204 protein-coding genes, 5 tRNA genes and 1 other RNA gene (2 of these 210 running past the window's edge) are annotated in these 225942 nt (G+C 66.0%); 123 read left to right on the plus strand and 87 right to left on the minus strand.

What is annotated here, in order from left to right; genetic code table 11:
- The 3 genes from alaS to EGM71_RS07745 all read left to right on the plus strand — a co-directional run.
- A protein-coding gene (gene alaS / locus EGM71_RS07735; protein ID WP_188488911.1) for an alanine--tRNA ligase crosses the window boundary here: on the plus strand, positions 1-1697 show its 3' portion. The gene continues 952 nt to the left of window position 1, outside the view; the window shows 1697 of its 2649 coding nt (coding positions 953-2649); its start codon lies beyond the left edge, outside the window; its stop codon occupies positions 1695-1697.
- 147 nt (positions 1698-1844) lie between these two features.
- A complete protein-coding gene (gene csrA, locus EGM71_RS07740; protein ID WP_004152909.1) occupies positions 1845-2048 on the plus strand; it encodes a carbon storage regulator CsrA in 204 nt (67 codons plus the stop codon).
- 78 nt (positions 2049-2126) lie between these two features.
- Positions 2127-2219, plus strand: a tRNA-Ser gene (locus EGM71_RS07745).
- A 69-nt stretch (positions 2220-2288) separates the two neighbouring features.
- Here EGM71_RS07745 and EGM71_RS07750 read toward each other — a convergent pair.
- From EGM71_RS07750 to EGM71_RS07760, 3 genes are read right to left on the minus strand one after another with little or no spacing between them, the layout of a single operon-like run.
- On the minus strand, positions 2289-3215 hold the full coding sequence (locus tag EGM71_RS07750; protein WP_188488912.1) for a cyclase family protein: 927 nt from the start codon (positions 3213-3215) through the stop codon (positions 2289-2291).
- 6 nt (positions 3216-3221) lie between these two features.
- On the minus strand, positions 3222-3794 hold the full coding sequence (locus EGM71_RS07755; protein WP_188488913.1) for a CGNR zinc finger domain-containing protein: 573 nt from the start codon (positions 3792-3794) through the stop codon (positions 3222-3224).
- 48 nt (positions 3795-3842) lie between these two features.
- On the minus strand, positions 3843-6173 hold the full coding sequence (locus EGM71_RS07760) for a TonB-dependent receptor (protein ID WP_188488914.1): 2331 nt from the start codon (positions 6171-6173) through the stop codon (positions 3843-3845).
- 138 nt (positions 6174-6311) lie between these two features.
- Between EGM71_RS07760 and EGM71_RS07765 the strand changes: the two genes are divergently transcribed.
- From EGM71_RS07765 to EGM71_RS07780, 4 genes are all read left to right on the plus strand, one after another.
- Entirely contained in the window at positions 6312-7250 is a 939-nt protein-coding gene (locus tag EGM71_RS07765; RefSeq protein ID WP_188488915.1) for a helix-turn-helix transcriptional regulator, read from the plus strand.
- A gap of 111 nt (positions 7251-7361) precedes the next feature.
- A complete protein-coding gene (fauA, locus tag EGM71_RS07770) occupies positions 7362-9533 on the plus strand; it encodes a TonB-dependent alcaligin siderophore receptor FauA (RefSeq protein WP_188488917.1) in 2172 nt (723 codons plus the stop codon).
- Between the two features lie 123 nt (positions 9534-9656).
- Positions 9657-10139 carry a LuxR family transcriptional regulator gene (locus tag EGM71_RS07775; RefSeq protein ID WP_188488919.1) on the plus strand — a complete coding sequence of 161 codons (483 nt, stop codon included), beginning with the start codon at positions 9657-9659 and terminating at the stop codon, positions 10137-10139.
- Between the two features lie 105 nt (positions 10140-10244).
- Entirely contained in the window at positions 10245-11480 is a 1236-nt protein-coding gene (locus EGM71_RS07780; RefSeq protein ID WP_188488921.1) for an acyltransferase family protein, read from the plus strand.
- 43 nt (positions 11481-11523) lie between these two features.
- Here the strand turns inward: EGM71_RS07780 and aceE are convergent, their stop codons facing one another.
- The 5 genes from aceE to EGM71_RS07805 form a co-directional block, all read right to left on the minus strand.
- Positions 11524-14196: a pyruvate dehydrogenase (acetyl-transferring), homodimeric type gene (gene aceE, locus EGM71_RS07785; RefSeq protein WP_188488923.1), complete on the minus strand. Its 2673-nt coding sequence runs from the start codon at positions 14194-14196 to the stop codon at positions 11524-11526.
- 294 nt (positions 14197-14490) lie between these two features.
- Positions 14491-16599 (minus strand): phosphocholine-specific phospholipase C, encoded by a 2109-nt coding sequence (locus EGM71_RS07790; protein WP_188488925.1) that lies wholly within the window; start codon positions 16597-16599, stop codon positions 14491-14493.
- 8 nt (positions 16600-16607) lie between these two features.
- The gene (locus tag EGM71_RS07795; protein ID WP_188488927.1) at positions 16608-18986 is read right to left on the minus strand and encodes a TonB-dependent receptor; all 2379 of its coding nucleotides are present in this window, start codon (positions 18984-18986) and stop codon (positions 16608-16610) included.
- A gap of 115 nt (positions 18987-19101) precedes the next feature.
- The gene (locus tag EGM71_RS07800) at positions 19102-20028 is read right to left on the minus strand and encodes a c-type cytochrome (RefSeq protein WP_188488929.1); all 927 of its coding nucleotides are present in this window, start codon (positions 20026-20028) and stop codon (positions 19102-19104) included.
- The gene (locus EGM71_RS07805) at positions 20025-21371 is read right to left on the minus strand and encodes a c-type cytochrome (RefSeq protein ID WP_188488931.1); all 1347 of its coding nucleotides are present in this window, start codon (positions 21369-21371) and stop codon (positions 20025-20027) included. Before EGM71_RS07805 ends, EGM71_RS07800 begins: the two co-directional genes overlap by 4 nt.
- A gap of 185 nt (positions 21372-21556) precedes the next feature.
- Between EGM71_RS07805 and EGM71_RS07810 the strand changes: the two genes are divergently transcribed.
- A complete protein-coding gene (locus EGM71_RS07810; protein ID WP_188488933.1) occupies positions 21557-22675 on the plus strand; it encodes an alpha/beta hydrolase in 1119 nt (372 codons plus the stop codon).
- 81 nt (positions 22676-22756) lie between these two features.
- Here EGM71_RS07810 and EGM71_RS07815 read toward each other — a convergent pair whose 3' ends face one another.
- The gene (locus EGM71_RS07815; RefSeq protein WP_188488936.1) at positions 22757-23896 is read right to left on the minus strand and encodes an MFS transporter; all 1140 of its coding nucleotides are present in this window, start codon (positions 23894-23896) and stop codon (positions 22757-22759) included.
- A 185-nt stretch (positions 23897-24081) separates the two neighbouring features.
- Here EGM71_RS07815 and EGM71_RS07820 point away from each other — a divergent pair, with 185 nt between their 5' ends.
- Together EGM71_RS07820 and EGM71_RS07825 are read left to right on the plus strand one after the other, a co-directional pair.
- Positions 24082-24777: an alpha/beta hydrolase gene (locus tag EGM71_RS07820; RefSeq protein WP_188488938.1), complete on the plus strand. Its 696-nt coding sequence runs from the start codon at positions 24082-24084 to the stop codon at positions 24775-24777.
- Positions 24778-24924: 147 nt separating this feature from the next.
- Positions 24925-27129 (plus strand): TonB-dependent siderophore receptor, encoded by a 2205-nt coding sequence (locus EGM71_RS07825; RefSeq protein WP_188488940.1) that lies wholly within the window; start codon positions 24925-24927, stop codon positions 27127-27129.
- Positions 27130-27185: 56 nt separating this feature from the next.
- Here EGM71_RS07825 and EGM71_RS07830 read toward each other — a convergent pair whose 3' ends face one another.
- The gene (locus EGM71_RS07830) at positions 27186-27887 is read right to left on the minus strand and encodes a pirin family protein (RefSeq protein WP_188488942.1); all 702 of its coding nucleotides are present in this window, start codon (positions 27885-27887) and stop codon (positions 27186-27188) included.
- 140 nt (positions 27888-28027) lie between these two features.
- On the opposite strand from EGM71_RS07830, the gene EGM71_RS07835 reads away from it, so the two are divergent.
- Positions 28028-28948 (plus strand): LysR family transcriptional regulator, encoded by a 921-nt coding sequence (locus EGM71_RS07835; RefSeq protein ID WP_188488944.1) that lies wholly within the window; start codon positions 28028-28030, stop codon positions 28946-28948.
- Positions 28949-29539: 591 nt separating this feature from the next.
- Here the strand turns inward: EGM71_RS07835 and EGM71_RS07840 are convergent.
- The 10 genes from EGM71_RS07840 to EGM71_RS07885 all read right to left on the minus strand — a co-directional run bounded on the left by EGM71_RS07840 (position 29540) and on the right by EGM71_RS07885 (position 35489).
- Positions 29540-29616: transfer RNA gene (locus EGM71_RS07840), tRNA-Arg, on the minus strand.
- Between the two features lie 32 nt (positions 29617-29648).
- Positions 29649-29725: transfer RNA gene (locus tag EGM71_RS07845), tRNA-Arg, on the minus strand.
- 69 nt (positions 29726-29794) lie between these two features.
- Positions 29795-29871, minus strand: a tRNA-Arg gene (locus EGM71_RS07850).
- Positions 29862-30788 (minus strand): alpha/beta hydrolase family protein, encoded by a 927-nt coding sequence (locus EGM71_RS07855; protein WP_188488946.1) that lies wholly within the window; start codon positions 30786-30788, stop codon positions 29862-29864. Before EGM71_RS07855 ends, EGM71_RS07850 begins: the two co-directional genes overlap by 10 nt.
- Entirely contained in the window at positions 30785-31594 is an 810-nt protein-coding gene (gene thiD, locus EGM71_RS07860; protein WP_188488948.1) for a bifunctional hydroxymethylpyrimidine kinase/phosphomethylpyrimidine kinase, read from the minus strand. The genes EGM71_RS07855 and thiD overlap by 4 nt, the downstream gene beginning before the upstream one ends.
- A gap of 107 nt (positions 31595-31701) precedes the next feature.
- Entirely contained in the window at positions 31702-32370 is a 669-nt protein-coding gene (locus EGM71_RS07865) for a YoaK family protein (RefSeq protein WP_188488950.1), read from the minus strand.
- A gap of 11 nt (positions 32371-32381) precedes the next feature.
- Positions 32382-32888 carry a hypothetical protein gene (locus tag EGM71_RS07870; RefSeq protein WP_188488952.1) on the minus strand — a complete coding sequence of 169 codons (507 nt, stop codon included), beginning with the start codon at positions 32886-32888 and terminating at the stop codon, positions 32382-32384.
- Positions 32885-34285, minus strand: a complete 1401-nt coding sequence (locus EGM71_RS07875) for a PhoH family protein (RefSeq protein WP_049486960.1) — start codon at positions 34283-34285, stop codon at positions 32885-32887. Before EGM71_RS07875 ends, EGM71_RS07870 begins: the two co-directional genes overlap by 4 nt.
- Positions 34286-34369: 84 nt before the next feature.
- Complete coding sequence (locus EGM71_RS07880) at positions 34370-34849, minus strand: peroxiredoxin (protein ID WP_188488954.1); 480 nt, start codon at positions 34847-34849, stop codon at positions 34370-34372.
- A 79-nt stretch (positions 34850-34928) separates the two neighbouring features.
- Entirely contained in the window at positions 34929-35489 is a 561-nt protein-coding gene (locus tag EGM71_RS07885) for a glycine cleavage system protein R (protein WP_005409051.1), read from the minus strand.
- Positions 35490-35653: 164 nt separating this feature from the next.
- On the opposite strand from EGM71_RS07885, the gene dapA reads away from it, so the two are divergent.
- Together dapA and EGM71_RS07895 are read left to right on the plus strand one after the other, a co-directional pair.
- Positions 35654-36547, plus strand: a complete 894-nt coding sequence (gene dapA, locus EGM71_RS07890) for a 4-hydroxy-tetrahydrodipicolinate synthase (protein WP_188488956.1) — start codon at positions 35654-35656, stop codon at positions 36545-36547.
- A 32-nt stretch (positions 36548-36579) separates the two neighbouring features.
- Entirely contained in the window at positions 36580-37095 is a 516-nt protein-coding gene (locus EGM71_RS07895) for a hypothetical protein (protein ID WP_188488958.1), read from the plus strand.
- 175 nt (positions 37096-37270) lie between these two features.
- On the opposite strand, the gene fdxA is transcribed toward EGM71_RS07895, so the two are convergent.
- Positions 37271-37594, minus strand: coding sequence for a ferredoxin FdxA (gene fdxA / locus EGM71_RS07900; protein WP_188488960.1), 324 nt, complete (start codon positions 37592-37594; stop codon positions 37271-37273).
- Positions 37595-37783: 189 nt separating this feature from the next.
- On the opposite strand from fdxA, the gene EGM71_RS07905 reads away from it, so the two are divergent.
- A complete protein-coding gene (locus tag EGM71_RS07905) occupies positions 37784-39208 on the plus strand; it encodes a sugar porter family MFS transporter (RefSeq protein WP_188488962.1) in 1425 nt (474 codons plus the stop codon).
- Positions 39209-39656: 448 nt separating this feature from the next.
- Here the strand turns inward: EGM71_RS07905 and EGM71_RS07910 are convergent.
- Positions 39657-39731, minus strand: a tRNA-Glu gene (locus EGM71_RS07910).
- Positions 39732-39783: 52 nt separating this feature from the next.
- Here EGM71_RS07910 and pcnB point away from each other — a divergent pair.
- From pcnB to pgi, 7 genes are all read left to right on the plus strand, one after another.
- On the plus strand, positions 39784-41163 hold the full coding sequence (pcnB, locus tag EGM71_RS07915; protein ID WP_188488964.1) for a polynucleotide adenylyltransferase PcnB: 1380 nt from the start codon (positions 39784-39786) through the stop codon (positions 41161-41163).
- Positions 41164-41166: 3 nt separating this feature from the next.
- Entirely contained in the window at positions 41167-41652 is a 486-nt protein-coding gene (gene folK, locus EGM71_RS07920; protein ID WP_188488966.1) for a 2-amino-4-hydroxy-6-hydroxymethyldihydropteridine diphosphokinase, read from the plus strand.
- A gap of 34 nt (positions 41653-41686) precedes the next feature.
- A complete protein-coding gene (panB, locus tag EGM71_RS07925) occupies positions 41687-42502 on the plus strand; it encodes a 3-methyl-2-oxobutanoate hydroxymethyltransferase (RefSeq protein WP_188488968.1) in 816 nt (271 codons plus the stop codon).
- Positions 42499-43338 (plus strand): pantoate--beta-alanine ligase, encoded by an 840-nt coding sequence (gene panC, locus EGM71_RS07930; protein WP_188488970.1) that lies wholly within the window; start codon positions 42499-42501, stop codon positions 43336-43338. The genes panB and panC overlap by 4 nt, the downstream gene beginning before the upstream one ends.
- A gap of 66 nt (positions 43339-43404) precedes the next feature.
- Positions 43405-43902: a hypothetical protein gene (locus EGM71_RS07935; protein ID WP_188488972.1), complete on the plus strand. Its 498-nt coding sequence runs from the start codon at positions 43405-43407 to the stop codon at positions 43900-43902.
- A gap of 87 nt (positions 43903-43989) precedes the next feature.
- The gene (gene panD / locus EGM71_RS07940; protein WP_188488974.1) at positions 43990-44370 is read left to right on the plus strand and encodes an aspartate 1-decarboxylase; all 381 of its coding nucleotides are present in this window, start codon (positions 43990-43992) and stop codon (positions 44368-44370) included.
- On the plus strand, positions 44367-45881 hold the full coding sequence (gene pgi, locus EGM71_RS07945) for a glucose-6-phosphate isomerase (RefSeq protein WP_188488976.1): 1515 nt from the start codon (positions 44367-44369) through the stop codon (positions 45879-45881). Before panD ends, pgi begins: the two co-directional genes overlap by 4 nt.
- 129 nt (positions 45882-46010) lie before the next feature.
- Here the strand turns inward: pgi and EGM71_RS07950 are convergent, their stop codons facing one another.
- Positions 46011-46580, minus strand: coding sequence for a response regulator transcription factor (locus tag EGM71_RS07950; protein WP_012510702.1), 570 nt, complete (start codon positions 46578-46580; stop codon positions 46011-46013).
- A complete protein-coding gene (locus EGM71_RS07955; protein WP_188488978.1) occupies positions 46577-47803 on the minus strand; it encodes an ATP-binding protein in 1227 nt (408 codons plus the stop codon). The genes EGM71_RS07950 and EGM71_RS07955 overlap by 4 nt, the downstream gene beginning before the upstream one ends.
- A gap of 114 nt (positions 47804-47917) precedes the next feature.
- On the opposite strand from EGM71_RS07955, the gene ispG reads away from it, so the two are divergent.
- The 3 genes from ispG (at position 47918) to EGM71_RS07970 (ending at position 50762) form a co-directional block, all read left to right on the plus strand.
- Positions 47918-49183 (plus strand): flavodoxin-dependent (E)-4-hydroxy-3-methylbut-2-enyl-diphosphate synthase, encoded by a 1266-nt coding sequence (ispG, locus tag EGM71_RS07960; protein WP_188488980.1) that lies wholly within the window; start codon positions 47918-47920, stop codon positions 49181-49183.
- The gene (locus EGM71_RS07965; protein WP_188488982.1) at positions 49164-49913 is read left to right on the plus strand and encodes a phosphatase PAP2 family protein; all 750 of its coding nucleotides are present in this window, start codon (positions 49164-49166) and stop codon (positions 49911-49913) included. The genes ispG and EGM71_RS07965 overlap by 20 nt, the downstream gene beginning before the upstream one ends.
- A gap of 201 nt (positions 49914-50114) precedes the next feature.
- The gene (locus EGM71_RS07970) at positions 50115-50762 is read left to right on the plus strand and encodes a response regulator (RefSeq protein ID WP_005416124.1); all 648 of its coding nucleotides are present in this window, start codon (positions 50115-50117) and stop codon (positions 50760-50762) included.
- A gap of 291 nt (positions 50763-51053) precedes the next feature.
- Here the strand turns inward: EGM71_RS07970 and eda are convergent, their stop codons facing one another.
- The 5 genes from eda to zwf form a co-directional block, all read right to left on the minus strand.
- Positions 51054-51713 carry a bifunctional 4-hydroxy-2-oxoglutarate aldolase/2-dehydro-3-deoxy-phosphogluconate aldolase gene (gene eda, locus EGM71_RS07975; protein ID WP_049400946.1) on the minus strand — a complete coding sequence of 220 codons (660 nt, stop codon included), beginning with the start codon at positions 51711-51713 and terminating at the stop codon, positions 51054-51056.
- A gap of 233 nt (positions 51714-51946) precedes the next feature.
- Positions 51947-53863 carry a phosphogluconate dehydratase gene (edd, locus tag EGM71_RS07980; protein ID WP_188488984.1) on the minus strand — a complete coding sequence of 639 codons (1917 nt, stop codon included), beginning with the start codon at positions 53861-53863 and terminating at the stop codon, positions 51947-51949.
- A gap of 58 nt (positions 53864-53921) precedes the next feature.
- Positions 53922-54644, minus strand: a complete 723-nt coding sequence (gene pgl, locus EGM71_RS07985; protein WP_188488986.1) for a 6-phosphogluconolactonase — start codon at positions 54642-54644, stop codon at positions 53922-53924.
- Positions 54641-55648: a glucokinase gene (gene glk / locus EGM71_RS07990; RefSeq protein WP_188488988.1), complete on the minus strand. Its 1008-nt coding sequence runs from the start codon at positions 55646-55648 to the stop codon at positions 54641-54643. Before glk ends, pgl begins: the two co-directional genes overlap by 4 nt.
- Complete coding sequence (zwf, locus tag EGM71_RS07995; RefSeq protein ID WP_188488990.1) at positions 55645-57081, minus strand: glucose-6-phosphate dehydrogenase; 1437 nt, start codon at positions 57079-57081, stop codon at positions 55645-55647. The genes glk and zwf overlap by 4 nt, the downstream gene beginning before the upstream one ends.
- A 352-nt stretch (positions 57082-57433) precedes the next feature.
- Between zwf and EGM71_RS08000 the strand changes: the two genes are divergently transcribed.
- Complete coding sequence (locus EGM71_RS08000) at positions 57434-58516, plus strand: ABC transporter ATP-binding protein (RefSeq protein WP_188488993.1); 1083 nt, start codon at positions 57434-57436, stop codon at positions 58514-58516.
- Positions 58517-58721: 205 nt separating this feature from the next.
- Here the strand turns inward: EGM71_RS08000 and EGM71_RS08005 are convergent, their stop codons facing one another.
- Complete coding sequence (locus tag EGM71_RS08005) at positions 58722-59597, minus strand: YgfZ/GcvT domain-containing protein (protein ID WP_188488995.1); 876 nt, start codon at positions 59595-59597, stop codon at positions 58722-58724.
- Between the two features lie 39 nt (positions 59598-59636).
- On the opposite strand from EGM71_RS08005, the gene EGM71_RS08010 reads away from it, so the two are divergent.
- The 10 genes from EGM71_RS08010 to EGM71_RS08055 all read left to right on the plus strand — a co-directional run bounded on the left by EGM71_RS08010 (position 59637) and on the right by EGM71_RS08055 (position 66711).
- A complete protein-coding gene (locus EGM71_RS08010; protein ID WP_005409075.1) occupies positions 59637-59807 on the plus strand; it encodes a DUF1674 domain-containing protein in 171 nt (56 codons plus the stop codon).
- A 56-nt stretch (positions 59808-59863) separates the two neighbouring features.
- Positions 59864-60256, plus strand: coding sequence for a succinate dehydrogenase, cytochrome b556 subunit (gene sdhC / locus EGM71_RS08015; RefSeq protein WP_024958620.1), 393 nt, complete (start codon positions 59864-59866; stop codon positions 60254-60256).
- Positions 60253-60639 carry a succinate dehydrogenase, hydrophobic membrane anchor protein gene (gene sdhD / locus EGM71_RS08020; protein WP_024958619.1) on the plus strand — a complete coding sequence of 129 codons (387 nt, stop codon included), beginning with the start codon at positions 60253-60255 and terminating at the stop codon, positions 60637-60639. Before sdhC ends, sdhD begins: the two co-directional genes overlap by 4 nt.
- A 31-nt stretch (positions 60640-60670) precedes the next feature.
- Positions 60671-62461, plus strand: a complete 1791-nt coding sequence (sdhA, locus tag EGM71_RS08025) for a succinate dehydrogenase flavoprotein subunit (protein ID WP_188488997.1) — start codon at positions 60671-60673, stop codon at positions 62459-62461.
- Between the two features lie 66 nt (positions 62462-62527).
- Positions 62528-63313: a succinate dehydrogenase iron-sulfur subunit gene (locus EGM71_RS08030; protein ID WP_005409079.1), complete on the plus strand. Its 786-nt coding sequence runs from the start codon at positions 62528-62530 to the stop codon at positions 63311-63313.
- Between the two features lie 98 nt (positions 63314-63411).
- Positions 63412-63660, plus strand: a complete 249-nt coding sequence (locus EGM71_RS08035) for a succinate dehydrogenase assembly factor 2 (protein WP_004153155.1) — start codon at positions 63412-63414, stop codon at positions 63658-63660.
- Positions 63611-64060 carry a hypothetical protein gene (locus EGM71_RS08040; protein WP_188488999.1) on the plus strand — a complete coding sequence of 150 codons (450 nt, stop codon included), beginning with the start codon at positions 63611-63613 and terminating at the stop codon, positions 64058-64060. Before EGM71_RS08035 ends, EGM71_RS08040 begins: the two co-directional genes overlap by 50 nt.
- A 23-nt stretch (positions 64061-64083) precedes the next feature.
- Positions 64084-65325, plus strand: coding sequence for a lipoprotein-releasing ABC transporter permease subunit (locus EGM71_RS08045; RefSeq protein ID WP_049447601.1), 1242 nt, complete (start codon positions 64084-64086; stop codon positions 65323-65325).
- Positions 65318-66031, plus strand: a complete 714-nt coding sequence (gene lolD / locus EGM71_RS08050; protein ID WP_188489001.1) for a lipoprotein-releasing ABC transporter ATP-binding protein LolD — start codon at positions 65318-65320, stop codon at positions 66029-66031. Before EGM71_RS08045 ends, lolD begins: the two co-directional genes overlap by 8 nt.
- 221 nt (positions 66032-66252) lie before the next feature.
- Positions 66253-66711, plus strand: coding sequence for a DUF6491 family protein (locus EGM71_RS08055; RefSeq protein ID WP_188489003.1), 459 nt, complete (start codon positions 66253-66255; stop codon positions 66709-66711).
- Positions 66712-66785: 74 nt separating this feature from the next.
- Here EGM71_RS08055 and EGM71_RS08060 read toward each other — a convergent pair whose 3' ends face one another.
- The 3 genes from EGM71_RS08060 to ftsY form a co-directional block, all read right to left on the minus strand.
- Positions 66786-67055 carry an oxidative damage protection protein gene (locus tag EGM71_RS08060; protein ID WP_188489005.1) on the minus strand — a complete coding sequence of 90 codons (270 nt, stop codon included), beginning with the start codon at positions 67053-67055 and terminating at the stop codon, positions 66786-66788.
- A 5-nt stretch (positions 67056-67060) separates the two neighbouring features.
- Entirely contained in the window at positions 67061-68185 is a 1125-nt protein-coding gene (gene mutY / locus EGM71_RS08065) for an A/G-specific adenine glycosylase (RefSeq protein WP_188489007.1), read from the minus strand.
- An 80-nt stretch (positions 68186-68265) separates the two neighbouring features.
- A complete protein-coding gene (gene ftsY / locus EGM71_RS08070; RefSeq protein ID WP_188489009.1) occupies positions 68266-69582 on the minus strand; it encodes a signal recognition particle-docking protein FtsY in 1317 nt (438 codons plus the stop codon).
- Between the two features lie 129 nt (positions 69583-69711).
- Here ftsY and EGM71_RS08075 point away from each other — a divergent pair, with 129 nt between their 5' ends.
- Entirely contained in the window at positions 69712-70011 is a 300-nt protein-coding gene (locus EGM71_RS08075; RefSeq protein WP_188489010.1) for a hypothetical protein, read from the plus strand.
- 204 nt (positions 70012-70215) lie between these two features.
- On the opposite strand, the gene htpG is transcribed toward EGM71_RS08075, so the two are convergent.
- Entirely contained in the window at positions 70216-72105 is a 1890-nt protein-coding gene (gene htpG / locus EGM71_RS08080) for a molecular chaperone HtpG (protein WP_188489012.1), read from the minus strand.
- 649 nt (positions 72106-72754) lie between these two features.
- On the opposite strand from htpG, the gene rsmD reads away from it, so the two are divergent.
- The 6 genes from rsmD (at position 72755) to EGM71_RS08110 (ending at position 77570) form a co-directional block, all read left to right on the plus strand.
- Positions 72755-73333 (plus strand): 16S rRNA (guanine(966)-N(2))-methyltransferase RsmD, encoded by a 579-nt coding sequence (gene rsmD / locus EGM71_RS08085; RefSeq protein ID WP_188489014.1) that lies wholly within the window; start codon positions 72755-72757, stop codon positions 73331-73333.
- 26 nt (positions 73334-73359) lie between these two features.
- Positions 73360-73869 carry a pantetheine-phosphate adenylyltransferase gene (gene coaD / locus EGM71_RS08090; RefSeq protein ID WP_014036814.1) on the plus strand — a complete coding sequence of 170 codons (510 nt, stop codon included), beginning with the start codon at positions 73360-73362 and terminating at the stop codon, positions 73867-73869.
- Positions 73870-73929: 60 nt separating this feature from the next.
- Entirely contained in the window at positions 73930-74421 is a 492-nt protein-coding gene (locus EGM71_RS08095) for a hypothetical protein (RefSeq protein ID WP_004153167.1), read from the plus strand.
- 132 nt (positions 74422-74553) lie between these two features.
- A complete protein-coding gene (locus EGM71_RS08100; RefSeq protein ID WP_004153175.1) occupies positions 74554-74835 on the plus strand; it encodes a YfhL family 4Fe-4S dicluster ferredoxin in 282 nt (93 codons plus the stop codon).
- Positions 74832-76562, plus strand: coding sequence for a gamma-glutamyltransferase (gene ggt, locus EGM71_RS08105; protein ID WP_188489016.1), 1731 nt, complete (start codon positions 74832-74834; stop codon positions 76560-76562). Before EGM71_RS08100 ends, ggt begins: the two co-directional genes overlap by 4 nt.
- A gap of 120 nt (positions 76563-76682) precedes the next feature.
- On the plus strand, positions 76683-77570 hold the full coding sequence (locus tag EGM71_RS08110) for an MBL fold metallo-hydrolase (protein ID WP_188489018.1): 888 nt from the start codon (positions 76683-76685) through the stop codon (positions 77568-77570).
- Positions 77571-77655: 85 nt separating this feature from the next.
- Here EGM71_RS08110 and EGM71_RS08115 read toward each other — a convergent pair whose 3' ends face one another.
- On the minus strand, positions 77656-77949 hold the full coding sequence (locus EGM71_RS08115; RefSeq protein WP_188489020.1) for a PsiF family protein: 294 nt from the start codon (positions 77947-77949) through the stop codon (positions 77656-77658).
- A 59-nt stretch (positions 77950-78008) separates the two neighbouring features.
- On the opposite strand from EGM71_RS08115, the gene EGM71_RS08120 reads away from it, so the two are divergent.
- The gene (locus EGM71_RS08120; RefSeq protein ID WP_223224549.1) at positions 78009-78434 is read left to right on the plus strand and encodes an ArsR/SmtB family transcription factor; all 426 of its coding nucleotides are present in this window, start codon (positions 78009-78011) and stop codon (positions 78432-78434) included.
- Positions 78415-78894, plus strand: a complete 480-nt coding sequence (locus EGM71_RS08125; RefSeq protein WP_014036819.1) for an SRPBCC family protein — start codon at positions 78415-78417, stop codon at positions 78892-78894. Before EGM71_RS08120 ends, EGM71_RS08125 begins: the two co-directional genes overlap by 20 nt.
- 114 nt (positions 78895-79008) lie before the next feature.
- Here the strand turns inward: EGM71_RS08125 and upp are convergent, their stop codons facing one another.
- Entirely contained in the window at positions 79009-79641 is a 633-nt protein-coding gene (gene upp / locus EGM71_RS08130) for a uracil phosphoribosyltransferase (RefSeq protein WP_005409099.1), read from the minus strand.
- A gap of 216 nt (positions 79642-79857) precedes the next feature.
- On the opposite strand from upp, the gene EGM71_RS08135 reads away from it, so the two are divergent.
- The 4 genes from EGM71_RS08135 to EGM71_RS08150 are packed head-to-tail and all read left to right on the plus strand — an operon-like array spanning position 79858 to position 85475.
- On the plus strand, positions 79858-82371 hold the full coding sequence (locus tag EGM71_RS08135; RefSeq protein WP_430544081.1) for a TonB-dependent receptor: 2514 nt from the start codon (positions 79858-79860) through the stop codon (positions 82369-82371).
- Positions 82371-83486, plus strand: coding sequence for a phytase (locus EGM71_RS08140; RefSeq protein WP_188489024.1), 1116 nt, complete (start codon positions 82371-82373; stop codon positions 83484-83486). Before EGM71_RS08135 ends, EGM71_RS08140 begins: the two co-directional genes overlap by 1 nt.
- A gap of 14 nt (positions 83487-83500) precedes the next feature.
- A complete protein-coding gene (locus tag EGM71_RS08145; RefSeq protein ID WP_430544082.1) occupies positions 83501-84850 on the plus strand; it encodes a metallophosphoesterase in 1350 nt (449 codons plus the stop codon).
- Positions 84851-84860: 10 nt separating this feature from the next.
- Positions 84861-85475 (plus strand): inorganic diphosphatase, encoded by a 615-nt coding sequence (locus tag EGM71_RS08150; RefSeq protein WP_188489028.1) that lies wholly within the window; start codon positions 84861-84863, stop codon positions 85473-85475.
- Positions 85476-85494: 19 nt separating this feature from the next.
- Here EGM71_RS08150 and EGM71_RS08155 read toward each other — a convergent pair whose 3' ends face one another.
- Positions 85495-86079 (minus strand): SMI1/KNR4 family protein, encoded by a 585-nt coding sequence (locus EGM71_RS08155; protein ID WP_188489030.1) that lies wholly within the window; start codon positions 86077-86079, stop codon positions 85495-85497.
- 109 nt (positions 86080-86188) lie between these two features.
- Between EGM71_RS08155 and EGM71_RS08160 the strand changes: the two genes are divergently transcribed.
- Both EGM71_RS08160 and EGM71_RS08165 read left to right on the plus strand, forming a co-directional pair.
- Positions 86189-87604 (plus strand): cryptochrome/photolyase family protein, encoded by a 1416-nt coding sequence (locus tag EGM71_RS08160; protein WP_188489032.1) that lies wholly within the window; start codon positions 86189-86191, stop codon positions 87602-87604.
- A 139-nt stretch (positions 87605-87743) separates the two neighbouring features.
- Positions 87744-88439 carry an OmpA family lipoprotein gene (locus tag EGM71_RS08165; protein ID WP_008267948.1) on the plus strand — a complete coding sequence of 232 codons (696 nt, stop codon included), beginning with the start codon at positions 87744-87746 and terminating at the stop codon, positions 88437-88439.
- 459 nt (positions 88440-88898) lie between these two features.
- On the opposite strand, the gene EGM71_RS08170 is transcribed toward EGM71_RS08165, so the two are convergent.
- Positions 88899-89930, minus strand: coding sequence for a LysR family transcriptional regulator (locus EGM71_RS08170; RefSeq protein WP_005409107.1), 1032 nt, complete (start codon positions 89928-89930; stop codon positions 88899-88901).
- 147 nt (positions 89931-90077) lie between these two features.
- Here EGM71_RS08170 and EGM71_RS08175 point away from each other — a divergent pair, with 147 nt between their 5' ends.
- The 6 genes from EGM71_RS08175 to EGM71_RS08200 all read left to right on the plus strand — a co-directional run bounded on the left by EGM71_RS08175 (position 90078) and on the right by EGM71_RS08200 (position 97890).
- Positions 90078-90305, plus strand: coding sequence for a hypothetical protein (locus EGM71_RS08175; protein WP_188489034.1), 228 nt, complete (start codon positions 90078-90080; stop codon positions 90303-90305).
- A complete protein-coding gene (locus EGM71_RS08180; RefSeq protein ID WP_188489036.1) occupies positions 90302-91072 on the plus strand; it encodes an SDR family NAD(P)-dependent oxidoreductase in 771 nt (256 codons plus the stop codon). The genes EGM71_RS08175 and EGM71_RS08180 overlap by 4 nt, the downstream gene beginning before the upstream one ends.
- A gap of 91 nt (positions 91073-91163) precedes the next feature.
- The gene (locus EGM71_RS08185; RefSeq protein ID WP_188489038.1) at positions 91164-92390 is read left to right on the plus strand and encodes an efflux RND transporter periplasmic adaptor subunit; all 1227 of its coding nucleotides are present in this window, start codon (positions 91164-91166) and stop codon (positions 92388-92390) included.
- 112 nt (positions 92391-92502) lie between these two features.
- On the plus strand, positions 92503-95673 hold the full coding sequence (locus EGM71_RS08190) for an efflux RND transporter permease subunit (RefSeq protein WP_182267612.1): 3171 nt from the start codon (positions 92503-92505) through the stop codon (positions 95671-95673).
- 64 nt (positions 95674-95737) lie between these two features.
- The gene (locus tag EGM71_RS08195; RefSeq protein WP_188489040.1) at positions 95738-96475 is read left to right on the plus strand and encodes an SDR family oxidoreductase; all 738 of its coding nucleotides are present in this window, start codon (positions 95738-95740) and stop codon (positions 96473-96475) included.
- Complete coding sequence (locus tag EGM71_RS08200; protein WP_188489042.1) at positions 96469-97890, plus strand: efflux transporter outer membrane subunit; 1422 nt, start codon at positions 96469-96471, stop codon at positions 97888-97890. The genes EGM71_RS08195 and EGM71_RS08200 overlap by 7 nt, the downstream gene beginning before the upstream one ends.
- A gap of 44 nt (positions 97891-97934) precedes the next feature.
- Here the strand turns inward: EGM71_RS08200 and EGM71_RS08205 are convergent, their stop codons facing one another.
- On the minus strand, positions 97935-98312 hold the full coding sequence (locus EGM71_RS08205) for a VOC family protein (protein WP_188489044.1): 378 nt from the start codon (positions 98310-98312) through the stop codon (positions 97935-97937).
- A 141-nt stretch (positions 98313-98453) separates the two neighbouring features.
- On the opposite strand from EGM71_RS08205, the gene EGM71_RS08210 reads away from it, so the two are divergent.
- Positions 98454-98717 carry a hypothetical protein gene (locus EGM71_RS08210; RefSeq protein ID WP_049414598.1) on the plus strand — a complete coding sequence of 88 codons (264 nt, stop codon included), beginning with the start codon at positions 98454-98456 and terminating at the stop codon, positions 98715-98717.
- A 19-nt stretch (positions 98718-98736) separates the two neighbouring features.
- Here EGM71_RS08210 and EGM71_RS08215 read toward each other — a convergent pair whose 3' ends face one another.
- Complete coding sequence (locus EGM71_RS08215) at positions 98737-99594, minus strand: endonuclease/exonuclease/phosphatase family protein (protein ID WP_188489046.1); 858 nt, start codon at positions 99592-99594, stop codon at positions 98737-98739.
- Positions 99595-99996: 402 nt separating this feature from the next.
- On the opposite strand from EGM71_RS08215, the gene EGM71_RS08220 reads away from it, so the two are divergent.
- Entirely contained in the window at positions 99997-101223 is a 1227-nt protein-coding gene (locus EGM71_RS08220; RefSeq protein WP_188489048.1) for a cytochrome P450, read from the plus strand.
- Positions 101224-101243: 20 nt separating this feature from the next.
- Here the strand turns inward: EGM71_RS08220 and EGM71_RS08225 are convergent, their stop codons facing one another.
- Positions 101244-101948 (minus strand): PA1136 family autoinducer-binding transcriptional regulator, encoded by a 705-nt coding sequence (locus tag EGM71_RS08225; RefSeq protein ID WP_188489050.1) that lies wholly within the window; start codon positions 101946-101948, stop codon positions 101244-101246.
- A 4-nt stretch (positions 101949-101952) separates the two neighbouring features.
- Positions 101953-102825, minus strand: coding sequence for a glyoxalase III HchA (gene hchA / locus EGM71_RS08230; RefSeq protein WP_188489052.1), 873 nt, complete (start codon positions 102823-102825; stop codon positions 101953-101955).
- A gap of 379 nt (positions 102826-103204) precedes the next feature.
- Here hchA and EGM71_RS08235 point away from each other — a divergent pair, with 379 nt between their 5' ends.
- Entirely contained in the window at positions 103205-104428 is a 1224-nt protein-coding gene (locus EGM71_RS08235) for a cytochrome P450 (RefSeq protein ID WP_188489054.1), read from the plus strand.
- Positions 104429-104445: 17 nt separating this feature from the next.
- On the opposite strand, the gene EGM71_RS08240 is transcribed toward EGM71_RS08235, so the two are convergent.
- A complete protein-coding gene (locus EGM71_RS08240) occupies positions 104446-106467 on the minus strand; it encodes an esterase/lipase family protein (RefSeq protein ID WP_188489056.1) in 2022 nt (673 codons plus the stop codon).
- Positions 106468-106613: 146 nt separating this feature from the next.
- Here EGM71_RS08240 and EGM71_RS08245 point away from each other — a divergent pair, with 146 nt between their 5' ends.
- Positions 106614-107075, plus strand: a complete 462-nt coding sequence (locus tag EGM71_RS08245; protein WP_188489779.1) for a methyltransferase family protein — start codon at positions 106614-106616, stop codon at positions 107073-107075.
- 14 nt (positions 107076-107089) lie between these two features.
- On the opposite strand, the gene EGM71_RS08250 is transcribed toward EGM71_RS08245, so the two are convergent.
- On the minus strand, positions 107090-107572 hold the full coding sequence (locus EGM71_RS08250; protein ID WP_188489058.1) for a hypothetical protein: 483 nt from the start codon (positions 107570-107572) through the stop codon (positions 107090-107092).
- A gap of 27 nt (positions 107573-107599) precedes the next feature.
- A complete protein-coding gene (locus EGM71_RS08255) occupies positions 107600-108046 on the minus strand; it encodes a lipoprotein (RefSeq protein WP_188489060.1) in 447 nt (148 codons plus the stop codon).
- Positions 108047-108248: 202 nt separating this feature from the next.
- On the opposite strand from EGM71_RS08255, the gene EGM71_RS08260 reads away from it, so the two are divergent.
- The gene (locus EGM71_RS08260) at positions 108249-108665 is read left to right on the plus strand and encodes a hypothetical protein (protein WP_188489062.1); all 417 of its coding nucleotides are present in this window, start codon (positions 108249-108251) and stop codon (positions 108663-108665) included.
- A 181-nt stretch (positions 108666-108846) separates the two neighbouring features.
- On the opposite strand, the gene ssrA is transcribed toward EGM71_RS08260, so the two are convergent.
- The 3 genes from ssrA to EGM71_RS08275 all read right to left on the minus strand — a co-directional run bounded on the left by ssrA (position 108847) and on the right by EGM71_RS08275 (position 110725).
- Positions 108847-109239: a transfer-messenger RNA gene (ssrA, locus tag EGM71_RS08265) on the minus strand.
- A 177-nt stretch (positions 109240-109416) separates the two neighbouring features.
- A complete protein-coding gene (locus EGM71_RS08270; protein WP_188489064.1) occupies positions 109417-110118 on the minus strand; it encodes a response regulator transcription factor in 702 nt (233 codons plus the stop codon).
- Complete coding sequence (locus EGM71_RS08275; RefSeq protein ID WP_188489065.1) at positions 110093-110725, minus strand: DUF4388 domain-containing protein; 633 nt, start codon at positions 110723-110725, stop codon at positions 110093-110095. The genes EGM71_RS08270 and EGM71_RS08275 overlap by 26 nt, the downstream gene beginning before the upstream one ends.
- 275 nt (positions 110726-111000) lie before the next feature.
- On the opposite strand from EGM71_RS08275, the gene EGM71_RS08280 reads away from it, so the two are divergent.
- Together EGM71_RS08280 and EGM71_RS08285 are read left to right on the plus strand one after the other, a co-directional pair.
- A complete protein-coding gene (locus EGM71_RS08280; RefSeq protein WP_188489067.1) occupies positions 111001-111462 on the plus strand; it encodes a hypothetical protein in 462 nt (153 codons plus the stop codon).
- 169 nt (positions 111463-111631) lie between these two features.
- On the plus strand, positions 111632-112204 hold the full coding sequence (locus EGM71_RS08285; RefSeq protein ID WP_188489069.1) for a hypothetical protein: 573 nt from the start codon (positions 111632-111634) through the stop codon (positions 112202-112204).
- A 29-nt stretch (positions 112205-112233) separates the two neighbouring features.
- Here the strand turns inward: EGM71_RS08285 and EGM71_RS08290 are convergent, their stop codons facing one another.
- Both EGM71_RS08290 and smpB read right to left on the minus strand, forming a co-directional pair.
- Entirely contained in the window at positions 112234-112665 is a 432-nt protein-coding gene (locus EGM71_RS08290; protein WP_188489071.1) for a GNAT family N-acetyltransferase, read from the minus strand.
- Positions 112662-113165, minus strand: coding sequence for an SsrA-binding protein SmpB (gene smpB / locus EGM71_RS08295; protein ID WP_188489073.1), 504 nt, complete (start codon positions 113163-113165; stop codon positions 112662-112664). Before smpB ends, EGM71_RS08290 begins: the two co-directional genes overlap by 4 nt.
- A gap of 57 nt (positions 113166-113222) precedes the next feature.
- Here smpB and EGM71_RS08300 point away from each other — a divergent pair, with 57 nt between their 5' ends.
- The gene (locus tag EGM71_RS08300; RefSeq protein ID WP_087922269.1) at positions 113223-113648 is read left to right on the plus strand and encodes a type II toxin-antitoxin system RatA family toxin; all 426 of its coding nucleotides are present in this window, start codon (positions 113223-113225) and stop codon (positions 113646-113648) included.
- Positions 113649-113651: 3 nt separating this feature from the next.
- Complete coding sequence (locus tag EGM71_RS08305; protein ID WP_188489076.1) at positions 113652-113909, plus strand: RnfH family protein; 258 nt, start codon at positions 113652-113654, stop codon at positions 113907-113909.
- A 36-nt stretch (positions 113910-113945) separates the two neighbouring features.
- On the opposite strand, the gene EGM71_RS08310 is transcribed toward EGM71_RS08305, so the two are convergent.
- Entirely contained in the window at positions 113946-114338 is a 393-nt protein-coding gene (locus EGM71_RS08310) for an outer membrane protein assembly factor BamE (protein ID WP_012510752.1), read from the minus strand.
- A gap of 103 nt (positions 114339-114441) precedes the next feature.
- Between EGM71_RS08310 and fur the strand changes: the two genes are divergently transcribed.
- Entirely contained in the window at positions 114442-114849 is a 408-nt protein-coding gene (fur, locus tag EGM71_RS08315; protein ID WP_005409235.1) for a ferric iron uptake transcriptional regulator, read from the plus strand.
- A gap of 58 nt (positions 114850-114907) precedes the next feature.
- Here fur and EGM71_RS08320 read toward each other — a convergent pair whose 3' ends face one another.
- Positions 114908-116158, minus strand: coding sequence for an SGNH/GDSL hydrolase family protein (locus EGM71_RS08320; protein WP_188489078.1), 1251 nt, complete (start codon positions 116156-116158; stop codon positions 114908-114910).
- A 97-nt stretch (positions 116159-116255) separates the two neighbouring features.
- On the opposite strand from EGM71_RS08320, the gene EGM71_RS08325 reads away from it, so the two are divergent.
- Positions 116256-117173, plus strand: a complete 918-nt coding sequence (locus EGM71_RS08325) for a LysR family transcriptional regulator (protein ID WP_188489080.1) — start codon at positions 116256-116258, stop codon at positions 117171-117173.
- A gap of 78 nt (positions 117174-117251) precedes the next feature.
- On the opposite strand, the gene recN is transcribed toward EGM71_RS08325, so the two are convergent.
- The gene (gene recN / locus EGM71_RS08330; RefSeq protein ID WP_188489082.1) at positions 117252-118913 is read right to left on the minus strand and encodes a DNA repair protein RecN; all 1662 of its coding nucleotides are present in this window, start codon (positions 118911-118913) and stop codon (positions 117252-117254) included.
- Positions 118914-119028: 115 nt separating this feature from the next.
- Here recN and hrcA point away from each other — a divergent pair, with 115 nt between their 5' ends.
- From hrcA to EGM71_RS08355, 5 genes are all read left to right on the plus strand, one after another.
- Positions 119029-120093, plus strand: a complete 1065-nt coding sequence (gene hrcA, locus EGM71_RS08335; RefSeq protein WP_188489084.1) for a heat-inducible transcriptional repressor HrcA — start codon at positions 119029-119031, stop codon at positions 120091-120093.
- A gap of 63 nt (positions 120094-120156) precedes the next feature.
- Positions 120157-120672, plus strand: coding sequence for a nucleotide exchange factor GrpE (gene grpE / locus EGM71_RS08340; RefSeq protein ID WP_188489086.1), 516 nt, complete (start codon positions 120157-120159; stop codon positions 120670-120672).
- A 182-nt stretch (positions 120673-120854) separates the two neighbouring features.
- Positions 120855-122777 carry a molecular chaperone DnaK gene (dnaK, locus tag EGM71_RS08345; protein WP_057500812.1) on the plus strand — a complete coding sequence of 641 codons (1923 nt, stop codon included), beginning with the start codon at positions 120855-120857 and terminating at the stop codon, positions 122775-122777.
- A gap of 154 nt (positions 122778-122931) precedes the next feature.
- Positions 122932-124059, plus strand: coding sequence for a molecular chaperone DnaJ (dnaJ, locus tag EGM71_RS08350; RefSeq protein WP_188489088.1), 1128 nt, complete (start codon positions 122932-122934; stop codon positions 124057-124059).
- An 80-nt stretch (positions 124060-124139) separates the two neighbouring features.
- On the plus strand, positions 124140-125018 hold the full coding sequence (locus EGM71_RS08355) for a hypothetical protein (protein WP_223224550.1): 879 nt from the start codon (positions 124140-124142) through the stop codon (positions 125016-125018).
- A 2-nt stretch (positions 125019-125020) separates the two neighbouring features.
- On the opposite strand, the gene EGM71_RS08360 is transcribed toward EGM71_RS08355, so the two are convergent.
- Complete coding sequence (locus tag EGM71_RS08360) at positions 125021-125818, minus strand: AraC family transcriptional regulator (RefSeq protein ID WP_188489090.1); 798 nt, start codon at positions 125816-125818, stop codon at positions 125021-125023.
- A gap of 72 nt (positions 125819-125890) precedes the next feature.
- Between EGM71_RS08360 and EGM71_RS08365 the strand changes: the two genes are divergently transcribed.
- The 3 genes from EGM71_RS08365 to EGM71_RS08375 all read left to right on the plus strand — a co-directional run bounded on the left by EGM71_RS08365 (position 125891) and on the right by EGM71_RS08375 (position 129709).
- Positions 125891-127090, plus strand: a complete 1200-nt coding sequence (locus EGM71_RS08365) for an MFS transporter (protein WP_188489092.1) — start codon at positions 125891-125893, stop codon at positions 127088-127090.
- A 589-nt stretch (positions 127091-127679) separates the two neighbouring features.
- Positions 127680-128588: a pyridoxal kinase gene (pdxY, locus tag EGM71_RS08370; RefSeq protein WP_188489094.1), complete on the plus strand. Its 909-nt coding sequence runs from the start codon at positions 127680-127682 to the stop codon at positions 128586-128588.
- Positions 128585-129709, plus strand: coding sequence for a prephenate dehydrogenase (locus EGM71_RS08375; RefSeq protein WP_188489096.1), 1125 nt, complete (start codon positions 128585-128587; stop codon positions 129707-129709). The genes pdxY and EGM71_RS08375 overlap by 4 nt, the downstream gene beginning before the upstream one ends.
- Positions 129710-129939: 230 nt before the next feature.
- Here EGM71_RS08375 and EGM71_RS08380 read toward each other — a convergent pair whose 3' ends face one another.
- From EGM71_RS08380 to EGM71_RS08400, 5 genes are all read right to left on the minus strand, one after another.
- Complete coding sequence (locus EGM71_RS08380) at positions 129940-130134, minus strand: hypothetical protein (RefSeq protein WP_188489098.1); 195 nt, start codon at positions 130132-130134, stop codon at positions 129940-129942.
- 70 nt (positions 130135-130204) lie between these two features.
- A complete protein-coding gene (locus EGM71_RS08385; RefSeq protein WP_188489100.1) occupies positions 130205-131977 on the minus strand; it encodes an ABC transporter transmembrane domain-containing protein in 1773 nt (590 codons plus the stop codon).
- On the minus strand, positions 131970-132566 hold the full coding sequence (locus EGM71_RS08390; protein WP_188489102.1) for an IMPACT family protein: 597 nt from the start codon (positions 132564-132566) through the stop codon (positions 131970-131972). Before EGM71_RS08390 ends, EGM71_RS08385 begins: the two co-directional genes overlap by 8 nt.
- A gap of 40 nt (positions 132567-132606) precedes the next feature.
- Complete coding sequence (locus tag EGM71_RS08395) at positions 132607-133611, minus strand: hypothetical protein (protein WP_188489104.1); 1005 nt, start codon at positions 133609-133611, stop codon at positions 132607-132609.
- Positions 133608-134126, minus strand: a complete 519-nt coding sequence (locus tag EGM71_RS08400) for an RNA polymerase sigma factor (protein ID WP_229298213.1) — start codon at positions 134124-134126, stop codon at positions 133608-133610. Before EGM71_RS08400 ends, EGM71_RS08395 begins: the two co-directional genes overlap by 4 nt.
- Before the next feature lie 247 nt (positions 134127-134373).
- On the opposite strand from EGM71_RS08400, the gene EGM71_RS08405 reads away from it, so the two are divergent.
- The gene (locus EGM71_RS08405) at positions 134374-137214 is read left to right on the plus strand and encodes a bifunctional diguanylate cyclase/phosphodiesterase (RefSeq protein ID WP_188489109.1); all 2841 of its coding nucleotides are present in this window, start codon (positions 134374-134376) and stop codon (positions 137212-137214) included.
- Positions 137215-137233: 19 nt separating this feature from the next.
- On the opposite strand, the gene EGM71_RS08410 is transcribed toward EGM71_RS08405, so the two are convergent.
- The gene (locus EGM71_RS08410) at positions 137234-137827 is read right to left on the minus strand and encodes a TIGR00730 family Rossman fold protein (protein WP_005416197.1); all 594 of its coding nucleotides are present in this window, start codon (positions 137825-137827) and stop codon (positions 137234-137236) included.
- Between the two features lie 141 nt (positions 137828-137968).
- On the minus strand, positions 137969-139465 hold the full coding sequence (locus EGM71_RS08415; protein WP_188489111.1) for an aminotransferase class III-fold pyridoxal phosphate-dependent enzyme: 1497 nt from the start codon (positions 139463-139465) through the stop codon (positions 137969-137971).
- A gap of 210 nt (positions 139466-139675) precedes the next feature.
- Between EGM71_RS08415 and queA the strand changes: the two genes are divergently transcribed.
- From queA to fabV, 6 genes are all read left to right on the plus strand, one after another.
- Entirely contained in the window at positions 139676-140743 is a 1068-nt protein-coding gene (gene queA, locus EGM71_RS08420; protein WP_188489113.1) for a tRNA preQ1(34) S-adenosylmethionine ribosyltransferase-isomerase QueA, read from the plus strand.
- A 97-nt stretch (positions 140744-140840) separates the two neighbouring features.
- Positions 140841-141971, plus strand: a complete 1131-nt coding sequence (gene tgt / locus EGM71_RS08425; RefSeq protein WP_188489115.1) for a tRNA guanosine(34) transglycosylase Tgt — start codon at positions 140841-140843, stop codon at positions 141969-141971.
- 134 nt (positions 141972-142105) lie between these two features.
- Positions 142106-142450, plus strand: coding sequence for a preprotein translocase subunit YajC (gene yajC / locus EGM71_RS08430; protein WP_046430173.1), 345 nt, complete (start codon positions 142106-142108; stop codon positions 142448-142450).
- Between the two features lie 61 nt (positions 142451-142511).
- Positions 142512-144368, plus strand: a complete 1857-nt coding sequence (secD, locus tag EGM71_RS08435; RefSeq protein ID WP_188489117.1) for a protein translocase subunit SecD — start codon at positions 142512-142514, stop codon at positions 144366-144368.
- 15 nt (positions 144369-144383) lie between these two features.
- Positions 144384-145364, plus strand: a complete 981-nt coding sequence (gene secF, locus EGM71_RS08440) for a protein translocase subunit SecF (RefSeq protein ID WP_188489119.1) — start codon at positions 144384-144386, stop codon at positions 145362-145364.
- A gap of 715 nt (positions 145365-146079) precedes the next feature.
- On the plus strand, positions 146080-147339 hold the full coding sequence (gene fabV, locus EGM71_RS08445) for an enoyl-ACP reductase FabV (protein WP_188489121.1): 1260 nt from the start codon (positions 146080-146082) through the stop codon (positions 147337-147339).
- A gap of 108 nt (positions 147340-147447) precedes the next feature.
- Here fabV and EGM71_RS08450 read toward each other — a convergent pair whose 3' ends face one another.
- The 3 genes from EGM71_RS08450 to EGM71_RS08460 form a co-directional block, all read right to left on the minus strand.
- Positions 147448-149517, minus strand: coding sequence for an EAL domain-containing response regulator (locus EGM71_RS08450; RefSeq protein ID WP_188489123.1), 2070 nt, complete (start codon positions 149515-149517; stop codon positions 147448-147450).
- 91 nt (positions 149518-149608) lie between these two features.
- On the minus strand, positions 149609-150793 hold the full coding sequence (locus EGM71_RS08455) for an NAD(P)/FAD-dependent oxidoreductase (protein ID WP_188489125.1): 1185 nt from the start codon (positions 150791-150793) through the stop codon (positions 149609-149611).
- A complete protein-coding gene (locus EGM71_RS08460) occupies positions 150790-151338 on the minus strand; it encodes a YaeQ family protein (protein ID WP_188489126.1) in 549 nt (182 codons plus the stop codon). The genes EGM71_RS08455 and EGM71_RS08460 overlap by 4 nt, the downstream gene beginning before the upstream one ends.
- Before the next feature lie 124 nt (positions 151339-151462).
- On the opposite strand from EGM71_RS08460, the gene EGM71_RS08465 reads away from it, so the two are divergent.
- Positions 151463-152341 carry a pseudouridine synthase gene (locus EGM71_RS08465; RefSeq protein ID WP_188489129.1) on the plus strand — a complete coding sequence of 293 codons (879 nt, stop codon included), beginning with the start codon at positions 151463-151465 and terminating at the stop codon, positions 152339-152341.
- A gap of 4 nt (positions 152342-152345) precedes the next feature.
- Here EGM71_RS08465 and EGM71_RS08470 read toward each other — a convergent pair whose 3' ends face one another.
- Positions 152346-152834 carry a YaiI/YqxD family protein gene (locus EGM71_RS08470; RefSeq protein WP_135967747.1) on the minus strand — a complete coding sequence of 163 codons (489 nt, stop codon included), beginning with the start codon at positions 152832-152834 and terminating at the stop codon, positions 152346-152348.
- A gap of 302 nt (positions 152835-153136) precedes the next feature.
- Here EGM71_RS08470 and EGM71_RS08475 point away from each other — a divergent pair, with 302 nt between their 5' ends.
- Positions 153137-153346: a cold-shock protein gene (locus EGM71_RS08475; RefSeq protein ID WP_005416210.1), complete on the plus strand. Its 210-nt coding sequence runs from the start codon at positions 153137-153139 to the stop codon at positions 153344-153346.
- A gap of 100 nt (positions 153347-153446) precedes the next feature.
- Here the strand turns inward: EGM71_RS08475 and EGM71_RS08480 are convergent, their stop codons facing one another.
- Positions 153447-153845, minus strand: a complete 399-nt coding sequence (locus tag EGM71_RS08480; RefSeq protein WP_188489131.1) for an armadillo/beta-catenin-like repeat-containing protein — start codon at positions 153843-153845, stop codon at positions 153447-153449.
- A 130-nt stretch (positions 153846-153975) separates the two neighbouring features.
- Between EGM71_RS08480 and EGM71_RS08485 the strand changes: the two genes are divergently transcribed.
- From EGM71_RS08485 to EGM71_RS08495, 3 genes are all read left to right on the plus strand, one after another.
- A complete protein-coding gene (locus EGM71_RS08485) occupies positions 153976-154665 on the plus strand; it encodes a glutathione S-transferase family protein (RefSeq protein WP_188489132.1) in 690 nt (229 codons plus the stop codon).
- A gap of 32 nt (positions 154666-154697) precedes the next feature.
- Positions 154698-156263, plus strand: a complete 1566-nt coding sequence (locus tag EGM71_RS08490) for a protein adenylyltransferase SelO (protein WP_188489134.1) — start codon at positions 154698-154700, stop codon at positions 156261-156263.
- Positions 156264-156861: 598 nt separating this feature from the next.
- The gene (locus tag EGM71_RS08495; RefSeq protein ID WP_135968257.1) at positions 156862-157398 is read left to right on the plus strand and encodes an adenine phosphoribosyltransferase; all 537 of its coding nucleotides are present in this window, start codon (positions 156862-156864) and stop codon (positions 157396-157398) included.
- A gap of 174 nt (positions 157399-157572) precedes the next feature.
- Here the strand turns inward: EGM71_RS08495 and dbpA are convergent, their stop codons facing one another.
- The 4 genes from dbpA to EGM71_RS08515 all read right to left on the minus strand — a co-directional run bounded on the left by dbpA (position 157573) and on the right by EGM71_RS08515 (position 161068).
- Complete coding sequence (dbpA, locus tag EGM71_RS08500; protein WP_188489136.1) at positions 157573-158949, minus strand: ATP-dependent RNA helicase DbpA; 1377 nt, start codon at positions 158947-158949, stop codon at positions 157573-157575.
- A 105-nt stretch (positions 158950-159054) separates the two neighbouring features.
- Positions 159055-159327 (minus strand): hypothetical protein, encoded by a 273-nt coding sequence (locus tag EGM71_RS08505; protein WP_188489138.1) that lies wholly within the window; start codon positions 159325-159327, stop codon positions 159055-159057.
- A gap of 44 nt (positions 159328-159371) precedes the next feature.
- A complete protein-coding gene (locus EGM71_RS08510; protein WP_188489140.1) occupies positions 159372-159914 on the minus strand; it encodes a CbrC family protein in 543 nt (180 codons plus the stop codon).
- A gap of 74 nt (positions 159915-159988) precedes the next feature.
- The gene (locus EGM71_RS08515; RefSeq protein WP_188489142.1) at positions 159989-161068 is read right to left on the minus strand and encodes a YeiH family protein; all 1080 of its coding nucleotides are present in this window, start codon (positions 161066-161068) and stop codon (positions 159989-159991) included.
- Between the two features lie 102 nt (positions 161069-161170).
- Between EGM71_RS08515 and EGM71_RS08520 the strand changes: the two genes are divergently transcribed.
- Positions 161171-162046, plus strand: a complete 876-nt coding sequence (locus tag EGM71_RS08520) for a LysR family transcriptional regulator (protein WP_188489144.1) — start codon at positions 161171-161173, stop codon at positions 162044-162046.
- Between the two features lie 340 nt (positions 162047-162386).
- Positions 162387-164267, plus strand: coding sequence for an ATP-binding cassette domain-containing protein (locus EGM71_RS08525; RefSeq protein ID WP_188489145.1), 1881 nt, complete (start codon positions 162387-162389; stop codon positions 164265-164267).
- Positions 164268-164554: 287 nt separating this feature from the next.
- On the opposite strand, the gene EGM71_RS08530 is transcribed toward EGM71_RS08525, so the two are convergent.
- Both EGM71_RS08530 and EGM71_RS08535 read right to left on the minus strand, forming a co-directional pair.
- A complete protein-coding gene (locus EGM71_RS08530; protein ID WP_188489147.1) occupies positions 164555-165016 on the minus strand; it encodes a c-type cytochrome in 462 nt (153 codons plus the stop codon).
- A 9-nt stretch (positions 165017-165025) separates the two neighbouring features.
- Positions 165026-165415: a c-type cytochrome gene (locus tag EGM71_RS08535; protein WP_005413034.1), complete on the minus strand. Its 390-nt coding sequence runs from the start codon at positions 165413-165415 to the stop codon at positions 165026-165028.
- A gap of 205 nt (positions 165416-165620) precedes the next feature.
- Here EGM71_RS08535 and EGM71_RS08540 point away from each other — a divergent pair, with 205 nt between their 5' ends.
- Genes EGM71_RS08540 through EGM71_RS08550 form a run of 3 tightly spaced genes read left to right on the plus strand, consistent with a single transcriptional unit; the run spans position 165621 to position 173367 of the window.
- Complete coding sequence (locus EGM71_RS08540; RefSeq protein WP_188489149.1) at positions 165621-166766, plus strand: efflux RND transporter periplasmic adaptor subunit; 1146 nt, start codon at positions 165621-165623, stop codon at positions 166764-166766.
- Positions 166763-170284, plus strand: coding sequence for an efflux RND transporter permease subunit (locus tag EGM71_RS08545; RefSeq protein WP_188489151.1), 3522 nt, complete (start codon positions 166763-166765; stop codon positions 170282-170284). The genes EGM71_RS08540 and EGM71_RS08545 overlap by 4 nt, the downstream gene beginning before the upstream one ends.
- Positions 170281-173367 (plus strand): efflux RND transporter permease subunit, encoded by a 3087-nt coding sequence (locus EGM71_RS08550; protein ID WP_188489152.1) that lies wholly within the window; start codon positions 170281-170283, stop codon positions 173365-173367. The genes EGM71_RS08545 and EGM71_RS08550 overlap by 4 nt, the downstream gene beginning before the upstream one ends.
- 244 nt (positions 173368-173611) lie before the next feature.
- Here EGM71_RS08550 and EGM71_RS08555 read toward each other — a convergent pair whose 3' ends face one another.
- The 6 genes from EGM71_RS08555 to ykgO all read right to left on the minus strand — a co-directional run bounded on the left by EGM71_RS08555 (position 173612) and on the right by ykgO (position 178107).
- Positions 173612-174832, minus strand: coding sequence for a TraB/GumN family protein (locus EGM71_RS08555; protein ID WP_430544074.1), 1221 nt, complete (start codon positions 174830-174832; stop codon positions 173612-173614).
- Positions 174833-174836: 4 nt separating this feature from the next.
- Complete coding sequence (locus EGM71_RS08560; RefSeq protein WP_188489156.1) at positions 174837-175367, minus strand: GNAT family N-acetyltransferase; 531 nt, start codon at positions 175365-175367, stop codon at positions 174837-174839.
- 14 nt (positions 175368-175381) lie between these two features.
- Positions 175382-176269 (minus strand): carbon-nitrogen hydrolase, encoded by an 888-nt coding sequence (locus EGM71_RS08565; RefSeq protein ID WP_188489158.1) that lies wholly within the window; start codon positions 176267-176269, stop codon positions 175382-175384.
- Positions 176270-176429: 160 nt separating this feature from the next.
- Positions 176430-177467, minus strand: a complete 1038-nt coding sequence (locus tag EGM71_RS08570; RefSeq protein ID WP_188489160.1) for an agmatine deiminase family protein — start codon at positions 177465-177467, stop codon at positions 176430-176432.
- 39 nt (positions 177468-177506) lie between these two features.
- Complete coding sequence (locus EGM71_RS08575) at positions 177507-177809, minus strand: hypothetical protein (RefSeq protein ID WP_424143753.1); 303 nt, start codon at positions 177807-177809, stop codon at positions 177507-177509.
- 172 nt (positions 177810-177981) lie between these two features.
- Positions 177982-178107: a type B 50S ribosomal protein L36 gene (gene ykgO / locus EGM71_RS08580; protein WP_005409283.1), complete on the minus strand. Its 126-nt coding sequence runs from the start codon at positions 178105-178107 to the stop codon at positions 177982-177984.
- A 197-nt stretch (positions 178108-178304) separates the two neighbouring features.
- On the opposite strand from ykgO, the gene cmk reads away from it, so the two are divergent.
- From cmk to galU, 8 genes are all read left to right on the plus strand, one after another.
- A complete protein-coding gene (gene cmk, locus EGM71_RS08585) occupies positions 178305-178982 on the plus strand; it encodes a (d)CMP kinase (RefSeq protein ID WP_014036894.1) in 678 nt (225 codons plus the stop codon).
- A 198-nt stretch (positions 178983-179180) separates the two neighbouring features.
- Positions 179181-180866 (plus strand): 30S ribosomal protein S1, encoded by a 1686-nt coding sequence (rpsA, locus tag EGM71_RS08590; protein ID WP_005416230.1) that lies wholly within the window; start codon positions 179181-179183, stop codon positions 180864-180866.
- Positions 180867-180953: 87 nt separating this feature from the next.
- Positions 180954-181259 (plus strand): integration host factor subunit beta, encoded by a 306-nt coding sequence (locus tag EGM71_RS08595; RefSeq protein WP_005409286.1) that lies wholly within the window; start codon positions 180954-180956, stop codon positions 181257-181259.
- Positions 181260-181336: 77 nt separating this feature from the next.
- Positions 181337-181621, plus strand: a complete 285-nt coding sequence (locus EGM71_RS08600; protein ID WP_049448337.1) for a lipopolysaccharide assembly protein LapA domain-containing protein — start codon at positions 181337-181339, stop codon at positions 181619-181621.
- Positions 181622-181627: 6 nt separating this feature from the next.
- Entirely contained in the window at positions 181628-182806 is a 1179-nt protein-coding gene (gene lapB / locus EGM71_RS08605; RefSeq protein WP_005416232.1) for a lipopolysaccharide assembly protein LapB, read from the plus strand.
- 3 nt (positions 182807-182809) lie between these two features.
- Complete coding sequence (locus EGM71_RS08610; protein ID WP_188489162.1) at positions 182810-183799, plus strand: MraY family glycosyltransferase; 990 nt, start codon at positions 182810-182812, stop codon at positions 183797-183799.
- 3 nt (positions 183800-183802) lie between these two features.
- The gene (locus EGM71_RS08615; RefSeq protein WP_032954120.1) at positions 183803-185716 is read left to right on the plus strand and encodes a polysaccharide biosynthesis protein; all 1914 of its coding nucleotides are present in this window, start codon (positions 183803-183805) and stop codon (positions 185714-185716) included.
- Positions 185713-186591, plus strand: coding sequence for a UTP--glucose-1-phosphate uridylyltransferase GalU (gene galU / locus EGM71_RS08620; RefSeq protein WP_032954121.1), 879 nt, complete (start codon positions 185713-185715; stop codon positions 186589-186591). The genes EGM71_RS08615 and galU overlap by 4 nt, the downstream gene beginning before the upstream one ends.
- 480 nt (positions 186592-187071) lie before the next feature.
- Here the strand turns inward: galU and EGM71_RS08625 are convergent, their stop codons facing one another.
- The 3 genes from EGM71_RS08625 to EGM71_RS08635 form a co-directional block, all read right to left on the minus strand.
- Positions 187072-188280: an acetyl-CoA C-acyltransferase gene (locus EGM71_RS08625; RefSeq protein ID WP_057500646.1), complete on the minus strand. Its 1209-nt coding sequence runs from the start codon at positions 188278-188280 to the stop codon at positions 187072-187074.
- Positions 188281-188379: 99 nt separating this feature from the next.
- Positions 188380-190752 (minus strand): 3-hydroxyacyl-CoA dehydrogenase/enoyl-CoA hydratase family protein, encoded by a 2373-nt coding sequence (locus EGM71_RS08630; RefSeq protein WP_188489164.1) that lies wholly within the window; start codon positions 190750-190752, stop codon positions 188380-188382.
- A gap of 39 nt (positions 190753-190791) precedes the next feature.
- Positions 190792-191445 carry a TetR/AcrR family transcriptional regulator gene (locus tag EGM71_RS08635; protein ID WP_188489166.1) on the minus strand — a complete coding sequence of 218 codons (654 nt, stop codon included), beginning with the start codon at positions 191443-191445 and terminating at the stop codon, positions 190792-190794.
- Positions 191446-191771: 326 nt separating this feature from the next.
- On the opposite strand from EGM71_RS08635, the gene ndk reads away from it, so the two are divergent.
- From ndk to der, 7 genes are all read left to right on the plus strand, one after another.
- On the plus strand, positions 191772-192197 hold the full coding sequence (gene ndk, locus EGM71_RS08640; protein ID WP_008265389.1) for a nucleoside-diphosphate kinase: 426 nt from the start codon (positions 191772-191774) through the stop codon (positions 192195-192197).
- Positions 192198-192207: 10 nt separating this feature from the next.
- Positions 192208-193413, plus strand: coding sequence for a 23S rRNA (adenine(2503)-C(2))-methyltransferase RlmN (gene rlmN, locus EGM71_RS08645; RefSeq protein ID WP_005409296.1), 1206 nt, complete (start codon positions 192208-192210; stop codon positions 193411-193413).
- The gene (gene pilW / locus EGM71_RS08650; protein WP_188489168.1) at positions 193400-194185 is read left to right on the plus strand and encodes a type IV pilus biogenesis/stability protein PilW; all 786 of its coding nucleotides are present in this window, start codon (positions 193400-193402) and stop codon (positions 194183-194185) included. Before rlmN ends, pilW begins: the two co-directional genes overlap by 14 nt.
- An 18-nt stretch (positions 194186-194203) precedes the next feature.
- Positions 194204-195076, plus strand: coding sequence for a RodZ domain-containing protein (locus EGM71_RS08655; protein ID WP_188489170.1), 873 nt, complete (start codon positions 194204-194206; stop codon positions 195074-195076).
- A 64-nt stretch (positions 195077-195140) separates the two neighbouring features.
- Positions 195141-195779 carry a YfgM family protein gene (locus tag EGM71_RS08660; protein WP_188489172.1) on the plus strand — a complete coding sequence of 213 codons (639 nt, stop codon included), beginning with the start codon at positions 195141-195143 and terminating at the stop codon, positions 195777-195779.
- A complete protein-coding gene (gene bamB, locus EGM71_RS08665; RefSeq protein WP_014036904.1) occupies positions 195779-196987 on the plus strand; it encodes an outer membrane protein assembly factor BamB in 1209 nt (402 codons plus the stop codon). Before EGM71_RS08660 ends, bamB begins: the two co-directional genes overlap by 1 nt.
- A 17-nt stretch (positions 196988-197004) precedes the next feature.
- Positions 197005-198402, plus strand: a complete 1398-nt coding sequence (der, locus tag EGM71_RS08670) for a ribosome biogenesis GTPase Der (protein ID WP_014036905.1) — start codon at positions 197005-197007, stop codon at positions 198400-198402.
- Between the two features lie 61 nt (positions 198403-198463).
- Here der and EGM71_RS08675 read toward each other — a convergent pair whose 3' ends face one another.
- Positions 198464-199498: an alcohol dehydrogenase catalytic domain-containing protein gene (locus EGM71_RS08675; RefSeq protein ID WP_188489174.1), complete on the minus strand. Its 1035-nt coding sequence runs from the start codon at positions 199496-199498 to the stop codon at positions 198464-198466.
- Positions 199499-199617: 119 nt separating this feature from the next.
- On the opposite strand from EGM71_RS08675, the gene EGM71_RS08680 reads away from it, so the two are divergent.
- The 12 genes from EGM71_RS08680 (at position 199618) to EGM71_RS08735 (ending at position 217547) form a co-directional block, all read left to right on the plus strand.
- Positions 199618-200529 carry a LysR family transcriptional regulator gene (locus EGM71_RS08680; protein ID WP_430544083.1) on the plus strand — a complete coding sequence of 304 codons (912 nt, stop codon included), beginning with the start codon at positions 199618-199620 and terminating at the stop codon, positions 200527-200529.
- 60 nt (positions 200530-200589) lie between these two features.
- Positions 200590-201726, plus strand: coding sequence for a molybdopterin-synthase adenylyltransferase MoeB (gene moeB, locus EGM71_RS08685; protein ID WP_188489176.1), 1137 nt, complete (start codon positions 200590-200592; stop codon positions 201724-201726).
- Positions 201727-202196: 470 nt separating this feature from the next.
- Positions 202197-204029 (plus strand): monovalent cation:proton antiporter-2 (CPA2) family protein, encoded by a 1833-nt coding sequence (locus tag EGM71_RS08690; RefSeq protein ID WP_188489178.1) that lies wholly within the window; start codon positions 202197-202199, stop codon positions 204027-204029.
- Between the two features lie 164 nt (positions 204030-204193).
- The gene (folD, locus tag EGM71_RS08695; RefSeq protein WP_005409307.1) at positions 204194-205072 is read left to right on the plus strand and encodes a bifunctional methylenetetrahydrofolate dehydrogenase/methenyltetrahydrofolate cyclohydrolase FolD; all 879 of its coding nucleotides are present in this window, start codon (positions 204194-204196) and stop codon (positions 205070-205072) included.
- A gap of 493 nt (positions 205073-205565) precedes the next feature.
- Positions 205566-207023, plus strand: a complete 1458-nt coding sequence (gene guaB / locus EGM71_RS08700; RefSeq protein WP_075676539.1) for an IMP dehydrogenase — start codon at positions 205566-205568, stop codon at positions 207021-207023.
- A 104-nt stretch (positions 207024-207127) separates the two neighbouring features.
- The gene (guaA, locus tag EGM71_RS08705) at positions 207128-208693 is read left to right on the plus strand and encodes a glutamine-hydrolyzing GMP synthase (protein ID WP_005413109.1); all 1566 of its coding nucleotides are present in this window, start codon (positions 207128-207130) and stop codon (positions 208691-208693) included.
- 459 nt (positions 208694-209152) lie between these two features.
- Positions 209153-209362 carry a helix-turn-helix domain-containing protein gene (locus EGM71_RS08710; RefSeq protein ID WP_188489180.1) on the plus strand — a complete coding sequence of 70 codons (210 nt, stop codon included), beginning with the start codon at positions 209153-209155 and terminating at the stop codon, positions 209360-209362.
- A gap of 67 nt (positions 209363-209429) precedes the next feature.
- A complete protein-coding gene (locus EGM71_RS08715) occupies positions 209430-212426 on the plus strand; it encodes a type I restriction endonuclease subunit R (RefSeq protein ID WP_188489182.1) in 2997 nt (998 codons plus the stop codon).
- Positions 212416-213672, plus strand: a complete 1257-nt coding sequence (locus tag EGM71_RS08720) for a restriction endonuclease subunit S (protein WP_188489184.1) — start codon at positions 212416-212418, stop codon at positions 213670-213672. Before EGM71_RS08715 ends, EGM71_RS08720 begins: the two co-directional genes overlap by 11 nt.
- Positions 213669-214808, plus strand: coding sequence for an AAA family ATPase (locus tag EGM71_RS08725; protein ID WP_188489186.1), 1140 nt, complete (start codon positions 213669-213671; stop codon positions 214806-214808). Before EGM71_RS08720 ends, EGM71_RS08725 begins: the two co-directional genes overlap by 4 nt.
- Positions 214805-216412: a type I restriction-modification system subunit M gene (locus EGM71_RS08730; protein ID WP_188489188.1), complete on the plus strand. Its 1608-nt coding sequence runs from the start codon at positions 214805-214807 to the stop codon at positions 216410-216412. The genes EGM71_RS08725 and EGM71_RS08730 overlap by 4 nt, the downstream gene beginning before the upstream one ends.
- Positions 216413-216626: 214 nt before the next feature.
- Positions 216627-217547: a restriction endonuclease gene (locus EGM71_RS08735; RefSeq protein ID WP_317608636.1), complete on the plus strand. Its 921-nt coding sequence runs from the start codon at positions 216627-216629 to the stop codon at positions 217545-217547.
- Positions 217548-217628: 81 nt separating this feature from the next.
- Here the strand turns inward: EGM71_RS08735 and EGM71_RS08740 are convergent, their stop codons facing one another.
- Positions 217629-217985 carry a hypothetical protein gene (locus EGM71_RS08740; protein WP_188489192.1) on the minus strand — a complete coding sequence of 119 codons (357 nt, stop codon included), beginning with the start codon at positions 217983-217985 and terminating at the stop codon, positions 217629-217631.
- Between the two features lie 552 nt (positions 217986-218537).
- Positions 218538-219455, minus strand: coding sequence for a LysR family transcriptional regulator (locus EGM71_RS08745; protein WP_188489194.1), 918 nt, complete (start codon positions 219453-219455; stop codon positions 218538-218540).
- A 97-nt stretch (positions 219456-219552) separates the two neighbouring features.
- Between EGM71_RS08745 and EGM71_RS08750 the strand changes: the two genes are divergently transcribed.
- On the plus strand, positions 219553-220392 hold the full coding sequence (locus tag EGM71_RS08750) for a type 1 glutamine amidotransferase domain-containing protein (protein ID WP_188489196.1): 840 nt from the start codon (positions 219553-219555) through the stop codon (positions 220390-220392).
- Between the two features lie 95 nt (positions 220393-220487).
- On the opposite strand, the gene EGM71_RS08755 is transcribed toward EGM71_RS08750, so the two are convergent.
- The gene (locus EGM71_RS08755) at positions 220488-221063 is read right to left on the minus strand and encodes a 5' nucleotidase, NT5C type (RefSeq protein WP_188489198.1); all 576 of its coding nucleotides are present in this window, start codon (positions 221061-221063) and stop codon (positions 220488-220490) included.
- A 608-nt stretch (positions 221064-221671) separates the two neighbouring features.
- Here EGM71_RS08755 and EGM71_RS08760 point away from each other — a divergent pair.
- On the plus strand, positions 221672-222403 hold the full coding sequence (locus EGM71_RS08760) for a hypothetical protein (RefSeq protein ID WP_188489785.1): 732 nt from the start codon (positions 221672-221674) through the stop codon (positions 222401-222403).
- A gap of 35 nt (positions 222404-222438) precedes the next feature.
- On the opposite strand, the gene EGM71_RS08765 is transcribed toward EGM71_RS08760, so the two are convergent.
- The gene (locus EGM71_RS08765) at positions 222439-223815 is read right to left on the minus strand and encodes a hypothetical protein (protein WP_188489200.1); all 1377 of its coding nucleotides are present in this window, start codon (positions 223813-223815) and stop codon (positions 222439-222441) included.
- Positions 223816-223981: 166 nt separating this feature from the next.
- Between EGM71_RS08765 and EGM71_RS08770 the strand changes: the two genes are divergently transcribed.
- Positions 223982-224461, plus strand: coding sequence for a tetratricopeptide repeat protein (locus tag EGM71_RS08770; protein ID WP_188489202.1), 480 nt, complete (start codon positions 223982-223984; stop codon positions 224459-224461).
- Between the two features lie 61 nt (positions 224462-224522).
- Entirely contained in the window at positions 224523-225305 is a 783-nt protein-coding gene (locus tag EGM71_RS08775; RefSeq protein WP_188489204.1) for a 3-hydroxybutyrate dehydrogenase, read from the plus strand.
- Here the strand turns inward: EGM71_RS08775 and EGM71_RS08780 are convergent.
- Positions 225302-225942: the 3' portion of a COG4705 family protein gene (locus tag EGM71_RS08780; protein WP_188489206.1), read on the minus strand. The gene runs 124 nt beyond the window's last position; the window shows 641 of its 765 coding nt (coding positions 125-765); its start codon lies off the right edge, out of view; the stop codon is at positions 225302-225304. The two genes, EGM71_RS08775 and EGM71_RS08780, sit on opposite strands and share 4 nt — an antisense overlap.

Raw genomic sequence — 225942 nt, forward strand, 5'->3', positions numbered from 1 at the left:
GCGCTCTGCGCCACGGCTGGATGCTGGGCGTGCGCCAGCCGTTCTTCAGCAAGCTGGTGCCGACCCTGGTCGAGCAGATGGGCGAAGCCTATCCGGAACTGCCGGCGGCGGTGGACACCGTTACCCGTGCGCTGCAGGCCGAGGAAGAGCGTTTCGCCGAAACCCTCGATGCCGGCATGAAGATCTTCGAGGACGTGGCCGGCAAGGCCAGCAATGGCGTGATCCCGGGCGTTGACGCGTTCCGCCTGTACGACACCTATGGCTTCCCGCTCGACCTGACCCAGGACATTGCCCGCGAGCGCGACCTGACCGTCGACATTGCCGGTTTCGATGCCGCGATGGAGCAGCAGCGCGAGACCGCACGCGCGGCCGGCAAGTTCGGCGGCGGCGTGACCCTGCCGGCCGAGCTGGTGGCGACGCTCAGCCCGACCCTGTTCCTGGGCTATGACCGCCTGCAGGCCGACGGCCTGAGTGTGCTGGCGCTGCTCAAGGACGGTCGTCCGGTGCAGTCGGCCGATGCCGGTGATTCGGTCATCGTGATCACCAATCAGACCCCGTTCTACGCCGAATCCGGTGGCCAGGTCGGCGACACCGGCGTACTGACCGGCACCGGCGTGCGCCTGGTGGTGGAAGACACCCAGAAGTTCGCCGGCCAGTTCCATGGCCATGTCGGCACCCTGTCCGAAGGCGGCCTGAAGGTCGGTGACGTGCTCTCCGGCCAGGTCGATGGCGAGCGCCGTGGCGCCACCATTCTCAACCACTCGGCCACCCACCTGCTGCACGCCGCCCTGCGCGAAGTGCTGGGCACCCATGTGCAGCAGAAGGGCTCGCTGGTCGCTCCGGACCGCCTGCGTTTCGACTTCTCGCACTTCCAGCCGATCAGTGCGGAAGAGCTGGCGGTGATCGAGCGCAAGGTCAATCAGCAGGTGCGCGCCAACAACGCTGCCGAAGTGCACAACATGGGCATGCAGGAAGCGCTGGACTTCGGCGCCATGGCCCTGTTCGGCGAAAAGTACGGTGAGCACGTGCGCGTGCTGAAGATGGGTGACTACTCCACCGAGCTGTGCGGCGGTACCCACGTCAACCGTACCGGTGACATCGGCCTGTTCAAGATCACCTCCGAGGGCGGCGTCTCCGCCGGCGTGCGCCGCATCGAGGCCGTTACCGGCCAGGGCGCCCTGGATTACGTGGACGCCGAAGAGGCCCGCCTGGCCGAAGCTGCCGAACTGCTTGGTGGCAGCGCTGCCGACGTGGTCGAGAAGATCCGTGCCCTCGGCCAGCGCCAGAAGCAGCTGGAGCGCGAGCTGGACGCCGTGAAGGCCAAGGTCGCCGCCGGTGCTACGGCCGACCTGTCCGGCCAGGCCGTCGAGGTTGCCGGCGTGAAGGTGCTGGCTGCCCGCCTGGAGGGCTTCGATGCCAAGGCCCTGCGTGACGCCATGGACCGCCTGAAGCAGCAGCTGGGCGACGCGGTGATCGTGCTGGCCGGCGCCCAGGACGGCAAGGCTGCCCTGGTCGCGGGTGTGAACGGCAGCGCAATGGGCAAGGTCAAGGCCGGGGAACTGTTGTCCCATATCGCCGGTCAGATCGGGGGCAAGGGCGGCGGACGCCCGGACCTCGCCCAGGGTGGTGGCGAGGACGGGCCCGCCCTTGCCACTGCGCTGGCTGCAGTCGTCGAATGGGTCAGCCCCCGTCTGTGATGAACCCTGCCGTCCCCCTCCTTGTAGGAGCGGGACGGCTGACGGTACCATTGCGAATCTTTTCCCTTTGTCGTGGTAGCGCTTCTTGACGGAGCGTCAAGCCGGTGGGGGATACCCTTCCACACGGTTCCATGGAGACTTACAAAAATGTTGATCCTGACTCGCCGCGTCGGCGAAACCCTGATGATCGGAGACTCGGTGAGCGTCACCGTGCTTGGCGTCAAGGGTAACCAGGTGCGTATCGGCATCACCGCGCCGAAGGACGTCGCAGTGCATCGCGAAGAGATCTATCAGCGCATCCAGCGTGGTGATGAAGCCGGTGGCACCGGTAGCGAAAATTCTGCCGAATAACGCTTTACCTTCGCACTCGATTAACGTTATGATTCACGCCCCGCTGAGGTGCAACGCACCAGACGCGGTGAAAACCCCGGAGTGATGCCCGAGCGGCTGAAGGGGCTCCCCTGCTAAGGGAGTATAGGGTCAAAAGCTCTATCGAGGGTTCGAATCCCTCTCACTCCGCCAGATACAAAGAAGCGCCTGCAGATCCTCGATCTGCAGGCGTTTTTCTTTGTGGGGAATCAATGCGCGCGATCAGCGGGGCAAGGCGCGGCTGCCTGGATCCAGGGTTGCGTGCGCACGAACCGGGAAGCGCCCCATGCCCACGATCGGCGGTGGCGTGGCGTGTAGATGGAAGCCCTGTAGTGGCAATGCGTCGAGGTGGGCCATGTGCTCGATGATCGGGATGCCAGCGCCAAGCAGAACGGAGCGCACCGGCTGCGTTCCCGTGCGGGTGTCGTCGATGTCGGGCGAGTCGATGCCGACGAGCAGGGCGCCCTGGTCACGTAGATGGAGCGCTGCCTTTTCCGTCAGGAATGGATGCCCTTCGAGATAGCGTTGCGTGCCCCAGTGATGGTCCCAACCGGTCTGGATCAGCACGGCGCGTCCACCACATTGCACGGCAGCGAACGCATGCCAGTCGATGGCCTGTTCCAGTGCGCCGGCGACCCGCACCAGCACGCCCGGCACGTTCGACACACGCGCAAGATCGAGGCCCGCCAGATCGCGACCGTCGGCACTGCGCTGGCAAGGGGTGTCGATATGGGTGCCGGTGTTGGCCACCTTGTCGGTGCGGCCGATCTGGAACGTTGTTCCTTCGGCATAAGGCTCCGGCGAATCGTGACGTGAAAGGTGGTCGTGGACGAGCGGTGCAGGCAGTTCCCTGCAGGTGACCATGCCGCTCTCGATCGAGTGGCTCAGATCGATGTAGGTGGGTGCGAGGTCTGGCGCCGGTGCAATGGTGTGCGCGAGTGCCGCACGCTTGTGCGCTTCCTCGATGATCTGCTTGTTGAGGATGTGTACGTGCTTGACCATCAACAGCCGCATGTCGCGGATGATGTAGGCCGCCAACGCATCGTCGTCGATGTCGCTCCCCTCGATATCCAGACGGAAGCCCTGACCCTGGATGCCGCCGCCATTGCTGAACGCCACTTCGAAATCAAAACACGCACGCTTCTGCATAGCCCTTCATCCTGTCGCTGTGTCCCGTGTACGCCGTGCCCGATGGGCCCGGACCTTTGCGCGATTGCCGCAACCCTGGCTGGACGAACACCACTGGCGGCTGCCGGGCCGGGAGGTGTCCTCGAACACCATGGCGCAACCGGGGCACCGTCGAATGCGCGCGCGGCGTGGCGAGGCCAGCAGTACAAGTGCATCCTCGGCGAGGCGGGACAGGGCGGCTTCGACGGGAGACGCCGACACCTGCACGAGCTGGCCGCCGCGGAAACAGGGGCGGGGAGGCGGGTGCCGGGCAGCGTCATTGAGCCGTGCAAGGTCGTCGCCGGCAAACGGTGCGGAGGCGATGGCGGAAAGGGCGCAGCGATGGATGGCCTCGCGCAGCGCGTGCGCGGCCAGCAACTGGGCCGGCGAGGCGGTCCTGGGGGCGTTGGCGGCCCACAACCCGGCCTCGTTCAGCCAGGCGACTAGGGCCGCCGGATCCGGCAGCCGCTCCCGTCCGACCCCGGCGCGGGAGCCGTAGGTATCGACGAAATCCAGTGCCGGGGTGCCGGCGATGAAGGCGTGCAGGTGATCTGAATCCATGTAACCACATTAAGTGGTTACATGGACCTGTGCAAGGCGCGCAGTGAGTCAGAGCCTTATGGTCACACCCACCTGGAAGCCCCGCCCTGGCAGTGGCGCGATGTACTTCAGTGGCGAGTTGTGCGGCCGTGCTTCTTCATTGAGCAGGTTGCTGCCGTTGACGAACACTTCCATGCCGGCGATGTAGCTGTTGCGCACCGGCAGCTCGCGAATGACCTGCAGGTCGACCAGGTTGAACGCATCCAGCGGAATTTCCTCACTGACGTTACGGCCGAGGTACTTCTGCGTGTCGTAGTAGGTGCTCGACAACTGCGCTTTCCAGCCTTCGCGCTGCCACTGCAGGTTGGCACCGTAGCGGTTGGTCGGCATGTTCGGCAGGTACTCGCCATCGTTGTGGGCGCGCAGCGAATCGGGTTGGTCGGCCTTGTTCTTCACCAGGTCGGCGAAGGCGGAGACGTTCAATGTGCCGTATCGACCCAGATCCAGCGCCTGCGATGCGTCGATCTCGAACCCCTTCACCGTGGTGTCGGTCTGCTTCCAGTACTTGAGCGGCAGACGGTTGGCGGTCTGCAGGCCGGAGTAGCCAAGGTAGAGATAGTTCTCGTACTTCATCCGGTAGGCGGTGGCCGACAGCTCGAAACCACCCAGATGGAACAGGCCGGTCAGTTCGAGATTCTTCGCGCGCTCCGGCTCCAGGTTCTGGTTGCCTTCTTCCTGGGTCATCACCGAATAGTGTGCGTTGCTGGCATACAGCTCGTTGATTTCCGGGGCGCGCTGCGAGGACGCGTAGCGCACCTTGGCGGCGAACAAGGGGCCCAGCTCCACATAGGAACCCAGGCTGTAGCTGTTGAGCCGGTAGGCGCGATCCTGCAGTTTCGTGTTGGCGGCATTGCGCGCGGTCTTGAAGCGGCTTGGTTGCAGGTCATGGTCAACGCGCTCGTGGCGCACGCCAGCGTCGAAGCTGGCCCAGCCGAAGTCCAGCGTCTCCTTCAGGAACACCGCGTTGCTGCGGGTGTCGACGTCGGGCAGGTAGCGCTGAGAACCGCTGCCGGTGACATCACGCAACTGATGGCTGACGCCCAGCAGGCCGCTGAGCGGCCCGAGGCGCTGGTGGCTGAGCAGCAGCTCGGCCTGGGTGCTTTCGAAGTCGTAGTCGTTGGCCCTGGTGGCGCCCAGCCGCTCGCCTGAGGTGTTGTCCAGCTTGGAGACACGCAGCTCGGCGCGCTCGATGTAGGGCAACGGATCGCGCAGAAGGGCCTCCAGCGCGTAGCGTTGCTGCTTGATCACCACGCCCACCGGCAGGCCGTCGGCGTAGTTCGAACCGAATGACAGGTTCTGCATCGAAAAGCCCGGCACGCCGTATTCGCTGTCCTTGGCATCGATGCTGACACCGACGTAGCCACGATCGAAGAACAGGGTGGAGCCGGCGGCCACCTGCGAACTGCGTGAATAGCTGTTGCCCAACCGGTGGTGGTAGTCGGGCGTCACATCGTTGTTGATCTGCTTCTGCACATATGACGGCGTGCCGGCGACATAGGCCGGGTTGACCGGGTTGGTATAGGTGCGGCGCTGCCAGACCGAGGTCGGGCTGTTGGTGTAGAACGAGAAATCACCATCGGCCCAGTCCGGATTTTCGGTCATGAACTGGTCGATGTAGGGCTGCGAGGCCTTGTTGTAGATCTGCTGGACGCGCGCCTCCTTCTGGCAGCTGTCGGCCAGCGCCGAGTTGACGCCGCCGGTCGGCGGGAACAGCCCGGTGTTGCAGACACTGGCCTTGCTGTTGCCGGGGATGTCGTAGTGCGAGATGCGCTGGCGCGAGACTTGCAGGTTGGTCGAGAGGTTGCGCTGGTTGTTGAAGTTCATGCGGAAGCCCTGCGCGTCGGCGGCATTGAAGCCCTTGCGCAGGACCAGTTCCATCGACTGGTCCTTGTCTTCCATGCTGCGCGAGATCAGGCCCGAATCGATCTCCACGCTGCCGCCGATCGCATTGCCGCCATAGCGCACGGTGTCCGAGGACTTGTTGACGGTGACGCTGCGCACGAACAGTGGATCGAAAGGAATGTTGATGTCGCCGCTGATCGCGTTCATGCCGAGGATGGACTGGCCGTCCTGCAGGATCTGCACGCGGTTGCCGCTGAGGCTGCGGATGACCGGGGCACCCGCGTTCGGCCCGAAGGCACTGCTCTGCACGCCGGAGACGTGTTCGAGCAGGCCGCCGAGGGTGCGGTTCTGGGCCTGTGGATTGTCGACGGTGACCCGGCTGTCGATACGCGAGGGCTGGGAGGCCTGGACCTGAAGGGTGGGGAGGGTGGGTTCGTCCGCCGCCTGGGCGGTGTGGACGGCGAACAGGATGGCAGCAGCAAGCAAGTGGCGACGCATGGCAGGACTCGTGAAATCGAGATGAAATGTTATAACGTAACTATTTGTATCGGCAAGGGCGGGATTGGCCTTGCGGAAAGGGCTGGAATGAGAATGGTTCGCATATGAGAATGGCGCACGATTCTCCAGAGATCCGTCATGCTCAGCCTTACCCTTGCCGACCTCGATCACCTCGGACGCAGTGGCGGCTTCCGCTATCGCCTGCCTGCGATGGGGTCAGCCGACGGGTCGGGCGAGGGCTGCGTGGTGAAGGGCAGGGTGGAGCAGCGCTGCCTGCGCCCGGGCATGACCCTGGCGCTGTCGGACGTGGTCGCGCATCAGCCATTCGAGGCGACCTCGGCGTCGCCCCCGGCGTTCTCGGCGATCGTGATGCTGGAGGGCCGCGCCGGTGCCCGCTTGGCAGGGCAGGCGGTGATCGGCATGCGTGCAGGCGCCGGTGCGATGGTGCTGGCCGACGCCGCGCCGATGACCGCGATACACCCGGCGGGCCAACGGATGCGCAGCCTGAATGTCTCGCTGGACACGCCGGCGGAGCTTGACGACCCCGTCATCAGCGAACTGCTGTCCACTGTGCGCCGCGCCGGCCAGCCGCAGCTACGCAGCTGGCAGGTCCCCGCGCACCTGGAGCACGCCGCCGACCAGCTGCTGTCGAGCACCTGGCACGGTGCGATGCACGCGTTGCTGTGCGAAGGCGTTGGCCTGCAGATGCTGGCCATGGCACTGGGTGCGCCGGAACGGGATGCATCGCCGGAGCTGCGCGTTTCGGCGCGTGACCGCCGCATGCTGCAGCGGGTGATCGATTGCCTGCAGGCGGCGCCGGCAGCCGATCATTGCCTGGACGATCTGGCGCGCCTGGCCTGTATGAGCCCGAGCAGCCTGCGGCTGAAGTTCCAGCAGGTGTACAGGAGCTCGGTGTTCGGCTGGCTGCGCGAGCATCGCCTGCAACTGGCCTGCGAGCAGCTGCGACAGGGCTGCAGCGTGCAGCAGGCCGCGCATTTCGTCGGCTACCGGCACGCCACGAATTTCGCGACCGCGTTCCGCGCGCGCTACGGCATCGTACCCAGCCAGCTCCGCTGACTCAGGACCACCGTCGGCATTGCGCATACACCTGTTGCGTCCGTGCAGACGTGCGCTCACGATCAAATGACAATAATTCTCATCCAGCCTTTCCCCTCTGCTGGATCTCCCATGCCTGCCTGTTTCCGCCCGCGCGCCCTGGCGATCGCCATCGGTACGACCCTGGCGCTGTTCAACGCCGCCCACGCCGCCGAGCGCGCTCCCGCTGCGACGACCTCACAATTGCCGACCGTGCAGGTTACGGCTGACCTTGATGGCAGTACCGAAACGTCGCGTTCCTACACCACCGATTCGATGGGCACCGCGACCGGATTGTCGCTGACCTCGCGGCAGACGCCGCAGTCGGTCAGCGTCGTCACCCGCCAGCAGATCGAGGACCGCGGCCTGCTCAGCACGGCCGATGCGCTGGCCACCGCCCCGGGCATCTCGGTCACGCGCAGCGATGCCAACCGCTACGCGTTCTCGGCACGCGGCTTTGATATCGACAACTACCAGTTCGACGGCGTGGTGATGCCGGTGCTGTCGCCCTGGAATTTCGGCGAGAACAACCTGGACATGGTGGTGTACGACCGCATCGAGATCGTGCGCGGTGCCAACGGCCTGATGACCGGTGCAGGCAATCCGTCGGCGGCGGTGAACTACGTGCGCAAGCGCCCGCTGCGGGACTTCGCCGCCAGCGGCGGCATCAGTCTCGGCAGCTGGGATGCGCGCCGCGCCTGGGTGGATGTGTCCAGCCCGTTGAGCCGGGAAGGGCGTGTGCGCGGTCGTGTGGTCGCCGCGCAGGCGGAGGGTGACAGCTACACGGCGGGCCTGGACAGCACGTCGAAGACGCTCTACGGCGTGGTCAGCGTGGATTTGGGTGAGAACACCGGCTTGATTGCCGGCATCTCCTACCAGGGCAACGACAATCGTGGCTTCGGCAGCGGCTTCGCGCTGTTCAACGCCGATGGCACGCGTACCCGCTTCGACCGCTCGGTGTCGGCCACGGCGCCGTGGGCGAGGATGAGCACCGATACCCGCAATGGCTTCTTTGATTTCAACCACCGCTTTGGCAACGACTGGCAGGCACGCGTGTCCTACAGCCGCTCGCATACCGACATGGAGATGAAGCATCTCTATCGCGGAGGTTATCCTGACCCGGTGACCGGGGCGATGCCCACTGGCAACAGCTTCACCCGCTACGACGGCCCGGTGCGCCGCGAAGCGATCAGCGCCAGCCTGACCGGTCCCTTCCAGCTGTTCGGCCGCCAGCACACGGCGTCCGTCGGCTGGTCGCGCTCACGCGACGAGATCGCGCTGGGGCAGTACCGCGCACTGGCGCCGCTGCCGCCGTTGGCCAGCTACTTGGACTGGCGCGGGCCAGGTACGCCAGAACCGGTGTGGGCCAGCAGCAAGACCCAGGCCGATGATCTGGACAACCAGCAGAGCGGTGCCTACGCGGTGGCACGGCTGTCGCTGGCTGATCCACTGCATGTGATCGTCGGTGCCCGCTTGAGCAACTGGGAGACCGACCAGGTCTACTTCGGCGCCCAGCGGAAGTACCGCTACCGCAATGAGTTCGTTCCGTATGCTGGCGTGGTCTGGGACTTCAACGACTACAGCAGCGCGTACGCCAGCTACACCGGTATCTTCAAGCCGCAGAACAATCGCAATGAATCCGGGCAGATCCTCGACCCGGTCAGTGGTCGCAGCTACGAGCTCGGCGTCAAGGGCAGCTGGCTGCAGGAGCGCTTGAATGCTTCAGCCGCACTGTTCCGTACCCAGCAGGACAATCTGGCCGAAGCCACCGGCGGGCTGGTCGAGGGCAGCACCCAGGCGGCGTACCGTGCAGTGAAGGGGGCAACAGTGGATGGACTGGAGCTGGAACTGGCCGGCGAACCACTGCCGGGCTGGAGCCTGGGCACCAGCTTCACCACCTTCATCGCGCAGGACGCACAGGGCAGGGCGATCAATACCGCCAAGCCGCGCAGCCTGTTCAAGCTGTTCACTACCTGGCGGCTGCCGGGTACCTGGGACCGGCTGACGATTGGCGGTGGCGTGGACTGGCAAAACCGCATGTACCAGACCGCCACCGCCCCCGGAAATCGCCGGATGCCGGTGCAGCAGCCCAGCTATGCGCTGGTGAACCTGATGGCGCGCTACCAGTTCAGCTCCAATGTGTCGGCCGCAGTCAACATCAACAATCTGTTCGACCGTCACTACTACTCGCAGATCGGCTTCTACAATCAGGGCTGGTATGGCGCACCACGGAACGTGATGTTCACCGTGAAGGTTGGCTATTAAGGCACGGGGTTGCCGCGCGTTCAGCGCCCTGCCTTGTGCGGGGCGCCGATGCTGTGCACGATCCGAGGCGCTGCGCCCCACAACGCGTCACGCAGCACCTTCTTCACTGGAACGGAGCAACGTATGAAGCTGTTGTCCGCTGTGTTGTTGTGTGCGTGCTCGCTGCCGGCCGGGCCGGCGCTGGCGATGGAGGCGTCCTCGTCGCCACTGCTGGGGCGCTGGGCGCTGGACACCGCGACCTCGGCACTACCCGAGGCGCAGCGTCCGAAGCAGGTGGTGCTGGAGTTCAAGGATGCCGGCGGTGGCCGCTGGAGCTCGCATGTGGATATCGTCCTGCACGACGGCAAGACCATGAAGTCCGACGGCACATTGGCGCTGGATGGCACGCCGGGTGCCTTGTCCGGCACCTATGGCGCGGACAAGGCAAACCTGAAACTGCCGGCCCCGAATACGCTGGTGATGCAGTTGGTGGATCACGGGACGCCAGCCTCCACCCGCATCTACACCGTGGCGGATGACCGGGCGACGATGACCGAGACCAAGGCGTTCTACGGCCACGACGGCACGCCGATCCTGCAGACCAATCTGTTCAAGCGCATGCCCTGAATACCATGTCCGTGGCGTTGGGTACGCGACCTACAGTGAAAGCCCGGTGCGCGGGGGAAGACAGGTCGTTAGAATCGCGCGATAGATCATGGGTGAGAGAACGAGATGATGCCGAAGGAGCGGGCGTTTGCATTCGCTGACGGTTTGCGTGGGTTTGCGGCGTTGCAGGTGGTGATTCTCCACTACGCTTCGGTGTACTTCCCGGTGATGGCAAGGGAGAACGGCCCCGCACGGACGTCCTGGGACAAGTGGATTGCAGACGGCCCGCAGTTCTTCATTCTTGATGGAGGGACTGCTGTATGCATCTTCTTCATTATCAGTGGGTTCGTGCTTGCCCATTCATTTCGAAATTCATCCGCGAGCATCCCCTCTCTGCTGGTCCGGCGCACGGTTCGCCTGGGGGTGCCCGTCGCAGTGGGCTGGATTTTTGCGCTTGTATTGCTGCTTGGGATCGGTGTGGACCATGATGCGCTGGTCCAGGCAACCGGCTCCGATTTCGTCAAGCGGCTCTATACCCAGCCATTACTGCCATTGGGCCTGCTCCGCGATCTTCTGCTGAATTCCATGTTCCTCGGCTATTCGCCTCTGTCTCTGTTTGACGGATTTCCCGAGATGCATGTCCAGAGCATCGGCTATGCGTTGAATCCGCCATTCTGGACGCTCCATGTGGAGTTCTGGGGGTCGCTGTTGGTGATCGCGCTGACTCGCCTGGAACGCGTTGCATCGAATACTTTGGGAGTCGCTTTCATTGCGCTGGCAGCATTTGCACTCTGCGGCGCCAGCTTCTATTCGTTGTTCGTTGCCGGTTGGCTGCTGAGCCGGGTAGTGAGCCGTACGGGACTGCCTGCACGGCCCACTACACCGCTGGTGCTTCCGGGCCTGGCGCTGATGGCCCTGGGCGTTATTGTGACCAGCGCCCGTCCTGTGCAGGTGGTCGAGGCGCTGCGCCAAGGGGTCGAGCACTTCAGCGTGGGAGGGGCAGTCCACACCGCTGCATTCCAGTCCTGTATCGGCAGCCTTGCCATTTTCGCTGGCGTACTGTTGTTCCCAACGGCACGGCGTCTGCTCACGCGCACCCTATCGCTGCTCCTCGGTCGCCTCTCGTTCGGCATGTACCTGTTTCATTTCCCTGTTCTGTTTACGGTGTCGACAGGCTTGTACATGGGAATTCGACACATCGGTCACGTTCCGGCCGCAGGAATCGCCACGGCGGTTGGCATTGGCCTGACGGCCCTTTTGGCCTATGCATTCGACAGATGGCTGGACAAGGCTGTCGTCCGGCTTTCGCACCGGACGGGTGCCCTGATGGAGCGGCAAAGGGCCCAGCAGCCTGCGCATTGATCTGGACTGACCTGGTGATTGCGTCGGGTGGGCATGGCTTGCATCAGACCGCGGCCGGATCTCGTTTGCCGGTGTCGATGCCGTACTTGTCGATCGCGTCCTGCATCCGCGAGCGTTCGATGCGACCTTCGTCGGCCAGCGACTTCAGGGCTGCCAGCACGATGAAGTGTCGATCCACCTCAAAGAACGTGCGCAGCGATTCACGCGTGTCGGAACGGCCGAAGCCATCGGTGCCGAGTGCGGTGAAGCGGCGATCGTTGATGAAGGGACGGATCTGGTCGCCGACGATCTTCATGTAGTCGGTGGCCACCACCACTGGGCCTTCATGGCCCTGCAGGCACTGCTGCACGTACGGCACGCGCGGTTCCCCGGCCGGATGCAGCAGGTTCCAGCGCTCGGCGGCCAGCCCGTCGCGGCGCAGTTCGGTCAGGCTGGTCGCGCTCCACACATCGCTGGCGATGCCGAAGTCCTGCTGCAGCAGGTCTGCCGCGGCTTCCACTTCGCGCAGGATCGAGCCGCTGCCCATCAGCTGGACGCGCGGCTGCGAGGCGTTGTCGGCGGCTGCCGGATGCAGCAGGTACAGGCCCTTCAGGATGCCCGCCTCGGCGCCTTCGGGCAGTGCCGGCTGCGGGTAGTTCTCGTTGAGCACGGTGATGTAGTAGTAGATGTCTTCCTGCTCGACATACATGCGGCGCAGGCCGTCGTGGATGATCACCGCCAGCTCGTAGTTGTAGGTCGGGTCGTAGGAGACGCAGCTTGGAATCACCGACGACAGCACGTGGCTGTGGCCGTCATCGTGCTGCAGGCCTTCGCCCATCAGCGTGGTGCGGCCCGACGTGGCGCCGAGCAGGAAGCCGCGCGTACGTGCATCGGCAGCAGCCCAGGCCAGGTCGCCGACGCGCTGCAGGCCGAACATCGAATAGAAGATGTAGAACGGAATCGTGGCCAGGCCGTGGTTGCTGTAGGCGGTGCCGGCGGCGATCCACGAACAGATCGCTCCGGACTCGTTGATGCCTTCCTGCAGGATCTGGCCGTCCTTGGCTTCCTTGTAGTAGCTCAGCTGGCCGGCATCCTGCGGCGTGTACAGCTGCCCCAGGTACGAATGAATGCCGATCTGGCGGAACAGGCCTTCCATGCCGAAGGTGCGCGATTCATCGGGCACGATCGGAATCACCAGCTTGCCCAGTTCCGGGTCCTTCAGCAGGCTGGTAAGGATGCGCACGAAGCCCATGGTGGTGGACTGGCCGCGATCGCCGCTGCCCTGCAGCTGTGTGTTGAAGATCGACAGCGGCGGCAGCGGTAGCGGATCGACCTTCGCCAGGCGCGCCGGCAGCTGGCCGCCCTGGATGCGGCGGCGCTCGGCGAAGTAGGCGGCCTCGGGGCTGCCCGGCTCCGGACGCAGATACGGCATGTCCTCCAGCTGCTCGTCGCTGACCGGCAGGTTGAAGCGGTCGCGGAAGGCACGCACCGCATCGGCGCTCATCTTCTTCAGCTGATGGTTGATGTTCTGGCCTTCACCGGCTTCGCCCATGCCGAAGCCCTTGACCGTCTTGGCCAGGATCACCGTCGGCCGGCCGCTGGTGCTCACCGCCTGCTGGTAGGCGGCGAAAACCTTCTGTGGATCATGGCCGCCACGCGCCAGTGCCCAGATATCGTCGTCGCTCATGTGCGCCACCAGCTCCAGCAGCTCGGGGTAGCGGCCGAAGAAGTGCTCGCGCACGTAAGCGCCGCTCTGCGACTTGAAGGTCTGGTAGTCGCCGTCCACGCATTCCATCATGCGCTGGCGCAGCAGGCCGCTGTGGTCGCGGGCCAGCAGGTCGTCCCAGCCACTGCCCCAGATCAGTTTGATCACGTTCCAGCCGGCCGCGCGGAAAGTGCCTTCCAGTTCCTGGATGACTTTGGCATTGCCGCGTACCGGACCGTCCAGGCGCTGCAGGTTGCAGTTGACCACGAACACGATGTTGTCCAGCCGCTCGCGGCCGGCCAGCGAGATTGCCGCCAGCGATTCGGGCTGGTCCATTTCGCCGTCGCCGAGGAAGGCCCAGACCTTGCGCCCCTGGTGCTGCTTCAGGCCACGGTATTCCAGGTAGCGCATGTAGCGCGCCTGGTACGCGGCAGTGAGTGGGCCCAGGCCCATCGACACGGTGGGGAACTGCCAGAACTCCGGCATCAGGCGTGGGTGTGGATACGAGGACAGGCCTTCGCGACCGGCTTCGCGGCGGAAGTTGTCCATCCGTGCCGGATCGATTCGCCCTTCCACGTACGCACGGCCGTAGATGCCCGGCGCGGAGTGGCCCTGGATGTAGATCATGTCGCCGTCGAAGGTGTCGGTGCGGCCACGGAAGAAGTGATCGAAGCCTACGTCGTACAGCACCGCCGCCGACTGGTAGGTGGCGATGTGGCCGCCGACGTTGGAGTGCTTGCCGGCGCGCAGCACCATCACCATCGCGTTCCAGCGGATCATCGCGTTCAGGCGGCGCTCGATGGCCAGGTCACCGGGGTAGGCCGGCTGGCGATCCGGCGGGATGGTGTTGACGTAGGCGGTCCAGGCACGGGTATGCAGGTCACCGTGCTGCTGGGCGTCCAGCTCGCTCAGCTGGTCGATCAGGTAGTGCGCGCGTGGCCGGCCACCGGCCTGCATCACCGCCTCCAGCGATTCACGCCACTCCCGCGTTTCCAGCGGGTCGGTATCGGAGGGGATAAGGGCTTGGTTCATGACTGTCTCCAGAGGGCGCCGGTCGGACCTCTGCCTGGGCGACAACACCGGCAGGGCGCACAGCACTGGAGCGGGGTCGCAACGGCGGGGCCGTGACGCGAAGGGCGGCCGTGGCGGCCACCGAGGAGACAAGCGTAGGTCCGCGTCTGGATGGGGGGTAGACGGGCATGACTTGGAACTGCGCCAATCCAGCGTTGCTTCGCGTGTGCAGGGTCGAGCCGCGCTCGACTGCCTTTCGATCATTGACCGGGAAGCGCAGTCGAGCATGGCTCGACTCCACAGTGGCGCAACCGCTCAATCGTGCTCGAAGTGCAGCGGTTCGGTGCCCATCGCGGGGTCGCTGGTGCTGGGGCGGCCATCCTCGGCGCGGCCGGCCAGGCGCAGGGCATTGTCGCCCGCACCGACGTGCAGGTCGTACCAGCCTGCGGTCGGCGTTGCGTCCCACGCCAACGTGGTCTCCGCGCGCGCCGGCAGCGCCAGCGTCTGTTCGGGCATGTGCCCGGCATAGGCACCGGCATGCACACGCAGCTGTTGTGCGGCATCGCCGAGGTTGCGCAGGTGCAGCCGCAGCTGACCATCCGCGCGCTCGATTGAAGCCTGTATGGCAGGTCCCTTGGCTGCACCCAGGAAATGGCGGTGGAACCCGTTCGGGCCGAGCAGCCATAGGTCATAGCGGCCCTGGGCGTCCAGCGGCCAACGCTCGCGCAACGGCGTACCTGGCAGCAGCGTGTAGCGGCGTGGCACCGCCTCCAGCCGCAGCCGATCGTAGACATGCAGCACTGCCGCCGCGCCTTCGCAGGACAACGTCAGATCCACACCCGAGGTGTCGACCGCGGCAATCGATGCCTGCGGCCGATAGGGCAGGGCACGCGCAGGGCGTACGCCGCTTTCCTGTTTCGCCGGCTTCAGCCCCTCCGGCAGCGCGGGCACGGTACGCCCCGGCAGAGCGGCAGCACGTGCCGCCACCGCGCTGACGTCGGGCAGGCCGCGCACGAACGGGCGGGTATCACGCTGGGCGAAGTCGAAGGCGTTGCTGAGGTCGCCGCAGACCGCACGGCGCCACGGCGAGATGTCCGGTGCGGCCACACCGAAGCGGCGTTCGATCAGTCGAATGACCGAGGTGTGGTCGTACACCTGAGAATCGACCCAGCCCCCCCGGCTCCACGGCGAGATCACGTACAGCGGCACGCGCGGGCCCAGTCCATACGGGCGGCCGCGCAGTTCGGCGAGGTCGTACTTCTCGTCACCTGGCGCCGGATGGCGGTGGTACTCGCCTTCAGTGCTGACCGAAGACGCACCCGCCCAGCCACCGTCCAGCGGCGAAGGTGGTGCCGGTGGCGGCATGTGGTCGAAGAAGCCGTCGTTCTCGTCGAACATCAGCAGCAGGGCCGTGCGGCTCCACACCTGCGGATCGGCGGTCAGCGCATCCAGTACGCGTGCGGTGTAGGCCGCGCCCTGGGCCGGGCTGGACGGGCCGGGATGCTCGCTGCCGGCCGCGTCGGCGATGATGAAGCTGACCTGTGGCAGGCGCCCATCGATGACGTCCTGTCGCAGCTGCGCCAGGCCGCGCGTGCTGACCCCGCGCGCGCGCAGCTGCGGGTCATGCCCCGGCGCCGCGCGGTGGGCCTGGCGGAAGGCCTCGAAGCCCGCCAGCGGGTTGTCGGTGAAGTTGTCGGCCATGTCCTGGTAGATCTGCCAGGACACACCGGCGTTCTGCAGGCGCTCGACATAACTGGTCCAGCGGTACGACGCCGGGTGCCCGCCCTGTTCGGGGAAGTTGTCGTGCGAATTGGCGATCACCGGTCCGCCGGCACGCGCCTGCCCATCGTTGTGGCCGGTCCACAGGAACACCCGGTTTGGGTTGGTCCCGGCCTGCATCGCGCAGTGGTAGGCGTCGCAGATCGTGAAGGCATCGGCCAGGGCGAACTGGAAGGGCAGGTCGCTGCGCTGGAAGTAGCCCATCGAGTGGTTCTGCTTGGCTTTCGGCCATTGCCCCATGCGTCCGTGGTCCCACGCCCGATGGGCATCGGGCCAGGTGTGCGGCGTGCCTTCCACCCGCATGTAGCCGAAGTGCGCAGCGGTATCCAACGGGAATGGTGCGATCGCCCGCGTGCCGCTGGCATCGGGTTGCAGCCACAGGCTGCGCGCGCGGCCGCCGGCCTGCAGTGCCTGCGCCGGAGCGACGAAGCGATCGCCGAAACCACGTACCCCCGGCAGCGTGCCGAAGTAGTGGTCGAACGAGCGGTTTTCCTGCATGAACACTACGATGTGCTGCAGGTCTTCGAGGCTGCGCGTCTGCGCGGCAGGCGCGATCGCTGCGGCCCGGGCGATGCTGGGCAGCAGCGGGGAAAGGCCGGCGGTTACGCCGGCCTGCAACAACCGGCGTCGGCCGATATCGGTCACGGGCTCACTCACAGGTCCACACGGAAGGAGATGCCGACGGTGCGCGGGGCGCCGATGAAGGCGTTGTCGCGGCCGTCCACCCCTGCAAGATACCGCTTGTCGGTGAGGTTGCTCACCACCAGGTTGGCGCCCATGCCCTTCAGGCGCGGCGACAGGCCCTGCAGGTCGAAGCCGATGTTGGCATTGAACACGGTGGCCGAGGGCAGCTTGTTGACGTTGGCGGCGTCGAGATAGCGCGTGCCCAGGTAACGGCCGGACAGGCCGAAGTTCCAGTTCTCGCCCTGCCAGTCCGCCGACAGCACCAGGGTCTGTTCGGGTTGGCCGATCACCTTGGCGCCATCGACGATGCCCAGCTGGGTATCGCGCGCGGCATCGCCGCTGCCGAGGTACTTGGAGCGGTTGTAGGTATAGGCGGCGTTGAGGCGCCAGCCGTTGTCCCAGCCGTAGCCGAACGCGGCTTCCAGGCCGTTGCTTTCCACGCCGCCGAAGTTCTCGTAGACGCCGTCGGTCTCGCCGAGATAGTCGATGCCGCTGACGAAACCAGCCGGCAGGTAGACGATGCGATTGTCGAACTTGATGTTGTACAGGGTCACCGAGGCGGTCAGCGGCCAGCGGCTGATGCGCATGCCCACTTCGATGTTGTCGGCGGTCTCAGGCTCGACGTTGCGGAAGCGCTGCGGATCGGTCTCGCCAAGCACGCCGGAGGGAATGGCGGCGAAGTTCTGCGAGAAGCCCGCGAACAGCTCCATGCCTTCCACGCCCGGCGCCCAGGTGAAGCCGGTGGAGAGCAGCGGATCGGACTTGGAATCGGACGTCACGTGTTCGTTGGCGCCGATCACGCGGCGACGCGACTGGTCTACGAAGAACTGCTTCACGCCCAGGCGTGCACTGAACGGCCCGAAGCGGGCCACGTCCTCGACGTAATACATCTGCTCGTCGACCTTGTACTTGTCCTCGAACTGCACCCAGTAAGGCTGGTGGTCGAAGGCGATGTCCTGGCCGACGTTGAGCAGGCGGTGCCAGTCGCGGCGGGCCGAGCGGTCCAGCTTCTCCACCCACAGGCCGCCGCGGATCGTGTTGTCGACCGCACCGAAGGTCTGCCGCCACTCGACGTCGGCGGTCACGCCCATGCGGTCATTGTCGTAGTGGGTGTGGCGATACGACTGCGCGCCCAGCACGTTGCCGGCATAGCAGTTCGGATCGTATTCGGCAGTGAAGCCCAGCCGCGGGGTGCAGCTGGCCAGGCGCTGCGCGGCGCTGCCATCGGGATTGACGAAAAAGATCTGGCCACGGTTGCTGCCGCCATACACGGTCTTGCCGCCGAGGTATTCCGACTCGGGGCGGCCCGCACCCTCATCGCTGACCTGCGCCAGGTACGGCGGCAGCCAGTCGCCGCGGCCTTGCATGCGATGCCCGTAGGCGGCCACCGAGGCCTTGAAGCCGTTGCCGCCGTCGAAGGCTGCACGCAGGTAGCCGAAGGTGTTCTCGCGCAGTGCACGCGAGCCGGAACGGTAGTTCTGGTCCAGATACGGAATGCCGGTGAGGGTGCCGACCAGGTTGTCGCGATCCGGATTGGTGGCGAAGCCCTTCGGTGAGACGCTGGTGTATTCCGGCTCGTCGGCATCGTTGTAGGACAGGTAGCCGGTCAGGGTCCAGCGGTCCAGTTCGGTGATGAACTTGCCGGCGATGTGGTCGTTGCTGGTCTTGCCGCTGCCATCGATCCAGTCATGCACGCGCGCCGACGAGGCACTGACCCAGGCGCGGGTGTGGCCGCCGAGCAGGCCGGTGTCATAGCGCACGTAGTACTTGCGCGCCTCGTTGTCGCCGGCGCCGACCACGAAGCGCAGGCGGCTGTCCTGCAGCGGATCGCTGGTGAGGAAGTTGAGCGTGCCGCCCAGCGCTTCGTTCGAGCGCGAGGAGATATCGGCGGTGCCCTGGCTGACTTCCATCGTTTCCAGGTCGAGCGTGTCGATGTAGCGGTTGGCCAGCGAGCCGCCGCCGTAACCCGAACCGCCGTTGGGCAGGCCGTCGATGGTCGTGCCGATCTGCTGGGTGTCGCGGTTGGTGACGAAGCCACGCATGCTGATCTGCGTGCCCCATACCGACGAGCCGGTGGCATCAGCTTCGCTGACCACCACGCCGGGCACTTCATTGAGCGCGTCGTTGACGCTGCTCATCACCGTCTGGCGGTTCAGCGTTTCCGCGCGCACCGAGGTCTTGGCGTAGCTGGTGGCCTGGCCGATCACCTGCACCTGATCGAGGGTGCGGGCCTCACTGCTGCGCGCTTCAGCGGCATCGCCCTGCGGTGCTTCGGCCAGGGCGTCCAGTGCGGGGGCGATCAGCAGGGCAAGCAGCGAGACACGGGGAAAGCGCGCAGACGTTCGCATCGAGACCGGACCTTCAGAGGAGGGAAGCCCCGGAGTGTCGGCAGTGCCAATGACATCGGCATGACGTGACGATGCAGGAATCGTGTTGTGCGACGGCCGGCACCTGCTGCCTGCTTCAGTACCGCGCGTCCTTGGGTTTCGGGTCGCGCGGCCAGTCCTTGTCCTTGTTGGCAAAATCCGGCCGCGGCTGGTTGATGAAATAGCCGGCGATGTCCACCGCGTCCTGGTCGGGCATCACCTGCTGTCCCAGTGGCGGTTCACGGGTCACCGCCGGTGGCATGTTGTGTTTGACGAAGCCGGCGGCCTTGTACAGGCGCGCCATGCCGGCGCCGATGTTGAAGCTGTGGTCGCCCCAGAGCGGCGGGAACGCGATATCACCGCTGGCGTCGCGCCGGCCTTCACCGTTGTCGCCGTGGCAGGCAGCGCACTGCACGGCGTACAGCGCCCGGCCGCGGATCGGGTCCGGGGTGAGCGTACTGTCGATGGGGCCCTCGCTGGGAGCGGCAACCTTTGCACCGCCGGGCACCGGACTGCTCAGCCACGCCATGTAGTCGAGCATCGCGCGCATCTGCGGCGAGTCCTTCGGTAGCGGCTTGCCGTTCATCGAACGCTGCAGGCAGCCGTTGATGCGCTCGGTCAGCCCGATCACCTTGCCCGGGCGCGGCATGTAACGCGGATAGGCACCGCCACCCGTGTTGAAGTAGTGGTTTCCGAAGGGCCGCTTGCCCTCGGCCATGTGGCACGAGTTGCAGTTCAGATCGTTGCCGACGTTGTCCGGCAGCAGCCGTGCGGTCTCGTTGAGGATGCGGCGGCCGAGCATCACAGATTCGGCATTGCCCAGCCCGGCGATCTCTTCAGCACTGGGCGCGTGGTAGTGGCCGACCACTTTGCCCTGCGCATCGAGGATATCGATCGTGCTGGCCACCGCGGCATCCAGGTCCGGATACAGATGACGGTAGGCGAGGGTACCTGCCCCGGCCAGCAGCATGAGGGTGATCGCACTGCCGATCAGCAGGCGGGAACGCGCGCGTGAACGCTTCATTGTGCGGCCTCCTGCGGAACGTAGTGCACGGGCTTGTCGCGCACCACCCGGCGCATGCGCGCCACGTCGACTTCGCTCACCGCGCTGGCCTGGTTGCCCCAGCTGCTGCGGATGAAGGTCAGGATCTGTGCCAGCTGCGCGTTCGGCAGCTGTTCGAAGCCGGGCATGGTGAAGGCCATGCGGTCATGCGGGGTATGCGGCGTGCGGCCACCGATCAGGGTCACCTGCACCAGCGAGCTGGGATCATCGGCGAACACGATCGAGTTGCCGGCCAGCGCCGGGTACACCCGGGGCATGCCGCGCCCGTCGGCGCGGTGGCAGGCCTGGCAGTGTTCGGCATAGGCCAGCGAACCGGCAACGCGATAGTCGCCACTGCGCAGTGCGGTGGTGGTGGTGTCGGTACCGGGCGACCACTGCGCACTGCGGCCCTCACGCGCCGGCAGCTGCTTCAGGTAGCGCGCCATCGCCAGCAGGTCGGCGTCGGACAGGTACTGCGTGCTGTGCTCGACTACGTCGGCCATACCACCGAAGGCGGCCGAGCGATCGGTGCGGCCGGTGCGCAGGAAGTCGACGATCTCGCCCTCGCTCCAGCTGGCCAGGCCGGTCGACTCGTTGCGCAGGTTCTTCGCGTACCAGCCTTCCAGCACCGAGCCGGACAGGAACTGGCGGCTGCCATCATCGGCCATCGCCTTTTCCTGGAATGCCAGGCCCCGTGGCGTGTGGCAGGCGCCGCAATGGGCCAGGCCTTCAACCAGTTCGGCACCGCGCTGCTGGCCGGCATCCAGCGATGGATCTGGGCTGAAGCTGCGCGGGCGTGCGAACAGCAGCTGCCACCACGCCAGGGGCCAGCGCATGTTGGCTGGCCACGGAATCGTACTGTCGGCGTTGTCCTGTTTCACCGGCTGCACCGAGCCCATGAAATAGGCGTACAGCGCCTTGATTTCGGCATCGGAGGCGATCACGTACGAGGCGTATGGCATTGCCGGATACAACGGCTGGCCATCGTGACGGAAGCCGCGGCGCACCGCACGCTCGAAGTCGGCGTAGTCGTAGGCACCGATGCCGGTGTCCGGATCGGGGGTGATGTTGGTCGAATAGATCGTGCCCATCGGCGTCTGCATGCCGAGGCCACCGGCGAACGGCTTGCCGCCCGGCGCGGTGTGGCAGGCCGCGCAGTCGGCGGCGCGCGACAGGTATTGCCCCTGCGCGATCAGCGCCGGGTCGCGGATGTCGACCTGCGCGGTCTGCCGCGGTGCGAACCAGTAGGGCGTGCTACGGGCGATGCCATAGGCGGCGGCCACCGTGGCGGCCAGAGCGAGGGCAAGCTTGATCGAGGTGCGCATGGGCGCACTCTGGGCAATCGCGCGCGCGCGTTCATTGATCCGGATCAATGACTGAACGCGTACAGCTTGCATACGAAGCTGAATCGTTCCTGCGCTGTCATCAAGCCGTCATCCACGCGCGATAGATGGCCGGCCTACTCGGGCGTTAAGGTCCTCGCCTGTCTGATTCACCCCTATGTCGTGATATGAAGCGCCTGCTGCTGCTGTTGCTGGCGTGCGCCGGCCTGTGGCTGGCTGCATGCTCATCCTCGATCAATGCCTCATCCACCTCGCTCGCCGATCGGCTGATCGCGCCAGGTGGTGTGTCGACCCTGCTCGATCGTCCGCGCATTGCCGCGGCCATCGCCGAGCTGCCCAACCGCCACGGTTTTGCGCCGGGCCGGGATGGCGTGCCGATCTTCTGGCGCGTGTTCGATCCAGGTGATTACGGCGCGCGTTACCACTACCTGCCGCAGCGCCACGAGAACGGCCTGCCGCTGGATACCGGGTTGAGCCTGGCCGTGCCGCAGCCCTTCCGTGCGCAGGCTCCGCGCGGCACCGTGGTGCTGCTGCACGGCTGGATGATGAACGGCGATTCGATGCTGCCGTGGTCGCTGCAGCTGGCCGAATCCGGCTACCGCGTGGTCACGCTCGACCTGCGCAACCATGGCCAGTCCGGCGCCGGTCCGTCCGGCTATGGCACCTATGAATCGGATGACGTGGTCGATGTGATCGGCGAGCTGCGCGCGCGCGGCGAAGTGACCGGGCCGTTGTACCTGTTTGGTGTGTCCTATGGTGCGGCCACGGCTGTGTTCACCGCCGACAAGCTCGGCGACCAGGTCGCCGGTGTGGTGGCGATGGAATCGTTCGCCAATGCCGGTGTGGCGATCCGCACGATGATCCCGCACCTGATGGGGCTGCAGCCGGAAGGCCTGAAGGCACAGGCGGTGGCCTCGTACGCGCGCTGGCGCTACGGTGGCCAGGACATCAACCAGGTGATCGCTGCCGCCAGCCGCCGTATCGACGTCGATCTGGACCGCGTCGATGTCGCGCGTGCGCTGGCCGATACCCGCGCCTGCGTGCTGTTGCTGCACGGGCAGGGCGACCAGCACATTCCGGTCAGCCAGGGCCGCGAGCTCGCGCAGGCCAACCCGCGCGCGCACTACATCGAAATGCGGGGCGAAGACCACATCACCCTGCCGCTGCGGCTGGACCTGCTGGCCGGAGTGGTCGACGACTGGATGGCACGCGACGAGCACCATCCGCAAAGCGCCTGCCCGGCACCGCAACTGCCGGCCCAGGCCGAGTGGCTGACGCGCAGCTGAGAAAAGGGGACGGAGGGGATTAAGTCGTTTGCAGCACACCCGGGGCAGAAACGACTTAATCCCCTCCGTCCCCTTTTTCTGTCAGGCCACGCGTCGTGCCAATGAGCGCGCAGACGCCGCGACGCCGAGCAGCAGCGCGGCCACGCACACGAAGGCGAAACCGAGGCTGGTGGCATGTGCCAGTGCGCCGATCGCCGCCGGACCGGCGAGGATGCCGGCATAGCCCAGCGTGGTGACCGCGGTGATGGCGATGCTCTCTGGCATCACCCGCTGCTGACCCGCCATCGAGAACAGTGCCGGCACGATGTTGGCGCAGCCCAGCCCGACCAGCACGTAGCCGGCCAGCGCCACCGGGAACGAGGGCACCAGCGTGGCCAAGGTGAAGCCTGCTGCGGCGGTGATGCCGCCGATGACCAGGGTGCGGGTGCGTCCGAGGCGCTCGACGATACCGTCGCCAAACAGGCGCATCGCGGTCATCGCCAGCGTGAACAACGCGAAGCCGGCCCCGGCCTGGTCGCGCGGTACCTGCCGCACTTCAGCCAGGAACACCGCACTCCAGTCCAGCATCGAGCCCTCGGCAAGGAACACCACGAAGGCCAGCACGCCGATGAACAGCACCACGCCATGCGGCAGCGCCAGCAGAGGCCCTTCGTGCAGGATCCGTTGCGGACGCCAGTGCGGCGCCGACAGCACGGCCACCAGCAGCAGAGCGGCCACCGAAACCAGTGCGGCCAGCCACAGCGGCGTGCCGAGGATCAGCAGCCCGGTCATGCAGCCGGCGCCGACGAAGCCACCGATGCTGTAGAAGGCGTGGAAGCCGGACATCATCGCGCGCCCGGCATCGCGCTCGACCGCCACCGCCTGCATGTTCATCGCACAATCCAGTGCACCGACGCCGGCGCCGAACACGAACAGTGCCGCGCCCAGCGCCACCGGCGAGGGCGCCAGCACCAGCAAGGGCAGGGCGCACAGCATCATCGCGCAGGTGATCACCATCACCCGGCGGCAGCCCAGCCGCCCGGTCAGCGCACCTGCCAGTGGCATCGCCAGCAACGAACCCAGCCCAAGACACAGCAGCACGGCGCCGAGACTGCCGTCGGACAGCCCAGCCTTGGCCTTGGCGTAGGGCACCATCGGCGCCCACGCGGCGGTGGCGAATCCGGGAATGAAGAAGGCGGCACGGGTGGCGTGCTGCTGGGCACGTGGGGATGAAGGCGTCATGCGTGATGCGATGCTCCAGGAGAACGATTATGAAATCGTTTTCAGGTCGAATCGGCAAGTGCCGTGCATGACATCGAACGACGCATACGATTGCAGTGACCCGATTGCGTCACCAGCGATTAACGCCGCACACGGACAGTGGTTGCACGGTCCGCATCCTGCCGGCCGCTGCCGGAGACCTGTACATGAGCACGACACCCACCATCCTCCTCGTCCATGGATTCTGGGGCGGGGCCGCACATTGGGCCAAGGTGATCCTGGAACTGCATCGCAATGGCCATGACCGTGTGCAGGCGGTGGAGTTGCCGCTCACGTCGTTGGCCGATGATGCAGGACGCACGCAGAAGATGATCCGGCAGATCGATGGACCGGTGGTGCTGGTTGGCCACTCCTATGGTGGCGCGGTGATCAGCCAGGCCGGCAACGAGGACAACGTGAAGGCCCTGGTCTACATCGCTGCCTTCGCGCCTGATGCAGGCGAGAGCCCTGGTGGCATCACCCAGCAGCACCTGCCGGAGGCGGCGCCGAACCTCGCACCGGACAGCGATGGCTACCTGTGGCTGCGTGCGGACAAGTTCCATGAGAGCTTCTGCCAGGACCTGAGCGCCGACGAAGGCCGGGTGATGGCAGTGACCCAGAAGGCGCCGCTGGCCAGCACCTTTGGTGACGCGGTCAGCGACCCGGCGTGGAAGCACAGGCCGAGCTGGTACCAGCTGTCCCGCCACGACCGCATGATCGCGCCGGAGAACCAGAAGGCCATGGCCGCAAGGATGCAGCCCAAGCGACTGCTGGAGCTGGATGCCAGCCATGCCTCGCTGGCCTCGCAGCCGAAGGAAGTGACCGCGCTGATCCTGGAGGCCTGCGTCGCCATCGGCGGCTGAGCCTGCGGCAGCGCGCCGCACCACAGCACATCGCACGACAGCCGGGGCGCAGGGGAGTACACTCCTGCGACTGCGGCCATCCGGCCGCGTCCCCGTCTTCCCTCCAGCCGCCGCCAGAGGATCCCACCCGATCGTGGAGGTCCCGTCGTGCTGTCTGTGCCTGATGCCCGTATTTCGTCCCCATTGCCGCGTCGCCGTGCGTTGCCGCAGGCGCTTGCCCAGGGCCTGCTGATCACCGCACTGGCCAGCAGCGGCATCGCAGCCGCGCAGTCCACCACCGAACCGGACAAGGCCCCCCGCACGCCGGCATCGCAGACGCTGCAGACCGTCCAGGTCACCGCCAACCTGCTCGGCACCATCACCGAGGGCAGCGGCGCGTACACGCCCGGCACCATCGCCACCGCCACCCGCCTGGTGCTGACGCCGCGACAGACGCCACAGACCATCAGTGTCATTACCCGCGCACAGATGGATGACTTCGGCCTGCATGGCATCGACGACGTCATGCGGGTGACCCCGGGTATCAGCATCGTCACCTACGACAGCGAGCGCACCGAGTACTACGCGCGCGGCTTCGCCGTGCAGAACTTCCAGTACGACGGTATCCCGATGTCGCGTGACTCGGCCTACTCGGCGGGCAACACGCTCAGCGATACCGCGATCTATGACCGCATCGAAGTGCTCAAGGGAGCCACCGGCCTGCTGACCGGCATGGGTGATCCGGGTGCGACCATCAACCTGGTGCGCAAGAAGCCGGGCAAGGACTTCGCCGGCAGTGCGACGCTGGGTGTCGGCCGCTGGGACGACTATCGTGCCGAGATCGATGTGGGTGGCCCATTGACCGCCGATGGGCGTGTGCGCGGCCGCGCGGTCGGTGCGTGGCAGGACAAGCATTCCAACCTCGACCACTACCAGCGCACCAGCAAGGTCGGTTACGCCGTGTTGGAGGCCGATCTGGGCGAGCGCACCCTGCTGACCGTGGGGGGCGATGCGATGGACAGCGATCCGAAGGGCTCGACCTGGGGTGGCATTCCGCTGCTGGACAGTGCAGGCAATTTCAATGACATGCCGCGCTCGTTCAACAACGGCACCCGTTGGAGTGGCTGGCGCCAGTATGTGCGTACCGGCTTTGCCACGCTGGAGCACACCTTCGACAACGATTGGGTCGCCAAGCTGCAGCTCAACCACCAGGTCAACGGCTATGACGCCGCGCTGGCCGGGGCGGCGGGTGGAAATCCTGATCCGGTCACTGGCGAAGGCGTGTCGCTGTGGCTGGGCAAGTATGTCGGCAAGACCGTCAGCAATGCCGCCGACTTCTATGTGAGCGGGCATTTCGGCCTGTTCGGCCGCGAGCATGAGCTGGTGGTGGGCGGCAGTGCTTCGCGCAAGCGCTGGACCAATACCGGTTACTCGCCGCAGCCTGGCTACCCGACGGAAGTACCCGACTACCGCGCATGGCAGGGCGACATTCCCGAGCCGGAGTGGCAGCGCAGCTACAGCAACAACGAAGTGACGCGTGAGAACGGCCTGTACGTGGTCGGCCGTTTCGACGTGGCCGATCCGTTGAAGTTGATCGTCGGCAGCCGACTGGCCAGCTACCGCTCGCCGGACACGCGCGAGACCGGCGTCTATGTGCCGTATGCCGGTGTGGTCTACGACCTGGGTGAGCACTACTCGGTATACGCCAGCTACAGCACCATCTTCAAACCGCAGGGGCAGCGCGACGAGCAGGGCAAGGCGCTGGATCCGCTGGAAGGCCGCAGCTACGAGGTGGGCCTGAAGGCTGAGTTCTTCGATGGTCGCCTCAATGCAAGTGCGGCGTTGTTCCAGCTTGACCAAGACAACTTTGCCCAGCCCACCGGTGGCAAGACACCGGATGGTCAGGATGCCTATCGCGCCCTGATGGGGGTGCGTACCAAGGGTTACGAGCTGGAAATGTCTGGCCAGCTGGCCGAGGGCTGGCAGGTGCAGGGTGGGTTCTCGCACAAGATCGCGCGCCAGGCCGGTGGCAAGGTGACCACGCTGGAGCCGGAAAACCAGTTCAGCCTGCACACCAGCTACCGCCTGCGCGGCGACTGGAAGGGGCTGACGCTGGGCGGTGGCGCGCGCTGGCAGGATTCCACCTTCGGCGAGATCACCAACCCGGCCACGCAGGGCAAGGTGGTGCATCGCACCCAGCCTTATTGGCTGCTCGATGCGATGGCGCGCTATGAATTCAACGATCGCCTGTCGGCCACGCTCAACGTCAACAACCTGCTGGACAAGCGCTACTACACGATCTTCAGCTGGTACAGCACCTACACCTGGGGTGAGCCGCGCAATGTGCGGCTGGCGATGACGTACAGGTTCTGACGCCAGTCGCTGCACGAAAACGCCCGCGGTGCATCATGGCATCGCGGGCGCTACGGTTACAGCGGCAGGTCGAACACCAGCACTTCGGCGTCGTTGCCGTTTTCCAGGGTCAGCTGCGCTTCGTCGCTGACCTGCAGCGCATCACCGGCTTCCAGGGTGATGCCGTTGACCTGCAGCTGCCCACGGGCCACCTGCACATAGGCGCCACGGCCGTTGCCGAGCGCGTGATGCAGCTTCTGACCGCCATCGAGGATGGTGGCGAAGATGCGGGCATCCTGATGGATGCGCAGCGAACCGTCGGCACCGTCCGGCGAGGCGATCAGGCGCAGCTGGCCGCGCTTGGTCTCCGGTGCGAAGTGGGTTTCCTCGTAGGACGGCGTGATGTTCTCGCTGTCGGGGAAGATCCAGATCTGCAGGAAGTGGACGGTCTCGTCGGACGAGTGGTTGAACTCGCTGTGGCTGACGCCGCTGCCGGCGCTCATGCGCTGCACGTCGCCGTAGCGCAGCACCGAACCGGTGCCCATCGAGTCCTTGTGCTCCAGCGCACCACCCAGCACGTAGGAGATGATTTCCATGTTGCTGTGGCTGTGGGTGCCGAAGCCCTGGCCGCCGATCACCTTGTCTTCGTTGATCACCCGCAGCGGGCCGAAGCTGACGTAGCGGGGGTCGTAGTAGTTGGCGAAGGAGAAGGTATGGCGCGAGGACAGCCAGCCATGCTCGGCCAGGCCACGGGTAGCGCTCTTGCGGATCTGCAGCATGATGGAATCTCCTTGTTCGATGGTTTCGATGGGGCGGGGTGGGCTGGTAGCCGCTGTGTTTCCCCGTTGGAGAGAAGTATCCGCTTGCGCCTCGGGTTTGAAAAACGGATAGTTTTGACAGCCATCATCGAAAAATTCGAATGCTCAAGCTCAGCCTCGATGCCCTGCAGATCCTGGATGCCATCGACCGCCGCGGCTCCTTTGCCGGCGCCGGCAAGGCCCTGCACAAGGTGCCCTCGACCATCTCCTACACCGTGGCCAAGCTGGAGGAGGACCTGGGCGTTCAGCTGTTCGACCGGGTCGGCCCGCGTGCCGAGCCGACCGAGGCCGGGCGCGCCCTGCTGGATGAGGGCCGGCATCTGCTGCGCGCGGCCCGCGAGCTGGAGCTGCGGGTGCGCCGGGTGGCATCGGGCTGGGAGACCGAACTGACCCTGGCGGTGGATTCAGTGTTCCCGACCTGGTTGCTTGGGCCGGATATCGCAGCGTTTCGTGAGGCGGAGGCGCCGACCCGGTTGCGGTTGATCGGCGAGGCATTGTCCGGCACCTGGGAGGCCCTGCTGGACCGCCGTGCCGACCTGCTGGTGGGTGCTCCGGGCGAGGGCCCCAGTGGCGGTGGTTATGTGGTCGAGCCGCTGGGCACGGTGGAGTTCGTGTTCGCGGTCGCACCCGAACATCCGTTGGCCAACGTGCCGGGCGTGCTGGGTCGCGAGCAGCTGGTCGAGCATTGCGCGATTGCCGTTTCCGATTCGGCGCGCAGGCTGCTACCGCGCACGGTGGGGTTGTTGATGGGGCAGGAGATGCTGACGGTGCCCGACATGGCCAGCAAATTGAAGCTGCAGTGCGAAGGCGTGGGATTCGGCTTCCTGCCCGAGCCGTGCGCGCGCGCTGCAGTGGCGCGTGGCCAGCTGGTGATCCGCGAGGTGGAGGAACACAAGCCGGAGGAAACCTTCTGGCTGGCCTGGCGCACCGGTGAGGATGGCGCGGCATTGCGCTGGTGGCGCGAGCGCCTGCGGAGGCCGGAGCTGCTGTCGCAATGGTGGCAGGCAATGGCCAGGGGGTAGGGGTTTGGCAGGGCTGCGCCCTGCACCCACAGAGGCGTCAAGCCAAGCAACAGCAAAAGCTGGTTTCCTGAGGGATGGCGGGGTGGGTCCGGTTGCGGGGGACGCCGTAAATACGTCCATGTAAGCTCGGTCGCCGCATCCATGCGGCTCACGCCCCCGCAACCGGACCCACCCCGCCTTCGACAGATTTCCGCGATCTGTCGGAACGGCATGGACCGCTGTTGGTAGGTGTCGACCTTGGTCGACACAGTAGATCCACGCCATGCGTGGATGCTTTTCGATCTCGATTCGAAATATTCGATTCCGATGGAGATTCATCCACGCATGGCGTGGATCCATCAGATCGCGGAAATCTGTCAGGGGTGGGGCGGTATCGGAGTGCGGGGTGTCCGCGGCATGGATGCCGCGGCCAAGCCCCCATGGACGGGTTCACGGCGTCCCCGCGCTCCGACACCGCCCCGCCAACCCACGGAATGCCAGCTTTTGCTGTTGCCGTTGCCTTGGCTTGAGGCATCTGCGGGTGCAGGGCGCAGCCCTGCCGAAAAACACGCATAAAAAAACAGCAGGCCGAGGCCTGCTGTTTCGGTGTAATGGTGCGCCCGGAGAGATTCGAACTCCCGACCGCCTGGTTCGTAGCCAGGTACTCTATCCAACTGAGCTACGGGCGCCAATTACATAAACTTGTTGTGCTGACTGTGTATGGTGCGCCCGGAGAGATTCGAACTCCCGACCGCCTGGTTCGTAGCCAGGTACTCTATCCAACTGAGCTACGGGCGCGCGGTACACAATCAACTTACTGCTTAATTTTACTGCATTTTCAGCGGCGGATGCTGAAAACCTGTCGAGTGGTGCGCCCGGAGAGATTCGAACTCCCGACCGCCTGGTTCGTAGCCAGGTACTCTATCCAACTGAGCTACGGGCGCCCTGCGACAGGAGCGGAATTATGCGGATGTCGGCGCGTACCGTCAACAGTTTTGTGAAAATTTTCATCCAACTGAATGAAAAAGCTGTCAGCTACGGCCTCCGGCGCCTTCAGCCACGCGAAATGGTCGGCGCGCGTGCCCAGTTCCTGCGCGGACAGCACGCGCAGCTGCGCGTCCACATTCGGCAGCTTCGCCAGCAGCGTCTGCATCGATCCGGTCGGTGCCAACCAATCATGCTCCATCAGCACGGCCTGTGCGCTGCCATGCACGCGCGCCATCTGCGCATCGAGGTCTTCGTCCATGCCAGCTGCGGCGTAGTGGTTGTTCAGGCCCACGCGTGCCCAGTCGGCAATCAGTCCGCGCGCTTCGGTGCCACCAAAGCCGAGGCGACGGCCATGCAGCACGCCCTGGCGCTGCGCGATCCACGGCAGGAAGCGGTAGACCAGTGGCAGCAGCCAGCCACGCGGTGGCGGGAACCCGCGCCAGAACGGTGAGCCACTGGCGGCCAGCCACAGCCGGTTGAAGTAGTGCGGGTTGCGGCCGGCATGCACGCAGGCCAGCTGCCCACCGAGGCTGTGTCCACCGATGATCCAGGGCAGGGCGCCGGCGTCGTCATCCGCTGCGGCCAATACCGTTTGGCTGGTTGGCAGATCCTGTTCGAGTACCTCGCGATAGCCCCAGTCCTGCGTGCGCGATGGGCGCAGTGAGCTGCTGCCGTTGCCGCGCCACTCGTGCACGTAGACCGCCACGCCCTTCGCCGCCAGCGCCAATGCCAGCGGCAGGTAGTGGCGCGCGGCCACGCCCAGTGCCGGCAGCCACAGCAGGCGCGCGATGGGCTGTGAGGGCACGCAGGCAATCACCTCGTAGCGATGGCCGTCGTTGCACTGCACCGCATGGAGGGTCGGCGTCAGGCTCATGCGTGTGGTGCCGCGCCGAAGTGATCGAGCACCAGCACCTCGCTGCGGCCGGGGGCATAGCCCTGCTGCAGGCCGCGTGCAACGTAGTCGATGCCGGCTTCGCAGGCGTTGGCCAGGCTCAGGCCATTGCACAGCTGCGCGGCGATGGCCGAGGCCAGTGTGCAGCCGGTGCCGTGTGCATCCAGTGGCAGCCGGGCGTGGATGAATTCTTCGCTGCTGACGCCGTCGAAGTAACGGTCGATCACGCGGCTGCCTTCCTGCAGGTGGCCGCCTTTCAGCAGCACCGCACCGGCACCCAGGTCGAGCAGGGCGGAGGCCGCCCGTTCGGCGTCATCGCCGTTGCCGATCTTCCGTCCGACCAGCAGCTCCGCTTCCGGCGTGTTCGGGGTGATCAGCGTGGCCAGCGGGAACAGCCGCTCACGCATTGCCTGCAGGGCGCTGTCTTCCAGCAGGCGGGCGCCACTGGTGGCGACCATCACCGGATCCAGTACCACGTGCGGCGGGCGATGGCGCTCCAATGCATCGGCGACGGCATTGATCACCTCGGCGTTGGCCAGCATGCCGAGCTTCACCGCGTGGATGTCGAAGTCGTCGAAGCAGGCATCCAGTTGTGCCCGCAGGAAATCGATCGGCGGCACATGCACGGCGGCGACGCCACGGGTGTTCTGCGCGGTCAGTGCAGCGATCGCCGAGAGGCCATGCACGCGGTGCGCGGCGAAGGCCTTCAGGTCGGCCTGGATGCCTGCGCCACCGCCGGAGTCGGAGCCGGCGATGGTGAGGGCGGATACGGGAGTGGTCGGGCTCATCCAGCGATTGTGCCGTGGTCGCCGTAAAGGCGGTAGCGTCGCCGCCGGTAGATGGGGTCAGATCCCTTTTCCGCAGGAAAAGGGATCTGACCCCCATAGCGCGGTACTCAATGCCGCCAACGCGCCCACTGCTGGTACAGCACATAGCCCAGCCCGGTCAGGCCGGTCAGCAGGGCCGGGGCGAGCAGGGCGTCGTACTGCCAGCGCATGAACAGCCAGGCGCCGATCATGCCGCCGGCGAGGAAGCCACTGATGATCAGGCCGCTGAGGGTCAGCCGTCGCACCTGCAGCGGCAGTCCGCGCAGCAGGTGGCCCAGGCCGATGCCGAGATCGGTGAACATGCCGCTGAGGTGGGTGGTGCGCACCACCGCGCCGCTGAAGGTGGTGGCCATTGCATTCTGCAGGCCGCAGGCCATGGCGGCGGCCAGTGCGCCCCAGATCTGGTGTTGTTCGAACAACGGAATGGCCACCAGCAGCAGTGCCGATTCCAATGCCAGCGCTACGCCGTAGCGGCGGCCCAGCTGCAGGGTGCTGTCCTGGATCAGCAGGCCGCTGAGCATCGCGCCCAGCGAGAACGCGATCAGCAGTCCCCACAAGTGGCCGACCGCGCGCCAGTCACCTTGGGCCAGCGCCATGCCGAGCTGGCTGGTGCTGCCGGTCATATGGCTGACCGCCTGGTGCTCGAAACCAAGGAAGCCAACCACGTTGACCATGCCGGCCACGCACGAGAGCGCGACCGCGCCGATCCAGACCCAGGTGGGCAGGCGAATTCCCATCGGCGGGGCCCTCAGGGCCCGCCGAGGCCGCCGTTGAACTGCAGCTCGCTGAAGGTGTTGTTGGCCGGGTCGAACACTGCGCCCCAGAACTGCGCGCCGCCATCGCAGACGCGGATCGCTTCGCGGGCCGGATTGATGCCGCTGTCGTCGGGCAGGTGGAAGGCGTTGATGTAGATCAACCGTTGGCCAGCGCTTTCGATGCCGACGTACTGGCGGTCAAAGTCCAGCACCTTCGGCACCTGGGCCTCCAGCGAAGACAGCTTCGCTTCCAGCTGGTCGACCTGCTGCCGGCTGGGCGCCCAGTAACCACTGACCCGCCCGGCCTCGCGGCCGGGGCTGGGACGCGAGCAGGTGTCGAGCACCTGCGCGGCGATGATCGGGCGGGTGACTACCCAGGACTGGCCGGTGCGCTCGGTGGTCGGCACGCTGGCTGGGCCGCGCGTGGTGGTACAGGCACCGAGCACGGCTGCGAGGGCGATCGCAGCCGTGGGCAGCAACAGGCGGGTGCAGCGGTTCACAACACCTCCGAAGCGTAATCGGCCAGGCGCGAACGCTCGCCACGGCGCAGGGTGATGTGCGCACTATGCGGCCAGTTCTTGAAGCGGTCCACCGCGTAGGTCAGGCCCGAGGTGGTCTCGGTCAGGTACGGTGTGTCGATCTGCTCGACGTTGCCCAGGCAGACGATCTTGGTGCCGGGACCGGCACGGGTGATCAGCGTTTTCATCTGCTTCGGGGTGAGGTTCTGCGCCTCGTCCAGGATCAGATAGCGCGACAGGAAGGTGCGGCCGCGCATGAAGTTCATCGAGCGGATCTTGATGCGGCTGGCCAGCAGGTCGTTGGTGGCCTGGCGGCCCCAGGTGCCGCCTTCCTGGTTGTGCGTGAGCACTTCCAGGTTGTCGGTCAGCGCGCCCATCCACGGCGTCATCTTCTCTTCCTCGGTGCCTGGCAGGAAACCGATGTCTTCGCCGACGCTGACCGTGGCGCGGGTCATGATGATCTCGCGGTAGCGCTGTTGGTCCATCGTCTGCGCCAGGCCGGCGGCCAGCGCCAGCAGGGTCTTGCCGGTGCCGGCGGTACCCAGCAGCGTGACGAAGTCGATCTCCGGGTCCATCAGTGCGTTGAGGGCGAAGTTCTGCTCGCGGTTGCGTGCGCTGATGCCCCATACGGCGTGGCTGCCGTGGCGGAAATCATCGACCAGCGACAGCACCACCTTGCCGTCGCCGACCACGCGGCTGACGCGCAGCTCGACTTCATCTTCTCCCGGCAGGTAGACGTACTGGTTCGGGTACCACTCCTCGCCATCCTGCGCCTGGATTTCGTAGTGCGTGCGGCCCTTGTCGCTCCAGCTGCGCAGGTCGTCGCCGTGGCGCTTCCAGAAGTCTTCCGGCAGCTCGGTGGCGCCGGTGTAGAGCAGGCTGAAATCGTCCAGCGCGCGGTCGTTCTCGTAGTCCTCGGACACGATGCCGGCGATGGCGGCCTTGATCCGCAGGTTGATGTCCTTGGAAACGAACACCACCGGCAGGTCCGGGGTTTCTTCCTTCAGGGCCAGGATCGCGCCGAGGATGGCATTGTCCGGAATGACCTTGCCAAAGCTCTTGCCCGCGTCGAAATGACTGGTCTGGAAGCGCAGCTTGCCGGCGCTCTGCTTGCCGCGCAGCTGCAGGCCATTGGGTCGCTGCAGCGGAATGCCGTCGGCCAGGTTGTCCAGGCCGGATTCCTGCACCAGCTCGTTGAGGAAGCGGCTCACCTGGCGGGCGTTGCGGCTCGCTTCGGAGGTGCCCTTCTTGCCGTTGTCCAGCTCCTCGATCACCTGCATCGGCAGGTAGACGTCGTGCTCCTCGAATTTGAACAGCGCGGTGGGATCGTGCATCAGCACGTTGGTATCCAGCACGTAGATGCGCTTGCCTCGGGTCATCGTCGATTCCTGGTTACGGACAGGGAAAAACCACCACGGCCTGCTGCGGGGCAGGGTGGTGGCAGACACAGTAGGCAGTGGGACTCACTTGGACTGGGAGGCCTTCAGTTCGGCGAGAACGGCATCGGCATGGCCGGCAACCTTGACCTTGCGCCAGGACTGCACGATGCGGCTGTCGGGGGAAATCAGGAAGGTGCTGCGTTCGATGCCACGTACCTGCTTGCCGTACATGTTCTTCATCTTGATCACATCGAAGGCGCTGCACAGCGCTTCGTCGCCATCGCTGACCAGCGGGAAGTTGAAGCCCTGCTTGGCACAGAAATTGTCGTGCGACTTCACCGAGTCGCGCGAGACGCCCAGCACGACTGCGCCGGCCTTCTTGAACTTCGGCAGCAGCGCGTTGAAGTCGATGCCTTCGGTGGTGCAGCCGGGGGTGCTGTCCTTGGGATAGAAGTACAGCACCAGCCAGTGGCCGGCGTAGTCGCCGAGGGTGGTCTGTTCGCCGCCGGACAGCGCCAGCGGCAGGGAAAGGGTGGTGCTGTCCAGGATATCGCCGTTGTTCATGAGGTCCTTCTGTCGAGCCTGGGTTCTTTCTACGACAATTGCATGAAACGCCACGCGCCCGTGAGAGGCGCGCGAAGAATCAGAATTTCATCGGGTCCATGATCGCGTCCAGGTTCAGGTGGTCGCAGAATTCAAGGAAATCGTCGCGCAGCGCGGCGATGTGCATGTTGGCCGGCACGCCGATGGTGACCTGTGCACTGAACATTTCCGCGCCGGTCTGCATGGCGCGGTAACGCGTGCTCTGCAGGTTCTCGATGGTGATGCCCTGGCGATCGAAGAAATCGGCAAGCTGGAACAGGATGCCCGGCTTGTCGGCGGCGATCACTTCAACGATGTACGGCAGCAGGTTGGACTGCGCCTGCTTGGCGGCGGTGCGGTACCAGACCAGCTTCAGGCCTTCCTCGCGCTCCAGCCGGGTCAGCATCGCCTCGAGCTTGGCCACCGAGTCCCAGGAGCCGGTGGCCAGGGCGGTGACCGAGACATCGCGGCCGACCGTGGCCAGGCGTGCGTCCACCAGATTGCAGCCGCTGTCGGCGATGCGGCGGGTCACGGACAGCAGGGGGGACTCCGGATGCGTCGTATAGGCGTTGATCAGGAGGTGGTTTTCGCTCGGCGCGGGGCGCGGGGTGGTGTCGGTCAAGGCGATTCCGGGTAATGCATGCGTTAGTCTGAATGCCCGCCAGAGGCGGGGATCCACCGGTGTCCAGCATACTTGCCCGTGCTTTCGCGCCGCAAGTAACATTCAAGTCGCCCCCGGCCTTTCGTGGCGGGCGTTTTCCCTTCCCAGCCAAGAGCAGCACGTCCTTGTCCCTTTCCGGCCTCATCACCGCGCTGGCGACCCCGTTCCGGGCCGACGGCGCCCTCGATCCCGACGGTTGGCAGCGCCTGCTGCACCTGCAACTGGAAGGTGGCGTCCATGGCGTTGTCGTAGCCGGCTCGACCGGTGAAGCGGCAACCCTCACCGATGCCGAGTACGACCTGCTGCTGGCCAGCGCGGTCGAGCGCATCGGCGGCCGCATCCCGGTCATGGCCGGTACCGGCCTTTCGGGCACCGCCAAGACCATCGAACAGACCCGCCGTGCCGCCGCGCTCGGTGCCAGCCATGCGCTGGTGGTCACCCCGCCTTATGTGCGGCCGACCCAGGCTGGCCTGATCGCGCACTACCGCGCGGTCGCCGACCAGGGCGGGCTGCCGGTCGTGCTGTACAACGTGCCAGGCCGTACCGGTTGCGACATGCAGCCGGAGACCGTGGCCGAGCTGGCCAGCCACCCCAACATCGTCGGCATCAAGGAAGCGGTGGGTGACACCGGCCGGGTGCAGGCGCTGCTCGCGCTGCGCAGCCCGCAGTTTGCCGTGCTCAGCGGCGACGACGGTACGGCCGCGCGTTCGATCCAGGCCGGTATCGACGGCCTGATCTCGGTGGGTTCCAATGTGCTTCCGGGCGCCTACCGCCGGATGTGCGAACTGGCCGCCGCGCACGATCACGAAGCCACCGGGTCGTGGGATGCGCGCCTGCATCCGTTCCATGATTTCTGTGGTGTCGAACCGAACCCGATCCCGGTCAAGGCGCTGCTGCGCCGCATCGGCATCGGTCATGACCTGCGCCTGCCGCTGCTGCCGCTGTCGGCAGCGCATCATCCGGCTGCCGACCATCTTGCCGGCGACATCGCCGCCCTCGAAGCCCTTTCCAGCCACTGACCTTCCGTCTTGGTCTGACCCAGGAGATTCACATGCGTCAATCCGTTTCCACCGTCCGCGTGCTGTCCTACGCCCTGCTTGCCGTGGCTGTCGCCGCCGGTACCACCGGCTGCTTCAAGCGTGGCGTCAAGGGCGACTACGCCCTGGCCCCGGAAATGCGTCCGCTGGAAGTGCCGCCGGACCTGAACCTGCCCAATGCCACCACCGACAACAAGGTGCCGGCGCTGACCTCTGCGACCAAGCCGGCGGCCCCGGTTGCCGCAGCCCCGGCGGTGGGCAACACCGGTTTCACCATTGCCGGCGGCAAGGATGAAGCCTTCGCCAAGGTCGGCACCGCGCTGGAAGGCGTCGAAGGCGTGACCATCGCCAGCCGCGCGCAGCTGCTGGGCTCGTACGACGTGGCCTATGAAGGCAGCAACTTCCTGGTCCGCGTGGTGGCCGTCGATGCCGGCGCCTACATCTCCGCGGTCGACCCGCGTGGCCTGCCGGCCACCGCCGAAGCGCCGGTGAAGCTGATCGCTGCGCTGAAGGCGAAGCTGGCCCAGTAAGGGGAGGCCAGGTGGGCGCGGACCCAGGTCCGCACCTGCCCGGGTAGAGGCCGACCCTGGTTGGCGCTTTTGTGCCAACCAAGGTTGGCACCTGCCGGATCTTGCGGTTGGCACCTGCCGAGAAGCAGAAAAGGGCGCCGATGGCGCCCTTTTCCGTTGCCACTCCAGGCGCTTCTCAGCGCTCCAGCAGCTTCAGCTTGTCCGGCTTGCCGTCCCATTCGCCGGCGTCGGCGGGCGGGTCCTTGCGCACGGTCAGCACCGGCCACTCCTTCGTCAGCTCGGCGTTGAGGGCGACGAAGCCTTCCTGGCCGGCGGGAACATCGTCCTCCGGGAAGATCGCATTGACCGGGCACTCCGGCTCGCAGAGGGTGCAGTCGATGCACTCATCCGGGTCGATCACCAGGAAGTTGGGGCCTTCGTGGAAGCAATCCACGGGGCACACTTCCACGCAATCGGTGTGTTTGCACTTGATGCAGTTTTCGGTGACGACAAAGGGCATGGGCTGGGGGTGGATCGATTCCTGAACCCGCTAATTCTAGAACAGGTTGGCCCCCGGTGTCGGCGCGGGACGGAAAACGGGCGTCTGGCAGGCGCGGCGGTGGCGGTCATTGGCGGCACGGCAAGGCCTGTGCGACGCTGCGCGGCAACCGGTCCCCGTGGCCGGACTCCCTTCCCAGCAGGATCGTCCATGTCCCAAGCCCAGTCCGGCACCGCCTCCCACGGTGGTGAAAACACGGCGTTCATCGTCCTGATCAGTTGCGTGGCCACGCTCGGTGGATTCCTGTTCGGTTTCGACAGTGGTGTCATCAATGGCACGGTCGATGGCCTGCGCCAGGCCTTCAACTCCAGCGAGGCGGCGCTGGGTTTCGAAGTCGCCTCGATGCTGCTGGGCTGCGCGATCGGTGCATTCCTGGCCGGCTGGTTGGGCGACCGCCTGGGGCGACGTGGTGTCCTGATCGTGTCCGCGCTGATGTTCCTGGTTTCGGCGCTGGGCGCCGGGGCGGCCCACGCGTCCTGGCTGTTCATCGCGGCCCGCGTGCTGGGCGGCTTTGCGGTGGGGGCGGCCAGCGTGATGTCGCCGGCCTACATCGCCGAAGTCGCCTCGGCGCGCTATCGCGGCCGCCTGGCCACGGTGCAGCAGATGGCGATCATCTGCGGCCTGTTCGCGGCCTTCCTCAGCAATTACCTGCTGGCCCGCGCCGCCGGCGCCTCGACCGAGCCCTTGTGGCTGGGCCATGAGGCCTGGCGCTGGATGTTCTGGATGCAGGCGCTGCCGTCGGGGTTGTTCCTGCTGCTGTTGCTGGTGATCCCGGAAAGCCCGCGTTTCCTGGTGCTGAAGGGCCGCCAGGCGCAGGCGAGGGCGGTGCTGTCGCGGCTGTATGGCGAGGTCGCTGCCACGGCCAAGCAGGCCGAGATCGAGGCCAGCCTGGCCCAGGACCAGCACAAGCCGCGCTTCAGTGATCTGCGCGACAAGGTCACCGGCAAGCTGCGCCCGATCCTCTGGGTGGGCATCGGCCTGGCCATGTTCCAGCAGCTGGTCGGCATCAATGTGGTGTTCTACTACGGCGCGGTGCTGTGGCAGGCGGTGGGCTTCTCGGAAAGCGACGCGCTGCTGATCAACGTGTTGTCCGGCGCCCTGAGCATCGGTGCCTGCCTGCTGACGGTACTGCTGATCGACCGCATCGGTCGCAAGCCGCTGCTGTGGATCGGCTCGGTCGGCATGTCGGTGGCGCTGGTGCTGATGGTGGTGGCGTTCGCCAGTGGCAGCCTGGTCGATGGGCGCCTGCAGCTGTCCGATGGCATGGGCCGGCTGGCGCTGGTGGCGGCCAACGTCTACGTGGTGTTCTTCAACATGTCCTGGGGCCCGGTGATGTGGGTGATGCTGGGCGAGATGTTCCCCAACCAGATCCGCGGCCCGGCGCTGGCCGTGGCGGGGGCCGCGCAGTGGACCTCGAACTTCGCGATCACCGTGACCTTCCCGATGCTGCTGGCCGGCATCGGCCTGGCTGGCGCCTATGGCATCTACGCGGTCGCCGCGATCCTCTCGATCTTCTTCGTGGTCCGCTGCGTGCGTGAGACCAAGGGCAAGGAGCTGGAGCAGATGGAAGGCTGACGTTGTCTGGCTTCGGTTGCATCCCGTTGGCGCTTGGTTGTCCCGGGTGTGAGGGGGCAGACCGCCCTCTCCAGGACACGCAGAAGCCCATCCATGGTGCTCGATGGCGCCATCCATGGCGCCAACGGTCCTGGAGAGGGCGGTCTGCCCCATTCGGACAGTTTCATGGTGCGTGCGGACGCGGCGAAGCGCTGGTCGGTTGTTGCCGACGCTCGCGGGAAACCGTCCAGAGTCGGTGGGGTCACCCAGGGCGGGACCGTTGGCGCCATGGATGGCGCCATCGAGCCCCCATGGATGGGTTCACGGCGTGTCCTGCCCTGGGTGACCCCACCGGCTCAAGCCGATTGCAGGGAGACGCCAATGCGACCAAGTCGACCGACGCCATCACAACCCCGGAAAACAGAAAAGCCCGCACGAGGCGGGCTTTTTCGGTTCCTGCTGCGGCGACTGGCGCTCCCTAGGGGACTCGAACCCCTGTTTTAGCCTTGAGAGGGCCACGTCCTAACCACTAGACGAAGGGAGCGTAACTGTGTCGCTGCCGAGGCAGGAGCGCTAGTATATGCACCTCGATGCCATTGGGCAATCCCGAAACTTCAACCGGAAGCGCCAACATCATTTCCTCTGCTACATCACCGTTCAGCCTGCGCGTCATCCCGCGCGACCAGCACACGATCTCCCGCAAGGACATCAGCCCGAACGCCCTGCGCGTGCTTTATCGCCTGCGCGATGCCGGCTTCGGCGCCTACCTTGTCGGCGGCGCGGTGCGCGATCTGCTGGTCAATGGCCAACCCAAGGATTTCGACGTGGCCACCGACGCCACGCCCGAACAGGTCAAGCAGCTGTTCCGCAACTGCCGCCTGATCGGCCGCCGGTTCCGTCTCGCCCATGTGGTGTTCGGCCGCGAGATCATCGAAGTCGCCACCTTCCGTGCCAACAGCGATGACGGCAGCGGCGACCGCGAGATGGAAAACGGCATGCTCGTGCGCGACAACGTGTACGGCACCATCGAAGACGACGCCGTTCGCCGCGACTTCACCTGCAACGCCCTGTACTACGCCATCGAGGACTTCTCGGTGCGCGACTACACCGGCGGCTTCGAAGACGTGCAGGCGCGCCTGATGAAGCTCATCGGCGATCCCGAGCAGCGTTACCGGGAAGACCCGGTGCGCATGCTGCGTGCGGTGCGCCTGGCGGCCAAGCTCGGCTTCCAGATCGAAGAGGGCACCGCCGCGCCGATCCCGCACCTGGCCGGCCTGCTCAACGAAGCCGCACCGGCGCGCCTGTTCGAGGAAGTGCTCAAGCTGTTCCTGTCCGGGCACGGCGTGGCCAGCTTCGAAGGCCTGGAGCGTTACGGCCTGCTCGACGTACTGTTCCCGGAGAGCGCCAAGGCGCTGAAGTCCAACCGCACCGGCGCGCTGCGCCGCATGCTGGTCGAGGGCCTGGCCAATACCGATGCACGCGTGGCCAACGACGAACCGGTCTCGCCGGCGTTCCTGTTCGCGCTGCTGCTGTGGCCGGCCTTCTGCCGCGCACAGGCGACCCTGCTCAAGCAGGGCGTGGCACCGGAAGAGGCGCAGCGCCGTGCCGCCGACCGCGTCACCGTGCAGCAGCTCAGCACCATCGCGCTGCCGCGCCGCTTCTCGTTGCCGATGCAGGAAATCTGGCTGCTGCAGTCGCGCTTCAGCTCGCGCCAGCGCAAGCGCGTGTTCCGTACCCTGACCCATCCGCGCTTCCGTGCCGCGTTCGATTTCCTCAGCCTGCGCCAGGTGGCTTCGTCCGAGCACGCTGCCGATGTCGAGTTCTGGCGCGAAGCACAGGCGCAGTCCGGCCGTGAGCTGGAGTCGTCGCTGGATGCGATGCACAGCGAAGATGGCGATGACGAGAGCGGGGCGCCGCGCAAGCGTCGCCGTCGCCGTCGCCGTCCGGGCGCCACGGCCGGTGCAGCGGGCGAGTAAGCGATGACCCTTGCCTGGATCGGCCTCGGCGCCAACCTTGGTGACGCGGCCGCCACCGTCAGCGCGGCGATTGCCGCGCTGGACGGCCTGCCCGGGACCCGCCTGCGCCAGGCCTCGCGGCTTTATGCAACGCCGGCCTGGGGTAATGAAGACCAGCCGCCGTTCGTCAATGCGGTGGCCTCGGTCGAAACCACGCTGCCGGCCGATGAGCTGCTGCAGGCGATGCTGGCACTGGAGCAGGGTTTTGGCCGCGTGCGCGATCCGGCGATGCACTGGGGGCCGCGCGCGCTGGACCTGGACCTGCTGCTGTATGGCGCGCAGGTACTCGATCGACCAGGCCTGCAGGTACCGCATCCTTACCTGCACGAGCGTGCCTTCGTGTTGGTGCCGCTGGCCGAAATCGCGCCGGATCTGGCCATTCCTGGCCATGGCAGCGTGCGGGATGCAGTGATGCGGGTGGATGCCTGCGGGATTGCGCCGATAGGGTGATAATGCCCGGGTTATCTCCCCCGGTTATCAGCACATGAGCACCCACGCAGACAGCAAGCCCTGGACCGTTCCCGCCCTGGCCGAGGCCAAGCGCAATGGCCAGAAGCTGGTCATGTTGACCGCCTACGACGCTGGCTTTGCCCGCACTTTCGACGCAAATGGCATTGACCTGATCCTGATCGGCGATTCGCTGGGCATGGTCGTGCAGGGCCATGATTCGACCCTGCCGGTGACCGTGGCCGACATGGTTTACCACACCCGCGCCGTGGCCCGCGTGCTGCAGCGTGCGCTGCTGGTGGCCGACCTGCCGTTCGGCGCCGATGCCACCCCGGAGCGCGCGCTGGATGCATCGCTGCAGCTGCTGCAGGCCGGTGCCGAGATGGTCAAGATCGAAGGCGCCGGCTTCAAGGTCGACATCATCCGCTACCTGGTCGAACGCGAGATTCCGGTCTGCGCGCACCTGGGCCTGACCCCGCAGTCGGTGCTGCGCCTGGGCGGCTTCAAGATCCAGGGCCGCGGCGATGCTGCACGCCAGCTGGTGGAGGATGCCAAGGCCGTGACTGCCGCGGGCGCCAGCATCATGGTGCTCGAATGCGTGCCGACCCCGGTCGCCGCCGAGGTGACCGCTGCAGTGGCGGTGCCGACCATCGGCATCGGTGCTGGCCCGCAGTGCGACGGCCAGGTGCTGGTGCTGCACGATTTCCTCGGCCTGGACAGTGGCCATCGCCGTCCCAAGTTCGTCAAGGATTTCCTTGCCGAAGGTGGTTCGGTGGCCGGTGCCACCCGCGCCTATGCCGACGCCGTGCGCGACGGCAGCTTCCCCGACGAACAGCACGCCTACGCCCAATGATCCAGACCTTCAACGAGCTCGGCGCGCTGCGCGAGCAGATCGCCCAGTGGAAGCGCGAGGGCCTGCGCGTGGCGCTGGTGCCGACCATGGGCAACCTGCATGGTGGCCACCATTCGCTGGTGACCCTGGCCCGCCAGTATGCCGACAAGGTGGTGGCGAGCATCTTCGTCAACCCGACCCAGTTCGGGCCGAATGAAGACTTCAACCGCTACCCGCGCACGCCCGAGGCCGACGTGGCCGGGCTGGAGCAGGCCGGCTGCGATGCGGTGTGGCTGCCCAGCGTCGAGGCGATGTACCCGCTGGGCGTGGACAAGACCACGCGCATGCACGCGCCGGGCGTGAGTGAAGTGCTGGAAGGCGCCAGCCGTCCGGGACACTTCGATGGCGTGTGCACGGTGGTGGCGCGCCTGTTCCTGCAGGTGCAGCCGGACGTGGCCGTGTTCGGCCGCAAGGACTACCAGCAGCTTGCCGTGATCAAGCAGATGGTGGCCGAGCTGTCGTTCCCGATCCAGATCGTCGGTGCGGAGATCGTGCGGGACGAGGATGGCCTGGCCAAGAGTTCGCGCAACCAGTACCTGAGCGCCGAACAGCGCCCGGTCGCGACCACCATCCACCGCACCCTGATGGGGATGCGCGAGGGCTACGTCGCGGGGCAGGCGCGCGAGCGCATCGAGGCCGACGCCACGGCGGCATTGCAGGCGGCCGGTTTCCAGGTCGACTACGCCGTGCTGCGCACTCCGGAACTGGCCGAGCCGACCTTCGACGGCGGTGGCCGCGTGGCGCTGATCGCCGCACGCCTGGGCACCACCCGCTTGATCGACAACCTGGAGTTCTGAGCCGCGTGCGGCTTGGGGGCGCCCGCAACGGGCGCCTCTCCACTTCCCACGGACGGGAGACCGGAAATGAAAACCCCCAGCACTGATACCGGCCGTCTTGCCCAGGCCTCTATCCTGGCGGTGTTGGCGGCAGGCATGCTGCCGGCCCAGCTGTTTGGCGGCCTGTTGTTCGCGCTTGAATTCAGGCGTACGCCGATGCCTGCGCTTACAGGTGGTGGGCTGATGTTCGTGCTGGCCGTCTGCAATGCCATCGCGGTGTTGCTGCCGATGGCGCTGATCCTTCAGTCTCAGCAGCGCCTGCGCCGGGCCGGATTCGTACTGGTCGGCTTCGGGCTGGGCGCGCTGGCCATGGCCGCCTGCGCCTGGCCGGGCGCGGACAACGGTCCGCTGCTGCAGCGCCTGCGCTATGTCGACACCTTCGACGTGATCAGCTATGCCCTGCAGGTGCTGGCCGCGGGTGGCTTCGGCCTGGTCGCCGGGCTGGCCTTCCATACGGTGTTCCGGCTGTCTCTGGAGGGCAGTTCCGGGCATGCCGCGACGCCGCCACCGGGGGAGGGGGCCTGAACAGCCTTCAGCGTCCTGCCGCAGCCCCCTGACGACGGCCAAGCGGGTGCTAGAATCCGCTCTTTCCTTTGCCGTTGCAGCGCCCCCATGCACCTGTCCCTGCTCAAGACCAAGATCCACCGCGCCACCGTCACCCATTCCGAGCTGAACTACGAAGGCTCGATCGCCATCGATGACAACCTGCTGGCTGCCACCGGCATCCGCGAGTTCGAGCAGGTGCACATCTGGGACGTGACCAACGGTGCGCGCTTCTCAACCTACGCCATCCGCGCCGAAGCCGGCAGCGGCGTCGTCTCGCTCAACGGTGGCGCTGCGCGTCACGTGCAGGTCGGTGACATCATCATCATCGCCGCGTTCGCCAGCATGACCGAGCAGGAAGCCGATAGCTTCAGGCCGAAGCTGGTGTACGTTGATGGCAAGAACCAGATCACCCACACCAACGACACGATCCCGACCCAGGCCGCATGACAACGAACAACGGATTCGACTCGCTGCATTCCCACGCCCAGCGCCTGAAGGGCGCAAGCATTCCCAGCCTGCTCGCCGCCGAACCCGGCCGCGTCCAGGATCTGGCGCTGCGGGTCGGTCCGTTGTACGTCAACTTAGCCCGGCAGAAATACGATGCTGCGGCGCTGCAGGCGTTGCTGGCGCTGGCTGCCGACCGTGATGTCGGCGGTGCCATCACCCGCCTGTTCCGCGGCGAGCAGGTCAATCTGACCGAAGGCCGCGCGGCGCTGCATACCGCGCTGCGTGGCGACGTGGTCGATGCGCCGGTGGCGGCGGAGGCCTATGCCACCGCACGCGACATCCGCCAGCGCATGGGCGTGCTGGTGCGCGCGCTGGAAGACAGCGGCGTGACCGATGTGGTCAGCGTCGGCATCGGTGGTTCCGACCTCGGTCCGCGCCTGGTCGCCGATGCGCTGCGCCCGATCACCGGTGCGCGCCTGCGCGTGCATTTCGTGTCGAACGTGGACGGCGCCGCCATGCAGCGCACGCTGGCCACGCTGGATCCGGCGAAGACCGCCGGCATCCTCATTTCCAAGACCTTCGGCACGCAGGAAACCCTGCTCAACGGCCAGATCCTGCACGACTGGCTGGGCGGCAGCGAGCGCCTGTACGCGGTCAGCGCCAATCCCGAACGCGCCGCCAAGGCCTTCGCGATCGCCGCCGATCGCGTGCTGCCGATGTGGGACTGGGTCGGTGGCCGTTATTCGCTGTGGTCGGCGGTCGGTTTCCCGATCGCGCTGGCGATCGGCTTCGAGCGCTTTGAGCAGCTGCTGGAAGGCGCGGCGCAGATGGATGCGCATGCGCTGGATGCACCGCTGGAGCGCAACCTGCCGGTGCTGCACGGCCTGACCGATATCTGGAACCGCAACCTGCTGGGCCATGCCACGCACGCGGTGATGACCTATGACCAGCGCCTGGCGCTGCTGCCGGCCTACCTGCAGCAGCTGGTGATGGAAAGCCTGGGCAAGCGCGTGCAGCGTGACGGCCAGCCGGTCACCACCGACACCGTGCCGGTATGGTGGGGCGGGGCAGGCACCGACGTGCAGCACAGCTTCTTCCAGGCGCTGCACCAGGGCACCAGCATCATTCCGGCCGATTTCATCGGCTGCGTGCACAACGACGATCCGTACACGATCAATCACCAGGCACTGCTGGCCAACCTGCTGGCGCAGACCGAAGCGCTGGCCAATGGCCAGAGCAGCGAGGACCCGCACCGTGATTACCCGGGCGGCCGCCCGAGCACGCTGATCCTGCTCGACGCGCTGACCCCGCAGGCGCTGGGTGCGCTGATCGCCATGTACGAACACGCCGTGTACGTGCAGTCGGTGATCTGGAACATCAACGCGTTCGACCAGTTTGGTGTCGAGCTGGGCAAGCAGCTGGCCAGTGGCCTGCTGCCGGCGCTGCAGGGCGAGGACGTGGCGATTGCCGATCCGATGACCCGCGAGATCCTGGCACAGCTGAAGGGCTGAGGTTCGGGTGCCGGCCAGCGGCCGGCACTACCGGTGGTCCTGCCTTCTGGTAGTGCCGGCCGCTGGCCGGCATCCTGGCGATGCCTTCACCGTTCATGAGGTTGCCGGCCAGCGGCCGGCACTACCGCGTCACCGGCTCGGGTCGCGCTCCGGGCTGGGCCGCTTGGCCAGCTTGCGCTGCAGCGAGCGCCGGTGCATGCCGAGCAGGCGCGCGGCCGCCGAAACATTCCCGCCGGTTTCGTGCATCGCCTGCTGGATGTGTTCCCATTGCAGGCGGCTGATCGGCGTCATCGCGTCCGGCACTTCCATTTCGCCATCGTCGGCCGGGCCGTCGTCTTCCTCGCCGAGGGCGCGCAGGATCATCGGCACCGTGGCCGGCTTCGGCAGGTAATCATCCGCCCCCAGTTTGATCGCCTCCACTGCGGTGGCGATGCTGGCGTAGCCGGTCACCAGCAGGATGCGCATGTCCGCGCGCAGCGCGCGCAGCGGCTGGATCAGCGCCAGGCCGGAATCGCTGCCCAGCTTCAGGTCGATCAGTGCGAACGCCGGGGGATGCTGGCGGGCCAGCGCCAGTGCGCTGGCGGCATCCTGTGCGGTCTGCGTTTCCAGGCCTTTGCGGGCCAGGCTGCGCTGCAGGGTGCGCAGGTACAGCTCGTCGTCGTCGACCAGCAGGCCCAGGGTGGAGTGGTGAAGGCTCATGGGGTGTCCTCGCGTGGGGCCAGCGGCAGGCGGAAGCCGACGCGGCTGCCGGCCCCCTGGGCCGGGCGCATCCACATTTCGCCGTCGAGGCGTTCGATGGTGGCATGGGACAGGGCCAGGCCGACGCCCATGCCCTCGCTCTTGCTGCTGCCGAACAGCTTGCCCGGCAGCACGGCGGCACGGGCGTCGAAGCCATGGCCGTAGTCGCGTACTTCGCCGATCAGGTCATCGCCTTCGATGCGCAGGTCCAGGTCCACGCGCGGCCGGCCGGCCTTCTCGCCGGCATCGGCGGCATTGTTGAGCAGGACCATCAGCAGATGGCCCACGCCCGGGTCGAGTGGCAGCCGCAGCGGTGCATCGTCGTTGCGGTGCAGGTCGATGGTCGGCCGTACCAGGCGCCACTGCTCCAGCACCTGCTGGGCGCTGGAATGGCTGCGGCCGGGCGCGTCGGCCGAGGCCGGTGCGGCCAGCGCCAGTACGCGCTCCCGGCACTGCACCAGCAGCTCGCGCAGGGTTTCCATGTCCTCGCGCACTTCAGGCTCTTCGCTGCGCTCGGCGACATCGTCGGCAAGCAGGGTCATGGTCGCCAGCGGTGTGTTCAATTCATGCGCGACCGAGGCGGCATGGGTGGCCAGGGCGACGATGCCCTCGTTGCGGGCGAAGCGCTCGCGCAGTGCCGACAGTTCCAGTTCGCGCTCCCGCAGCGCCAGTGCCAGGCGGGTGGAGAAGGCCAGCACCACCGCAGCGGAAATCAGGAAGTTGGCGACCACGCCCCAGCGATTGAGGTCCTGCGCGCGGAAATAGCCGTCCGGCAGCGATTGCCCGAAGATGCCGCTGGCGGCGTAGCCGAGCAGGCAGGCCAGCGCGACCGCCAGCGCCCAGCGCAGGGGCAGGGCGAACGCGGCCAGTGCGATCAGGATCAGGAACAGTGAACTGAACGGGTTGGCCATGCCACCGCTCCAGCCGACCATCCAGGTCAGGATGATCACGTCCACCAGGATGTGGCCGAATGCGGTCAGCGGCGCGGTGTCGGCCGCTTCCGGGCGCAGCTGGGTATAGACGTTGAACAGGGTCAGCACCGCCACGCCTGCCCACAGCGGCAGCTGCGGCAATGGCAGGCCCAGCACCCAGGTGGCGACCAGGATGGTGGCGGCCTGGCCGCCTACGGCAAGCCAGCGCAGGCTGCACAGGGTGCGGAGAAACGGGGCGTCGGGACCGGTCATTCACGCTCATCGTATGCGTTCACGCGTGCACATGCCTGCGACAATCGGCCGCAGCCGTGCCGCCGGCTGAATGCGAGTCACCCGGAATGCGGGGCCGGGCGCTAGAATGCCCGCATGCACGACGCCGTCACCCGCCCGACTCCCCCATCCGATGCCACCGCCTGGCCCCGTCGCCAGACCCATGCCGTCCAGATCGGCGGGGTCACCGTAGGCGGAGGCAAGCCGGTGGTGGTGCAGTCGATGACCAACACCGATACCTCCGACGTGGCCTCCAGCGTGAAGCAGGTGGCCGAGTTGTGGCGTGCCGGTTCGGAAATGGTGCGGTTGACCGTCAACACCGTGGAAGCCGCTGCCGCGATCCCGCGCATCGTCGACAAGCTGGCGATGATGGGCATCGACGTGCCGCTGATCGGTGATTTCCATTACAACGGCCACCAGTTGCTCACCGCCGAACCGGCGTGTGCCGAAGCACTGGCCAAGTACCGCATCAACCCGGGCAACGTCGGCTTCGGCAAGAAGAAGGACCTGCAGTTCGCCCAGTTGATCGAGTTCGCGATCCGCTACAACAAGCCGGTGCGCATCGGTGCCAACTGGGGCTCGCTGGACCAGGCCTTGGCGGCCAGGCTGATGGACGAGAACAACCATCGCGAGCAGCCCTGGGACGCCGGCCGCGTGCTGCGCGAGGCGCTGATCCGTTCGGCGCTGGATTCGGCCGAGCAGGCGGTGGAACTCGGCCTGCCGCGCGATCGCATCGTGCTGTCAGCCAAGGTCAGCGGCGTGCAGGAACTGATCGCGGTGTACCGCGACCTGGCCCAGCGCTCCGACTTCGCCCTGCACCTGGGCCTGACCGAAGCCGGTATCGGCAGCAAGGGCATCGTCGCCTCGTCGGCAGCACTGAGCGTGCTGCTGCAGGAAGGCATCGGTGACACCATCCGCATCTCGCTGACCCCGGAACCGGGCCAGTCGCGTACGCAGGAAGTGATCGTCGCCCAGGAACTGCTGCAGACCACCGGCCAGCGCGCCTTCACGCCGCTGGTCACGGCCTGCCCGGGCTGCGGCCGCACCACCTCCGAGTTCTTCCAGGAGCTGGCCAAAGTGGTGCAGAACCACGTGCGCGAGAAGATGCCGCTGTGGAAGATCCACCATCCCGGCGCGGAGAACATGACCCTGGCGGTGATGGGCTGCATCGTCAACGGACCGGGTGAGTCGCGTCATGCCAACATCGGCATCTCGCTGCCGGGCACGGGTGAAACGCCTGCGGCACCGGTGTTCGTCGATGGCGAGAAGAAGGTGACCCTGCGCGGCGACAACATCGCCCAGGAGTTCGTCGCCCTGATCGACGACTACGTCGAACACAAATATGTCCGAAGCGCCGGATAAGCCCGCGATCCTTGCTGCGCCGGAGTCCGCCTCCGGTTTCCGACACTGGATGGCACGCAACGCCTGGCGCCTGGTTCTGCTGTTCGGCGGTGTACTGCTGCCGCTGGCGGGTTTCGTCGCCCTGGCCGACGAAGTGCACGAGTTTGAATCGTTCCATTTCGATGCCCCCCTGCTGTGGCAGATGCATGGTCTGCATTCGCCGCTGCTGGACCGCTTCTTCGTGCTCATCTCAAAACTGGGCTACGAATGGTTCCTGATTCCGGCCGACGTGCTGATCATCGGCATGCTGCTGGGTTACCGGCGTTGGCGCGAGGCTACGTTCGTGGCGGTCAGCTTCGTCGGCTCGGCGTTGCTGAACATGGGCAGCAAGCACTTCTTCCAGCGCCAGCGCCCCAGCCTGTGGGAATCGATCGCGCCAGAATCGACGTTCAGCTTTCCCAGCGGCCACGCGATGGGCTCGATGACCCTGGCCGTGACCCTGGTGCTGCTGGCCTGGAACACCCGCTGGCGCTGGCCGGTGCTGCTGCTGGCGCCCTCGTTCAGCCTGCTGGTCAGCGTTTCCCGGGTCTATCTGGGGGTGCATTACCCCTCGGACATCCTGGCCGGATGGTGTGCCGCGCTGGTTTGGGTGGTAGGGTGCTATCTGGTCATGTTCAGTCGCCGGCATCCTTGGCGACGTCACGATTCGCCGCCAGCGACGGCCAGCGAAGCATCACCACAGGGGGATTGACGTGGATGGCCCCTCCGGGGCGTCTACGTAATAGATCAGTTGTTTCGTTGCAGCAGGTTCTGCAAGACAGGGGGCAAGCACAACGCGCGGTACTGTGATGCGCAAGGCAGAACGCCTGGGTCGCATCTCGAACGCGCTTGCAGGGGTATCGGCGCCCTGCCTAGCTTGACCTGCAATGGCCGCATGCGAAGAGGTACGTGAATGACGATTCGAGTCTACCTGGTGGATGACCACGCGCTGGTCCGCACCGGGATGAAAATGATCCTGTCGGGGGAGACCGACATCGAGGTGGTGGGCGAAGCCGAGACCGGTGAAGACGCGCTGCGCGATGTCCGCCAGCTGCTGCCGGACGTGGTGCTGTGCGACCTGCACCTGCCCGGTGTCAGTGGCATGGAAGTGACCGAGCGCATCGTCCGCAGTCACCGCAACACCCGCGTGGTGATCGTGTCGGTGCTGGAGGACGGGCCGCTGCCGAAGCGCTTGCTGGAAGCCGGGGCTGCCGGTTACATCGGCAAGGGTTGCGATGCGCAGGAGCTGCTGCGCGCGGTGCGCGATGTGGCCATGGGCCGTCGCTACCTGGGCACCAGCATCGCGCAGAACCTGGCCTTGTCGACCGTGGAAGGCAATGGCTCGCCGTTCGACAGCCTGTCGCCGCGCGAGCTGGAAGTGGCGTTGCTGCTGACCCAGGGCCTGCGCCAGGAAGACATTGCGCGGCGCTTGAGCCTGAGTGCGAAGACGGTGAACACGCACAAGGCGCGGCTGTTCGAGAAGATGGGGATCCACGACAACATCGCGCTGGCGCGCATGGCCAGCCAGTACGGGCTGGTGGATCCGGCACGGCCGCTGTAAGGGGTTCGGCCAACGGCGAAGCCCCTCGCGGCGTATTTCCGCTGACATCGGTGGCTTGGCCGGGCAGGTTGGGTTCGCGGGGGACGCCGTGAACCCATCCATGGGGGCTTGGTCGCCGCATCCATGCGGCTCACACCCCGCAAACCCAACCTGCCCGACCTTGGACAGTTTCCTGTGGCATCCGCCGCGGAATGAAGAAGAAAGAGCAGGAGCGGGTCGCGCGCTTTGCGCGCTCGTTGCCCGGGGTCGGATCCCTTTCCCGGCGGGAAAGGGCTCTGACCCCGTGGTGCTTCAGTGGCCGCGCACGCGCTTGATGATCTTCGCGGCGTCGGCGGCGCTGGCGCGGACCTTGTCCCATTCGCCGTTGGCGATCCAGTTGCCCGGCACCATCCACGAACCGCCGATGCAGACCACGTTCTTCTGCTCGAGGTATTCGGCGGCGGTGTTTTCGGTGATGCCGCCGGTCGGGCACAGCTTGAGATCGGCGACCGGGCCGGCCAGACCCTTGATCATCGCCAGCCCGCCCACGGCCGTGGCCGGGAACAGCTTGCACACGCGGAAGCCCCGCGCATACAGCGACAGCAGCTCGGTCGGCGTGGCCGCGCCCGGCACCACCGGCAGCGGGGCGGCGGCCAGCGCATCGGCCAGCGCCGGCGGCGTACCCGGGGTCACCAGGAAGTCCGCACCCGCATCAATGGACTGCTGCATCTGCTCCACCGTCAGCACCGTACCGGCACCCACCACCACGTCCGGCAGCTCGCGCTTGAGCATCGCCAGCGCTTCCATGGCCACCGGCGTGCGCAGCGTCAGCTCGATCGCCGGCAAACCACCTTCCAGCAGCGCCGCGCTGACCGCACGCGCCTGGTCCAGCGTATGAATCGTCACCACCGGCAGGATGCCCGCCGCATGCAACAGCTCCGCCGCCTTCACCTGATGTTGTTCGATACCCATAGCTCTGCTTCTGCCTTTTGCTTTCGAATTTGATTTTCAGTGATCACTTCGCGGCATTGATGCGCCGGAGAGTGTGATGCGGCGGAGGGCAGGCCGTCGCCAGGACCGTTCGCGCCATGGATGGCGCGAATGAGCCTACAGGGACGTATTTACGGCGTGTCCTGGCGACGGCCTGCCCTCCGCCGCCACCAGCAAACTCACCGCCGCGACAAACCCGCAACGCTCTTCAACCCTCAGGCGTCCTTCGCCTCGTGCGGCGCCGCCGCCGCCGCGGCATCGTGCCCCAGCTCGTACTCCGCGTCGTACTCCCACGGTCCGCCATCGGCTGCCGCCGGCCCGCACGAAATCGAAATCGCGCCCTGGTCGGCCGGACCCACCACGCGACGGTTGATCGCGAACAGGTTGCGGCCCAGGTCGTGCGCGGCCGGTGCGGTATTCGGCGCCAGCGGGCGTGCCGCCCATTCGGCCGCATCGACCAGCACTTCCAGCGTGCCGGCCTCGCCGTCCAGGCGGATCATGTCGCCCTCGCGGACCTTGGCCAGCGGGCCGCCACGCGCTGCTTCCGGTGTTACGTGGATCGCCGCCGGAATCTTGCCCGAGGCACCGGAGAGGCGGCCGTCGGTGACCAGCGCCACGCGCCGGCCCTGGTTCTGCAGCAGGCCCAGCAGCGGTGCCAGCGAATGCAGTTCCGGCATGCCGTTGGCCCGCGGGCCCTGGTAACGCACCACCGCCACGAAATGCTCGGGCAGCAGGCCGCCAGCGTGCAGCTTGTTCAGCACCTGCGGTGCATCGACCACCACCGCCGGTGCTTCGATCGTGCGGTACTGCGGCTTCACGGCCGACAGCTTGATCAGCGACTTGCCCAGATTGCCGCGCAGCAGACGCAGGCCGCCCTGGTGTTCGAACGGCTGGTCGACGCCGCGCACCACCTCGTCATCGGCGCTGCGTTCCAGGCCCGGCAGGTAGACCAGCTGGCCGTCGCGCAACTGGGGCTCGCGCGCATAGTCGGCCATGCCGCCACGCGCGACGCTGACCAGGTCGCCGTGCATCAGGCCAGCCTTGATCAGCTCGCCGAACACGAACGCCGGGCCGCCTGCGGCCGCGAAACGGTTCACGTCGGCGTCGCCGTTCGGATAGACGCGGGCCAGCAGCGGAATCAGCTGCGAAAGTTCATCGAAGTCGTCCCAGGTCAGCACGATGCCGGCCGCACGCGCCACCGCGATCCAGTGGATGGTGTGGTTGGTCGAGCCGCCGGTGGCCATCAGCGCGATGACCGCGTTGATGATCGCGCGCTCGTCGATGATCCGGCCCAGCGGGCGGAAGTCGTCGCCCAGTGCGGTGATGTCGAGCGCGCGCTCGATGGCTTCACGGGTGAGGGCATCGCGCAGCGGCGTGCCCGGATTGACGAACGATGCGCCCGGCAGCTGCACGCCCATCGCTTCCAGGAGTACCTGGTTGGAATTGGCAGTGCCGTAGAAGGTGCAGGTGCCGGCGCCGTGGTACGACGCGGACTCCGCTTCCAGCAGTTCTTCGCGGGTGGCTTCGCCGGCAGCGTAGCGCTCGCGCACTTCGGCCTTCTGCTTGTTCGGGATGCCCGGGGTCATCGGGCCGGCCGGCACGAACACCGCCGGCAGATGGCCGAACGCCAGCGCACCGATCAGAAGGCCCGGCACGATCTTGTCGCACACGCCGAGGTAGACGGTGGTATCGAACATGTCGTGGCTGAGGCCGATCGCAGTGGCCTGGGCGATCACATCGCGCGAGAACAGCGACAGCTCCATGCCGCCGCGGCCCTGGGTGACGCCGTCGCACATCGCCGGCACGCCGCCGGCCACCTGCGCGGTGGCGCCCAGCTCGCGGGCGATCTCGCGGATCTGCTCGGGATAGGTCTCGAACGGCTGGTGCGCCGACAGCATGTCGTTGTAGGCGGTGATGATGCCGAGGTTCGGCGTCACGCCGCCGCGCAGGCGGCTCTTGTCGGTGCCGCCGCAGGCGGCGAATCCGTGGGCGAGGTTGCCGCAGCTCAGGCGGCTGCGGAACGGGCCCTCACGCAGGGAGGCGTCGATCGCGGCGAGGTAGGCGGCGCGCGAGGCGGCGCTGCGGCGGATGACGCGCTCAGTGATGGCTTGCAGTTGTGGATGGAGGCTCATTGGCTACCGGCGTTCGAGGTGGCGAGAGGCAAGCGGCGGCAGCATGCCGCCGCCGACATCAATCAGCCCAGTGGACGCGCAGCCGCGCGCCTTCCAGGTTGATCGCATTGAGGATCGGGTACTGCTGGGCGTCATTGCTGTCCAGCGCCTGGCGCAGCACCTGCAGCTTCTGCTTGCCGCGCAGCAGCAGCAGGCGCTGGCGGCACTGGCGCAGGCCATGCGGGGTCAGCGTGATGCGCAGCGGCCACTGGTTCGCACCCGGGCAGCCGGTGGCATCCAGCGCTGCGTAGGGCAGGGTGCTTTCCAGTGCACGGGCCAGGTCCTTCGAACCTGGGAACAGCGAGGCGGTGTGGCCGTCGTTGCCCATGCCCAGTGCCACCAGGCTCGGCGGCTGGCTGTGCTGGGCCTGCAGGTTGGCGGTATAGACGCATTCCGGCAGCGGCTTGCCGATGCGTACCAGCGGATCGAAGTGGGCGCCTTCGGCGCGCTTGAGCAGGTGCTCGCGGACCAGCCAGGCATTGCTGTCGCGATCCTGCGGCGACAGCCAGCGCTCGTCGGCCAGGCTCACTTCAACCCGGTCCCAATGCACGTCCAGTTCGGCCAGCGCCTGGTAGACCGGCGCCGGTGTGGTGCCGCCGGACAACAGGATGCGGGCGCGGCCCACTTCATTGATGTCGTGGTTGAGGGTCTGCGCCATCTCGGCGGCCACGGCCTCGATCCAGCCATCGGCATCGCCGTGGTTGATGAACTCGATGCGGTCGTCGTGGAAGCTGGGGCTCATGCGGCAACTCCTGGTGCGTCACGTTCGGCGTCGGCGGCATAGGCGGCGGCGCCCAGCAGTCCGGCGTGGGGATGCATCACCGCCAACGAGGGCACGCGCGCCATGATCGAAGAGAAGCGGCCCTTGTGTTCGAAGCGCTGGCGGAAACCGGAGTGCTGCAGCGAATCGAGCATCTTCGGGGTCAGCCCGCCGGTCAGGAATACGCCATCCCAGGCACCCTGGGTCAGTACCAGGTCGCCGGCGATGGCGCCGAACACAGCGCAGAACACGTCCACGGTGCGCATCGCCTGCGGATCACCGTGCAGGGCACGGGCGGTCACGTCCACCGGCTGCAGCTGGCCCGGGTCGATGCCGGCCATCTCGCATACGGCGCGATGGATGTTGACCAGCCCGGGGCCACAGATCAGGCGCTCGTTGGAGACGCGGCCGAACTGCTCGGACAGGATTTCCAGGATGCGGATCTCCTCCGGCGTTCCCGGCGGGAAGCTGACATGACCGCCTTCGGTTTCCAGCGGATAGCAGCGGCCGTGGCGTAGGATCAGGCCACCGACACCCAGGCCGGTACCCGGCCCGATCAACGCGTAGTTGCGCGGCTGGCCGGGCTTGCCCGGGACCCAGGCGGCACCGCCGACCTGGACCACGTCGTCGGGCTGCAGCAGTGAAATCGCCATTGCCTGCGCGGCGAAGTCGTTGATCAGGTGCAGCTCATTGAAACCGAGCATCGCTGCGGTACGACTGCGCGAGATCACCCACGGATGGTTGGTGATGCGGGCTTCGTCACCATCAACGCGACCGGCAACCGCGAACACGCCGCGGCTTGCAGTGGCACCGATCTGTTCGAGATGGTGGCGTGCGGCGTCACCCAGCGAGGGAAACTCCGCCACCGCGTACTCGCGGATGCTGTCCTTCTGCAGTGGTGCGTCCTGCGAAGTGTCAGCCAGGGCGAAGCGGGCGTTGGTGCCACCGATGTCGGCGACCAGCACCGGCTGCGAGCTGGCACTCATGCCGACGCTCCGCTGTCCGGCGCATCCACGCCCTGCGGCAGGAACTCGCCCGCGTTGGCCGGGCCCCACTGGCCGGCGGGGTAGGGCTCCAGCGGCAGCTTGGCGTCCTTCCAGGCGTCGGCCACGCTGTCGATCCAGGCCCAGGCAGCACGCACTTCGTCGTCGCGCACGAACAGCGTGTGGTTGCCGTTGAAGGCATCCAGGAACAGGCGTTCGTAGGCGATGCGGCGGTGCAGGCCGGTCGGCACCGACAGTTCCAGTTCCAGCGGGTGCAGTTCCAGCGCGCCCCATTCCGGGCCGGCCAGGCTGCTCATCAGGCCCAGCTCGATGTTCTCCTGCGGCTGCAGCTGGAACACCAGGCGGTTCGGTGCGGCCTGCGCGCGCTGCGGGCGCTCGAACAGCCAGTGGGTGACCGGCTTCAGCGTGACCACCACGCGGGTGGTGCGCTCGGGCAGGCGCTTGCCGGTGACCAGGTGGAACGGCACGCCGCTCCAGCGCCAGTTGTCGATATGCGCAGTGACACCGGCGAAGGTTTCCACGTCGCTGCCTTCCGGCGGCTGGTAGGCCTGGGCCTGCTGGCCGTTGATGGTGCCGGCGGTGTAGCGGCCACGGATGCTGTCACGCGCGGCGTGCTTCGCATCAAGCGGGCGCAGGGCGCGCAGCACCTTGACCTTCTCGTCGCGGATGCGATCGGCTTCCAGCGACGCCGGCGGTTCCATCGCCACCATGCACAGCAGCTGCAGGATATGGCTCTGCACCATGTCGCGCAGCGCGCCGGAGCGGGCGTAGTAGGCGTCACGGCCGTCCACGCCTTCGCTCTCGGCCACCAGGATGTGCACCGATTCGATGTAGTTGCGGTTCCACACCGCTTCCAACAGCGTGTTGCCGAAGCGCAGTGCGATCAGGTTCTGCACGGCCGCCTTGCCCAGGTAATGGTCGAGGCGGAACACGCGGTCCTCGTCGATCCACTGGCCGATGGTGCTGATGATTTCCTCGGCGCTCTCGCTGTCGCTGCCGATCGGCTTTTCCAGCATCAGGCGAGCCGGCGCGGCGAGGGCGCCGCCCTTGGCCAGGCCTTCGCAGGTGGAGATGTACAGGCCCGGCGGGATGGCCAGGTAGCTGACGCACTTGCGGTGCACCAGGTCGGCGACCGCGGCGGCAACCGAGTCGACGTCGCGCAGGTCCACCGAACGGTAGTCGATGCGGCGCAGCAGGGCACTGATGTCGTCCTGCGTGGCCATCGGCATGGCCTGCTGCAGGCGCGGCCGCAGGATGTCATGGAAGGCTTCGGTGTCATGCCCGGACAGGGCCAGCGCACGGATGCGGAAGTCCTCCGGCAGCAGGCCGTCGCCAAGCAGGCGAAGCAGCGAAGGGAACAGGTAGCGCTGGGCCAGATCACCTGTGGCACCGAACAGGAAGAGGGTGTCGTGCATCGCTCGAGTTTCAGATCCGGGTGACATCGTTGTCAATCGCTTCATGGCTGGGTTCGGGGGACATCCGCGCAACTGCCTGTCCGAGGTTCGTCAGGGGCGATCTCCGGGGTGGCGGAAGACCGTTCCATTCGAAACCACTACCTCGGCGGAACCTTCGTTCAACCGCCGACGCAGATCGGTGCGCACCGATCATCGGATAGTGCCACGTGAAAACGTTTACATGGCAGAATGGGCAACTGTATTCGATTGCAGTGCTCGCCGTCATGCGGCGGGCGCGCAATCATCACTGCCATCGGGAGGGCCGAGGCAGTCCCAAAAGACAGCCCGGCTTCGGGCGGACCGGATAGGTGATATGGCAAAAGTGCAGTTGCAGGGTGTGCGCAAGGTCTATGACAACGGCCAGGTCGCGGTGAAGGACGCCAGCTTCGAGGTCGCCGATGGCGAGCTGATGGTGCTGGTCGGTCCGTCCGGCTGTGGCAAGTCGACCCTGCTGCGGATGGTGGCTGGCCTGGAGGAGATCAGCGGCGGCACGCTGACCATCGGCGATCGCGTGGTCAACGACGTGGCGCCGAAGGATCGCGACATCGCGATGGTGTTCCAGAGCTACGCGCTGTATCCGCACATGACCGTGGCCGAGAACCTGGCCTTTGGCCTGAAGCTGCGCGGGCATGACAAGGCGACCATCGACAAGCGCATCGCCGAGGCGGCGCAGACGCTGGGCCTGACCGAGATGATGGACAAGCTGCCCAAGGCGATGTCCGGTGGCCAGCGCCAGCGTGTTGCGCTGGGTCGCGCACTGGTGCGCGAGCCGGCGGTGTTCCTGCTCGACGAACCGCTGTCCAACCTCGATGCCAAGCTGCGCCACAGTGTGCGCACCGAGATCGCGCAGCTGCACCGCAAGCTGGGCACCACCATGATCTACGTGACGCACGACCAGGTCGAAGCAATGACCCTGGGCCAGCGCATCGTGGTGCTGAAAGACGGTGTCATCCAGCAGATCGATACGCCGATGGCGCTGTATGACCGCCCGGCGAATCTGTTCGTGGCGGGCTTCCTCGGCAGCCCGGCGATGAACGTGCTGCGTGGCACGCTGCAGGGCGACGCCGGCGGCGTGACCGTGGTCGACGGCGAATGGCGTGCGCCGCTGGGCCAGGCCACGATCGATCCGGCATGGCTGCAGAAGCCGATCGCGGTGGGCGTGCGTCCGGAACACCTGCAACCGGCGGCTGCCGATGATGCGCATGCGTTCATCGCACGCATCGAAGGCATCGAACCGGTCGGTAACGAGATCTTCGTCAACCTGAGCAGTGGCCAGCACGCGCTGACCATGCGCGTGGCGCCGCAGGCGCTGCCGGCGGTGGGCGAGCAGATCCGCGTGGCGATCCACCCGCAGGGACTGCATTTCTTCAACCCGGAAACCGGCGAGCGCCTGTAATTTGTAGTGCCGGCCGCTGGCCGGCAACCTCAACCATGCGTGGTTGCCGGCCAGCGGCTGGCACTACCACTCCTTCACCGAAGGCATGCGGACCAACGGTCCGCACCCACCGCGTTCAGTAGATCCACGCCAGGCGTGGATGGGATGCCGGCAGAAGCAGTGCGGACCAAGGTCCGCACCCACCAGATGCGGTTTCCCGCCGGCTTCAGCGCGCCAAGCCATCCAGCAACGGCATGCGCTGCGCCACCGCGTCGCCCACCTGCAGATCAGCGTCGCTGGCCTCCAGCGGCAGCACCGCCAGCGCCAGCTCGCCGGCCACGCAGGCGATCGTGCCCAGCGCCGCGCCGTCCTGCTGTACGCCATCGCCGGCCCGTGCCGGTGCTGCGGTATGCAGCAGTTGCACCGCACGCTTGGCCTTGCCGAGGAAGTGGGTGCGGGCGACGATTTCCTGGCCCGGGTAGCAGCCCTTCTTCACGCTGTAGCCGTTCAGGCGGTCCAGGCCGAGCTGCTGCGGGGTCCACACTTCGCGCTGGCTTTCTTCCAGCCGCGGCAGGCCGTAGCGCAGGTCGGCCTGGCGCCAGGCCAGGGTGAAGGCGGCCTCATCGGCTTCGCTGCCGGCGGCGAAGGCATCGGTGCTACCGATTCGCAGGGTGCGCGGCAGGGCATCGCTGCCCAGGTCCAGCTCCCAGCCGTCTCCTGCGGTCTGCGCAATCGCGGCGCCGCTGGCGGCCTCGGGTGCGGTGAACGCGCCGGCCACCGCCAGATCGCTGCGCACCTGCACCTTCACCCTGCGGCGGAACACGAAGCGCTGCAGTTGCGACGCAATCGCATCGGCATCGCCGTCAGCCAGTACCAGCATCACGTGGTCGTCGGCCAGCCGAAGCAGCTGGAACACCGCCAGGGTGCGGCCCTTGGCGCTCAGCCAGGCACTCCACTGCCAGTGCTGCAGGGGCAGGGCGGTGACATCGCTGCTGAACTGGGCGTGGGCAAAGACAGCCGCATCCGGGCCTTGCAGGCTCAGCAGCTGGTGGCCGGGCAGGCGCGGATATCCGACGAAAGCAGGGGGCAGGTTGTCAGGCACGTGAACGAGGTCTAAAATTTGTGCGTTGCGAGACCGAACATGATAGGCCAAACAACCCCCACTCCCGACGACGAATCTGAAGCCCCGCTGGTCCCCGCGGCACCCGTGCCCGTGGAACAGGAAAAAGCAGAAGAATTCGGCGGCCGCGGCGGACTTGATCCGGTGCGGTACGGCGATTGGGAGAAAAACGGACGCTGCATCGATTTCTGATCAGCATTGAGCCAACGCGGCCGCGTGCCGCCCAGCCGAGACAACGAGCCCAGCGAATGGCGACCAGACAACGCCCACTTTCCCCGCACCTTCAGGTGTATCGCTGGCAGATTCAGATGGCCACCTCGATCCTGCATCGAGCCACTGGCGTCTTTCTGTCTGTTGGTGCCCTCATCATCGCCGCCGGCCTGCTGGCCCTGATGATGGGGCCCGAGTCCTGGAACTGCTTCACCGGCCATGCCGGGGCCTGGTATGGCCGCGTGTTCCTGTTCGCGTGGACATGGTCGTTCGCCTATCACCTGTGCAATGGCATCCGCCATGTGGTGCAGGACTTCGCCATCGGCTTCAGCATCCCCGCCTTCATCCGCAGCAGCTGGCTGTCGGTCATCGGCAGCCTGGTGATCACCCTGCTGGTGTGGGCCTATGTGATGTTCGGAGGTGCCGCGTGAGCAAGTTCCGTACCCCGTTGAAGAGCGTGCGTGGCCTTGGCTCGGCCAAGACCGGCACCGAGCACTTCGTGCACCAGCGCCTGACCGCCGCCGCCCTGGTGGCTCTGGGCATCTGGTTCCTGGTCTTCGTGCTGAGCCTGCTGGGCTCGGACTACGCGACCGCCGCCGCCGCCGTGGCCAAGCCGTGGAACGCCGTGCCGCTGATCGGCCTGCTGATCGCCATGTTCTGGCACGCGCAGCTCGGCATGCAGGTCGTGCTGGAAGACTACATCCACGAATCGCTGCTGGCCCTGGTGCTGCAGACCGCGGTGAAGTTCGTCGCCGTGCTCGGCATGATCGTCAGTGTGTTTGCGGTGGGCCGCATCGCCCTCGGCGTTGCCTGAGCCCAGGCACCAACACAGGAATCCAGATTAGATGTCCGCTTACAAGATCACCGAACACAAGTACGACATGGTCGTGGTCGGCGCCGGCGGCGCCGGCCTGCGCGCCACGTTCGGCCTGGCCGCCAAGGGCCTGCAGACCGTGTGCCTGACCAAGGTCTTCCCGACCCGTTCGCACACCGTTGCCGCCCAGGGCGGTATCTCGGCCGCACTCGCCAACATGGGCGAGGACGACTGGCGCTACCACTTCTTCGACACCATCAAGGGTTCGGACTGGCTGGGCGACCAGGACGCCATCGAATACATGTGCCGTGAGGCCATCCCGGCCATCATCGAGCTCGAACACTACGGCGTGCCGTTCTCGCGCACCGCCGAAGGCAAGATCTACCAGCGTCCGTTCGGTGGCATGACCACCAAGTACGGCGAAGGCCCGGCGGCGCAGCGTACCTGCGCGGCGGCCGACCGTACCGGCCACGCGATGCTGCACACCCTGTACCAGCAGTCGCTGAAGCACGATGCGCGCTTCATGATCGAGTACTTCGCACTCGATCTGATCTTCGACGAGGAAGGCGCCTGCCGCGGCGTGCTGGCGCTGGACATGTCCGACGGCACCCTGCACCTGTTCCGCGCCCAGGGCGTGGTGCTGGCCACCGGCGGCTACGGCCGTGCCTACTTCAGCGCCACCTCGGCGCACACCTGCACCGGCGACGGTGGCGGCCTGGCCATGCGTGCCGGCATCGCCATGCAGGACATGGAGTTCGTGCAGTTCCACCCGACCGGCATCTACGGCGCCGGCTGCCTGATCACCGAGGGTGTCCGCGGTGAAGGTGGCATCCTGCGCAACAGCAGTGGCGAGCGCTTCATGGAGCGCTACGCACCGCACTACAAGGATCTGGCCTCGCGCGACGTGGTCAGCCGTTCGATGACCATCGAGATCCGCGAAGGCCGCGGCGTTGGCGAGCACAAGGACCACATCCTGCTCGACCTGACCCACCTCGGCCCGGGCGTGATCGACGAGAAGCTGCCGGGCATCGCCGAGAGCGCCCGCATCTTCGCCGGCGTCGACGTGCACAAGCAGCCGATCCCGGTCATCCCGACCGTGCACTACAACATGGGCGGCATCCCGACCAATTACCACGGCGAAGTCGTCCGCAAGGATGGCGACAACCCCGACGCGGTGATCCCGGGCCTGTACGCGATCGGCGAAGCGGCCTGCGTGTCGGTGCACGGTGCCAACCGCCTGGGCTCGAACTCGCTGCTGGATCTGGTGGTGTTCGGTCGTGCGGTGGCCAACCGCTGCGCCGAGACCATCAAGCCGGGCGCGTCGCACAAGCCGCTGGCGGCCGATGCCTGCGACAAGGCGCTGGGCCTGCTGGACAAGCTGCGCCACGCCAACGGCGATACCCCGACCTCGGTCATCCGTGATCGCATGCAGCGCACCATGCAGGCCGACGCGGCGGTCTTCCGCACCAGCCAGACGCTGAAGGAAGGCTGCGAGAAGATGGACAAGATCTTCGACTCGTTCCAGGACGTGAAGGTCTCCGACCGTTCGCTGGTGTGGAACTCGGACCTGATCGAGACCTACGAGCTGAACAACCTGCTGCTCAATGCGGTGGCGACGATCAACTCGGCCGAACAGCGCAAGGAAAGCCGCGGCGCGCACGCGCACGAGGACTTCCCGGACCGCGACGACGTCAACTGGCAGAAGCACACCCTGGTCAGCGTCGACGAGAAGGGCAAGTGCAGCTTCGACTACCGTCCGGTGCACATGTACACGTTGACCGACGACGTGTCCGTAGTGCCGCCGAAGCCGCGCGTGTACTGATCCGACCCCGCCTACCATGCAATCCGCGCCCAAGGGCGCGGGCCGCCTGAGCCAACGAGAGCAGCCATGGCCGAGTTTTCACTCCCCAAGAATTCCAAGATCACGAAGGGCAAGCACTTCCCCGTCAAGAACGGCGGCAAGAACGTGCGCACCTTCAAGATCTACCGCTGGAGTCCGGACGACGACAGCAACCCGCGCACCGATACCTATGAAGTCGATCTGGACGCCTGTGGCCCGATGGTCCTGGACGCCCTGATCAAGATCAAGAACGAGATCGACCCGACCCTGACCTTCCGCCGCTCCTGCCGCGAAGGTATCTGTGGTTCGTGCGCGATGAACATCGACGGCACCAACACCCTGGCCTGCACCCGAGCCATCTCGGACTGCGGCAAGAAGGAAGTGCCGATCTACCCGCTGCCGCACATGAACGTGGTCAAGGATCTGGTTCCGGACCTGACCCACTTCTACGCGCAGTACGCCTCGATCAAGCCGTGGATCCGCACCCAGACTCCGGCACCGCCGGACCGCGAGCGCCTGCAGTCGCCGGAAGACCGCAAGAAGCTGGACGGCCTGTACGAGTGCATCCTGTGCGCCTGCTGCTCGACCAGCTGCCCGAGCTACTGGTGGAACGGCGAGCGTTACCTGGGCCCGGCGATCCTGCTGCAGGCCTACCGCTGGATCATCGACTCGCGCGATGAGGACACCGGTGCGCGCCTGGACGATCTGGAAGATCCGTTCAAGCTGTACCGCTGCCACACCATCATGAACTGCGCCCGGACCTGCCCGAAGGGCCTGAACCCGGCGCTGGCGATCGCCGAGATCAAGAAGCTGATGATGGAACGCCGCGCCTGATCGGCTCTGGCTGTACCCGGTAGAGCCACGCCAAGCGTGGCTGTGCCACCCCAGTAGAGCCACGCCATGCGTGGCTTTGCTGTATCTGGAGAAACACAATGGAAGAAGACGTTCTGCTGAAGAAGCTGCGCTGGCGTTGCCGTCGCGGCATGCGTGAACTGGACCAGCTGTTCGGCCGCTACCTGGACCGTGAGTGGAGCACTGCGCCGACCGAAGAGCGCGAGGTTTTCCTGTTCCTGCTCGATTGCGAGGACGATAAGTTGTGGCGCTGGTTCATGGGCTATGAGGCCTGCCCGCATGCGCACGCGATCCCCCTCATGCAGAAGATCCTCGCCCTCAAGCCTTGAGTGGCGCCCCTCGCGGCTGCAGGCCGCCGCCCAGTTGGCGGTGCTGCTGGTCGCCCCCTGGCTGCTGCGCGCATCGGATCTGCCGCCCCGGCTGCTGATGCCCGCGGTGTTGCTGGCCTGGGGCATTGGGCTGGCCGAACTGGCCTGGCGCCAGCGCAGGCCACGCGTGCAGGTGCTTCTGCCTCTGCTTCCCGAGCCACTGCAGGTGGCCGGGCAGGACGTCGAGGAGCCGCAGCTGGTGGCGCGCGGGCCGTGGCTGCTGTTGCTCTGGCGTGAGGATCGGCTCCGCCGGCGCCTGCTGTTCTGGCCCGATGTGCTCGATTCCGGCCAGCGACGTGAACTGCGACTGGCCGTGGCCGCACGCGGCGTTTCCCGTCGGCCCCGGTCGATGGCACCATAAGCTGAATTGACCGGCGTGCCTGCATGTTCAAACCCATTCCCGTGGCCATTGGCCTGCGCTACCTGCGCGCCAAGCGCCGCAACGGCTTCATCTCCTTCATCTCGATGGCATCGATCCTGGGCATCGCGCTCGGCGTCACGGTGCTGATCACCACCCTGGCGGTGATGAGCGGTTTCCAGAAGGAAATCCGCAGCCGCCTGCTGCAGATGACCGCCCACACCACCATCAGCCGTGACGGCGAGCCGATGCCGGACTGGATGCGCGTGGTCGATGTCGCACGCAAGGACCCGCGCGTGGCCGGTGCCGCGCCGTACATCGAGATCCAGTCGATGATCAGCGGCCCGCGCGTGCAGGGTGCGATCATCCAGGGCATCGATCCGGCGCTGGAGCCGAAAGTCTCGGTGATCGACAAGAAGGTCACCAAGGGCAGCTATGACAGCCTCAAGCCGGGCAGCTTCAACCTGCTGCTGGGCAAGGAGCTGGCGATCTGGCTCGGCGTGGACGTGGGTGACCAGGTACTGGTGACGTTCGCCGAAGTGCAGGGCACGCCTGCCGGCGCGGTGCCACGGATGAAACGCTTCACCGTCAGCGGCATCTTCGAGGCCGGTTACAACGAGGTCGACCGTGGCGTCGGCTTTGCCAACATGCAGGATCTGGAGCGCGTGCTGCGCAGCGATGGTGCCACTGGCGTGCGGCTGAAACTGCACGACATGGACCGTTCGCTGGAAGTGGGCGTGGACCTGGCGCAGAGCCTCGGCGGTGCTTACCGCGTGAGTGACTGGACCCAACAGAACGCCAACCTCTACCACTCGCTGCGCATGGAGAAGGTGGTGATGGGCATCCTGCTGTCGCTGATCATCGCCATGGGCGCCTTCAACCTGGTGTCGTCGCAGGTGATGCTGGTGACCGACAAGCAGGCAGACATCGCCATCCTGCGTACCCTCGGCCTGACCCCGGGCGGAGTGATGCAGGTGTTCATGGTGCAGGGCTCGCTGATCGGCATCTTCGGCACGTTGGCCGGGCTGATCGGTGGCATTACCCTGACCCTCAACCTGGAACGCATCCTCGGCGCCATCGAGAGCGTGTTCAACGTGAAGCTGCTGCCGGAAGATGTGTACTACATCACCGGCCTGCCGACCGACATGCAGACCGGCGACGTGGTGGCGATCACCGTGGTCGCGCTGCTGATGAGCTTCCTGGCCACCCTGTACCCCGCGTGGCGGGCAGCGCGCACCCAGCCGGCGGAGGCCCTGCGTTATGAATAAGGTCTTCAACCGCGGCGATGAAGTGATCCGCGCCGAAGCACTGGGCAAGACCTACGCCGAAGGGCGCATGCAGACCCCGGTGTTCGATGGCCTCGACCTGACCGTGACCGCCGGCGAAACCGTGGCGATCATCGGTGCCTCCGGTGCCGGCAAGAGCACCTTGCTGCACCTGCTGGGCGGGTTGGATATTCCGACCGCTGGCGAGGTCTACGTGACCGGCCAGCGCATGTCGGCGCTGTCGGACACCGCGCGTGGCCTGCTGCGCAACCAGGCGCTGGGCTTCGTCTACCAGTTCCACCACCTGCTGCCTGAATTCACCGCGCTGGAAAACGTGATGATGCCGGTACTGCTGGCCGGCACCGCCGTGGCCGAGGCGAGCAGCCGGGCCACCGCGCTGCTGGAAGCGGTCGGCCTCGGCCATCGCCTGGACCACAAGCCCGGCGAGCTGTCCGGTGGTGAGCGCCAGCGAGCAGCCGTGGCGCGTGCGCTGGTCAATCATCCGGCCTGCGTGCTCGGCGACGAGCCGACCGGCAACCTGGATGACCGCACCGCGGGCACCGTGTTCGAGCTGATGCTGGAACTCAACCGCGCGCGCCATACCAGCCTGGTGCTGGTCACCCACGACCGCAGCCTGGCGCGGCGCCTGGACCGGGTGCTGGAGCTGCGCGAAGGTCGCCTTCACGCACTGGCCCACGCCGACGTCTGAGCGGGTTGGGTCGGCTCTGGTAGATGCCGACCTTGGTCGGCTGCTCTTGTAGGGCAAGCGCCAACCAAGGTTGGCGACTACCGGAATCCGGAGCCTTGGGTCTGCTTTGGTAGAGGTCGACCTTGGTCGACCGCCGACCGGCGACTGAATGGGCTGCCGGTCGTCGCGCCGGTGTTGCCGGGCCAGGCGCATGATGGCGACGGTACCCCGAGGAGATCGCCATGAAGACCCCGATCCTGATTGCCGGACTCTGCCTGGCCCTGGCCGCCTGCGCGACCACCGGCCGGCTCAGCAGTACCGAGAAACTGGATCTGTACCGTGCCCACGCCGGCGCGCCGCAGAACGACATGCAGTTCTTCGGCAGCCTCAATGGCTGGACCGAACTGGGTGACAGTGCGCTGGCGGTCTGGACCCGACCGAGCGAGGCTTACCTGCTGGAACTGAGTGGCCCGTGCCCGGACCTGTCCTACGCCACCGCCATCGGGCTGACCAGCAGCATGGGCCGCGTGTCGTCGCGTTTCGACAAGGTGCTGGTGCGCGACCCGACCGGTGGTCCGCGCATGCCGTGCTTCATCAACAGCATCCGCAAGCTGGACGTGAAGGCACTGCGTGCCTCCGAGCAGGAGCTGCGCCAGGCTCAGGTGCAGGAGCGCGAGGCGGAGACCTCCCCGGCCAAATGATCAAAAAGGGGACGGAGGGGATTAAGTCGTTTGTGCCACAAACGACTTAATCCCCTCCGTCCCCTTTTTTGCCGTCAGGCTTCCGGAACGAAGCCTGCCGGCTTTTCCGCGTCCTTCTCGAACAGGAACTTGACCAGTTCGCCTTCAAGGAACGCGCGATGTTCCGGGGTGCGCGGTGACAGGCGGTTTTCGTTGATCAGCATGGTCTGGTGCGCCAGCCACGCAGCCCAGGCCTGCTTGCCGATGTTGCTGAAGATGCGCTGGCCCAGTTCGCCGGGGTAGGGCACGAAGTCCAGGCCCTCGGCATCGCGTTGTTCATACTGGCAGAAGACGGTTCGGGACATGGCACTCACTCGTGGTTGCGGGGTTTCTTGGACGTTCGTTTCGGCGCCTTGATCGTGGCGCCATCGAGCAGTTTGCGGATCGGTGCCGGCAGGCCCAGTGCGGGCAGTTCGTCGGCGGCGACCCAGCGCAGCGTGGGTTCTTCCACGCGCAGGCCGTGCACCTGCCGCGACAGTACCTGCAGATGCAGCTTGTAGTGGCTGAAGGTGTGCTGCAGCACGGGCAGCTCCTCGGCGTCTTCCAGCGAACCTTCGACATGCGCGTCGAACCAGTCCTGCAGCACGCTGCCGGCATCGGCCTGCGGCAGCGTCCACAGTTGCGCCCAGATGCCGGTATCCGGCCGCTTCTGCAGCAGCACGCGCTGCTGGGCATCGCGCAGCAGCAGGGCCACTGCTTCGCGCTCGGGCAGGGTCTTGCTGGGCTTGGGCGTGGGCAGTTCAGCGGTGCGGCCTTCGCGGCGCGCCACGCACTCGTCCTGCAGCGGGCAGATCACGCAGGCTGGCTTGGCGCGGCTGCACACCGTCGCACCCAGGTCCATCTGTGCCTGGCTGTAATCGGCCATGCGCCCGGCCGGCACCTGCGCTACGTGCGCCTCGGCGATCGTCCACAACTGTTTCTCGATGGCCGGCAGCCCGGGAAAGCCGTCGATGCCGTGGTAACGGCTGAGCACGCGCTTGACGTTGCCATCGAGGATCGCGAACGGATCGTTCCAGGCTTGGCTGAGGATCGCACCTGCGGTGCTGCGGCCGATGCCGGGCAGGGCATGCAGTGCATCGAAATCGCGCGGCAGGTCGCCGTCGTGCAGTTCCACGCAGCGCTTTGCAGCGGCGTGCAGATTGCGTGCGCGGGCGTAGTAGCCGAGCCCGGCCCACTGCGCCATCACCGCGTCATTGCTGGCGGCGGCGAGGTCGGGCAGGGTCGGGAAATGCTGCAGGAACCGCTGGAAGTAAGGGATGACCGTGGCCACCTGGGTCTGCTGCAGCATGATTTCCGACAGCCAGACCCGATAGGGGCTGCGTGGGTGCTGCCAGGGCAGGTCGTGGCGACCGTGGTCGTCGAACCAGTGCAGCAGGCGGGCGACGAAACCGTTCCGTTCTGCAGTCTCGGCGCTGGCGTGCGGCTGGCGGGGCATTGGAGTTCCCGAGGAGGGCAGCCACCTGGTAGAGCCACCCCATGGGTGGCTGCACCAGATTGCGGTGGCTGCGCGGTGTATCAGGCGCCCAGCGCTTCGGGCAACAGGGCGTCGACGAAGGCTTCCGGGTCGAACACGCGCAGGTCTTCCGGGCGCTCGCCGATGCCGGCGAAGCGGATCGGAATGCCGAACTCGCGCGCCAGCGCGAACACCACGCCGCCCTTGGCGGTGCCATCCAGCTTGGTCACCACCAGGCCGGTCACGTTCACCGCGGCATTGAACTGGCGCAGCTGCGACAGCGCGTTCTGGCCGGTGGTGCCGTCGATCACCATCAGCACTTCGTGCGGTGCGGTGGGGTCGATCTTGCCGAGCACACGGCGGATCTTGCCCAGCTCGTTCATCAGGCCGGACTGGGTGTGCAGGCGGCCGGCGGTATCGGCGATCAGCACCGAGGTGCCACGGGCCTTGCCGGCCTGCAGCGCGTCGAACGCCACCGAAGCGGCATCGGCGTTCTGCCCCTGCGCGACCACGGCCACGCCGTTGCGCTCGCCCCAGGCCTGCAGCTGGGCCACGGCGGCGGCACGGAAGGTATCGCCGGCAGCCAGCATCAGGCTGTGGCCGTCATCCTTGAAGCGCTTGGCCAGCTTGCCGATGGTGGTGGTCTTGCCGACGCCGTTGACGCCGACGGTCAGTACCACGAAGGGCTTGGCAGTGCGGTCGATCACCAGCGGCTTGGCCACCGGCTGCAGGATCGCGATCAGCTCGGCGCGCAGTGCGGCCAGCAGTGCATTGGCGTCGGCGAACTCGCGCGACTTCATGCGCTTGCGCAGGCCCTCGACCAGATCGGTGGTGGCACCCACGCCGACGTCGGCGGTGATCAGTGCGGTTTCCAGCTCGTCCAGCAGGTCGTCGTCGAGCTTGGGGTTGCGCGAGAACAGGCCACCGAAGCTGCGCGCGATGACGCTGTTGCGCAGGCGTTCGCGCCAGCCGGGCTTGCCGGCAGGCGCCGGAACGGCATCAACCGAGGCGGCGGCAGGCAGGTCGTCGGTGACCGGTGCCGGGGTGGGCTCGGGCAGCGGTGCGGGTGCCGGTTCGATTGCCGGGGCCGCAACGGGGGCGACGTCAATCTGCGCCGTCGGCGCTGGAGCTGCCGGAACCGGCGCGGCTGGAGCCGGAATCACCGGCGTGGGCTCGACAGCGACTGGAGCGACCGCTGCCGGGGGCGGCTCGACCGGGGCAGGCACGGCCGGCGCGGCTACCGGCGCAGGTTCCTTGTCCTCGACCGGTGCGGTCGACGGGAACGCCGCCGCCAGCTCTTCAGCCGAGTAGTGCTGGGTCTTGGGTGCCTCCACTGCGGGGGCATCCTGGGGCTTCTTGCGGCGGAAAAAACTGAGCATTGGCAAAAGGCGCTGAAATCAGAGGGATATGCTACCACTCGGGCCTGTCGGGCCGATGTGGACTCAAGGTCGCGGCCAGCCGGCCGTTAACCGGTCCGGAGGGCTGCGCAGTGCGGCCCGGAGACCGCCATGAACAACGTGATGGGAATCGCCCTCAGCGGGATGCGTGCGGCCCAGCAGGGCGTGCAGGTGGCCGCGCACAACATGGCCAATCTGGCGACCCCCGATGCCCGGCGCCTGCAGGTACAGCGCGGTGCCGCTGAGCAGGGTGGGGTGCAGGCCTCGGTGATTCCCACCGGCGCCGATGCCGGCGCGCCGCTGGGTGATCTGCTGGCGGCGAAAGCCGAGGTGGTGGCGTTCGCCGCCAATGCCACGGTGATCCGGCGCCAGGACCAGATGCTGGGTTCGCTGCTGGATCGCGAGGTTTGATCAGCCCGCCTCGGTAGGCGCCAACCGCCGCCCCTGGTGGGTGCCAACCTTGGTTGGCATGCTCGACGCCCTGGTAGGTGCCAACCTTGGTTGGCACGCTTTTGGGGCGCCAACCAAGGTTGGCCTCTACCAGGGCAGTAGTGCCAACCAAGGTGGGCACCTACCAGAGCGTCGCCGGGCCATGCCCGGCGACCACCTTGCCGATCAGGCCGACAGTTCCAGCAGCAGCTTGTTCAGGCGCGCCACATAGGCGCCTGGGTCCTTCAGGCTGTCACCGGCGGCCAGCGCGGCCTGGTCGAACAGCACCCGGCCCAGATCGTCGAAACGCGCGCCATCGGCTTCGGCATCGAGCTTGGCGATCAGCGGATGGCCCGGATTGATTTCCAGAACCGGCTTGCTGTCAGGTACCTTCTGCCCGCTGGCTTCCAGGATCTGGCGCATCTGCAGGCCCAGGTCCTGTTCGCCGATGGCCAGCACCGCCGGCGAATCGGTCAGGCGATGCGAGACACGCACTTCGGCCACGTCATCGCCCAGCACCGTCTTCAGGCGCTCGACCAGGCCCTGCTTGTCCTTCGCCGCCGCTTCCTGCTCCTGCTTGTCGGCCTCGCTTTCCAGCGCGCCCAGGTCGAGGTCGCCGCGGGCGATGTCGACGAAGCCCTTGCCGTCGAAATCGGTCAGGTAGCCCATCAGCCACTCGTCGATGCGGTCGGTCAGCAGCAGCACTTCCACGCCCTTCTTGCGGAACACTTCCAGGTGCGGGCTGTTGCGTACCTGACTGTAGCTCTCGCCGGTCAGGTAGTAGATCTTGTCCTGGCCCTCGGTCATGCGGCCGAGGTAATCGGCCAGCGACACGCTCTGTGCATCGCCGTCGCCACGGGTGGAAGCGAAGCGCAGCAGGCCGGCCACCTTCTCGCGGTTGTTGTAGTCCTCGGCCGGGCCTTCCTTCAGCACCTGGCCGAATTCCTTCCAGAACGCGGCGTACTGCTCCGGCTTGTCGGCGGCCAGCTTGTCCAGCATGTCCAGCGAGCGCTTGGTCAGCGCCGCCTTCATCGAATCGATGACCGGGCCGGACTGCAGGATCTCGCGGGAGACATTCAGCGACAGGTCGTTGGAATCGACCACGCCCTTGATGAAACGCAGGTACAGCGGCAGGAACTGCTCGGCCTGGTCCATCACGAATACGCGCTGCACGTACAGCTTCAGGCCCTTGGGCGCATCGCGGTGGTACAGGTCGAACGGCGCGCGGCCCGGCACGTACAGCAGCGAGGTGTACTCCAGCTTGCCTTCGACCTTGTTGTGGCTCCACGCCAGCGGATCGCTGTGGTCGTGCGCCACGTGCTTGTAGAACTCGGTGTACTCGGCGTCGCTGATCTCGGTGCGCGGGCGGGTCCACAGCGCGCTGGCACGGTTGACGGTCTCCCACTCGCCGGCGGCGCCTTCTTCGCCTTCCTTCGGCATCTGGATCGGCAGGCCGATGTGGTCCGAATACTTCTTGAGGATGCTGCGCAGGCGCCAGCCATCGGCGAAGTCATGCTCGCCGTCCTTCAGGTGCAGCACGATGCGGGTACCGCGCTCGGCCTTGTCGACGGTGGCGACGTCGAAGTCACCTTCGCCGCGCGAGGTCCAGCGCACGCCTTCGGCCGCGGCCAGGCCGGCGCGGCGCGAGGTCACTTCCACTTCATCGGCGACGATGAAGGCGCTGTAGAAGCCGACGCCGAACTGGCCGATCAGCTGCGAATCCTTCTTCTGGTCGCCGGACAGCTGGCGCAGGAAATCGCCGGTGCCGGACTTTGCGATCGTGCCGAGGTGGGCAATCGCTTCGGCGCGGCTCATGCCGATACCGTTGTCTTCGATGGTGATGGTGTGGGCGGTGGGGTCGAAGCTGACGCGCACGCGCAGTTCGCTGTCGCCTTCCAGCAGGGCCGGCTGGGTCAGGGCCTCGAAGCGCAGCTTGTCGGCGGCATCGGCGGCATTGGAGACCAGCTCGCGCAGGAAGATTTCCTTGTTGGAGTACAGCGAGTGGATCATCAGCTGCAGCAGCTGCTTGACTTCGGTCTGGAAGCCAAGGGTTTCGGTCTGGGTGGTCTCGGTCATCGATAAGGCTCCATGTGCAATGCCGCGCCAGCGCGTGCGGCCTCGCCAAGGGGTATGGCTGATTGTCCCGAAATCAAGGGGTTGGTCGGGCAGGGCTGCGCCCTGCACCCGCTGAGTGCAACTGCCAGAGCCAGAGCCAGAGCCAGAGCGGCATTCCGTGGGATGCCGGGGCACTGTGGGTTCGCGGGGACGGCGCAAGTACGTCCATGTAGCCTTGGTCGCCGCATCCATGCGGCTCACACCCCGCGAACCCACAGTGCCCCGCCTCTGACAGGTTCACGCGGCTGTTGGTAGGCGTCGACCTTGGTCGACACATCTGTCAGATATCGATACATCAAATGGGGTCAGATCCGTTTTCCGCAGGAAAACGGATCTGACCCCAAGGGACGTTCCGACAGGTCGCAGGAAACTGTCGAAGGCGGGGTGGGTCCGGTTGAGGGGGTGTGAGCGCCATGGATGGCGCGACCAAGCCCCCATGGATGGGTTTACGGCGTCCCCCTCAACCGGACCCACCCCGCCAACCCACGGATAGCCGGCTTTTGCCCTTGCTTCGGCTGTTGCTCTGGCCTCTGCGGGTGCCGGGCAAAGCCCGGACGACTACAATCCCGCTCATGCTGAAATTCTCGAATGAACTCCGCCGGGGGCGCCGGTGAGCGGCCGTGGGGGCAACGACGGCCAGGTCCGCATCATCGGCGGTCGCTGGCGCAATACCCGCCTGCCGGTGCCGACCCTGCCGGGGCTTCGGCCCAGCAGCGACCGCGTGCGCGAAACCCTGTTCAACTGGCTGCTGCCCAGGCTCGGCGGTGCGCGGGTGCTGGACCTGTTCGCCGGCAGTGGTGCGCTGGGCCTGGAGGCGGTCTCGCGTGGCGCTGCCCACGCCACCCTGGTCGAGCGCGATGCGCAGCTGGGACGCAACCTGACCGCCGCCGTCGCCAAGCTGCAGGCCAGCGACCAGATCACCGTCGTGCAGGCCGATGCCCTGCGCTGGCTGCAGGGGGCGCAGGCGCAGCAGGCCGACCTGGTCTTCATCGACCCGCCGTTTGCCGATGGCCTGTGGCAGGACGTGCTGGCCCAGCTGCCGCGCCACCTGGCTGCCGATGCCTGGCTGTACCTGGAATCGCCGGCCGGCCACGTGCCGGTGCTGCCGCCGGAATGGCTGCTGCACCGCGAGGGCGGCACCCGTGAGGTGCGCTTTGCCCTGTACCGTCGTGCCACTGCTACACTTTGACCTCATCTGAACATCTGCATCCGCCCATGACCGTGGCCAATCGCCGCATTGCCGTCTACCCCGGCACGTTCGACCCGATCACCAACGGTCATATCGACCTTGTGAGCCGGGCCGCGCCGCTGTTCGAAAAGGTGGTGGTCGGCGTGGCGCAGAGCCCGTCGAAGGGCCCGGCGCTGCCGCTGGAACAGCGCGTGCAGCTGGCACGCGGTGCCCTGGCACACCACGGCAATGTCGAAGTCATCGGCTTCGATACCCTGCTGGCCCATTTCGTACGTTCGGTGCAGGGCGGCGTCCTGCTGCGCGGCCTGCGCGCGGTGTCCGACTTCGAGTACGAATTCCAGATGGCCAGCATGAACCGCCACCTGATCCCCGAGGTCGAGACCCTGTTCCTGACCCCGGCCGAGCAGCACAGCTTCATTTCGTCCTCGCTGGTCCGCGAGATCGCGCGTCTGGGCGGCGACGTGTCCGGTTTCGTGCCGGCCGCGGTGCTCGAAGCCCTTCGCAAGGTCCGCGAAGCGAAGTCGGCACAGTCGTAAGCCCCGCTGTACCCGCACCCCATTACGTACAACACCACGCACCATTCCGGGAGGAAACCCATGAACACCACCATGCGCGCGATGCTGATCGCTTCGTTGGCCCTGGCCTTCACGGCCTGCAAGAAGGAAGAGGCCGCTCCGGTCGACGAGGCCAAGCAGGCCCTGGTCGCTCCGTCCAAGGACGACGATGCAGGCTGGAAGAAGTACCTGCAGGAAGTGGCGATCCAGAACATGGGCAACATCACCAACAGCCCGTTCCTGTACTACCTCTCGCCGGAATCGGATCCGGACTTCCAGGCCAAGTACGAGCGCCAGACCGAGAGCGCGACCCAGGCCGTGGCCCGTGGCGTGCAGCCGGGCAACATGCTGGCCTTCGGTTCGTCGGCCTCGGGCAAGATGGCTGACATGATCCAGGCCGTGTTCAAGGACGTGTCGCCGGATTCGATGAAGGGCGTGCGCGTCGTCTTCATCGGCCAGTCGGCCGACAATGCCCGCGTGCAGGCTGCGATCCAGCCGACCGGTGCCGAGTACATTTTCGTCGAAGCCAAGTAATACCGAGCCATGGCGGCCATGCTCCGGCATGGCCCGGGCGGCGTCCTGCAAGGGAGCCGCTGATGACCTGACCGGCCCGCGCGCCCGCGCTGGCCGGTCCTTTGTCCCAGGGCGCGGGCGAGGAGTATCGCCGTGTCGCTGAAAATCAACGAGCTCTGCGTCAACTGCGACGTATGCGAGCCGGCCTGCCCCAACCAGGCCATTGCGATGGGTGAAACCATCTACGTGATCGACCCTGCGCGCTGCACCGAATGCGTGGGTCATTTCGACGAGCCACAGTGCGTGGTCGTCTGCCCGGTCGAGTGCATCGACCCGGACCCGGAGATCGTGGAAACGGAAGACCAGCTGCTGGCCAAGCTGCGCCAGCTGCAGCACGATCACCCCGAACTCTACGCGGAGCCCCCATCCGAATGAAGACGCTGATCGTCCGCCCCCTGTTGCTGCTCGGCCTGCTGCTGAGCCCGATCGCCTGGGCCGACAACCCGGCCCGTGCCGATCGCCCTGATGGCGCGGCCATTGCCAGCGGCCACGCACTGGCCACCCAGGCCGGCATCGACATCCTTGCGCAGGGCGGCAACGCCTTCGACGCTGCGGTGGCGGTGTCGTCCACGCTGGCGGTGGTCGAGCCGATCAGTTCCGGGCTGGGCGGCGGCGGCTTCTTCCTGCTGCACGACGCGGCTACCGGCAAGGATGTGATGCTGGATGCACGCGAGACCGCACCGGCCGCTGCGACCCCGCAGGCTTTCCTGGACAAGCAGGGCAACCTGGACCGTGATCGTTCGGTCAACGGTGCCTGGTCGGCGGGTATTCCTGGCCTGCCCGCGGCGCTGGTCGAGCTGTCGGCCAAGCACGGGAAGCTGCCCCTGTCAGCGTCGCTGCAGCCGGCGATCCGCATTGCGCGCGAAGGCTTCCCGGTGTACGACCGCATGGCCAAGGGCTATGCGTCACGGCGTGAAGTGATGGAACGCTATCCCGGCACGCGTGAGGTCTACCTGCGCAACGGCAAGCCAATCGCCACCGGTGACCTGTTCAAGCAGCCGGAACTGGCGCAGACGCTGGAGCGCCTGGCCGCGGATGGCTTCGATGGCTTCTACAAGGGCCAGACCGGAAAGCTGTTGCTGGCAGGCGTGAAGCAGGCCGGAGGCAAGTGGACCGCTGAAGAGCTGGCCGGCTACCGCGTGAAGCAGCGCGAGCCGATCGTGTTCAACTACAACGGCTGGAAGATCACCACCGCACCGCCGCCGTCGTCCGGTGGCATCGCGCTGGCAAGCATGCTGCAGATCCTGGAAGGCTGGGACATCAAGAAGATGGACCCGGCACATCGCACCCACCTGGTGGTGGAGTCGATGCGCCGCGCCTACCGCGACCGCACCTTCTTCCTCGGCGATCCGGACTTCGTGCAGATCCCGCAGAAGGTGCTGACCAGCAAGGACTACGCACAGGGCCTGCGGGCGACCATCCATCCGGAGAAGGCTACGCCCAGCGACCTGCTGTCGGGCAACCCGACACCGCTGGAAGACGACGAGACCACGCACTTCTCGATCATCGACCGCGATGGCAACCGCGTCGGCGCCACCCAGACCGTCAACCTGCTGTATGGCTCGGGGCTGATTCCCAAGGGCACCGGCGTGCTGCTCAACAACGAGATGGACGACTTCGCGCTGAAGCCGGGCACACCCAACGCGTTCGGCGTGATGGGCTACGAGGCCAATGCGCCGAAGGCGGGCAAGCGCATGCTCAGCTCGATGACCCCGACCTTCATGGAGAACGCCGACAAGGTGGTGGTGCTGGGTACCCCGGGCGGCAGCCGCATCATCACCATGGTGCTGCTGGGTATCCTGGGCTACGACGCCGGCCTGGATGCGCAGCAGGTTGCCGCGCTGCCGCGCTACCACCACCAGTGGCTGCCGGACCTGATCGAAGCCGAGGACGATGCGTTCGACGCGGCGACGGTGAAGCAGCTGCAGGCAATGGGTCACAAGATCGACCTGCCGGGCAATGTCGCCGCCGGTGGCCGCGGCTCCAGCCATGTGTGGGGCAACCTGCAGACCGTGGAATGGGACCGCAAGGCGAACAGACTGTTCGGCGGCAGCGACCCGCGCAATCCGGTGGGCAGCGCCCAGGTCGTACCGGCGCGCTGATCCGGTAGCGCCGGCTGCTGGCCGGCAATCTGGCTGATTACCGAAACCCCGCCTTTGCCGGCGGGGTTTTCTGTTTCCTTTCTAGCGATTATTTAACGAGCCGGCGCCGATAATCGACGCATGAAACTCTGGTCTATTCGTGGAAACTCGCAGCGCCTCGATGGCGGCGCGATGTTTGGCAACGCGCCGCGTGCGTTGTGGGAAAAATGGGCGGCACCGGACGAGCTCAATCGCATCGAGCTGGCCTGCCGTGCGCTGCTTGCCAGCCCGCTGGAAGGCAAGACGGTGCTGTTTGAAACCGGTATCGGGGCGTTCTTCGATCCGCGCATGCGTGAGCGCTATGGCGTGCAGGAAAGCCAGCACGTACTGATCGATTCGTTGCGCGAAGCAGGTTTCGAGCACGAGGACATTGATGTCGTCGTGCTCAGCCACCTGCATTTCGATCATGCCGGCGGCCTGCTGGCGGCATGGAGCGAAGGTCGCGAGCCCGAGTTGCTGTTCCCCAACGCGACCTACGTGGTCGGCGCGCAGCATTGGCAGCGCGCCGTGCAACCGCACCCGCGTGATCGCGCCAGCTTCATTCCGGAACTGCCGGGCCTGCTGCAGGCCAGTGGCCGGCTGGAAGTGGTGGACGGGGAGTACTCGAAGGCGCTCGGCCGCAGCGTACGCTTCAGCTATAGCGACGGGCATACGCCGGGGCTGATGCTGGCCGAGATCGTCGGTCACGCGCATGCAGGCGAAAGTGCGCGTGGTGGCGTGGTGTTCTGTGCCGACCTGATCCCGGGGCGCTCATGGGTACACGTGCCGATCACCATGGGCTACGACCGCAACGCCGAGCTGCTGATCGACGAGAAGCGGCAGTTCCTTGAAGACAAGCTGGCGCGCAACGTGCGGCTGTTCTTCACCCACGACCCGCAGGTGGCGCTGGCGCAGCTGGGCCGTGATGACAAGGGACGTTTCGTGACCCTGCACGAACAGGGCGAGCTGAAGGCGCGCGCCCTGGGGTAATGAAATGGCCGGGCTATGCCCGGCCTTTCACTGACGGCGGCAGATCCACGCCATGCGTGGAAGGCGTACTACCCGGACGTGATTGCTACGACGACTTCAGGCAGCTGCTCATGAAGGTCTTGCGCGCATCACCGGCCAGCTTCTTGGCGCCGGCGTCGGCATTGCACTTGCGCATGCGTTCCTGCTGCGGATTGACCGCCTTGGTCTCGGCGGCGTGGCCGCTGAGGCAGGAGCTCTGCGCGGTCTTGTAGGCATCACCCTTCAAGCCCTTGTTCTTGGCCGAGCATTCGGCCATGCGCTGCTGCTGCGGGGTGGTGGCGTTGGCAGCCAGGGGCAGGCCGACCAGCAGAGCGGCGGCCAGCAGGAAAGAGGCTTTCATCAGGGTGCTCCAAGCGGTGGCGGGTGCGCGGAGCATTCGCTTCGGGCCGGCAAGGCCACGTGAAGAATCACACCATTGCCGCGCCTGCTTGCGGCAACGTTCAGATCGGCGTATTACTTAGCCATATGGGTAAGTATGATCCCGCCATTCAAGAGGTCTTCCAGGCACTGGCCGACCCGACGCGCTGCGCGATCGTGGCTGCGCTGGGGCAAGGGCCGTGCACGGTGTCGACGCTGGCCGAGCCGTTCGAGATGGCCTTGCCCTCGCTGATGAAACATCTGGCCGTGCTGGAACGCAGCGGCGTGGTGCGCAGCCACAAGCAGGGGCGCATACGCACCTGCGAACTGGTGCCGGCGCGACTGGGCCAGGCCGAGCAATGGCTCGCGGAACAGCGTGCCGCATGGGAAGCGCGTGCCGACCGCATGGTCGATTTCGTCGAAACCCTTCACCGACAGGAGCAGGTCCATGGCCGTAGACGCAGGTAACAACCCCGACACCGATCTGGTCATCAGCCGTGTGCTGAACGCACCGCGTGCCGCCTTGTGGCGGGCCTGGACCGACCCGGAACTGCTGCGCCAGTGGTGGTGCCCGAAGCCCTGGACCACCGAGGTGCGTGCATTCGACCTGCGCCCCGGCGGGGCCTTCCACACCTTCATGCAAGGACCGGATGGCGGCAGTAGTGACAACCCGGGCAGCTTCCTCGAGATCGTGCCGCAGCAGCGCCTGGTGTTCACCTCGATGCTGGGTGCGGGCTGGCGACCGCAGTCCCCCTGGCTGGGCTTCACCGCCATCATCACCATGGAGGACGAGGGGCAGGGCTGCCGCTACACCGCGCGGGTGATGCACCCGGACAAGGCCCTGCGTGACCAGCATGAGCAGCTGGGCTTCTTCGACGGCTGGAACACCGTCATCGGCCAGCTGGAAACCTTCGCCGCCGGCCTCTGATGCCGTGCCTGGAGGCGGGGTCAGAGCCCTCTCCTGGGGAGAGGGATCCGACCCCATAGCTGTTGGGGTCAGATCCCTTTCGTTGCGAAAGGGCTCTGACCCCGGTCCGCCGGATCAACCGACGCGGGTACCGAAGATGCGGTCGCCGGCATCGCCCAGGCCCGGCAGGATGTAGCCCTTGTCGTTGAGCTGGGCATCGATGGCCGCGGTGTAGATCTCCACGTCCGGGTGCACGGCCTTGACCGCTTCGATGCCTTCCGGCGCGGCTACCAGGAAGATGCCCTTGATGCGGCGGGCACCGGCACGCTTGAGCATGTCGATGGTGGCGATCAGGGTGCCGCCGGTGGCCAGCATCGGATCCAGGATCAGCGCGTCGCGCTCTTCCAGGCGGCCGGTCAGGCGCTCGAAGTAGGGCACCGGCTGCAGGGTTTCCTCATCGCGCTGCAGGCCGACCACGCTGACGCGGGCTGCCGGGATCAGCGACAGCACGCCACTGAGCATGCCCAGGCCGGCACGCAGGATCGGCACCACGGTGATCTTGGCGCCGGCAATGCGCTGCACCGTGACCGGGCCGGCCCAGCCGGGCAGGGTGTGCGGCTCGGTGTCCAGGTCGGCGGTGGCCTCGTAGGCCAGCAGCGTACCCAGCTCGTTGGCCAGTTCGCGGAAATCCTTGGTGCTGAGCGCAGCGTTGCGCATCAGGCCGATCTTATGCTGCACCAGCGGGTGGCGCACTTCGACGATCTTCATGGTCGGGAAGGGGAAAAGGAGAGAGGACGCCATTTTGCCGGATTGGCGTGTCGAACCCCAAACCGGGCCCCGACCCGCCGTACATGAAATGTGCAGATGCATGTCACGGCCATGCAACCTTGCGGACATACCGTGCAGACCCATTCTTAACAGGAATGGGGATTCCCAGTGCATATCAAGACTCCGTTGGCCGTTGCCATCACCCTGACCCTGGCGATGGGGGCCGCAGCTCCGCTGCAGGCCGCCGGGCAGCAGGCGGTAGCCGCCACCGGCGCCGTGGCGGCCGACGCGGTCGACCTGGACCGTATCGAAGTGCGCGCCCAGCTCGAATCGCAGATCCGCGCGGTCGACCTCAAGCGCAGCAGCGACGCCATCGAGGACGCGGTGTCCTCCGATGCCCTGGGCCAGTACCCGGACAAGAACGTCGCCGAATCACTGCAGCGCCTGCCGGGCGTCAGCGTGACCCGCGACCAGGGTGAAGGCCGCTTCGTGGTCATCCGCGGCCTGGACGCCAACCTCAACAGCGTCAGCGTGGATGGCATCGCCATCGGCACGCCGGAAGATTCGAGCCGCGCCGCGCCGCTGGACGTGATCCCGTCCGACTCCACCGAGCGCCTGCGCGTGGTGAAGTCGCCGACCCCGGACATGCCGGGTGATGCCATCGGTGGCGCCGTGCTGGTGGAATCGGCTTCGGCCTTCGACCGCGACGGTCGCAGCCTGCGCGGCAAGATCGAGGGCAGCCACCAGCAGTTGTCCGGCGAGACCAGTCCCAAGGCCGCCTTCAACTACAGCGAAGTGTTCAACGATACGTTCGGCGTGGCACTGGGCGTGAATTACCAGAAGCGCAGGTTCGAGTCGGACAACACCGAAGTGGAGTATGACGGCGAGGACGATGCCGCCCCCGGCGACGTGACCGCGATCAACCTGCAGCACCGCAAGTACGAGATCGAGCGCAAGCGCATCGGTGCCAACCTCAACCTCGACTGGCGCCCCAACGAAGACAGCAAGTACTACCTGCGCACGCTGTACAGCCAGTTCGATGATGCGGAGACCCGCCAGCGCGTGATCTTCAACTTCGACGATGCGAAGATGGTCAAGGCCGGCACCGACCAGTACCGCCTGGATGGCATGCCGAAGGATTCCATCGACAAGCGCATGCGCTACCGCACCAAGAAGGAAAACACCTTCGCGGCCAGTCTCGGTGGCGAGAACAAGCTGACCAACGCCGTGGTCGATTACCGGATCGGCTACACCCGTACCGAAGAGCGCGTGAACGACGAGATGGAGGCGCGCTTCAAGCTCAACGGCAAGGCCTTCAACGGCACCCTGGACCAGAGCAGCCGCCTGCCCAGCTACAGCTTCGACAATCCGCAGTGGCTGGACAACAGCAGCTACGCGTTCGACCGTTTCGTGCTTTCGCCCAAGCAGGTGAACGACAAGGAACACAGCGCGCAGGTCAACGTGCGCTTCGACGGCGACAGCAGCAGCATCAAGTTCGGCCTGCTGGGCCGCTGGCGCGACCGCGACGTGAATGTGGATGAGCGCGAACTGCGCGTCGGTCCGAAGGTGGCGCTGTCGAGCTGGACCACCTCTTCGCCCGAACACCGTCACGGCAACCTCGGCGACGGCATGGATTCGGCCGCGATGCGCGCCTTCTGGGCCGCCAATGGTGGCCAGTACAGCGCCCGCCCGCAGGACGCCGGTGGCAACGCGATGACATCGCTGGAAGAGGACTACGTGGCCAGCGAAGACATCTTCGCCAGCTACGCCATGGGAACCTGGGACGTCGGCGCGCTGCGCATCATCGGTGGTGTGCGCGTGGAAAACACCCGCTTCAAGGCGGTCGGCAACCAGGTGGACGTGGCCGCCAACGGCCGCAGCTTCACCGTCACCCCGCGCGTGGCCAACAGCAGCTACACCGACGTGCTGCCGGGCCTGCACCTGCGCTATGACGCCGCCGATGACTGGGTGCTGCGCGCCTCGGCCAACAAGACCGTATCGCGCCCGTCCTTCGGCGACGTCTCGCCGCGCGTGGGCTACAGCCGCGGTGACGAGGAAGTGCGCCTGGGCAATCCGGAACTGGATCCGTACGAATCGAAGAACATCGACCTGTCGGTGGAGAAGTACATCGGCAGCAGCGGCATCGTTTCGCTGGGCCTGTTCCACAAATCGATCGATGGCTACATCGTGGAAACCGTGCGTACCAATGATCCGGCCTACGGTGGATTCGACGTGACCCAGCCGATCAATGGTCGCAAGGCCACCGTGCGTGGTGCGGAATTCAACTGGCAGCAGCAGCTGGCCTTCCTGCCGGACGGCCTGGATGGCCTGCTGGTCGGTGCCAGTGGCACCTGGCTGGATACCAAGTTCGATGCCGGTATCAAGGACCGTGCGGGCGAGGACTTCACCCTGCCGCGCGCTTCCAAGCATGTCTACAGCGCACACATCGGCTATGAAAAGTACGGTGTGAGCACGCGCCTGGCGGCGGTGTACCGCAGCGAGTACCTGGACAGCATCGGCAAGGGGCGCGCATTCGACATCTACGTGGCACCCAACACCCAGCTCGATTTCTCGCTGGACTACAAGTTCACCCCGCGCGTGAGCGTGTACTTCGAAGCGCAGAACCTGCTGGACAAGCCGTTGGAGCTGTACCAGGGCACGCGTTCGCGCACCCTGCAGATGGAAGAGTACGGCCGCACCTATGCGCTGGGCCTGAAGGTGGCGCTGTGATGGGGCGTGGCGTCACTGTCCTGGCCGCCGCACTGGCGGCTACGCTGGTCGCCGGCTGCACGCCGGCCACCGGCAACGATCCGGTTGCGGGAGCGGCCGCGCCGGTCGCCAGTGGCGAGCGCGTGGTGACCACCATCGCCGAAGCCTTCCTGTCACCGATGACCCCGGCCGACAACATCGACTCGCCGGCGGCCTGGCGCGCGCCGGACGGCGCGCTGTGGCTGATCGCCACCGCCAAGGCGACCGACAAGCTGGTGGTCTACGACGGCAGCACCGGCCAGCACCTGCGTGACGTTGGCAGCAGCGGCACCGCACCGGGTCAGTTCGACCGCCCAAACGGCATCGCGGTGACCGACGACCTGCTGTGGATCGTCGAGCGCGACAATCACCGCGTGCAGGTGCTGAGCCTGCCGGACTTCGCGCCGCTGGCGACCTTCGCTGCGGACGACCTGCGCAAGCCGTACGGCCTGTGGGTCGACCGCCGTGCCGATGGCTACAGCGTCTACGTCACCGATTCCTGGGACAACGGCGAGGATGCGCAGGGGCGTGACATCCTGCCGCCGCTGGCCGAGCTGGACAAGCGCGTGCGCCAGTACCAGGTGACCCGCGACGGCACGAAGGTCGAGGCAAAGCTGGTGGCCAGCATCGGCGATACCACCGAAGCCGGTGCGCTGCGCGTGGTCGAGTCGATCTGGGGCGACCCCGAGAACGACCGACTGCTGATTGCCGAAGAGGACGAGAGCTACGCCAGCGAGTTCAAGGTCTACACCCTGGCCGGACGCTTCACCGGTACCACCTTCGGCCGCGATGTATTCAAGGCGCAGGCCGAAGGCGTGACCCTGCGCACCTGTGGCAAGGACGGCTGGTGGATCACCACCGAGCAGGGCAAGCAACGCAGCGTGTTCCATCTGTTCGACCGGCACACGCTGAAGCCGGTCGGCGCGTTCCAGGGCAACACCGTGGCCAACACCGATGGCATCTGGATGATGCAGCAGCCCAGCGCGCGCTTCCCGCACGGTGCGCTGTATGCAGTGCATGACGACCAGGGCGTGGTGGCGTTCGACTGGGAGAGCGTCGCCAAGCAGCTCGCGCTGCCGCTGGAGTGTGGCGCATGAGCCGGCACTGCGTGATGCGCACGCTGGCGCTGGGCCTGTTGCTGGCGCTGCCGTCGCTGTCGTTCGCGGCAGCCGAACCGAATACCCAGGTGCCGGCGGGTAGCCGCCACTACGCAGCGACGACGGTGCCGGACCGCATCGTCGCCTCGCCGGCGGTCGATCCCAGCCATGGGTTCGCCGTGGCCTGGCGCACCGATGGCAGCGTGCAGGCGCCGCTGCTGGAAATCGCGCTGGCCGCAGATTCGCCGGCCATTGAAGGCATCCGCCAGGTGCGTGCGACGACCCGCGCGCTGCAGACCGAGAACGGTCTGTCGCACCACCATCGAGCGGATATCGATGGCCTGCAGCCGGATACCCAGTACGTCTACCGTGTGCAGGGCAGTGGCAGCTGGAGCGCCTGGAACCAGCTGCGCACGCTGGCCAGCGCCGATCAGCCGCTGACCCTGCTGTACTTCGGCGATACCCAGAACAAGAACGTCAGCCATGTCAGCCGCGTGGTGCGTGCTGCACAGAAGGCTGCGCCGCAGGCGCGCATGAGTCTGTTTGCCGGTGACCTGGTCAGCGGTGGCGACAACATGGACGACAGCGAGTGGGGCGAGTGGTTCGCTGCGATCAGTTGGCTGGCGCAGGAAACGCTGGTGGCGCCGGCCATCGGCAACCACGAGTACTTCGAGGAATTCGAGGACACCCCGCAGGAGCGCCGCGTGCTGGGCCGGCACTGGCCGGTGACGTTCGCGCTGCCGGGCAATGGTGCCACCGCGGCGCGTCAGACCAGCTACTGGTTCGATGCGCAGGGCGTGCGCGTGGCCGTGGTCGATGGCACATCGGCACTCGACCTCGGCACCGCCAAAGCACAGGCACAGTGGCTGGACAAGGTGCTGACCGGCAATCGGCAGCCGTGGACCATCGTGCTGCTGCACCAGCCGTTCTACTCGCCGCGCGAAGGGCGCGAGAACGCCGCGTTGCGTGACGTGCTGCTGCCGGTGGTACGCCGCCACAACGTCGATCTGGTGCTGCAGGGCCACGATCACACCTATGGCCGCCGCGGCGAAGGGCAGGCCGCGACGCCGCAGTATGTGGTGACCGTGGCCGGACCGAAGCAGTACCGCCTTTCCGACGAAGCGCGCAGGACGATGGACCCGGTGGCCGAGGACACCCAGCTGTTCCAGGTGCTGAACATCGACCCGCAGCACCTGCGCTATGAAGCACGCACCGTGACCGGCCGTCTTTACGATGCCTTCGAACTGCGTCGTGATGCCAAGGGTGGAAAGCAGCGCACGGAGCTGACCGAAGGCCGCATTGCTCCGCGCGACTGCCCGCGGGCGCAGACCGCCAAGGGTCGCGCCGATCGCTGCTGGGAATGAAGAATCGCCTATGACCACGCCCCGCTGCATCGTTCCTCTCGCTGCCATCGGTGCCGCCCTGCTGTTGCTGGCCAGTGCGGTGACCGCTGCCGATACCGTGCTGCATCCGTTCCTGGTGGCCCAGCCGAAGCAGGCCCCACAGGAGGTGAATCTGGCGGTGGAGATTCCGGCCGGCAGCTTCACCAAGTACGAGATCAAGGAAGACGGTCTGGTGCATGTGGACCGCTTCCAGTCGATGCCGGTCGCCTATCCGGCCAACTACGGCTCGATGCCGCGCACCCTGGCTGGCGACAACGATCCGCTGGATGCACTGGTGCTGACCCGTGAGCCCCTGCATCCGGGTGTGATCGTGCGTTTCCGGCCGATCGGGTATCTGAAAATGATCGATGGCGGCGAGCACGACGAGAAGATCATCGGCGTGCCGACCGACAAGGTCGATCCGACCTATGCCAACGTCCGTGACCTGGCGGATCTGCCGGAGGTCGAGCGCCAGCGCATCGAGGCATTCTTCCGGGTCTACAAGGACCTGCCGGCCGGGCGCAACCCGGTGCAGCTCAACGGCTGGGGCAATGCTGCCGAGGCGCGCACGCTGATCATCGAAGCGATGAAGCGCTTCGAAAAGTAGATCCACGCCATGCGTGGATTCAGTCCAGCAACGTCTCGATGAACGACTCGGCCTGCATGCGGTCGCCCAGTACCCGGGCCACCGCCTGTACGGCTGCCTCCTGGTATTCAGGACGGATGCCGCCATCGTCATCGTCGTTGTAGAGGTCATCGCCGGCATCGAGGTACACCGTGCCTGCAGCAGCCAGAGCCGCCATCAAGGTCGGCACATCGGTAGTGATCTCGCCGGCATCCAGCAGGCCGCCACCGTGGTGGCTGAACAGCACACGGCCGTCGTCCAGGTCGAGGATGAACGGATCAGCGCCGCGATCGGCAATCACCAGCCAGTTCGATGGCCAGTCGTTGATCCGTTCGCCGCTGATGCCGTGCCATCGATAGCCGGCCTGCTGGCTCCACAGTCGTTGCAGTGGCGGTATCCAGACATCAAGGCCGGGAACGGTGATGCCGGCGCGGCCAACTCTGGCATTGATCTCTTCGCCCAGCGGCCCGACCTGCGCGTAGAAGCACGCCAGTGCCGGGGGCAGCGGGAACGGGCCCTGCCAGTCACGCTCGTGCTGGGCATGCAGCAGCCCGAAGCGGGCGAATGAGGCGTGCAGATCATCCATGTCAGAGCCCAACGGGTAGCGGCCGTGCAGCCTAGCAGATGGCGTCTGCGCGCATCTCCTTCACCGCCGCTGGCTATCATGTCCGCCTTCCACAACGAAGGCGGTGCATGTGTCGGTAGCGTTGGTATGGTTCCGCCGTGATCTGCGGCTGCAGGACAATCCGGCTCTGCAGGCCGCGCTGGACGCGGGTCACGATGTGGTGCCGGTCTACGTCCACGCGCCGCACGAGGAGGGCGAGTGGGTGCCTGGCGCGGCCTCCGATGCGTGGCGCCACCGTTCACTGGATGCACTGGACGCTGACCTGCGCGCGCGCGGCTCGTCGCTGGTACTGCGCAGCGGTGACAGCCTGTCGGCCCTCCAGTTGCTTATCGAGCAGACCGGTGCCGAGGCGGTGTACTGGAACCGCAAGTATGAGCCGGCCACCCAGCCTCGCGATGCCACCATCAAGCGCACGCTGCGTGAGCAGGGCATCGACGCGCAGAGCTGCAATGGCAGCCTGTTGTTCGAGCCCTGGGACATCGCGACACAGCAGGGTCAGCCGTACAAGGTGTTCACTCCGTACTGGCGCAACGTACTCAGTCATTGGCGCCTGCCGACGCTGAGTGCCGCGCCGAAGGCACTGACCGCGCACTCGGTCGACGGCCTCGCATTGGACGAGCTGCGGCTGGCGCCCACGTTGGACTGGGATGCCGGCTTCTGGGAGCACTGGCAGCCGGGCGAGGCCGGCGCGCTGGAGGCGTTGTCCGTGTTCGAGGACGGCGCGTTGCGCGGTTACCACGAGCAGCGTGATCTGCCGGACCGGGTCGGCACCTCGCGACTGTCGCCGCATCTGCATTTCGGCGAGATCGCGCCGTGGCGCATCGCGCATGCGCTGGAGAGGCTGCGTAGTGCCGGCACCGATGCCGACATCGACGGCTATCTGCGGCAACTGGGCTGGCGTGATTTCGCCTACCACCTGTTGCATCACTTCCCGAAGACGCCGACCGATAACCTCAATCCGCGTTTCGATCGGTTCCCTTGGGCCGCGCCCACTGCAGCGCAACTGCACGACTGGCAGCGTGGCAACACCGGCGTGCCGATCGTCGATGCCGGCCTGCGCGAGCTGTGGCATACCGGTTACATGCACAACCGGGTGCGGATGATTGTTGCCAGCTATCTGTGCAAGCACCTGCGCGCGCACTGGCTGCATGGCGCGCGCTGGTTCTGGGATACCCTGGTCGACGCCGACCTGGCCAACAACACGATGGGCTGGCAATGGGTGGCGGGAACCGGCGCCGATGCTGCGCCGTACTTCCGCGTGTTCAATCCGGTCACCCAGGCCGAGAAGTTCGACCCACAAGCCCGCTACATCAGCCGCTGGGTGCCCGAGCTGGCGGCGTTGCCGGTGAAGGCGCGCTTCGCACCGTGGCAGCATCCGCTGCTGCTGGCCGCGCATGCCCCGGGCTATCCGCGTACTCCGCTGGTGGACCTGGCCACCGGCCGCGATGCTGCACTGGCTGCCTACCGGCAGTCGGGAGCGGGGTAAAGTGCGGGCTGGGCGATTCGGTCAGTTAGCTGAACGCGGCCCTGTCGGCGTGCCCGATCATCATTCCGGCATCGCATCGGGCTGTTTATTCTCTTTGCGCCCGCAGGCCGCCGGCCAACCGGAAACCAAGGAGAACCTCATGATCCGCAACACCACCCGCAACGTCGCACTGGCCCTGATGAGTGCGGCCGTCCTGTCGGCCTGCGCCACCGGCGGCTCGTACGTACAGAGTGACCAGTACGGCAACCCGACCGAGCAGCAGAACCGCACCGGCCGCAACGCGCTGATCGGCACCGCGATTGGTGTGGCTGCTGGCCTGCTGACCGGCGACAGCGCCACCGAGCGTCGTCAGCACGCGCTGATCGGCGCCGGCATCGGTGCGCTCAGCGGCGCCGCGGTCGGCCAGTACCAGGATCGCCAGGAACGCGCACTGCGCGAGCGCACCGCCAACACCGGCATCGATGTTCAGCGCCAGGGCGACAACATCATGCTGAACCTGCCGGACGGCATCACCTTCGATTTCGGCAAGGCGACCCTGAAGCCGCAGTTCTACGGTTCGCTCAACGGCGTGGCAGGCACCCTGCGTGACTACAACCAGACCATGATCGAAGTGGTCGGCCACACCGACAGCATCGGCAGCGACGCGGTCAACAACCGCCTGTCGAAGGAGCGCGCCGACTCGGTCGCGCAGTACCTGATCGGCCAGGGCGTGCAGAGCGTGCGTATCGAAACGCTGGGCGCCGGCAAGTCGTACCCGATTGCGGACAACAGCACCGATGCCGGCCGCGCCAAGAACCGCCGCGTCGAGATCCGCGTGATTCCGCTCAAGCAGTAACGCGTAGCGTTACGGTTCCGGCGTAGCCGGAACGAAAATGCCGCCCTTGCAGGCGGCATTTTCTGTAGGTGCCGAGCGTTGCTCGGCACACCGATAGCGCTTCCGGTTGCGGCTTCTCCGAATGGCGCCGACCAAGGTCGGCATCTACCGGAAGCCAGGTAGCCGGAACGAAAATGCCGCCCTTGCAGGCGGCATTTTCTGTAGGTGCCGAGCTTGCTCGGCACGCCGACAGCGCTCCCGGTTGCGGCTTCTCCGAATGGCGCCGACCAAGGTCGGCATCTACCGGAAGCCAGGTAGCCGGAACGAAAATGCCGCCCTTGCAGGCGGCATTTTTGTGGGTGCCGAGCGTTGCTCGGCACGCCGTTAGCGCTCCCGGTGGCGGCTTTTCCGAACGGCGCCGACCAAGGTCGGCGCCGTTCGGAAAACCAAGTCGAGCAAGCTCGACTCCACAGAACCCGGTTACGCCGCCGACGCGGCAACCTTCTCCAGGATCCGCTTGCCGCTGCTTTCCAGCGCGGCGTCTTCCTTTTCCTTCTGCTGCTGCGCCAGCTTCGCGCCCGGGCACTGCGCCAGCATGTAGTTGGCGTCGAAGTTGAGCTTTTCGACCAGGAAGTCGACGAACGCCCGCACCTTCGGCGAGACCAGCCGGCCGCCGGCGAACACGGCATTGAAGTCCACTTCCGGGCCGGTCCAGCCGGCCAGCACGCGACGCACCATGCCCGACTCAACGAACGGCTTGGCCATCACGTCGCCGGTCAGCAGCAGGCCTTCGCCACAGACCAGTGCACCGTTCAGTGCGGACATGTCATTGGCGGTCATCAGCGGGGTGACCGGGAAGTCACGCAGCTCGCCGCCGTTCTCGCCCAGCTGCCAGGTGAAGCGCGGCGAATTACCGGTGTGATATGGCTTGCGCATCGCCAGGATGCGATGGAACTGCAGCTCTTCCGGATGCAGCGGCTCGCCATAGCGTTCGATGTAGGCCGGGCTGGCGAACACCTGCGTGCGCAGGCTGCCCAGCTTGCGCGCGACCAGGTTGGAATCGGGAAGGGCACCCACGCGCAGCGCCAGATCCGCTTCGCCGGCAATCAGGTCCAGCTTCTCGTTGCCCATGTGCATGTCCAGGCGGATCTCCGGATACTGCGCATGGAACTGGCCCAGCAGCGGGGCGATCCAGGTGATGCCGATCGAATAGGGAACGGTGAAGCGCAGCCAGCCGCGCGGGCCGGACTGCAACTGGCTCACCGCGCTTTCGGCTTCTTCAAGCTCGCGCGCGATGCGCTGGCAATGCTCGTGGTAGATCGAACCGGCTTCGGTCAGGCCGAGGCGGCGCGTGGTCCGGTGCAGCAGTCGCGCACCCAGGCGCGTTTCCAGCTCCTGCACTTTGCGGCTGACCGTGGTCTTGGGCAGGCCGAGCGATTTGGCAGCGGCAATGAAACTGCCTTGCTCGACCACTTTGACGAAGATCAGCGTCTCGTTGAGATCGTGGGACATGGTCGGGGATCCTGGACGTCGGGGATGGGACAATCGTGACAGAACGATTGGACCGGGAGCGGGATGATTATTCCCCTTAATCAGGACTAATCAAGTAAAGGTTTGAGGTCTATCGTGGCGCCATTCGTGAAATGGAGCCCCCTCGCCATGAGCCTGCGCAACATTCTTGCCCGCTTCCGGCATGCCGGCCAGAACGCCCTGGATCTGGCGATGACCGTCGAAGCCCGTCCGAGTTCCTTGGTACACAAGGACTTTCGTGAGTTTACCGCGCCCATGCGTCAGCAGCGTGGCGGTGCCATCCGCCTGGTCCCGCACAAGGGTGACCGGCTGCGCCGGATCGGGACTATCCCGGATTTGGGAGGAAATGTCCCGTGAATGGGATACTGACGCCCGAAGTCCTGGTTCTCGGCGGCACCGGTGCCGTCGGCCAGGGCGTGGTCGGCGCTTTGCTGGAAGCCGGCAGCCCGGTGCTGGTGGTTGGCCGCGATCCGGGCCGGCTGGCCGCGCTGCACGAGCAGTTCGCCGACGAGCCCGGCCTGGAGACGCTGCTGGGCTCGCTCAGCGACGACGGCTCGGCCCGCGCCTTGGCCGAACGCATCGCGCAGCGCCCGCGTCCGCTGGCGGCGGTGATCGCGGCGATGGGTGGCCCCTACCGTCGCGGCCGGGTGACCGACCGCAACGGCGATGAGCTGCTGGGTGCGATGCAGGCCGACCTGATGCCGCACGTGCACGCTGTGCGCCACCTGCTGCCGCTGCTGCAGGACAACGTGCATGCGCGCCGCTACGTGATGATCGGCAGCCCGGCCAACGCCAAGCCCTGGGCGGGCTACGGCGAGACCTCGATCACCACCGCCGCGCTGCGCATGTATGCACAGGTGGTGCACCAGGAAGCGCAGGCGCTGGGCGTGCGTGCACAGATGCTGGAAGTCTGCAGCCCGGTGTGCACCCCGGCCAACGCGGCCAACGCCTGCATCGAGTGGCCAAGCTCGTTGCTCGTCGGCCGTCGCGTGGTCTCGCTGCTGGATGGTTGCCGCGACAACCGCGCCATCGTCCGCTGCGACAGCAGCGATGCCGAACTGCCGCGCGGCCTGCTGCACCTGGATGTCCCTCCACTGTGGCGCGATACCGCAGGCGTCGCTTGACCTCGACCATGGTTGAGGTCGCAGTATGCGCCGCCGATTTTTGCAACACGTTCTCATATAGCTGTACCACCCCTCCGTACGGATGCATGCCATGACTTCCCCCAATACCACCCCACATCGTTTCGGCCATCGCATCGCGATGGTCGGCGTGTCGATCCTCGCCGCGGCCGTGCTTGCGGCCTGCAGCGGCGGCCATGCCGAAGAAGCCGGTGCACCGCCGCCGCCGCAGGTCAGCGCCGCGCCGGTGCTGGTCAAGCAGGTCAGCCAGTGGGACGAGTTCAGCGGCCGCGTCGAAGCGGTACAGAGCGTTGAACTGCGCCCGCGCGTGTCCGGCTACATCGACAAGGTCAACTATGTCGAAGGCCAGGAAGTGAAGAAGGGCGAAGTGCTCTTCACCATCGACGCACGCAGCTACCAGGCCGAGTACGATCGCGCCGCCGCCGAACTGGCCCGTGCCCGCACCCAGGCCACGCTGGCCCGCAGCGAGTCCGAGCGTGCCAAGCGGCTGTCCGAGCAGCAGGCGATCTCCACCGAGACCGCCGAGCAGCGTCGTGCGGCCGCCGACCAGTCCGGCGCCGCCGTGCAGGCCGCGCAGGCGGCACTGGATGCGGCCCGCCTCAACCTGGAGTTCACCAAGGTGCGTGCGCCGATCGATGGCCGGGCCGGCCGCGCGATGGTCACCGCCGGCAACCTGGTCACCGCCGGCGACAGCGCCAGCGTGCTGACCACGCTGGTCTCGCTGGATACCGTGTTCGTCTACTTCGATGCCGACGAAAGCACCTTCCTGCGCTACGCACAGATGGCACGCAAGGGCGAGCGCCCGAGCGAGCGTGACAGCGAACTGCCGGTGAAGGTCGGCCTGTCCGGCGAAGAGGGCTACCCGCATGCGGGCAAGGTCGACTTCCTCGACAACCAGGTGGCCCGCAGCACCGGCACCATCCGCGTCCGCGCGCTGCTGGACAACGCCGACCGCCAGTTCACGCCGGGCCTGTTCGCCCGTGTGCAGCTGCTCGGCAGCGGCCAGTTCCAGGCGCTGCTGATCGACGACAAGGCCGTGCTGACCGACCAGGACCGCAAGTACGTGTACGTGGTCGACAAGGATGGCAAGGCCCAGCGCCGTGACATCCAGCTCGGCCGCACCGCCGACGGCCTGCGCATTGTCGAGCACGGCCTGGCCGCCGGCGACAAGGTGATCATCGACGGCGTGCAGAAGGTCTTCATGCCGGGCATGCCGGTGCAGGCCAAGGCCGTGGCGATGCAGCCGCAGGCTGCGCCGCCGGCACCGGGCCGTGATGCGACTGCCGCACTGAACCACTGATCCGCGTCCCCGCTTAGCTGCCGGCGCCAGCGGCAGCCTTCCCTGCCTTCGTCATCTCGGCGATGGGCAGGGTGGCTGTTGCCCGCCGAATGCCTTTCCCAGGAATTCCTCCATGGACTTTTCCCGTTTCTTCATCGACAGGCCGATCTTCGCGGCGGTGCTGTCGATCGTGATCTTCGCCGCAGGCCTGATCACGATTCCAATCCTGCCGATCAGCGAGTACCCCGAAGTGGTGCCGCCGTCGGTGGTCGTGCGTACGGTGTATCCGGGCGCCAACCCCAAGGTCATTGCCGAGACCGTTGCCACGCCGCTTGAAGAGGCGATCAACGGCGTCGAAGGCATGATGTACCTGAAGTCGGTTGCCGGCTCGGACGGCGTGCTGCAGATGACCGTCACCTTCCGCCCGGGTACCGATCCGGACGCGGCGGCGGTGAAGGTGCAGAACCGCGTGGCGCAGGCGCAGGCGCGCCTGCCCGAGGACGTGCGCCGGCAGGGCGTGACTACGCAGAAGCAGTCGCCGACCTTCCTGATGGTGGTGCACCTGACCTCGCCGCAAGGCAAGTACGACACCCTTTACCTGCGCAACTACGCCCGCCTGCACGTCAAGGATGCGCTGGCGCGTATTCCGGGCGTGGGTGACGCGCAGATCTTCGGTGGCGGCGACTACGCCATGCGCGCCTGGCTGGACCCGGACAAGGTGGCTTCGCGCGGCCTGACCGCCAGCGACGTGGTGCGTGCCATGCGCGAGCAGAACGTGCAGGTTTCGGCCGGCCAGCTCGGCGCCGAACCGTTGCCGAACAGCCAGTTCCTGACCCTGATCAACGCCCAGGGCCGCCTGAAGACCGAAAAGGAATTCGGCGACATCGTGCTCAAAAGCGGCACCGATGGCGAGATCGTGCGCCTGGCCGACGTGGCCCGCCTGGAACTGGGTGCCGGCGACTACACCCTGCGCTCGCAGCTGGATGGCAAGAACGCGGTCGGTATCGGTATCTTCCAGTCGCCGGGTGCCAATGCACTGGAGATCCGTGACCAGGTCATCTCGACGATGGACGAGATGCAGAAGACCATGCCGGCCGACGTCAAGTACGAAGCGGTGTATGACACCACCATCTTCGTGCGCGATTCGATCAAGGCCGTGGTCTCCACGCTGCTGGAAGCGATCGCCCTGGTGGTGCTGGTGGTGATCCTGTTCCTGCAGACCTGGCGTGCGTCGATCATTCCGTTGATCGCGGTGCCGGTGTCGGTGGTGGGTACCTTCGCCGCGCTGTACCTGCTGGGCTTCTCGATCAACACGCTGAGCCTGTTCGGCCTGGTGCTGGCGATCGGCATCGTGGTCGACGACGCGATCGTGGTGGTGGAGAACGTCGAACGCAACATCGAGGAAGGATTGTCCCCCACCGCAGCGGCCCACCAGGCCATGCGCGAGGTCTCCGGCCCGATCGTGGCGATTGCGCTGGTGCTGTGTGCCGTGTTCGTGCCGATGGCCTTCCTGTCCGGCGTTACCGGCCAGTTCTACAAGCAGTTCGCAGTCACCATCGCCATTTCCACGGTGATCTCGGCGATCAACTCGCTGACCCTGTCGCCGGCCCTGGCCGCGCGCCTGCTGAAGGCCCATGGTGCGCCGAAGGATGCGCCGAGCCGTCTGATCGACCGCCTGTTCGGCTGGGTGTTCCGTCCGTTCAACCGCTTCTTCAAGTCCAGCTCGGAGAAGTACGAGCGTGGCGTGGCCCGCATCCTCGGCCGTCGTGGCGCGGTGTTCGTGGTCTACGCGATCCTGCTGGTCGGTACTGGCGTGATCTTCAAGCTGGTGCCGCCGGGCTTCATCCCGACCCAGGACAAGCTGTACCTGATCGCCGGTGTGAAGCTGCCGGAAGGTTCGTCGATCGCGCGCACCGATGAAATGCTGCGCAAGGTCGCCAAGATCGCCCAGGAAACCGATGGCGTGGCCCACACCATCTCGTTCCCGGGTTTGAACGCGCTGCAGTTCACCAACACGCCGAACACCGGTGTGGCGTTCATTCCGCTCAAGCCGTTCGCCGAGCGCCATGGCCGCACCGCCGCGCAGATCAATGCCGAGATCAACCAGAAGATTGCCGGACTGCAGGAAGGCTTTGCCTTCGCGATGATGCCGCCGCCGATCCTCGGCCTGGGCAACGGCAACGGCTACCAGATGTTCATCGAGGACCGTGGCAACCTGGGTTACGGCGCGCTGCAGAATGCGGTGCAGGCGATGCAGGGCACCGTTGCGCAGACGCCGGGCATGGCCTTCCCGATTTCCAGCTACCAGGCCAATGTGCCGCAGCTGGATGCCGAGGTCGACCGCGTCAAGGCCAAGGCACAGGGCGTGCAGCTCACCGAACTGTTCGACACGCTGCAGACCTACCTGGGTTCGGCCTACGTCAACGACTTCAACCAGTTCGGCCGTACCTGGCAGGTGATCGCCCAGGCCGATGGTCCGTACCGCGAGACGGTCGAGGACATCGGCAAGCTGCGTACCCGCAACGACCGCGGCGAGATGGTGCCGATTGGTTCGATGGTCACCATCAAGCAGACCTTCGGCCCGGACCCGGTGCTGCGCTTCAATGGCTACCCGGCAGCGGACCTGGCCGGTGAAGCCGACCCGCGCCTGCTGTCCTCGGCCGAGGCGATGAACAAGCTGACCGAGATCGCCGGCAAGGTGCTGCCGGTGGGCATGACCACCGAATGGACCGACCTGAGCTATCAGCAGGCGACCCAGGGCAAGGCGGCCTTCATCGTCTTCCCGGTGGCGATCATGCTGGCGTTCCTGGTGCTGGCCGCGCTGTACGAGAGCTGGTCGCTGCCGCTGGCGGTGATCCTGATCGTGCCGATGACCCTGCTGTCCGCACTGTTCGGCGTGTGGCTGACCGGTGGCGACAACAACGTGTTCGTGCAGGTCGGCCTGGTGGTGCTGATGGGCCTGGCGTGCAAGAACGCGATCCTGATCGTCGAATTCGCCAGAGAGCTGGAGATGGGCGGCAAGGGCATCGTTGAAGCCGCGCTGGAAGCCTGCCGCCTGCGTCTGCGCCCGATCGTGATGACCTCCATCGCCTTCATCGCCGGCACCGTGCCGCTGGTGCTGTCGCACGGTGCAGGCGCCGAGGTGCGCTCGGTGACCGGTATCACCGTGTTCGCCGGCATGCTGGGCGTGACCCTGTTCGGCCTGTTCCTCACGCCGGTGTTCTACGTGGCCCTGCGCAAGTTCGTCACCCGCAACGGTGGTGGCCAGCTGGTGCAGCACGGCGAGCCGACCATCCACCACTGACATGGAACCCCGTCGTCGCCGGTCATTGGCCGGCGGCGGCTTTCCCCTCACAAGGCATGCATCCATGAATTCCCATCAGAACAAGATCGCGCTGGTCACCGGCGCCACCCGTGGCATCGGCGCGGAGACCGTGCGCCAGCTGGCCCAGGCCGGTGTGCACACGCTGCTGGCTGGCCGCAAGCGCGAGACCGCCGTGGAGCAGGCGCTGAAGCTGCAGGCCGAGGGCCTGCCGGTGGAAGCGCTGCAGCTGGACGTCACCGACGGCGCCAGCATCGCCGACGCCGTGCAGCAGGTGCGCGAACGCCACGGCCGCCTCGACATCCTGGTCAACAACGCCGGCGTGCTGCTGGAAAACCCGGCGCAGCTGCCTTCGGAGCAGTCGCTGGATACCTGGCGCCGCACCTTCGACACCAACGTCTATGCACTGGTCGCGGTGACCCAGGCGTTCCTGCCGCTGCTGCAGCAGGCCAAGGCCGGACGCATCGTCAACGTTTCCAGCATCCTCGGTTCGCAGACCCTGCACGCCGATCCGGCATCGGGCATCTACGATTTCAAGATCCCGGCCTACAACGCCTCCAAGGCGGCGGTGAACAGCTGGACGCTGGCCCTGGCACACGAACTGCGCAGCTCGCAGATCAAGGTCAACACCGTGCATCCGGGCTACGTGAAGACCGACATGAACGGTGGCCAGGGCGAAATCGAAATCGCCGAAGGCGCGCGTTCCAGCGTGCAGATGGCACTGATCGGCCATGAAGGCCCGAACGGCAGCTTCACCTACCTGGGCGAGGTGCTGCCATGGTGATCCGCACGTTGGCGATGGCCGTCTCCAGCCTGGTGCTGGCAGGCTGTGTCAGCGTCGGCCCGAACTACAAGGCCCCGGCGCAGGAGCCGGTGGTCCTGCAGAGCGCACAGCAGCCGGTGTTCAGTACCGTCTCGCCGGTGGCCAGCTGGTGGGCGCAGTTCGATGATCCGGTGCTGGAACAGCTGGTGCACGGCGCACTGTCGGACAACCTGGATCTTCGCGTGGCCGTGGCCCGCGTCAGCCAGGCCCGCGCGGTGTTCGTCGAAAGCCGCTTCGACCAGGCGCCGCACATCACCGCGGGCGGCAGCTACGACCGCCGCAAGCAACCCGATCCGCAGCTGGGTGGGCAGCGGGTGTTCAGTGAAAGCTACCAGCTCGGCTTCGACGCCGGCTGGGAGCTGGATCTGTTCGGCCGCAAGCGCCGTGCTGCTGAAGCCGCGCGTGCCGACCTCGGTGCCGAGCAGGCCAACCTGGCCGACGCGCAGGTACTGGTCGCCGCTGAAGTGGCACGCAACTACTTCGAGCTGCGGGGTACGCAGAAGCGCATCGCGGTGGCCCAGCACACGCTGGAAAACCTGCGCGATACGCAGAAGCTGACCGAGGCGCGCTGGGAACTGGGCGCAGGCAGCGAGCTGGATGTGCAGAGCAGCCGTGCCCGCCTGAAGGCGATCGAGGCTGACATCCCATTGCTGGAAGTGTCCGAGGCGCAGTCGCGCAACCGGCTGGCCGTGCTGCTGGGCCAGCGCCCGGAAGTGCTGACCGACATGCTCGCACCGCATGACGTACCAGCCTTCGCCAAGGCGCTGCCGCTGGGCGATACCCGCGAACTGCTGCGCCAGCGCGCCGACGTGCGCGTGGCCGAGCGTCGCCTGGCCGCCGCGACCGCACGCGTGGGCGTGGCCACCGCGGACCTGTTCCCGCGGCTGTCGCTGTCCGGCTTCGTCGGCTTCCTTGGCGGCGATGCCAGTGGCCTGGTCAATGGCAACAACAAGGCCTGGTCGCTGACCCCGTCGCTGAGCTGGGCGGCATTCGACTTCGGTACCGTGCGTGCACGCCTGCGTGCCAGCAAGGCTGAGGCCGAAGGTGTGGCAGCACAGTATGAGCAGGCCGTGCTGCTGGCCCTGGAAGACACCGAGAACGCGCTGACCCGCTATTCCAAGCAGCAGGCACGGTTGGCGATCGTGGTCGAGCAGGCGCAGGCGGCACGGCGTGCCGAATCGCTGGCGCAGATCCGCTATCGCGAGGGCTCGGAAGACTTCCTGACCCTGCTGGATGCGCAGCGCACGCAGCTGGCCGCCGATGATGCGTTGGCAGCGGCTGAGTCCGAAGTCAATGTCAGCGTGGTGGGCGTGTACAAGGCGCTGGGTGGCTGGGGGCAATCACCGCAGCAACCGAGCGTGGCGCAGGTGCAGTAACCACAGCAGGGGACGGAGGCCATGGCGTCCGTCCCCTTCTGCTTTCAAGGCCAGTGGTTGGCCGGGGTACCACGCTCGCGCATGCGCACGACGCAGAAGCGGTGTCCACTGGGTGCCTCCATCACCCACCAGCGTTTGACGAAGCCGATGCGGCGCGCCCCCAGCTTCTCGAGGCGATCCGCCTCGGCATCAATGTCGTCGCTCTCGATATCCAGGTGCACCCGTGACGGGTGCTCGACACGCTGGACTTCCACGTTCAGGCCTGCAGGTGCGCCCAGCAGGTCGGCATATTCGGCGCCCCCTTCGACGCGCGCCGGTTGCGCCTGCAGCCCAAGTGCGGCGGCCCAGAAGCGGGCACCTTCGTCGGCCGGAAGGTCCTGGCAGTCGATGATGAATCCAGCCAGTCGGCTCTGGTGTGCCATGTCCTGCTCCGCAGTTCGGGGGTACGAGGCAGGGTAGCGCGGTGCGGTCTGCGTACCCCTTCACGTTCGTGACGTTTCTGACTCTGCCGAAACGGGAGCCCGCCGTGTAACTAGTGGGTCAGGTACTTGCGAGGACAGGCGATGGCGGACGGAAGGCGGGATACCCAACGGATGTTGTTCGGCGATCCGGGCCCACCAGGTGCGGGGCTGTCGGTGGCGGTCGTGGTGCTGCTGGTGCTGGCGACGATGGCCGCCGCGGTCGGTTTCCTGCGCCTGCAGGATTCGATGCTGGGGCTGGGCCTGATCGGCGTCGCCGTGTTCCTGGCAATCGGGGCCCGCATCTGCCAGGCGCGCGATCAGCACCAGGCGCTGTATCGCCTGCTGTCGCGGCAGCCGCCGCTGTAGCCGCGGCTGCCGTGAGGAGTCAGTGCTTCGGCCAGTCCAGTTCGACCACCAGCGGGAAATGATCCGATGGCAGCACGCCATCGATGCGGCGGTCATCGGTCAGGAAGCTGCGCGCATGGAAACCGCGCACCAGCACCCAGTCCAGCTGCACGGTGGCTTTGCCGGTGAAATCATGGAAGGTCAGTCGCGGGCCCTGCGGTGTTTTCACCTGGGTCCGGGTGTCGTGCAGCACGCGGGTGAATGCCTTGTAGGTATCGCCCCCGGGCTCGCTGTTGAAGTCTCCGGTCAGCACCACCGGCAGATCGGCCGGCACGCTGGCCAGGCGCTTGCCGATCAGCTCGGCACCCTTTACCCGACGTGGCTCGTCCTCGTCGCGGTAGGGCAGGTGGGTATCCATGAAATAGAAGCGGCGGCCGTCGTCGATGCGGCGGAACAGCGCCCAGGTGACCATGCGCGGATACAGGTTGCCCCAGGTGATGCTGCCGGGCACATCAGGCGTGTCGGACAGCCAGAAGTTGCCTGATTCCTCGATCGCCAGCACCTTGCTGTCGTAGAACACACCCATGTGCTCGTCGCTGCTGCCGCCGCGGCGGCCCTCGCCGAACCAGCGGTAGCCGGGGAGGTGTCCGGCCAGGTACTCGGCCTGCTCCTGCACCAGCTCCTGGGTGCCGATCACTGCCGGGTGCGCGTCGAGGATCACCTTCACCATCGCATCGCGACGGTCGGGCCAGCGCTTGCCGGGTTCGGTATCGGCCGGGGTGCGCACATTGAACGACATCACCTTCAACGGTGCGGGGGCTGCGGCCCAGGCGCTGGTCACAGGCAGGGCAAGCGCCAGCAGTGCAGAAAGCGCGGGGCGACGAAAACACGACAACATCGTGGAATCCCTCCATTCCATGAAAACGGTTTCATGGAGCATCGCACGGAATGCCTGTTCATGGCTGTGCGTGCGCTGGCGGTATCCGCCGGTCGCCGCGGCGTATTCAGCAGGGCCTTGACAGCGTATTGACCCGCCGGCCCGGGCCTGCGTGCTAGAACGGCGTTGCCGGCCACTGAACCCGGCACCGCAGCAACAACCCTCAACGGAACCACAAGGAGCTGTGCCATGACACGATTGATTCGCGCCCTGCAGGTGTCGCTGAACCTGCGTTTGGACAATTCCACGCAGTGCATCCGTTCCAAGTATCGCTACTGGAATATCTTCTGACCGGAAGGACTCCAGTATTCGATGACATCGCCAGGGAAGGTCGATGATCTTCCCTGGCATCGGAGACAGGGCATGGATGAGCGTGCAGCGGATGCGGAAGTGGTTTCCATCGACGACCTGCTCGAACGCGTGCGTCGCGAAGGGCCGGTACTGCGCTTCAACAATGATGTTGTCGGCATCTTTGATCCGGCCCTGGCGGTCAGGATCGACAAGGCCAACACCGACCAGCACACCGTACCGGATTCACTGATTGATTTTCTTGGGCTGCGCAGCGCCAGGGATCCCGTCGCATGGCGCGAGGTGCGGGCACTGCTGAGCGAGCAGGCCGGGCGGCTGGCCAGTGCCGGGCATATGCGCGACCTCTACACGCGCATGCACGGCTTCCTGGCCCAGCGTGCGGATCGGCCGCATGACCTCAGCGAACTGAGCTGGTGGACGATCTCGCAGTCGCTGTTGCCGCTGCTGATCGATGGCCTGAGCCGTGCCGACGTCGATGCCCTCATCGGCGAACAGAAGACCCGATACAACGCCATCGTGCTGCAGAACTTCTCGTTCTGGCGGCGGATCATCGATTTCCATCTTTCCCGCCGCGCGGCCCGCACGGTGTCACGGCACATCCGCCGCCGTGCGCGCGAGACCATGCCGCGCGAGGACTTCCTGCAATCCCTGCTTCCGCTGGTGGAACGGGTCGGGGTGGATCGTGTGGCCTATCTGGTGTCGATGGTGCTGGCCGGTATGTCAGGCCTGCCTGGCATCACTGCGGCCAGCCTGCTGTACGCGATGCACCGTTTTCCGCACTGGCACGCCCGCATCCGTGAGGAAACCTCGGCGCTGAGCCTGGAGCAGCTGTACGCGCTGCCGATCAAGTCGTTGCCGTGCACGTCGCGCTTCGTCAAGGAAACCCTGCGGCTGTGGCCGGGACTGTTCGCCCTGCATCGTCCGGCCTCGCACGATATCGATATCGAGGGCGTGTGCATCCGCAAGGGCGGGGCGTACGAGTTGTCGTCCTACTTCCAGCATCATTCGCCGGAGTACTGGCAGAACCCGGACAGCTTTGATCCTGATCGCTGGTTGCCCGAGCGACGCCAGGCCAACAAGGGCGCGTACGTGCCCTTCGGATTCTCCTCGCGGGCCTGCATCGGCAGTGCGGTCGGCCATGCGCAGTTGCTCTTGTTCTGTGCGCTGGTGACCCGCGATTTCGAGTTGACGGTACAGGCTGATCCAGCACCGTGGATGCAGCTGGAAGGTTTTGCCATTCCGGTCGACTTCATCGGTACGTTGACGCCGCGGCGCAGCTGACAGTGACCGCAGTACTTGGCTTAGTCTTCAATCTCGCCACGGCGGGCTGCCGCGCGCACCGCCTGCGCGGTGGTGGCTACGCCGAGCCGTTGTCGCGCTCGCCGCAGGTGGTTCTCCACCGTGCGTGCAGACAGCCCCAGCGTGGCCGCGATTTCAGCCTGGCGCCGCCCGGCGGCGACCCAGCGCAGCACCTCGCGTTCGCGTGCGCTCAGCGCGCCTGCGGGAACATCCGCCGGCGCTTCGGCGAGCCGCCGCGCTGCACGGAAGGCTGACGTTCCGACCATTTCCAGCAGCAGGCGCGCGCTGGCGGACGCATCAATCGAGGTGCCGGCGAAGCTGACCGCACCCTCCAGGCCGGTCGGGCCGAACGCCGGCACCTGCAACCCATGCAGGCCATCGCCGCGCGGCTGCTTCACCACCTGATAGCGTTCGCCGCGCACGCCCTGGCGCTTGCTCCAGAAGAACGGCGCATTGCTGTCCAGTACATGGCGGTTGACCGGGCAGGCGTGCAGGTAGCGGGCGAGTTCGGTATCGCTGCCGTCGCCGAACCAGTCACCCTCGATCCAGTACACGCGCTGCGCGTCGCGTTCCAGCCCGGTCCCGGTGGCAAACACCAGCAGTCGATCGTAGCCCAAGGGTGAGGCGGCGGCGCGCAGCACGCCGCCCACCGCAGGCAGTGACCGCGCCTGTTCCAGTTCCAGCAGCGCGGGCACCAGCGCAGGCATGGGCTCAGCGCCCCGCCAGTGCATCGAGCAGCGTACGCGCGGCCAGCTTGCCCAACGCGTTGCCGGCCAGCGGACTGTCGCCGGTCAGCAGCAGGCGATCCTGCAGCACGCTGCCATCGATGCCTTCATTGACGATCTGCACGCCCTGCTGGGCCAGTCGTTCACCGAAGAACCAACGCAGCTGCCCCGGCATGTAGCCGATCTCCGGTGTCTGCCGGTCCATGGCGTCGGGGAAGGCACAGATGCGGTAGCCACGGAACAGCGAGCCACCATCGGCTTCGTCGACGCCCGCCGCCAGCAGCGCCGCCGGGCCATGGCAGAGGGTGATGATGTGGCGCTGCCTGGCCATGGCCCACTGCAGCGTGGCTTTCACCGCCGCGCTCTCCGGCAGGCCGATCAGTGCGCCGTGGCCACCGGGAATGAATACGGCGGCATAGTCCGAATCGGCTCCCAGGCCGGCCACCACCTCGTCCAGTTGCAACGGCTGGCGGAAGCGCGCCTCGTAGCGTTCGTACAGTGCGCCGATTTCGCGGTCCTCGTGCGGGAAGGCCCACCACTCGAACTTGACGGCGTTGCCGGACAGCGTCGCCACGTCGATGTCGAAGCCGGCCTTGTCCAGGTGGTACATCGGCAGCAGGGTTTCCACCGGATGGTTGCCGGTGGAGAACAGATGGCCATTGGCGGTCGGCAGATAACGCTCGTCGGCGGCGATCATCAGCACCTTCCAGCGGCCATCGCGGCGCGCATCCGGATAGTCGGCCCCGGACAGGTCGCTCCTGGGCGAGGTGAACTGCGACAGCGAGTACGGCGACGGGAAGAAGGCATCGCGCTCGGCCGGATCTGGGCTGGGCTGGCGGCTGGGCTCTTGCGTGTTCATGCGGACCTCCGTTGGGGGAAAGTGAGCCCAGCATAGGAGGCCGCGTGCGCAGGCGCGATGAGGGATTCCCCTCAATCGGCCGCAACCCGGATGCTGCAGCGCGCCACCCGTCCGGTTGGACAGCGGGATTATGTCGTGTTATCTAGCCGGTGCCGGGATAATCCCGGCATAACCACACAGCAGGCAAAGGAGTGAAAATGAAAAGATTCGCCCGAGCATTGCGCGTCAGCCTCAACATCCATCCGACCGAGAAGAGCAGTGTGTGGACTGTCTGGCAGATCTGGGTAGAGTTCTGATTCCACGGCGTCATACCCGCGATTGATCTGCAGCAAGACGAAGGGACTCGTCTTCGAGTCCCTTCTTGCCGGAGGCGTACTTCATGCAAGGGACGTCGAACGAAGGCAGTACAGTTGCTGCCGAACGCCTGGCCGCGCGCGTCGAGCGCGAAGGGCCGGTATTGAAGCTGGAAACCGGCGGCGTCGGGGTGTTCTGCCCGGAGCTGGCCGGCAAGGTCGACAAGGAAAATTCCGAACACCTGTATGTAATCGAATCGCTGGCCGACCTGTTCCGGCGGCACGAGCGCGTGCGCTGGACCGAAGTGCGTAGCCTGATTGCCACGCGCAGTGCCGAACTCACCAGTGCACAGAATCTGGATGCGTTGCAGTCGCGCATGCGGCAGGCGCTGGACGCAGTGTGCGGGCATGAACTGGATGCGACGCCGGCAGTATGGAAGGTCATGGCCCATCCGTTGATCCCAATGGTGATCGACGGGCTGGATGCACGGGGACGCGCCGCCATAGAGCGTGCGCTGCATCTGCGCTATTCCATCCAGGTCGAGCAGGTCATCCATCGGCGCGACCTTCTGCGCAATTTCCTGATCAATCGTGCCGAGTCGCGCACGATTCATTCCGAACTGAAGCGGCGCGTGCGCGATGGCCGTGCTCCGCTGGACTACGCGCAGTCATTGCTGACCCTGCGCGAGCGCATCGGCCTGGACAAGGTTACCTACCTGGTCACCGTGCAGCTGATCGCCATTTCCGGGGTGCCCGGCATGATGGCCGCCTGCCTGCTGCTGGCGATGCAGATGCATCCACACTGGCGCCAGCGCATCGAGGAGGAATTCGCGCCGCTCTCGGATGCGGAGATCCATGCGCTGCCGATGGCCAGGATTCCCTGCACGATGCGCTTCCTGAAGGAAGTGATGCGGCTGTATTCCACGCCCTTCAACAACCGTCGGGTGGCCGCCTGCGATCTGCAGGTGGAAGGGCAGGCCATCGCCGAGGGCACGGTGTTCGAGCTGAGCTCGTTCATCCAGCATCGCTCGGCAAAATACTGGGATGACCCGCTGCAGTTCGATCCCGATCGCTGGCTGCCCGAGCGGCGCAAGCGCACCGCCGGCATCTATGTGCCTTATGGCTTCCCCACGCGCTCGTGCGTGGGGTCAGCGGTGGGCAACGCACAGCTGGTACTACTGTGTGCGCTGCTCGCACGTGAATTCCGTTTCACCCCCAGCGCCGGCTACCGGCCCGAGGTGCGCATGGAAGGCTTCGCGATTCCGGCGGCGCTGCACGGCACGTTCTCGCGGCGTTCGGCCGGTGCCTGATCTGTCGGGACCGAGGCTTACCTTCCCGTTCGCCCGTGTTCCTGCATGTCCTCATGCAGGATCCGCCGCAGCTCGACGATGGCCGGCGTGGCTTCCTGCACGCTGTGCCCGGACACGATCACCTTCTCCGAATCCGCGTGCGGCAGGTGCGAGCTCCAGTAGGGCACCAGCCCGTCATCGGTCTTTTCCAGCGGGCCATCGGCCTTGGCGCGGGCGATGATCGAGTGGTAGTGCACCTTCGGTGACATCGGCAGATCGGCCACGGCGCGGACGAACGGGTCGTCCTTGTCCAGGTTCTGGATGCTGTTCATCTGGTAGCCGTGCTTGCCATCGTTGCGATCGATCTGGCCGTCGTTGGCCAGTGTCGCCACGTCTTCCAGCACGGTCAGCGGCAGCCGTACCAGGCGGCCGATCCAACGGCCGAGGCGGGTGCCGGCCACGTCGGTGCCGCGATGCGGCGTGGCGATGAACACCACCCGCGATACCTCCGGTTCCGGCAGGAAGGTCAGCACCGGCGCGCCCTTGGTCCGCAGCAGCTCGCGCTGGGCGGGCGTCATCTGCGCGGTGGCCAGCAGGGTGTCGACCAGGTGGTCGCCGGAGGAAGAGACCATCAACCGCGAGATCACCCCGCCCATGCTGTGCCCGACCAGCACCATGTCATGCGAGGCCTGAGCCTTGCCGCTGGGATCGAAGTGCTTGAACACTTCGGCCAGCGTGTGGCGCATCGCATCGTGGCTCATCGCGATGGGCATGTTGGTCGGGTAGTAGAACTGCCAGACCTGGAAGTCCTGGCGGATCTCGTCGTCGCGCATCAGTTCGTTGGCCACGTTGACCCAGGCTTCCGGACTGCTGGCCAGGCCATGGATCATCAGCAGCACACGGCGGTTCGGGTCGTAGGGTTGCATCATGTACAGATGCGGCGTGTCGATGCCGCCCTTGCCACCAAACAACGAGCGCAGCGACTGGTGGCTGAAGTTGGAGCGTGCCAGCCACAGCGCATAGCCGGCAGTGAAGTTGGCCGCCAGTGGCACCTGCTGGCCGTGCAGGGTCACTTCCGAGACCTGGTAGGGATCGTGGATCTCCAGTTCCGGCTCGTCGTCGTGCAGCACTTCCCACAGGTTCTTTCCCGAGAAGCGCAGCAGCACCGTCATCGAAGGCGAGGGCATCTCGCTCCAGCTCTGCGCGGCCGAGGTGCTTGCCTGCGCGGTGGGTGTCGTTGCCGAAGGCGGGGTGGCCGTGCTGCCGGCCGGGTCGTCCATCACCGCCACCAGCTCGGCACCGAAGCCATCGCGGCGATGCACGCTGCGCAGCGTGCCGGTGAAGGACAGCGAGGCCGCCGGTACCAGCTCGGTAGGGGTACGCGTATCCAGCGGTGATGCTTCGCCTGAAGGGGCCAGCACGAAGGTCCAGCGGCCCAGCTGGAAATGGCTGGCCTGGCTGTGCACGCGGCCGGTGGCATACGCGTTGTACAGCTGCACCGAGGCTTCCTGCACAGCCAGGTTGTAGTAGTCGCGCACCTGGGTCTGGCGGTCTTCGAAACCACGCTGGTTGGCGGTGCGTTCGGTGAAGAACAGATAGGCATAGGCCTGGCGCGCGACCTGCATCCAGGCGTCCAGCCGCGGCTGGAAGTCGGCATCCAGCTCGGTGATCGCGGTCTTGGCGCGGCCGGATGCCGAGTACTCGCGCTTCGGCGCCGGCAGGGTCATCGCATACTGCAGCCACAGCTCGGCCAGGCTGGAGCGCTTGTCTTCCTCGCGCACCACGATGCTGCCTTCCATCGCCTCGATGCAGGGCAGGCCAGGCTTGGCACAGACGCCCTCATCGAGCCCGGCCACGCGCAGGGTCTCGGTCGTCGCCGCGCTGAGCTTGCCGGTGGTGAGGATGTCACCGCGCTTGAGCGCGATGTACTGGCCGGGCGTGACCGAGGCAACCTGCACCGACGGTCCGAACTGGCGCAGCGTCGCGCAGCCGCCCAGGGTGAGCAGCACGGTGAAAATGAGGGTCGTGCGGCCGATGAAGCCCAAGCCCGTGGTAGCCATACGATCCTCCTGCGCGGTGGCGCCACTCTAGCGGCCGGCCTGTCAAAGCGGAATAGACCGGGTGGTCGGTTTGGGCCTGGCCGCCGTGGGCGATTCAGCCATTCCCGTGTGACACTGCGGTGAATGGAAGTGACACGGTGATGGCGATGGCCTGGCTGGAAACCCGCATTCCCCCGCCCGTGGTGATGCTGCTGTGCGCCGCTGCAGGCTTTGCAGCACGCTGGCTGCTGCCGGGTTTCCACCTTCGGCTGCCGGTGCCGGTTCTGCTGGCAGGCGTGATGATGACGCTGGGTATCGTGCTCAATCTGCTGCCCAAGCTGTCGTTCCAGCGCGCCGGTACCACCGTCAATCCTCTGCGACCTTCGGCGTCGAGCGCGCTGGTTACCAGCGGAATCTACCGCCGCACGCGAAATCCGATGTATCTCGGGCAGGCGCTGGTCCTGTTTGGGGCCATGGTGTACCTGCAGAACCTGATCGCGCTGCTGGTGGTGCCGCTGTTCCTGGTGTACATCACCCGGCTGCAGATCCTGCCGGAAGAGCGGGCACTGATGGCCCGCTTTCCCGAGGCGTACGCGCAGTACCGCCATCGCGTGCCGCGCTGGCTGTAGCGTCGGCTACGCCATCAGCGGCTGATCTGGCACTTCACCGCTGCCGAATAGCCCTCGTAGTCGTCGCCCGCGATCACGTGCAGGGTGTGGCGCTTGTCGATGCGCTTCACGTACGACGGCTCTTCGGTGTTGGCATGCTCGTTGACCTCGGTCACCGACCAGGCCTTGGCCAGGCGCTTGGAATCGACGCCGTTCAAGTACACGAAGAGGCTCTTCTCGCCCTCGGCCACGTTTACATCGGCACTGGTGACCGTGCCGCCAAACAGCGCGACCGGCTTGTCCTCCGGCTCGAAGGTGCCGCCTGGCTTCTTGGCCAGGCCAGCCGCCTGCAGCGCATCGATGGCTTCGGCTGCACTGAAGTTCGAGCCGGCCTTGCAGGCCAGCAGCGCTTCCAGCGTGGCAGTGCCGGGTGGGGCGATGGCCGGTGCCGCAGCGCGCGCGACTGGGACCGCGACGAGGGCAGTGAGGAGCAGGGAAACCGTGAGGGCAGCTTTCATGGCAGATCCTTCTGATGGGGGCAGGAATCAGAACGCCGGTTCGATTACCGGGAACTCTTCAGCGGAGGAGTAGAGGCGATACGCCTGCGTGGCGCCGGCGCGGACGTTGATTTCGGTCGAGCGCCGACGGGAATTGTTGGTCTTCTCCGATTGCAGCACGCCGCACAGGCCCCGCCCCTGGACAGGCGTGGCGGTCAGTACGTGGCGCCCCTCGGCCAGGACAAGGGACAGGCGCTCGGCGGGGTCGAGGTGTGCGGCCATCTTGCCGTCGACCATGACGCCCATGTAGCAGCCGCTGCCCACGAATCCGACATCGCGGGTGATCGTGATGGTGCCCGTGGGTTCACCCTGGGCATCGATCGGGAAAATGCGCGCGGCCGGAGCATCCTTGATCTGCTCGGGCGACGCCTGCTTGGTGGGCATGCAGCCGGACAATGCGGCAATCAGCAGGGCAGGGACGAGCAGCTTCTTCATCGCAATTCTTCCTTGGCGGAGATCGGGGTCTCGATGGCCGGAATGATGCAATGAAAAGGGCCTGGAGTTACAGCCTTCCAGGCGTGCGGGGACGAAGATGGCCGGAACCCAGTCGTCACGGGATCCGGCTTCTTGCCTCGGACGGGCAAGTTTTCCTTGAACTTGTCGGCCGGGTAGACTCGCAGGCCTACAGGGAGGACGCATGAAGAAGATTTCGGCTCTGGGGTTCTTGGTCCTACTTGCCACCGGATGTTCCTCAACGGCAGTAGCCCCAGGGACAGCGAAGGCTGTGTCAGCCGGTCGGTTGTACGACGCCAGTTACCTTGAGAGCAGTCCCGATCGCTCTGCCACCATCAACGTGACTCGTGATAAAGGATTTGCGGGCGGTGGCTGCTCGTTCGACATCCTGATAGACAACCAGAAGGTCGTTGCGTTGAAGCCAGGCGAATCGGTCAGCATGCACGTGGTGCCTGGAACTTACTTCCTAAAGCTTGAGGCCGGTGGCGGTCTTTGCCAGAACGTTTCAACGTTCCAGAACTTGACGGTCGCTGCTGGCGATGTCCTGGCCTATCGCATCTCCTGGCCCGCCGGTGGACGGCCAACGATGGAGCGGCAGTAGGCTGCCGCTCCTCTAAGAGTTGCAGTACTTCTAGCTAGTTGACGCATTCCAAGCGCTGGATGTACCCCCGCAGTCGTACGGCCAGCAATGGAAGCCTTGGGCAACATGGAACAAAAAAAAGCCGGAGACCCTTGATTTTCTTGGGTTCCGGCTTCTTTTTGGTCCCGACTGGACCGGTAAATGGTGGAGGTGGGCGGAATTGAACCGCCGTCCGAAGGCACTCCATCCCCAGCACTACATGCTTAGCTCACCGTTGAATCTCGTCCCCGAACAGCACGGTGCGCAAAGCGCATCCGGGAACCAGCCTGTTGTGTTCTAGTGCCGGACTGACAGGCAGCCACCCAGCGCGATTCCATGATAGTGACTCTACGCTGCGAGCATGGACACAAGCAGTTTCGAGGCTCCGCCTAAGTCGGCAGAAGGTCACGCACCGCAGTTTTTAGGCTGCGAGAGCGACCGGAGCGTAGTTGTCGTCGTTGGCAACTAGAGTTTTGCAGCTGGATTTACGAGGACAGCTACCCCCTCGGCATGCGCCAGGCGACTTCACAACCCCCGTCGAAACCAATGCACCCCCGGTTTCTACAGTGCTGCAAGGTACAGGGCCGATTCCGTGTCGCCACGGGCAGGGCCTGCCCAACGATGCGAATGGTACGGCAATCTTCCTGAACAGTCACGCCCGGCACGTGGATCCGCCTGAACGCAGCCACGCAGCCATCTGCCACGCCAGGCGGCCGGCAGGGTTGGGCCCAGCTCAACGCCCGCCCGCCTCCGGCCATTCGGGCGGGGGGAAGGTCGTGGCCAGAAGAACCAGCTCCTGGTTGCTCGATACCCCGAGCTTTTTCATGGCGCTGATCTTCTGCGCGCTGATGGTCTTCTTGCTCCGCTGCAGCAGCGTTGCGATGGCGGTGACGTTCATGCCGGAAAGATAGAGCCGAAGGACCTGCTGCTCGCAGGTGGACAGGGTACCGGTGCCGACGATCACTGGACGCTGGTTGTGGGCAGCAGCGGGAGCACCGCCCTTGAGCGTGTCGATCACGCCCCGGATGAGGGTGTTGATGGGGCAGGTCTTGTCCTGCACAAGGTGGGCGCCTGCACGCAGAATGCGCCGGTGCAGCGCGTCGCTCGGTTGCGATGTAATGACGATGATGCGGGTGCTCGGCGACAAGCGGCCGATATCCGCGATCGGTGCGTGGCCGGGGTGCGTGCTGCCTTCCACCTGCAGGGTGTAGCCGGTGATGACCACGTCGGGCTGCTGCTGTTCCACCAGTTCCAGCAGCACGGTGCGACGGGTGGTCTGGCCGGTCACCACAACCTGCGGAAGCACCCGCAGCGAGCTCACCATGCCGAGCACGAAGATGGCATGCTCGTCCGCCACCACCACGGTCTTGCCGGTCGCAGCGGTCTGGGAGCCCGTACCCTGCAACCGTTCACCCCGATGCAGCGCGCGCAGCACGGGGGCGCAGCAGCCACGAGAACACGCCATATCCGGCAGGGCGGGCCGGTGGCGTTGTGCCGACAAACGCCGGCCACGCTTTCCTGGCTTGTTTCAGGCCGTGCAGTGCGAGCTGTACATCCTGCAGCCGCATCTGCGTGCGCCGGGCGATGTCGTGCGCACTGGCGCCCCTTTCCAGCATCGGCGCGACCCGGTCCAGGAAACGCTGGAGCTCCAGTGGAAGCGCGGCCTTCTTGGCCTTGATCAGCATGAACACCGTGTCCGGATCGGATAGCGGGCCCGTCGCCGGGTCTGTCGCTGAAACGGTCGGCTGTCGGCGCGGAAACAGCTGCAGCAGGTCCAGGTGCAGGGCCTGCGTCGCGTAGATCGGCTTCTGTTCGAAACTGAAACTGCATCGGTGCCTGGAGAACCACCGGGCAAGTTTGAAGATCCGGTCCTTGCCCTCGATGTTCTGCTCGATGGAGAACGATGCGACCAGTCCCGCGGCCACATGCAGGTTCAGGGTTTTTCCCTGGACCGGGCCGAGCGAAAGCACGCCCGACCGTGCGCCAATCAGCACGATGATGTCTTCCAGGTCGATGCCGTCCAGGTCGCCATGAAACGCCATGCCTCTGCCCTCCCGATCCATTCCATGTTGCGGTCCCGGACACTGCAGGAACGCCGCGACTGTGAGGTGGCGAGAATAATGCGGGGAGCACGTTGGCCCGCATGAGACCATTCCGATTCTGGCGTGCCGCACCCTGCTGCAAGGCCTGGAGTACCTGGAATCACCGCTGTTTTCGGGGTTGTCTTATTGGGTGCCGGCATGCGCCTCCCTACCATTTTCTCCTTCACTGGAGTCCCTGCTTTCGGCGGCGGGCACACATAGGGAAGGAGTGCGTGATGGCCTCGATCAGGGTCCTGTTGGTGGGTGAGCGAACAATGGAGCGGCTTGCGATGGAGTCGCGCCTGTCGATCGATGCGCGGGTCAGCGTTGAAGTGGTCGGTGACGCGTGCAGCGCGGCGACGCTGGTGGAATGGCGGCACTACAGCCTGCTGGTGGTGAACGTCGTCGGCCTGGGGCGGTCGCTGGTGGACCTGATCAACACGTTCTCCGAGCACTCGCGCGAATCGCGTATCGCCTTCTTCGGTGGCAGGTCCACGGCGATGGTGAAGGCTGCGGAGCTGATTTCCCAGGCGCGAGGGCTGTGCCTGCTGAAGGTTCCCGGGCTGGATCAGCCTGAGGATGGCAACCGGGAGTACCGTCGGTTCGTCGGTGAGCGTGTCTGCGCTGTATCGGTCGACTCTGTGCATGAACGTTGCCAGGAGCCGCCCATCGTGGCGCAGCCCTCGCTCTCTGCTTGAGCTGATCCGCCGCCTGGTCCCAGCGGTGGGATTGGCGGCGTGCGCGCAGCGTTGTCAATCTGCAATAAGTTGCACTGCAGGGGTCATAGCGGATTGGTAACTTCATTGGCACGAATTTGCGACACACTGAAGACGACCATCCGAGCCAGGACAGACACGGAGACTGTGGGTGACCGAGGCAAGCCAACAACGCAGCCTGCGACAGCTGGTCGGACCCGTCGGGGCCGACTACCAGCGGCGCGCATTGCCCCCCGGCTGGGTCTGGGCCGTGCTGGGCGCGCTGCTGGCGGCCACCTGCCTGACCGAATTGCCGGCCACGGCGGCGGCGGCACTGGTGGCCAGCGCGGTGGTGGTGCACTGGCCGCAGCGCGGCCGTACCCACTGGCTGGGCTGGCGACTGCCGGCGTTGGCAGTGATGGCGGCCCTGCTGTGGGGGCCGGAGGTGCTGTCACAGTGGTTTGAACACGGCTTGGCCGTGGTCCTGATGTCGCTGGCCAGTCTCAGTATCGGCGTGCATGTCTGGCAGTCGCGCCAGCTGGCGCGCCAGTTGCAGGGTGCGGCCGATTCGCTGGATGACGCCGAGCTGCTTGCCCTGTTGCCAGCCGATGCGGCCCCTCTGGCACAGCAGTGGCGCGCGGGCGATGACCGTCATGCGCCGGAACTGGCGGTGGTGATGCACCTGGCCGTGATGCACGCGGCGCTGGCACCGCGCATGCGCGGGCAAAGCGTGCTGGCAGGGTGATCGGTCGGCGGTTTCTACAGCCGCCGTGGTCAGGAGCCTGACAACGGCTTGCGCAGGTAGATCCGCTCGTGACCGGGCGGGCAGTCGGGCAACCGCCCATATACGGTGTAGCCCTGCCGCAGATAGAAGGCTTCGGCCTGCCAGTCGAAGGTATCCAGCATCACGCTGCGGGCGCCATGGCGGTACGCAATGGCTTCCGCTTCCGCCAGCAGCCGCTGGCCGATGCCTTGCCCGCGCAGTTCCGGGTCCACCCACAGCACATGCACCTGCAGCCAGCCGGCACAGACGTCGGCCAGCACGCCACCGCGCAGCGCGCCGTGCTCGTCATGCCAGGCCAGGCGCACTGGAATCTCATCGAACGCATCGCCGCCGTGGGCCTGGTTGAAGGCCAGCAGGCGCGCGCACAACGTGCGCGTTTCATCGGCGCTGGCGGTCACCATGGCGCCGATGGGGGTGATCATGCGTCGCGGTTGCCGCGACGCATCACACGCTGCTTCTCGATCGCCCAGTCGCGGTCCTTGGCGGCATCGCGCTTGTCGTGGGTCTGCTTGCCCTTGGCCAGTGCGATCTCGAGCTTGATCTTGTTCTTGCTCCAGTACATCGCGGTGGGCACGATCGTGTAGCCATCGCGCTCGACCTTGCCGACCAGCTTGTCGATCTCGTTCCGGTGCAGCAGCAGCTTGCGCTCGCGCCGGTCATTGGCCACCACGTGGGTGGAGGCCTGGATCAACGGGGTGATCTGCGCGCCGATCAGGAAGATCTCGCCCTGCTTCACATAGGCGTAGGCGTCGATGATGTTGCCGCGGCCCGCGCGGATCGACTTCACCTCCCAGCCCTGCAGTGCCAGGCCGGCTTCGAAGCGCTCTTCGATGTGGTACTCGTGGCGGGCACGCTTGTTCAACGCGATGGTCTTGTTGGCCGTCGCGCTCTTTGCTTTATCCTTGCCGCTGTTCTTGCTCATTTCCGTATTGTCTCCGATTCGGGCCCGCCCGGTCGATTGCCGAAACGTCCTGTATTCATGCCTACTATCCGCCGCAGCGCCCTGGTCGAACATTCGGCCGCGCGCATGTTCGACCTGGTCAACGATGTCCAGGCCTATCCGCGCCGCTTCCGCTGGTGCTCGGCTGCCCAGATCCTGGAGCAGGGCGAGGACCGCCTGGTGGCGCGCCTGGACCTGGGCCTGGGCTCGTTCAGTACCTGGTTCCAGACTGAAAACACCCTGCAGCGCCCGCACAGCATTGATATGCAGCTGCGCGATGGCCCGTTCAAGCAGCTGCACGGCCGCTGGGAATTCCATGCGCTGGCCGAGGATGCCTGCAAGGTCACCCTGACCCTGGAGTTCGAACCCAGCTCACGCCTGCTCGGTCCGGCCCTGGCGATCGGCTTCCAGGGGCTGGCCGATCGCATGGTCAACGATTTCGTCCGCGTCGCCGACGAGGCCTGATCGATGATCGAGGTCGAGGTGGTACTGGCCTGGCCGCAGCGGGTGCTGTCGCGCCGCTTGCAGCTGGAAGAGGGTGCGACCGTGGCCGACGCCATCGCCGCCGCCGCGCTGGAAGGCAGTGCCGACTGTCCGGCCGCCGCCGTGCATGGCGTGCTGGCACGTCCACAGCAGGCGCTGCTGGAGGGTGACCGCATCGAGCTGCTGCGCCCGCTGCTGGCCGACCCCAAGGACAACCGCCGGCGTCGCGCGCTCGGCGGTTGATCCCGGCAACCCGTCCGCGTGGACGGGCAGGGGGCCTCAGCGGCCCTTCTTCTTCTTGTCCTTCGGCAGGTTGCGGCCGAACTGGCGGACGGTCTGCTGGGCCAGGGCCTTGTCGTTGCCCGGGAAATACTCGCCTTCCCAACGGGTCACGTTGTCGTTCTCGAAGAACACGGTGAAGTTCTTCACCTCGGTACGGCCGAGGCGGTTCACGCGCTGGCTGGCGGTGTAGTCCCAGCGCTGGGCGTGGAACGGGTCGGGAATGGACGGGGTGCCCAGCAGCGCGGTGACCTGCTGCTTGCTTTGCCCGACCTGCAGCTTGGCCACGGCATCTTCCCGGATCAGGTTGCCCTGATAGATGGGTTGCTTGTAGATGATGCCGCACCCGGTGGTGGACAGGGCGACGGCGGCGACCAACAGGAGATTGCGCATCGGGACTGGCGGTTGGGGAAATCAAACCGATGATACACTCCCGGCGTGCCACCGCGACCCAATCCGAGGCAGCTGGCGCTAAATCGCCAATGAACGGAGACCTATGGAAACCCACGACCTGCGTAAAGTCGGCCTGAAGGTGACCCATCCGCGGATGCGGATCCTGGCGCTGCTCGAGCAGCGCAATGCCCAGCACCACATGACCGCCGAAGACATCTACCGCCAGCTGCTGGAGCATGGCGACGAGATCGGGCTGGCCACGGTGTACCGGGTGCTGACCCAGTTCGAGGCCGCCGGCCTCGTGCTCAAGCACAATTTCGAGGGCGGCCAGGCCGTCTACGAGCTGGACCGCGGCGGCCACCACGACCACATGGTCGACGTGGACAGTGGCAAGATCATCGAGTTTGAAAGCCACGAGATCGAGGAGCTGCAGCGCAAGATCGCCGCAGACCACGGCTACGAGCTGGAAGAGCACTCGCTGGTGCTGTACGTGCGCAAGAAGCGCAAGTAAGCCGTTCCAGCCAGCTGGATGCGACGAAACCCCGGGCTTGCCCGGGGTTTTTCGTTGCTCACAGTAGATCCACGCCATGCGTGGATGGCCCCAGCAACACCTCCAGATCCACCGCCTCGGCCATGGCCCGGTTGCCCGCATCGCCCGGGTGCAGGTGGTCACCGGAATCGTAGGCGGCGGCCATCCGTGACGGATCGGCCGGGTCGCGCAGTGCGGCGTCCAGGTCGATCACCGCGTCGAACGGGCTGTCCGTGCGCAGCCAGGCATTGAGCTGCCGTCGCAGGGCGTCCTTGTCCGGGTGGTAGTAGTCGTCCAGCGGCGTGCCGGGCAGGGCACCAGCGAACGGTGGCAAGGTAGCGCCCACGATCCGCACACCTCGGCGGTGGGCCTGTTCTGCCAACGCGCGATACCCCGCCTGCAGCTCGCCCAGCGTGGGCCGGGGCTGGTTGCGGGCGAACGCGGTGCCGGGCCAGCTGATGTCATTGATGCCGATCAGCACGATCACGCTGGCCACGCCGGGCTGATCCAGTGCGTCGTGCTGGAAGCGGGCCAGTGTGGACTTGCCCATGCCGTCGCGCAGCAGTCGACCGCCGGAGATGCCTGCGTTGACCACGGCAACGCCGCGCGGTGCCAGGCGTGCGGCCAGATGGTCGGTCCAGCGCTGGTCCTGGTCGAGACTGGCGGTGGCGCCGTCGGTGATCGAATCGCCGATCACCACCACGCTGCGCGCGCTGGCGCCAGCGCCGGCCTCGACCTCGATACCGGTCAGGAACAGGCGGGCAGTGGTGCTGCTGGCTGCGCTCAAGGCCGGGGCCCGGCTCTGGTCGCCGGGGGCGATCCAGCTGGTCTGGCGGCCTTCCCAATGGAACGTCTGCACCGGCGTCGGCCCCGGCACAAAGACGCTGACCTGCAGCGCCTGGCGGTTTTCCGTGGCCAGTGGCAGCGGATCGCTCAGCCGTTCCTGGCCGGGGCCGATCAGCACCCCGGGCTGGCCGTCGAAACTGAGCGCCTGAGGTGTGGCCCCCGCCTGGGCGGCCACGCTCGCCGCCCCGATCCGCAGCGGTTGGGTGCCATAGGCATTGCTCAGCCGCACCCGCAGCCGCGGCCCGCCCAGGCTGATGCGAGCGGTCTGGCGGAAGGTCTGGTTCTGCAGCGTGGCCGGAACCAGGGTCGGGAACAGGAAATCCGCGCCCCAGACCGGTTGCGGGCTGGCCTGCCAGCTGGCGACCCAGTGCGGGGCGGATGCGGCACTGGCGACGCCGGACAGGGCGAGCAGGGCGGTGGTGGCGAGGTGGCTCAAGCGGTTCATCGGGCGGTCCCGAGTGGAGGGACCGCCATGGTGATTCCGGGGTTATCTGTGAACTAGACTGCGCATGGATAATCATCTGTGAACTGGATTCATCGCCATGGCGCGACCCGACATCAACCGATCCGGCGAACTGGAAGTGTTCGTGCGGGTGATCGAGACCGGTGGCTTTTCCGCCGCAGCCCGCACGCTGGACATGACGCCCTCGGCGGTGAGCAAGCTGGTGGCCCGGCTGGAACAGCGGCTGGGCACGCGCCTGCTGCAACGCTCGACCCGGCAGTTGCAGCTGACCCCGGAAGGCTGCGCGTTCTACGAGCGCGGCCTGCGCGTGCTGGCCGACCTGGAGGAGGCCGAGCGCTGTGCCAGTGCCCATGCCGAGCCGCGCGGGCGCCTGCGGGTCAACGCCAACGTGCCGTTCGGCCAGCATTTCTTGCTGCCGCTGCTGCCGGCGTTCCTGGAGCGCAACCCGCAGGTGGGTGTGGACCTGACCCTCAACGACGAGGTGATCGACCTGCTGGAGCAGCGCACCGACGTGGCGGTGCGGGCGGGGCCGCTGAAGAGCTCCAGCCTGGTGGCGCGACGGCTGGGTGCGACGCGGATGATGATCGTGGCCGCGCCGGCCTACGCGCAGCGGCATGGGCTGCCGCGCACCGCCGAGGAACTGCAGTCGCACAACCGGCTGGACATCGGCCATGCCCGCGCGATGCAGGGGTGGCCGCTGCTGCAGGACGGGCGCGAGCGGATGCTGTTGCCCAGCGGCAACGCCCGCGCCAGCAATGGCGACGCGCTGCGTCAGCTGGTGCTGGGTGGGCTGGGCATGGCGCGCCTGGCGGCGTTCCAGGTACAGGAGGACATTGCTGCCGGGCGCCTGCTGCCAGTGCTCGAAGAAGCCAACCCGGGTGACCTGGAAGAGGTGCACGCGGTGTTCCTGGGGCAGGGCGGCTACCTGCCGCTGCGGGTGCGTGCGTTCCTCGATTTCCTGGTGGAAAAGGTCGATCTGACGCAGCCGCTGGGATGAAACGCGTTGCCGGCCAGCGGCCGGCACTACCGTGCGCGTTGTAGATCCACGCCATGCGTGGATAACCGCGAACAGGCGTTACACCTGCAGCAGCTTGCGGGCGGCGGCGCGCGCTTCCTTGCTCACTTCCACGCCACCGAGCATGCGCGCCAGTTCTTCCTCGCGCGCCTTGCTGTCCAGCTTTTCCACTGCGCTCTGGGTCATGCCTTCCACCGGGGCCTTGCTGACCCGGTAATGGGCATGACCCTTGGAGGCGACCTGTGGCAGGTGGGTCACGCACAGCACCTGGCGCTTTTCGCCGAGGGCGCGCAGCTTCTGGCCAACAATGTCAGCCACTGCACCGCCGATGCCGGAGTCGACTTCGTCGAACACCATGGTCGGCACCGCATCCAGGTCCAGCGCAGCCACTTCGATGGCCAGCGAGATACGTGACAGTTCACCGCCCGAGGCCACCTTGCGCAGTGCGCGCGGCGGCTGGCCGGCGTTGGCCGCCACCAGGAACTCCACGCGTTCGGCACCCTGCGGATCGGGCTTGCCAGTGTCCTGCGGTTCCAGCTCGATCAGGAACTGGCCGCCGCCCATGCCCAGCTCGGCGATGATGCCGGTGGTGGTGGCCGACAGTTCGGCAGCGGCGCTGCGACGGCTTGCAGTCAGCACTTCAGCCTGTACGCGCCAGGCGGCGGCGGCCTTGTCGATCTCGCCGGCCAGGCGCTGCAGGCGCTCATCGGCGCCACGCAGTTGCTCCACTTCGGCGTGCATGCGCTCGCGCTGCGCGCCCAGTTCGTCCATCGGCACGCGGTGCTTGCGGGCCAGGTCGTGCAGGCGGCCGAGGCGGCGCTCGTTCTCCTCGAACTGTTCCGGGTCGGCGTCGAGGTCGTCATGCACACGGTCCAGCAGCGACAGGGCTTCGTGCAGCTGGATCGAGGCATTCTCGATCAGGCCGTCCACCTCGCCCAGGCGCGGGTCATGTTCGATCAGGCGCGACAGCTCGTGGCGCACCTGCTGCAGCAGGTCCAGCGCGGAACTGCCGTCGTCGCCGTTGAGCTGGTTGCTGGCCGCCTGGCAGGCGCTCAGCAGCGCGCTGGCGTGGGCCTGGCGGCGATGGCTGGCACCGAGCGCCACGATCGACTCCGGCTCCAGGTCTTCGCGATCCAGCTCGCGCAGCTGGTGTTCCAGGAAGCCGATCCGGTCGCTGACGTCGCCCTGTTGCGACAGTGCCAGCGATTCATCGACCAGCGCCTGCCATGCGGCAGCGGCGCGGCGCACCTGGCGGCGCTCGTTCTCGTTGCCGGCATAGGCATCCAGCAGGGCCAGCTGCGATGGGCGCGCCAGCAGGGCCTGCTGTTCGTGCTGGCCGTGGATTTCCACCAGCAACGAAGCCAGGTCACCCAGCTGTGCCAGGGTCACCGGGCGGCCATTGATCCAGGCCCGCGAGCCGCCGTCGGCGCGGATCACCCGGCGCAGCTGGCATTGTTCCTCGTCGTCCAGCTCGTTGTCGGCCAACCACTGGCGCGCGGCCTGCAGCTGCTCCAGCGCGAACTCGGCCGAAAGCTCGGCACGGGCGGCGCCGTGGCGGACCACGCCGCTGTCGGCGCGCAGGCCGGACAGGAAGCCCAAGGCGTCGACCATCAGCGACTTGCCGGCGCCGGTCTCGCCTGAAACCACGGTCATACCTGGCCCGAACTCCAGTTCGGTGGCGCGGACGACGGCGAAATCCTTGATCGAAAGATGTCTGAGCATGGGTAAGGGGGTGTCAGCAGCCGCGCAAAGCTAGCACGCGGGCGCGGGAGGTCCAATGACTTGCCAAGGCGATGCGCCGCCATTATCTAGTGTCCGTGTCTCACAGGTTGATTCCATGCACGGTTCTCCCGACCAGCTTGCCCCGCGTGCGCGCCATCTGCTGCGCACGCTGATCGCGCGCTACATCCAGGACGGTGAGCCGGTCGGCTCGCAGACGCTGGCGCGGGTGGCCGGCCTGGAGGTCAGCCCGGCCACCATCCGCAACATCCTCGGCGACCTGGAAGACCTCGGGCTGCTGGCATCGCCGCATACCTCGGCCGGGCGCATTCCGACCGCGCACGGCTACCGGGTGTTCGTCGACAGCCTGTTGCAGATGCAGCCGCCGGGCGAGGGCGAGCTGGCCCGGTTGCGCCAGGAGCTGGCCGGAGGCGGCAGCACCCAGGCCCTGCTCGGCAGCGCCTCGGAGCTGCTGTCGGCGATGAGCCACTTCGTCGGCGTGGTCAGCGCGCCGCGGCGCGAGCAGTTCGCCTTCCGCCAGGTCGATTTCGTGGCGCTGGACGGGCGCCGGGTGTTGGCGATCCTGGTGTTTGCCGACAACGAGGTGCAGAACCGCGTCATCGAGACCCGCCAGGAGTTCGCGCCGGGCCAGCTGGAGCAGGTCGCCAACTACCTCAATGCGCACTTCGCCGGCCTGCCGATGGCCGAGATCCGCACCCGCCTGCTGCTGGAGCTGCGCGATGCCCGCTCCGAGCTGGAGCAGCTGCTGGCGCACAGCATCGAGCTGGCCGAGCAGGCCCTGCAGCCGGCGGCCGACGACATGCTGGTGGCCGGCCAGACCCGCCTGATGGGGGTGCAGGACCTGTCCGACCTGGAGCGCCTGCGCGAGCTGTTCGAGCTGTTCTCCAGCAAGCGCGAGATCCTGCAGCTGCTGGAGCGGACCATCCAGGCCCCGGGCGTGCGCATCTTCATCGGCGAGGAGACCGGAATGATGCCGCTGCAGGGCGTCTCGCTGGTCACCGCCCCGTACACCGCCAATGGCCAGGTGCTGGGCGTGCTGGGCGTGATCGGCCCCAAGCGGATGGCCTACGACCGCATGATCCCGCTGGTCCAGGCCACCGCCGATGTGCTTGGCGCGGCCTTTTCGCCGGCCGGGCGCACTCCCGGAACATCTGACGCTTGAAACGCAGCATCCCGCCCACACTAGGGTGGGTGGAGGCGGAGATTGACCGCCAGGGACCCAGACATGAACCACGAACATCCAGATATCGAATCCCAGCAGAGTGCCGCCGATGCGGCCGCCGCCACTGGCGTCAACGACGAAGTGGAGCGCCTGCGCGCCGAAGTTGAACAGGTCAGGGCCGATGCGCTGCGCGAGCGCGCCGACCTGGAGAACCAGCGCAAGCGCGTTGCCCGTGACATCGAGCAGGCCCGCAAGTTCGCCAACGAGAAGCTGCTCGGCGAGCTGCTGCCGGTATTCGACAGCCTGGATGCCGGCCTGAAGGCTGCCGGCGACGACGCCCACCCGTTGCGCGAAGGCCTGGAGCTGACCTACAAGCAGCTGCTGAAGGTCGCCGGTGACAATGGCCTGGTCCTGCTGGACCCGACCGGCCAGCCGTTCAACCCGGAACACCACCAGGCCATCAGCCAGGTGCCGGCCCCGGGCGCCGGCCCCGGCACCGTGGTGACCGTGTTCCAGAAGGGCTACCTGCTCAACGAGCGCCTGCTGCGGCCGGCGCTGGTGGTGGTGGCCGCCGACTGATTGACTGGGCCGGGCCATGCCCGGCCCCGGTCGTGCCAGGCCATGCCTGGCAAGGTTTTCCAGGCGCTGAACACAGCGTTCGGGAGATGGCTTGAATGTTCCACGAGCCTCCCCCACATCCTATTCATCCACCGGCCGAACGGCCGGACTGACCCCAACAAGCATCCTCAGGAGTCTCCCCCATGGGCAAGATCATTGGTATCGACCTCGGCACCACCAACTCGTGCGTGGCGATCATGGACGGCGGCAAGGCCCGCGTCATCGAGAATTCGGAAGGCGATCGCACCACCCCGTCGATCGTCGCCTACACCAAGGACGGCGAAGTCCTGGTGGGCGCCTCGGCCAAGCGCCAGGCGGTCACCAACCCCAAGAACACCTTCTACGCGGTGAAGCGCCTGATCGGCCGCAAGTTCACCGACGCCGAAGTGCAGAAGGACATCGCCCACGTCCCGTACGGCATCCTGGCCCATGACAATGGCGATGCCTGGGTGTCGACCAGCGATGGCAAGAAGATGGCCCCGCAGGAAATCTCGGCCAAGGTACTGGAAAAGATGAAGAAGACCGCCGAGGACTTCCTCGGTGAGAAGGTCACCGAAGCGGTCATCACCGTGCCGGCCTACTTCAACGACAGCCAGCGCCAGGCGACCAAGGACGCCGGCCGCATCGCCGGCCTGGACGTCAAGCGCATCATCAACGAGCCGACCGCGGCCGCGCTGGCCTATGGCCTGGACAAGGGTGACAACAAGGATCGCAAGATCGTGGTGTACGACCTGGGCGGCGGTACCTTCGACGTGTCGGTGATCGAGATCGCCAACGTCGACGGCGAGAAGCAGTTCGAAGTGCTGGCCACCAACGGCGACACCTTCCTGGGCGGCGAAGACTTCGACAACCGCGTCATCGAGTACCTGGTTGAAGAGTTCAACAAGGACCAGGGCATCGACCTGCGCAAGGATCCGCTGGCCCTGCAGCGCCTGAAGGACGCGGCCGAGCGCGCCAAGATCGAGCTGTCCAGCGCCCAGCAGACCGAAGTGAACCTGCCGTACGTCACCGCTGACGCGTCGGGCCCGAAGCACCTGAACATCAAGCTGACCCGCGCCAAGCTGGAAGCGCTGGTGGAAGACCTGATCAAGAAGTCGATCGAGCCGTGCCGCGTCGCCCTGAACGATGCCGGCCTGCGTTCGAGCGACATCAGCGAAGTGATCCTGGTCGGTGGTCAGACCCGCATGCCGAAGGTGCAGCAGGCGGTGACCGAGTTCTTCGGCAAGGAACCGCGCAAGGACGTCAACCCGGACGAAGCCGTGGCACTGGGTGCGGCGATCCAGGGCGGCGTGCTGGGCGGCGACGTCAAGGACGTGCTGCTGCTGGACGTGACCCCGCTGTCGCTGGGCATCGAGACCATGGGCGGCGTGTTCACCAAGATCATCGAGAAGAACACCACCATCCCGACCAAGGCCTCGCAGGTGTTCTCCACCGCCGAGGACAACCAGTCGGCCGTGACCGTGCACGTGCTGCAGGGTGAGCGCGAACAGGCCCGTTTCAACAAGTCGCTGGCCAAGTTCGACCTGTCCGGCATCGAGCCGGCCCCGCGCGGCCTGCCGCAGGTGGAAGTGTCCTTCGACATCGACGCCAACGGCATCCTGCACGTGTCGGCCAAGGACAAGAAGACCAACAAGGAACAGAAGGTCGAGATCAAGGCCGGTTCGGGCCTGTCCGAGGAAGAGATCGCGCGCATGGTCGCCGACGCGGAAGCCAACCGCGAAGAAGACAAGAAGTTCCAGGAACTGGTGCAGGCCCGCAACCAGGCCGACGCCCTGATCCACGGCACCCGCAGCGCCATCACCGAGCACGGCAGCAAGGTCGGCGGCGATGTCATCGGCAAGGTCGAGGCGGCTCTGGCCGATCTGGAAACCGCGATGAAGGGTGACGACAAGGCACAGATCGAAGCCAAGTCGAAGGCACTGGAAGAAGCTGGCCAGTCGCTGTTCGCCGCTGCTTCGGCCGACCAGGGCGGTGCCCCGGGTGCCGACGCCGGTAATGCCGGCAAGGCGCAGGACGACGTGGTCGACGCCGAGTTCACCGAAGTCAAGGACGACAAGAAGTCCTGATCCGGACCGACACGGGACGCTGGCCATCAGCGTCCCGTTGTCGCATCAGGGTCCTGACCGCCCACCGGCGTGTCGGGGCGCCCGACGCAAGAGCGGACCTGGTTCCGCTCTTCCGCTTTGACGAATCCCGACTTTCCGGAACCAGATCCACGATATGAGCAAGCGCGATTACTACGAAGTGCTGGGCGTTGCCCGCACCGCCACCGACGAAGAGCTGAAGAAGGCCTACCGTCGCTGCGCGATGAAGTTCCACCCGGACCGCAACCCGGGTGATGCGGCGGCCGAAGCCTCCTTCAAGGAGTGCAAGGAAGCCTACGAAGTGCTGTCCGACGGCAACAAGCGCCGCATGTACGACAGCCACGGCCACGCCGCGTTCGAGCACGGCATGGGTGGTGGCGGCGGTCCGGGCGGCCCGGACATGAACGATATCTTCGGCGATATCTTCGGCAACATTTTTGGCGGTGGCGGCGGTGGTCCGCGCCAGGCCCGTCGCGGTGCCGACATCGGCTACGTGATGGAGCTGGACCTGGAAGAGGCCGTGCGCGGCGTCGAGCGCCGGATCGATATCCCGACCCTGGCCGAGTGCGGCGACTGCGATGGCAGTGGCTCCGAAGACGGCAAGGTCGAGACTTGCAACGTGTGCCACGGCCGCGGCCAGGTGCGCATCCAGCGTGGCATCTTCGCCATGCAGCAGGCCTGCCACAACTGCGGCGGCCGCGGCCAGATCATCGCCAAGCCCTGCAAGACCTGCCACGGCAACGGCCGTGTCGAGGAAGACAAGGTGCTGTCGGTGAAGGTGCCGGCGGGCGTCGATACCGGCGATCGCATCCGCCTGCAGGGCGAGGGCGAGGCCGGTCCGGCCGGTACGCCGCCAGGCGACCTGTACGTGGAAGTGCGCGTGCGCGAGCACCACATCTTCCAGCGCGATGGCGATGACCTGCACTGCGAAGTGCCGATCCGCATCTCGCAGGCGGCACTGGGCGACACCGTGCGCGTGGCCACCCTTGGCGGAGAAGCGGAGATCCGCATTCCGGCCGAGACCCAGACTGGCAAGCTGTTCCGCCTGCGCGGCAAGGGCGTGCGTTCGGTGCGCAGCCGCAGCGAAGGTGACCTGTACTGCCGCGTGGTGGTGGAGACTCCGGTCAACCTCACCAACGACCAGCGCAAGCTGCTGGAGCAGTTCGAAGCCACCTTCGTCGGCGAGGAAGCGCGCAAACATTCGCCGAAGTCGGCCACCTTCATGGATGGCGTGAAGGGTTTCTGGGACCGGATGACGTCCTGAGTTTTTCAACGGAAGCGTTGAACGTTAGCGCCGGGCCATGCCCGGCGTTTTCGTATGTGAAGGGTTTTACAATGCGTGGCATGATCCTGCACCTGCATTTCGAATCACGCATGGCACCACGCGCCATTCTGTGCGGGGCGTTGACTGCGGTCTTGTCCTTCATTGGTACGGTATCGGCCGATGAGTGCCGATTGGACGTGCCGTTGTCCGGCATGCAGGCAGCGCCTTCGTCATCTCCAGGGACGCAATGGACCTACTCGGGTGGAGCAGGCTTTCCGGCAACGCCGATGCTGCTGAAGGCAGTCCAGAACGGTCAGCGTGAACTGGAGATCGCGGGTGGGCTTCTACGGCGCGAATGGACTGCCACGTATGCTGACGTCAATCCGTTGCGGAAGGGTGAGAAAGTGCTGCTGCGCTTCCCGCTCAAGGTGGGTGACCAGTGGCAGGACAGGTTCGAGGAACCCGGTGAGTTCAACGCACGTTCCGGTCGTTATCGTTACGACTACGAAGAGCAGGGCCAGAGCCGGGTAACGGCCATCGAAACCGTGCGCACCGCACTGGGAGATATCAGCGCCTATCGCATAGAACGTGAAGCGCGCTGGCGGAAGTCCAATGCGCGCGCGGTTGATGGGGTGGACAGGCGCAACGCAGGTGATGGCCAGGTCGAGGGCCTGGAGCGCAGTATCAGTTGGTACTCACCCGGCGTCGGGCGAGTCGTGCTGCGGCGTCATGTCAGCGGTAATCCCCAGTTCGCCGCGTATTTTTCCGCAGAAGATGACACCGATCATCTAAGCGTCACCGAGCTGATTGGATTCCAGCAACCCGAGGGGTGCCGGGTTGAGGGCGCGCCGACCCAGGCACGCGTGGCAGGTCAGGTTTTCCCGTTGCACTATTCGCTGGTGGACAGTGACACGTGGGAGTTTCGTCTCATGCGTGATCCGCACGTGCCGGCACGTTAGCGTCAGCGGAAGAACGCGGCCGGCGTCTGCCCCAGCTGCCGCTTGAACATGCTGGTGAACGCGCTGGGGCTGTCGTAGCCCGTCGCCAACGCGACATCGATGACCTTGTCGCCGATCGCCAGCCGTTCCATCGCGGCAAGCAGCCGTGCCTGCTGTCGCCACTGCCCGAAGGTCATGCCCAGCTCGTTGGCGAAGTGGCGCTGGATGGTTTTCACATCCACTTCCAGCGCCTGCGCCCAGTCCTGCAGCGTGGCGTCATCGCCGGGGTGCTTCTGCAGGTGTTGGCAGATCCGCTGCAGGCGCGGGTCGGTCGGCGCGGGCAGGTGCAGCGGCAGCACGTCCATGCGGTGCAGTTCGTCCAGCAGCAGGCGCACCACGCGGCCATCGCGGCTGTCCTCGATGTGCTCGCCCTTGACCAGCGTGGCGGCCTGCAGCAGCTCGCGCAGCAGGGGTGACACCTGCACCGCGAACGGCTCGGCCGGCAGCTGCGGGGCGAACGACGGATCGATGTACAGGCTGCGCATATGCACGGCGGCGATGCAGTCCACCGCGTGCACCATCCCGGCCGGCATCCAGATCGCGCGGTTGGATGGCACCACCCAGCTGCCGACTTCCGATCGCACCACCATCAGGCCGGAGATCGCGTAGACCAGCTGGTGGCGCTGGTGCTTGTGTCCGGGAATGTGGGTGCCTACCGGGTACTGGGTGACCCGATAGGTGACCGGGCGGTGCAGTGGAACCTCCCGCCAGGGCGCGGCTGGATCGACGTCACTGGCAATGTCCTTTTTGCGATAGGGCATGACCTGAATGCGGCAGAAGGGAGGGAGGGGCCACCGTAGCATGCGTGGCTCGCCCCCAACCTGACTGCGTCCATGTCGACCCTGGCTTCTCCCGCAACGACCTCACGCCCGGCGGCTCCCGGCGTGCTGGCCGCCATCTCCACTTCGCATGTCGTCAACGACATGATGCAGTCGCTGATCCTGGCCATCTATCCGGTGATCAAGGGTGGCTTCAATCTCAGCTTCACCCAGATCGGCCTGATCACGCTGACCTACCAGCTCACCGCGTCGATCTTCCAGCCATTGATCGGTGTGGCCACCGACCGCCGCCCGGCACCGTATTCGCTGCCGATCGGCATGGCCTCGACCCTGTGCGGGATGCTGCTGCTGGGCTTCGCGCCGAACTACGCGATGGTGCTGCTGGCCGCGGCAATGGTCGGCATCGGTTCGGCGATCTTTCATCCGGAGGCATCGCGCATCGCGCGGCTGGCGTCGGGCGGTCGTCATGGCTTTGCGCAGTCGGTGTTCCAGGTCGGTGGCAATTTCGGTACCGCGCTGGGCCCGCTGATTGCCGCCGCGGTGATCGTGCCGTATGGCCAGCACGCTGCATCGTGGTTTGCCGGCGCCGCCCTGATCGGCATCGCACTGTTGACCTATGTCGGCCGCTGGTACGCGTTGCATCTGGGCGCGCCCCGCCCCGCCAGCACGGCGGCGATGGCACCGCGACACCCGCCGCGCACCGTGGCCAAGGTGCTGGCGATCCTGCTGGTACTGATCTTCAGCAAGTACTTCTACATGGCCAGTATCGGCAGCTACTTCACCTTCTACCTGATCCACCATTTCGGCATTCCGGTGGCGCAGGCACAGCTGCACCTGTTTGCGTTCCTGGTGGCGTCCGCCGCCGGCGGCTTCCTCGGCGGCCCGCTGGGTGACCGCATCGGCCGCAAGCCGATCATCTGGACCTCGATCCTCGGCGTGGCCCCGTTTGCACTGATGCTGCCGCATGCCGATCTGTTCTGGACCACGGTGCTGGCGGTGCTGATCGGTTTCGTGTTGTCCTCGGCGTTCTCGGCGATCGTGGTCTATGCGCAGGAAATGATGCCGCACCGCATCGGCATGGTGTCCGGCCTGTTCTTTGGTTTCGCGTTCGGCATGGGCGGGCTGGGTGCCGCCGTGCTCGGCCTGTTGGCGGACAAGACCAGCATCGAATACGTCTACCAGCTGACCGCGTTCCTGCCGCTGCTGGGCATTGTGGCGGCATGGCTGCCGCCGTCGCGGCCTGCTGCTCACTGAGGGGGTTTGGATTGCAGGGCTTGCAGCCCTGCACCCGCAGAGGCAACGTCAACAGCAGAAGCGGGCTATCCGTGGGTTGGCGGGGTGGGTCCGGTTGCAGGGGACGCCGTAAACCCATCCCTGGGGGCTTGGCCGCGGCATCCATGCCGCGGACACCCCTGCAACCGGACCCACCCCGCCTTCGACAGTTTTCCGTGATCTGTCGGAACAGCATTCTGCTCTGATGGGTGTCGACCTTGGTCGACACGGTAGATCCACGCCATGCGTGGATGAATTCATTCGATATCTGACAGATGTGTCGACCAAGGTCGACACCTACCAACAGCCGTGCGGAACAACAGCCGCAGTTACCAACAGCCGCGTGAACCTGTCGAAGGTGGGGCGGTGTCGGATTGCGGGGTGTCCGCGGCATGGATGCCGCGGCCAAGCCCCCATGGACGGGTTCACGGCGTCCCCGCACTCCGACACCGCCCCGCCATCCCACGGATAGCTCGCTTTGGCTTTTGCCGTTGCCGTTGCCGTTGCTTGAAGCTTCGGCAGGTGCAGGGCGCAGCCCTGCCGAACCCTCCACCGGGCGTAGAATGCGGGCATGAGCGAATCCCTCGATAACCACCTGGTCCACGGCCGCCGCCAGCGGCCCGACGGCCCGTCGCCGATCGATGTCATCTCGGTCCAGTCGCAACTTGTCTACGGCCACGCCGGCAACAGCGCCGCCGTGCCGCCGATGCGTGCACTCGGCGTGCGCGTCGCCGAAATCCCGACCGTGTTGCTGAGCAATGCGCCGTTCTACGACACCACCCGCGGCCGCGTGCTGCCCGCCGACTGGTTCGCCGACCTGCTGCTTGGCACCCGTGAACGCGGCCTGCCGCAGCGGGCGAAGATGCTGGTGTCCGGCTACTTCGGCAGCACCGCCAACGGTGCCGCCTTCGCCGACTGGTTGGATGAGATCCTGCCGGCCTGCCCGCAGCTGCGCTACTGCCTGGACCCGGTGATCGGTGACACCCATACTGGCCCCTACGTCGAACCGGGCCTGGAAGTGATCTTCGCCGAGCGCCTGCTGCCGCACGCCTGGCTGGTGACGCCGAACGCTTTCGAACTGAACCGCCTGACCGGCATGCCGGCGCTGGCCGAGGCCGATGCCATCGCCGCCGCACGCACGCTGCTGGACCGTGGCCCGCACTGGGTGATCGCGCACAGCGTGGGCGGCAACCCGGGTGAACTGGTGACCCTGGCCGTTGGCCGCGAGGAGACCTGGCGCTGGACCTCGCCACTGCTGCCGGTGGACGTGGCCGGTACGGGTGATGTGCTGATGTCGCTGGTGGTGTCGTTCCTGCTGCGCGGCGAATCGATGCAGCAGGCGATTTCGCGCGCGATTGCCGGCACCCATGCGGCGCTGGAAGCGACCCTGGATAACGGCTTCGAGGAGTTCGACGTGATCGCCGCGGCGCCGGCGGCACTGGCCGAAGGAACGCGCTTCCGCGCCGAACGCGTGGCATGAGCGGCCTGGACCCACGCACGCCGCGCACGGTCGGCATCATCGGCAGCGCTGGCGCCTACGGGCGCTGGCTGACCCGCTTCTTCCAGCAGCACATGCAGCTGCAGGTGATCGGCCACGATCCGGCCGACCCGGGCTCGCACACGCCGGAACACCTGCTGGCGCAGGCCGATGTGCTGGTGTTCTCGGCACCGATCCGGCACACCCCGGCATTGATCGCCGAGTACGTGCGGCAGTCGGCGGGCCGCGAGCGCGGCAGGCTATGGCTGGATGTGACCTCGGTAAAGGAGGCGCCGGTGCAGGCCATGCTGACCTCGCAGGCAGAGGTGGTCGGCCTGCACCCGATGACGGCGCCGCCGAAGGCGCCGACCCTGAAGGGCCGGGTGATGGTGGTCTGCGAAGCGCGGCTGCAGCACTGGCAGGCGTGGGTGGATACGCTGTGTACGGCGCTGCAGGCCGAGTGTGTGCGGGCCACCCCGCAGCACCACGACCAGATGATGGCGCTGGTGCAGGCGATGGTGCATGCCACCCACCTGGCCCAGGCCGGCGTGCTGCGCCAGTACCAGCCACAGCTGGGCGATCTGGCTGCGATGATGCCGTACCGTTCGGCGTCGTTCGAGCTGGATACGGCGATCATCTCGCGCATCCTGTCGCTGAACCCGGCGATCTACGAAGACATCCAGTTCGGCAACCCGTACGTGGCGCCGATGCTGGAGCGGCTGGTGGGACAGCTGCAGGCGCTGCAGGCGCAGGTCGGGCAGGGTGACGACGGTGCGCGTGGTGCATTCCGTGAGCAGCTGCTGTCGGCCAATCGCACGGCCTTCGGCGAGCAGGCGCTGGCGGACGGCAACTACACGTTCGAACGCGTGGGCTATCTGCTGGCTGACCTGACCGAGCGCAATGCGCTGTCGGTGCACCTGCCGGAAGACCGGCCCGGCTCGCTGCGTGAGCTGCTGAACGTGTTCGAGCAGCATCGCATCAGCCTGGCTTCGATCCATTCCTCGCGCACGCCCGGCGGCGAAGTGCATTTCCGAATCGGGTTCATCGCAGGCAGTGATCCGGCGGCGATCACCCGGGCGGCCGCTGAGGTGGACGCCAGCGGCATCGGGCGGGTGCTCGGCTGACCAGATTCATCCACAGGCGGTGTGGATGGATTCTGAGCAAAGGTGTGGATAACCTCGCTCAGACCTTGGCAGCAAAGGCTGTCAAGATGGTTGGTCAAAAATTGATCACGCATTTTGTAGCGCCGGGCCATGCTCGACTGCCGTCGGCAAAAAGCGTGTCGACCAAGGTCGACACCTACCAGAGCGGGTCGATACGAATTCCAGTAGCGCCGGGCCAGGCCCGGCAAACCTCAAATCGTCAACCGCAGTTCACCACCACTGGTGGTGAACTCTCGGCCGCTGCGCACCAGCAGGCGACCGTCGTCGAGCTCATAACGCGGCGTGGCTTCCGAGTGGTGCCCGCTGCCATTTGCCTCGGGCTTGAACTCGATGATGATGTGGCTTTCGCCATTGCTGTCGACTGCAGGGAACTGACGGAACGACATCGTGTACCTCCTTCAGCGGATGCTGCTGATGCGAGGCCAGCTTGGTCCGGCCGATGTTAGCCGGCCGTCATCAATCGATGAACTGCAGTCGTGCCAGTTCAGCGTACAGTCCGCCTTCGGCCAGCAGCTGCGCATGCGTGCCTTCGGCCACGATGCGGCCCTGGTCCATCACCACGATGCGGTCGGCCTTGAGCACGGTGGCCAGGCGGTGGGCGATGACCAGCGTGGTGCGGCCGGCCATCAGCCGCTCAAGCGCCTGCTGCACGCCATGCTCGCTCTGCGCATCCAGCGCGCTGGTTGCTTCGTCCAGCAGCAGGATCGGCGCATCCTTCAGCAGTGCGCGGGCAATCGCCACGCGCTGTTGCTGGCCGCCGGACAGGCGTGCGCCGCGTTCGCCCAGCTCACTGTCGTAGCCCTGCGGCAACGCACGCAGGAAACCATCGGCCTCGGCCGCGCGCGCCGCGTTCTCGACCTCGGCGTCGCTGGCCTGCAGCCGGCCGTAGCGGATGTTGTCGCGTGCACTGGCCGCGAACAGCGTCGGCTGCTGCGGCACCAGCGCCAGCTGCGCGCGCAGTTCGGCCGGGTCGACCTGGCGCACGTCGATGCCATCCACGCAGATGCGGCCGCTGGCCGGATCGTGGAAGCGCAGCAGCATCGACAGTACCGTGCTCTTGCCTGCGCCCGACGGGCCGACCAGGGCCACGGTCTCACCCGGGCGGACATGCAGGTTGAAGTGATCCAGCGCGGCCTGGTCAGGGCGCTGCGGATAGTGGAACACCACGTCGTCGAACTGGATTTCGCCGCGTAGCGGCTGCGGCAGTGCGTGTGGCTGCGCCGGCGCACGGATCTCGATGTCTTCCTGCAGCAGCTCGCCGATGCGGCCCATGCCTCCGGCCGCACGCTGCAGCTCGTTCCACACTTCGGCCAGGGCACCCACCGAGCCGCCGCCGATCAGCGCGTACAACACGAACTGGCCCAGCGTGCCGGCACTGAGACGTCCGTCGATGACATCGTGGGCGCCCAGCCACAGCACGCCAACGATGGCGCCAAACACCAGCAGGATGGCGCTGGCGGTGACCAGTGATTGCGCACCGATGCGCCGGCGTGCGGCGCCGATGGCGTCGCCCAGCGCCTTGTCGAAACGGCCGCGCTCATAGGGCTCGCGTGCATGCGCCTGCACCGTGCGCACTGCGCCCAGCGTCTCGCTGGCCAGGCTGTTGGCATCGGCGATGCGGTCCTGGCTGCTGCGCGCAACGGTGCGCAGCTTGCGTGCGCCGATGATGATCGGCAGCACCGCCAGCGGAATGCCGAGCAGCGACCACGCGGCCAGCCGCGGGCTGGTGACGAACAGCATCGCCAGGCTGCCGACCACGGTGACGCTGCTGCGCAGGGCGACCGACATGGTCGAGCCGACCACGCTGCGCAGCAGTTCGCTGTCGGCGGTCAGGCGCGAGACCAGTTCGCCGCTGCGGCTGCGGTCGTGGAATCCGGCACCGAGCTGGATCAGGTGTGCATACAGGCGGCTGCGCAGGTCGGCGACGACCTTTTCGCCCAGCAGCGATACGAAGAAGAACCGTGCGGCCGTCGCCAGGGCCAGCACCACCGCCACCAGCATCAGCAGGGCGAAGGCTCGGTTGATCTGGCCACCGCTGGTGAAGCCATGGTCGATCATCTGCTTCACCGCCGGAGGCAGGCTCAGCGTGGCGGCCGAAGACACCGCGAGGGCCAGCAGCCAGGCCGTGAACAGCCCGCTATGGCGGCGCACGAACGGCCACAACGTCCGCAGGCTGCCGAGGCGGCGCAGCGGCGGGGTCGAGGCGGGGGCGTCGTCCTTCTCAGTCATCCTGGTTGTCGTCTTGTATGCGGATACGGTCACGGGTGGCGTCGCGCAGGCGGATTTTCAATGCATCGACCTGATCGGCCGGCAATTCGGCCCGCAGGCACACGCCGTTGGCATCGAACTGTTCATCGAGCTTCTCGGCGCCGAAGGCGGCCAAGGTAGCGTGCAGGGTGCCCAGGTCCTCGAAGCCGGCCAGCAGCTGCAGCCGGGCCATCGCCACCAGCGGCAAGCGCGGGGCGGTGCGCAGGCACTCGGCGGCAGCGCCACCATAGGCGCGCACCAGCCCGCCGGCGCCCAGCTTGATACCGCCGAACCAGCGCGTCACCACCACCACCACCCGGTCGAAACCCTGGCCATCGATCGCGGCCAGGATCGGCCGCCCGGCCGTACCGGCGGGCTCGCCATCGTCACTGGAACGGTAGTCCTGGCCGTGCCGGTAGGCCCAGCAGTTGTGGGTCGCGTCGGCTACCGCCACCTGCTGCAGGAACGCCGCCGCCGCCGTGGCACCGTCGATCGGAGCGGCATGGGCAATGAAGCGGCTGTGTTTGACTTCCAGCGTGTGGCTGACCGGCTGGGCGAGGGTATCGAGCATTCCCGTCATTCTACGGGGTTGCCGGAGGTCACTGTCCGCTTCAGTCGTCCAGCAGCGGACGCAGGTCGCGCGGCAGGCGTGCTTCCGGATACTGCTGCACATAGCGCTCCAGGCTGGCGCGGGCCAGGTCGCGCTGGCCGTCGTCGCGGCGCGCGCGGATCTTCTGCAGCCACTGCCGGCGCGGCAGTCGTGCATCGGCGTCCACTTCGGCCTGCACCGCATCCGCACTGAGCCCCGCATCGGCGCTACGGCGCATGACGCCGGGGGCGGAGCGGCTCGGGGCCTGGCGCTTCATCGAGGTGATCTCTACCCGATCCAGCGCCTGCGCCCGTTCGGCATCGGCAGTGTAGGCCGCTGGCGCCTCGGCAGTGCGTGCTTTCATCGCGCCTGCCGGGGCGGGCGCCAATGCCGGTGCAGGTGCAGGTACCGAGTACGCGGCGGGTGCGGGTGGCGCGGGCGGTGCTGCTGCCGGCGCTGCGGCCGGAGCGGGCGGGAGCGCCGCAAAGGACGTATCGGCGGCCGCATCCGCCGCCATCGAACGAGCAGCCTGGGCGGGTGCTTCAGCGGTTTCGGCCGGCGCAGGCTTGGGTGCGCGCGCGGCGGACGGTGCCGGAGGGGCGGCAACAGGGGCTGCCTGCGGTGCTGCGGGTTCGGCGGCGGTTTCCGAAGCGGCAACCGCGCTGTCGGCTGCACTGCTCTCAGCGACCTGGTTGGCGGCCGCGACGTCTGCCGCAGCCGGTGCCGCAGCAACAGCGGCCTCGCCTGCCGGAACCGGCGGCGGTTCCGGGCGCAGCTGCCAGGCGATGCCGATGGCGAACACCATCGAGGCGGCGATGCCGAACACCGCCGGCCAACGCGGACGTGTGCGCTGCCTGCGCGGGGCCTCGGCGGAGACAGCAGCATCGGCAGCCGGTGCGTCCACGGCAGCGCGCGCCGCGGCCAGGATGGTGGCGTCCAGCGCAGCCGATGGGGCGTGTTCGGCGCGGCGGCCGAGCAGGCGCGCCAGCTCGCGTTCTTCCGGCGTCAGCGGTTCGTCTCGGTTCATGCGTTCAATCCCGCACGCAGCTTGTCCATCGCATAGCGCAGCCGCGATTTCACGGTTTCCCGGCCTACGCCGGTGATCTGGCCGATCTCCTCCAGGCTCAGTTCCTGATCCAGCCGCAACTGCAGCACTTCGCGCTGCTCGGGCGGCAGTTGCTCCATCGCCAGCTGGATGCGGCGACGTTGTTCGAATTCGGAAAGCTCGGCTTCCGGGGTCTGCCCATCCTCGATCGCGGCCAGGCGCAGGTCAGCGTCGGCCGGTGCGGCAGGGCGATGGCGGGCGGCGCGCCAATGGTCGTTCAGCCGGTTGTGGGCGATGCGGAACAGCCAGGTGCTGAATGCGGCTTCAGGTTGCCAGCCGGCACGGGCGCTGATCACCCGCTGCCAGACATCCTGGAAGATCTCCTCGGCCAGCGCGTTGTCGCGCAGTTGCCGCAGCAGGAAGCCGAACAGGCGCTTGCGATGGCGCGCATACAGGCTTTCGAACGCGCGCAGGTCGCCACCGGCCCAGGCCAGCATCAAGGCTTCATCGGTTGGCAGTGCGCTGGCTTCCACGCCGTACAGGGTAAGGCCTGCAGGCGGTGGCGCATAGCCGGTGGCGGGGGCGGGCAGGGCGAGGTTCATGGCGTTGAAGCGGCTACGGACAGCAGGAAAAACGTACGGGCGCACGATTCGGGGTTTACGGGCTTCCATTGCCCCCCGGGTGGCGCGCTATGCTCGGCGGCTCAGGGGAGGCGACGCACAGACGGCGCCAAGAGATTGTCATTTGTCCACGCACGTTGAACCGGCGGAAGAGCCACTACACGAGGCCGTGCTGAGCACGGCGCTGGTGCGCGCGTTGCATGCGCTGCTGCCGGATTCGGCCGTGGTCCGCGTTGGCTGGGACGACCCGCAGCTCGGGCGCGGCCAGGGCGGCTGGCCGGCCGTGGTGGCGGCAGGCACGTTTACGGCGCCGGGCATCGGCGACGGTTGCCATGACTGGGAATATGACGGTGCCCGCCTGCGGCTGTCGGTGGAAGGTGCCGTGCCTTCGGCGGCGTGGTGGGGGCTGGCCCGGCAGGCCATGGAACTGGCACTGCAGCGTGGCCGCCAGGCCGGGCAGATCAAGGCGCTGGAAGAAGCTGAACGGCTGCAGCAGGCGCTGTTCCAGATCGCTGATCTGGCCGGCGCCGACCTGGAGATGTCGGAGATGCTGCGTCACGTGCACGGCGTGCTCGGCACGCTGATGTACGCGGAAAACTGCTACATCGTCGAGTACGACGACGTCCGCGACCAGATCCGCTTCCTGTACTTCGCCGACCAGGTCGACGACTTCGTCGCCGATCCGTCGCAGAGCCATGACGCTGACGAGATGCCGCGCAGCCTGACCGTGGCGCTGCTGCGCCACGGCAAGCCGCTCAGCGGCCCCTCGCGCGAACTGCTGGCGCGGGTGGTCGAGCAGGAACACGACCCGCAGCGTGGCCCTGAAAGCCTGGACTGGCTGGGCGTGCCGATGCTGCGCGATGGCCGGGTATGCGGCGCCATCGTAGTGCAGAGCTATGAGCTGGCCGCCCGTTATGGCGAGGCCGAGCGGGCGCTGCTGGGCTTTGTCGCGCAGCACGTGCAGACCGCGATGGACCGACGCCAGGCGCAGGTCCGGCTGGAACAGCAGGTGGAACGGCGCACGCTGGAGCTGCAGCGTGCCAACCACAGCCTGCAGGATGAAGTGGCCGAGCGTCGCCGCGCCGAGCAGCTGCAGACCGCGCTGTACAACATCGCCGAAATGGCGATGTCGGCCGACAGCCTGGCCCAGTTCTACGGGCAGGTGCATGGCGTGGTCGGTCGCCTGCTCGATGCGCGCAACTTCTACATCGCGCTGGTGAACGGAACAGGCAACGGCCTGGACTTCGTCTATTCGGTGGACGAGCACAACGCCAGCCGCGCACCCCGGTCGTTCAGCCGGGGACTGACCGAATACGTGGTGCGCAACCGGCGGCCACTGCTGGCTTCGCGCGCGCAGATCGATGCGCTGCTGGCCAGCGGCGAGGTGCGTGAATCCGGCGCACGCTCGCATTGCTGGCTGGGCGTGCCGCTGCTGCGCGATGACGAGGTGGTCGGCGCGATCGTGGTGCAGAGCTACAGCGAGAACAGTACGTTCAGCGTGCACGATCAGCGGCTGCTGACCTTCGTTGCGCAGAACATCGGAACCGGGCTGGCACGCCAGCGCGACCAGCAGCGGCTGCGTTCGGCACATGCCGAGCTGGAAAAGCGTGTGGAGGAACGCACCCGCGAGCTGGCCGAGGTCAACGAAAAGCTGCTTGGGCAGATCGGTGAGCGCCTGCGTGCCGAGCAGCGCCTGACCCATCAGGCCATGCACGATGCACTGACCGGCCTGCCCAACCGCCTGCACCTGCTCGATCGCCTGCAGGATTCACTGGCGCTGGCCAAGCGTGAGGGTGGGCCGGTGTTCGCCGTGCTGTTCCTTGACCTGGACCGCTTCAAGCTGGTCAACGACAGCATCGGCCACGCCGCTGGCGACCGCATGCTGGTGGAGGTGGCCAAGCGCATCGTATCGATGGCCGGCACCGACGACGTGGTGGCGCGGCTGGGCGGTGATGAATTCGCGGTGCTGCTGCAATGCCCGCAGGGCCTGGCACAGGCATTGGATTTCGGCCAGCGCCTGCTGCTGGCACTGCAGGAATCGATGTGGATCGCCGGCCGCGAACTGTTCCCGTCCGGCAGCCTGGGCATCGCGTTGTGGAACCCGCGCTACCGCACCGGCGAGGAGCTGCTGCGCGACGCCGACGCGGCGATGTACCGGGCCAAGGCACAGGGTCATGACCGCTGCGCGATCTTCGACGAGGACATGCGTGAGCAGGCCATGCGCAGCCTCGATCTGGAGGCCGACCTGCGGCGTGCGATCAACAACCACGACTTCGTTCCGTTCTACCAGCCGATCGTGCGCCTGTCTGATGGCGAGGTGGTGGGGCACGAGGCGTTGCTGCGCTGGCAGCACGAGCGTCGTGGCCTGCTGCTGCCGGGCGCGTTCCTGGAACTGGGTGAGGAAAGCGGCCTGATCGAACAGGTTGACTGGCTGATCTACGAACAGGTCATTGCTGGCCTGGCCGAAGGCGGGCACAGCTATGTCTCGGTGAACGTATCGCCGCGTCATTTCCGCTCTGCGGAATTCAGCGGCCGACTGTTCGGCCTGCTGGACGAGTACGGCGCCGATCCGCAGCGGCTGCGCCTGGAAATAACAGAGGTGGCGCTGCTCGATGATGGTCCGCACACCCTGCGCATCCTGCAGGGCCTGCGCGAGCGCGGCATCCAGGTGCAGCTGGACGATTTTGGTACCGGCTTCTCGGCGCTGTCCTACCTGCACCGCTTCCCGATCAGCACGCTGAAGATCGACCAGAGTTTCATCGCCGGCCTGCATGGGCCGGAAGTGCAGAGCACGCGCGCGCTGGTCGAAGGCGTGCTGTCACTGGCCCGCACCCTGGGCATCGAAACCATCGGCGAAGGCATCGAGACCGAGGCGCAGCGGCAGACGCTGCGCGAGCTCGGTTGCGACTACGGCCAGGGCTACCTGCTCGGCCGTCCGGCACCGTGGGAGCGCGCGGTGGCCTGAGCCACCGCGCCAGATCACTTCAGCGCAGAGCGGAGCGACGCTTTTCGTCGATCCACTTGGAAGCCTGGGCCGGCTGGTAGTTCTGCATCCACACCAGCATTTCCTCGATGTCCGAGCCGTACCACAGGTCCTGGCGCTGGTCCGGATGCAGGAAGCGTTCTTCCACCATGCGATCGATCATGCCGATCAGCGGGGCATAGAAGCCTTCCACATCGAGGAAGGCGCACGGCTTGTTGCCGATGCCCAGCTGGCGCCAGGTCAGCATCTCGAAGATCTCTTCCATGGTGCCGAAGCCGCCGGGCAGGGCGACGAAACCATCGGCGAGATCGAACATGCGCGACTTGCGCTCATGCATCGAACCGACGATCTCCAGTTCGGTCAGGCCGCGGTGGGCCACTTCCCAGTCGGCCAGCTGGCGCGGGATCACGCCGGTCACCTCGCCGCCAGCGGCGAGCACGGCATTGGCCACGGTTCCCATCAGGCCGACGTTGCCGCCGCCATACACCAGGCGCAGGCCGTCGCGGGCGATGCGGTCGCCCAGGGCAATGGCGCGTTCAGTGTAGGCAGGCTTGCTGCCAGCGTTGGAACCACAGTACACACAGATCGACTTCATGGATCTTCCTGTCTCTTGGCCGGAAACGAAAACGCCCCGTCGCCGACCGCAGAGCGGTCAGGGGACGGGGTGTCTCTCAATTATGGGCCTTTGCGGTTGCTGTCTGTAGGGCCGGGCATGGCTCGGCCCTACAGAAACTGCTTACGCCGCAGCGGCCTGCTCGCGGCGCGGGCCTTCACGCAGGGCGCGGCCGACCATGCCCACCAGCAGGTCCAGCTCGTCGCTGTCCATGCCGAAGTGCGGGGTGAAACGCAGCGAGTTCTCGCCGCCATGGATCACGTTGATGCCGTGCTGGCGCAGCCATTCCTCGGTGGAGTTGGCGCCGTAGCACTTGAACTGCGGGGCCAGCTCGCAGGAGAACAGCAGGCCAGTGCCCTGCACCTTGGTGATCAGGCCGCCCAGCTCGCTCCTGAGCTGCTCCAGCTTGCGCACGGCCTCGGCACCGCGTTCGGCGATGTTGGCGCGCACCTGCGGGGTCAGCTGCGCCAGGGTGGCGCAGGCCACGTCCAGCGCACGCGGGTTGCTGGTCATGGTGTTGCCGTAGATGCCCTTGCGGTACAGCTGCGCGGCATGCTCGGTCACCGCCAGCACCGACAGCGGGTACTGCGCGGCGTTGAGCGCCTTGGAGTAGGTCTCCATGTCCGGCGGGTCCAGGCCTTCGAAGCCCGGGTAATCGACCACCGACAGCACGCCATGCGCGCGCAGGCCAGCCTGGATCGAGTCCAGCAGCAGCAGGCTGCCGTGCGCACGGGTCAGCTCACGGGCCACGGCATAGAACGCCGGCGGCACCGAACGGCCCGGGTCGCCTTCGCCCATTACCGGTTCCAGGAACACCGCCTCGATGAACCACTGGTTGCGTGCAGCGTCCTCGAACACCTTGCGCAGGCCCGCCTCATCGTACGGCGCCACGGTGATCACCGAATCCTCGCCGCGGTAGCTGGCCAGGTGCTGCATGTAGCTCTTGCGGCTGGAATCGGAATACAGGGCAGGACGGTCGGTACGGCCATGGAAGCTGCCCTTGACCACCACGCGCTTGATCGTGGCGCCGGCGTGGCGCGCGCCCGGGTCGGTCTGCAGCTTGGCGTTGACGTCGGCGATGCGGGCGGCCAGGCCAACCGCCTCGGAGCCGGAGTTCAGGCACATGAAGCGGGCGAACGGGCAGCCGCCACGGCGGTGGCCGATCTCGGCGCGCAGGGCGGTGATGAAGCGCTGCTGCGACAGGCTGGGGGTCATGATGTTGGCCATCACCTGTGGGCGGGCCATCGCCTCCAGCACGGCGTCCGGGGTGTGCCCGAAGCCGAGCATGCCGTAGCCGCCGGCGTCGTACAGCACCGCGCCCTTCAGGGTGACCACCCACGGGCCGCGCGCAGCCAGCGCCACGTACGGGGTCACTGCATCATCGGCATAGAAATTGACGAAGCCGTCCTGCATCGCGTCGATCTGCGCCTGTTCGTCCTGCGCCAGCAGCGGCCCCAGGTCGGCCTGCACGCGCGCGAACTCTTCGGCGGCGGCATCCACCGCAGCGACCAGCTGCGGGTGGCGGGCGGACAGGGCGGTCAGGGTGGCATCGTCCAGGCCGGAGGTGAGGCGGGTGCCGGGCTGGCTGCGCAGGGGGGCGAGGCGTTCGATGAAGCTCATTGCAGATCTCCTGAAACAATGGGTCGCACGGGTCTTCAAAAGCAAAACGCGCGTCATCACGCGCGCTTGGGGCAGGCTCGTGCAGCGGACTTCCGACTCGATGCTAGCACTTGTTTTTTTGCGCGATAACCCCGCAGAAACCTGCTGCATAGCAGCATTTTGCGCGACGTTCGCCGCGAAGCGCGCCGGCTCGCAGACGCTGGACGTACAATGCGCGCCATTGTCGACCTGTTGCCGCCCACTGCCTTGAAGAAGTCCGATTTCCATTACGACCTGCCGGCTGAATTGATCGCGCAGGCGCCCCTGGCTGAACGTTCCGCCAGCCGCCTGATGCTGGTGCCGCAAGCCCCCGCCGCGTTCACCGACCTGCAGGTGCGTGACCTGCCGTCGCTGCTGCAGCCGGGCGACCTGCTGGTGTTCAACGACACCCGGGTGATCCCGGCGCGTCTGTTCGGCCAGAAGGCCAGTGGCGGCCGCGTCGAGATCCTGATCGAGCGCCTGCTCGGCGGCCAGCAGGCACGTGCCCAGGTGGGCGCCAGCAAGTCGCCCAAGGCCGGCAGCCGCATCGCCCTGGATGCCGGTGGCGAAGCCGAGGTGCTGGGCCGCGACGGCGAGTTCTATGTGCTGCAGTTCCATGTGCCCGAATCGCTGGAGCAGTGGCTGCTGCACGCCGGCCGCCTGCCGCTGCCGCCCTACATCCAGCGCGAGCCAGGTGTGGACGATCGCGAGCGCTACCAGACCGTGTTCGCGCGTGAAGTGGGCGCGGTGGCGGCGCCAACCGCCGGCCTGCATTTCGACGAACCGCTGCTGGCCGCGCTGAAGGACAAGGGCGTGGACTTCGGCCACGTCACCCTGCACGTGGGTGCGGGCACCTTCCAGCCGGTGCGCGCGGACGACCTGAAGGACCACGTGATGCACCGCGAGTGGCTGAACGTCGGCGCGGAACTGGTGCAGCAGGTACGGCGCACGCGTGCCGCCGGCGGCCGGGTGATCGGCGTCGGCACCACCGTGGTGCGCGCGCTGGAAAGCGCGATGCGCGATGGTGAGCTGCTGCCGTTCGCCGGTGAGACCCAGATCTTCATCACCCCCGGTTACCGCATCCGCAGCGTCGACGCGATGGTGACCAACTTCCACCTGCCGGAAAGCACGCTGCTGATGATGATCTCCGCGTTTGCCGGCAAGGAGCGCGTGTTCGAGGCCTACCAGCATGCGATCGAGCAGCGCTACCGCTTCTTCAGCTACGGCGACGCGATGCTGCTGTTCCCGCAGGCCGGGTAGGGCGCCCCGGGAGCGCAGGGGCCCCTGTGGGTGCGCACCTTGGTGCGCACGCCTTCTTGGGAGACAATAGGCGACTATTTGCCTGAATGACCGCTCCATGTCCCGACTGCAGTTCCAGCTCCAGACCCGCGACGGCCGTGCCCGCCGTGGCCGCCTGACCTTCCCGCGTGGCACGGTGGAAACACCGGCCTTCATGCCGGTCGGGACCTATGGCTCGGTCAAGGGCATCCTGCCGGACCAGGTGCGTGCGCTGGGCGCCGAGATCATCCTCGGCAACACCTTCCACCTGTACCTGCGCCCGGGCCTGGACATCATCGCCGACCACGGCGGCCTGCACGGCTTCTGCCGTTGGGATGGCCCGATCCTGACCGACTCCGGCGGCTTCCAGGTGTTCTCGCTTGCCCACCGCCGCAAGATCACCGAGCAGGGCGTGACCTTCGTCTCGCCGACCGACGGCGCGCGCGTTTTCCTCGGTCCCGAGGAGAGCATGAAGATCCAGAAGGTGCTCGATTCGGACATCGTGATGATCTTCGACGAGTGCACCCCGTACCCGGCCACCGAGGACGTTGCCCGCCGTTCGATGGAGCTGAGCCTGCGCTGGGCCCAGCGCAGCCGCAACGCGCATGACGAGCTGGGCAACGACGCGGCCCTGTTCGGCATCGTCCAGGGCGGCGTGCATACCGACCTGCGCAGCCGCTCGGCCGATGCCCTGCAGGCGATCGGCTTCGACGGCTACGCCATCGGCGGCCTGGCCGTGGGCGAGCCGGAGCACGAGCGCAACGCCATGCTCGACCACCTGGACCCGGAGCTGCCGGGCGACCGCCCGCGCTACCTGATGGGCGTGGGCCGGCCGGAGGACCTGGTCGAGGGTGTCGCACGTGGCGTGGACATGTTCGATTGCGTGATGCCGACCCGCAACGCCCGCAACGGCCACTATTTCACCTCGTTCGGCACCGTCCGCATCCGCAACTCGCAGTACGCGCGCGACATGGACCCGATCGAGCCGGGCTGCGGCTGCGTGGCCTGCACCGGCGGCTACACCCGTTCCTACCTGCGCCACCTGGACCGCTGCAACGAGATGCTGGCGCCGATGCTGGGCACCCTGCACAACCTGTTCTACTACGAGAAGCTCATGGCCGACATCCGTGCGGCGATCGAGGCGGGAACCTTCCTGGCCTTCCGTGAGTCCTTCTACGCGGCACGCGGGGCGGTACCCCCGCCGCTGTAACCCGAACGCCCCCTGCCAAACGGCCCAAGGACGAACGCCCGGGGCCGTGGCATACTTCAAGGCTGACCCAGATCCGCGGTCGACACCCCGTGCCCGTGAAAGGGCCGGAGCGCCGCCCAACCAAAGGACCAACGATGAACCTGCTTGCCTTCCTGATTCCCGCCGCCCACGCCCAGGCCGCCGGCGGCCAACCGCAGGGCATGGGCCTGACCACGCTGCTGTTCCCGGTCATCCTGATCGCCATCATGTACTTCCTGATGATCCGCCCGCAGATGAAGCGGCAGAAGGAGCACAAGTCCATGCTGGAGAAGATCAAGCGTGGCGACGAAGTGCTGACCAACGGTGGCATCGCCGGCAAGGTCACCGACATCGGCGACAACTTCATCACCATCGAAGTGGCCGAGAACGTGCGCATCCGCGTGCAGAAGGGCGCTGTTGGCAGCGTGCTGCCGACCGGCACCCTGGATTCGGCCAAGTAAGCCACTCCCTTTCCGAAGCACAACCGCGGCGCCGGGGATGGCGCCGCGCGGGACCCAAGCAATGCTCGAATTTCCACGCTGGAAGTACGTCGTCATCCTGATCGTACTGGCGCTCAGTGCGCTGTACGCGCTGCCCAACATCTACCAGAAGGACCCGGCCCTCCAGATCACCGCCAACCGTGGCGGCCAGATCGACGATGCGCTGCGCGACCGTGTGCTGGCCGACCTGAAGACGGCCGGTGTCACCACCATCGGTGTCGAGAAGGAAGGGGAGAGCCTGATCGTCCGCCTGCCGGACCTGAAGGCGCAGTCCGCTGCCAGCGACGCCCTGCGTGACACCGTCGGCGAGAAGTACACCGTGGCCCTGAACCTGGCCTCGACCGTACCGGACTGGCTGGCCAAGCTGGGCGGTCGCCCGATGGTGCTGGGCCTGGACCTGCAGGGCGGCGTGCACTTCGTGCTGCAGGTCGACCAGAAGGCCGCCCTCGACAAGCGCCTGGATGCCTACACCGAAGACGTGCGCAGCACCCTGCGTGACGCGCGCATCGCCTACCAGTCGGTGGAACGCCGCGCTGACAACAGCATCGTGGCCAACCTGAGCCCGTCCGCCGGCGATGACGCCGCGCAGCGTGCCCGTACCGCCCTGGTCAAGGCGCAGCCGACCCTCGGCTACGACGTCAGCGGCAACCGCATCACGGTGACCGTGCCCGATACCGAGATCGCGCAGATCTCCAATGGCGCCATCGAGCAGAACATCAACACCCTGCGCAACCGCGTGAACCAGCTCGGCGTGGCCGAGCCGATCATCCAGCGCCAGGGTGCCGACCGCGTGGTCGTGCAGCTGCCGGGCGTGCAGGACACTGCCGAAGCCAAGCGCATGATCGGCGCCACTGCCACCCTGGAATACCGTGCGGTGGTTGAAGGCAACGCGCAGGACGCCATCACTGCCGGCCGCATCCCGCCGGAAGCGAAGGTCTACCAGCGTCGCGACGGCGGTGGTCCGATCCTGCTGAACAAGCGCGTGATCGTCACCGGTGACCAGATGGTCGGTGCGCAGGCGGTGACTGATTCGAACAGTGGTTCCCCGGCCGTCAGTGTGACGCTGAACAACGTCGGTGGCCAGCGCATGTTCGACTTCACCAGCGCCAACGTGAACAAGCCGATGGCGGTGGTCTACACCGAGCGCGTGCCGACCGTGACCGTCGTCGACGGCCAGGAAGTGCGTGGCTTCAAGGTCAACGAGGAAGTGATCTCGGTGGCCAACATCAACGGCGTGTTCGGCAAGAACTTCCAGACCACCGGTCTGCAGAAGAAGGAAGCCGAAGACCTGGCCAAGCTGCTGAAGTCGGGCTCGCTGGCCGCGCCGATGGACTTCGTTGAAGAGCGCGTGGTCGGCCCGAGCCTGGGCGCCGAGAACGTCAAGAACGGTATGCGCGCCGTGGTGTTCGCGTTCCTGTTCACCCTGGTGTTCTTCAGCGTCTACTACCGCATGTTCGGTGTGATCACCTCGATCGCGATGCTGTTCAACCTGCTGATCGTGGTGGCGGTGATGTCGCTGTTCGGCGCGACCATGACCCTGCCGGGCTTCGCCGGCCTGGCGTTGTCGGTCGGCCTGTCGGTGGACGCCAACGTGCTGATCAACGAGCGTATCCGTGAAGAGCTGCGTGCCGGCGTGCCGGGCAAGACCGCGATCGTGACCGGTTACGAGCGTGCCTCGGGCACCATCCTCGACGCCAACCTGACCGGCCTGATCGTCGGTGTGGCGCTGTTCGCATTCGGTACCGGTCCGCTGAAGGGCTTCGCGCTGACCATGATCATCGGTATTTTCGCCTCCATGTTCACCGCGATCACCGTGTCGCGTGCGCTGGCGACGCTGATCTACGGCCGCCGCAAGAAGCTCCAGAACGTGGCCATCTGACGGGACGACACGCACATGAAACTGTTTCCGCTGCACATCCTCCCGAACGACACCAAGATCGACTTCATGCGCTGGCGCCATGTCGCGATGGTCGTCACGGTCATCGTGTTCCTGGCCTCGGTCGCCATCATCGGCGTCAAGGGCTTCAACTACGCCCTGGACTTCACCGGCGGCACCCTGATCGAAGCCCGCTTCGACAAGGCCGTGGACGTCGAGCAGGTCCGCACCAGGCTCGAGCAGAACGGCTTTGAGGGCGCGCAGGTGCAGAGCGTCGGTGGCAACACCGACCTGCTGATCCGCCTGGCCCCGCATGGTGAGCACGCTGCCGGTACCGGCGACGCCGCGCACGAGGACAAGGCCACCGCTGCCGCCGTGGTGAAGGCACTGTCCACCGCCGACAACCAGGCCACCGTGCTCCGCAACGAGTTCGTGGGCCCGCAGATCGGCAAGGACCTGGCGATGAATGGCCTGTACGCCACCATCTTCATGCTGGCCGGCTTCCTGATCTACATCGCGGTCCGCTTCGAATGGAAGTTCGCGGTCACCGCCAGCATCGTGGCGATGTTCGACCTGATCGTGACGGTGGCTTACGTGTCCCTGCTGGGCCGTGAGTTCGACCTGACCGTGCTGGCCGGCCTGCTGTCGGTGATGGGCTTTGCGATCAACGATCTGATCGTGGTCTTCGATCGCGTCCGCGAGAACTTCCGCAGCCTGCGCGTGGACTCGATGGAAGTGCTGAACCGTTCGATCAACCAGACGCTGTCGCGTACGGTGATTACCGCGGTGATGTTCTTCCTGTCGGCCCTTGCCCTGTACATGTACGGTGGCAGCTCGATGGAAGGCCTGGCCGAGACGCACATGATCGGTGCGGTGATCGTGGTGCTGTCCTCGATCCTGGTGGCGGTGCCGATGCTGACGATCGGCTTCCTGCGCGTCAGCAAGCAGGACCTGCTGCCGAAGGCGAAGGACGTCGAGGCCCTGGCCCGTCGCCCGTAAGCGTTCGCGCTGCACGCAACACACAGAGAACCCCGCGAAAGCGGGGTTTTTTGTTGGCAGGGCTTGCAGCCCTGCACCTGCGGTAGTGCCGGCCGCTGGCCGGCAGCAGCAACAGCAACAGCAACAGCAACAGCGTGCATTCCGTGGGATGGCGGGGCGGTGCCGGAGTGCGGGGACGCCGTAAACCCGTCCATGGGGGCTTGGCAGCCGCATCCATGCGGCTGACACCCCGCACTCCGACACCGCCCCACCTCTGACAGATTCCTGCGGCAGTTGGTAGGTGTCGACCTTGGTCGACACATCTGTCAGATATCGAAATGAATCCGGGGTCAGATCCGTTTTTCGCAGAAAAACGGATCTGACCCCAAGTTGTTGTCCTGACAGATCGCCGAAAACTGTCGAAGGCGGGGTGGGTCCGGTTGCGGGGGTGTCCGCGGCATGGATGCCGCGGCAAAGCCCCCAGGGATGGGTTCACGGCGTCCCCCGCAACCGGACCCACCCCGCCAATCCTCAGGAACCCAGCTTCTGCTGTTGCTTCGGCACTGGCTTGTAGCAGGTGCAGGGCGCAGCCCTGCAAAGAGAAACCCCACCCTACGCCAGCGTCGGTTGTGCAATCTTCCCCCGCGCACTACGATCCTGCGGTTCGCGCGCGCAGGCGCGCGCCCGTATTCCTGCTGAGCGCCCCGTGCGCCGCATCTGCCAACCCGAGGTATCCATGGTCATCAAACCGCGCGTCCGCGGCTTCATCTGCGTCACCACCCACCCGACCGGCTGCGAGGCCGCGGTTAAGCAGCAGATCGACTACATCCGCGCGCGCCCGCCGATCCAGAACGGTCCCAAGCGCGTGCTGGTGATCGGTGCCTCCACCGGCTACGGCCTGGCCGCACGCATCACCGCTGCCTTTGGCAGTGGCGCCGCCACCCTCGGCATCTTCTTCGAACGCCCGGGCAGCGAGACCAAGCCGGGTACCGCGGGCTGGTACAACTCGGCCGCGTTCCACAAGTACGCCGACGAAGCCGGCCTGTACGCAAAGAGCATCAACGGCGATGCCTTCTCCGATGAAGTGAAGGCAAAGACCATCGAGATGATCAAGGCCGATCTCGGCCAGGTCGACCAGGTCGTCTACAGCTTGGCGGCGCCGCGCCGGAAGCACCCGAAGACCGGCGAGATCATCAGCTCCACGCTGAAGCCGATTGGCGAGCCGATCACGCTGCGTGGCCTGGATACCGACAAGGAAGTGCTGACCGAGACCCATCTGCAGCCGGCTACCCCGGAAGAAATCGCTGGCACCGTCGCGGTGATGGGTGGCGAGGACTGGCAGATGTGGATCGATGCGCTGGCCGATGCCGGCGTGCTGGCCAACGGCTGCACCACCACTGCCTTCACCTACGTGGGCGAAGAGATCACCCAGGCGATCTACTGGAATGGCTCGATCGGTGCGGCCAAGAAGGACCTGGACACCAAGGTGCTGGGCCTGCGCGAGAAGCTGGTCAAGATCGGTGGTGATGCACGCGTATCGGTGCTGAAGGCGGTGGTGACCCAGGCCAGCTCGGCCATTCCGACCATGCCGCTGTACCTGTCGCTGCTGTTCAAGGTGATGAAGGAAAAGGGCACCCACGAAGGCTGCATCGAACAGCTCGACGTGCTGTACGACATCCTCTACGGCGGCAAGGCCGACGGCGTGGCGGTCGATCGCCTGCGCCACGATCTGGTCGATGGCGATGGCCACACCGTCGCGCTGGTCGACGAGGAAGGCCGCCTGCGTGCCGACTACAAGGAAATGGCCGCGGACGTGCAGGGCAAGGTGGTTGCGCTGTGGCCGCAGGTCACCAATGAGAACCTGTACGAGATCAGCGACCTGGCCGGCTACAAGGCCGACTTCCTGCGCCTGTTCGGCTTCGGCGTGGAAGGCGTCGACTACGAGGCCGACGTCAATCCGGACGTGAAGATCGAAAATCTGGTCGACATGACCTGATCAACGAAAAGGCCGGCGAACGCCGGCCTTTTCGTTTGGTAGTGCCGGCCGCTGGCCGGCAACCCCGGGTGCCAGAGGCTGCCGGCCAGCGGCCGGCACTACCCTCGGTCACCCGAACTCGAACCCCATCTCCGGCAGCGCCGGGCCGACGAAGTCGCCCTGTACGTAATCCACGCCGGCACTGAACAGCAGGGTCATCGAATTGGCATCGCTGACGAACTCGGCGATGGTGCGGATTCCCGCTTCCTGTGCACGCGCGGTGATCTGGCTGATGCGGTCGATGTTCTCGCGGGTGGCAGCCAGATCGCTGGTGAAGCCCCGGTCCAGCTTGAGGAACTGCGGCTGGAAGTGGGCCAGCAGCTGGAACGAATCCAGTCCCGAGCCGAACTGCTCCAGGCCGATGCGGCAGCCCAGTGGCGCCACTTCGGCAAGGAACTGCTGCGCGCTGCGCAGGTGGGTGAATACCTTCGCTTCCGGCGCATGCAGCCACAGCCGTTCGCCGGGCACGCCCTGGGCCTGCAGCTCGCGGCGCAGGGTGGCGATCATCTGCGGGTCGTCGAACGATTCCGGCGTCACCTTCACCAGCACCTGGGTGGCGTTGCCTTCGCGTGCGCGTTGGCCAAGCACCGCGATGGCCTGCGAGACCACCCAGCGGTTGATATCGGCCAGCAGGCCGTGTTCCTCGGCGATGCCCAGGAAAGCGGTCGGGCTCAGCAGCTCGCCATTGTTCTCCAGGCGCAGGTAGGCCTCGTACAGCTCCAGCGGCTCGCCCTGCAGGTTCAGTACCGGCTGGTAGTGCAACTGGAAGCCGTCGCCGGCCAACGCCTCGCGGATGCGCGCAACCCAGCGCTGCACACGTTCTTCCTCGACACGGTCAGCGGCGGCCGGGTCGAAGATGCGGCAGGTGTTGCCCAGCTCGGCTGCAGCCTGGGTGCATTCGCTGGCGCGCGCCAGCACCTGGCCGATGCTGGCGATCTTCTCGCCCACCTGCACGCCACCGATGCTGACCGTTACCGTGGCCGAGCGTGCACCGATGCTGAAGACATGTGCGGCGTAGGCTTCGCGGATGCGCTCGGCCAGCGCCACGGTCTGCGCGTAGGGCCCGGCCTGCAGCACGGCGAAATTGTGTTCGCCGAAGCGGGCCAGTTGCGCGTCCTCGCCGACCACCTCGGCCAGCAGGGCGGCGAGGGCGCCGATCAGGATGTCGGCCGATGCCAGGCCGATATCCGGCAGCAGGCGTGCGTAATGGTCCGGCTCGATCAGCAGCAGGCCGAACTGGCCCTCGCTGCGCCCGGCCTGGGCCACCGCGCTCTCCAACTGCAGCATGAAGGTCGGGCGATTGAGCAGGCCGGTGACCTGGTCGCGCTGGCGCAGGTCCTCGACCTCGCGCGCCAGCTCGGGGTCGAACTCCATGCGGCGGCGGAGCACCACCTGCAGGCAGGACTCGCCCTCGTAGGTGGCCGCAGCGAATTCCATCGTCGCCGGGAACGCACTGCCGTCCTCGTGGCGCGCATCGAGCTGGTACTGCGGCGGCGGCGCCTCGCCACGGCTGAGGCCCTTCAGCAGCTGCTTGAAGCCCTCCACGTGCTGGGCGGCGACCATGTCCAGCAGCGAAATGCCTTCGATGTCGTCGAAATGCTCGTAGCCGAACATCTCCAGGTAGGCGTCGTTGGCGCGGATGTGCATGCCTTCATGCACGTAGGCGATGGGGTCGCGCGAGGAGGCGATCAGCGCATCGCAGCGCCGCTCGGTCTCGCGCATCTGCGCCTCGATGCGGCGCAGGCCGCGGCGTGCCTGCAGGTCCACCCACTGGTCGCGGACCACGGCGAGCAGGTGCTCGGGGCGCTGGCGCAGGGCGAGGGCGCGGATGCCATGGCTGCTGGCCTGCACCAGTTCGTCCTCGTCGATGCGCTCGGCCAGCAGTACCAGCGGGATGTCCTTGCCACTGGCGGCAATGTGCTGGGCTGCCAGCTGCAGCGGAATGCCCTGTGAAGGCGAGGCCAGCACCAGGTCGATGGCCTGGCTGGTCAGCACCTGGGCCAGCTCGGCCGCGTCCTGCGGGCGCCACGGGCGTACCGCGATGCCGCTGTTGCGCAGGGTGCTGACGATGGCTTCGGCATTCTCGCCGCTGTCATCGACGATCAACAGGCGGATGGTGATGTCGTTCGCGTTCTGCATGCACTGCTCCCCAATCTGCGAATCTAGATACACGATGCGCGGCGAACCGTCCATGCGCGCACCCCTTGCGCGCATCGAACGGCGAAGTGGTTCACACCACGCCGCCCGCTGCGTGGCCGCTGGCCCAGGCCCATTGGAAGTTGTAGCCGCCCAGCCAGCCGGTCACATCCAGCACTTCGCCGACGAAGTGCAGGCCCGGTACGCGCTTGGATTCCATCGTCGAAGACGAGACCTCGGCGGTATCCACGCCACCCAGGGTGACCTCGGCGGTGCGGTAGCCTTCAGTGCCGCTGGCCACCAGCGGGAAGGCGCCCAGCAGCTGCGCAGCCTGGCGCAGCACCGGCTCGTCCAGCTGGCGCACGGGGCGGTCGGGCAGCCAGTGCTCGCACAGGCGCTGCGCCAGCCGCTTCGGCAGTACCTCGCCCAACACGGTGCGCAGCTCGGCGGCGGGGCGGTCGCGCTTCATCTGGCGCAGCCACTCGCCGGCATCCTGGCCGGGCAGCAGGTCCAGCTCCAGCGCATCGCCGGGCTGCCAGAACGAAGAAATCTGCAGGATGGCCGGGCCGCTTACGCCACGGTGGGTCAGCAGCATGAAGTTCTGGAAGCTCTTGCCGTTGCAGCGTGCCTCGATCGGCAGCGCCACGCCGCTGAGGTCGGACAGCCGCTCCTGGTGCTTGCCGCTGAGGGTCAGCGGCACCAGGCCGGCGCGGGTCGGCAATACCTGATGGCCGAACTGGCGGGCCACTTCATAACCAAAGCCGGTAGCACCCATGCTGGGAATCGACAGGCCGCCGGTGGCAACCACCAGCGAGGCGCAGTGGAACAGGCCCTGCGTGGTGTGCACGCGGAAGCCATCGCTGCCATGCTCGATGCGCTGCACGCTGCAGTCGGTACGGACCTGCACGCCCGCCGCCTGGCATTCGTCCACCAGCATTTTCACGATCTGCTTGGACGAGACATCGCAGAACAGCTGTCCCAGTTCCTTTTCGTGATAGGCGATGCCGTGCTTGTGCACCAGCTCGATGAAGTGCCAGGGCGTGTAGCGGGCCAGCGCCGACTTGCAGAAGTGCGGATTGGCCGACAGGAAATTGGCCGGCGTGGTGCCGGTGTTGGTGAAGTTGCAGCGGCCACCGCCGGACATCAGGATCTTCTTGCCGACCTTGTTGGCATGGTCGATCACCTGCACCTGGCGGCCGCGCTGGCCGGCAGTGATCGCGGCCATCAGCCCGGCTGCGCCGGCACCGATGACCACCACATCGCAACGGATGGTGCTCATGCCTTGGCGCGCTTGCGCCAGTTCGGGATCACGTCGAGCTGGATCTGGTCGTTGAGCAGCTGCACTTCGCCGTCCTGGATCAGCACGCTCCAGCGCATGGCACGCTGGATCTGCTGGCCCCACTGTTCAACGAAGGCACCGTCGAGGTCGACCACCGAGAGGTTGTCGAACCGCGCCAGGCCCTTGCCCTGCTTGCTCCACCAGATCTCCGAGGCGTTGCCACCGTAGTTGACCACCTGTACCTGGCGGCTGCGGTTGCAGGCTTTGCGGATGCGCGATTCGTCCGGATGGCCCAGGTCGATCCACTGCAGGATGTCGCCGGTGTAGTCGTGTTCCCACAGATCGGGCTCGTCATCGGTGCTCAGGCCGCGGCCGAACTCCAGGCGGTCGCCGGCGTTAAGCGCGAAGGCGAGCAGGCGCACCATCAGGCGCTCGTCGGTCTCGGACGGATGCTGGGCCAGGGTCAGGTTGTGGGTCGCGTAGTAGCCGCGATCCATGTCGCTGATCTGCAGTTCGGCCTTGCGGATGGTGGCGGTAAGAGCCATGGGGGATCCGTGGACTAAAGACGACAATGATAGAGGTTTGCTCCGGGGGTGTCCGTGGCCGGGCTGTCTGCATACCGTCAACGGTGGCACTCTTGCGCTCTTTCCCGTGGCCGGAGTGGACGCCATGACCTTGCCCAGCCGGCTGCAGCTGCCGCCCGGCCCCTGGGCCACCCTGCTGGATGGCCTGTGTGCACGTTTCCCGCGCATCGCGCGTGCGCAATGGCAGGATCGCTTCGCGCGCGGCCGTGTGCTGGATGCGCAGGGCAGGGCGCTCACCGCGGACATGCCCTGGCAGGTCGGGCGGGAGATCCAGTACTTCCGCGAGGTGGCCGACGAACCGGTGATTCCCTTTGCCGAGACCATCGTCCATCTGGATGCGCACCTGCTGGTGGCCGACAAGCCACATTTCCTGCCGGTGACTCCGGCGGGCGGGCATGTGCGCGAGACGCTGCTGGCGCGGCTGGTCGCCCGCACCGGCAATGCCGATCTGGTGCCGCTGCATCGGCTGGATCGGCTGACGGCCGGGCTGGTGCTGTTCTCGACCCAGCGGGCATCACGCGACGCGTACCAGCGCCTGTTCCGTGAGCGGCGCATCGGGAAGACCTATGAGGCCCTGGCACCGGCGCTGCCCGGGCTGGAGTTTCCGTTGCAGCGGGACAGTCGTTTGGTGCCGGGCGAGCCGTTCTTCCGTATGGCCGAAGTGCCCGGTGAGCCCAATGCGCGCAGCCGCATCGAGCTGATCGAGGCCGAAGGGTCGATCTGGCGCTACCGGCTGCTGCCGGAAACCGGCCGCAAGCATCAGCTGCGCGTGCACATGGCCACGCTGGGGGCACCGATCGTGGGTGACGACTTGTACCCGCAGCTTCGGCAAAGGCCTTCGAGCGCAGCCGAGGCGCCCCTGCAGCTGCTGGCGAGGGCCCTGGCTTTCGATGACCCGTTGAGCGGTGAACGGCGGGTGTTCAGCAGCGGCCGCGGCCTGAGCCTGCCAGCCGGGGGCGGCTAGGCGTTCAGCGCGCCGGGCATCGCGCCAGCCAGCGGTCCAGCTCGGCGGCGAACAGTTGCCGGTCGCGGGGTCCCAGGGGCGGCGGTCCGCCGGTCTGGACTCCGGCGCCGCGGAGTTCCTCCATGAAATTGCGCATCGACAGCCGCTCGGCCATGTTGTTCGGCGTGTACAACTGGCCGCGCGGGTTCAGCGCCACGGCCTTCTTCTCCAGCACCAGCGCAGCCAGCGGGATGTCCTGGGTGACCACCAGGTCACCTGCGGCGACCCGCTCGACGATGGCGCTGTCGGCCACGTCCAGCCCCTGCGGTACCTGGATGGAGCGCAGCCAGCGCGAGGGCGGGGTGCGGATCCACTGGTTGGCGACCAGGGTCAGTTCGATCCCGACCCGTTCAGCCGCGCGGAACAGGATGTCGCGAATGACGGTTGGACAGGCGTCCGCGTCCACCCAGATGCGGGGAGAGGCGTGTTCAGCGGGGGTTTCAGCTTCAGTCATTTCCCCAGAGTAGGGTAGGAAAAACCTGAATGGGGACTCGGAGTTAGCCGCGAAAGGCTGCCAACCCTTGTCACGCCTAGCGGGTGACCTGTTCCCATGAACGTCGGGACTATCGCTTTTTGCAGAAAACACGCGTATCGTGCGACCCACTGTGTTTGCTAGGGTCACCGTGAATCGTGGCCTGGTGCAGTTGATCTCACGATCCGCTCATCGATCCGCTTTACCAACGCCTGCAACTCAGTCTCGGCCCCGATACCCGGTGGCTGCGATTTTTTTCAACATGTGTTTCAGGAGTTAGTAAAATGTCTGAACGTCAGACCGGCACCGTCAAGTGGTTCAACGACGCCAAGGGCTTCGGCTTCATCACCCCGGAAAGCGGCCCGGACCTGTTCGTGCACTTCCGCGCGATCCAGGGCACCGGCTTCAAGACCCTGCAGGAAGGCCAGAAGGTTACCTTCATCGCCGTCCAGGGTCAGAAGGGTATGCAGGCTGACCAGGTGCAGGCGGTCTAATCCGTCTGCTACCGTTTGGTAGCCAGAACGCCGGAAGCGAAAGCTTCCGGCGTTTTTTGTTGCCTTGTCGACGGTGATCGGCGGCGATCTGATCGGGGTTTCAGTTGGCTGCCGCCCGTGCGTTCTCGAGCAGCAGGGTGATGTCGGCACGCTCGCAGGGGCGCGATTTCGGCGTACGGGCCAATGTCTCGCGCAGGGTCTGGGTGTGCTGTGAACCCACTCGCACGCTCATGTTCTGAAGCGCGCACGCTGCCTGGATGCGTGTTTCATCGTCCGGTGAATCCAGCTGGTCCAGCAGCAACGGTTCTGCCTCGGCGAGTCCGCACATGCTCAACACCTCGGTGCAGCGCAGCTGCCAGTAGAGAGGCATCTGCGGGGTCATTTTCCGCAACCGCAGCCAGTCGGCCGGACGGAAAGCGCTGACCGCACGCATTGCGATCAGCTCACAGATGTACTCGTTCCAGGGCCCGTCCTCCGCAGGTTCCAGGAAGTGCAGCATGAACTCCAATGGAGGCAATTGTGCAAGTGGCGCGGGCACTCGGGAGGACCTCGTAGAGAGGAAGAAGCGTAGCAGACACCCCTGTGCGGAATGGCGCGGTAGGATGCGCGTTTCCTAAAGGAGCCCGCCCATGCGCATCGTTCACCATCTGGAAAACTCCCGTTCGCTGCGCGTGCTGTGGATGCTGGAGGAGCTGGGGCTGGACTACGAACTGCGCCGCTATCCGCGTGATCCGAAGACGCTGCTGGCGCCGCCGGAACTGCGCAACGTGCATCCGCTGGGCAAGTCGCCGGTACTGCAGGATGGCGAGCTGGTACTGGCCGAGTCCGGCGCGATCCTCGACTACCTCGCTGACCGTTACGACACGCAGCGCCAGCTGTCGCCGTCACCGATGCCGGCCGACGGGGCCGAACGCATCGCTTACCGCTACTGGCTGCACTATGCCGAAGGTTCGGCGATGCCACCGCTGTTGCTGACCCTGGTGATGGGCCGCATCCGCAATGCGCCGATGCCGTTCTTCGCACGCCCGATCGCGCGCAGCATTGCCGACAAGGCCGAGCGGGGCTTCGTTGGGCCGCAGCGGCGCCTGCACCTGGACTGGATGGAGCGCCGCCTGGCCGAAAGCCCGTGGTTTGCCGGCGAGCGCTTCAGTGCGGCCGATATCCAGATGAGCTTCCCGATCCAGGCCGCTGCCGCCCGTGGTGGCGGCCTCGACGACAAGCCAGCGCTGCGGGGCTTCCTCAAGCGTATCGGTGAACGCCCGGCCTATCAGCGTGCCGAGGCCCACGGCGGCCACCTGCAGGCGCTCAGCGGCAATTGAGGAGGGCGGCCGTCGCCCCCATCTTCAGCCCCATGGATACCGACACCCCCCGTTTCGACAACCGCCTGCTGGGCATCCTGCCCGGCGATCCCGAATCCGGCCCGCGTCGCCGCGAAGTGCTGGGCGCGGCCTGGTCTCCGGTGATGCCGACACCGGTGGTGTCGCCCACGTTGCTGGCCTGGTCGCCCGAGGTTGCCACGATGCTCGGTTTCGATGCTGCCGAGGTCGGGAGCGAAGGCTTCGCGCAGGTGTTCGGCGGCAATGCGCTGTACGCCGGCATGCAGCCCTGGGCAGCCAACTACGGTGGCCATCAGTTTGGTCATTGGGCCGGCCAGCTCGGCGACGGCCGTGCGATTTCGCTGGGTGAGCTGGTTGCGCCGGATGGCCAGCACTGGGAGCTGCAGTTGAAGGGGGCCGGGCCGACGCCGTACTCGCGCGGTGCCGATGGGCGGGCAGTGCTGCGTTCATCGATCCGCGAATTCCTGTGTAGCGAGGCGATGCATCACCTTGGCGTGCCGACCACGCGCGCGTTGTCATTGATCGGCACCGGTGAGGACGTGGTACGCGACATGTTCTATGACGGCCGCCCGCGTGCCGAGCCTGGCGCCATCGTGTGCCGGGTCTCGCCGTCGTTCCTGCGCTTCGGTTCGTTCGAACTGCCGGCCTCGCGCGGTGAAACCGCCCTGCTGCAGCAGCTGGTGGAGGCGTGCATCGCCCGTGATTTCCCAGCGCTGGAAGGGCAGGGCGAGGCACTGTATGGCGACTGGTTCGGGCAGATCGCGGTGCGCACCGCCGAGATGATCGCGCACTGGATGCGTGTCGGCTTCGTGCACGGCGTGATGAACACCGACAACCTGTCCGTGCTTGGCCTGACGCTGGATTACGGCCCCTATGGCTGGGTCGAGGATTTCGATCCGGACTGGACGCCGAACACCACTGACGCACAGGGTCGTCGCTACCGCTTCGGTACCCAGCCGCAGGTGGCGTACTGGAACCTGAGCCGATTGGCCCAGGCGTTGTCGCCGCTGTTCGCCGATGTCGCGCCGCTGCAGGCGGGCCTGTCGGCCTACCAGTCCACCTTCGTGGCCTGCACGCGCCGTGATGCCGCAGCCAAACTGGGCCTGGCCGCTGCCGACGATGACGACCTGCAGCTCTACCAGCGCTGGCAGCAGCTGATGCAGGAGGGTGCCATGGACATGACCCTGGCCTGGCGCGCACTGATGCGGCTCGATCCGGTGGCACCGGATGCAGCGCTGCTGGACGCGGTGTACTACGACGAGGCGCGCAAGCAGGCGGTGCAGGCGCCGTTGCAGCAGTGGCTGCAGGACTATGCGGAGCGCCTGCGCAGCGATCCGCTGTCGGCCAGCGAACGCCTGGCGAAGATGACAGCGGCCAACCCGCTGTACGTGCTGCGCAACTGGCTGGCCCAGGAGGCGATCGACCGCGCAGAGCAGGATGATCTCGGCGGTGTTCATGCGCTGCAGGAGGTGCTGCGCGACCCGTACACCGAGCGCGCCGGGCTCGAGCACTTCGCCGGCAAGCGCCCGGCGTGGGCCGACAATCGCGCCGGCTGCTCGATGCTGTCCTGCAGTTCCTGAGGGTGGGTTTCGGCAGGGCTGCGCCCTGCACCCGCAGAGGCCAGGTCAACGGCCAGAGCAAAAGCTGGATTCCCTGGCTTGGCGGGGCGGTGTCGGAGTGCGGGGACGCCGCAAGTACGTCCCTGTAGGCTTGGCAGCCGCATCCATGCGGCTGACACCCCGCACTCCGACACCGCCCCGCCTCCGACAGATTCCCGCTGCTGTGGGTGGGTGTCGACCTTGGTCGACACGGTAGATCCATGCCATGCGTGGATGCTCTTCGTTCAATTCTCGAAATATTCGATTTCGATTGAGATTCATCCACACATGGCGTGGATTCGCGACAGATCGCAGGAAACTGTCGAAGGCGGGGTGGGTCCGGTTGCGGGAGTGTCCGCGGCATGGATGCCGCGGCCAAGCCCCCATGGACGGGTTTACGGCGTCTCCCACAACCGGACCCGCCCCGCCATCCCACGGAATGCCGCTCTTGACGTTGCCGTTGCCGTTGCCTTGGCTTGAAGCCTCTGCAGGTGCCGGGCGCAGCCCGGCCGAACACCCCCAACAGGCAGGCGGCGCCCGGAACAGGTACCCTATGCCGCCATCAGATAGCCAATGTGACATGACCGACGCCATCGTCGCTCCGCAGTGGGCCTCCCGCCTGCGCGACATCGCCGACTTCCCCAAGCCCGGCATCCTGTTCAAGGACATCATGCCGCTGCTCGCGCACGGCGAGGACTTCCGCGGCGCGATTACCGCGATGGCCGACCGCTGGCGCGACCAGAAGCTGGACGCGGTGGTTGGCATCGAATCGCGTGGTTTCATCCTCGGCGCCGCGATGGCGCTGGAGCTGGGCGTGGGCTTCGTGCCGGTGCGCAAGCCGGGCAAGCTGCCGGGCCAGGTGCTGCGCGAGGAATACACGCTGGAATACCGCAGCGACTGCATCGAAGTGCATGCCGATGCGCTGCCGGCCGGCGCCCGCGTGGCGATCATCGATGACGTGCTGGCCACCGGCGGCACGCTGGTCGCTGCGCTTTCGCTGGTGCGCCGCCTGGGCGTTGACGTGGTCGGTGCCGGCGTACTGGTCGAACTGGACGGCCTCGGTGGTCGCGCCCGCTGGGAATCGGACCTGCCGCTGCACACCGAACTGGTGTTCTGATCGAAGGGTGGGTGCCAACCAAGGTTGGCATCTACCAGAGCGAATGGCCGGGAGCCGGTCGTTGCCGACCTTGGTTGGCATTGCTGTCCGCGACGGGTGCCATGGACGGGCCAACCAAGGTTCGCCGCTACCAGGCCAGGTCGTTGCCAGCCGTGGCTGGCAACGCTGCTTCAATCACATCATCCGCACGCGGAAACGACGGCCCTTGATCTTGCCGGCTTCCAGTTTCGCCACGGCCTTGTTGGCCTGCTCACGCGCGATCGCCACGTAGGAACGGGTCGGGAAGATCGCGATCTTGCCGATGAACTTGGCTGGCAGGCCGGCATCGCCGGTCAGTGCGCCAAGGATGTCGCCCGGGCGCAGCTTGTCGGTCTTGCCGCCGTCGATCCGCAGGGTGCGCATCGCCGCCTGCGGCAGCTCGGCCGGGCGCGAGGTCGCCAGCGGCGTCTTCTGCCAGTTCAGCGGCTGCCCCATCTGCGCTTCGATGGCTTCGGCGCGGGTCTTCTCGCGGCCGGCCACCAGGCTGATTGCCAGGCCACTGGCACCGGCACGGCCGGTACGGCCGACGCGGTGCTGGTAGCTTTCCACGTCGGTCGGCAGCTCGTAGTTGATCACCGCCGCCAGCTCTTCCACGTCCAGGCCGCGTGCGGCCACGTCGCTGGCCACCAGCACGTTGCAGCTGCGGTTGGCCAGCAGCAACAGCACTTCCTCACGGTCGCGCTGCTCCATGTCGCCGTGCAGGGCGAGTGCGGAGAAGCCGAACTGCTGCAGCGAGTTGGCCACTTCGTCCACGTCCTTGCGGGTGTTGCAGAACACCACTGCCGATTCCGGCGTGTACTTCAGCAGCAGGCCGGCCAGCGCCTTCTGGCGATGTGCAGGTTCCACTTCGCAGAACAGGTGGCGGATGGCCGGTGCCTGATCCGCGCCTTCCACGGTCACTTCCACGGCGTCGCGCAGCAGGTCACGCGCCATGGCGCGGATGCTGTCGGGGAAGGTGGCGGAGAACAGCAGGCTCTGGCGATCCCTGTGGGTGCGGCCGGCGATCTCGCGGATCGGCTCCTCGAAGCCCATGTCGAGCATGCGGTCGGCCTCGTCCAGCACCAGCGTGCGCACCGCGCCAAGATTCAGCGCGCGCTTGCGTGCCAGCTCCTGCACGCGGCCGGGCGTGCCGACCACCACATGCGGATCGTGGCCTTCCAGCGATGCCAGCTGCGGTCCCAGCGGCACACCGCCGACCAGCAGCAGCAGCTTCAGGTTGGGGATGCCGGTGGCCAGCTTGCGGATCTGCTTGCCGACCTGGTCGGCCAGTTCGCGGGTCGGGCACAGCACCAGCGCCTGCACGCGGATCAGGCTGGGGTCGATGGCCTGCAGCAGGCCCAGGCCGAAGGCGGCGGTCTTGCCGCTGCCGGTCGGCGCCTGTGCGATCACATCGCGGCCATCGAGGATGGCCGGCAGGCTCTGCGCCTGCACGGGGGTGAGGGTGGTGTAGCCGAGGGCGTCCAGGCCGGGCTGCAGGGCCGGGCTCAGCGGCAGGGTCGAGAAGTCAGTCATGGCGCATTGTACCCGTCCGGAAGGCTCGCCCCCCGGCCTTCTTCACCCGCTCAGGGTGTGCGATCCAGTAGATCCACGCCATGCGTGGATGACACTGTCCAACCTTCAGTGCAAACCGAGGGCTACCAGCCGTACGGCCATCGCCTGCAGCTGCTCCTGGGTGGCCGGCTTTCCGGCGACCCGGGGTTCCAGCAGCAGCTGGTGGAACCACGGGTTGGCGTGCCGCGTGTCGAAGTCGAACGAACAGGTTGCCTGCTCGCCCATCTCCGCCTGCACGATCCCGATCAGCATGTCTTCGGCTTCATCGACATTGCCTGGCCCATAGCGCTCATCCAGCAGGCGCAAGGGGATCTGCAGCAGGGCGGCGGAGGCGGGCATGCCTCAAGTCTAACGGTCCACGTCGGGCATGCGCAGGAGAAGGTTCAGGTCGAGTCAATATGGAACTGAACCAGGCCACAGTGCAGGCACTCGAACGTATAGAAGCCGATATCTGCACCGGGCGCGTAGTCGCTGGCCAGAGCCCACCAGACCGCCTCGTCGGCGTCGTTGGCTGCGCACCACGCCGCGATGCTCGCTGCCGAGGCCTGAGACACCTGCTCCAGGGTGGCGTCGCCCAGGAATCGGCAGACATCGCTGCAATGTGCCAGCCACGTTTCCCCCTGGAAACTGGCGTAGCCCGGCGTGCGCAGGGACAGCTCTTCCAGCGCGGCTTCAGGGACGCTTTCGTCGATATCCAGGCGGCAGGCAAACGCCACATGCAACGCCGACGCGGCGCGGCCATCGGCAATGCACCAAGGGCAGATCTGTTCCGAGTAATCTGCGCGCCCTGCGTGGATGGCATCGTGCAGATACACATATCCACGCGCCTGCTGACAGACCCTGCAGGTGGTAGTGGAGGGAGCCACGTTGCCCGTCGCTACCGGGTCCGGATGGTAACGGAAGCTCGGAAGGTGATGGATGGTCATGTCGTCCGTGTCGACCAGCGCAGGGTGCGTTCTTTTACGGCCTGCGGATGGATTCGGCAAGCGGGGAGGGTCGATCAGCCAAGCACCGCCAGCACGCCCTGGTGGATCGCCAGGCCACCGAACAGCAGCCAGGCGAACAGGATCAGTGCCAGCAGCAGCGGCTTCAGGCCTGCCTGGCGCAGCGCCGAGACGTGGGTGGTCAGGCCCAGCGCGGCCATCGCCATCGCCAGCAGCACGGTATCCAGCTGCACCAGCCCCGCCTGCAGGCTGGCCGGCAGCAGATGCAGCGAATTGAAACCGGCCACCGCCACGAAACCGAACGCGAACCACGGCACCACGATGCGCGCCTTGCTGCCGTCGGCGCCGGCCTTGCCGCCACGCGCCAGCCACAGCGACAGCGCGACCAGGAACGGCGCCAGCAGCATCACTCGTACCATCTTGGTGATCACTGCCGTATCAGCTGCCGCTTCGTTGACCGCGCGGCCGGCCGCCACCACCTGTGCCACTTCATGCACCGTCGCACCGGTGAACAGGCCGTACTGTCGCGCGTCCATCGCCAGCCAGCCGTGCGACTGCACCAGGGCATACAGCGCCGGGTACAGGAACATCGCCAGCGTGCCGAACACCACCACCGTCGACACGGCCACCGTGACCTGTGCCGCGCGGCCACGCACCACCGGTTCGGCGGCCATCACCGCTGCCGCGCCGCAGATCGCGCTGCCGGCACCGATCAGCATTGCCGCCTCACGCTCCATCTTGAACACACGCACGCCCAGCCAGCAGGCCAGGCCGAAGGTGCTGGCCACCACCAGCACGTCCATCAGCACGCCGCTGACGCCGACATGGCCGATGTCCTGGAAGGTCAGGCGCAGGCCGTACAGCACGATGCCGGCGCGTAGCAGCCAATGCTTGGAGAAACCGACGCCGGCCGCGCTGCTTGGCGCGAGCCGCGGGTAGAGGGTGTTGCCGACCACGATGCCGGCGACGATGGCGACGGTCAGTGCACTCAGGCCATGCGCCTGCAACCAGGGAAGCTCGGCCAGGTACAGCGACGCCGCCGCGATCAGGCCCACCAGCAGAAGGCCGGGCAGACGCGGCTGCCAGCGTTGGCGCAGGGCGGGCAGGGACCAGGAGGAGAGAGCGGGGGCGTTCATGGCAGGGGCAGGGCTGGAGGGATGGGGCAAGCGTGCGCCTGCTTGACCGACCTGTAAAACGAATAATATGGGTGAAACCTACCTATTAAGCGGGTAACAGCCATGCGCCTGACCTTGCGCCAGCTTCAGGTCTTCGTCGCCATCGCCGATCACGGCAGCACCACCGCCGCCGGCCAGGCCATCGCCCTTTCACAGTCGGCCAGCAGTGCCGCGCTGCAGGAACTGGAGGCGCACTTCGGTACCCCGCTGTTCGACCGCATCGGCCGCCGCCTGGCCCTGAATGGACATGGCCGCGCGCTGCTGGAGCCGGCACGCACCCTGCTGGTCAACGCCGCCGATCTGGAGCGGCAGCTGGCCGCAGGCGGCGACCCGTCGCAGGGCGCACCGCTGCGGTTGGTGCTGGCCGCCAGCACCACCATCGGCAATTACCTGCTGCCCCCACGCATCGCCGATCTGCTGCGCCAGGCGCCACAGGCCGAGGTCGACCTGCGCATCGACAACAGTGCCGGCGTGGTTGCTGCCGTGCAGCGCCTGGATGTGGACGCCGGCCTGATCGAAGGCCCGTGCCACGAGCGCGGCCTGCAGGTCACCGCCTGGCAGCAGGACCCGCTGGTGATCGTCGCCGCCACCGATGCCCCCGTGCGCTGGTCGCTGGACGAACTGCGCCGCGCCCGCTGGCTGCTGCGCGAGCCCGGCTCGGGCACCCGTGAAGCCGTGGAGCAGGCGCTGCTGCCGCACCTGCGTGGCTTCGCGCAGACCCTGCAGCTGGGCAACACCGAAGCGATCAAGCAGGCCGCCATCGCCGGCCTCGGCCTGGCCTGTCTTTCGCGCCACGCGCTGGAAGAGCCGCTGGCCCTGGGCCGCCTGCGCGTGCTCGAGACACCGCTGCCCGCCCTGCAGCGCACCCTGTGGCTGGTGCGCCACCCCGGCAAGCAATGGCTGCCGGGGTTGCAGGCGTTGTTGGGGGAGGTGGGGTAATCCATCGGACCCCAAGTCGATTACATACATCTAGCCTTCTTGTAGCGCTCATCCACGCATGGCGTGGATCTACTCTGTCGACCAAGGTCGACACCCACCAGCGCAGAATGCCGTTACGACAGTTCGCAGAAATCTGTCGAAGGTGCGGCGGTGTGGGGCTGCAGGACCGTTGGCGCCATGGATGGCGCCATCGAGCCCCCATGGATGGGTTCACGGCGTGTCCTGCAGCCCCACACCGACCCGCCTGCCACCGTAAGCCGCTTTGGCTGTTGCTGCGGCCGTTGCCTCTGCAGGTGCCGGGTGCAACCCGGCCGACGCCCCCAACCCGTACAATATCCGGATGCCTCTGATTACCCTACAGAACGTCGACTTCAGCGTCGGCGGCCCGTTGTTGCTGGAAAAGGCCGAACTGTCGATCGAGCCGGGCGAACGCATCGCCCTGATCGGCCGCAACGGCGCCGGCAAATCCACCCTGCTCAAGCTGCTGTCTGGCGACCACAAGCCCGATGACGGTGAAGTCCGCGTGCAGCAAGGCGTGCGTGTCACCCGCCTGGAGCAGGAAGTGCCACACGGCGCGGCCGGCTCGGTGTTCGACGTCGTCGCCGATGGCCTTGGCGAGCTGGGCCAGTGGCTGGCCGAATTCCATCACCTCAGCCATGCCGATGTATTCGATGGCGAAGCCCTCGGCAACGTGCAGGCCAAGATCGACGCCGCCAACGGCTGGGGCCTAGACCAGCGCGTCAGCGAAACCCTGACCAAGCTCGATCTGGATGGCGAGGCCGAGTTCGGCCGCCTGTCCGGCGGCATGAAGCGCCGCGTGCTGCTCGCCCGCGCGCTGGTGTCCAGCCCCGACGTGCTGCTGCTGGACGAACCGACCAACCACCTGGACATCGAAGCCATCGACTGGCTCGAGGCGTTCCTGAAGGGCTGGAGCGGCAGCGTGGTGTTCGTCACCCACGATCGCCGCTTCCTGCGTGCACTGGCCACCCGCATCGTCGAGATCGACCGCGGCCAGGTCACCAGCTGGCCGGGCGACTGGGCCAACTACGAGCGCCGCCGCGAGGAACGCCTCAACGCGCAGGCGCAGGAGAACGCCCGCTTCGACAAGCTGCTGGCGCAGGAAGAAGTCTGGATCCGGCAGGGCATCAAGGCCCGGCGTACCCGTGACGAAGGCCGCGTGCGCCGCCTGAAGGCGATGCGCACCGAACGCTCTCAGCGCCGCGACCTCAGCGGCAACGTCAAGATGGAAGCTGCCCAGGGCGTCAGCTCCGGCAAGAAGGTCATCGACGTCAAGGACATTTCGTTCGCCTTCGGCGAGCGCACCATGGTCCGCGATTTCACCACCACCATCCTGCGTGGCGACCGTATCGGCCTGATCGGCCCCAACGGCAGCGGCAAGACCACGCTGCTGAAGCTGCTGCTGGGCGAACTGCAGCCGGCCAAGGGCGAAGTCAACGCCGGTACCAACCTGCAGATCGCCTATTTCGACCAGTACCGCGCGGTGCTGCGTGAAGACTGGAGCGCGATCGAGAACGTGGCCGAAGGCCGCGATTTCCTCGAGTTCAACGGCAAGCGCAAGCATGTGCATGCCTACCTGCAGGACTTCATGTTCACCCCGGAACGTGCGCGTGCGCCGATCACCCGCCTGTCCGGTGGCGAGCGCAACCGCCTGCTGCTGGCCAAGCTGTTCGCGCAGCCGTCCAACCTGCTGGTGATGGACGAACCGACCAACGACCTGGACGTGGAAACCCTGGAGCTGCTGGAAGAGCTGCTGGGCGAGTACACCGGCACCCTGCTGCTGGTCAGCCACGACCGTGACTTCATCGACAACGTGGTGACCTCCACGCTGGTGATGGAGGGCGATGGCGTGATTGGTGAGTACGTCGGTGGCTACAGCGACTGGCAACGTTATGCCGCCAGCGTGGCACAGGCACCGGCCGTGGTGGCTGCCGCCAAGCCGGTCACCGCCGCACCGGCTGCTGCGGCTACACCTGCAGCGCCCAAGCGCAAGCTGGCCTACAAGGAAGCGCGCGAGCTGGAGCAGCTGCCGAAGACCATCGAGAAGCTGGAAGGCGACGTCGAAGGGCTGACCTCGGCGATGAACGACCCGTCGTTCTACACCCGCAGCAGCGCCGAAGTGACCGCGCACACCCAGCAGCTGGCCAAGGTGCAGGCCGAGCTGGATGCCGCGTACGCGCGCTGGGAAGAGCTGGAAGGCTGAGCGTCTGCCACGGCCGTCTCGCCCGGCGGGCGGCTGTGGCTTTTGATCTGATTCCGCCTTGAAGCGAGCCGAGCACCGCAGGTCCGGCGAGGGCGAAGAGGCGCGGGTGTCTGAGCGCAGCGAGTTCCCGCGGCGTCCCTCGGTGGGCCGAGGAGCGCAGGGTACCGGTGCGTAGCATCGGCTCGCGGGCGGCGGAGCGTTTCTTTTGGTTACTTTTCTTTGCGCGCAAAGAAAAGTAACGCCCATGAACGCATCAGATTGCAGCAGTCATGATCCGCGCAGAGCGGTCATTTGACCCCGTGCAGATCCCGCAGCTGGCTCGGCCGGCTGCCGAAATACGCTGCCAGATCGGCGATGTCCTGATCACTCAGGTCCTTCGCCTGCGGCGTCATCAGCGCATGCTGGCGGTCACCGCCGCGGTAGGCCTGCAGTGCGTGCGCCAGGTAGTCACCGTACTGGCCACCCAGTTTCGGATAGGTCGGATCGATCGGCGCATTGCCGTCGGCCCCATGGCAGTCGATGCAGCTCTGGTTGGTGGCCTTGCCTTTCACCTTGGCGCGGGCTTCACCGGCGGCCTCGCGGCCTGCCGGCAGGCCGGCGGAGGACGAAGAACCGTGTTCGCCGCTGGCATGGCCCGGGTCGGCGGCGGATTTCTCGCTGTTTTCCACCTGCGACTGCGAACAGGCGGCCAGCAGCAGGGCAACGGACAGGGCGATGGCATGACGCATCGGATGCGCGGCTTTCGACATGGGCGGGCCTTACTTGACGGTGGACAGGTAAACAGAGAGATCGGCGATCTCCTGTTCGCTGAAACTCATCGACTGCGCCTGCATCGTCGGATGCCGGCGCTTGCCCTGGCGGTACTCGGTCAGGGCCTGGGCCAGGTACTGCTGGGTCTGGCCGCCGATCTTCGGCACCCGGTAACTGGGGTAGGCGTTCTTGTAGCCGGTGATCCCGTGGCAGCCCTGACAGGTGTAGGCCAGGACGCGCCCATTGTCGAAGTTGCCGGTGGGTGCGGCGGGCGCCGGCGCAGCGGCGGGAGCCGGGGCCGGGGCGGGTGTGGCAGGAGCAGGAGCGGGCTGTGCGGCGGCCCCAAGGGGCAGGAGGACGGCCAGAGCGAGACAAGCGGCGAGCGGCTGCGGGCGCATGGTGTCGTTTCCGGGGATTCGGGTCTGGTCGTTCCGGCGTGGGGTACGGAACGATCCGAGTATAGCCTCAGGTTTCATCTAGCTGAAATGGGGGTGGGCCGACCAGCGGCGTGAAGACACCATGACCTTTGGGATATGGTGTTGCCGTGAAGTGGTGCATTACTTTGCTACCACACCTGTCCACGCATCCTCCAGGGACCCGACGATGTCGCACCCAATCCTCCTGTCCGGCCGTCGCAGCGGAATCTGCGCTGCCGCACTGCTGATCTCCACCTCCCTGCTGCTGGGCGGTTGCGCCGCAGGGCCCAATTCCGAAGCCAAGGCTGCCGAGACCAAGGAGGAGAAGAAGGTCGACGCCGTCCCGGTCGAAGTCGCGGTGGCCAGCCATCGTGCCGTCGCGGCCAGCTACACCGGTACTGCGGCGCTGGAACCACGCGCCGAATCGCAGGTGGTCGCCAAGACCTCCGGCGTAGCGCTGGCGGTGCTGGTCGAGGAAGGGCAGCGGGTCACCGCCGGCCAGCCGCTGGTGCGGTTGGACCCGGACCGCGCGCGCCTGGCCGTGGCACAGAGCGAAGCGCAGATGCGCAAGCTGGAAAACAACTACCAGCGCGCACAGAAGCTGGTCGGCCAGCAGATGGTCAGCGCCGCCGATGTCGACCAGCTGCGCTACGACCTGGAGAACGTCCGTGCGCAGTACCGCCTGGCCACGCTGGAGCTGTCCTACACCACGGTGGTGGCGCCGATCTCCGGCGTGATCGCCTCGCGCTCGATCAAGACCGGCAACTTCGTGCAGATCAACACGCCGATCTTCCGCATTGTCGACAACTCGCGGCTGGAAGCCACCCTCAACGTACCCGAGCGTGAACTGGCCACCCTGCGCGCCGGCCAGCCGGTGACGCTGGCGGCCGACGCGTTGCCGGGCCAGAGCTTCACCGGCACCGTCGATCGCATTGCGCCGGTGGTGGACTCGGGCAGCGGCACGTTTCGCGTGGTCAGTGCCTTCGATGGCGCCGCGCACGCGCTGCAGCCCGGCATGTTCGGGCGCATCCGCATCGATTACGACCAGCGTGCCGATGCGCTGGTGGTGCCGCGCCTGGCGTTGCTCGACGACGGTGAGCCGGCGGTGTTCCGCGTGCGCGAAGGCAAGGTCGCACGCGTTCCGGTTAAGCTGGGTTACGCCGAGGGCCCGTGGGTGGAGATCCGTGATGGCCTGGCGGCCGGTGATCAGGTGGTCACCGCCGGCAAGGTCGCCCTGCGCGACGGCACCACGGTGCAGGTGATTGCCGACCCGAAGGCGAAGACGGTCGCAGCGGCCGCCAAGCCGGCAGACAAGGCCGGGAGCAAGCAATGACCGCCCCGGGCCACGACCACGGTGCCTCGCCGGCGAGCGACGGCGCCGCCGCCGGCATGCGCGGCGGACTGGTGGAATTCGCCACCCGCCGCCGCGTGACCATCGCCATGTGCACGGTCACGCTGCTGCTGTTCGGCCTGATCGCACTGGGCAACCTCAAGGTCAACCTGCTGCCCGACCTGAGCTACCCGACGCTCACCGTGCGCACCGAATACACCGGTGCGGCACCGACTGAAATCGAAACCCTGATCACCCAGCCGGTCGAAGAGGCGGTCGGCGTGGTCAAGAACCTGCGCAAGCTGAAGTCGGTCTCGCGCACCGGCCAGAGCGACGTGGTGCTGGAGTTCGCCTGGGGCACCAACATGGACCAGGCCAGCCTGGAGGTGCGCGACAAGATGGAAGCGCTGAACCTGCCACTGGAGGCCAAGGCCCCGGTGCTGCTGCGCTTCAATCCATCCACCGAGCCGATCATGCGCCTGGTGCTGTCGAACAAGACAGCGCCGACCAGCGATGCCGATGCGGTCCGCGAGCTGACCGGCCTGCGCCGCTATGCCGATGAAGACCTCAAGAAGAAGCTGGAGCCGGTCACCGGCGTGGCAGCAGTGAAGGTCGGCGGCGGCCTCGAGGACGAGATCCAGGTCGACATCGACCAGCAGAAGCTGGCGCAGCTGAACCTGCCGATCGATACCGTCATCAAGCGCCTGAAGGACGAGAACATCAACATCTCCGGCGGCCGCCTGGAGGAGGGTTCGCAGCGCTTCCTGGTGCGTACCGTCAACCAGTTCGCCGACCTGGAGGAAATCCGCAACCTGCTGGTGACCACCCAGGCCGCCAATGGCAGCGCGGCGGATTCGGCGCTGCAGCAGATGTTCAACATCGCCGCGTCGACCGGTTCGGCTGCAGCCATTGCGGCGGCGTCGGCGGCACAGAGCGCATCGTCCGGTGGTGGCTCCAGCGTGGTCGCCAACGGTGTGCCGGTGCGCCTGAAGGACGTGGCTACCGTGCGCCAGGGCTACAAGGAGCGCGAAGCGATCATCCGCCTGGGCGGCAAGGAATCGGTCGAGCTGGCCATCTACAAGGAAGGCGACGCCAACACTGTGTCCACCGCCGAAGCGCTGCGCAAGCGCCTGGAGCAGATCAAGGGCACGTTCCCGTCCGATGTCGAGCTGACCACCATCGAGGACCAGTCGCGCTTTATCGAGCACGCCATCGCCGACGTCAAGAAGGATGCAGTGATCGGCGGCCTGCTGGCGATCCTGATCATCTTCCTGTTCCTGCGCGATGGCTGGAGCACGTTCGTGATCAGCCTGTCGTTGCCGGTCTCGATCATCGCCACGTTCTTCTTCATGGGCCAGCTCGGCCTGAGCTTGAACGTGATGTCGCTGGGCGGCCTGGCATTGGCCACCGGCCTGGTGGTGGATGACTCGATCGTGGTGCTGGAGAGCATCGCCAAGGCCCGTGAGCGTGGCCTCGGCATCCTGCAGGCGGCGATTGCCGGCACCCGTGAAGTGAGCATGGCGGTGGTCGCCTCGACCCTGACCACCATTGCGGTGTTCCTGCCACTGGTGTTCGTCGACGGCATCGCCGGGCAGCTGTTCCGCGACCAGGCCTTGACCGTGGCGATCGCCATCGCGATCTCGCTGCTGGTGTCGATGACCCTGATCCCGATGCTGAGCTCGCTGAAGGGACGGCCGCCGCTGGCGTTCCCGGAAGAGGCGCCGAACGCAGCATGGCAGCCGCAGAAGCGTTGGCAGAAGCCGGTTGCGCTGGGCCGCCGTGGCGTGGTCGCCAGCGTGCGCTGGAGCTTCTATGCGCTGGCGTGGCTTGTGGTACGCCTGTGGCGTGGCGTGGTGGCGGTGATCGGCCCGGTAATGCGCAAGGCCAGCGACCTGGCGATGAAGCCTTACGCCGGTGCCGAGCGTGGCTACCTGCGGCTGCTGCCGAGCGCGCTGGCGCACCCCGGCAAAGTGCTGGGCGTGGCGACCATCATCTTCGTAGCGACCATGGCGCTGGTACCGATGCTTGGCGCTGACCTGATTCCGCAGCTGGCGCAGGACCGCTTCGAAATGACGGTGAAGCTGCCGGCCGGCACGCCGCTGAAGCAGACCGATACGCTGGTGCGCGAGCTGCAGCTGGCGCACGGCAAGGGGGAGGGTGTGGCCTCACTGTATGGCGTCAGTGGCAGCGGCACCCGACTGGATGCCAGCCCGACCGAAAGCGGCGAGAACATCGGCAAGCTGACCGTGGTGATGGAAGGCGGTGGCGACGCGCGCACTGAAGCGGCGATCACCGAGCGCCTGCGCGGCACCATGAGCCAGCATCCGGGTGCCCAGGTCGACTTCGCGCGGCCGGCGTTGTTCAGCTTCTCCACGCCGCTGGAAATCGAACTGCGCGGACAGGACATGGCGACCCTGGAAGTTGCGGGCCAGCGCCTGGCGGCCCTGCTGCGCGGCAATGCCCACTACGCCGACGTGAAGTCGACGGTGGAAGAAGGCTTCCCGGAGATCCAGATCCGCTTCGACCAGGAGCGCGCTGGTGCGCTGGGCCTGACCACCCGCCAGATCGCTGACGTGGTGGTGAAGAAGGTGCGCGGCGACGTCGCCACCCGCTACAGCTTCCGTGATCGCAAGATCGACGTGCTGGTGCGTGCCCAGGAAGGTGATCGTGCCAGCGTGGAGAGCATCCGCCGGCTAATCGTCAATCCGGGCAGCACCCGTCCGGTCACCCTGGACGCGGTGGCCGACGTGGTCGCCACTACTGGCCCCAGCGAGATCCATCGCGCCGACCAGACCCGCGTCGCCGTCGTGTCAGCCAACCTGCGCGACATCGATCTGGGCGCGGCCATGCGTGAAGTGCAGCAGATGGTGGCCGAGCAACCGCTGGGCGCGGGTGTCGGCCTGCACATCGGCGGCCAGGGCGAAGAGCTGGCGCAGGCGGCGAAGTCGCTGATCTTCGCCTTCGGACTGGCGATCTTCCTGGTCTATCTGGTGATGGCTTCGCAGTTCGAGTCACTGCTGCACCCGTTCGTGATCCTGTTCACCATCCCGTTGGCGCTGGTCGGTGCGATCCTGGCGCTGATGCTGACCGGCAAGCCCATCTCGGTGGTGGTATTCATCGGCCTGATCCTGCTGGTTGGCCTGGTCACCAAGAACGCGATCATCCTGATCGACAAGGTCAACCAGCTGCGCGAGGCCGGCGTGGCCAAGCATGAGGCGCTGGTGGAAGGTGCGCGCTCGCGCCTGCGGCCGATCATCATGACCACCCTGTGCACGCTGTTCGGCTTCCTGCCGCTGGCGGTGGCGATGGGTGAGGGTGCTGAGGTGCGCGCGCCGATGGCGATCACCGTGATCGGCGGCCTGCTGGTGTCGACCCTGTTGACCCTGCTGGTGATCCCGGTGGTGTACGACCTGATGGATCGTCGCGGCGACGCTTACTACCGTGAGCGCGGCCGCAAGCACGCCGGTGAAATCGAGCCGGGCGCAGCAGGCAGCGCGGCGGGGACGGAGGAGCCGGCATGAGTGTTGCCGAGTTCTCCATCCGCCGCCCGGTCACCACCATCATGTGCTTTGTGTCGCTGGTGGTGATCGGCCTGATCGCTTCGTTCCGGCTGCCGCTGGAGGCGCTGCCGGACATCTCCGCGCCGTTCCTGTTCGTGCAGATTCCCTATACCGGGTCGACCCCGGAGGAAGTGGAGCGGACCATCATTCGACCCGTCGAGGAATCGCTGGCGACGATGACCGGCATCAAGCGCATGCGCTCGTCGGCCACCTCTGAGGCGGCGCTGATCTACATCGAATTCAGCGACTGGGACCGCGACATCGCCATTGCCGCGTCCGACGCGCGCGAGCGTATCGACGCGATCCGCAGCGACCTGCCCGACGACCTGCAGCGCTACAACGTGTTCAAGTGGTCCAGCAGTGACCAGCCCGTGTTGAAGGTGCGCCTGGCCAGCACCACCGACCTGACCACCGCCTATGACATGCTCGACCGTGAGTTCAAGCGGCGCATCGAGCGCATCCCGGGTGTGGCAAGGGTCGACATCACCGGTGCGCCGCCGAACGAGGTCGAGATCGCCATCGATCCGAACCGGCTCAACGCGCATGGATTGAGCATCAACGAGCTGAGCGAGCGCCTGCGCACGCTGAATTTCTCGATCTCGGCCGGGCAGATCGACGACAACGGCCAGCGCGTGCGCGTGCAGCCGGTGGGCGAGATCACCGACCTGCAGGAAATGCGCGACCTGGTGATCAACGCCAAGGGCCTGCGCCTGGGTGATATCGCCGATGTCCGCCTGAAGCCGGCGCGGATGAATTACGGGCGCCGCCTGGACGGCAACCCGGCGGTGGGCCTGGATATTTTCAAGGAGCGCAGTGCCAATCTGGTGGACGTTTCGCGCGCGGCGCTGGCCGAGGTCGAGGCGATCCGTGCGCAGCCGTCGATGCGCGACGTGCAGATCAAGGTGATCGACAACCAGGGCAAGGCGGTGACCTCGTCGCTGCTGGAGCTGGCCGAAGCCGGTGCGGTCGGCCTGATCCTGTCGGTGACGGTGCTGTTCTTCTTCCTGCGCCATTGGCCATCGACGCTGATGGTGACCCTCGCCATTCCGATCTGCTTCACCATCACGCTGGGCTTCATGTACTTCGTCGGGGTGACACTGAACATCCTGACCATGATGGGCCTGCTGCTGGCCGTGGGCATGCTGGTCGACAACGCCGTGGTGGTGGTGGAGAGCATCTACCAGGAGCGCGAGCGCATGCCGGGGCAGCCACGGCTGGCCTCGATCATCGGCACCCGCAACGTGGCCATCGCACTCAGTGCCGGTACGCTGTGCCACTGCATCGTGTTCGTGCCGAACCTGTTCGGCGAGACCAACAACATCAGCATCTTCATGGCGCAGATCGCGATCACCATCTCGGTCTCGCTGCTGGCCTCGTGGCTGGTCGCGGTCAGCCTGATCCCGATGCTCTCCGCACGCATGGCCACCCCCAAGCTGGTGCACTCGCAGACAGGCCTGATTGCGCGCCTGCAGCGCCGCTACGCGCAGCTGCTGGACTGGTCGCTGCATCACCGCGGATGGAGCCTGCTCGGCATCCTGCTGGTGGTGCTGGTCAGCCTGGTACCGATGAAGCTGACCAAGATCGACATGTTCGGCGGTGAGGGCGGCAAGGACATCTTCATCGGCTACATGTGGAAGGGCGCCTACACCTACCGGCAGATGTCCGAGGAAGTGGCGCGGGTGGAGAGCTGGATCGACCAGAACCGCGAACGCCTGCACGTGAAGCAGGTGTACTCCTGGTACAGCGAGCAGGAAGGCAGCTCCACCGTGGTCACCCTGGATGAAAAGTACGCCAAGGACATCAAGGCGCTGCAGGAAGAGCTGCGCAAGGGCCTGCCGAAGTCCGCCCGCACCGACTACTTCGTCGGCAACCAGGGCGGCGATGGTGGTGGCGGCAGCAACCAGGGCGTGCAGGTGCAGCTGGTGGGCGACTCCAGCTCGATGCTGCAGGAGATCGGCCAGGAAGTGGTGCCGTTGCTGGCGCAGCGTGCCGAACTGCGTGACGTGCGAATCGACAACGGAGAAAAGGGCGGCGAGCTGAAGGTGCGTGTTGACCGCGAGCGTGCCGCAGCGTTCGGATTCAACGCCGAGCAGGTGGCGAGCTTCGTTGGGCTGGCGCTGCGCGGCGCACCGATGCGCGAGTTCCGCCGCGGCGACAATGAGGTGCCGGTGTGGGTGCGCTTTGCCGGCGCCGAGCAGAGCAGTCCGGAAGACCTCGCCGGCTTCAGCGTGCGTACCGGCGATGGCCGCAGCGTGCCGCTGCTGAGCCTGGTCACCGTGGACGTCGGCTCGTCGGCCACCCAGATCGGCCGTACCAACCGCCAGACGACGTTGACCATTAAGGCCAACCTGGCAGAGAAGATCACGGCCCCGGACGGGCGCAAGGCGATAGAAGCCGTGCTCAAGCCGATGAACTTCCCGGCAGGCTACGGCTTCACTTTCGATGGCGGTGACTACGGCAACGATGATGAGGCCATGCAGCAGATGGTGTTCAACCTGCTGATCGCGCTGGTGATGATCTACGTGGTGATGGCGGCGGTGTTCGAGTCGCTGCTGTTCCCGGCGGCGATCATGAGCGGCGTGCTGTTCTCGATCTTCGGCGTGTTCTGGCTGTTCTGGATCACCGGCACCTCGTTCGGGATCATGTCCTTCATTGGCATCCTGGTGCTGATGGGCGTGGTGGTGAACAACGGCATCGTGATGATCGAGCACATCAACAACCTGCGGCGCAGTGGCATGGGCCGCACGCAGGCGCTGGTGGAAGGCTCACGCGAACGCCTGCGCCCGATCATGATGACCATGGGTACGGCGATCCTGGCGATGGTGCCGATCTCGCTGACCGACACGCAGATGTTCGGCAATGGCCCGGAGTATTCGCCGATGGCGCGCGCGATTGCCGGCGGCCTGGCGTTCTCGACCGTGGTCAGCCTGCTGTTCCTGCCGACGATCTACGCGGTACTCGATGACCTGCGCAATGCCGTGACGCGGCTGATCCGCCGTGCGCGTGGCCTGGAGATGGTAGAGCCGGGCGCTGCCCGGCTGTAGTGGTCGAGCTTGCTCGACCGTAAGCAGCACCAACGTGTTGTGGTGTGGGGGAGGCCGGTCGTAGTGGGGCGGCCTCCCCCTTTTTTTTGCCGGGCATGGCGCGGCGTTACCCATCACTGCATCGCGGCGTCGCCCGAGCAGGGGTTAAGGCATAGCAAAGCCCGGCTGATCTTCGCGACCGGAAGCACAGTGCCAACCAAGGTTGGCACCTACCGGTAGCGCCGGGCCATGCCCGGCGGAACCATCAGCCGGCCACCTTGCCCCACACCTTGAAGGTGGTCAGCCATAGGCCGAGCATGCTGCCGATGTTGGTCAGCATGAAGGTCAGCACCACGCGGGTGACACGGTTGCGATACCAGCCCTTCAGGCTCTGCGCATCGTCGCGCAGCTTCAGGAAGTCTTCGTAGGCCGGCTTGCGCAGGCGCGCTTCCACCAGCGCCGAGAACGCACCGGTCGGGATGCTCAGGCGGAACGGCTTGAACGGGGCCACCGCGATCGCGGTGAGGATGCTCAGCGGGTGGCCACCGGCCAGCAGGCAGCCCAGGCCCGCCAGGCCGCCGGTATACATCGCCCAGGTCGCCAGCAGTTCGGTACCCACGCCCAGGCCGCCGCGGTAGAAGCCCACGCCGATGCCGGTCGCCACGATTGCCAGGATGCCCAGCGTGAACCACGGGATGTTGCGCTTCTTCGGCACCGCTTCCAGCTCGGCGCGCAACGGTGCCGGCGCCTCGGTGTCGGTTTCCAGGTAGCGCGCCAGCCCGGCCAGGTGACCGGCACCGACCACCGCCAGCACTTCGCGCTGCTGCGGGTCGTGCGCTTCGCGCAGGCGCGTGGCCATGTAGCGGTCGCGCTCACCGATGATGGTCTCGTACAGCGCCGGGCTCTCGCTGGCAAACTCACCAAAGCTCGATTCGAGCATGTCGCCCTGCTTGAGCTTCTCGATCTCGTTCTCGCCCACTTCCTCGGACGAGAACAGGCCGGCGCCAAGCCCGGCGACCAGCTTCAGCTTGCCGAAGAAGCCCAGCCGCTGCGACGCACGACGGAAGGTCAGGCCGACTTCGCGGTCGATCAGGTGCACGGGCAGGTCGCGTTCGCGCGCCAGTTCCACTGCACGCTTCAGCTCGGCACCGGGCTCGATGTCGAGCTGTTCGGCCAGGCGGCGCTGGTAGGCGGACAGGGCCAGGTTGGCAGCGAACAGGGCGACGCGGCCCTTGCGGATCACCTCGACCAGGTCGAGCTTGGCCAGCGTGTCCGGGTCGCTCAGCGCCTGCAGGCGCTGCGGGTCCAGTTCGACGGCAACGGCATCGAAGCGACCGCTGTCGATGGCTTTTTCCACGGCCTCGACGCTGGCGCGGGAGACGTGGGCGGTGCCCAGCAGGGTGTAGCGCACGCCGTCGCGTTCGACGACGCGCACCGGCTGGCCGGCGAACAGGTCGTCACCGGTATCGGGAAGGGTTTCGGTCATGGGTTCATTCATTGGAAGGTGCGGTATCGGCGCCGTCGCCGAGCGCGCGCTGCATCTGCACGGTATCCAGCCAGCGGCCATGCTTGCGGCCGAGGCCACGGAACACGCCCACCAGCTCGAAGCCGAAGCGTTCGTGCAGCTTGATCGACGCGGTGTTGGTCGGTTCGCCGATCACCGCCACCATCTGCCGGTAGCCACGCGCCACGCAGGCATCGATCAAGGCCTGCAGAAGGCCAGTGCCGACGCCTTTGCCCTGGAATGCGGCATCGACGTAGACCGAGTTCTCCACGGTCCACTGGTAGGCAACGCGGGTGCGGTAAGTGTTGGCGTAGGCATAGCCGGCCACCTGGCCGTCGATTTCGGCGACCAGGTAGGGGAAGCCACGGTCGATGATGTCGCGCATGCGGCGCAGCATCTCGGTCGCGTCGGGAATGTCGTATTCGTAGGTGTTGACGAAGTCGGTCACTTCCACCGCGTAGATCGCGGTGATCGCATTGATGTCGGCAGGGCCGGCATCACGGATGAGGACGGCCATGCGCGGGCTCCGGCTCAGTCGATGTAGCGCTTGAGCAGGTCGCCGTAGGCATCGATGCGGCGATCACGCAGGAACGGCCAGATGCGGCGCACATGCTCGCTGCGCTGCAGGTCGACGTCGCACAGCAGCACGGTAGCCTCGGTGCCGGCCTCGGCCAGGAACTCGCCCTGCGGGCCGAGCACGTGGCTGTTGCCCCAGAACTGGATGCCCGACGCGCCCAGCGGCGAGGCCTCGTGGCCGACGCGGTTGCAGCTCAGCACCGGCAAGCCGTTGGCCACGCCGTGGCCGCGGTGGCTCAGTACCCAGGCGTCGCGCTGGCGCGTCTTCTCGTCCTGCACGTCGTCCGGATCCCAGCCGATCGCGGTCGGGTACAGCAGCAGTTCGGCACCGGCCAGCGCCATCAGGCGCGCCGCTTCCGGGTACCACTGGTCCCAGCACACCAGCACGCCAAGGCGGCCCACCGAGGTATCGATCGGCTTGAAGCCGATGTCGCCCGGGGTGAAGTAGAACTTCTCGTAGAAGCCCGGGTCATCCGGGATATGCATCTTGCGGTACTTGCCGAGCAGCGTACCGTCCTTCTCGAACACCACGGCGGTGTTGTGGTACAGGCCGGCAGCGCGGCGCTCGAACAGCGAGCCGACCAGCACCACGCCATGCTTCTTCGCCAGCGCGCCAAGGCGCTCGGTGCTCGGGCCCGGAATCGGCTCGGCCAGGTCGAACTCGTCCACCGATTCGTGCTGGCAGAAGTACGGACCGTTATGCAGTTCCTGCAGCAGCACCAGCTTGGCACCCTGCGCAGCCGCCTCGGCCACGCGTGCTTCGATCACCGCCAGGTTGGCGGCGGCATCACCGTGGTTGCGCTCCTGGATCAGGGCGACGGTAAGGGGGCTGCGCGAGTTCATGCGGGGCGTTCCTGCGGGGGAAAACCTGCATGTTAGCGCGGATGGGCGGCGACGGCGTGTCGTGCGCTGAATGGGTGCGATCGGTAGTGCCGGCCGTTGGCCGGCATCCCCAGATCCATCAAGCGTTACCTGGTTGCCGGCCAGCGGCCGGCACTACCGCTTACGCCTTCAACAACCCTGCCGGCAGCTGCATGGTGATGCAGTGCAGGCTGCCGTTCTGCCAGATCAGCGAGCGGCAGGGCACCTGCACGATCTCGCGACCCGGGTGCGCCTGGGCCAGCACGTCGCGGGCCAGGTCATCGGCCGGATCGCCATAGGCCGGTATCAGCACCGCGCCGTTGACGATCAGGTAGTTGGCGTACGAGGCAGCCAGGCGACGGCCTTCGTCGATCACCGGCTGTGCCCACGGCAGCGGGAACAGGCGATACGGCTGGCCGTCCTTGGTGCGCAGCGCGGCCAGCTCTTTGCCCATCGCCTGCAATTCGGCGTAGTGCGAGTCGCTCTCGTCGTCGCAGGCCTGGTAGACGATGCTGTCAGCCGAGGCGAAGCGGGCGAGGGTATCGATGTGCGCGTCGGTGTCGTCGCCTTCCAGGTAGCCGTGGTCCAGCCACAGCACGCGGTCCTGCTGCAGCCAGTCGGCCAGGTCGGCGCTCAGGCTGGCGCGGTCGCGGTCCGGGTGGCGCTCGTGCAGGCACTTCCAGGTGGTCAGCAGGGTGCCTTCGCCGTCGGTCTCGATGCCGCCGCCTTCCAGCGCGAACGGAATGCTGCGCACCGGTGCGTCGTTGAACACGCCGGCCTGGTCGAGCACGCCCACCAGCTGGTCATCCAGGGTGGCGTCGAACTTGCCGCCCCAGCCGGTGAAGCGGAAATCCAGCAGCTGGAAGCTGCCGTCGGCACGGCGCAGGGTGATCGGGCCGGAGTCGCGCAGCCAGGTATCGTCGTAGGCCGCCGTGGTGAAGTGGACCTTGTCCATGTCGACGCGGTTGGAGCGCAGCCGCATCTCGGCATAGGTCTCCACATCATCGTCGGCCACGCAGATCAGCACCGGCTGGAAGCGGGTGATGGCCGCGACCAGGGCGATGTAGGTCTCTTCCACCTGGCCCAGGCGGTCAGCCCAGTCGGTATCGGCGGTGGGCCAGGCAATCAGGACGCCGCTCTGGGCTTCCCACTCGGCAGGAAAACGAAGGGTCTGGTTCATGGTCTCGCTACACAGGCCCGCCCACGGCGGGTAAAGGGATCAACGGATCGGCGGTTTCGGGCCGATTTCGTTCGGGTCCGCCTGGTTGGCCACCACGTTGATCACCTTCTGCTTCTCGAAGTAGACGGTGAACTGCGGGTACACCCAGCGGTTGATGGTCGGCCACTGCCGCTTCTGCCCGCCACGCGGCTGCAGCTGCTCGTTGGGCGCGCCGAACTGCGCCTGCACCTGCTGCATGCTCTGGCCGCGCACGGGCACGGCACCGGCCGGCTTCTCGCGGGCACGATCAACAAGCAGGGTATCGGCCAGTGCCGGTGTGGCGGCGGCCAGGGTGGCCATCATGGCCAGGGCGGACAGGTAACGCTTCATCTCGATCTACTCCCCAGTGGTCAAGAAAGGCGATTACAGCAAAAACGGCAGGAAAAAGCCGCATAAACAAAAAACCGCCCGAAGGCGGTTTCTTGCATCGGGTCGGCCCCGCGTAGGGCCAGCCGCAGCCGGAAGGCTGTGAGGCTTAGCGCTGACGCGCCTTGAAACGCGGGTTCGACTTGCAGATGACGAAGATCTTGCCACGACGACGCACGACCTTGCAGTCACGGTGACGGGCCTTCGCCGACTTCAGGGAGGACAGGACTTTCATGGCATACCTCGGCGTAAACAGTAGTTGTTCGGGTGGAGCGTGGCCGCGATATGCGAAAGACAATCGGCAGTTGACGCTCGTTCAAGCCCGCCATTCTACCGGGCTTTTCCTCGTGGTTTCAAGTGGTTGCACAAAAGATCCCGCTGGGGGCGTCTGGCAGGGGCTAGAATGGCCTCTTCACACGCTCTGGGACCCCCATGAATCCACTCGCTCCCGTCCTGACCATCGACGGCCCATCCGGGGCCGGCAAGGGTACCATCAGCCGCATCATCGCGCGCAGGATGGGCTGGCATTACCTGGATTCGGGCGCGCTGTACCGGGCGGTGGGCGTGGCCGCAAGCTGGGCCGACATCGATACCTCGGACGCTTCGGCACTGGTGCGTTGCACCTTCGACACCCACGTTCAGTTTGTCGAGCAGGGCGATGCCATGCGGGTCATGGTCAACGGCACCGATGCCACCGACGAGCTGCGCCTGGAGACCACCGGTGCGCTGGCCTCGGCCATTGCCGCCATTCCCGAGGTCCGGGCTGCCCTGAAGGAGCGCCAGCGCGCATTCAGGGAGCTGCCGGGCCTGGTTGCCGACGGCCGCGACATGGGCACGGTGATCTTCCCGGACGCCTCCTACAAGGTCTTCCTGACCGCCAGTGCCGAGGAGCGCGCCGAGCGCCGGCATAAGCAGTTGAAAGACAAGGGGGTTTCTGTTAACTTTGATGACCTCCTGCGCGAGATCATGGCCCGCGACGCCCGTGATGCTCAGCGTACCGTGGCGCCCCTGAAGCCGGCAGACGATGCTGTCCTCATCGACACCACAGGCATCGGCATCGATGATGTCGTTGCCCGAGTGATGGATCTGCTTCCGGTTCCGGCTGCCTGATCCGTTCGCGCGGGAGCACTGCCAGCAGCATCGGTGGTGGTCGCGCATAGCAGTGCTGTACCAGCTCCGTCGCGCAATGATGCGTGGCGGTTTTCCTACTACACACGACCTGCGTTTCCGGGGTCGACCAACAGGCGGGCGGTCGCCATTCCCCTGAAGGGGACGCCACCGACCCATGTGTCCAACAGAGTAAATCTAATGACCGAATCATTTGCCGAACTGTTTGAAGCCAGCCAGGCCAACCTGGCCAAGCTGAAGCCGGGCGCCATCGTCAGCGGTACCGTTGTTGAAGTCCGCGGCGACGTCGTGGTGATCAACGCTGGCCTGAAGTCCGAAGGCATCGTGCCGATCGAACAGTTCCGTAACGACGCTGGCGAAATCGACGTCGCCGAAGGCGACATCGTCAAGGTCGCCCTCGACTCGATCGAGAACGGCTTCGGCGAAACCGTCCTGTCGCGCGAGAAGGCCAAGCGCGCGATGGTGTGGGACGAGCTGGAAGAAGCGTTGGAAAAGAACGAAACCATCACCGGCCGCATCAGCGGCAAGGTCAAGGGTGGTTTCACCGTGGACATCAAGGATGTCCGCGCCTTCCTGCCGGGTTCCCTGGTCGATGTGCGCCCGGTGCGCGATCCGGCCTACCTGGAAGGCAAGGAACTCGAGTTCAAGCTCATCAAGCTGGACCGCAAGCGTAACAACGTCGTGGTCTCGCGCCGCGCTGTCGTCGAAAGCGAGCACTCGGAAGAGCGCGAGCAGCTGATGGACAAGCTGCAGGAAGGCGCGATCCTGAAGGGTGTCGTCAAGAACCTGACCGATTACGGCGCGTTCGTGGACCTGGGCGGTATCGACGGCCTGCTGCACATCACCGACATGGCGTGGAAGCGCGTGCGTCACCCGTCGGAAGTCGTGAACGTCGGCGACGAGCTGGACGTCCGCGTGCTGAAGTTCGACCGCGAGCGCAACCGCGTTTCGCTGGGCCTGAAGCAGCTGGGCGAGGATCCGTGGGACAACATCGGCCGTCGTTACCCGGCCAACAGCCGCGTCTTCGGCAAGGTCTCCAACGTCACCGATTACGGTGCGTTCGTTGAGATCGAGCCGGGCGTCGAAGGCCTGGTGCACGTCTCCGAGATGGATTGGACCAACAAGAACGTCAACCCGTCCAAGGTTGTCCAGGTTGGTGATGAAGTCGAAGTGATGGTGCTGGACGTCGATGAAGAGCGTCGCCGTATCTCGCTGGGCATGAAGCAGGTTGCCGCCAATCCGTGGGAAACCTTCGCTGCCACCCACAAGAAGGGTGACAAGGTGTCGGGCCAGATCAAGTCGATCACCGACTTCGGCATCTTCATCGGCCTGGACGGCGGCATCGACGGCCTGGTCCACCTGTCCGACATCAGCTGGAACACCACCGGCGAAGACGTCGTTCGCAACTTCAAGAAGGGCGATACCCTGGACGCCGTCGTCCTGGCTGTCGATCCGGAGCGCGAGCGCATCTCCCTGGGCGTGAAGCAGCTGGAGCAGGATCCGTTCGGCCAGTACATGGCTGCCAATCCGAAGGGCTCCAAGGTCGAAGGCGTGGTGAAGGAAGTCGACGCCAAGGGCGCGATCATCGAGCTGGCTGACGGCATCGAAGGTTACGTCTCGGCCCGCGACATCGCCAACGAGCGCGTTGACGACGCCACCCAGCACCTGAAGGTCGGCGACAAGGTCGAAGCCAAGTTCGTGGGCATGGACCGCAAGGGCCGTACCCTGCAGCTGTCGATCAAGGCCAAGGACGACGCGGAAATGCGCGAAGTGCTGGAGGAATACCAGTCCTCTTCGGCTTCCAGCGGCACCACCCAGCTGGGCGCGCTGCTGCGTGCGCAGCTGAACGGCAACAAGTCCGAGTAATCGGCCTTACGCTGTTCGTTGTTTCCTGGACGGCCCGGGCATTGCCCGGGCCGTTTCAGGCTGAGATGCCCCTGATGTGAGCCGGTAATGACCAAATCCGAACTGATCGAAATCCTTGCGCGCCGCCAGGCGCACCTGAAGGCCGATGATGTCGATCTGGCGGTGAAGTCGTTGCTGGAGATGATGGGCGGATCGCTGTCCGCCGGGGATCGCATCGAAATCCGTGGTTTTGGCAGCTTCTCGCTGCACTATCGTCCGCCGCGCCTGGGTCGCAACCCGAAGACCGGCGAATCGGTTGCCCTGCCGGGCAAGCATGTCCCCCATTTCAAGCCGGGCAAGGAACTGCGCGAGCGGGTCAGCAGTGTGCTGCCGCTGGACGCCGATCCGGCCTGAGCCCTCCGTCGCGCCACCGCGTGCGAATCCAGCCGCGAGTCGGATAAGCTACGGACTCCTGCCACTGGAGCTGTCGCATGAAGGTTTTTCGTCTGCTGGTCCTGCTGGCGGTGCTGATCCTTGGATTGATCATCGGTGCGGTCAACATGACCGCGATGTCGATCAACCTGCTGTTTACCCAACTGCACACCTCGGTGGGCGTGGCCCTGATCGCCGCGCTGCTGGTTGGTGTCGTGGTCGGTGCCGGGCTGGTGCTGGTGAGCGTGGTCATTCCGCTCTACAGCCAGTTGCGCCGCGCCAACAAGTCCGCTGTCGCTTCGCCGGCACCGGTCGCTTCCCCCCAATCTTTTGATGGACGTTGATCGAAGATGGATTTCGTCACCGAGTGGTTCTGGTTCTTCCTGTTCGTTCCGCTGGCCGCACTGGCCGGGTGGGTGATCGGGCGGCGTGGTGGTCAACGCCACGGTGACAGCCAGGTCAGCCGCCTGTCGAGCACCTATTTCCGTGGCCTGAACTACCTGCTCAACGAGCAGCCGGACAAGGCCATCGAGCTGTTCCTGCACATCGCCGAGCTGGACAAGGAAACCTTCGAGACCCAGGTCGCGCTGGGCCACCTGTTCCGCCGTCGTGGTGAAGTCGACCGCGCCATCCGCCTGCACCAGGGGCTGGTCAACCGCCACGACCTGAGTGACGCGCAACGCGTGCAGGCCCTGCTGGCGCTGGGCGAGGACTACATGAAGTCTGGCCTGCTGGATCGCGCCGAGACCGTGTTCACCGAGCTGGCACAGCTGGATCAGCGTGCACCGCAGGCGCTCAAGCACCTGATCGGCATCTACCAGGCCGAGCGCGACTGGGAAAAGGCGATCGACAACGCCACCCGTTTCGAGGATGTCACCGGCGAGCCGATGGGCAAGCTGATCGGGCAGTTCGAATGCGAACTGGCCGAGCGTTTCCGTGGCGCCGGCAAGCTGGAAGAGGCGAGGGCGGCGATCGCCCGCGCCTACCAGGCAGACGCGATGTCGGTGCGCGCCGGCATCATCGAGGGCCGGCTGGAAACTGACGCGGGCAATCCAGAGGCCGCCGTGCGCGCCTTCGAGCGCGCCGCGCGCAACGACCCCGAATACCTGCCGGAACTGCTGCCGGCACTGATGCAGAACTATCGCAAGGTCGGCGATCTGGCGGGCGCACGCGCGTTTCTGTCGGAGATGACCGAGCACTACCGCGGCATCGCCCCGGTACTGGCGCTGACCCGTTTGATGGAAGAGCAGGAGGGCGTGGCGCCGGCCCGTGCCTACCTCGGTCGCCAGCTCAAGGACCGCCCGTCGGTACGTGGCGAATCCGCGCTCATCGACCTGACCCTTGCCGAGGGGGCCGATTCCACCGCCACCCTGCATGACCTCAAGCACATCACCGACCAGCTGCTGGTGCGTAACCCGGCCTATCGCTGCACCCGCTGTGGCTTCGGTGCGCGTACCCACCACTGGCAGTGCCCGAGCTGCAAGGAGTGGGGAACGGTCAAGCCGCTGCTGAACTACGCGGTGCTCTGATCCATGCCCTGGCTTGTGATGGGCGCGCTGCTGGGGCTCGCCCTGCTGAGTGCGTTGCTGACCTGGGCAGCGCGGGGCTATGCACTGCGCCAGCAGTTGATGGATCAGCCCGGCGAACGTCGCAGCCATAGTGTCGCCACCCCGCGCGGTGGCGGCATCGCCATCGTCATCAGCCTGCTGGTGACCGCTGGCGTGGCCATCTGGGCCTGGCCCGAAAGCACGCCGACCGTGCTGGTGGCCAGCCTTGGGTTGGTGCTGGTGGCCGGCATCGGCTGGTGGGACGACCACAAGCCCCTGCCGGCGATGCGTCGCCTGCTGGTGCATTTCATCGCCGCTGCGCTGTTGGCCGGCCTGGTCAAGGTGAATGGTGGCAGCTGGCTATTGGCAGCGTTGGTGCTCGTGTTCACCGCCTCGCTGATCAATATCTGGAATTTCATGGACGGCATCAATGGCATTGCTGCCAGCCAGGCCGTCGTGGCGATGCTGGGACTGGCGCCGATGCTGCCCTGGCCATATTCGCTGGCTGCCGTGGCCCTGGGCCTGGCCTGCCTTGGATTCCTGCCGTTCAACTTCCCTCGGGCCCGAATCTTCATGGGCGATGTCGGAAGCGGCGCGCTGGGGTATGCGGTCGCAGCGGTGCTGGCACTCGCCAGCGTGCGTACCAATATCAACTGGATCCTGCTGCTGGTACCGGTTTCGCCGTTCCTCGTGGACGCGGGCTTCACACTGCTGGCGCGCATCATTTCCGGACAACGCTGGATGGAACCCCATACCCAGCACGTCTACCAGCGCGCGGTGCAGGCAGGAGCCAGTCACCCCCAGGTGACAGGGATGTACTTTGCTTTGGGCCTGTTCAGTATTACAGTGTTCAATGTCTGCTCCAATTTGCAGCCGAGGTGGGAGGCTGCCGTGGCGATCGCGTGGTTCATCGCGCTGAGCGTCCTCTGGCTCCTCCTGCGCAATGGAATGCGCCATCGACAAGGAACTACCTGACTTATGGCTTCACCCTGGCGGGACAGAATCCTCGGCCTGATGCCGCGTTCAGCCATCGTCTGCCACGACCTCTTCATGGTCTGGGCATGCTGGCAGTTGCTCCATGCAGGGCGTTACTCGATCCTGCCCAACGCCCCGGCGCTGCCCCTGTGGAACGTCGATACCACCCTGGTCCTGCTGCTGCAGGGCCTGGTGTTCTGGCGCGTGGGCCTGTATCGCGGACTCTGGCGGTTCGCCAGCGTCAGCGACCTGCTGAACATCTTCAAGGCCAGCTTCATCGGCATGGTGGCCATCGTCCTGGTGCTGATGTGGAAGCGCTTCGACGGCGTGCCGATGTCGGTGCTGGTGATCTATCCGTTCGCGCTGTCGGCACTGCTCGGCGCGCCGCGCCTGCTGTACCGGGCCTGGAAGGACTACCAGGCGCTGCAGTCCGATTCCAGCGCCCGCCGCGTGCTGATCCTCGGCGCCGGTCAGGCTGCCGAAACCCTGGTGCGCGACCTGCGCCGTTCCGGCAACTTCGAGCCGGTCGGCCTGCTCGACGATGCACCGCACCTGCGTGGTGCCAAGCTGCAGGGTCTGCCGATCCTCGGCACCCTGGATGACGCGCCGACGGTGGTCCGCGAGACCGCTGCCAAGCTGCTGGTCATTGCCATGCCGTCGCTGGATGCCGCAGGCATGCAGCGTGTGGTCGCGATCTGCGAAAGCACCGGCGTGCCGTTCCGTACCGTGCCCAAGCTCAGTGACATCCTGCAGGGGCAGTCGCTGCCAGGCCAGCTGAAGGAAGTGGCGATCGAGGACCTGCTGGGCCGCAAGCCGATCATGCCGGACTGGAACCTGATCCGGGGCTGGTTGGGCGGGCGCACCGTAATGGTCACCGGTGCCGGTGGTTCGATCGGCTCGGAGCTGTGTCGCCAGTGCGCGCGGCACGGTGCAGGTCGCATCATCCTGCTGGAGATCAGTGAACTGCTGTTGCTGACCATCGAAGGCGAGCTGCGTCGCAGCTTCCCCGATGTCGAGATCGAGGCGGTGCTGGGCGATTGCGGCGACCCGGCGGTGATCCGCCACGCGCTGTCGCTGCACCCGGTCGATACCGCTTTCCATGCGGCCGCCTACAAGCATGTGCCGGTGCTGGAGCGCCAGCTGCGCGAAGCGGTGCGCAACAACATCCTGGCGACCGAGAACGTCGCCCGCGCCTGCCTCGAAGCGCGCGTGGAGCATTTCGTGTTCATCTCCACCGACAAGGCGGTTGACCCGGTCAATGCGCTGGGTGCGAGCAAGCGCTACGCCGAGATGATCTGCCAGAGCCTGGACCAGAAGTCCACGCATACCCGTTTCGTCACGGTGCGCTTCGGCAATGTGCTGGCGTCGGCCGGCAGCGTGGTGCCACTGTTCCGCGAGCAGATCCTGCGCGGTGGCCCGGTCACTGTCACCGACCCGGAAGTCAGCCGCTACTTCATGACCATTCCCGAGGCCTGCCAGCTGATCCTGCAGGCGGCCGCGTCGGCGTCGCATGGTGCGATCTACACCCTCGACATGGGCGAGCCGGTGCCGATCCGCGTGCTGGCCGAACAGATGATCCGCCTGACCGGCAAGCAGCCGTACAAGGACATCCAGATCATCTATACCGGCCTGCGTCCGGGCGAGAAACTGCACGAGACGCTGTTCTATTCGGACGAAGACTACCGCTCGACCGCGCACCCGAAGATTCTCGAGGCCGGCGTGCGTACGTTCTCGCGGGACCTGGTACTGGGCAATGTTCCGCGCCTGCGGGAGGCGATTGCCAGCTACGACACCGCCAGCATCCAGGAAATCCTGTTTGCGACGATGCCGGAATTCTCGCCAATCGAACAGGATGCTTACATTTCATCCGCTAAAGTCGTGCCTTTCCCGGCACGTGAGGCCAACAGGCACCAATGAGCAAGCGAATTCGCAAAGCAGTTTTCCCGGTGGCAGGACTGGGAACGCGTTTTTTGCCAGCAACCAAGACTGTGCCGAAGGAAATGCTGCCGATCATTGATCGGCCGCTGATCCAGTACGCCGTGGATGAAGCCATCGAAGCCGGCTGCGACACGCTGGTGTTCATCACCAACCGCTACAAGCACGCGGTCGCCGACTATTTCGACAAGGCCTACGAACTGGAGCAGAAGCTCGAGCGCGCCGGCAAGCAGGAGCAGCTGGAGCTGATCCGCCACGTGCTGCCCAATGGCGTGCGCGCGATCTTCGTGACCCAGGCCGAAGCGCTGGGCCTCGGGCACGCGGTGCTGTGTGCCAAGGCGGTGATCGGCGACGAGCCGTTTGCCGTGCTGCTGCCCGATGACCTGATCTGGAATCGGGGTGCCGGTGCGTTGAAGCAGATGGCCGATCTCAACGAGGCCAGTGGTGCCAGCGTGATCGCGGTCGAAGACGTGCCGCACGAAAAGACCGCCAGCTACGGCATCGTCGCCACCGAGGCCTTCGATGGCCGCAAGGGCCGCATTTCGCAGATCGTGGAAAAGCCGAAGCCGGAGGACGCGCCGAGCGACCTGGCCGTGGTGGGCCGCTACGTGCTGAGCCCGAAGATCTTCGAGCTGCTGGAACAGACCCAGACCGGTGCCGGCGGTGAGATCCAGTTGACGGATGCGATTGCCGAGCTGCTGAAGACTGAAGAAGTCGATGCCTATCGTTTCGAGGGCACCCGCTTCGACTGCGGCACGCACCTGGGTCTGGTGGAGGCGACGATCCGCTTCGCGCTGGACAACCCGAAGCTGGCCGGCCCGGCGCGCGAGAAACTGGCGGCGATGCTGGCGGAATAAGGGTTTTATCAAGCGCTCCGTCAGCGCTTTGATTGATACGTGGGGGAGGGGGCGGATGGCCCTCTCCAAAACACGCCAAAGCCCTTCCATGGTGCTCGATGGCGCCATCCATGGCGCCAACGGTTTTGGAGAGGGCCATCCGCCCCCTCTCGACAGTTTCCGTGCGGCGCGGACGGGAAGGGCGAAATCAAAGGCAGAAGCACAAGCAAAAAAGGCAGCCATAGGCTGCCTTTTTTGCTTGTTGGGGCCAGAGCCCTTTGCGCAGCAAAGGGCTCTGGCCCCGGCCTTTGCCCCTGCCTTTGCTCACCCCTCCGCCGCGTGGAATGTTGGCTGGCACGGGTGGGCGAGGCTGACCGGGACTGTCAGCGGCATGGATGCCGCTGCCAAGCCCCCAGGGACGGGTTCACGGCGTGTCCCGGGCAGCCTCACCCACCCGGGCCCCACAGCAAACCGAAATGTCCGCCGACAACGCTTTGAACCTTACAGCGCTTCGAAAATACCCGCCGCGCCCATGCCGGTGCCGATGCACATCGTCACCATGCCGTACTTCTGCTGGCGACGACGCAGGCCGTGCAGCAGCGTCGCGGTACGGATCGCGCCGGTCGCACCCAGCGGGTGACCCAGTGCGATCGCGCCGCCCAGCGGGTTGACCTTGCTCGGGTCCAGGCCGCAATCGCGGATCACTGCCAGCGACTGCGCGGCGAATGCTTCGTTCAGTTCAATCCAGTCCAGCTGGTCCTGGGTCAGGCCGGCCTGCTTCAGTGCCTTCGGGATCGCGGCAATCGGGCCGATGCCCATCACTTCCGGGCGCACGCCGGCCACCGAGAAGCTGACGAAACGGGCCAGCGGGGTCAGGCCGTAGTCCTTGATTGCCTGCTCCGAGGCCAGCAGCACGGCACCGGCGCCGTCGCTCATCTGCGAGGAGTTGCCGGCAGTGACGGTGCCGCCGAACTGGCCGTTGCGGAACACCGGGCGCAGCTTGGCCAGGCCTTCGGCCGAGGAATCCGGGCGCGGGCCTTCGTCGGTGTCGGCGATCTTGTTGCGGGTGATGATGCGCTGGCCATCGGCCAGGTCCGGCAGGTGCGAGACGATCTCGTACGGGCTGATCTCGTCCTTGAAGTCACCGTTCTGGATCGCGGCCATGGCCTTCTGGTGCGAGGCGAGGGCGAAGGCGTCCTGGTCTTCGCGCGAGACCTTCCACTCTTCGGCGACCTTCTCGGCGGTGATGCCCATGCCGTAGGCGATGGCAACGTGGTCGTTGTCGAACACACTCGGTGCCATGGCGATCTTGTTGCCCATCATCGGCACCATCGACATCGACTCGGTGCCGCCGGCCAGCATCAGGTCGGCGTTGCCCAGGCGGATCGCGTCGGCGGCTTGCGCCACGGCCTGCAGGCCGGAGGAGCAGAAGCGGTTCACGGTCTGTGCGGCGATGGTGTTGGGCAGGCCAGCCAGCAGCACGCCGATGCGTGCCACGTTCATGCCCTGCTCGGCTTCCGGCATGGCGCAGCCGATGATCGCGTCATCGATGCGGTTGACGTCCACGCCCGGGGCCTGGGCGACGACGCTGCGCAGGACGTGCGCAAGCATGTCATCGGGGCGGGTGTTGCGGAACATGCCCTTGGGCGCCTTGCCGACCGGGGTACGGGTGGCGGCGACGATGTAGGCGTCCTGGATTTGCTTGGTCATTGCAGTGATCTCTCGAATTTTTTAGCCGGAGTGCCGACCAACGGTCGGCACCCACCAGAGGCAGAGGGATGCCGACCAGGGGTCGGCACCCGCCATCAATCAGTTACGCAGCGGCTTGCCGGTCTTCAGCATGTGCGCGATGCGGGCCTGGGTCTTTTCCTGCTGGGCCAGTTCGACGAAGTGCTTGCGCTCCAGGGTCAGCAGCCACTCTTCGTCGACCAGGGTGCCGCGGTCGACCTTGCCGCCGCACAGCACGGTGGCGATGCGCTCGGCGATCTCGTAGTCGTACGGGCTGATGAAGCGGCCTTCCAGCATGTTGACCAGCATCATCTTGAAGGTGGCGATACCCACGTCACCGGCCACCTGGATGCGGCGTGCCGGCAGCGGCGGACGGTAGCCCGCTTCGGCCAGGGCGCGTGCTTCGGCCTTGGCGATGTGCAGGGCTTCGTAGCTGTTGAACACCACCTTGTCGGTGCTGCGCAGCAGGCCCAGTTCCTTGGCGTTGACCGCCGAGTTGGAGACCTTGGCCATCGCCACGGTCTCGAAGGTCTTCTTCAGTTCGGCGAACACGTCACCGCCCGGGCCAGCGGCCTGCGAGGCGCGCACCGCCAGTTCTTTCAGGCCACCACCGGCCGGCAGCAGGCCGACGCCGGCCTCGACCAGGCCGATGTAGCTTTCCAGGAAGGCCACGGTCTTGGCGCTGTGCATCTGGAACTCGCAGCCACCACCCAGCGCCAGGCCGCGCACGGCGGCAACCACCGGCACCAGCGAGTACTTGATGCGCTGGCTGGTGCGCTGGAAGTTGGCCACCATTTCTTCGAACTGGTCGACCTTGCCGGCCTGCAGCAGGCCGAGGGCACCGGCCAGGTCGGCACCGGCGGAGAAGGGTTCCTTCTGCTGCCAGATCACCAGGCCCTGGAAGTCCTTCTCGGCGCGGCTCACGCATTCCTGCAGGCCGTCCAGCACCTGGTCGGACACGGTGTTCATCTTGGTCTTGAAGCTGACCACGGCGATGCCATCACCGTCGTGCCACATGCGCAGGCCGTCGTTCTCGAACACGGTCTCGCCCGGCGCGAACTTTTCGCCCAGCAGCGGATCCGGGAAACGCTGGCGCTGGTACACCGGCAGCGACGAGCGCGGCAGCTTGGCGTTGCGCGACGGGCTGTAGCTGCCTTCGGCGGCATGCACGCCATCGCGGCCATCGAACACCCAGTCCGGCAGCGGGGCGTTGCTCATGCTCTTGCCGGCGACGATGTCATCGGCGATCCACTGCGCGACCTGCTTCCAGCCGGCGGCCTGCCAGGTTTCGAACGGGCCCAGCGACCAGCCGTAGCCCCAGCGGATGGCCAGGTCGACGTCGCGCGCGGTCTCGGCGATGTCGGTCAGGTGGTAGGCGCTGTAGTGGAACAGGTCGCGGAAGGTCGCCCACAGGAACTGCGCCTGCGGGTGCTGGCTTTCGCGCAGCTTGGCGAACTTCTCGGCCGGGTTCCTGATCTTCAGGATCTCGACCACTTCCGGCGCGGCAGCGCGGTCAGCCGGGCGGTAGTCCTGCTTCTCCAGGTCCAGCACCACGATGTCCTTGCCGACCTTGCGGAAGATGCCGGCGCCGGTCTTCTGGCCCAGTGCGCCCTTGGAAATCAGCGCGTCCAGCCACTTCGGCGACTTGAAGAACTCGTGCCACGGGTCGTTCGGCAGGGTATCGCCCATGGTCTTGATGACGTGCGCCATGGTGTCCAGGCCGACCACGTCGGAGGTGCGGTAGGTGGCCGACTTCGGACGACCGACCAGCGGGCCGGTCAGGCCGTCCACTTCATCGAAGCCCAGGCCGAACTGCTGGGTGTGGTGGATGGTCGACAGGATCGAGAACACGCCGATGCGGTTGCCGATGAAGTTCGGGGTGTCCTTGGCGTACACCACGCCCTTGCCCAGGGTGGTGACCAGGAATTCTTCCAGACCTTCCAGCACGGCGGCATCGGTGGTGGTGGCCGGGATCAGCTCGGCCAGGTGCATGTAGCGCGGCGGGTTGAAGAAGTGCACGCCGCAGAAGCGGTGGCGCAGCTGCTCGGGCAGCACGTCGGCCAGCTTGTTGATGCCCAGGCCGGAGGTGTTGGAGGCCAGCACGGCGTGGTCGGCCACGAACGGGGCGATCTTCTTGTACAGGTCCTGCTTCCAGTCCATGCGCTCGGCGATGGCCTCGATGATCAGGTCGCAGTCCTTCAGCTGCTCCAGGCCGGACTCGTAGTTGGCCGGGGTGATGGCTTCGGCCAGCGACTTGCTGGCCAGCGGCGCCGGGCTCAGCTTGCCCAGGTTGGCGATCGCCTTCAGCACGATGCCATCGGCCGGGCCTTCCTTCGCAGGCAGGTCGAACAGCACGGTGTCGACGCCAGCGTTGGTGAGGTGGGCGGCGATCTGGGCACCCATGACGCCGGCACCCAGCACGGCGGCGCGGCGGACTAGCAGGGAATTGGACATGGTGTAGGGCCTTTGTTGGTCAGCAGTTACTGGGTGGAATCAAAGGGAAGCGGGCAGGGCGCTGGCGCGTGCGGCGGCGCGGAACCCGGCTTCGGCGAAATGGATCAGTTCGTGGGCGGCATGGGCACGATGCGCCGCTTCGGTGACACCGGCGGGACGCTTGATCAGCCCGAAGTCGGCCATGGCATAGGTGAGCGAGCCGGCCAGGAAGTCCAGGCGCCAGTACAGCTCTTCCTTGCTCAGGTCGGGCGCGCATTCGGCGATCGCCTTGCCGAACGCACGCAGCACGTGGCCGTAGTGGTCGGACAGGAATTTGCGCAGGTTGTCGTTCTTCTCGGCGTAGGCGCGGGCGATCACGCGCACGAAGGCGCCGCCGTTCTGGCGGTCCTGGGCCAGCGCCAGTGCCGGCTCGACGAAGGCGGCCAGCACCGGGCGCAGCTGCCCGGGGTGTTCGCTGCGGGCGCGTTCGAGCTGCGACAGGCGGGCGCCGGTCATCTCGTCCATGCGGCGGCGGAACACCTCGTTGACCAGGTTTTCCTTGGAGCCGAAGTGGTAGTTGACCGCTGCGATGTTGACGTCGGCCTGGCTCGTCACCTGGCGCAGCGAGGTGCCGGCGAAGCCGTGCTGTGCGAACAGCTCCTCGGCCGCGCCGAGGATCCGGTCCTTGGTCGAGAAGTGGGCGGGTTTGGCCATCGGCGGGCGGACCTTAATCAAACGATTGTTTGATACTAGGACCAGACGGTAGCGTATGGCATTTTGCAGTGCAGCAAAATTGCCCGCAGCGGTCAGAATCCGCTCAGGTGGGTGAATGGGCGCAAAGGGTAGTGCCGGCCGCTGGCCGGCAACCGCGGGCAGCCCATGGGGCACCAGCCTGCCGGCCAGCGGCCGGCACTACCACGCTGCCGCTTTATCTTTTACAATTCGCCTACGTTTATCAGGCTAAGCCCGCGTCCCGACGCGGGTTTTTTTTCATGTTACCCTTCGGGCCATCAGCGGCCCGATTCCATTGGAGACATCCCATGGCGCTGGAGCGCACCCTTTCGATCATCAAGCCGGACGCCGTTGCCAAGAACGTCATCGGCGAAATCTACGCCCGCTTCGAGAAGGCCGGCCTGAAGGTCGTGGCCGCCAAGTACAAGCAGCTGTCGCGCCGTGAAGCCGAAGGCTTCTACGCCGTGCACCGCGAGCGTCCGTTCTTCAACGCGCTGGTCGAGTTCATGATCTCCGGCCCGGTGATGATCCAGGCCCTGGAAGGCGAGAACGCCGTCCTGGCCCACCGCGACCTGCTGGGCGCCACCAACCCGAAGGAAGCCGCTGCGGGCACCATCCGCGCCGACTTCGCCGAATCCATCGATGCCAACGCCGCCCACGGCTCGGACTCGGTCGAGAATGCCGCGATTGAAATCGCCTACTTCTTCGCCGCCACCGAAGTCGTCTCGCGCTGAGAGTAATGCCGTGAACGAGGTCGTACAGTCCCCCGCCATCCAGCCGCTGCCGAAGTCGGCACCCACGGCTGGCAAGCAGAACCTGCTCGACCTCGATCGCGCGGGCCTGGAGAAGTTCTTCGTCGAGGTTCTCGGCGAGAAGAAGTTCCGTGCCCATCAGGTGATGAAGTGGATCCACCATCGCTACGTCACCGATTTCGATGAAATGACCGACCTCGGCAAGGTCCTGCGCGCCAAGCTGCAGGCCCATGCCGAGGTGCTGGTTCCCAACATCGTGTTCGACAAGCCCTCCGCCGACGGCACCCACAAGTGGCTGCTGGCGATGGGCGTGGATGGCAAGAACGCCATCGAGACCGTGTACATCCCGGACAAGACCCGTGGCACGCTGTGCGTGTCCTCGCAGGTCGGTTGCGGCCTGAACTGCACGTTCTGCTCCACCGCCACCCAGGGCTTCAACCGCAACCTGACCACCGCCGAGATCATCGGCCAGGTGTGGGTTGCCGCACGCCACCTGGGCAACGTGCCGCACCAGATGCGCCGCCTCACCAATGTGGTGATGATGGGCATGGGCGAGCCGCTGATGAATTTCGACAACGTCGTGCGCGCCATGAGCGTGATGCGCGACGACCTGGGCTACGGCCTGGCCAACAAGCGCGTGACCCTGTCGACCTCCGGCCTGGTGCCGCAGATCGACCGCCTGTCCGCCGAAAGCGACGTGTCGCTGGCGGTATCGCTGCATGCGCCGAACGACGCGCTGCGCGAGACGCTGGTGCCGCTCAACAAGAAGTACCCGATCGCCGAGCTGATGGCCTCGTGCGCACGTTACCTGCGCGCCAACAAGCGCCGCGAATCGGTCACCTTCGAATACACCCTGATGAAGGGCATCAACGACAAGCCCGAGCATGCCCGCGAGCTGGCCCGCCTGATGCGCCAGTTCGACAACGCGGTGCAGGCCAAGGATTCGGGCAAGGTCAACCTGATTCCCTTCAATCCGTTCCCGGGCACTCGCTACGAGCGTTCGGAAGAAGCGCACATCCGCGCCTTCCAGAAGATCCTGCTCGACAGCAACGTGCTGACCATGGTCCGCCGCACCCGTGGCGACGACATCGACGCCGCCTGTGGCCAGCTCAAGGGCCAGGTGATGGACCGCACCCGCCGCCAGGCGGAGTTCAACAAGACGCTGCAGGCGGGGAAGGGGAGCGATGCCGCGGCCTGACCGCCTCTGGCTGGTTCTGTTCGCAGGCGTGCTGGCCGTTGCGGTCGGCGGCTGCAAATCCCATCCCAAGGCCAAGCTCGGGCCGAGTCAGGCGCCGGTCTATTCGGTGGGTGACCCGGAAAGCGTACGGCGCGAAGTGCGCTGGCGCGACCTGTTGACCCTGGCGACCCGCGACATGCAGGTCGGCAATCTCGACGCCGCCGAGCGCAAGGTGCGCGAAGCGCTGAAGCTGGCGCCCGAGGCGCCCGACGCACTGGTGCTGCAGGCCGGCATCGATGACCGTCGTGGCCGCACCCGCCAGGCAGGCGAGAATTTCCGCAAGGCCGCCGAGCTGGCGCCGCAGCGCGGAGACGTGCTCAACAACTACGGGGCCTGGCTGTGCCAGCAGGGCCAGCCGGCCGAATCGCTGGCCTGGTTCGACCGCGCGCTGCAGGCGCCGGGCTATGCCACTCCGGGCGAGGCGCAGGCCAATGCAGGCAGCTGCGCACTGGACGCGGGCCAGCTCGAACGTGCCGAACGCGACCTGCGTGCGGCCCTCGTCGCGGCGCCGGCCAACCCGGTCGCGCTGGAGTCGATGGCCCAGCTGAGCTTCCGCCAGGGCCGCTACATGGAGGCCCGGGCCTTCGCCGAACGTAGGATTGCGGCTGCACCCGCAACGCGTTCCGTGTTACAACTTGCGTCTCAAATCGAAGCGAGGCTGGGCGATCGGGCGGCATCTGATCGTTATCTGCAGCGGATTCGACAGGAATTTCCGCAGGAAGCGGGCTCCTAACTCCAGGGTTGATGCATTGTGATTGATGACCAGACTGTGAGCGCTCTCGAGACTGCGGCCGGCTGCGGCACCCGCCTGCGCCAGGCCCGCGAAGCGGCCGGACTGACCCTCGAAGATGTCGGCTCGCGCCTGCGCATGCCGGTCCAGGTGGTCAAGTCGCTGGAAGAGGAACAATGGCAGAAGCTGGGGGCGCCGGTGTTCGTGCGCGGCCAGCTGCGCAGCTACGCGCGCCTGCTGGACGTGGACGTGGGCCAGCTGCTTGAACAGGCCCAGGTCGGCCCGGTGGTTCCGCCCACCCTGGTCAGCCATACCCATACCCCGCGTGCGCGCCGCATCGCCGAGAACCTCGGCCGGCGCGTGCTGTATGTCGGCATCACCGCCGTGCTGGCGGTGCCGGTGTGGTTCGCCACCCGTGGCCACTTCGACGGCAGCGCGACCCCCTCGCCGAGCACCGCCTCGCTGGACGTGATCCCGGCCGCCGTGCCGGTCACTCCGTCCGCAGCCGGTAGCGAGACGGCCGCGCCGGCCGAAGCGACCACTGCCCCGGCCAGCAAGCCGGCGGCGACCCCGTACGTGGCCTCGCTGGCCCCGGTGCCGCGTCCGGCGCCGGCCCCGGCGGCTGCCGGCAACGCGCTGGAAATGCAGTTCAGCGGCGACAGCTGGGTCGACATCGGCGGTCCGGACGGCAGCACCGTCGAGAAGGCGCTGATCAAGTCCGGCGAGACCCGCAGCTTCACGCCGGGCCAGGTGACCCGGGTGACCCTGGGCAACGCCTCGGCGGTCCAGGTTCAGCAGAACGGCGCTATCGTCGATCTGACCCCCTACCAGCGAGCCAACGTGGCACGCTTTCAGGTATCCTCTGAAGGCTCCGTAGTCCCGGTTTCGCACTGAGGCGCGGTTTCACCACCTTCGATAATCCCAATGGTCCCTCCCGACGGGCGGGGCGAGAGTACGCATGGCGATCGACGATCTGCTCGACGAGCACGAACAAAGTGAACGCGTCCGCAGCTGGCTGCGGAAGAATGGCGCCAGCATCCTCGGTGGCGTAGTCATCGCCATCGGTGCCATTGCCGGCTGGCAGTGGTACCAGAAGGATCAGGGCGGCAAGCTGGCCTCGGCCAATGTCGAGTACCAGAAGGCCCTGCAGGGCCTGCAGCAGAACAAGCTTGACGACGCCGCCAAGGCGGTCAAGGCGCTCGAAGCCGGCCCGTCCAGCATCTACGGCGACCTCGCGGCGCTGCAGCTGGCCAAGGCCCAGGTCGACGCCGGCAAGAATGAAGAGGCACTGGCGACCCTGCGCAACGTGAAGGTCGAAGGCGACCTGCAGCGCGTGGTCGACCAGCGTGTGGCCCGCCTGCTGGTGGCTACCGGCAAGGGCGACGAGGCGATCAAGCTGCTGGGCAGCGCCACCGACAGCAGCAGCCTGGAAATCCATGGCGATGCGCTGATGGCGCAGGGCAAGCGTGACGACGCCCGGGCACAGTACGAGAAGGCGCTGAAGACGCTGGACGTGGCAGCGCCGCAGCGGCGCCTGCTGGAAACCAAGGTTATGGACGCCGGCGGCACGGTCGCCGCCCCTGCGGAGTCGGTTTGATGAGTCAGAAGGTCATGATCACCCGCGTCGCCACCGTGCTCCTGATGGGCATGGCCCTGACCGGCTGCAGCACCATGAAGGGCTGGTTCGCCGGCAAGGACGCGGCCGCGAAGAAGGCACAGGAACCGGCTGAGCTGGTCAAGTTCGAGCCGACCCTGAAGGTCAGCAAGGCCTGGTCGGTCAACCTCGGCAAGGGCGAGCGCCGCATCGGCGTGCGCCAGGGCCCGGCGGTGGCCAACGGCCACGTGTTCGCTGCGGCGATCACCGGTGGCGTGCACGCCATCGACCTGCAGACCGGCAAGAAGGTCTGGACCTGGGAGCCGAAGAAGGAAAAGAAGAAGGCCAAGCTGCGCCTGTCCGGCGGCCCGGGTGTCGGTGAGAACCTGGTCGTGATCGGCACGCTGGATGGCCAGGTCATCGCGCTGGACATCAATGATGGCAGCGAAAAGTGGCGGGCCCGTGTTCCGGGTGAAGTCATCGCCGCGCCGGCCGTTGCCCAGGGCATGGTCTACGTGCGCAGCAACGACGGCCGCGTGACCGGCTTCGATGCCGGCAACGGCACCCAGAAGTGGTTCAACCCGAGCGAGCTGCCGGCGCTGACCGTGCGTGGCAACGCGCCGGTGGTGACCGGTCCGGGCGTGCTGTTCATCGGCAAGGACGAGGGCGCGGTTGCGGCCCTGGCCCAGCAGGATGGCCGCACGCTGTGGGAACAGAACCTCGGCAACGGCGAAGGCCGCACCGAGCTGGAGCGCATGGCGGACGTCGACGGCGCTCCGGTGCTGGAGGGCAACACCCTCTACGTGAGCAGTTTCAAGAACCAGACCATGGCCATCGAAGGCCCGACCGGTCGCCCGCTGTGGGCGCGCGACCATGGCGGTGCGGGTGGCGTGGCGGTGTCGTCGGGCAATGTGTTCGTCACCGACAACAAGGGCGGCGTGTTCGGCCTGGACAAGGCCAGCGGCGCTGCCATGTGGTCGCAGACCGCACTGGCCCGTCGTTCGCTGACCGGCCCGGCGCTGCACGGCGACTACGTGGTGGTCGGCGACTACAAGGGATACGTGCACTGGTTGCAGGCGTCCGATGGTGCGATGGCGGCACGGGCAAAAAGTGGCGGCGACGCCCTGCTGGCCCAGCCGGTCGTCGCAGACGGGGTGCTGCTGGTGCAGAACGTTGATGGCAAGCTGACCGCCTTCCGGTTGGCAAATTAAAAATTGGAGTAATCGCGATGCTGCCTTTGGTCGCCCTGGTTGGACGGCCGAATGTCGGCAAGTCGACTATTTTCAATGCGCTTACGCGCACCCGTGACGCGCTGGTCCATGACCAGCCCGGCGTCACCCGCGACCGCAACTACGGTGTCTGCCGTCTGGACGAGGACAATCATTTCCTCGTCGTCGACACCGGCGGTATCGCGGAAGAGGAAGAGGGACTGGCAGGGGCTACCACCCGCCAGGCCCGCGCCGCTGCGGCGGAAGCCGACCTGATCCTGTTCGTGGTCGATGCCCGTGAGGGTACCTCGGCGATGGACGACGAGATCCTGGCCTGGCTGCGCAAGCTGTCGCGCCCGACGCTGCTGCTGATCAACAAGATCGACGGTACCGACGAGGACACCGTGCGTTCGGAGTTCGCCCGTTACGGCTTCGGCGAGATGCTGACCGTGTCGGCTGCGCATCGCCAGGGTCTGGACGACCTGCTGGACGAAGTGATCCAGCGCCTGCCGGAAGAAGGCAGCGGCGAAGAGCTGGACAACGATCCGAACCGCATCCGCATCGCCTTCGTCGGCCGCCCGAACGTGGGCAAGTCGACCCTGGTCAACCGCATCCTCGGCGAGGAGCGCATGATCGCCTCCGACGTGCCGGGCACCACCCGCGACTCGATCGCGGTGGATCTGGAGCGTGACGGCCGCGAATACCGCCTGATCGATACCGCCGGCCTGCGCCGTCGTTCGCGCGTGGACGAGGTCGTCGAGAAGTTCTCGGTGGTCAAGACCATGCAGTCGATCGAGCAGTGCCAGGTGGCCGTGCTGATGCTCGACGCCACCGAAGGCGTGACCGACCAGGACGCCACCGTGCTCGGTGCCGTGCTCGACGCCGGCCGCGCGTTGGTGATCGCCATCAACAAGTGGGATGGCCTGACCGAGTACCAGCGCGAGCAGGCCGAAACCATGCTGTCGCTGAAGCTGGGCTTCGTGCCGTGGGCCGAGTCCGTGCGCATCTCGGCCAAGCATGGCTCGGGCCTGCGTGAGCTGTTCCGTGCGGTGCACCGCGCGCACGAATCGGCGAACAAGACCTTCACCACCAGCGAAGTGAACAAGGCGCTGGAAGTGGCTTACGAGACCAACCCGCCGCCGACCATCCGCGGCCACGTCTCCAAGCTGCGTTACGTGCACCCGGCCGGCGCAAATCCGCCGACCTTCATCGTGCACGGCACGCGCCTGAAGGAGCTGCAGGAATCGTACAAGCGCTACCTGGAGAACTTCTTCCGCAAGCGCTTCAAGCTGATCGGCACGCCGGTGAGCTTCATCTTCCGCGAGGGTACCAACCCGTACGAGGGCAAGAAGAACGTCCTCACCGAGCGGCAGGTCAAGGCCAAGCGGCGCTTGATGAAGCACGTCAAGGGCAAGTGATGCAGAAAGAGGCGGCCTGAGGGCCGCCTTTTTCGTTGTGGTGCATGGGCGGCCGCCTTGCTCAGGCGTGGCCCCACGGCAACAGCACGCCACGGAACCTCATCCTTCCTGACGACAGGCGGTCATACGCCTCGGTCGCGCGGTCCAGGTCAAAGGTCTCGACCATCGGCTTCACCTTGCCGGCGGCGGCAAGCTGCAGCACTTCGCTGAGGTAGTGCTGGCCACCATGGGTGGCGCCGATCACGCGCTGGCGCATCATGTGGAACGGCACGCCCTCGGATGAGATCGAGAAGGGCTGGCTGAAGTCCAGGCCGCACAGCACAACGCGCCCGTCGACACGCAGGCCGGTCATCGCTTCTTCGGCCGAGCTGAATTCATTGGTGGTCACCAGCAGTACGTCGGCGCCACCGATGGCCTTCAGCTCCTTGCCATTGGCCACGACCTGGTCGGCGCCCAGCTGCAGGGCGAGCGCATGCTTGTCTGCGGAATGGGTGATGGCGATGGTCTCGAAGCCGCAGGCCTTGGACAGCTGCAGGGCGACGTGGCCCAGTCCACCGATACCCAGTACCGCGATCTTCTCCCGTGGCTGGGGCGCCGCATCGCGCAGCCCGCTCCAGGTGGTGTAGCCGGCACACATCATCGGCGCGGCGTCCACGTAGGAGAGGCCGTCAGGCAGCAGTATCGTGCCTTCGGCAGAGATGGCGATGTACTGTGCGTGTCCACCCTGCGCGGCGAAGCCGGTGGTGCGGGGGGCATCGCAGTTCATCGCGGTCTGCCCGGACAAGGGGCGGCTCTCGCGGCAGTAGGGGCATCGCCCGCACGCGGACTGGACCCATGAGGTGCCCACGCGATCACCCACCCGCCGCGTGTGCACGCCCGCGCCCACTTCCACGACCTCGCCGACCACTTCATGCCCTGGTGTCTGCGGGTAGATGTCGCCGCCATAGCCCTGGGTTGCCCAAACGTCCGTGTAGCACATGCCTGATGCGTGGACCTTGACCAGTACCTGGCCCGGTTCGATCACGGGCATCGGCACGTCCTGTACCTGCCACGGCGCATTCGGCCCGGTCATCACAACCGCTTTCATCGTTTTCATCGTCTTGATCCTGTCCCGGTGGGTGAGCGCCGAGGGCGTGTGCCCGCGGACACCCCGGAGCGTAGAATCGGTTGACTATCAAGACAATCGCTTCAATATTTCACGATATGGTGAGTCGTATTCAACAATCCAGTGGAGGTGATCTGGCCGCCTTCACTGCGTTCCTGGCGGTGGCAGCGCATCGGAGCTTCCGCAGTGCGGCGGCGGAGTTGAACATCACGCCCTCGGCGATCAGTCATGCGATCAAGGCGCTCGAGCAGCGGCTGGGTGCGCGCCTGTTCAATCGCACCACGCGCAGCGTCTCGCTGACCGATGCCGGGGAGCGGCTGGCGGAAAAGCTGCGGCCGGCCATGGCCTCGATCGAGGAGGCCCTGCAGTCCGTGGATTCCGAAGCGGGCACGCCGCGTGGCACGGTCCGCATCAACGCCAGTGAAGGCGCCATACGGCTCGTGCTGAAGCCGGTGCTTGCGCGGTTCCTGCGCCAGTACCCGCAGGTCCACCTGGACATCGTCAGTGACGGCCGGTTGGGCGATATCGTTTCGGAGGGTTTCGATGCGGGTATCCGCCTGACCGAAGCCGTGCCCCAGGACATGGTCGCGATTGCCGTGACCGCCCCCATGCGCTTCGCGGCGGTTGCCTCGCCGGCGTACCTGCAGGCGCGTGGGCGGCCACTGCGGCCGCTGGATCTGCATCAGCACGACTGCATCCGTTTCCGCTTCGAAAGTGGGGCGATCTACCGGTGGGAGTTCGAGCATCAGGGCACCACCGAGCGGGTGAACGTCTCCGGGCCGATCACGCTGACGGACCAGCCGTTGATGGTCGACGCGGCCATTGAAGGTATCGGCATTGCCTTCGTTCCCGAGCATCTGGCACTGGAGCCGTTGGCCGATGGCCGCCTGTTGCGGCTGCTTGAGGACTGGTGTCCTGAATTTCCTGGCCTCTCGCTGTACTACCCAGGCCATCGGCATGTGCCGCCCGGGCTGAAAGCGCTGATCGGTCTTCTTCAGGAACAGCACGGCGGGCGCGGGTAGTTCGGGTAGCGCCGGGCATTGGTCAAGGCAAGGCAGAGCGGCCTGCGCGATAATGCGGCCATGAGCATCCAAGAGATTTCCCCTGCGCAGGCGCGCGAGCGCCAGGCCCATGGCGCCGTGCTGATAGATGTGCGCGAGGCGCACGAACGGGCCGGCGGAATGGCCGAGGGCGCGCGCGGCGTGGCCAAGGGCGAGCTGCAGGCCGACCCGGCCGTGCATCTGCCGCGGCACGACCAGGAAATCCTGCTGATCTGCCAGAGCGGCAAGCGCTCGGCCGATGCCGTGCAGTTCCTGCTGGAGGCCGGCTACACCCGCGTCGCTTCCGTGACGGGCGGCACCGTGGCCTGGCGCGAGCAGTCGCTGCCGCTGGTGCAGCCGCTGGCCAGCGCCGCCGACCGCGATTTCTACGACCGCTATTCGCGCCACCTGCTGCTGCCGCAGGTGGGCGAGGCCGGCCAGCGTATGCTGCAGCAGTCACGCGTGCTGGTGCTGGGTGCCGGCGGCCTGGGCGCCCCGGCCGGGTTCTATCTGGCTGCGGCCGGGGTAGGGCACCTGCGCTTCGCCGACCACGACCGCGTGGAGCGCAGCAACCTGCACCGGCAGATCGTGCATACCGAAGCCAGCGTCGGCCAGCTCAAGGTTGATTCCGCGCGCGAGCGGCTGCTGGCGCTGAACCCGTCGATCGAGGTCGAGGCGGTGCCGGAGCGGGTCACGTCCGAGAACGTGGATGCGCTGTTGGAGGGCGTGGACGTGGTGCTGGACGGCTCGGACAACTTCCCGCTGCGCTACCTGCTCAACGACGCCTGCATCAAGCACGCCACGCCACTGGTGTATGCCGCCATCGAGCGCTTTGACGGCCAGGTAAGCGTGTTTGACGCTGGCCGCCAGCGTGGCGTGGCGCCGTGCTACCGCTGCCTGTTCCCGGAGCCGCCGCCGCCAGAGTTCGCGCCGAACTGCTCCGAGGCCGGCGTGCTGGGTGTGCTGCCAGGTCTGGCCGGTGTGCTGCAGGCCACCGAGGTACTGAAGCTGCTGCTGGGCATCGGCGAGCCGCTGGTCGGCCGCCTGCTGCGCTTCGATGCGCTGGGCATGCGCTTCCGCGAGACCGGCATCCGGCCGGACCCGCTTTGCCCGGTGTGCGCGCCGGGCGTGCCGTTCCCGGGGTATATCGATTACGCCGCGTTTTGCCGGGGCGGGTGAAGCCGGCCGGGGAGTGGATTGGTAGATGCCGACCTTGGTCGGCGCTCTCGTGCCAACCAAGGTTGGCACCTACCGAAGCGGGCGCATGGTTGGCAGCTACCGAAGCGGGCGCATGGTTTCGGGATCCGGCATCCGGCCGGACCCGCACTGCCCGGTGTGTGCGCGGGGTGTGCCGTTCCCGGGGTATATCGATTACGCCGCGTTTTGTCGGGGCGGATGAACCCGGCAGGGGAGTGCGTTGGTAGATGCCGACCTTGGTCGGTGCTTTCGTGCCAACCAAGGTTGGCACCCACCGAAGCGGGTGCAAGGTTGGCACCCACCGACGCGGATGCATGGTTTCGGGATGATGCTGGGGGTCGCTCCTCACATCGTTCCACCTCCAAGACAATCCGGCGCAACATGCGTGCTATTGCCGTCATCGGCATTGCTCTATTGTTGAACCCGATTCTGGATCTTGGGGAAAACACCGCATGGCGGTAGAAGCAGCGACCAGCGAGCTGGTCAAGGTCGTGGCCCTGTTGGGCGCGGCGGTGGTGATGGTGCCCCTGTTCCGCCGGGCCGGCCTGGGCTCGGTGCTGGGCTACTTCGCTGCCGGCCTGGCGATCGGACCGTTCGGGCTGGGCTGGTTCTCCGACCCCCAGGCGATCCTGCATACCGCCGAGCTCGGCGTGGTGATGTTCCTGTTCGTGATCGGCCTGGAGATGCGGCCCTCGCACCTGTGGAGCCTGCGCAAGGAAATCTTCGGGCTGGGCACGCTGCAGATCGTCACCTGTGCGGTGGTGCTGACCAGCATCGCCAAGCTGTTCGGGTTGCCCTGGCAGGTGGCCTTCATCGGCGCCACCGGCTTCGTGCTGACCTCCACCGCGGTGGTGATGCAGCTGCTGGCCGAGCGCGGTGACATCGCGCTGCCGTCGGGGCAGAAGATCGTCTCCATCCTGCTGTTCGAAGACCTGCTGATCGTGCCGTTGCTGGCCTTGGTGGCGTGGATGGGGCCGAGCGCGGGCAGTGCCGATGGCGAGGGTTCGCGCTGGTTGTCGGTGGCGATCGGCGTCGGTGCCATCGTCGGCCTCGTGCTGGTCGGCCGCTTCCTGCTCAACCCGCTGTTCCGCGTGCTGGCCGAATCGAAGGCGCGCGAAGTGATGACCGCCGCCGCGCTGCTGGTGGTGCTGGGTGCAGCGCTGCTGATGCAGCTGTCCGGCCTGTCGATGGCGATGGGCGCGTTCCTGGCCGGTGTGCTGCTGAGCGAGTCGACCTTCCGCCACCAGATCGAGGCGGACATTGAACCGTTCCGCGGCATCCTGCTCGGCCTGTTCTTCCTCAGCGTGGGCATGGCGCTGGACCTGAGCGTGGTGGCCGCGCACTGGCAGCTGATCCTGGGCCTGGTGCTGGCGTTGATGGCGGCCAAGGCGCTGTGCATCTACGTGGTGGCGCGCGTGATGGGTAGCGACCACGCGCAGGCGCTGGACCGTGGCGTGCTGATGGCGCAGGGTGGCGAGTTCGCCTTCGTGCTGTTCTCCGCCGCCGCATCGGCCGGCGTGATTGACCTGGAGATCAATGCCAACTTCACCGCCGTGGTGGTGCTGTCGATGGCGCTGACCCCGCTGGTGGTACTGGTCTACAAGCGCATCGCACCGAAGCCGACGGTGAACATGGACGGCGTGGACGAGGCCGACGGCCTGTCCGGCAGCGTGCTGCTGATCGGCTTCGGTCGCTTCGGCCAGGTTGCCAGCCAGTCGCTGCTGGCGCGCGACGTGGACGTGACCATCATCGACAACGATGTGGAGATGATCCAGAGCGCGGCGCGCTTCGGTTTCAAGATCTATTACGGCGATGGCACGCGACTGGACGTGCTGCATGCTTCGGGCGCGGCCACGGCACGTGCGATTGCAGTGTGCGTGGACAAGGCCGAGGCCGCCGACCGTATCGTTGAACTGGTGGCGCATGAGTTCCCGCAGGCCAAGTTGATGGTGCGCTCGTTCGACCGCGAGCATTCGCTGCGGCTGATCCATGCCGGTGTCGATTTCCAGATACGCGAGACGTTTGAGTCGGCGGTGCTGTTTGGCCAGGCTGCGCTGGTGGAGCTGGGTGCGGATGAGGATGACGCGGTGGAGATTGCCGAGCAGATCCGCCGCCGCGATGCCGAGCGTTTTGAGCTGGAAATTGCCGGTGGTGGTTTGAATGCCGGCGCGCGGATGATCTACGGCAACAGCGCGCAGGGCGTACCGACGCCGACCCCGTTCACCGCACCGAAGCGCGCGAGCAAGACGCTGAACCCGCAGGATGTGCCGGAAGAGGAAGAGTAGCCCCGGTAGTGCCGGCCGCTGGCCGGCAGATACGGAAACGTTCCGACGTCATGAGGTTGCCGGCCAGCGGCCGGCACTACCGGGGCGCGTGTCGACGTGCGGCGGTGGGCGAGGGGGCCTGAATCGGGGACAATAGCGTCCCCGCCGCCCCACGCCCGCTCCCGATGACCGATTCCGCCTCCCAGCTTCCTGCCCGCATCCTTGATGGCCGCCGTATCGCCGAGGACCTGCTCGACAGCCTGAAGGTGCGCGTCGACGCCCGCGTGGCCGCCGGTGGCAGCCGTCCGGGCCTGGCCGTGGTGTTGGTGGGCGGCGACCCGGCCTCGACCGTGTACGTGCGCAACAAGCGCCGCGCCGCCGAGAAGGTCGGCATCGAGGCGCATGACTACGATCTGCCGGCCGGTACCACCGAAGCCGAGCTGCTCGACCTGATCGACCAGCTCAACGCCGATCCGAAGATCAACGGCATCCTGATCCAGCTGCCGCTGCCGGGCATCCCCGACGCGCGCCGCCTGATCCAGCGCATCGACCCGCGCAAGGACGTGGACGGCTTCCACCCGGAAAACGTCGGCCACCTGGCCCTGCGCGAGTTCGGCCTGCGCCCGTGCACCCCGCGTGGCATCACCACGCTGCTGGGCCACACCGACCAGCCGGTGCGCGGCCGCAACGCCACCATCGTGGGCGTGAGCAACCACGTCGGCCGCCCGATGGGCCTGGAGCTGCTGATTGCCGGCTGCACCGTGACCAGCTGCCACAAGTTCACCCCCAAGGACGTGCTGGAACAGGCCGTGCGCAACGCCGACATCCTGGTGGTGGCGGTGGGCCGCCCGGGCATCGTGCCGGGCGAGTGGGTGAAGCCGGGCGCGGTGGTGATCGATGTGGGTATCAACCGGTTGGATGACGGCCGGTTGGTGGGCGATGTTGGGTTTGAAGCGGCGGCCCAGCGGGCCAGCTGGATCACCCCGGTGCCGGGTGGCGTGGGCCCGATGACCGTGGCCACGTTGATGCAGAACACCCTGGAAGCCGCGGAAGCGCTGAGCTGACGTTTTGGGGTGGGTGCCGATCGTTGCTCGGCACAATGCTGGGGCAGGCCGATGACCCGCTCCTGGTAGGTGCCAACCTTGGTTGGCACACATCCATCGGGACCTCCGGCCCATCTGGGGCAACGGTGCCGGACGGATCGTGCCAACCAAGGTTGGCACCTACCAAAGGCAGTTCCAGGACTGGCCCGAGTGATCCTCTTGAGGTGGGTGTCGACCGTTGGTCGGCACAATGCCGGGGCAGGCCGATGACCCGCTCCTGGTAGGTGCCAACCTTGGTTGGCACATCCATCGGGGCCATTAGCCCATCTGGGGTCCAGGTGCCGGACGGGCCGTGCCAACCAAGGTTGGCACCTACCAAAGGCGGTATACCGTCGGCCCCGACGGCCCCCCTGAACCAATCGCCGCCCGCGCGACACTGCGTCGCATCTACCCCCTGCCACAGGGCGCGAAAACAGGGTAAAATGTCGCGCTTCCCCACATCTCGGGTATGCCGATGCTGCGCATCCAGGCTGAAGCACTCACTTACGACGACGTCTCGCTCGTCCCCGCCCATTCGACCATCCTGCCCAAGGACGTCAACCTCGAAACGCGGTTGACTCGCGACCTGAAGCTGAAGCTTCCGATCCTGTCCGCAGCCATGGATACCGTCACCGAAGCCCGCCTGGCCATCGCCATGGCCCAGCTCGGCGGCATGGGCATCATCCACAAGAATCTCAGCCTGGAACAGCAGGCCGCGGAAGTGGCCAAGGTCAAGAAGTTCGAGGCCGGTGTCATCCGCGACCCGATCACCGTCGGCCCGGAAACCACCATCCGCGACGTGCTGGCCCTGACCCAGGCGCACAACATCTCCGGCGTGCCGGTGGTGGGCAGCGACGGCCTGCTGGCCGGCATCGTGACCCACCGCGACATGCGCTTCGAGACCGAGCTGGACGATCCGGTCCGCCACATCATGACCAAGAAGGATCGCCTGATCACGGTCAAGGAAGGCGCCGCGTCTGACGAAGTGCTGCAGCTGCTGCACCGCAACCGCATCGAAAAGGTGCTGGTGGTCAACGATTCGTTCGAACTGCGTGGCCTGATCACCGTCAAGGACATCCAGAAGAACACCGACTTCCCGAACGCTGCCAAGGATCTGTCGACCCGCCTGCTGGTCGGCGCTGCCGTCGGCGTGGGTGGCGATACCGATCGCCGCGTGGAAGCGCTGGTCGCCGCCGGCGTGGACGTGATCGTGGTCGATACCGCGCACGGCCACTCGCAGGGCGTGCTGGACCGCGTCAGCTGGGTCAAGAAGAACTTCCCGCACGTGCAGGTCATCGGTGGCAACATCTGCACCGGAGAAGCGGCACTGGCGCTGCTGGACAGCGGCGCGGACGCAGTGAAGGTCGGCATCGGCCCGGGCTCGATCTGCACCACCCGCGTCGTTGCCGGCGTCGGCGTGCCGCAGGTCACCGCGATTGACCTGGTGGCCGAAGCGCTGCAGGACCGTATCCCGCTGATCGCCGACGGTGGCATCCGCTACTCGGGCGACATCGGCAAGGCGCTGGCTGCCGGTGCCTCGACCATCATGGTCGGCGGCCTGCTGGCCGGTACCGAGGAATCGCCGGGCGAGACCGAGCTGTACCAGGGCCGTTCGTACAAGAGCTACCGCGGCATGGGTTCGCTGGCTGCCATGGAGAAGGGGTCGAAGGACCGCTACTTCCAGGACGCCGCCACCGCCGACAAGCTGGTGCCGGAAGGCATCGAAGGCCGCGTGCCGTACCGCGGCCCGGTGGGCGGCATCATCCACCAGCTGATGGGCGGCCTGCGCGCCACCATGGGCTACGTGGGCTGCGCCACCATCGAAGACATGCGCAGCAAGCCCAAGTTCGTGAAGATCAGCGGCGCCGGCCAGCGTGAGAGTCACGTCCACGACGTGACGATCACCAAAGAGCCGCCGAACTACCGCGCCTGACGCGGGCCGGGCAAAGAGGAACGAGGAAGCTGATTCCCGTTCCTCTTTTTCCATCTGCTGCTGCAAATCTGATTTCGTTTTCCCTACTGCATTGCCAGGGCGCCATGACCAACATCCATAACGACAAGATCCTGATCCTCGATTTCGGCGCGCAGTACACGCAGCTGATCGCACGCCGCATCCGCGAGCTGGGCGTCTACTGCGAAATCTGGGCGTGGGACCACAACCCGGCCGAGATCGCGGCGTTCGGCGCCAAGGGCATCATCCTGTCCGGTGGCCCGGAATCGACCACGCTGCCGGGTGCCCCGGCCGCGCCGCAGGAAGTTTTCGACAGCGGCCTGCCGATCTTCGGCATCTGCTACGGCATGCAGACCCTGGCCGCCCAGCTGGGCGGTGCCACCGAAGCCGCCGACCAGCGCGAATTCGGCCATGCCGAAGTGAACGTGATCAACCCGGATGCACTGTTCAAGGGCCTGAGCGACCACGGCGGCGAGCCGAAGCTGAATGTCTGGATGAGCCACGGCGACCACGTCTCCGTCGCACCGCCGGGCTTCACCATCACCGCCACCACCGACCGCATCCCGGTGGCCGCCATGGCCAACGAAGAAAAGCGCTGGTACGGCGTGCAATTCCACCCGGAAGTGACCCACACCCTGCAGGGCCAGGCGCTGCTGCGCCGCTTCGTGGTGGACGTGTGCGGCTGCCAGACCCTGTGGACCGCGGCCAACATCATCGACGACCAGATCGCCCGCGTGCGCGAACAGGTGGGCGATGACGAAGTGATCCTGGGCCTGTCCGGCGGCGTCGACTCGTCCGTGGTGGCCGCGCTGCTGCACAAGGCCATCGGCGAAAAGCTGACCTGCGTGTTCGTGGATACCGGCCTGCTGCGCTGGCAGGAAGGCGACCAGGTGATGGCGATGTTCGCCGAGCACATGGGCGTGAAGGTGGTGCGCGTGAATGCCGCCGACCGTTACTTTGCTGCGCTGGAAGGCGTGAGCGACCCGGAAGCCAAGCGCAAGATCATCGGCAACCTGTTCGTTGAGATCTTCGACGAAGAGTCGAACAAGCTGAAGAACGCCAAGTGGCTGGCGCAGGGCACCATCTACCCGGACGTGATCGAGTCGGCCGGCAGCAAGACCGGCAAGGCGCATGTGATCAAGAGCCACCACAACGTGGGCGGCCTGCCGGAGCACATGAAGCTGGGCCTGGTGGAGCCGCTGCGCGAGCTGTTCAAGGACGAAGTGCGCCGCCTGGGCGTCGAGCTGGGCCTGCCGCGCACCATGGTCTACCGCCATCCGTTCCCGGGCCCGGGCCTGGGCGTGCGTATCCTGGGCGAAGTGAAGCGCGAGTACGCCGAACTGCTGGCCAAGGCCGATGCCATCTTCATTGATGAGCTGCGCAAGGCCGATCTGTACGACAAGACCAGCCAGGCGTTTGCCGTGTTCCTGCCGGTGAAGTCGGTGGGCGTGGTGGGTGATGCGCGCGCTTATGAGTGGGTGATTGCGCTAAGGGCGGTGGAGACGATCGACTTCATGACGGCGCATTGGGCGCATCTGCCGTATGAGTTCCTGGGGACGGTGAGCAACCGGATCATCAATGAGTTGCGGGGGGTGTCGCGGGTCGTCTATGACATCTCGGGGAAGCCACCGGCTACTATTGAGTGGGAATGAGTTGAAAGAACGAGGGCGCCGAGAGGCGCCCTTGTTGTTTGTGGTGCGTGCCCTGGTGTTCTCTTTTCGAAACTTTTGGCACGTCGCGCTGGATTTGTAGCAAGGTCAGAATCTGCCGGCCACCTCGTACGCATGAGCCTTCAACTGCAGGCTGCCTTCGGATTAGCAATATGCATGGCTGCGGCATCAGTATGCACAGATGCGATATGAAGTATTGACGGGGTGGAAGTCACCAGCAGCAGACGGACCTGGCAAGGCTCAATTCGCTCTGTCGCAGCGCTTGGTCGACCGCCACGCCCGCCAGCAAATCAGCCGTGAACTTGGGCATGAGCGGTTGACGGTGACGTCGATCTATCTGGGAGCTTGAGGTTGGCTAGGCTGATGAATAAATATTATCCCAATGATAGACTTTAGACGATTTAAGACGACTTAAGAACATAATTCCAGAGCGCCATCGACATGAGCACTGAACCATGGGTGACTGCTGATCACGTGGCCCAGCATCTCGGTGTCGCCAAAGACACTGTTTATCGCTGGAGAGAGCGCAAGGGCCTACCAGCGCACCGTGTGGGGCGGCTGTGGAAGTTTCAGTTGTCCGAAGTGGACGAGTGGGTGCGCGCAGGCGGAGCCGACGAAGGTGCCACTGAGTCAGGGAGTGAACACACATGAGCACTACGGCTTTTACCCGCTCATGCAATGGCGCTAGTAGACCATTTGGGTCCTTGAGAAAAGAGTCATGACGACCTCAGAACAACAAATCGAACTCGATCTGATCGCCAAGCTTGGTGACCTCAAGTACACCTATCGCCCAGATATCCGGGGCCGTGCTGCGCTAGAGGCCAACTTTCGCGCCAAATTTGAGGCACTCAACCGGGTGCGTCTGACCGACAGCGAGTTCCAACGCTTGCTGGACAGCATTATCACGCCCGATGCCTACAACGCCGCCCAAACGCTGCGCAACATCAACGCCTTCGAGCGCGACGACGGCACGCCGCTGAACTACACGCTGGTGAACATCCGCGACTGGTGCAAAAACGACTTCGAGGTCGTCAACCAGCTACGCATGAACACCGACAACAGCCATCACCGCTACGACGTGATGTTGCTCATCAACGGCGTGCCGGTAGTGCAGATCGAGTTGAAGACGCTGGCGGTCAGCCCGCGCCGCGCTATGCAGCAGATCGTCGATTACAAGGGCGACCCCGGCAACGGCTATAGCAAGACCCTGCTGTGCTTCTTGCAGCTCTTCATCGTCAGCAACCGCACCGACACCTGGTACTTCGCAAACAACAACGCCCGGCACTTCAGCTTCAATGCCGACGAGCGCTTCTTGCCGGTCTACCAGTTCGCCAGCGAGGACAACAAGAAGATCACCCAGCTCGATAGCTTCGCCGACAAGTTCCTGGCCAAGTGCACCCTGGGCCAGATGATCAGCCGCTACATGGTGCTGGTGGCCAGCGAGCAGAAGCTGCTGATGATGCGGCCGTACCAAATCTATGCAGTCAAAGCCATCGTGGAGTGCATCCACCAGAACTGCGGCAACGGCTACATCTGGCACACCACGGGCTCAGGCAAGACCCTGACCTCGTTCAAGGCATCCACCCTGCTCAAAGACAACCCGGACATCGACAAGTGCCTGTTCGTGGTGGACCGCAAAGACTTGGATCGCCAGACCCGCGAAGAATTCAACCGGTTCCAAGAAGGCTGCGTCGAAGAGAACACCAACACCGAGGCGCTGGTGCGCCGCCTGCTGTCTGACGACTACGCCGACAAGGTGATCGTCACCACCATCCAGAAGCTCGGCCTGGCGCTGGACGAGAACAGCAAGCGCAACAAGCAGAAGGAAAAGCAGGGTCAGGAGACCTACAAGCAGCGTCTGGAGCCCCTGCGCGAGCAGCGCGTGGTGTTCATCTTCGACGAGTGCCACCGCTCGCAGTTCGGCGACAACCACAAGGCCATCAAGGAGTTCTTCCCGAAGGCCCAGTTGTTCGGCTTCACCGGTACCCCGATCTTCAAAGAGAACGCCACGGCCGTGCAGATTGAAGGCCAGCAGGCCAGCTACCGCACCACGGATGACCTGTTCCAGCGCTGCCTGCACGAATACACGATCACACACGCCATCGAAGACCAAAACGTCCTGAAGTTCCACATCGACTTCTTCAAGCCCGAGGGCAGGAAGCCGCCGAAGCCGGGCGAGGGGTTACCGAAAGCCAAGGTCATCGAGACCATACTGGCCAAGCACGATGCCGCCACCAACGGGCGCAAGTTCAATGCCGTGCTGGCCACCGCCAGCATCAACGACGCGATCGAATATTTCGAGTCATTCAAGGAGCTACAGGACAAACGGCGTGCCGACGATGACGGCTTCGTTCCGCTGAACGTGGCCTGCGTGTTCTCCCCACCTGCCGAAGGCAACAAAGACGTGCAGCAGATTCAGGAAGACCTGCCGCAGGAGAAGGCCGACAACCAGCAGGACCCCGAAGGCAAGAAGGCAGCGCTCACGCGCATCATGGCCGACTACAACGCGCGCTTCGGCACCAACCACCGCATTGCCGATTTCGACCTGTACTACCAGGATGTGCAGAAGCGCATCAAGGACCAGCAGTACCCGAATGCCGATCTGCCGCATGGCCAGAAGATCGACATCACCATCGTGGTGGACATGCTGCTCACCGGCTTTGACTCCAAGTACCTCAACACGCTGTACGTGGACAAGAACCTCAAGTACCACGGCCTGATCCAAGCGTTCTCGCGCACCAACCGCGTCTTGAACGACAGCAAACCCTACGGCAATGTGCTCGACTTCCGCCAGCAGCAAAAGCCTGTGGAAGAGGCCATCGCGCTGTTCTCGGGCGAGAAGACCGACAACCCGCGCGAAATCTGGCTGGTGGACCCGGCGCCCAAGGTCATCGACACCTTGCAAGCCGCAACGCAAAAGCTGGCGGACTTCATGCAGTCACAAGGCCTGACGAACGCCCCGGAAGAAGTCGCCAACCTGAAGGGTGACGCCGCGCGCAGCCAGTTCGTCAACCTCTTCAAAGAAGTGCAGCGCCTCAAAACGCAGCTGGATCAATACACCGACCTGTCGGAAGAGCAGAAGTCGCAGATCACGCAGATCGTGCCACCCGACCAGATGCTGGGTTTTAAGGGCGTGTACCTGGAAACCGCCAAGCGCATGAAGGCTCTACAAGACCGCGACCAAACGCCGCCCGAAGTGCAGCAGCTCGACTTCGAGTTCGTGCTCTTCGCCTCGGCGGTGATCGACTACGACTACATCATGGGCCTGATTGCCCGCATGACGCAGCAGAAGCCCGGCAAGCTGACCTTGAACCGCGAGCAGCTCATCGGCCTGATCCAGGCCGATGCCAAGTTCATCGACGACCGCGACGACATCGCCGAATACATACGTGGCCTGCCCGTCGGTCAGGCCTTGGACGAGGACGGCATTCGCAAGGACTTTGACCGCTTCAAGTCTGAGAAGAAGAGCCGTGTGCTGACTGAGATCGCACAACGCCATGGCCTGGGTGCTGATGCGCTGCAAGGCTTCGTCGATAGCGTGCTACGCCGTCGCATCTTTGATGGCGAAGCCCTGAGTGGGCTGATGGTGCCGCTGGATCTGGGCTGGAAGGCCCGCACGCAGAAGGAATTAGCGTTGATGGAGGAGCTGACACCAATTTTGCACAAACTTGCTCATGGGCGAGAGATTTCGGGTTTGAGTGCATATGAGCAATGAGGACCGGCGTGTGACGCGCAAAAGCAAGGTGCCTGCGCCATTGGAGCCACAGGTTAGGTTTCCTGATTTTCAGGGGACGGACGCTTGGATCACAAAAAGTCTTAAAGAAGTTTGCGAAATAAACCCGTCGAATGCCGGAATTCCTCAGAGATTCATTTACATAGATTTGGAGTCTGTCGAGGCCGGCGAGCTAAAGGCTGGCGCCGTACTTAATCGAGAAGATGCTCCAAGCAGGGCGCAAAGACCATTGAAGGCGGGAGACGTTATATTTCAGATCGTTCGACCATATCAGCGCAACAATCTGCACTTCAGTGCGGAGATGGAATTTCCGTGCGTCGCATCCACCGGTTACGCACAACTGAGAGCTAACGAGTCTGACGGTTTTTTATTTCAGGCAGTTCACGCCGACGATTTTGTCAATCGCGTCATTGCGAAGTGTACAGGATCAAGCTACCCGGCCATTAACTCATCAGACTTGGCAGATATACGAATCGCCATTCCAGGCATGAGCGAGCAGGAGAAAATCGCCGATTGCCTCTCGTCACTTGATGAGCTGGTTAAGACGGAGACTCAGAAACTGCGCACTCTTGAGACCTACAAGATGGGTCTAATGCAGCAGCTCTTTCCCTGCGAGGGCGAAGCCACGCCACGATTGAGATTTTCCGAATTTGCTAAGGCAGGTGCTTGGGCGAAAATTCCAGCGGGGAAAATTTTCTCTAACCGGACTGAGCGGGGCAGGTCAGGGCTGCCGATTTACTCGGTAACGATGAACGACGGCATGGTTCCCCGTGATTCCTTGGCCAGGCGAGTTGACGACATTGCTGAGGCAGGCATTAACAAGGCCGTGCGCGCTGGCGATATTGCCTACAACATGATGAGGATGTGGCAGGGTGCCCTAGGGGTCGCACCCAAAGATTGCATGGTCAGCCCTGCATACGTTGTTCTTGAGCCCCACGAGGTGAATCCATTCTTCTTCTTGCACCTGCTGAAACTACCGAAGTCCCTTCAGGTTCTGACTGCTCATTCAAGGGGGTTGACCGAGGATAGATTGCGCCTGTATTTCGACGATTTTGCCAAAATAGTTCTTCAGTGCCCTTCACGGCGTGAGCAGGATCGAATCGCCGACTTTCTGATGTCTATGGACAAACTCATCACCGCCCAGGTCGAGAAAGTCAGTGTTCTCAACACACACAAGAATGGCTTGATGCAGCGGCTCTTCCCCGTCATAGGCGAGGTCGCCGAATGAAGCCGGGTCAAAACTTCTCCGACCTGCCGGCGCTCGCCTCCCACTTGCGCGACGACCTGGAAAAAAAGAAAACTATCGTCCTCTATGCCTACAACGGCACCGGAAAAACACGCCTGTCCATGGCGTTTAAGGATATCGGCAAACAGGGTGGCGCCGACGATGATGTACGTGACACCCTCTACTTTAATGCCTTCACCGAAGATCTCTTCCACTGGGACAACGACCTAGACGGAGACAGCGACCGCAAGTTAACGCTGAACGCCGACTCGCGCTTCTTCTCCGGCTTGGCCGAATTGGAGATGGACAACCGCATCCGGCCGCTGCTGCAGCGTTACGCGGACTTTGACTTCCGCATCGACACTCAGGAATGGGCGGTGCGGTTCTCGCGCACGGTGAACGGGGAGGTCATCGACAACATTAAGGTGTCGCGCGGCGAAGAGAACCTCTTCGTCTGGTGCTTCTTCCTCGCCGTCATGCGGCTGGCGATGGACCCGGAGATCGAGGCCTACCGCTGGGTGAAGTACGTCTACATCGACGATCCGATTTCGTCGCTCGATGAGCACAACGCCGTCTCCGTGGGCAACCACCTGGCGCAGCTATTGAACAAGGCAGACAACCCGCTGAGGGTCGTCATCTCGTCGCACCATCCGCTGTTCTTCAACGTGATGCACAACGAACTGGATGCGCGCAAGTCGAAGAAAGTCTCGGCGCACTTCTTGTCGCGATCCAAAACGGACGGCTCATACAACCTGGCCTACACCGGCGCGACTCCGTTCTTCCACCATGTGGCGGTGCTGACGGACCTGTACCAGGCTGCTCATTCGGGCGAGCTGTACACCTACCACTTCAACATGCTGCGCTCGGTGCTGGAGAAGTCAGCGAGTTTCCATGGCTTCTCGAAGTTCTCGGCCTGCATCCCGACCGACGATGCGGACGACCCGGAAGGCGTGTTGTATGCCCGGCTCATCAACATCCTGAGCCACGGCGACTATTCCTTGTTCGAACCCGTGCCGATGGGAGACGAGAACAAGGAGCACTTCAAGACGATTCTTGATGGCTTCCTGAATCGCTACCCGTTCAACCCCGATTTGTTCCCCCAGCCTGCACCGGCTGCTGGGCCAGCAGGTACACCATGACCGATTTCGAAAAGCAAAAACTGGGCAAGACCCTTTGGGCGATTGCAGACCAACTGCGCGGCGCCATGAACGCGGATGACTTTCGCGACTACATGCTCGCCTTCCTGTTCCTGCGCTACCTCTCGGACAACTACGAGGCCGCTGCCAAAAAAGAGCTGGGCCAGGACTACCCGAAGCAGATCGACGGTTCAGTCACTACGCCGCTGCAGCTTTGGTACGAGGCCAACGAAGGCGATGTCAAAGAATTCGAGAAGCAGATGCGCCGCAAGGTGCACTACGTGATCGAGCCGCAGTACCTGTGGGGCAACATCGCCGAGATGGCGCGCACCCAGGATGGTGAGCTGCTTAAGACGCTGCAGAGGGGCCTGGGCTACATCGAGACGGAATCATTCGCCAGCACCTTTCGGGGGTTGTTCTCCGAGATCAACCTCGCCTCGGACAAGCTTGGCAAGACCTACGCCGAGCGCAATGCTCAGCTGTGCAAGATCATCAAGGAGATCGCGAACGGGCTGAGCCAGTTCTCGACCGACAGCGACACGCTGGGCGATGCCTATGAGTATCTGATCAGTCAGTTCGCAGCAGGCTCGGGCAAAAAGGCGGGCGAGTTCTACACCCCGCAGCCCATTTCCAGCATCCTGTCAGCCATCGTCACGCTGGACGGGCAGGAGCCCGCCACGGGCCAACGCTCGCACCTGGACAGCGTGCTGGACTTTGCCTGCGGGTCTGGCTCGCTGCTGCTGAATGTGCGTCACCGGATGGGGCCGCACGGCATCGGCAAGATCTATGGGCAAGAGAAAAACATCACCACCTACAACTTGGCGCGCATGAACATGCTGCTGCACGGGGTGAAGGATTCGGAGTTCGATATCTTCCACGGCGACACCCTGCTCAACGAGTGGGATGCCCTGCGCGAGACCAACCCGGCCAAGATGCCAAAGTTCGATGCAGTGGTGGCCAACCCGCCATTCAGCTATCGCTGGGAGCCCTCGGAATCGCTCAGCGAGGACATGCGCTTCAAGAACTATGGCCTGGCGCCGAAGTCGGCGGCGGACTTCGCGTTCCTGCTGCATGGCTTCCACTTCCTGAAGCAGGACGGCGTGATGACCATCATCCTGCCGCACGGGGTGTTGTTCCGTGGCGGTGCCGAGGCCCGCATCCGCACCAAGCTGCTCAAGGATGGGCACATTGACACGGTGATTGGCCTGCCCGCCAACCTGTTCTTCTCCACCGGCATCCCGGTGTGCATCCTTGTGCTGAAGAAGTGCAAGAAGCCGGACGACGTGCTGTTCATCAATGCCGCAGAGGAGTACGACAAGGCCAAGCGGCAGAACGTGCTTCAGTCCGAGCACATCAACAAGATCATCGACACCTACCAGTACCGCAAGGAAGAGCAGCGCTATTCGCGCCGCGTGAGCATGGAAGAAATCGAGAAGAACGATTTCAACCTGAACATCTCGCGCTACGTGAGCACGGCTGAGGCCGAGGAAGAGATCGATTTGGCGGTGGTGCATGCCAACTTGCTCGCCGCCGAACAGAAGATTACCGAAGCCAAGAAGCGACACAATCAGTATCTGGCTGAACTGGGATTGCCTTTATTGCCCTAGGCGATCCCACAAATGGGTGCCGTAGAACGCCGGATTTTCTACTTTGAAATGCACCGGGGATTGGGGGTGGGTCAGGAATCTCTAGCGTCTGATGGCCTTGCTATCGGGAGTGGGTCAGAATTGCTCAGATCTTGCCTGTGCTAGATGGGAATCTTAGGGCCATTGTCCGGATTAGGTTATAGTTGTTAAGAAGACACAGTACAGGGCAAAGTTGATGATTCCAACTTACGACAAATTCATCGATCCCGTGCTGCGCTTTCTCGAGGGACACCCTGGAGGCGTTGCTGCTGCCGCAGCATATGATGCTGCGGCCAGTGTCTTAGGGCTGACCGAGGAGCAGAAGCTCCGGGTGTTGGATAGCGGTGCGCAGGTCTATAAGAATCGAGCGGCTTGGGCACATGATCGGCTGAAGCGCGCTGGCCTTTCGTCCAGCCCGAGACGCGGTGTCTGGCAGTTGACGGAGGCTGGCAGAAATTACGTTAGCGATCATCCGTTACCGCTGGACGATGCGGAGGTTGGGAGAATCGCAAATGGCTACCTCTCGGTTAAGCTTCGATCTTCGGTGGATGCTGCGGCGCTAGATGGCCCTGCATCCAGTGAACTAGCTCCCGGGTCTCCGGTTTTGAGCCCCGATGATCGACTTGATAGTGCACTTGCTGAATTGAAATCGGCCACAGCGGCTGAGCTTCTGGATTGCTTGCTGCGTGTTTCTCCCGGGCGGTTTGAAATCATCGTTCTCGATATCCTGCATCGACTGGGGTACGGCGCGAGCCGCTCTGACCTATTACGCGTCGGCGGCGCTGGAGATGGCGGAATCGATGGCGTGATTTCGCTTGATAAGCTCGGGCTGGACAAGGTCTATGTGCAAGCGAAGCGCTGGAAGAGCACGGTTGGTAGGCCCGAGCTTCAGGCTTTCTATGGGGCGCTCGCTGGACAGAAAGCCAAACGCGGAGTGTTCATAACCACGTCTGGCTTCACGCCCCAGGCTGTCGATTTTGTTGGGTCTGTTGAGGGGATTGTTATCGTCGATGGAAATCGATTGGTCGGTCTCATGATCGACAATGAGGTGGGTGTGAGCTCGCGTATTCTTCGGGTCCCATCCGTGGATAGCGATTATTTCGACGAAGATGCTTGATTCGCATTCAGGGGATGTTTTCCAGGAAGCAGACGCGAGCTCTGTTTGGGCTGGTTTCGGGCCTTGTGAGCGGACGCCGCCTCATTCCGGCCTCACCTCATGGCAAGCCCACTCAACCAACCCCCGGCAAGCCAGGAACAACCCATCCACAACCCCCTCATCCAGATGCCGCTCCGGCTCCGCAGCCACCCGGCAGCGGTCTGCCGCGTGCAGCAGCTCCAGCACCGTCAGCGCCCCCACCAACGCGCGCTCGGTCCTCGCCAGGCTCACGCGGCGGCCGGGTGATACGTCGTTCTCCGGCCAAGGGTGACCATCCGCTCCCTCGCAGCCGCGCATGCGCTTGAGGATGCCGAGCAGGGAGTTCAGGTCGGGCAGGGGAGTGTCGTCGTTGATGGGCTCAACAACGGTGTACGAGGAGAAGGTGTCGGATTCGTTCATGGCGTCGGCTTCCGTGGCTGTGCTTAACAGCGCCACCGTGAAGAGGTGGCGGACGATGCATGGCTGCAAACCGGGATGATGTAGCGTCATAGAACCGGTGGATCCGAAGATCCCCACGCACCGCCCGCCAGAAAGGCCGACGGATTGCCCGCCGGCACCGGTTAAGGACGGTGCCGACGGGCAAGCGCAAACTACAGACGCGTACATCAATGCGGGTTTGCAGACCCGGCCACCCCTTGTCGGTGGCGCGCCATGTTGTTTATGCGCTCGCTCCGAATGCCAATAGAAATTCGCGAACGAATCGCGGAATTCGAGAGCAAAGAACTATTGTGGCACGCACCATTCGTGCAACACGCGACACTGCCAGACGCATTCGCGCAGATGCGCTGTTGATGGCGATTCGAAGTGACGCAATCGCCCGCGCCACAAGCGAATAGCGCGACAGCTTGCTTTGCAACAGTTCTTAGTCCGCCTCGCCAAACAACGGCACGCGATCAGCCGCACATCCCGAAAATCGGTTCAAACCCGACACCGCCAGCGAGCCTTGCAGCTTCAACCAACGCCATCCTCAGCCGCATTCCCCACCAGCAACTCAATCATCGCCCGCGCCGCCGCCGACTGCCGCCGATGCGGCGCATAGATCACCGAGAACGGCCTCGACCGCCCCCGCAGCTGCGGCAGCACTTCCACCAGCTGCCCGCGCTGCAACCGCTCGCGCACGATGAACGCATAGCTCTGGCAGATGCCGATGCCCTGTTCGGCCAGCGACACCACGCCGAGCACATCGTCGGAGGTCTCGATAGACGAACGCGGCAGCCAGTCCACGTCGCGCCCGTCGTCGCGGAACACCCACGGCGCCAGCCGCCCGGTGCGCGGCATCACGAAGGGCAGGCACAGATGCTGCTGCAGATCGTCCAGCGTCTGCGGCGTGCCGCGGCGCTGCAGGTAGTCCGGCGCGGCCACCAGCACCAAAGGCGCATCCTCCAGCTTCCGCCCCACCAGCCCGCTGTCCGGCAGCTGGCCCAGGCGGATGGCCAGGTCGAAGCCTTCGGCCACCAGGTCCACGTTGCGGTTGGTGATGTTCAGTTCCACCTGCACCTGCGGGTACTGCTGCGCAAAGCGCGCCAGCACGGGCGGCAGCCGGTAGTGGCCATAGGTGGTGGGCACGCTCAGGCGCACGCGGCCGGCCAGCGCACCATCCTGGGCCAGTACGTCGCGCTCGGCGTCGTCCAGCAGGCCGAAGGCGGTGCGCACCTGTTCCAGATAGAGCCGCCCGGCGTCGGTCAGGCCCACGCGGCGGGTGGTCCGCTGCAGCAGCTGCCGGCCCAGCCGCGCTTCCAGGCGGGTGACCGCGCGGCTCAGCACCGAGGGCGTGGTGGACAGCGCCACCGCGCCGGCAGTGAACGAGCCGTGCTCGGCCACCGCCAGGAACACCTCCACATCGCCCAGGTAGTCGAACTTGCGGCTCATTTGGCTCTCCTGGGAACAGATGTTTTGCGATGCGGCCAATTTATCGCCGCTGGGGCGATGAATAAAGTGGCCGCCATTCCCCGATAGGAGCGATCCCATGAACCTGATGACCCGACTGGCCGCAGCGCTGGCCCTGACCTTGGCCGCAACCGGCGCGCATGCCGCCAACGTGCTGGTGGTGCTGTCCGACGAAAACCACCTGGACCTGAAGGACGGCAAGGTGCTGTCCACCGGCTTCTATCTCAACGAGCTGATGCAGCCGGTCAAGCTGCTGCTGGACGCCGGCCACGAGGTGACCTTCGCCACGCCGCAGGGGCGGGCGCCGACGGTGGATGCGTCCTCGGTGACGCCGGCGTACTTCGGCAACGATGCCGCGCAGCTGGCGCTGCACAAGGAGCTGCTGGAGAAACTGGCACTGACCTCACCGACGGCCTCGCCGGTGGTCAGCCTGGCGCGCGTCGAGCAGCAGGGCTACGCGCGTTTCGATGCGGTCTACATTCCCGGTGGCCACGCGCCGATGCAGGACCTGCTGAAGAGCCCGGCGCTGGGCCGGTTGCTGGCCGACTTCCACCAGCGCAACAAGACCACCGCGCTGGTCTGCCACGGGCCGATCGCGCTGCTTTCCACGCTGCCGGATGCGGGTGGTTTCGTGGCAAAGCTGGAAGCGGGTGCGATGCCGGCCACGCCGAAGTGGATCTACAGCGGCTACCAGATGACGGTGATCAGCAACCAGGAAGAGGAGCAGGCCAAGCCATTGCTGGGTGGCGGTGAGATGAAGTTCTACCCGCAGACTGCGTTGCAGCGGGCGGGTGCGACGTTCAGCAGCAATGCCACGCCGTGGACGGGGCATGTGGTGGTGGACCGCGAGCTGATTACCGGGCAGAACCCGGCTTCGGCGCTGGAGGTGGGGCAGCGGTTGGTGGAGCGGTTGAAGTAGGGCGGAGCTACAACGCAGGCTGCCAGCCTTGTGGGCCGAGGGGCCAGCGCCTCGGCCTGTCTATGGAAGTGCCAATGTGGTCGGCAGAGAGGGCGTCAGCCCTTCGCGAACGCTGCCCCTGACAGATCTTCAATCTGGGAAAGCGCGTGATGCGTCGCGGTCCAATTGCCGGCGTGCCTGATCGCCACGCCTCCGGCCGCTGTCCAGGAATCACAGTTCGCTTCGAAATCGTCGATCAGAACATCGCCCGGCTGGTGCATGAAAAGAGGCTTATGCCTGCCACCAAGCACAGGCAACACCAGGCAGGTTGCTGACAGGTGTTCGCGAACCCACTGTCGCTTCTGCATGGCAGCGAGCGGATAGTTCGATTTCGGGCAGGCCGTGAGAATCACCGGATTCAAGTGGTGGATGCTGTGGAAGAACTCCACTGCACCCTGCATCGGCGGCAGGTCGCGGAAAAACGACGGGTGGTTGTTGATGTGTTTCCACATCTCATCGTCGGCAAGCAATCGATGGTCCAAGCCAAACAGGGTGGGAAATGCCGCGTCGAAATCGGCCATGACGCCATCAAGATCTACATAGATCGTGCGTCTGGATGCATTCGATCCATCTGTGTGCTGCTTCGCGAGCGGGTCCATCATCGCTATCGACTTCACATCATCTGCGTTCATCAGAGCGTTCTCCTCTCAAGGGTGGGCTTTCTTCTTCATCGGTTCCCCAGTAGCGGGGCAGAGTGTTTGGCGATTGCGACAGACGTGGCGGCAATCGCGATGCCGACTGCGCCGGCACGGCTGAAGGGGGCGGCGACCCACGGATGCCGTAATCGGCATGCTGGAAATGCGGCTTATGTCGCGGCGCTTCTTCAAAGGCCTGCCGGGTGGCTGACCTGGCCCTTGGCCAAGACGCACGGCCCGCAGCCGCTGGCTCATCTCGCCAACCAAGGATCAGTCTGGTGCGCTGGTGAGTGGATAATCGCGAGTGCTACGGATAGGCCGAACGGGGATATACCTGTCGCGCTCGGTCCGGACTCAATCCAAGGACGCCACAGAAAATGGATGCTCAGGCAGACTCAATATAGCACGCCGACCCGCGCGATCATCATGCCGGAGCGCGTGTGTTCTGTACGCGCCCTTGGCCGCGGCTGATTAGCGCGAGCGGCCTGAAGCCGCTCGATCTCCAGTCGTTCGATTGGGCATGGCGGGGCTGCCATGGCACCATGGCCGGCTGGCCTCGTCCTTCCGGGCGGGGCCGTTTTCCCAGGGAAGCCCTCGAACACGACATGCGAACGTCTTTTTTCATTCTCTCCGCCCTGTGCCTTGGCTTGCTGTCTGGCTGCGCGAGTGGCCCGGAGGAGCACACCTCAAGCCGCGAGATCACGGGTGCGTTCGTGGCCGACGACGGCCAGCTGTACCTGCTGCCGCGCTTTGAAGAGCCGATGCGTTTCAATGCCACGCCGTTCCGCGAGTACCGCGCGCTGATGGACAGCCCGCTGCGCGAGGCCGTGGCCTGCGCGCAGATGTACTTCCACGAGGATTGGCGCGACCCGGCCAACAAGGCCAAGGTGCACGGCAGCTATGCGCTGCTGCTGCGGCCGGAGCAGGTGGCGCCGGAACAGGCCGCGCAGTTCAAGCTGGAGCGGATTGAGGTGCTCCCACGCGAGGCGAAGTATGTGGATGAGCGGGCGCGCTACTACCTGCCGCAGGATCGGAGCCGCTATGCGCTGGCGTTTGATCGGGCCTGCAATCTTTCAAAGAAGGGCGGCAGCTATTACAGCGCGCTGTTCGAGGGCGACGGCGAGCGGGTGAAGTTGCCGGATGCCGCTGCGCTGGCGGAGAAGGGGAAGCTGGGGCAGCCCATCAGTGCACGGGCGCAGCGGATCCTGCCGGAGAGGGAGGACAAGCCGGGTGTTGGGACGGCGGCTGGGAAGGTGCTGGGCGCGGCGTTGATACCTGTGGCGGTTCCGGTGTTTGTATTGAGCCTGCCGTTCCTGGGGCCGGATCATTGGAAGTGATGGGTTGAGGGGAAGCATCCACGCATGGCGTGGATCTACCGGCACCTCGGTTTGCCACCTGCCACACAGCTTGCTCGCCAATGCTCCCAGGCCTTGGCATCGATGCCGGCCTTCATCGCAATGCCTTGCAGCTCCGCCCAGTTCCTCGGCGAAGGCGCGGCCAGCAGCCCGCGCATGAAGGCCTGCATCTTCGCCTCACCCACCTGCTTCTCCAGCGAGAGCAACAGCAAGGGCGCATAGACGTAACGATACATCTCGCCCAGATCCGAGCTGCCATCGATGGCATCGAATGCGGGCAGCGGCTTCTCCTGCTTTTCGATGGCCGATTGCAGTCGCGCGATGTAGCGATCCGCCGCGGCATCGCCACTGATCTCACGCAGCGCTTTGATCGACAGGAATTCGGCGCTGGACTCCAGCAGCACCCAGAAGTAGGGACCCTGCGGACGGTTCAGCGTGCCGAAGTAGTAGTGGCCCATTTCGTGCGCGATGTACTGCACGCGCCGCTCGGCCTTCTCGCCACCGGCCAGCAGTGAATCGGCCACGTTGCCGATGCTGCCGCTCATGGCGATGGTCGGCCAGGTGGCAAAGCCCCACTCGCTGCCCTCGCGGTCGCGCTCGATCTGGTTGAGCGTGACCATGCGCAGGAAGGTGGGGCGGTCAGCCAGCGGCACGCCAATGTAACGGCTGTGCACGTCGGCTATCTTCTGCACCGTGCTGGACAATGCATCGACCTTGGCCGTGGGCAGGGTCTCGTTGAGGATCGTGACCTGCGCGGTGCGGGTGATCGGGCCGCTGCCGCCGAACAGCAGGATCGGCCGCGCCTTCTCGCTGTGGAATCGGCCTTGCGCGCCTTCGATGGCCGGGCTGCCGTTGAGGTACAGGAACCGGCAGCCGGCGCAGTCCACCTGCAGGTCGTAGCGGCTTTCGCTGCTGCGCACGCGGGCCTTGGGGTCGAACGCCTGCGGCAACCATGCGGACTGTTCGGTGAAGCGGGCGCTGTCGCCGTTGAAGGCCATCATGCCTTTGAAGTCGTCCAGGGCGTCGTGCTTCGGGTACAGCGGGAACGCGCCGACGTACTGCACGCAGAGCGTGGCGGCGGGCTCGGCCAGGGTGTAGACACGTGCCTCGCCGTCCACGCCCGGGTCGTACCAGCCATCAAACCCGACCGGCTTGCCGTCACCATCGGTGACCCGCGCGACGTTCAGGCCGGCATTGAGCACGAATGAGCCCTTTGATGCGGCTGGGAGGTTGGCCACGCAGACATCGCCTTCGACGCGGCCGCTGGCAATATCCAGCCGCACGCTGCCGGTGGTAAGCGGCGTGGCCGGTTGCGCGGTCGGTGCGGCCACGCTGGTGGCTGGGGCGAGCAGCGCGATCAGAGCGGCGGGTAGCAGGGCGTTGCAGGGCTTCATCGGGCCATCCTTGGGTGGATGGCGTTGACTATAGGGCCAACATCGATGGACGCGGAGAGTCTTCTGGTCACCCGGTCTTGTGGGGCTGGCGGAATACCCTGGCATGGTGCAGGCATAATGCCAGCGGGGCGAACGGATGCCCGCGAACAGGAAGGACGCCTGCGCCATGACGAACATGCCCACCCAGCTCACGACCGACTTCGACACGGTGCTCGACCGTGGTGACATTGCGGCGGCGCGGCGGCTGCTCGCTCCGCCTCTTGCGCGTGGCTGTGCCGAAGCGTTGTTCCTTTCTTCTTCGATACCTGCTGGCAAGGACGACGCACACGCCGAGGCGGACAGCTTGGCGACCCTCAAGCGAGCCGCAGAGAAGGGTTACATCCCGGCCATCTACGCGATGGGGCTGTGCCTGCTGATGGGTGACGGCGTTGAGCAGGACGTCACGCGGGCGGCCGCGCATTTTGAGCGGGCATCGGAGGCTGGGTATCCGTCGGCCATGTACGAGTTTGGCCTGGCGCTGTTCCATGGCAAGGGTGTGGCCAGGGACGTACCACGTGCGGTGTACCTGATCCGCGCTTCGGCGCAGGGTGGGAATGAGTACGCCAGGGAGTTCCTGTTGGCGTATTCATTGGGCGTGGACGCGTAGGAGGTGGGTGCGGCGGCCGGTGACGTTACACTGGCTGCCTAGGCCCGATGGAAGCTCGCCCATGTTCAGTAGAAAGGTTGCGGTGGTCACCGGCTCCACCAGCGGTATCGGTCTTGGCACCGCCACGGCGCTGGCGCGGCAGGGTGCCGACATCGTGCTGAATGGCTTCGGCGATGCGGCGGAAATCGAGCGCCTCCGTTCCCGGTTGGAAGCCGAGTTCGGCGTGCGGGTGGCGCATGATGGCGCCGACCTGTCCCGTGGCGAGGCAGTGCGCGGAATGATCGCCCACGCCGTTTCGACGATGGGGCGCATCGACATTCTGGTGAACAACGCGGGCATCCAGCACACCGCGTCGATCGACGAGTTTCCCGTAGACAAGTGGGATGCGATCCTGGCGCTGAATCTGTCGGCGGTGTTCCATGCAACGGCGGCGGCCTTGCCGCACATGAAGCAGCAGGGCGCCGGTCGCATCATCAACATCGCATCCGTGCATGGGCTGGTCGGCTCGGTGAACAAGTCGGCCTATGTGGCGGCCAAGCATGGCGTGGTGGGGTTCACCAAGGTGACCGCGCTGGAGAATGCGGGCACCGGGATTACCGCCAACGCGATCTGCCCGGGTTGGGTGCGGACCGCGCTGGTCGAGCAACAGATCACTGCGTTGGCCGAGCGCGAAGGCACGGATCAAGAGACCGCCGCGCGCGCGTTGCTGGCCGAGAAACAGCCCTCGTTGCAGTTCGTGACGCCCGAGCAGCTGGGAGAAATGGTGGTGTTCCTGGCCTCGGATGCCGCCGCTCAGATCACCGGCACGGCGTTGCCGGTGGACGGTGGCTGGACGGCGCGCTAGGCAGCGGGCTGTGCCCGCCGCTGCAGCATCGGCAGCGCCACCAGGGTCGCGAGAATGGTGAACAGCACCAGCGACGAGCCCACCGTACCGAAGCCCAGGCCACCTTTTTCCAGCGGCTTGGTGAGCAGGTCGCCGAAGGTGGCGCCGAACGGACGAGTGAGCACGAAGGCGATCCAGAACAGGATGACCCGGTTGATGCCCTTGATGCGGGTGGCCAGCGCGGTGAGCGCGATGAGGCTGCCGATCAGCAGAGCGCCGCCGGTGAAGCCCAGCCCGGAATCGTCGGCGAGGAAGTCGCCCAGCGCGGTTCCGAGCGTGTTGGAGAACAGCACGGCGGTCCAGTAGAAGCCCTCGGCGCGGCGCGATGCGATGTTGCTGACCGAGATCGACTTCTCCGACATGCGCCAGGCCAACAGCACCAGCGCCAGGCAGCCGGCGAGCAGGCTGGCGCCGGTGGCGTAGCCCAGCCCCAGCGTGCGGTCGATCAGGTCCGACATCGTCGTGCCGGCGGTGCTTGTGGCGAGCACCACCGACCAGAACAGCAGCGGGTGGAAGCGCCGCGCGGACAATTGCACGGCCAGCAGGCCGGCGAAGATCGCCAGCAGGATGGCCGAGCTGGCCACGTAGCCCAGATTGA

The organism is Stenotrophomonas maltophilia (genome assembly GCF_006970445.1).
Lineage (GTDB): Bacteria > Pseudomonadota > Gammaproteobacteria > Xanthomonadales > Xanthomonadaceae > Stenotrophomonas > Stenotrophomonas maltophilia_AU.

Excerpts from the sequence above, each read along its gene's own strand:
- EGM71_RS08525 (WP_188489145.1), top strand. The coding sequence starts at position 162,387 with ATGCCTCTGATTACCCTACAGAACGTCGACTTCAGCGTCGGCGGCCCG.
- EGM71_RS08720 (WP_188489184.1), top strand. The coding sequence starts at position 212,416 with ATGAGCAATGAGGACCGGCGTGTGACGCGCAAAAGCAAGGTGCCTGCG.
- EGM71_RS08115 (WP_188489020.1), bottom strand. The coding sequence starts at position 77,949 with ATGAAAGCCTCTTTCCTGCTGGCCGCCGCTCTGCTGGTCGGCCTGCCC.
- EGM71_RS07935 (WP_188488972.1), top strand. The coding sequence starts at position 43,405 with ATGAAAACCCCCAGCACTGATACCGGCCGTCTTGCCCAGGCCTCTATC.
- EGM71_RS08110 (WP_188489018.1), top strand. The coding sequence starts at position 76,683 with ATGAAACTCTGGTCTATTCGTGGAAACTCGCAGCGCCTCGATGGCGGC.
- EGM71_RS08755 (WP_188489198.1), bottom strand. The coding sequence starts at position 221,063 with ATGAACGCAGATGATGTGAAGTCGATAGCGATGATGGACCCGCTCGCG.
- EGM71_RS08690 (WP_188489178.1), top strand. The coding sequence starts at position 202,197 with ATGGCGGTAGAAGCAGCGACCAGCGAGCTGGTCAAGGTCGTGGCCCTG.
- EGM71_RS08210 (WP_049414598.1), top strand. The coding sequence starts at position 98,454 with ATGGCGGACGGAAGGCGGGATACCCAACGGATGTTGTTCGGCGATCCG.
- EGM71_RS08560 (WP_188489156.1), bottom strand. The coding sequence starts at position 175,367 with ATGGCCGTCCTCATCCGTGATGCCGGCCCTGCCGACATCAATGCGATC.
- cmk (WP_014036894.1), top strand. The coding sequence starts at position 178,305 with ATGAATCCACTCGCTCCCGTCCTGACCATCGACGGCCCATCCGGGGCC.
- EGM71_RS07750 (WP_188488912.1), bottom strand. The coding sequence starts at position 3,215 with ATGCAGAAGCGTGCGTGTTTTGATTTCGAAGTGGCGTTCAGCAATGGC.
- EGM71_RS08415 (WP_188489111.1), bottom strand. The coding sequence starts at position 139,465 with ATGAGCTTCATCGAACGCCTCGCCCCCCTGCGCAGCCAGCCCGGCACC.
- EGM71_RS08235 (WP_188489054.1), top strand. The coding sequence starts at position 103,205 with ATGCAAGGGACGTCGAACGAAGGCAGTACAGTTGCTGCCGAACGCCTG.
- ndk (WP_008265389.1), top strand. The coding sequence starts at position 191,772 with ATGGCGCTGGAGCGCACCCTTTCGATCATCAAGCCGGACGCCGTTGCC.
- EGM71_RS07855 (WP_188488946.1), bottom strand. The coding sequence starts at position 30,788 with ATGAGCCTGACGCCGACCCTCCATGCGGTGCAGTGCAACGACGGCCAT.
- pgi (WP_188488976.1), top strand. The coding sequence starts at position 44,367 with ATGACAACGAACAACGGATTCGACTCGCTGCATTCCCACGCCCAGCGC.
- EGM71_RS08395 (WP_188489104.1), bottom strand. The coding sequence starts at position 133,611 with ATGAACCGAGACGAACCGCTGACGCCGGAAGAACGCGAGCTGGCGCGC.
- fur (WP_005409235.1), top strand. The coding sequence starts at position 114,442 with ATGGAAACCCACGACCTGCGTAAAGTCGGCCTGAAGGTGACCCATCCG.
- ftsY (WP_188489009.1), bottom strand. The coding sequence starts at position 69,582 with ATGCTCAGTTTTTTCCGCCGCAAGAAGCCCCAGGATGCCCCCGCAGTG.
- EGM71_RS07835 (WP_188488944.1), top strand. The coding sequence starts at position 28,028 with ATGCTCAAGCTCAGCCTCGATGCCCTGCAGATCCTGGATGCCATCGAC.
- EGM71_RS07905 (WP_188488962.1), top strand. The coding sequence starts at position 37,784 with ATGTCCCAAGCCCAGTCCGGCACCGCCTCCCACGGTGGTGAAAACACG.
- EGM71_RS08280 (WP_188489067.1), top strand. The coding sequence starts at position 111,001 with ATGGCCTCGATCAGGGTCCTGTTGGTGGGTGAGCGAACAATGGAGCGG.
- EGM71_RS08000 (WP_188488993.1), top strand. The coding sequence starts at position 57,434 with ATGGCAAAAGTGCAGTTGCAGGGTGTGCGCAAGGTCTATGACAACGGC.
- guaA (WP_005413109.1), top strand. The coding sequence starts at position 207,128 with ATGACCAACATCCATAACGACAAGATCCTGATCCTCGATTTCGGCGCG.
- EGM71_RS07875 (WP_049486960.1), bottom strand. The coding sequence starts at position 34,285 with ATGACCCGAGGCAAGCGCATCTACGTGCTGGATACCAACGTGCTGATG.
- galU (WP_032954121.1), top strand. The coding sequence starts at position 185,713 with ATGAGCAAGCGAATTCGCAAAGCAGTTTTCCCGGTGGCAGGACTGGGA.
- EGM71_RS08625 (WP_057500646.1), bottom strand. The coding sequence starts at position 188,280 with ATGACCAAGCAAATCCAGGACGCCTACATCGTCGCCGCCACCCGTACC.
- EGM71_RS08635 (WP_188489166.1), bottom strand. The coding sequence starts at position 191,445 with ATGGCCAAACCCGCCCACTTCTCGACCAAGGACCGGATCCTCGGCGCG.
- mutY (WP_188489007.1), bottom strand. The coding sequence starts at position 68,185 with ATGCCCCGCCAGCCGCACGCCAGCGCCGAGACTGCAGAACGGAACGGT.
- EGM71_RS07955 (WP_188488978.1), bottom strand. The coding sequence starts at position 47,803 with ATGACCGGTCCCGACGCCCCGTTTCTCCGCACCCTGTGCAGCCTGCGC.
- EGM71_RS08450 (WP_188489123.1), bottom strand. The coding sequence starts at position 149,517 with ATGCAGAACGCGAACGACATCACCATCCGCCTGTTGATCGTCGATGAC.
- EGM71_RS08030 (WP_005409079.1), top strand. The coding sequence starts at position 62,528 with ATGGCCGAGTTTTCACTCCCCAAGAATTCCAAGATCACGAAGGGCAAG.
- EGM71_RS08400 (WP_229298213.1), bottom strand. The coding sequence starts at position 134,126 with ATGCTGGCCTGGGCCGGTGGCGACCTGCGCGCGTTCGAAAGCCTGTAT.
- yajC (WP_046430173.1), top strand. The coding sequence starts at position 142,106 with ATGAACCTGCTTGCCTTCCTGATTCCCGCCGCCCACGCCCAGGCCGCC.
- EGM71_RS08520 (WP_188489144.1), top strand. The coding sequence starts at position 161,171 with ATGCGCCTGACCTTGCGCCAGCTTCAGGTCTTCGTCGCCATCGCCGAT.
- EGM71_RS08040 (WP_188488999.1), top strand. The coding sequence starts at position 63,611 with ATGCGCACGCGATCCCCCTCATGCAGAAGATCCTCGCCCTCAAGCCTT.
- EGM71_RS08170 (WP_005409107.1), bottom strand. The coding sequence starts at position 89,930 with ATGTCCCACGATCTCAACGAGACGCTGATCTTCGTCAAAGTGGTCGAG.
- EGM71_RS07780 (WP_188488921.1), top strand. The coding sequence starts at position 10,245 with ATGATGCCGAAGGAGCGGGCGTTTGCATTCGCTGACGGTTTGCGTGGG.
- EGM71_RS08470 (WP_135967747.1), bottom strand. The coding sequence starts at position 152,834 with ATGACTGAAGCTGAAACCCCCGCTGAACACGCCTCTCCCCGCATCTGG.
- dnaK (WP_057500812.1), top strand. The coding sequence starts at position 120,855 with ATGGGCAAGATCATTGGTATCGACCTCGGCACCACCAACTCGTGCGTG.
- pdxY (WP_188489094.1), top strand. The coding sequence starts at position 127,680 with ATGAGCGAATCCCTCGATAACCACCTGGTCCACGGCCGCCGCCAGCGG.
- EGM71_RS08385 (WP_188489100.1), bottom strand. The coding sequence starts at position 131,977 with ATGACTGAGAAGGACGACGCCCCCGCCTCGACCCCGCCGCTGCGCCGC.
- EGM71_RS08760 (WP_188489785.1), top strand. The coding sequence starts at position 221,672 with ATGCGAACGTCTTTTTTCATTCTCTCCGCCCTGTGCCTTGGCTTGCTG.
- folD (WP_005409307.1), top strand. The coding sequence starts at position 204,194 with ATGACCGATTCCGCCTCCCAGCTTCCTGCCCGCATCCTTGATGGCCGC.
- ykgO (WP_005409283.1), bottom strand. The coding sequence starts at position 178,107 with ATGAAAGTCCTGTCCTCCCTGAAGTCGGCGAAGGCCCGTCACCGTGAC.
- EGM71_RS07760 (WP_188488914.1), bottom strand. The coding sequence starts at position 6,173 with ATGCGTCGCCACTTGCTTGCTGCTGCCATCCTGTTCGCCGTCCACACC.
- EGM71_RS08630 (WP_188489164.1), bottom strand. The coding sequence starts at position 190,752 with ATGTCCAATTCCCTGCTAGTCCGCCGCGCCGCCGTGCTGGGTGCCGGC.
- EGM71_RS07965 (WP_188488982.1), top strand. The coding sequence starts at position 49,164 with ATGTCCGAAGCGCCGGATAAGCCCGCGATCCTTGCTGCGCCGGAGTCC.
- EGM71_RS08260 (WP_188489062.1), top strand. The coding sequence starts at position 108,249 with ATGAAGAAGATTTCGGCTCTGGGGTTCTTGGTCCTACTTGCCACCGGA.
- EGM71_RS08710 (WP_188489180.1), top strand. The coding sequence starts at position 209,153 with ATGAGCACTGAACCATGGGTGACTGCTGATCACGTGGCCCAGCATCTC.
- coaD (WP_014036814.1), top strand. The coding sequence starts at position 73,360 with ATGACCGTGGCCAATCGCCGCATTGCCGTCTACCCCGGCACGTTCGAC.
- grpE (WP_188489086.1), top strand. The coding sequence starts at position 120,157 with ATGAACCACGAACATCCAGATATCGAATCCCAGCAGAGTGCCGCCGAT.
- EGM71_RS08390 (WP_188489102.1), bottom strand. The coding sequence starts at position 132,566 with ATGCTCGATACCCTCGCCCAGCCGGTCAGCCACACGCTGGAAGTCAAA.
- EGM71_RS08205 (WP_188489044.1), bottom strand. The coding sequence starts at position 98,312 with ATGGCACACCAGAGCCGACTGGCTGGATTCATCATCGACTGCCAGGAC.
- EGM71_RS08035 (WP_004153155.1), top strand. The coding sequence starts at position 63,412 with ATGGAAGAAGACGTTCTGCTGAAGAAGCTGCGCTGGCGTTGCCGTCGC.
- edd (WP_188488984.1), bottom strand. The coding sequence starts at position 53,863 with ATGAGCCTCCATCCACAACTGCAAGCCATCACTGAGCGCGTCATCCGC.
- dnaJ (WP_188489088.1), top strand. The coding sequence starts at position 122,932 with ATGAGCAAGCGCGATTACTACGAAGTGCTGGGCGTTGCCCGCACCGCC.
- folK (WP_188488966.1), top strand. The coding sequence starts at position 41,167 with ATGACCCTTGCCTGGATCGGCCTCGGCGCCAACCTTGGTGACGCGGCC.
- EGM71_RS08055 (WP_188489003.1), top strand. The coding sequence starts at position 66,253 with ATGAAGACCCCGATCCTGATTGCCGGACTCTGCCTGGCCCTGGCCGCC.
- htpG (WP_188489012.1), bottom strand. The coding sequence starts at position 72,105 with ATGACCGAGACCACCCAGACCGAAACCCTTGGCTTCCAGACCGAAGTC.
- secD (WP_188489117.1), top strand. The coding sequence starts at position 142,512 with ATGCTCGAATTTCCACGCTGGAAGTACGTCGTCATCCTGATCGTACTG.
- EGM71_RS08545 (WP_188489151.1), top strand. The coding sequence starts at position 166,763 with ATGACCGCCCCGGGCCACGACCACGGTGCCTCGCCGGCGAGCGACGGC.
- EGM71_RS08555 (WP_430544074.1), bottom strand. The coding sequence starts at position 174,832 with ATGACCGAAACCCTTCCCGATACCGGTGACGACCTGTTCGCCGGCCAG.
- EGM71_RS07880 (WP_188488954.1), bottom strand. The coding sequence starts at position 34,849 with ATGAACAACGGCGATATCCTGGACAGCACCACCCTTTCCCTGCCGCTG.
- EGM71_RS07810 (WP_188488933.1), top strand. The coding sequence starts at position 21,557 with ATGAAGCGCCTGCTGCTGCTGTTGCTGGCGTGCGCCGGCCTGTGGCTG.
- EGM71_RS08600 (WP_049448337.1), top strand. The coding sequence starts at position 181,337 with ATGAAGGTTTTTCGTCTGCTGGTCCTGCTGGCGGTGCTGATCCTTGGA.
- aceE (WP_188488923.1), bottom strand. The coding sequence starts at position 14,196 with ATGAACCAAGCCCTTATCCCCTCCGATACCGACCCGCTGGAAACGCGG.
- EGM71_RS08150 (WP_188489028.1), top strand. The coding sequence starts at position 84,861 with ATGACCACGCCCCGCTGCATCGTTCCTCTCGCTGCCATCGGTGCCGCC.
- tgt (WP_188489115.1), top strand. The coding sequence starts at position 140,841 with ATGTCCCGACTGCAGTTCCAGCTCCAGACCCGCGACGGCCGTGCCCGC.
- EGM71_RS08125 (WP_014036819.1), top strand. The coding sequence starts at position 78,415 with ATGGCCGTAGACGCAGGTAACAACCCCGACACCGATCTGGTCATCAGC.
- EGM71_RS08735 (WP_317608636.1), top strand. The coding sequence starts at position 216,627 with ATGATTCCAACTTACGACAAATTCATCGATCCCGTGCTGCGCTTTCTC.
- EGM71_RS07820 (WP_188488938.1), top strand. The coding sequence starts at position 24,082 with ATGAGCACGACACCCACCATCCTCCTCGTCCATGGATTCTGGGGCGGG.
- EGM71_RS07800 (WP_188488929.1), bottom strand. The coding sequence starts at position 20,028 with ATGAAGCGTTCACGCGCGCGTTCCCGCCTGCTGATCGGCAGTGCGATC.
- eda (WP_049400946.1), bottom strand. The coding sequence starts at position 51,713 with ATGGGTATCGAACAACATCAGGTGAAGGCGGCGGAGCTGTTGCATGCG.
- EGM71_RS07805 (WP_188488931.1), bottom strand. The coding sequence starts at position 21,371 with ATGCGCACCTCGATCAAGCTTGCCCTCGCTCTGGCCGCCACGGTGGCC.
- EGM71_RS08610 (WP_188489162.1), top strand. The coding sequence starts at position 182,810 with ATGCCCTGGCTTGTGATGGGCGCGCTGCTGGGGCTCGCCCTGCTGAGT.
- lolD (WP_188489001.1), top strand. The coding sequence starts at position 65,318 with ATGAATAAGGTCTTCAACCGCGGCGATGAAGTGATCCGCGCCGAAGCA.
- EGM71_RS08535 (WP_005413034.1), bottom strand. The coding sequence starts at position 165,415 with ATGCGCCCGCAGCCGCTCGCCGCTTGTCTCGCTCTGGCCGTCCTCCTG.
- ispG (WP_188488980.1), top strand. The coding sequence starts at position 47,918 with ATGCACGACGCCGTCACCCGCCCGACTCCCCCATCCGATGCCACCGCC.
- EGM71_RS08510 (WP_188489140.1), bottom strand. The coding sequence starts at position 159,914 with ATGACCATCCATCACCTTCCGAGCTTCCGTTACCATCCGGACCCGGTA.
- lapB (WP_005416232.1), top strand. The coding sequence starts at position 181,628 with ATGGATTTCGTCACCGAGTGGTTCTGGTTCTTCCTGTTCGTTCCGCTG.
- smpB (WP_188489073.1), bottom strand. The coding sequence starts at position 113,165 with ATGAGCAAGAACAGCGGCAAGGATAAAGCAAAGAGCGCGACGGCCAAC.
- EGM71_RS08165 (WP_008267948.1), top strand. The coding sequence starts at position 87,744 with ATGATCCGCAACACCACCCGCAACGTCGCACTGGCCCTGATGAGTGCG.
- EGM71_RS08245 (WP_188489779.1), top strand. The coding sequence starts at position 106,614 with ATGGCCTGGCTGGAAACCCGCATTCCCCCGCCCGTGGTGATGCTGCTG.
- EGM71_RS08365 (WP_188489092.1), top strand. The coding sequence starts at position 125,891 with ATGTCGACCCTGGCTTCTCCCGCAACGACCTCACGCCCGGCGGCTCCC.
- EGM71_RS08570 (WP_188489160.1), bottom strand. The coding sequence starts at position 177,467 with ATGAACCAGACCCTTCGTTTTCCTGCCGAGTGGGAAGCCCAGAGCGGC.
- EGM71_RS08075 (WP_188489010.1), top strand. The coding sequence starts at position 69,712 with ATGAACAACGTGATGGGAATCGCCCTCAGCGGGATGCGTGCGGCCCAG.
- EGM71_RS08575 (WP_424143753.1), bottom strand. The coding sequence starts at position 177,809 with ATGATGGCCACCCTGGCCGCCGCCACACCGGCACTGGCCGATACCCTG.
- EGM71_RS08240 (WP_188489056.1), bottom strand. The coding sequence starts at position 106,467 with ATGGCTACCACGGGCTTGGGCTTCATCGGCCGCACGACCCTCATTTTC.
- EGM71_RS08660 (WP_188489172.1), top strand. The coding sequence starts at position 195,141 with ATGGCGATCGACGATCTGCTCGACGAGCACGAACAAAGTGAACGCGTC.
- EGM71_RS08300 (WP_087922269.1), top strand. The coding sequence starts at position 113,223 with ATGCCTACTATCCGCCGCAGCGCCCTGGTCGAACATTCGGCCGCGCGC.
- der (WP_014036905.1), top strand. The coding sequence starts at position 197,005 with ATGCTGCCTTTGGTCGCCCTGGTTGGACGGCCGAATGTCGGCAAGTCG.
- EGM71_RS08310 (WP_012510752.1), bottom strand. The coding sequence starts at position 114,338 with ATGCGCAATCTCCTGTTGGTCGCCGCCGTCGCCCTGTCCACCACCGGG.
- EGM71_RS08770 (WP_188489202.1), top strand. The coding sequence starts at position 223,982 with ATGACGAACATGCCCACCCAGCTCACGACCGACTTCGACACGGTGCTC.
- hrcA (WP_188489084.1), top strand. The coding sequence starts at position 119,029 with ATGCACGGTTCTCCCGACCAGCTTGCCCCGCGTGCGCGCCATCTGCTG.
- EGM71_RS08380 (WP_188489098.1), bottom strand. The coding sequence starts at position 130,134 with ATGTCGTTCCGTCAGTTCCCTGCAGTCGACAGCAATGGCGAAAGCCAC.
- EGM71_RS08360 (WP_188489090.1), bottom strand. The coding sequence starts at position 125,818 with ATGCCCTATCGCAAAAAGGACATTGCCAGTGACGTCGATCCAGCCGCG.
- thiD (WP_188488948.1), bottom strand. The coding sequence starts at position 31,594 with ATGAGCCCGACCACTCCCGTATCCGCCCTCACCATCGCCGGCTCCGAC.
- EGM71_RS08505 (WP_188489138.1), bottom strand. The coding sequence starts at position 159,327 with ATGCCCGCCTCCGCCGCCCTGCTGCAGATCCCCTTGCGCCTGCTGGAT.
- sdhA (WP_188488997.1), top strand. The coding sequence starts at position 60,671 with ATGTCCGCTTACAAGATCACCGAACACAAGTACGACATGGTCGTGGTC.
- zwf (WP_188488990.1), bottom strand. The coding sequence starts at position 57,081 with ATGCACGACACCCTCTTCCTGTTCGGTGCCACAGGTGATCTGGCCCAG.
- EGM71_RS08460 (WP_188489126.1), bottom strand. The coding sequence starts at position 151,338 with ATGGCTCTTACCGCCACCATCCGCAAGGCCGAACTGCAGATCAGCGAC.
- EGM71_RS08615 (WP_032954120.1), top strand. The coding sequence starts at position 183,803 with ATGGCTTCACCCTGGCGGGACAGAATCCTCGGCCTGATGCCGCGTTCA.
- EGM71_RS07970 (WP_005416124.1), top strand. The coding sequence starts at position 50,115 with ATGACGATTCGAGTCTACCTGGTGGATGACCACGCGCTGGTCCGCACC.
- panD (WP_188488974.1), top strand. The coding sequence starts at position 43,990 with ATGCACCTGTCCCTGCTCAAGACCAAGATCCACCGCGCCACCGTCACC.
- bamB (WP_014036904.1), top strand. The coding sequence starts at position 195,779 with ATGAGTCAGAAGGTCATGATCACCCGCGTCGCCACCGTGCTCCTGATG.
- ggt (WP_188489016.1), top strand. The coding sequence starts at position 74,832 with ATGAAGACGCTGATCGTCCGCCCCCTGTTGCTGCTCGGCCTGCTGCTG.
- EGM71_RS08140 (WP_188489024.1), top strand. The coding sequence starts at position 82,371 with ATGGGGCGTGGCGTCACTGTCCTGGCCGCCGCACTGGCGGCTACGCTG.
- EGM71_RS08730 (WP_188489188.1), top strand. The coding sequence starts at position 214,805 with ATGACCGATTTCGAAAAGCAAAAACTGGGCAAGACCCTTTGGGCGATT.
- queA (WP_188489113.1), top strand. The coding sequence starts at position 139,676 with ATGCGCGCCATTGTCGACCTGTTGCCGCCCACTGCCTTGAAGAAGTCC.
- EGM71_RS08355 (WP_223224550.1), top strand. The coding sequence starts at position 124,140 with ATGATCCTGCACCTGCATTTCGAATCACGCATGGCACCACGCGCCATT.
- secF (WP_188489119.1), top strand. The coding sequence starts at position 144,384 with ATGAAACTGTTTCCGCTGCACATCCTCCCGAACGACACCAAGATCGAC.
- EGM71_RS08255 (WP_188489060.1), bottom strand. The coding sequence starts at position 108,046 with ATGAAGAAGCTGCTCGTCCCTGCCCTGCTGATTGCCGCATTGTCCGGC.
- EGM71_RS08565 (WP_188489158.1), bottom strand. The coding sequence starts at position 176,269 with ATGAACTCGCGCAGCCCCCTTACCGTCGCCCTGATCCAGGAGCGCAAC.
- EGM71_RS08010 (WP_005409075.1), top strand. The coding sequence starts at position 59,637 with ATGATAGGCCAAACAACCCCCACTCCCGACGACGAATCTGAAGCCCCG.
- hchA (WP_188489052.1), bottom strand. The coding sequence starts at position 102,825 with ATGAACACGCAAGAGCCCAGCCGCCAGCCCAGCCCAGATCCGGCCGAG.
- EGM71_RS08490 (WP_188489134.1), top strand. The coding sequence starts at position 154,698 with ATGGATACCGACACCCCCCGTTTCGACAACCGCCTGCTGGGCATCCTG.
- EGM71_RS08495 (WP_135968257.1), top strand. The coding sequence starts at position 156,862 with ATGACCGACGCCATCGTCGCTCCGCAGTGGGCCTCCCGCCTGCGCGAC.
- EGM71_RS08290 (WP_188489071.1), bottom strand. The coding sequence starts at position 112,665 with ATGATCACCCCCATCGGCGCCATGGTGACCGCCAGCGCCGATGAAACG.
- rpsA (WP_005416230.1), top strand. The coding sequence starts at position 179,181 with ATGACCGAATCATTTGCCGAACTGTTTGAAGCCAGCCAGGCCAACCTG.
- EGM71_RS08250 (WP_188489058.1), bottom strand. The coding sequence starts at position 107,572 with ATGAAAGCTGCCCTCACGGTTTCCCTGCTCCTCACTGCCCTCGTCGCG.
- EGM71_RS07830 (WP_188488942.1), bottom strand. The coding sequence starts at position 27,887 with ATGCTGCAGATCCGCAAGAGCGCTACCCGTGGCCTGGCCGAGCATGGC.
- EGM71_RS07795 (WP_188488927.1), bottom strand. The coding sequence starts at position 18,986 with ATGCGAACGTCTGCGCGCTTTCCCCGTGTCTCGCTGCTTGCCCTGCTG.
- EGM71_RS07815 (WP_188488936.1), bottom strand. The coding sequence starts at position 23,896 with ATGACGCCTTCATCCCCACGTGCCCAGCAGCACGCCACCCGTGCCGCC.
- EGM71_RS07950 (WP_012510702.1), bottom strand. The coding sequence starts at position 46,580 with ATGAGCCTTCACCACTCCACCCTGGGCCTGCTGGTCGACGACGACGAG.
- fdxA (WP_188488960.1), bottom strand. The coding sequence starts at position 37,594 with ATGCCCTTTGTCGTCACCGAAAACTGCATCAAGTGCAAACACACCGAT.
- fauA (WP_188488917.1), top strand. The coding sequence starts at position 7,362 with ATGCCTGCCTGTTTCCGCCCGCGCGCCCTGGCGATCGCCATCGGTACG.
- EGM71_RS08455 (WP_188489125.1), bottom strand. The coding sequence starts at position 150,793 with ATGAGCACCATCCGTTGCGATGTGGTGGTCATCGGTGCCGGCGCAGCC.
- EGM71_RS08540 (WP_188489149.1), top strand. The coding sequence starts at position 165,621 with ATGTCGCACCCAATCCTCCTGTCCGGCCGTCGCAGCGGAATCTGCGCT.
- EGM71_RS08095 (WP_004153167.1), top strand. The coding sequence starts at position 73,930 with ATGAACACCACCATGCGCGCGATGCTGATCGCTTCGTTGGCCCTGGCC.
- EGM71_RS08375 (WP_188489096.1), top strand. The coding sequence starts at position 128,585 with ATGAGCGGCCTGGACCCACGCACGCCGCGCACGGTCGGCATCATCGGC.
- EGM71_RS08745 (WP_188489194.1), bottom strand. The coding sequence starts at position 219,455 with ATGAGCCGCAAGTTCGACTACCTGGGCGATGTGGAGGTGTTCCTGGCG.
- pilW (WP_188489168.1), top strand. The coding sequence starts at position 193,400 with ATGCCGCGGCCTGACCGCCTCTGGCTGGTTCTGTTCGCAGGCGTGCTG.
- EGM71_RS08135 (WP_430544081.1), top strand. The coding sequence starts at position 79,858 with ATGGGGGCCGCAGCTCCGCTGCAGGCCGCCGGGCAGCAGGCGGTAGCC.
- pgl (WP_188488986.1), bottom strand. The coding sequence starts at position 54,644 with ATGAGCCCCAGCTTCCACGACGACCGCATCGAGTTCATCAACCACGGC.
- EGM71_RS08155 (WP_188489030.1), bottom strand. The coding sequence starts at position 86,079 with ATGGATGATCTGCACGCCTCATTCGCCCGCTTCGGGCTGCTGCATGCC.
- EGM71_RS08305 (WP_188489076.1), top strand. The coding sequence starts at position 113,652 with ATGATCGAGGTCGAGGTGGTACTGGCCTGGCCGCAGCGGGTGCTGTCG.
- EGM71_RS07755 (WP_188488913.1), bottom strand. The coding sequence starts at position 3,794 with ATGGATTCAGATCACCTGCACGCCTTCATCGCCGGCACCCCGGCACTG.
- sdhC (WP_024958620.1), top strand. The coding sequence starts at position 59,864 with ATGGCGACCAGACAACGCCCACTTTCCCCGCACCTTCAGGTGTATCGC.
- EGM71_RS08195 (WP_188489040.1), top strand. The coding sequence starts at position 95,738 with ATGAATTCCCATCAGAACAAGATCGCGCTGGTCACCGGCGCCACCCGT.
- EGM71_RS08715 (WP_188489182.1), top strand. The coding sequence starts at position 209,430 with ATGACGACCTCAGAACAACAAATCGAACTCGATCTGATCGCCAAGCTT.
- EGM71_RS08060 (WP_188489005.1), bottom strand. The coding sequence starts at position 67,055 with ATGTCCCGAACCGTCTTCTGCCAGTATGAACAACGCGATGCCGAGGGC.
- guaB (WP_075676539.1), top strand. The coding sequence starts at position 205,566 with ATGCTGCGCATCCAGGCTGAAGCACTCACTTACGACGACGTCTCGCTC.
- EGM71_RS08475 (WP_005416210.1), top strand. The coding sequence starts at position 153,137 with ATGTCTGAACGTCAGACCGGCACCGTCAAGTGGTTCAACGACGCCAAG.
- EGM71_RS08595 (WP_005409286.1), top strand. The coding sequence starts at position 180,954 with ATGACCAAATCCGAACTGATCGAAATCCTTGCGCGCCGCCAGGCGCAC.
- EGM71_RS08480 (WP_188489131.1), bottom strand. The coding sequence starts at position 153,845 with ATGCTGCACTTCCTGGAACCTGCGGAGGACGGGCCCTGGAACGAGTAC.
- EGM71_RS08325 (WP_188489080.1), top strand. The coding sequence starts at position 116,256 with ATGGCGCGACCCGACATCAACCGATCCGGCGAACTGGAAGTGTTCGTG.
- recN (WP_188489082.1), bottom strand. The coding sequence starts at position 118,913 with ATGCTCAGACATCTTTCGATCAAGGATTTCGCCGTCGTCCGCGCCACC.
- EGM71_RS08550 (WP_188489152.1), top strand. The coding sequence starts at position 170,281 with ATGAGTGTTGCCGAGTTCTCCATCCGCCGCCCGGTCACCACCATCATG.
- EGM71_RS08045 (WP_049447601.1), top strand. The coding sequence starts at position 64,084 with ATGTTCAAACCCATTCCCGTGGCCATTGGCCTGCGCTACCTGCGCGCC.
- EGM71_RS07775 (WP_188488919.1), top strand. The coding sequence starts at position 9,657 with ATGAAGCTGTTGTCCGCTGTGTTGTTGTGTGCGTGCTCGCTGCCGGCC.
- fabV (WP_188489121.1), top strand. The coding sequence starts at position 146,080 with ATGGTCATCAAACCGCGCGTCCGCGGCTTCATCTGCGTCACCACCCAC.
- EGM71_RS08675 (WP_188489174.1), bottom strand. The coding sequence starts at position 199,498 with ATGAAAACGATGAAAGCGGTTGTGATGACCGGGCCGAATGCGCCGTGG.
- EGM71_RS07765 (WP_188488915.1), top strand. The coding sequence starts at position 6,312 with ATGCTCAGCCTTACCCTTGCCGACCTCGATCACCTCGGACGCAGTGGC.
- EGM71_RS07895 (WP_188488958.1), top strand. The coding sequence starts at position 36,580 with ATGCGTCAATCCGTTTCCACCGTCCGCGTGCTGTCCTACGCCCTGCTT.
- EGM71_RS08750 (WP_188489196.1), top strand. The coding sequence starts at position 219,553 with ATGAACCTGATGACCCGACTGGCCGCAGCGCTGGCCCTGACCTTGGCC.
- EGM71_RS08530 (WP_188489147.1), bottom strand. The coding sequence starts at position 165,016 with ATGTCGAAAGCCGCGCATCCGATGCGTCATGCCATCGCCCTGTCCGTT.
- EGM71_RS08275 (WP_188489065.1), bottom strand. The coding sequence starts at position 110,725 with ATGGCGTTTCATGGCGACCTGGACGGCATCGACCTGGAAGACATCATC.
- EGM71_RS08485 (WP_188489132.1), top strand. The coding sequence starts at position 153,976 with ATGCGCATCGTTCACCATCTGGAAAACTCCCGTTCGCTGCGCGTGCTG.
- EGM71_RS07865 (WP_188488950.1), bottom strand. The coding sequence starts at position 32,370 with ATGGGAATTCGCCTGCCCACCTGGGTCTGGATCGGCGCGGTCGCGCTC.
- dbpA (WP_188489136.1), bottom strand. The coding sequence starts at position 158,949 with ATGACTGACTTCTCGACCCTGCCGCTGAGCCCGGCCCTGCAGCCCGGC.
- upp (WP_005409099.1), bottom strand. The coding sequence starts at position 79,641 with ATGAAGATCGTCGAAGTGCGCCACCCGCTGGTGCAGCATAAGATCGGC.
- moeB (WP_188489176.1), top strand. The coding sequence starts at position 200,590 with ATGAGCATCCAAGAGATTTCCCCTGCGCAGGCGCGCGAGCGCCAGGCC.
- EGM71_RS08145 (WP_430544082.1), top strand. The coding sequence starts at position 83,501 with ATGCGCACGCTGGCGCTGGGCCTGTTGCTGGCGCTGCCGTCGCTGTCG.
- EGM71_RS08225 (WP_188489050.1), bottom strand. The coding sequence starts at position 101,948 with ATGCCTGCGCTGGTGCCCGCGCTGCTGGAACTGGAACAGGCGCGGTCA.
- glk (WP_188488988.1), bottom strand. The coding sequence starts at position 55,648 with ATGAGTGCCAGCTCGCAGCCGGTGCTGGTCGCCGACATCGGTGGCACC.
- EGM71_RS08190 (WP_182267612.1), top strand. The coding sequence starts at position 92,503 with ATGGACTTTTCCCGTTTCTTCATCGACAGGCCGATCTTCGCGGCGGTG.
- EGM71_RS08200 (WP_188489042.1), top strand. The coding sequence starts at position 96,469 with ATGGTGATCCGCACGTTGGCGATGGCCGTCTCCAGCCTGGTGCTGGCA.
- EGM71_RS08765 (WP_188489200.1), bottom strand. The coding sequence starts at position 223,815 with ATGAAGCCCTGCAACGCCCTGCTACCCGCCGCTCTGATCGCGCTGCTC.
- panC (WP_188488970.1), top strand. The coding sequence starts at position 42,499 with ATGATCCAGACCTTCAACGAGCTCGGCGCGCTGCGCGAGCAGATCGCC.
- EGM71_RS08465 (WP_188489129.1), top strand. The coding sequence starts at position 151,463 with ATGACCTTGCCCAGCCGGCTGCAGCTGCCGCCCGGCCCCTGGGCCACC.
- EGM71_RS08320 (WP_188489078.1), bottom strand. The coding sequence starts at position 116,158 with ATGAACCGCTTGAGCCACCTCGCCACCACCGCCCTGCTCGCCCTGTCC.
- EGM71_RS08220 (WP_188489048.1), top strand. The coding sequence starts at position 99,997 with ATGGATGAGCGTGCAGCGGATGCGGAAGTGGTTTCCATCGACGACCTG.
- csrA (WP_004152909.1), top strand. The coding sequence starts at position 1,845 with ATGTTGATCCTGACTCGCCGCGTCGGCGAAACCCTGATGATCGGAGAC.
- EGM71_RS08740 (WP_188489192.1), bottom strand. The coding sequence starts at position 217,985 with ATGAACGAATCCGACACCTTCTCCTCGTACACCGTTGTTGAGCCCATC.
- panB (WP_188488968.1), top strand. The coding sequence starts at position 41,687 with ATGAGCACCCACGCAGACAGCAAGCCCTGGACCGTTCCCGCCCTGGCC.
- EGM71_RS08215 (WP_188489046.1), bottom strand. The coding sequence starts at position 99,594 with ATGTTGTCGTGTTTTCGTCGCCCCGCGCTTTCTGCACTGCTGGCGCTT.
- EGM71_RS08515 (WP_188489142.1), bottom strand. The coding sequence starts at position 161,068 with ATGAACGCCCCCGCTCTCTCCTCCTGGTCCCTGCCCGCCCTGCGCCAA.
- EGM71_RS08775 (WP_188489204.1), top strand. The coding sequence starts at position 224,523 with ATGTTCAGTAGAAAGGTTGCGGTGGTCACCGGCTCCACCAGCGGTATC.
- EGM71_RS08410 (WP_005416197.1), bottom strand. The coding sequence starts at position 137,827 with ATGAAGTCGATCTGTGTGTACTGTGGTTCCAACGCTGGCAGCAAGCCT.
- EGM71_RS08175 (WP_188489034.1), top strand. The coding sequence starts at position 90,078 with ATGAGCCTGCGCAACATTCTTGCCCGCTTCCGGCATGCCGGCCAGAAC.
- EGM71_RS08725 (WP_188489186.1), top strand. The coding sequence starts at position 213,669 with ATGAAGCCGGGTCAAAACTTCTCCGACCTGCCGGCGCTCGCCTCCCAC.
- EGM71_RS08185 (WP_188489038.1), top strand. The coding sequence starts at position 91,164 with ATGACTTCCCCCAATACCACCCCACATCGTTTCGGCCATCGCATCGCG.